Raw genomic sequence first — 230,686 nt, 5'->3', positions numbered from 1 at the left:
TGTATGGAGCGCAAGCAAGTTTGCAAATTGTTTGGCCCTAGTACAAATGATACTAGACGTGGCTGAGACATAGATTTGTGGGAACCTCTAAAAATCTCCTCTCCCTCCGGGAGAGGGTTAGGGTGAGGGGGTGTAAATAAGTGATTTTAATCCGCTCATCCCAACCTTCCCCCCAAATAAGGAGAAGGAGGTTTTTTAATTTTTAGAGGTCCTCTTGTATGTAAAAGGATTTAATCAAAATCTTGAAAAAACTTTGGTTGCCAAACTGCGTTTTCTGGTTAAAGCCAAACAGGCACTGGGCGAACAGCGTCTCTACCTAGTATTTGCTCCGGCAAATAGGGGAAGAGCAACAGCCTATTCAGCGTATCGCGGAACAGACGGCCATCCCGTTATGAATAAACAAGAAGGCATCGAATTTAAACTTTGCCCAGCATCACAGGAGTGTTGGCAGCATCAGACTAGCTTGCATGCAGCTTGGCAGGAAGCTATTAATTTCCCCGCCATAAAAGATCTCGCAATCCAGGAGTTAATTGATGCGGAAGTTCGTACACTCGATCAACTAGTATTCCGTTTCGGCAGATTGCAGGATGCTATTGGCTCGAGGTTATTGCCTGCAATTTTACAAGTACTGCAAGAATGGCAGGAACACGACGCTTTCCTGGATAAGTCAAAACCAACGGAAAAAGTAGGTGTGTTACCTTCTTTAATATATTGGTTATTCTGGCAACAATTATACAATCCAACTGCTTACAGATACTCTGGAAAACCCGAAATTGTACCGTCAATCTTCGGAGCCTCATGAAGATCGCGCCAATAAATAAGAAAACGACATATTCAGCGGTTTCAGCCAATATAGAGTCTATATCCCAAATCAACAAATCAATGACGAAATCATTTAAAGGTAATCGAAGACTTGCAATACTTTTCATACTGCTCAGTATTGTTTGGATGGGGATCTTATTGACTGAGTCGTCACAGCCCCCAGCCCAACTCATGGGGGAAATATATGGGCTCGATAAATTAGCTCACTTTGTAGCTTTTGGAATGTTGGCCCTATTGATTTGTCTCGTTTCGTTCTGTCTTAACGGCAAAACATTGATACCTTATATGTCTACCCCTTTTTTAGTTGCAGCATTGTCGGGTGTAATTGAAGAGGGGTATCAAATGACGGTACCCTATCGCGCTGCTAGTTTGCCGGATTTGATCGCCGATATTTGCGGAGCTGTATTTGTAATTTATGTAATAAACAAAACTGGCATATTAAGTTTATTAAAACAATGGTTATGACCATCTAAAACGAGTGATTAATGGCCAATAAATTTTTCTCAATATTTCTATCCAAAGGGCACGACACAACAACGGAGTCAGGGCGTAGCAATGAACGATTACGTCGCATAGGCCATACAGCGCTAGCTTCTGCATGTTCCAGAGTGATTAATATATTAAGCGGATTGATTACCGTGCCGATAACACTGTCTTATTTGGGGGCAGAGCAATTTGGCTTATGGATGACCTTGACCGGTTTTGTGGCTTTTTTATCATTTACCGACATGGGGCTGGGAATTGGCTTGCAAAATGCGCTGACAGCTTGTCATGGCAAAGATGACAGAATAGAGCCAAGACGCTTTATATCCACAACGCTAATATTACTCTGCATAATATGTCTTATTTTATGTGGGTTTGCTTGGTATTTATTGCCATACCTTCCCTTAAATCAGTTAGTAAAAGTTTATTCCAAGGATGCTATAGAGGTTTTATTGCCTACTACTCAAGCAATAATTATAGTATTTGCATGTAGCCTACCGTTAGGGATTATTCAAAGAATATTGGATGCTTATCAGGAAGGGTTTCTATCAAATGTAATGCTTAGCGTCGGCAGGTTATTGGGCTTTGCCAGCATTTTTCTCAGTATCAATCAAGGATATGCCTTGCCGATAATGACCACTTTATATATGGGGCTCCCTTTTGTATTTATTGCTTTCGCCGGTTTGTTTATATTTTGGAAGCGTCCTTGGTTAAGGCCCGGGTTTAGATCCATCCATTTCAGCAAAGCGAAGCAAATCGGTAGCGTCGGCGGTTTAGCATTATTAGCGCAATTGGGAGCTTCTATTATGACAACCGGGCCGATGTTTTTGCTTTCGAGTCAATATGGAGCTCAAGCAGTGGCGCCCTTCGCTATTACACAGCGTATGTTAGGAGGTTTTTCTATGGTTTTATCCGTAGCGATGTCACCATTATGGCCAGCATATGGTGAGGCTTTAGCTCGGGGAGATATTGGGTGGATTAAAAAAACGTTTTTTAGATCCGTCAAGATTAGCGCAATAATTATTTTGCCAATTTTTATTATCACATCTCTATATGGACTAGAAATTATAGAGTGGTGGATTTCCGAGAAAAAAACTCTCCCTACTTGGCAGCTGTTAATGGCATGCAATGCTTGGATGGTGTTTATGGCTTGGAATAGAGTGTGTTCGATGATGCTTAATGGGTTGAACAAATTTAAAGGGCAATCTATATATGGAATAATGTTGCCGATAATTGCATTAGCTTCAGGATACTATGTGTCGATTAGTAAAGAGCTACCAATAACATTATGGGTCATTGTATTAATAGGCGAGATATTTAGGTCCGTTCTGTTCGGATTGGAATCGATGTATGTCTTGAAAAGAATGAAGCAAGTCAAGTCCCAAAAATAAAAGACATACTTAATAGAGAATAGAATGATGAGAAATAAAGCATTATTTGGAGTTATACCTTATGCATTTTTTAGGGGGCGTGAGGTTTTGAATAATTTTGTATCAAATGTATTTATGCAATGCTATGCGTATTGGTGGGGGGTGGAGCTAGGTAAAGATTGCGATTTCCATGGAATAACCTATTTAAAAAGGCATTATATTTCTGAAATCTCAATAGGTAGTAACTGTACATTTCGCTCTTCATTTTTATCCAATACTATTGGCTTAAAACAAAAATGTTTTTTATCTACTACGAAAGGCGCTCAAATAGTTATAGGGAATAGGTGCGGCTTTAGTGGAGTATCCATTGCGGCAAATCAGAGAATTAAAATAGGAAGTAATGTATTATGCGGCGCTAATGTTACTATTTCTGATAGTGATAGACATCCATTAGACGCAATAGAAAGAATAGCAGGGAAGGCCGGGAAGACTTCCCCTGTAACTATTGAAGATAACGTTTGGCTAGGAATGAATGTTGTTGTATTGAAGGGAGTAACAATAGGAAAAGGATCGGTCATTGCTGCAAATAGCGTTGTAACCAAGGATGTTCCTTGTAATGTAGTGGCCGGTGGAATTCCTGCAAAAGTTATTAGCCCATTACGGGGGGAGGTTTGATGATGAAGCTCATTAATATTATGCTTGTTTGCCTTATTATTTTTACGCTAACTTCTCAGAAAGCTCGTGCACAAAATATCTTTGTTTCACCAAACGGAGACGACAGGTACACTGGTTTAGAAGACCAGCCATTACGTACTCTCGAAGAGGCAAAAAACAGGGTCAGATTATTTAAGAGCCAATCTCAGAAAGAACCAATTACCGTCCAATTACGTGGTGGGAAATATTCATTAGGTAAGAGTTTTACGTTAGGTGCTACGGATTCTGGTGTCGATCTTTATCCAGTGACCTACCAAGCTTTTATGAATGAAAGAGTGGAAATACTTGGTAGCGAAACCATACAAGCCAGTATGATTAAAGAAGTGCCGGCAGTAGAATACAAATTTTTTTCAAAGCTAAAATCCAATAGTTTGCATATTTATTACATAGAGTCCGAAAAACTTTCTTTTGAACGAGGGAAAAATGATGGTCGCGGGCAGTTTTATCCTTACATTGCCGACCTAAATTATAACGGCAAAAAGTTAGTGAATGCTCACTGGCCTGAATCTAGTTGGAGTAAAACTGTAGCAACATCAAATCAGTCGGACGGTGATGATGGATTTTCTTATACAGATCTGTTTCCAGGTAATCCCAACGACTATCCAAATACGCTGCTGCATGGGTATTTCGAACAAAACTGGGCGGACGAATATTTAACCATTAAAAATATTAGCGAAAATCCTGGATTTATTGCTACTGAAAACCCTAATAGCTATCCAATTAAGTTTAAAGAGGGTCAGCGTTGGCGGGCGCTGAACCTTAGAAGCGCGATGGACGATAATGGTGAATACTATGTCGACTATCAACAAAAACGAATTTACTTTGTGGCCGGCACAGTAAATTTAAGTGATATTTTTGAAGTAAATTCTTTAACTGATCCAATTATTCTCATAAAAAACGCCACCAATATAAATTTTAAGAATATTAAGTTTGGTAATACATTGGGAACTGCTTTTAAGGTTGAAAGCAGTAAGGGTGTTAGTATAAGTAATTGCGATTTTACAAATATTAATGGTAGTGGAATAGAAATATCCGGTGGCGAGAATAATCAGCTAATTAACTCCAGTTTGGCGCATATTGGCGGAACCGGTGTTAATGTGTATGGTGGGGACCGCAAAACCTTAAGGTCATCAAGACATCTCATAGCAAACAATACAATTCAGAATTTCGGCTTAATAAGAAATACCTATGCGCCGGCGATCAATGTCGCCGGCGTGGGAGTAACTGTTGATGGAAACATAATCTTTAATGGACCTCATGCAGCAATATTATTGTCCGGCAACAACCATCTAGTTACCAAAAATGATATTTCAAAAGTGGTGCAGCAGACAGCAGATGCCGGGATGATTTATATTGGGCGAGACTGGTCTATGCGCGGCAGCATAATTACCGACAATTACTTGCATGATTCCATTTCATCAATGGGTGGCGAGATAAACGCAATTTATTTAGATGATCTAGCAAGCGGTATTACAGTTAGTAAAAATATCGTAAAAAATGTAGCGCGCGGCCTATTAATTGGTGGCGGTCGCGACAATGTCGTTGAAGGAAACTTGTTTATCAACACCGATAAACCAATTTGGTTTGACGCTAGGGGGCTAAATACCAAGCGAGACGTTATCCAAAAAGCGTCTCCTGGCTCAACTTGGGATTTAATTTCCAAGCTTAAGAATGTTGACTTTACCAGTCGAGTATATAAATCAGCGTATCCTGAGTTGGCAACGATATTAGATGAACAACCACTTGAACCAAGAGGTAACTCTATAAGCAATAATAACTATACTGGGGTGAATGGCTTCTACAATGGAAATGCACCAGAAAACCCATCGTGGTATTTATTAAAAAATAACCACAACATAAAAGATGCCGATATAAAGAATTTGGCGCCTAGTGGGAATGGTGAATGGTTTGCTTTCGCCAAGCTAGTGAAGGAGTAGGCCATGGACATCGTCAAAAAAAGAACGTCCTCTAAGAAACGTTTAGCTATAGCAATTGCAGGGGTAATGCTCGTGCAAAATGCATTGGCGAACGATTTGGAATTGATATGCCCCTCTGATGCGCCATTAAAAAATATATTGATTATTGGCGATTCTGTATCGAAATGTTATTCGAGTTATATTTGCGAATATATGCCAAAAGATTATGCGGTTTTCCATAATAAAAATAACGCTCTTGATAGTGGTAGCGGCAGAAGACGTTTAGATCTCTGGATCGATAAGAGGCATTGGGATCTAGTGTATTTCAATTTTGGTCTCCATGACATAATACATGACAGAGCAATAAATACGTCATGCAAGGATGTTAGCTGTAAATTGCAAAGAACGAGCGTTGAAAACTACAAGGCCAACCTGAAGTCAATATTATTTTCGGTAAAACAATATAGCTCAAATGTTGTGTACGCATTAACCACGCCTTTTTTACCCGATGTAAAGGATTCTTTTTGGGTATCGAGCGATGTTCCGCTTTATAACGCCATCGCCAGTGAGATTATGGAAGGGCAGGGTGTTCCAATAGATGATTTGTATTCAATAGTGATTAGTAATTTGCAGAAAATTCAGGTTAAACAAGATGTTCATTTTACACCAGATGGTTGTAAAGCACTTGCAAACCGGGTTGCACAAACTATTTCAGGTGTTTTGAAGTGAAGAGAAATATTACTGCCTCGCGGACCTGCTATCGAGAAATAATATGATGGATATTTATAATGTAAAAAATGTAGATAGGGGTGTCTTTATAGAGAAGGGTCAAGCAAAAAGTAAAACTTTCACTTTATTGTTAATCTTGATATGCATTCCGTTTATTCAATTAGGCCTGAACTATTATTTATCCGTACAGGTATTAGCATTTATATTAATATTTATTTTTCTACCAGTAAATGTTTTTTTATATGCGGCGCCAATTGGCTTTTTGGTGTTTGGTTTGATGTGTATACCAGTGTTGTTTGCAGTGAACTCGACTGAAGCAATGCATGATTTATTGAAAACAGCTAGAGAGTTTGTTTGTTATCTACCTATTTACTGCATAATTAAGTACAAAGATAATATTGTTAATGCCATTAAAATTAATGCAAAAATTTACAAAGTCATACCGCTGATATTGATTGGGCTAGCCCTATTTACGATTGTTCAGTATGTGGTTTTAAAAAGTGGTGTGTATTTGGCGTTGCCATACGAGCTTTATGTTAGAAATGCTGGGACTTTGCCTGGCGAACTTGACTTAATCTATTCTAAGATACGCCCATCCGCAACTTTTGGTGAGCCTTCTTATTTGGGGTTTGTTGACGCTTCATTTCTGATTATTGTTCTTCGTGCGTTTAAGAAGTCTTGGTTAAAATCTGTGATGATTGTTTGTATTGTTTTGACAGTTTATTTTTGCCAGTCAGCGTCCGGTCAATTAGCTGTGTTTCTGTTGCTTTTTATTGAATTAATGCAGTCTAAATCTAAGGGATTGACAAAAGTATCTATAATTTTTTCTGCTTGCTTCGTTGTGTTTATAGCCTGGGTGGCAGACTTTTCCACAATCGAAAGGTTGTCCAATTTTTCTGATAGAAAGCAGGAGTCGTCCGGGTACGCACGCTTAGCCGCGCCAGCGATAATAGCATCTGAAGTTTTGCTAAATAGTCCTTTTGGAGTAGTGAACAGTCAACTCGAGCAATTTGTAACAGGGACAAGGGCGATGTCAAAAAATGATTTGGCAGGGGCATTATCAAATGGATTTTACAATTTATTAATTAATTATGGTCTTACTGGCTTTTTACTTTTAGGGTTACTGTTGCACCCAGTATGGAAGGATTGGCTAATTATGTGCTATATCGTTTTGACGACTAGTTTTAATGGCGCTTTTTTGTGTTTCGATAAGTCGGCTGTTATTGTAACGACGCTTTATTTAATGTTTTATCTATCCGCCTCCAGTAATCAAAGGTTAAGTGCAGTTAATGTATAAAAGAATTTTTATGATAGCGGCTTATAGTCCACCGGGTAATTCCACTCTTTTTAATTTAGGTGCATCAAAAAAAATTGAAAGCATGTTGAGGGTTTTACGCCGAATGAATAAGAAGGTGGTGTTGATCAATACTGCCCATAATTCAGAGGAGCTAAAAAACTGTAGTGTTAAACGACAAAACATTGCAGATTGTAAAGTGATCACGATTACACCTTTTAGTTTATATAATCGAAAAATAGGAAAATTGTTCAACCTATTTTTTGCAATCTGGCTCGCGATGCGACTAAGAAAGCCGAGAAAGCAGTTTCTTCTCTGGTGCTATAACGGCTACGCATTTGAATGCTTGTTCGCGTTGTTTATGCCGAAAAACCAGCACATAGTCATTGAAATGGAAGATATGCCGTTTTCAAGAAAACGGGGTTTCATTGATATAAAAAACAGATTGGATAGTTTTTTATTATCCCTAGTACTAAAACGGGTCAAGCTAATTACTTGTGTAAATAATATTATTGCCGATAACTTTAAATACATACCCGCAGAAAAGGTTTTATTTCCCTCTATAATCGGCCAACAATTGGCTAGTCAACATTTTGACGTAGCATTTTCCAGGGCAACACGGACGGTAGGGTATTTTGGTGGGCTAAATACCGAGAAAGGAGCCGATATTGTCCTTGAATTATTAACAGACTTACCTGATGGGTGGCAAGTAATTGTTACAGGCAGTGGTGGCTTAGCGGAACAGTTTTTTAAGTTAGCCAATAGTAATCCTGATAAGCTACTGTTTGGCTACAACGTTCCTGAGAATGAACTGTATCAATTAATGGAAAAATGTGATGTTTTAGTGAATCCACACAAACCCATAGAGGAAATGGGTAACGGAATATTTCCCTTTAAGGTCTATGAGTATCTGTATACTAGGCGATTGGTTTTAACCACTCGATTACCTAAAGAGTCGGATATTATTGAGTCTGCCTTAGTATTTTTTGATGGGTCTGTCGAGTCGCTAAAACAACAACTATCAGAAGCAGACCGATTGTTCGCGGAAAAAATGCTTGCAATTGATATGGCTGCGAAATTTATTTCTGAAAGATATACGGTACAAGGCTTTAGTAACACAATCATTTCTAGCCTTGCTAAATTAAATTAGTGCCCTTTGCTTTCTCTAGTCAAACTGGCAACTTATCACCAGCTTCATTAAAATTCAAATAGACATAAATAGCCAATTCAAACAATGAAGATCTTGCGTATTATTACTACAGTAAATCCGGAGTCAGGCGGTCCTATTGAAGGACTTAAACAGCAGGCGAAGATCGCTATGGCTAAAGGACATACTACTGAAGTTGCATGTTTCGATGAGGAGAATGCAACGCACGTAAAGGAGTTTCCTTTACGTGTTCACGCTCTTGGTCCAATTTTTAGCAAGTACGCATATTCGCGGAAATTTAAGCCCTGGTTATTGGCTAATTACAATCAATACGACGCGATAGTAATCCATAACTTATGGCAATATCATAGTTTTGCTGCCCATGCGGCGCTCAAATCTGTCAATGCTCCTTATTATGTATTTACCCATGGCGCATTAGATCCATGGTTTAAGAAACAATACCCTCTTAAGCATTTAAAAAAATGTTTATATTGGTTCTGGGGAGAGTATCCGGTTATCCGCGATGCGAAAAAAGTGCTGTTTACTTGTGAAGAAGAAAAAGTCTTGGCGCGCCAGTCTTTTTGGCCATATCGTTGTAACGAGCACGTGGTTAATTATGGCACCGCAGGCCATATCGGTATCGCAGATGAACAGAGGAGCTTATTTTTAAATAGCTTTCCTAATTTGCGAGGAAAGCGTTTTCTATTGTTTTTAAGTCGGATTCATCCAAAAAAAGGTATTGATCTTCTGATTGAAGCATTTGCAAAAAATAAGCCGTATGAGTCGGATCTGGAATTAGTTATCGCCGGGCCAGACCAAATAGGTTGGCAGAAAGAGTTGCACGCATTAGCCGTCAGCCGAGGTGTTGCTGACAAAATTACGTGGACTGGTATGTTAGGGGGAGATATGAAATGGGGAGCTTATCTCACTGCTGATGCTTTTATCTTGCCTTCGCATGCGGAGAATTTTGGGATTGTTGTTGCCGAAGCGTTGTCTTGTTCCTTACCAGTTTTGATCAGCGATAAAGTAAATATCTGGCAAGAGGTTGAACAGAACGTAGCGGGCTTGGTAGCTGATGATACTATTGGCGGATGTAGTGATTTAATTGAACGGTGGATACAGATGGATGAATCGGCTAAAAGCCAAATCAGAGAAAATGCCAAGCAATGTTTTATGACACATTTTGAAATCAATGCAGCAGTAGATAGTTTAATGGCTGTATTCGCTCAAGGCGTCAAGTAATATTAGGTCTTTGCGATTGATTCTTAAAGGGAGCAGGTTAAATGAATGATCGTTCGGGCGTCTCTAAAAATTCCGGGGCGCGGTTAAAAGTTATGAAAAGCAATATTCATGCTTGCCTAAATCCAATTGGCGATGCTGCAATGTCCAGCAGGTATGATATTGTTTTCTTAGAGTTAAATATGCACCCTATTTCGGAATACTTTAGAGTGACCATTCCAAAAGATACTGCTTTGAAGAAAATAGAATATATATTTGCTCACTTGGTATTTTCGTGGAAATTATTTAAGAATCGCAGCAAGGATTTGATAATTGTTAGAGAGTTTTTAAATGTGCCTTTGGCATTGTCGTGGCCACTTTGTTTTTGGCTTAGAAAAAAGATATTATTTATTATAAATCACAATTTGCAAAGGGCCCATGCCAGTAAACTGGAAGCTATCTTTTTAAAACTATTATTTAAGTTAGGCATGCGTCCATTGTTTTTGGAAGCTGATGCCGGGCTTGTTGAATTGAACGTTGATCTATTAAATAGTTGTTTTTTAATATTGCCTATTCCCATACTGAAGCCATGCCTTAAAAGTACGCGTGATAACAATTTTACGGTAGGGATTATTGGTGATAACAGGAAGGAAAAAAAGGTTAGTGACGTACTGGAGATATTACACGAAATTTGTCAGAAGAATGGAATGGCTATATTGCTGGGCTCCACAGACGAATCGCTGCTTGAGGAATGGGGGCGGCGCGGGGCAAAGACTATTAATACCGTCGACCCCTCTAACTATGAATTGGCATTTTCCTTGGCAGATGTCATTGTTTTAAATTATGACAAGGCTGCCTACTATTATAGGAGCAGCGGCGTGATTTGCGATGCTATTGCGGCAAACACGGTCGTTGTTTGCCCGGACTATCCCGTTTTAAAAGAACAGATAAATCGCCTTGGCCTAGCCGGGATTTCATTTTCAGATACTACGGAGATAGAATCCATACTCCTAAACATACAAAGCAATTACAGTAAGTTTGAGGATGGGTTGTTATCCCAGCAAAGACATAGAGGACTGCAGAATATTACTCTGTTGCTTGAAAAATATGTAGAGTCTGTTATTTAACGATAAGGAGTAATCGGTTGTGATTGATATATCAGTGATTATACTAACGCATAACGAAGAACTGCATATTGAGCGTTGTATAACGAATTTGTTACCAATTGTTAGTCAGGTTTTTATTGTAGATTCCTTCTCTACCGATAATACGTTATCCATAGCAGAGTCTTTGGGGGCTGTTGTTGTTCAGCGCCCTTGGAAGAATTATGCCGATCAATTTCAATGGGGATTAGATAATTTCCCCATTAATACTGAATGGGTCATGAGGATGGATGCTGACGAATATTTGGAGCCAGATTTGGTTGCGGAAATTACTGAAAAGCTCCCTTGTCTACCCAGTGAAATTAGTGGAATTTGTTTAAAACGTAAACATCATTTCTTGGGACGGTGGATTAAATATGGAGATCGATATCCTCTTGTTTTGTTGCGTATCTGGAGGAATAAAAAAGCTCATATCGAAAATCGTTGGATGGACGAGCATATAGTCCTAGACTCTGGGAAATCAATTATTTTAGACGGCGACTTTGTAGACGATAATCTGAATACTATTGGTTGGTTTATCGCTAAGCATAATAATTATGCCAGCCGAGAAATGATTGACATCATTAATCAGAAATATAAATTATTTTCTCAAGACAAGTCTATTGAAATTTCTGATGCGGGTCAGGCGAAGTTGAAACGGTTTATTAAGGACATTATTTATAATAATCTGCCTTTATTTGTCAGGCCTATATTGTATTTTCTTTATAGATACTTTTTAAGGTTTGGTGTTTTTGATGGCAAGGAAGGTTTTGCTTATCATTTTATGCAAGGATTGTGGTATCGATGCTTGGTTGATCTAAAGTGTCTTGAAGCTGAAATTTCAATGAAAGGCACTACATCTAATAATCAGAAAATTGCGTGTCTAGAAAAATTGACTGGGTTAAAACTTCAATAAACTCTAGTTGGGTATTGAATGTAATTGTTTTTTATTTTCCTATTTAATAGCTTGCGCCTTTACATGTTCTCTTAGGGAACCTCTGATTAATGCAGTTTTTCAAGAAAAATAGATACGCAAGCCATTGATTTAATTGGCGCCTAAAATCGAGATAACGATTTAATCAGAGGTTCCTTAGCAAGGAAACGCCGCTAGACAAGCTATTTTTCGGTTTTCATTTAGTTTAATATCTTAGATATATATTCAATTATTTTTTAAATATTTTAAACGATAGCCAAGTACCCCACCGATTCGACGATCAAAATAATGAAGATATTGCTATATGGAATAAATTATTTGCCTGAGTTAACCGGTATAGGTAAGTACTCAGGGGAAATGTGCGAATGGCTGGCAGAACAAAAACATGATGTTCGGGTTATCTGTGCTCCGCCCTATTATCCGGAGTGGGCGGTTAGACAGGACTACTCAAGTTGGCAGTACCAAGCGGAGTCTCGAGGTGGAGTGACTGTTTATCGTTGTCCACTATTTGTTCCCAATCAACCTTCGACAGTCTCTCGTTTATTGCATCTACTGAGTTTCGCCGTTTCAAGCTTACCTGTTCTATTCGGGCAATTGTTTTGGAAGCCCGACGCGGTAATTTGTTTAGAGCCCACATTTTTCTGCGCACCGGCTGCATTAGTTTTTTGTAAGTTAGGTGGTAGTCGGTCTATGTTGCATATACAGGACTTTGAAATGGATGCGATGATAGGCTTGGGCATGGGCAAAGCCGGTTTCGCGGTCAGAATGGCTAAGGCTTTTGAAGGTTGGCTTATGCGCGGTTTTGATATTGTTTCTAGTATTTCGTACAGCATGTTGAAAAATGCCGCGATAAAAACAGGTCGGTCCGATAATTTGTTTTATTTCCCAAACTGGGTTGACACTGATTTTCTCAGGCCAAATTCCGATGCTAGTCAATTTAGGGAGCGTTGGGGGATTTCTGCTAAAACAAGAGTTGTACTTTATTCAGGCAATATGGGTAAAAAGCAAGGTCTAGAAATTGTTTTACAAGCTGCTGAAATATTGAAGAGTGAGCCTGATTTATTGTTTATCATGGTCGGCACTGGGGCAGCGCAGTTGGAGCTAATGCAATTGGCCAAGCAAAAGCAGTTGAAAAATTTAGAGTTTTACCCTTTACAAGCTTATGAAGATTTGCCGTCATTAATGGCATTAGGAAACATTCATTTAGTTGTTCAAAAACGGGGAGCAGCCGATGCTGTGTTGCCTTCGAAATTGACCGCAATTTTAGCGGTTGGTGGTGAGTGTGTGATTACTGCCGACGCCAATACTGAGTTGGGCTTGCTTTGTCAAAAATATCCCGGAATTGCCCGGTGCATAGAACCTGAAAATGCTGATGTACTTGCGGTAACACTTCGTGACATGCTCTTTAATTTACCGGAAAATAATTCTCGTAAATACAATAAAGTAGCACATCAATTCGCACTAGATAATCTTAAAAAAGACCAAATTCTAAGTAGGTTGGTTAGTAAGCTATCCGAGTATAATTCGTTGAATGTCTGAATATCTTTTGTCATATTAGTATTCAGCGGAGTTATTCTCATCCAAGTTAAAAATAGGGATTCTTTATGAAGTATAGAGCGGATATTGATGGTCTTAGAGCTATAGCTGTTATTTCAGTCGTATTTTTTCATTATTCTATTGGAAGGTATTTTGGTGGGGGTTATGTTGGTGTAGATATTTTCTTTGTAATATCAGGCTATTTAATTACGTCAATCATTTATTCGGATATAACTAATCAAAAATATTCGGTTGCTTACTTTTATTATCGGCGCGTTAGGCGTATTTTTCCAGCTTTATTCTTTGTGTTTTTCGCTTGTCTTATAGCATCTTTTTTTATGAACTTTCCAACGGAAGTTCAGGATATTGGGAAAAGCATTGCATCATCGATATTTTTTATATCAAATATCCTATTTTATGCCACCAGTAGTTATTTTGACCAAAAGATGGAACTCAATCCCGTCCTACACACTTGGTCACTTTCTGTAGAGGAGCAGTTTTACCTTTTATTCCCAGTGCTCGTGTTCGCTTTGCGATCACAATCAAGTTCGCGCCGTGTCGCGGCCTTATCTATCGTTGCAATACTTAGTTTTGCTGCCTCTGTCATTCAAGTGCATTTAGAGCCTACAGCTGCGTTTTACTTAGTTCAGTTTCGTGCGTGGGAGCTATTGATGGGCTCTCTTCTGGCGCTAGATGCATTGCCTAAGCTTAAAAAGCATTGGCAGCTTGAGATTATAGCTAGCTTTGGACTGCTTTTAATCTTGGCCAGTATTTATTTTTACTCGAAAAATACTCCATTTCCTGGACTCGCCGCGCTTGCTCCTTGCGCAGGCGCTGTTGCAATTATTTACGCTGGTGGGCTTCACAATACTGTTGTTTCTAAAATGCTTGGATTGGGCCTAACTCGCTTTGTTGGTTTGATTTCCTATTCCTTGTATCTCTGGCATTGGCCGTTGTTGGTTTTCACTCGGCTGTATCACCAGCCGAAAGGTGCTGTTGAAAAGCTTTCGCTGGTCATTATTTGTGTTCTTATAGCAACCTTTTCTTGGTGGTTTATTGAACGTCCTTTTCGCAAACCAGGTAGTCGTTTAAGTGTTAAAACTACGCTTAAAGCTTCGGCGGGGGTAATGATAGCAACAGCTGCATTGGCAATTTCGCTAGGGGGTATCAGCGCTCAATATTGGCAGTTGCCTGATAGAGTCGATAAAATATTAGCGTATGAAGATTACGATGTAGATAAAAATATGCGAGCGGGGACATGTTTCTTGACTTCGCAATACAATTCATTTTCGCTCTACCACGCTGAAGAATGTCTGAAGTTTTCAACAAATAAAAAGAACATCCTTATTTTTGGCGACAGTCATGCCGCACATCTTTGGTCAGGTTTTCAGGCTGAGTATTCACAGATAAATTTTCTTCAGGCGACGGCTTCTGGATGCTTGCCAACCATAGATTCAAGCGGCGAAAAGCATTGCACTGAGTTGAATAATTACATCTTTAGGGATTTTCTCCGCAAAAATCAAGTTGATGCTGTGGTTTTATCAGGACGTTGGAAGGCTTCAGATGCATCGTCTGTTGAGTCGACTGCTCTTGAGCTAAGCCAACTGACCAGTACCGTTTTAATCCTAGGTCCGATAGAAGAATACGATCAGTCTTTACCGCGTATTTTGGCTCGGGCTGTAGCTGAAAAGTCGGATGAAGATCAGATCGCAATGAAACATAGGCGATCTGAGCAAAAATTAACGGACGATGTTTTTCTTCAGCTTCAGTTCCCTAGAAATGTTAAATATATATCCGTATATAACCTTATGAGTACGCCGAAATGGAAGCTTTGGTCAGATAGTGGAGTTCCTGTTCAATTTGATTATGGGCATTTGACAAAAGAAGGAGCGATGTATTTAGCGGAGAGAATCGGGCCAGACGTTTTCGATGGTTTATAACATTGATTTTTTAATTTTTCGAAAGTTGTTGCCGCTAGTTCTGGATGTCGAAAAAGGCGGCAACAACATGTAAAGCTTATTGTAACAGTCCTATATCTATTGGAATCGGTTTAAAACCAATTTTCGATACAGGGGACTCTGTACAGGTAAAATTAATTGTGCTACCCGAAATATCCAGGCAAGGATCAACATACAAGCTTCCCCATTCTATACCCTGATTTATCCAATCTGTCCATAGTGCGGCCCCTTTTGCCGTTGCGGCATCTAAAATTTTGTAGTCCACTTTGAAGTTACGGGCAGTATGCCAGACTAGGTTGCTTCCTATGGTATTGGTTGCTTTTGGCAAAGTATATTGCAGAGATCTACCATCAGCTTTGCCTGAAATTACAATATTGTGCTGAATGCTATTTCCTTCCGCCCATTTTTCATTATTTATCGGTGCACCTAGCTTTGGATATTTCTCTCGCCAAATAGCGGTGTTAATTGGCATTGTCGATAAGCTGTTTTTTAGAGCAGACCAAGCAAAATACGCCCCTCTTTGGTCCACTAAAATGGCATATTTATTGGTTTTAATGACATTGTTTTCGATTCGGTTATCGCGCCCACCACCTAGTTGAATATCTATATAGCCAGAGTTGACAAGAATATTCCCATATACCGTTTGGCCGCTGACGGCGTCATCAAGATAAATACCTCGAGCGCCTTCATTCATATATTGAATGATATTGTTGGCTATATTGAGAGTGACGCCATTGAGCATATATCCGGTAACGTCGTGAACATAATTATAGCGAATTATGCTGCCTCGATATGTCAAGTCTCTTCCTGATGCATATATTGATCCGCAGTCGCCGCTTTTTTGACAGATATTAGTGATTTCGTTTTTTTCTACCAGATGATCATTTCCGGCCATTACAATTCCATTACCAAAAGCGTTTTTGACGAGGTTATGAGAAACAGTTGCTGCTACACCGCCTATTTCGATGGCTGGTGCGTAGTTGTATAGCACTGTGTCGTAATCGTGAAAAATGTTATTGTGAATTAGATTTCCGGATGCTTGCAAGGTTGGTCTATCACCGCCATAGAGTAGAACGCCACCTCGACCTGCATCATGCAAATGGTTATTGGTGACAGTGATATTGTTAGTGGCATAGCCTTCGATAGCTTTGCCCCCGACATTTCTTATTTCAAGGTTATCAAACACTACGTTTTCTGCATAGGTCAGCGTAATGGCTGTACTTGTACTATGTTGAAAAGTTATATTTCTGAAGTTGAGATAATTTGCTGAATATATTTTTAATAGTGTAGGTATAGAAGAGATTAATACTTGCTTAGCAAGACTAGCTTCAGGTGCTATAAATTTAATCTGGGAATTTGCTATATCGTAAAACCATTCTTTAGGGGTGTTGAGAGCAGATTGAAAATTTTCCAGGTAAAATAATCGACCGCTGGAGATTTTTTGAGTTGTTTCAGAGGCTAAATCTATTTGATTATTCGCAAAGTTAATTTGGGAGACACCAATATATTGGTCATAATAATCGCTGCCAGGTAAGGTATGTATTTGGGCATTACTCAAATCGCCGGTAAATAGAGGCAGTTTTTCAAACACGGTAAAGCTTGTGTTGTCTGTCAAGGGTAGTCTTATATGGGCCCAATCAGAATCAGGCCAACGGGCTAGCTGCATTTTGATTCCGTCTACAAACAGTTCGAACACGGGTGCGTTACCTGCTAGACGCTTTAGACTTTCAGACTTGATATTCGCTAAAGCATCATTGTTTACTGAGCAGCTCAATATTTTTCTTGGCGTTTGGGGGTCGAATGGTTGGCAATTAAGATTGATTGCGCCAGTAATGAATGTTGCGCCTTTTTCACCTTGCCATGTAATTTCCTGCCCAAGAAATCCAGAGTCATTATCGTTCAACTCTAGTGGAGCTTGTAGTTGGTAAGTCCCCCTCCCGACATGGACCGTGATAGCTTCATTGAATTTCCCCGCAGCTTTTAATTGCCGAATAGCGTTTCGGGCGCGAGTTAGCGTTTTGAAAGGGCCGGTTTTGGTCCAGAAATTGATGCTGGGGGACAGGCCATTCAGGCTGTCGCTGCCCGAGGGCGATACGTAGTAATCCTTTGCCGCCGCTGCGGAGCAGAGCGTTGCGAAGGTTAGAGTTATGACAAGTTTAATAAACATAGTTTTCTCCTTTTATTAACTCATGCTCCAATAGCCTGACAGACCACGGAATACAGTCAGCTAATTCAGTTAATATTTGAGGGGTAGTGTTCCGGTCCTTGGTTACGAAGATACTTTGGAATTGTTTCAGAATTGGGTCAACTGCGGGCTAGTCCATTCAACTTGCATCGCCAACACGGAATCAATACTAGCAGCTCTTTTCAATAACGAAATACGTAACCTCACGAATACCGCTTTTTCAACTTCAGTCAGAGTGTAATAAATATTGACGAGCCAAATTGGTGCGCTTGGCTAGCATCTGAACTAAAGCGCGCGGTTCTGACATACTGTTGAAATGTGTTGGTAACAGCCTATCTCGATTGCATGTGTCGACAATGGCTTTTTATGTGCCCATCCAAGCTTATTCGGCAGCCTCTAAAAATCCCTTTTCCTACGTAACCGCAAGGCATAAAGGAGAGGGCGAGGGATGAACATATTTCATATTTAATTCCCTCATCCCAACCTTCTCCCGGAGTGGGAAGGAGATTTTTTAATTTTTAAAGGTTCCCTGTAGCTATGTGCCACCAATGAGTAAATTCGTCAGGTTTGGCGAGAGTGGCGTTGTTGATGCGTGCATCAAGCTAACTGTTCCAGCCTGGCCAAGAGTGTCGAATTATAAGCGGATGATATTGGAGGCTAGGTACAGCCTAAAACATAATGGCTTGATAACCAAGCCATTTTTTTATTTTAATTAAATCTTAATGGTGTGCCTAAGCCTGCTTCATAGGCTGTTCTGGACGATGTGTGAGCATTCATAGATAACTCGTAGGCACGCTACAGGCCTTGATTGGCAACGTCGGGCGCTTGGTCGGTACCGATGAAGCGTCTGGAGTTACCGCCAAGAACTTTGTCGGCGCCGCTTAGCCTTTTGTGGGTACCACCAGAAGTTTTGTGGGCGCCAATGAACCTTCTGTGGTTGCCGCCAATTGGTTTGTCGGCAACCATGAGTTAGTCGTGGTTGCGGACGCGACATTTAGCCGCACCACCAGCGGCTTGTAGAGCTTCTTAAAATGTATATAGAATTAATTAAGCCGTTAGGGTTTTGCCGTCTAATGCGGTTGGTTCTACGGTGGAGTCTGCCGCGCCGATAACTGTGCGGTATTGTATTTTGGAAACCTCTATAAATCCTCTCTCCCTCCTGAAGAAGGCTTGGGTAAAGTATATAACTGATTGATTTTAAATGCATAATAAAAACATACTCCTTTATGCCCTGCGGGTACGGAGGGAGAAGGGAGATTTTTTTTGAGGTTCCAGCTAGTAACAATAAGGAGAATTCAAAATGGCTAAATCCGATTACTTTCCACATCCAGATAGCGATTTATTGATTTGGCATGATCGTTTTAAGGTCAATCTCGCCGCGCGTCAGGCTGAATTTGGTTTATCCGCCGAGGATATTGCCAGTGTCGATAGCGATAATCAGGAATTACATACCAAGATTGGCGAAGTAAATGCCGCTTCAGCGGCAGCAAGGCATGCCACGGCGGCTAAAACTGCCAGTCGCAATAATATCGAAAGCCGAGTGAGAGCCTTAGTCAGACGCATCAAGGCGCATCCGGCTTATTCCGATGCTTTGGGTAATTTGCTCGGTATCATCGGCTCGGAAGATACGACCAAGCTTTCCGAAGCCAAGCCGGTCTTGACCGGGGTAGATCAGACGGGTGGTGTGGTGGTGCTGAATTTTGTTAAATCTAAGAGTGACGGTATCAACATCTATTGTCAGCGCGAGGGTGAGTCGGAGTTTGTATTTTTGGCAAGGGATACGATACCGCCTTATGTCGATAACCGACCTTTACTGGTTGCCGGCAAGCCGGAATTGCGCCGCTATACAGCGGTTTATATCTTAAAAGACGCCGAGGTTGGTCAATATAGTGATGAGTTGGTGGTTAATTGTGCGCCCTGACCGCGTTGGTTTTCGGAGCGCTTTAGCTATGGCAGCGTTCCTCAAACTAATAGGCGGCTTTTAAAAGGCCCTCTCCTCGTGGGAGGAGAGGGTGGATGCGGAGGGACTGTCGTTAAGCTTTAGTCTTGTTATTTCCCCTCTTTGAAATAGAGGGGGCAGGGGAGATTTTCTGAATAAATCCCCCTCGATCCCCTTCATGCCCTGCGGGTACTTTTTCAAAGGGGGAAGCACCTTGACTTAACAGCATTGCCCGGGGGATAGGGAGTGAGCGTAGCAATCCACTCGGTTTATTTCTTCTCACCCCAACCCTCTCGGCAACTACTCCCAGCGTTGCCCTGTTGGTATCGCTTTGATTTAGTCGAATTGGACTGCTTTGAATTGACTCCGGGGGCAAATATAGCGATGCTAGGGTGACAAAATTAAAAGCATCAATTTTCAATTAACCGCCCGATGGAGCACGGAATGCAGTCAATCAAGTCAGTAGGTATTTTCGGAATACGCGTCCCTATTCTGGATTACGAGCTTACGTCAAAGCAATTTTAGGAGTGGATTGGTATTGGTCAATCTCATCAGGTCTGTATCGCCAATGTGCATACCACGGTGGCCTGTCTAACCGATAGAGAGTTGCGCGATATTTCCAACAAAACCTTATCTACCAAGGATGGCTTGCCCCTGGTGTGGTTTGCTAAACTGGTGCATCAAGCGGAGATTAAGACGCGGGTTTGCGGTCCGGATTTGATGTTGAAATGCCTGGATCATGGGCAGCAATTAGGTTGGCGGCATTTTTTTCTAGGCGGTAAAGATGAGGTCTTGGCGGACTTGGTTACCAACATCCGCAAGCGCTATCCACAAGCCGAGCTTGTAGGTTGGCATTCCCCGCTGTTTCGGCCTTTGTCTGACGAGGAAGATCAACAATTGGTGGATTTGATCAACGCCGCCAAGCCGGATTTTCTTTGGGTCGGCTTAGGCGCGCCCAAACAGGAAAAATGGATTGCGGCGCATCTGGATAGAGTGCATGTGCCGGTGCAATTGGGCGTTGGCGCGGCGTTTGATTTTCACTCGGGACACATCAAGCGGGCACCGCTATGGATGCAGAAAAGCGGTTTGGAATGGTGCTATCGGATGGCTAAGGATAGGCGGCTGGTTAAGCGTTATTTTTCCACCAACCCGGTGTTTCTACTACGTTTTGCCTGGGATTTTTTGCAGATTAGAGTGTTGAAGCGCTCGGCGGTTACTTCTTGAAGGTCATCAACCAATGCGCTAAATAACCTCCAAAAAATCCCCCTTACTAAGGGAGAGAGCTAGAGTTAATACCGTTTAGTTAAGCCCCCTCTCCTGCTGGAGAGGGTTGGGGTGAGGAGAATAAATAAGGCAAAGAACTTTATTGATCCCCTCATCCCAGCCTTCTCCTTTATGCCCAGTGGGTACTGAGGGAGAAGGGGCTGCCCGTCTTTAAGTTAGGTGCAGTTGTCCAGAAGGATAGGGGACTTAACTATTTGTTTTATCACCGATTAGAAATCGATTTCACGTCCCTAGTCGTCACACCTTTATATAACTGCCGCGGCCGGCCGATTTTCAATTCAGGGTCGGAGATCATTTCGTCCCATTGCGCTATCCAACCCACTGAACGGGCCAGCGCGAAGATCGCAGTGAACATTTCGGTGGGGATGCCCAGCGCTCTTAAAACGATGCCGGAATAAAAGTCCACGTTGGGGTAGAGTTTTTTCTCGACGAAGTACGGGTCTTCCAACGCAATCCGTTCCAGTTCCATCGCCAGTTTGAACAGGCGGTCGTCGTTCAGATTCAATTCGTCCAGCACTTCGTGGCAGGTTTGCCGCATCAGTTTGGCGCGCGGGTCGTAGTTTTTGTAAACCCGGTGGCCAAAACCCATCAGGCGGAACGGATCGTTTTTGTCCTTGGCTCGGGCGACATATTCGCCGATTTTCGACACGTCGCCGATTTCTTCCAACATGTTCAACACCGCCTCGTTAGCGCCGCCGTGTGCTGCGCCCCACAGACAGGCGATGCCGGCCGCCACGCAAGCATAAGGGTTTGCGCCGCTGGAGCCGGCCAGACGTACGGTGGACGTGGAAGCATTTTGTTCGTGATCGGCGTGCAGGATCAGGATTCTATCCAGCGCTCTAACCAAAACCGGGTTGGCCAGATAGTCTTCGCCGGCGTCGCCGTGCATCATGCGCATGAAGTTTTCGGCGTAGCCCAACTTGCGTTTGGGGTAGATAAACGGCATGCCGATGCTGTATTTGTAGCACATCGCCACCATGGTCGGCATTTTGGCGATCAGGCGGATGGCCGAAATATAGCGGTCTTCCTTGCAGGTGATGTCCATTACTTCGTGATAAAACGCCGACAGCGCGCCGACTACACCCACCAATACCGCCATCGGATGCGCGTCGCGGCGGAATCCGCTGTAAAATTTAATCAGCTGTTCGTGTACCATGACATGCTGGCTGATGGTGGTGACGAAGCCTTTCATTTCCGAGCCGTTGGGCAGGTCGCCGTTCAGCAGTAGATAACAGACTTCCAGAAAATCGCATTTTTCCGCCAGTTGTTCGATGGGGTAGCCCCGATACAACAGCACGCCGGCGTCGCCGTCTATAAATGTGATTTTTGAAGTGCAGCTGGCGGTGGAGGTGAAACCGGGATCGTAAGTAAAATGGCCGGTCTGCGCATACAAGGAACGAATATCGATGACGGACGGGCCCATGGTGCCTGGCGTGACCGGTAATTCGATAACGCGGTCCTGGTCATCCTGTTTTAACGTCACTTTTTTATCAGTCATGTCAAATTCTCCGGAGAGCTAGCTGTTGAAAAGGGGATGGTTTGTATTCTATTGCAAATAGCGAATAAACACAGCTTTAGATCAGGATTGTTTACAATTTAACGAAAAACGAAGGCCTGATTGATGGATTTCGCGTTGCGCTACCCGGCCTAAGGGACTGGGATGGCAAATTTCGAGGATGGGTAGCGCAATGCGAAACCCGTTGCCTGCGCTGTCACAGTTGAGGGCGCAGGCGTCTTTGCAGACGTCAATGGTCTTGGCTATTCAAGACGTCCCGGAATCGCTAAAATTCTGGGGCAACTCGGTGTTTGCCTCTTCTGATGCTAGGCACCCCCCCCTCAAGGGCGGTTTACAAAACCGTCCGCTCCAACAGCCAATAAGCCCCCATCAAGGCTACCATGGCGGAACAACCTTTCAAGAATTTCTCGGCAAATGCAGGCTTGTTGTTTAGCCACCAGATGATAGGCAACACCACCGACGCCACCGCGATTTGGCCGGTTTCTATGCCTAAGTTAAACGACAGCAAGGGCAACAAGATGCCGGTGTCGCCGCTGGAAATATTCATTTCCCGCAGCACACTGGCAAAGCCAAAGCCATGGATCAAGCCAAAGCCGAAGGTCAGCCATTGCCGGCCCTTGGGGTGGTCGCCGCGCATAATGTTTTCCACGGCCACATAAATAATGGTCAACGCAATAACAGGTTCGACGAAGCTGCTGGGTAGCTCAATGATGTTCAGCCCTGCACACGCCAAGGTGATGGAATGGGCGATGGTAAAGAAGGTGACGATCTTGATCGCCGGCCAGAAACTATGCGTGACTGCCAGCAAGGCAAACAAGAATAACAGGTGGTCGTAACCGGTGAGGATGTGCTCGATGCCCAGCTTCAAAAAATCGGCAAACGCGGAAAATCGGGAATCGTTTTGCGCCACGGATTGATCGGCAGGAGACAATGCCCATTGCAACTGGTCGTCGGCCCTGCTTAGCATTTTCTCGCTTAGCGTTTTACCGGCGGCGTCGCGCACCGTGACATACTGCTGATGCCCGTCAGGTAGCCAGGCCAATAACTTGGATTGCACCTGTAACTGTTGGTGCGGCACAGATTGAAAAATAAATTCGACATGGGCGTTGTTCTGTTCATCGTAAACGACAGTCCCTGGGGCCACGGCTTGCACATCAGCGCCATCAATATTGACCCGCAACTGCGCAGCCAGCATTTTGGCAATGTCCGGCTTGGCGGCTTCGCGCTCCGCGGCGCTGACTTCCGCATCCAGGTCGCTATCCATCGGCGCAAAGGCTTCGATGTCTTGCAGGGCAAAGGTCAATTTAACGATAACTTGGTCGGATTTGACAGTCACATCGATTGAGCTAAGGCCAGGGGCGTGCGCCGCTGCCCAGCCCGATGGCAGCAGCAAACAAACCAGCAGCAAGCATTGCCAGCGGGCAAACAACCTAAGCATTTTCCATCCGCTCGTCATTAGGGCTGTTCCCCATTTCCATTGGTTTGCGCGGCTTTTCTACGTTTGTGCAGGTAAACCAAAAATCCCAGCACCAGCAGCACCAAGGCCACCACGCCACCTATTGCCGCTAGTGGTAAATCGGCGCCCTTGGGATCGACACCCACTTCCAGCGCAATGCGGAATTTATCATCGTCTTCCATTGCTTCGCCGATCAACAGATACAGCACATAATCGCCGGTTTTATCCACATCGGCTTGCGCTTCTACCGCGCCTTTCGGATACAGCTTGGACGGGATTTCGGCGACAGTACGAATTTCACGCACATCATCCGGCGCTTTCTGGCCGGTTTTTTCCACTTCCACCAATTTAATGCCAATCGGCGTCGCACGAATATCGCGGTCGATCAAATCGGCGGTGAAAAACATCTTGCCGGCTCTGGGGATTTTCTGGCAAAACGGCACGAACGCCGCTTTAGGATCAGGATTTTTATCGTTTTTATCCGGCTGCAGATAAGCGCTGAAGTGCACCGCGTAAAAATCGTTGGCGATGATGCAATCCAAATCCGGACGATTGCCCAGTGCATTAGATTGTTTGGTACCGAAGCCAAGTTTGTCGCAACCGCTGAGTAAAACCACGCAGGCCACGAGCCCGGCGATAAAAAAGACGGGAAGTCGCTGAATATTCATAGAAATAAACCGATGGAAGAATGCAGACTAGGGTTTGACGGTAAATTCGAATTTACCGGTGACTATGTGAGTGTCCTCGGAAACCACGCGGTAGCGAATAGTGTAGGTGCCCGGCGCCAGTGTTGGCACAGTGGCGTAGATATTGGCACCATTGGTCAGACTTTGCGCGACGTCGTGGTTATCCACCCGCTTGCCGGTGCTGTCGATGACGGCCAGGGCTTTGTATTCGCTGCGGACTGCGTCGTTAAACCACAGATCGATTTGCTTGGGCGATTCGGTGACGGTCTCGTCCTTGGCGGGTTGCGATTTCACTAGAATCGCGTGCGCAAATACTGAGACCGGGCTGAATAACGCGAGCGCCAACAAGCCGGGTTTTATTATTTTTGTTATGTCTAACTTGGGCATGACCACCTCTTAAAGTATAAAAATCATTGTAAAACCGCCGCCGACCATTGCTTGCCGGTGGGCGTTTGCTCTAACCACATCGCCAGCAAACCGGTCGAGGTAGCGACGATGCGCGGGAAGGTCGCCGAGCCACTGGCCGACGATAGCTGCTTGCTTGTCGACCAATGCCCGCCATTATCAACGGATTCCGAGACGAATACTTTAGAACCGTCAGGACCGAGTGCATCCCACACCGCAACCAGGCGCCCGGCGCCGAAAGCAATATCCGCATGAAACGCGCCGGCCTCGCCTAAGCGTTGCGGTGGCGTCCAGCTTTTACCACTGTCGATGGATTGCATATGATAAAGCCCAACTTGATTGTCCGCGCCGGTCCACACCAGGCTATGCAAGGAACCATCGCCGGCTACCGCCAGGGCGCCACCGTTATGCGGACAACCGTCGAAAATCCAGTTGAACTCGCCCACCGTACTCAGGCGTTGCCAACTGGCGCAGCCATCGGAGCTTTGTGCCAGCGCCATATCACGCGGCTTCATATCCCGATACAACGTATTCAATTTACCGTCTGCACCCAGAATCATGCGGTTCCAACAGCACGAGCAACTGGAATCGTCGATAGTCTGTGCCAATTCCCAACTCTTACCGACATCGCTACTGCGCGCATACCGCACCCCCTGATAACCGTTTTCGTCCCTATCATCCAACCAGACAGCATGAAAACGACCTTCCTGATCTGCCAGCAATTCATGATGGGACTGATCCGCATCGCTGCCGGTCGGCTTGACGCCTTGCTGCCAGGTTTTGCCGGCATCATTCGAATAAACCGTGAATAACGGCCCCATGCCGGGCAATTCGCCGGTAGTTTGCCAGACGATCAACAATTTGTCGCCGGCTGCGGCAATTTGTATATCGTTGCCGATTTTCGCTTCAACGGGCTGGTTAAATTGCGCGCTCAAAGCGCTGGGCTGCGACCAATGCAGGCCGCCATCTTCGGAATGCAGATAGCCTATATAAGGTTGCTTACTGCCGGTTGGTGTCGCGACGAAGGCGGCATGCACGGTCTGCCTGTCGACATACACATCGAAACTGACCAAATTTTGTAAACCTAGCGTTTTGGCGTCGATAGGACTGAGAACACTTTGATCTAAAGCCAGCTTCGCCGTAACAAGTTTTTGCTCGCCACAACCAAACGACGCCAAACTGGTGAGCACGGCAACGCTCAAGTATATAGCCTTCAAGTTCGGCATGGGTATGACGCCTCTCTGACAAAAAAGGCGATGATTAGATCATATTGGCGCGCAAATCAGAACCGGGAAACACCCGCAACTTCGAGCAATGCAGGAGCCCAATGGATAGCAGCCGCGTCGATCAAATTTCGGCCCGCCGTTTGAAGGCCAAATTGCCCTACCCCGGCATTGCTGCCAGCCCACTTGGTTTAATGGCTAGCCATTGAAAAACTTAAAAATTGTATGATTGACCGTACCCATTAAAGCAAGTAACAATCCCATCGCCTTGTCGGGGGAAGGTAGCGGGCTGAAATATTTGGCAGACGTTTTTTCACACAAAATCTTTTAATTTTGCATTGGTATTTAGGGAGATTTACATGAAAAGCATTATGTTGTTACTAGCGTTACTATCGGCATGTTTAACCAGTGTTGGCGTGGCAGCTCACGAACTTAGTTATGCCGTCGTTTTATCCGGGCCAAACGAAGCGCCGCCCAATAGCTCTTTAGGTTTTGGCAGCGGTACTGTCACTTTCGATCTGGACTTGGTCACCATGCGGGTTAATTTTTCTTTCAGTGGGTTGCAGGGCAATACCACCGCCGCTCACATTCATTGCTGCACTTCCGTTGCGGGGGTAGCGACTGCCGGGGTCGCTAGTCAAACGCCAAGCTTTTTTGGATTTCCTTTGGGCGTAAAATCCGGCAGCATGGACGAGACGTTCGATCTTAGCCTCGCTAGCAGCTATAACGCGACATTCATCACCAATAACGGCGGCACCGTCAGCAGCGCAATGAATGCCCTACTGGCTGGCGCGGCGGCAGGCAAAGCCTATCTCAATATTCATACGTCGGCATTTCTCGGCGGTGAAATTCGCGGATTTCTGCAACCCGCCGCAGTACCAGTGCCGGCTGCAATTTGGTTATTTGGTAGTGTAGTCGGTATGTTCTCGTTAAGCCGCCGTCGTAGGCAAGTTTAAAGGCAACCGATTTGGCATTAGTTGAAATGTCGGGTTACGCGCTATCGAGCTAACCCGACTTACGAGACCGCAAGATAATCTGCTGGCTCTTCAAAACGGCATTCGTTTAACTGCAAGCATAGACTTGGACGTCAGTTGATTCGAATAAATTTGCCTCTATTTCACAGGCGCAGAACCGGCCAAATCCATGTGTAACCGTGCTTGCAAACCACCCAGCTCCGACTTGGCAAAATCAATATCCGCCGCATGTAACGCCACAATGCGCTGCACGATGGACAAACCCAAGCCGCTGCCTTCAACGCTATTGGCGGTTTCCACGCAACGGTAAAAGCGCTGCGTGATACGCTGATAATCGTCGTCGGCAACACCGGGGCCGCTGTCGTCCACAGTCAGCTGCAAGCGCTTGTTTTCGCGGCGACAAGCTACTTTGATATGCCCTTCAATCGGCGAATATTTGATGGCGTTATCGATCAAGTTGCGTAACAACACTTGAAATAACTGAGGATTGGCGACGATCACTAGAGCCGGCTCTCCTTGCAATTCAATATCGATACGCTTCTCGCGGGCGGCGTGATCCAAATCGGAAATCACCTCTATCAAGGCTTCGTTAACATCAACAGACTGCTTGGCAATCCCGGCCTGCTGATGCTGCACTCGCGACAAGGTCAGCAATTGTTGCACCGTATGCGTCATCCGCGATACCGCTTGCTGGGCTTTTTGCAAAGCCTGATCGCGCATCTGGGTATCGGTGGTTTTTTGCGCCACTTGAATTTGCGTCAACAGACCGGCCAATGGCGTGCGCAGTTCGTGGGAAGCGTCGGAGGTAAAATTGCGCTCGTTTGCAAAAGCCTGTTCCAGCATCGCAAACAAGCTATTGATTTGCGTGACAACAGGCAATACCTCGTCCGGCAGATTATCCACTGACAGCGGTTGCAGAAAGCCGGCTGCCCGGCTGGCCAATTGCTCCTTGACCTGGTTGACTGGCGACAAGGTGCGGCTGACGATCCACCAGATCATCATGCCCAATATCGGCAATGCGATCAAAAAACCAATCACTTGCTGGCCGGCGATGCCTTCCACCAATTCCCGGCGAATATCGTCGCGTTGACCGACATGAATCACATAATTGCCGTTTTCGGTGCTCAAGCTAAATACATGCCAAAGCTGACCATCCAGCATGGTTTCGCTGTAGCCGTTTCGCGTCAAGGACAAGGCAAATTCTGGCGCGCTTTCCGAGCGTAACACTAGCCCCTCTTTCACTGAGCGTAATTGAAAGGCAATTTTGCGTTCGTATTTGTGGCCGAGGATGGGCGTGTCGAACAGTTCTGGAGCTTTGTCGCGCTCCCAGAGTTTGGTCAGTGCACGTTGCCGGACCATATTCTCGACAAAGGCGTGTACCACCCGTGCCGATTGAGCTAATTCAGCGTTGAATAGTTCGGTGACTTCGTCGCGGGTTTGTTTGTAACTGAAGTAGGCGGTAACGCCCCAAACCAACAACAGCGAGGTTAGGAGCGACAGTAGCAGCTGCTTTTTCAGGGAGCGTGGCGCCAGACGAAAATGTTTGACCATCAGTTCTCGTCGATGATGTAACCGACCCCGCGGATGGTCCGAATCAGGTTGCTATCCAGTTTTTTACGCAGATGGTGAATATGTACTTCCACCGCATTGCTTTCCACTTCCGAGCCCCAGGCGTAGAGCGACTCTTCCAGACGGGCGCGGGAAATAACTTGGCCGATATGTCCCATTAGGTAACTCAGCACTTCAAATTCTTTTTGCGCCAGATCAACCGGCTTGCCGTTGAAATACACCTGGTGCGCGGCGGGATCGATGGTAACGCCTTTATGTTCGATCACTGGCAGGCTATGACCATCGTGGCGGCGGGCCAATGCGCGTAAGCGCGCGCAAATTTCCGCTAGGTCGAACGGTTTGGTGACAAAATCGTCGGCGCCATTGTCCAGGCCGGCCACCCGTTCGGCGACGCCTTCGCGGGCGGTCAATACCAAAACTGGAGTGCTGTCCTTACGTCGGCGCAGGTTCTTCAACACGCTCATCCCGTCCATGCGCGGCAAGTTCAAGTCCAACACCACCAGATCATAGTGGTTCAGTTTCAGCGCTTCGTCGGCCTGGGCGCCGTCGATTAACCAATCCACCGCATAACCTTCCAGCGTCAAGCCGGCTTTTAAACCATCACCAAGGATGGCGTCATCTTCTACCAATAATAAGCGCATGATGTTTGTGTACCTATGGGCTGAGTGATTAACTTAGCCTGGATTGTAGCAATGATTTCTCAGTGTTCTGTGAGCGAGTAAGCAACTTAAAAGTTCGCTGGGATTGCAACTAAAACCCAGCGAACGGCAAAAGCCTCATGACGCCGAAAGGCTGCGTTCCAGATTGGCTCGCAAGGTCTCCAGAAAATCCTCGGTCGTTAAATAATGCGAGTCGTTCAAATCGTCGTCGTAGATACACAAGGCCAAATCCTTGGTCATTTGCCCGGCCTCGACGGTATCGACGCAGACTTTCTCCAAGGTTTCGCAGAAGTTGATCAACTCGGCGTTGCCGTCCAGTTTGCCGCGAAACGCCAAACCGCGCGTCCAGGCAAAGATCGAAGCAATCGGATTGGTGGAGGTCTTTTTGCCTTGCTGGTGCATCCGGTAATGGCGGGTGACGGTGCCATGCGCCGCTTCGGCTTCCATGGTTTTGCCATCCGGCGTGACTAAGGTGGAGGTCATCAAACCCAGTGAACCAAAACCTTGGGCCACCGTGTCGGATTGCACATCGCCATCGTAGTTTTTGCAGGCCCAGACGAAGGCGCCGTTCCATTTCAAAGCCGAGGCCACCATGTCGTCGATCAGCTTATGCTCGTAGACAATGCCTTTGGCCTCGTATAACGCTTTGTATTCCGCTTGGTAAATTTCTTCGAAAATGTCTTTGAAGCGGCCGTCGTATTTTTTCAGGATGGTGTTTTTTGTGGAAAGATACAGCGGCCAGCCTCGATCCAAGGCCACATTGAAACAGCTGCGAGCGAAACCAGCGATGGACTCGTCGGTGTTGTACATCGCCAACGCGACGCCGTCGCCTTCGAAATGATAGACCTCGAAACTTTGCTCCGGGCCGCCGTCGTCCGGCATGAAGCTGATTTTTAGCTTGCCTTTGCCTTTGGTGACGAAATCGGTGGCTCGGTACTGGTCGCCAAACGCATGCCGGCCGATGCAGATCGGCTGGGTCCAATTCGGCACCAAGCGCGGCACGTTTTTGCAAATGATCGGTTCGCGGAACACGGTGCCGTCCAGGATGTTACGAATCGTGCCGTTTGGTGATTTGTACATTTTTTTCAATCCAAACTCTGCCACCCGCGCTTCGTCCGGGGTGATGGTCGCGCATTTGATGCCAACGCCGTGCTTTTGAATGGCGTGGGCCGCATCGATGGTAACTTGGTCGTCGGTAGCATCGCGCTGCTCGATGCCTAAATCGTAATAATCGATTTGCAGATCCAGGTAAGGCAGAATCAATTTGTCTTTAATGAAATGCCAGATAATGCGGGTCATTTCATCGCCGTCGATCTCCACTACCGGATTTTTGACGGATATTTTCTTCATAACGGCTCCTCACCTATCGCTAAAAGAGGCCTTCAGTATAGCCTGCCTACCCCTGAAACACGGAATGTTTAACGGCTTGCTCGGCTCTGTCTGCAGCGCGTCTCGCATTAATCGAATCACGGCAAAAACTAGGCTATACTGCCCAGGCGGCGTCTACGCATGCTGCCGTAAGACATTGTTCTGTACAGGGTTTTAGCAATAGCCTTTACCCGGCAACACCGTTTTTCTTCAACATCCGATAGCAGGGCAATGAGCCAATAATAATAAAAAATCATTCTTGAGGAGGTGTAAATGGCTAGTCAGCACTTCGATTACGAAGCGATAGTCATCGGTAGTGGTTTCGGCGGTTCCATCAGCTTTTGCCGGCTCGCGCAGAAGTGGGGTTCCAAAGTCTTGCTGTTGGAACGCGGCAGGCATTATCCAATGGGCTCTTTCGCCCGCTCGCCCAAACAAATTTCCGACAGTTTTTGGAGCGTGGAAGGCGAGGCGATAGACCGGCCACGCCACATTCAAAACAAAAATCTGCGCGGCTTGTTTGACGTCCGCAATTACAAAAAAATGGATGCAGTGATTTCGGCGGGCCTGGGCGGCGGCTCGTTGATTTACGCCAACGTCTTCCTCGAACCGCCCGAACAGGTCTTCGAGCAGGGCTGGCCAACCGGCCTGGATAAAGCCACCCTGGCCCCGTATTATCAAGTTGCCAAACAAGTCTTGGGCGCTCGCCCGGTGCCATCCTGGCAAACTGACGACCGCAGAAAAATCGTCCGCACCGAACTGTTTCAAGAATTTGCCGCCCACGATAATCGCACCAGCAAACTGGCCGACATCTGCGTGTTCTTTGGTAACGACTACAACTACCAAGGTTCGGACGCACCCATCCCCATCGGTTTGCAGGAAAAAAACCGTTACGGCGCCACGCAAACCTCGTGTACCTATTGCGGAGAATGCGATATCGGCTGTAACACTCACTCGAAAAACACGCTGGATCTGAACTACATTCACGCCGGCCAACACCAGCATGGCGGCCAGGTATTTACCGACTGCCAAGCCGAAAATATCATCCCGCTCAATCAGCATGGCGACGACGCCAGCTCCGCCAGCGGCGAATTCGGTTATCGGGTTGAATTTCAAAACTTTGCCACGGGAAAGCTGGAAAGCCTGAAAACCCGCCGCGTCGTGGTGTCGGCAGGCACCTTCGGCAGCAACGAGCTATTGCTGCGCTGCCGCGATGTGCATCACAGCCTGCCCAAACTCAGCGAGCAACTGGGACGCTGGTTCTCCGGCAACGGCGACTTTTTATCGTTCGCGATTGAAGGCAAAAAAGACGCCGACCCCAACTACGGCCCGGTAATCACCCAATACACCGATTACAACCTGTTCGACCGCTTCAACAGACAGCAAGCCTTCGTGCTGGAAGACGCTTCTTATCCGGCTTCACTGGCCTGGTATATCGAAGGCGTTTTCCCGACCAGCACTTTACTCAAACTGCTTCGCGCCGTGAAAGCGTTAATCGAGTGGCTGAAGAAATACGTGAGCAACGGCGTCTGGAACGGCACTTTGGGGTTCTCGCTACACGAGATGCTAAAGGATGATTTATCTTCAAAATCCGTGGTGATGCTGTGCATGGGCCTGGATCACGGCGACGGCACGCTGACACTCAACCAGGCAGACCGTATCGATCTGGACTGGCCGCAAGAGACCAGCATGAGCTTGTATCAAGCCATACTTGCGACCGGGGAGCGATTCAAAAAATTTGTCAAATCCCATTGGTTTTTCCCACTGCCGACTTGGGACTTGCCGATTCGCCACAACGTTACTGTACATCCTTTGGGCGGTTGCATTCTGGCCGACTCGCCGGACAAAGGCGTGGTCAGCGGCCATCCTGAGCAGCGCGGCCAAGCTTTCGGTTATCAGGGCTTGTATGTGGTAGACGGCTCGATCTTGCCGAGCGCGGTCGGCGCCAACCCGGTAGCCACCATATCCGCGACCGCGGAGTGGATTGCCGAAGGTATCACCGGCATCAAACCCGATGCCAGTCTGGGCGTGTAAACCCAATTCACAGGAATTACTGACATGACAACGACCAATAAAACCTCATTCGAATTCACCGAAGAAATGAAAGGCTATCTCAGCCTGGGCCAAACCGCTTTCGAAGACGGCTATAAGCAAGGCAAGGAAGATAACCATTACTTCATGTTTCATCTGACCATCCAGAGCGACGATCTGGATACGTTTCTGGAATCCGATGCCCACCAATCGGCGGCAATAGGCTACGTGGAAGGCGATTTGATCGGCGGCCGGCGTAACGTCGACAAAGGTGTGTTCAATCTGTTCGTCGACAGCGCTGACGCCGACCGCAAACAAATGCTCTACCGGCTGTTTTTTACCGATGCCAATGGTCAGGCCATGACCTTGAGCGGTCGCAAACAGATTCAAAACAACGTCGGCCCGGACCTGTGGGCCGACACTACCACCTTGTTCACCAATTTGTTCAAGGGCCATGTGGAAGCTGACAAGGAAGCCAAAGCCAAGGTCTACGCCACCGGTTTGTTGTATATCGAAGTGATGGACTTTGCCAAACAGCTGACGACGATCAAAGCGAGCGGCGATACATTGAAAGACCGTCTGCACGCCATCGAACGTTTCGGCGGCTTCTTTTTAGGCGCGTTGTGGGAAGTCTACAAACCATCCATGTTGCCAAAGATGGGCAGCTTCGAGCGGGAAATCCCACTGTATACCTTGGAAGGCGTCAAGGATGCGGAGGTCAGCACCCATCAGTTCACGACCGCCGACCGGCTGGGCCTGAGCTTATTGCGCTTCAAGCGTGCGGTTAGCGACGATGTGGTAGTGCTGGTGCCGGGCCTGACCGCCGCCAGCGATATGTTCATCATGCCGGAGCATTACAATCTGACCAGTTATCTGCTGGACCACGGTTTTGGCGACGTCTGGACTCTGGACGGTCGGATCAGTAACCGCTATTCCTATAATCTGCATAGACACAACTTCAATGTTGACGATCTGGCGCTATACGACATGCCGGCGGCCATCGCCACCGTGCGCGCGGCGGTCGGCCCTTCCGCCCGCATTCATGTCATCAGCCACTGCTTTGGGGCGTTGGCGTTTACCATGGGTTTGTTCGGCAAAGCGGTGACCGGCGTGCGCAGCCTGATCGCCAACGGCGTGGCGCTGACGCCTTGCGTGCCGCTGCCGGCCAAGATCAAGCTATATCTGGGCCCGCTGGCCGCCGATTATATTTTGGGCGTGGATTATCTGAACCCTTATTGGCGGCGCGAGCCGGGTTGGGGGGCGGGTAAATTGCTGGCGACGGCGATTTCGGCGTTTCATCACGAATGCGACTCGCCGGAGTGCCATATGCTCAGTTTCATGTGGGGCTGGGGCTTTCCTGTGTTGTACAAACATGAAAATCTGCAGGATGTGACGCATCGCCGCTGCGGTGATTTGTTTGGCGGCTGTAGCGTCAATTACTACCGACACGTGTTGAAAATGGTCAATGCCAACAATACCGCCGTGAAATACCAGCCCAACGAACCCCGCTACCGCAGCTTGCCGGACAATTATTTCCAGCATGCCGCCGAGATCGACACGCCGTGTCTGTTCGTCGCCGGCCAGGACAATGCCTTGTTCCGCAATTCCAATATCGTTTGCCACCAACGCCTGGAGCAAATCGTCCCCGGCCGCCATGAACTGGCGGTGATTCCGGATTACGGGCATGCGGACGTGATCATGGGCAAAAATGCCGCGCAGGACATCTTTCCGCGTTTCGTGGAATTTTTGAATAAACATCGCAATTGAGGAATGCAGTCATGACAAGTACCCAAGAAGATTTACAACTAACGTTGGATACGCTGCAACCGACCAGAACTCGACCAACGGCCGGGCTGAACCGGCTGTGCATCAGCATCAGCGATCTGCATTTCACCGATAACACGGTCGGCAATCAAAGCAGCGAGGAAATTGTCTGGGCGGAATTCTTCGCCGACATCGCCAGTACTTGCAAAACTCAGCAAGTCGACGAATTGACGCTGATCCTGGACGGCGACGTCGTGGATATGATTCGAAGCGCGGTGTGGGCCAAGCACGGTGTCTATCCGTGGGAGCGCGACAAACCGGAATTTGTCTTATGCCTGCGTGAAATCATGGCCGAGATTGTGAGCTTGCACGCCACCAACGCGGACGGCTTTTTCAATCATCTAAAACGGCTTCCCGACGACCTGAAAAATACCCGGCTGGAAGTGATTACCTTGCTGGGCAATCACGATAAGGAAATTTTCACCGATCCGGTCACCCTGCGGATGTATTACGACGAGTGTTTGGGGCCTAAGTTGGCGAATTTGTCAGCCGAGTATCGGCAGTGGGTTGGCAAGATGTATTTCGATGACGAACAACATTTTGCCGACCGAAACAGCGTACCGTGGCTGCCGTTTTATTGGGGCGATGCCGAGTTGCGGGTGTTTATTACCCACGGCCAATGGCGGGATCGGGAAAACAGCTTGGCATTTACGCCCGGCAACAATTTACCGGGCTGGAGTACCGGCGACGGTTGGCGAGCTAAGGTTTGGCAGCAACTCCATTATGCACCGTTCATCGAGGCCTGTTTCGGCGATACGGTTGCGGCCGGTGCGCTGTCCACGTTTATCTACCGTTGCAAACTCAAGCTGAACGATCAGGACCCGGATCAAGCCAATGTCAGCCGTATCAAACGCATTCTGGACGAATTGGATTTGTACCGGCCCACCTCGGCGGCAATTGCCCGGATTCTGCAAGAAACCCGTGACAAAAAAACCGGTAACGAACTGCGGGACATTATCGAGAACGAGTTATACGAAACCCTGTGCCTGTGGCTGAGCTGGGATTACACGCTGAGCAGCTCTCCGGCTTGGCGGCGCTTGGCGTTTCGCGTTGCCAGGGTGTGGTTGATGGTCACCGGCCCGCTGCATATGTTCCGGGTGCAATTGCACTTGGTACGCGGCGTGTTATGGCTTTATGACCAAGTACAAACACTGCTTGACTTGCTGGGACCCAGTTCGGTGTATCGAGAAGACGGTGCCAGTTTCAAAAATTTGCAGGTGTTTCCGACATTTCAGGATTTATTCCTGCAACAAGGATTTCGGCTTCACGGCGAAGGCCATACCCATATCCCGCTGCAAACCGAAGCGGATATCAAGCACACCGCGGACGGCGCACCAAGCCGAAACTTTACCTACATCAACTTCGGCACCTGGCGCGACCAGTTGGTAAGCAAAGAGAAAAAAGGCTACCGCCGTCGCGGCGTCGGCCGTAGTCTGTATGTGCTGAACAAGGTTACGGGCCCACAGCCGGGCTATCGTTTTTTCGTAAACGATAATTTGTCCTGGAGCGACAACATGGATCGACTGTAGCTTTTTTTGGCGACGGTGGCCGGATAGTTGCGTCCGGCAGCCGCCACGCTCGGAATTGGCGGGCCTGTGGTAGAATCGGTCCAATGCATGAACTAGACACATTCAAGCTGATCGAGCGGATCAGCGCCTTGCTACGTTCGGAAGAACGCAAAAAATACGCAGCAATCGGTTTGCAACCGGTACATGGTCAGGTGCTGGAGTATCTGGCCAAGTGTAATAAATACAGCAACACCCATGCGGCGGTGGCCGAGTATCTGGGTTTGACCAAAGGCACGGTGTCCCAGACTATTCAGATTTTGGAGCGTAAGCACTATCTGGATAAGACCACGTCCATTTTGGACGGCCGGGTGGTCCATCTGAGCCTGACCGAGGCCGGCAAGCGGTTGATCGAAGAGTTAAAGCCGCTGGATGTTTTTAAGCAGGCCGAATCCAAAGTCAGCCGCCAGGAGTTCGATACCATAGGCCAGGCGCTGCAAACCACGTTGGGCGTGCTGCAAAAAGTCAATGACTCGAAGAGTTTTGGTTTGTGTCGTTCCTGCCATTATTTTTCGGTGGAACAGCATCACTATCAATGCGGCTTAACCGAACAACCCTTGGATCGCGAGGATACTGATAAAATATGTCGTGACCATTTACCCGTTCCCAATTCATTCATAGACCAAGAGTAGCCACCATGTTTGATCCCAAAGCCATAGACAATCTTGCCGAGCGTATCGCCGGCGCAATCCCTCCCGGTTTGACCAATCTGAAAGACGATGTGGAAAAGAATGTCCACGCCTTGCTGCAAAGCGGTCTGTCCAAACTGGATCTGGTCAGCCGCGAAGAATTTGAAGTGCAAAAAGCCGTATTGGCGAAAACTCGCGCCCGTTTGGAAGAACTGGAAAAGCGCGTCGCCGAACTGGAACAACGGATTCCGCAAGCCTAAAAAGCCATGTCGCTGGCCGTCGTTTACAGCCGGGGCCGCTCCGGCATAGACGCCCCGCAAGTGACGGTGGAAGTGCATGTCAGTAGCGGCTTGCCGGCTCTAAACATAGTTGGCTTGCCCGAGACCGCAGTGAAAGAAAGCAAGGATAGGGTGCGCGGGGCGATCATTAATTCGCACTTCGAATTTCCGTTCCAGCGCATTACCATCAATCTGGCACCCGCCGATTTACCCAAGGAAGGCGGCCGCTTTGATTTGGCGATTGCATTAGGCATCCTGGCCGCCTCCGGGCAAATCCCCAAGGATGCCTTGCACGAGTACGAATGCATCGGCGAGTTATCGCTAGGCGGTGAGTTGCGGCCGATTCCCGGCGCGTTGCCGGTAGCGATTCATTGCCGCAATGCTTTTAGGCAACTGATTCTGCCTGCTGGTTGCGCGGCGGAGGCGTCGTTGATCAAAGATGCGCAACTGCTGCCGGCCAGGACACTGCTGGAAGTCTGTGCCCATTTGGCGGGCCGGCAAGCCATCGCGCCACCTGACGTTCATCTCTGCTTCGAGCAAGCGGTTCACACGGTCGATTTTGCCGACGTGCACGGCCAATTTCACGTCAAACGGGCCATGGAAATCGCCGCCGCCGGGAAGCATAATCTACTGATGCTGGGTCCGCCCGGCACCGGCAAATCGATGTTGGCTGCACGTTTGCCGACGATTCTGCCGGAGCTCAGCGAGCAGCAAGCCCAGGAAACCGCCGCGCTGGCCTCGATCAGCGACCAAGGCCTGGACGTCAGCCGTTGGCGGCAGCCGCCCTATAGAGCGCCGCACCATACGGCCTCAGCTGCGGCCTTGGTTGGCGGTGGTAGCAACCCCAAGCCAGGCGAAATATCCCTGTCGCACAACGGTGCGCTATTTTTGGACGAACTGCCTGAGTTTGATAGAAAAGTCCTGGAAGTGTTGCGCGAACCCTTGGAAACCGGCCACATCACCATTTCCCGTGCCAATCGCCAAGCCGATTTCCCGGCCAGTTTTCAGTTGATCGCGGCCATGAATCCCTGTCCCTGTGGTTACTTGGGCGATGCTTCCGGCCGTTGTCGCTGCACCTCCGAACAAGTGGCCCGCTATCGAGCCAGAGTTTCCGGGCCTTTGCTGGACAGAATAGACATGCATATGGAAGTGCCGCGCGTCGCGCTGGAAGTATTGCGCAAAGGTTCGGCGGCCGGTGAAGAAACCAGCGAAACGATTCGGCAACGTGTCGTCGCAGCCCGAGACATTGCTTACCGCCGCCAAGGCAAAGCCAATGCCGGACTAAGCGCCGCGGAGGTGAAGGTTATCTGCACTTTGTCCGAAGCCGGACATCAGTTGCTGGAACAAGCGCTGGAAAAATTCGGCCTGTCGCACCGGGCTTACCACCGAATATTGAAACTGGCGCGCACGATTGCCGATCTGGCGAATTCAAAGAACATCGAAATCGCCCATCTCAGCGAAGCCATAGGCTACCGCAAGCTGGATAGAACCCGATAAGCATGCAAAACCGGCAGCGTCATGCCGGGTTTTCGAAATAAACCGCCAACAAACCCGAGGCATTCATGACATCCAATTCTGCTTCGATTTCATTTTGAATCAACTCCAGATGATTCAGCTTGATTTCGGTACGGGTGCGCGATGAATCCAATCATTCAATCAGACCGGTTTGCCCCAAACGATAGGCATCTTCGGCCATTTGCTTTAAAGTGGGTAATGGAGCCACCACTTGTTTCTCGGTCTTTGCCAGCGTCGCCCGCCGTCTTGCGAGCACATCGACCGCGCGTTCCAATTCTTGGCGAGTGGCCGCCATCAGCAATTCGCGCTTTAATTTGCTGGCATGTACTTCGGCAGCCGCACGGGCTATGCCGCCTTGGCCGCGATCAAAAATCGGCAGATCGACCGATACGCCGGCAAAAGTGGTGTTGCCGTAGGGTTTATCGGTAAAAGCCGTACCGAACATCAGCGACGGCACCGGCCAGCGTTCCCGCGCAGCTTTTTCCAATCCGGAGTCCGCGGCGATCATTTCCCGGCGCGCCGTTTCCAGATCGGGATTACTGTGCTCGGTTTGTTGCCATAATTTATCCACGTCCACCGACACGCCAATCGGCTCCAGCGTACCGCTGGCTTGTGGCTTCCAGTTGGGGAAACCCAGCAAGCTTGCCAGTTCGCCAACGGTACTGGTTAGGTTGGTTTGGGCATTTTCCAAACGGGTATTTAGGCTCTGCACTTCCTGGGTGATGCGCAACACATCGTATTGGCTCGTGGTGCCGGCATTTTTAGAGGTGGTGCCGAAAAATTGAACAGCCAGTTAAGTGAAAAATCCTGCTACTTTTGATCGTCCGTAAGGACAAAGCAATGGAGCGGAAGATGTCCAAAAAACCGAGAAGAAAACATTCGGCCTTCAAGGCCAAAGTTGTGCTGGCGGCCTTGGCTGGCGATAAAACCTTGGCCCAATTGACCCAGGAATTCGAGATTCATCAGAACCAGATTGTCGATTGGAAGAAACAGCTAAGCGAGCGGGCTGCCGAAGTATTTGGGAAACCCGCGGAGTCCGAATCGCCACCCGTCGATTTGCAAGCCCTGCATGCGAAAATCGGCCAACTGACATTGGAGAACGATTTTTTACTTGTGCCCTTTGGGTAGAGGGCGCGCTCACCAAGGCGGGATTGCTGATACCCAAGGGGCACAAGGCGCAAAGCGATGATCGACCGTCAGTCCAAGTTGCCGCTTGGTCGGCAGGCCAAGCTACTGGGCATCAGTCGCGGCAGTGTGTACTACCTGCCTAAGCCGGTTTCGGAGCGCGATTTAGACATCATGCGCAGACTCGACGAACTGCACCGGAAGCACCCGTTCACTTGTGCCCTCGGGTATGGGCGCTCGCCCGTGACGGGATCAGCTGAATCTGCAAGGCATCCAAGTCGGCCGTAAGCGGGTGAAAACCTTGATGAAGACAGTGGGCATCAAGGCCGTGTACCGCAAGCCCAATACCAGCAAGAAGACGCCCGGCCGCGACTTGCTACGCGGCATGACCATCAATTGCGCCAATCAGGTCTGGGCGCTGGATACGACCTACATCCCGCTGGCCAAAGGCTTCGCGTATTTAACGGCGGTCGTTGACTGGGCTACTCGCAAAGTCCTGGCCGCCAAGGTCGCGATCACCCTGGAAGCTTGTCATGCGGTTGATGTGTTGGAGCAGGCTTTCAAGCGCTACGGCAGGCCGGACATCGTCAACACCGACAAAGGCAGCCAGTTTACCGCCAAAGCGTTTGTCGATGCCGTGAAAGGCCAGGGTTGCCTGCTCAGCATGGACGGACGCGGCGCCTGGCGTGATAATGTGTTTGTTGAGCGCCTATGGCGATCAGTCAAATACGAGCGGGTTTACCTGCATGCCTACGATTCCGTCGGCCAAGCCCGCGCTTCAATCCTGGAGTATTTCGAGTGGTACAACCACGAACGACCGCATTCCCAATTGAAACGCAAAACGCCGCATCAGGCGTATAACGAGGGGCTGCCAACACTCAAGTTGGCCGCCTAAATCATAGCGGTAACGGATATAAAAAATGCCGAGCGGCGATTAATGGAATTAGCGCCACACTGAATTCGCAGTCATGGGGCGAGAAACAGAGAAAATTCAGGCAATAAAAAAGGCGCATTGTCTAGACAATGCGCCTTGTCTCAGAGTAAAGCTAATGCTTACAGTTTGTCAGCATTTTTGCTCAGATATTCAGCCACGCCCGCTGGGTTGGCATTCATACCCGCATCACCTTTGTTCCAACCGGCTGGGCAAACTTCACCATGCTCTTCGTGGAATTGTAGTGCGTCGACCATGCGCAGCATTTCGTCAAAGTTACGACCCAGTGGCAAGTCGTTGACAACTTGATGGCGGACGACACCGGCTTTGTCGATCAAGAAACTACCGCGGAAAGCTACGCCACCAGCGGACTCTACGTCGTAATCTTGGGCAATAGTGTGTTTCAGGTCGGCAGCCAGAGTATAACGGACAGGGCCGATACCGCCTTGGTTGACAGGCGTGTTACGCCAAGCGTTGTGGGTAAAGTGTGAGTCAATAGAAACACCAATCACTTCAACGCCGCGGCTTTTAAATTCGTCGATACGATGATCCAAGGCAATCAATTCGCTTGGGCAAACGAATGTAAAATCCAATGGATAAAAGAAAAGTACTGCGTATTTGCCGCTAGTGGCCGCTGAGAAACTGAATGAATCAACAATTTGGCCATCGCCTAATACCGCAGGAACTGTAAAGTCAGGGGCTTGCTTACCTACTAAAACGCTCATCAATTTTCTCCAAAATTTTTTATAAAACAAAAGGTTAAGAGCATGTTTGCGCCTCTGCGAGAAGGCTGGCGCTTATTCTACACGAATTTAGTTGGTATTTGCCCAATAATCCCCTTAAATTCCGCTTGCAAGACGGCTGATTTCGCGCTAATTTGTAATCCATAGCTTACACAATTAACAGGCGGTCTGCGTGCTTCGCGATGCTTAAATTCACTATGCAGACCTTTGGTGAATTTTTTAGGGTACGTCAAATGGCAAAAGTAAAACACATTACAGAACCCGATACTTTCGGTTTTCAAGTTCGTATTGTTCGGCGGGGCAAGGAGAGCAGCCGTTATTTTTCTCACAAGCTCTGGGGCAGCAAAACCAAGTCGCTGAAAGCCGCGATTACTTGGCGCGATCAGATGCTGGTGGTATTAAAAGGCAGCAAGACTCGCTTCCTGAAACCACCCAAAAACAAAACGACTACCGGCGTAACCGGTGTGTCCAGAACCATCAAGTTTGATCACCGCAAAGACAAAAGCTATCTTTGCTACACGGTGTTTTGGGTGAAAGATGGAAAGTCCCGGAATAAAACCTTCCAAGTGGGCAATGTAGACACGGTAACCGCCGACGACGAATTGCATGCCTTTCGCACTGCGCGACTATTTCGGAGCTGCTACGAGCATGCGATCGACCACGATGCGCCGTTCGACGACAGCAAATTCGCCAACTGGAAAAAACTACGCTTATACGAAAACGAGATGCTGAACGCTGTCAACTGAGCGCACCAGCATGAGCTTAATCGATGCGCATCTCAATGCGCATCGACAGATCGACTGCAGCAACATTCTTCGTTAACGCGCCTATCGAGATAAAGTCCACCCCCGTTTCGGCCACGGTTCGGATATTGTCCAAAGTAATATTGCCCGATGCTTCCAGTTCGAGTAGTCCCTGGTTTTGTTGTACCGCTGTGCGCATATCGGCCAGTGAAAAATTATCCAGCATGATGCGATCCGGTTTCGCGGCAAATGCCTGGGCAAACTCGTCAAGAGTTTCCACCTCCACTTCGACCGGCACATTCCCATAGTCTCTAGCCAGCTTGACCGCGTTGGCAATTGAGCCGGCCGCGATAATATGGTTTTCCTTGATCAAGATGGCGTCGAATAAACCGATGCGATGATTGAAACAACCTCCGCATTTGACTGCATATTTTTGCGCCAAACGTAAACCGGGCAGGGTTTTACGGGTATCCAACACCTTGCAGCCGGTACCCGCCACGGCATCCGCATAGCGGCGGGCGATGGTCGCCGTCGCGGATAAGGTTTGCAGCAGATTCAACGCCGTGCGCTCGCCCGTCAGCAAAGCCCGAGCCGGACCGCGCAACTTGCAAAGTACGGTGTTCGCTGCGACACGTTCGCCTTCACTGCATTGCCAATCGACCATTACCTGGGGGCTTAATTGTCGAAACACCTCATCGAACCAAGCTCTACCGCACAGCACCATGGATTCGCGAGTTACCACTGCGGCATTGGCTTGAGTCTCGGCTGAGACGATGCTGGCGGTAATATCGCCGCTACCGATATCTTCAGCCAGATAAAGCGAGATTTCTGTGGAATTTGGTTGCATGGATATTTAGTTGAAGAGGACAAGGAGGGTAATTATAAACCGCATGCGGTGACAGCCGTGCCAAACTCTGACCAATGTGAGGCAAGTAAAAGTATAGGGGGTGGTTGGCAAAGCTTATAAAATACCGCATCACTGACAAAGCTTGAAAACCATGATAATTCGCGATCACTACTTGAGTAGCGCCTGCCAGGTCGCTTCGCCGAACTGCGACGACAGACCGGACCCCGAAGATGTTTCGTTATTGGTTATCCATTGCATCAGCCTGCCGCCTGAGCAATTCGCGGGCGACTATATCGACCAATTGTTTTGCAACTGCCTGAACCCAAACGACCATCCTTACTTCCAAGACATACACCAACTTAAGGTGTCCGCGCATTTACTGATTCGCCGGGATGGCAGCATTCGGCAATATGTGCCGTTCAACCGCAGGGCTTGGCATGCAGGCGTGTCAAAATATCAAGACAGGGAACGTTGTAACGATTTTTCTATTGGCATTGAACTCGAGGGAGCCATCAATGTGGCTTACACTGACGCGCAATATCAGTGCCTTGCCGATGTGTGTAGAACGCTACTGGCGAATTATCCGAAACTGTCGAGCCAGCGCATTGCCGGTCATAGCGATATTGCCCCAGGCCGAAAAACCGACCCTGGGCCATTTTTTGACTGGTGCCGCTTTAACGAATTGCTGAGTTCTAGCGCTGAAAGTCCTGCGGGGCAAACAACAAAAGGGCTGCCGTAACCTGCGACAACGGAGCAAAAATCGGCACTAATCGGTTTTAATTTCAAGATGCACGGCTTTAAGTATCTCTAGCAACTCTTGATACTGGACTTGTAGTGGTCCCAATTCGCCCTCCAACTGCGCAATGCTTTCATTGACATTACCTTTGGATTCATTGATCTTCCTGAGCATGATCAAGCGGCTTTCGATTTGCTTTTTGTGATCTTTGATCTGGTGCATAAGCGGCGACAGTACGCTATTACTCCAGGTAACCGCATCCCGTTGGGCTTGCTGCAGAATATTCCTTGCTTTGGCTATCAACGTACCATAGAGCTTGTTAACCACTATGCTTTGCTCAGTCATCGTGGTTTTAGCGCTATTGCGAAACGCTTCGCCTTCTTCAAAAATCTGCTCCAGCTCAAACTGGTGTTGTTTTATAGAAAACAACTGTGGCTCGATTTCCTTAAAACCGTATTCATCCTGAAATTTCTTATGGATCGCTTTAATCAAGCGCCGGGTTTCTTCGGTCATATCCACCGAGTCTTGCAGCAAATCCCGCAACTCGTCAAACAACCTACGCATATTCTGTTTCATGCCGTAAGTCGTCAGGCTTTTGCTCATGTCCTCCTTGGTACGGCGGATAATGTCGTCGATTTTTTCTTTGGCAAACGAATCGATCAACATCTTGGCCTGCACCGCAAACACTTTACGGCTGGCCTGAAAGTTTTCGATATTAGCCATATAGGCATTTTGCCGGTCGCGGGTTTCGGCCATCAATTTGCCGGTCAATTCCTGGTTCTCGAAATCGACTTGTTTGAATTCGTCGAGCTGCTTTTGGGCGTTAGCGATTTTTGACTCCATCAACTTGACCGACTCGCTGACCAAAAACCCGATTTCTTTATCGACAACACCCTTTAGAATATCGCGGCGCTGATCGAGAATGTCGTCCGACAGATAGCTTTCCAACAGATTGAGACGGCTTTTTTGCAGCAAAGCATCGTCGCCCTTCACCTTAGCCAATAAAGCTTGCTTCGCGGAGACCGGGAAAATAACTTCCTTCTCCAGATTCAGAATCATGGCACAGGTGTCGATTTGCTTTTGGATTGAAGCTTCGTACCCAGTCTCGCCGGCCAAATCGTCCCACATCGAGTCGATTTTATTCATTACCACCGCTAAGCCCTGGCGGCGATTACCTCTGGAGCTACAAACGTGGCTTTTCCACATTTCCAGGTCGCTTTTGGTCACGCCGGTATCGGCCGCCAACACGAAAATAATGGCTTGAGCGCTGGGCAACATGCTCAAGGTTAACTCCGGCTCGGTACCCAAGGCATTTAGGCCCGGCGTATCCAGAATGCACAAACCTTCTTTTAACAAAGGATGCGGAAAGCTGATCATCGCATGTCGCCAACATGGCACTTCCACGGTTTCCGGATTGATAATGCCTTGCTCGGCCGCTTCGCGTTCGTTCCACAAGCCCAGTTTATCGGCCATTTCCCGAGAAACCTTCTTCGTGGCAACCAACTCTCTGAACGCTTCCTGCATTTGCGTAGGCGATTCGCAATTCAACTCGATTTGTGTCCAACGATCCGGATTGCGCTTGTAATCCATCAAAGATATATCTTCCAAGCGGCTCTCAATGTTGAGCAGCCGAATGTAACTGCCGCCTTTTTCATCCCAGAATAGCTCGGTGGGCGACATCGTGGTCCGGCCCGGCGAAGACGGCAACAGGCGCACGCCGGTTTCCGCAAAAAACAGCGAGTTGATCAGTTCGGTTTTACCTCGGGAAAACTCCGCTACAAACGCCAAGGTGACGCGATCATTTTGCAAACCTTGCAATATATTCAGCAAGGTATCTGTGCTTTGCGGGTCACTGAAGCGATAGCGGTTACGCCAGTCCCGATACAATTCGATACCCTGAATCAGTTGTTCGCGCCACTGCGTGTATTCGTGCAACTGTTCTTTAAATTCCAGATTTCTCATGGCTCGCCTTTGTTCCGACTGTACTCAATATAAGGGGCAAATTGTAACGGCTAAGTGTAGACCAATAATCCATAAGCAAAAGCCTCGGGCACGCATGGATACTCAAATTCCGTACTGTTGTCGATAGGCCTGAATAATAGCCAACTTATCCGCCGAACCGCTCTGCTGGGAAATAAACTCGATGATGTCTGCCAAGCAGATTATCGCCAGCACCGGAATGCCGAATTGTGCCGACACTTCCTGCACGGCTGACAATTCGTTCTGACCTTTTTCCTGACGATCCAGCGCGATCAAGACACCTGCGACCGTAGCGCCGGCGGCATTGATGATTTCCACTGATTCACGCACCGACGTACCTGCGGTAATCACATCATCCAGAATCCAGACTTTGCCTTGCAAGGGCGCGCCGACCAATACGCCGCCCTCGCCATGATCCTTGGCTTCTTTGCGGTTAAACGCAAACGGAATGTCGCGTTGCAAGCGGGAATAGGCAATCGAGGTGGTGCTGACCAACGGGATACCTTTATAGGCAGGCCCGTACAATATATCGACCTCGACACCGGCGCTAATCAGTGCCTGCGCATAAAATTGCCCCAATTTATCCAGCTGAGCGCCGCTGTTGAATAGGCCGGTATTAAAGAAATAAGGACTGACACGTCCGGACTTTAAATGAAATTCGCCAAACTTTAATACGCCGCAATCCAAAGCGTACTGGATAAACTGTTTTTGGTAATCGAGCATCGTGGAGTGTTACAAATCTAAAATGAAAGCAATTATACCCGCGCGTATTTAATCGATGAATTTTTCTAGGACCACGTCCAGAAAATCCCAACCCTTTTCGCTACAGCGATAGACCAAGCCATCCCGACACAACAGGCCTTCAGCCACACAGCGCGATAAATTCGGCTCCAAGCTGTCTGCCGCCAATCCGGTAGTCAGTTCAAAATCCTTCAGACTAAAGCCGGCTTTTAGTCGCAACTGGTTCATCAGAAACTCTAACGGCAATTGTGCGACCTCAATCGCTTCGTATTTTGATCGACCGGGTTGCGATAAATACTGTTCCGGGCTTCTCGGCTTAACCGTGCGCATAATCTTATCCGGCAAGGCAAGGCTGATTTTGCCGTGCGCGCCAGCGCCTATCCCCAGATAATCGCCAAATTGCCAGTAATTGCGATTATGCAGGGATTGCTTACCAGGCTTTACATACGCAGACACTTCGTACTGCTGAAAGTCGTTCTCCGCCAATCGTTGCTGACAGCGCTTTTGAGCGGCGAATATCAGGTCGTCTTCCGGCAATTTCGGCGGAAACTTATAAAAATATGTATTGGGTTCCAGCGTCAGTTGGTAAAAGGAAATATGGGTTGGGGCCAAGCTGATTGCTGTTTCCACATCATCTAAGGCCTCGCGCTCGCTCTGATCCGGCAAACCAAACATCAAATCCAGATTGAAATTATCGAACCCGGCCGTAACGGCAATTTCCACCGCGGCCTTGGCTTCGGCGGCGGAATGCACCCGCCCCAATGTCCGCAAATGCCGGTTCTGAAAGCTTTGAATACCTATTGACAGGCGATTAATGCCTAAAGCCCGAAACTCATGAAATTTTGCGCTTTCGAAGGTGCCGGGATTGGCTTCCAAAGTGATTTCGCAATGTTCTGCAACAGGTGCCGACTGTCTGACGCCTGCCAACAAGCGGCCTAAGGCTTCCGGGGAAAACAAGCTGGGTGTGCCGCCCCCCATAAATATACTGTTGATTTTCCGCTGCTCGCCCAGCAATTCCAGATCAGCGCGCAGGTCGGTGAGCAAGGCGTCGATATAAGCCTGTTCGGGAATCGGGTGTTTAACGGCGTGGGAGTTGAAGTCGCAATACGGGCACTTCTGGATGCACCACGGAAAATGGATATAAAGACTCAGCGGTAACAATTCGACAGACCTTACCAAACGCCAACATTGGGCATGGAGGCCCACGGCTCTTGCGGCGGCAATGCCTGGCCTTTTTGTAACAATTCGATAGAAATTTGGTCGGGTGAGCGCAGAAATGCCATATGACCATCACGCGGCGGCCGGTTAATCGTTACTCCTTTCGCCGTTAAGTCTTGGCATACCGCATAAATGTCGTCTACTTCGAAGGCTAAATGTCCAAAATTACGGCCACCGCCGTAGTCCTCGGTATCCCAGTTGTAAGTCAGCTCCAGTAATGGCGCGTCAACCGCAACAGCGGTTTGCCGGTCGCCAGGTGCAGCCAGATACACCAAGGTAAAACGTCCGGTTTCGCTTTCCATGCGCCGCACTTCAATCAAACCTAGCTTATTGCAATAAAAATCCAGCGATTCGGTAAGATCCTTTACCCGAACCATGGTGTGTAAATAACGCATATTGGTCGCCCCAGAAAATAAAAGCGCGATTATGAACGAGTCGATGGCGGAGAATAAAGTTTCCTGATCAATAATTGGACTCAGCTAAACCAAGAAAGTCCGTCATGCCCGCCATCCAGTGCTACGGAGTAGGCAAGCTTCGTTCTAACCATTTGTCCGGGATTGCGATATGAGCTGCCGAGATGACGATTTTAAGTATGAGGGAGAGACACACTTGAAGCAGTTTGCCAAGCAGGTAGTTAGACACGAATGCCCGATTAGCTTGCTACAGCCCAATTAATCCAAGGCTTTGCGATACACCGACGGCATGATGGTTTGCAGCTCGGTTTTCATACCGCTTAAAGATTCTGAGTGACTGATAAAAAAATAGCCGCCGGGCCGCAGGTATTTCACAATTTTGTCCAGCAGGCGTTGCTTGGTTTCCATATCGAAGTAAATCATTACGTTACGTAAAAAAATCACGTCGAAGGTACCAAGGTCCGGCAACGTTCCTATCAAATTGGCATACTCGAACTTAACGTGGCTGCGCAGTTCAGGAGCAACCAGCAAAAAACCGTCATATTGACCTGTCCCTTTCAGGCAATACTTTTTCAGCAAGATTTGAGGGATTTTTTCGGCGGCATTGCTGGGGTACAAACCACGCCGGGCTTTTTCTAGAATCCGTGTGGAAATATCGGTCCCGACAATATCCCATTGCCGGGATCTCAAATATTCCGCCAACAGCATTGCCAGCGTGTAAGCTTCCTCACCGCTGGAACTGGCCGCGCTCCAAACTCGAAACGGCTTGGCTGCCGAGTGTTGCGGCAAAATTTTTTCAACTACAAAATCGAAATGCTTGGATTCACGGAAAAAATAGGTTTCATTGGTGGTTAGCAAATCGATAGCCATTGTCGTTTCATTTTCGAATCCCGGCTTACCGAATTGCCGAAAATACTCGCCATAGCTATCGATGCCATGATGACGCAAACGCTTCTCCAAACGTCCCATTACCATAGCCTGCTTACTATCGTTTAGGACAATGCCGGCGTGCTTGTAAAGATAGTCCCTGATCCAGGCAAACTCTTGCTTATGCAATATCGGCGCGCCGACACGATGGATTGACGACACTCTATACTCCTATTTGTGGGTTAGCCAACATGTCGATAAATTTAAACGCCTCAAGTCTTGGAACGATCAAGCGTTGATTGTATCCGGCAATGCTTGACGGTCTTGGCGAACTTTACTCAAAGCCGCCATTTCATCCACCGAAAGTACCTTGCTGACGTTCAACAAAATAACAAAGCGGCCATTCCGTTTGGCCATCCCGTTAATAAAGTCAGGCCGAATCCCCGCCCCAAAGCTGGGCGGCGGCTCTATATCCTGTTCACCGATTTCAACCACTTCGTTGACGGCGTCCACGATAATCCCCAAATCCTGGGATACGCCGTCTTCAGTTTCGCTGGCGGTTTCGACAATAACGATACCGGTGCGCTTGGCCACAGGCGTCGATCCCTTGCCAAAGCGCGCCAGCAAATCCACCACCGGCACCACGCTACCGCGCAGATTAATCACGCCGCGCACAAACACCGGCATCATGGGGACTTCGGTAAGATTGCCGTAATCGATGATTTCCTTACTACTCAAAATGCCCAGTGCGTAAAGTTCTCCCCCAAGCGTAAAGGTTAAGTATTGACCCGCCAGCGCAGTCTGTTTGCTCTGCGCGGCGGGTAGCTTTTCTTGAGTTGTTGCAAGTCCTGTCATGGCCCGCTCCTAGAAACGTTCGAACTGGTTTAAATCGAAGTCATGATCAATATTCGCACTTGCCTGAGCGACAGGCTTGATTTTGACAGCCTTTTTTGCTGATTTGACTTCGGCTGTGATCGTCGCTTTTCGACCGCCATTGTCGAGTCTAAAAAAGCTCATCAGCGATTGCAGTTGTTCAGCCTGACTGGTCATTTCTTCCGCAGTAGCCGCCAACTGTTCGCTGGCGGATGCATTCTGCTGAGTAATCTGATTCATCTGGTTCATGGCATTGTTGACTTGGCTGACACCGGCGGATTGTTCTTGGGAGGCGGCGGCAATCTCCTGCACCAAGTCGGAGGTTCTGGCAATGCTGGGGACAATTTCATCCAGCAGCTTGCCGGCACTTTCCGCTGTCTCGACGCTGTTTTCGGCCAACTCGCCAATCTCCTGCGCCGCCACCTGGCTGCGCTCGGCCAGCTTGCGCACTTCTGCCGCCACCACCGCAAAACCTTTGCCGTGATCGCCGGCTCGCGCCGCTTCGATGGCGGCGTTCAATGCCAGCATGTTGGTTTGATAGGCGATGTCGTCGATGATGCCGATTTTTTTGGCAATCTCGCGCATGGCGTCAACGGTCTGTTTCACCGCTTCACCGCCTTGGCTGGCTTCGGTAGCGGCTTTGCTGGCCATGCCGTCGGTGACTTTGGCATTGTCGGCATTCTGGTTGATGCTGGCCGCCATTTCCTCGATGCTGGCACTGGTGATCTCGACACTGCCTGCCTGTTCGCTGGCGGCTTGCGACAGCGATTGCGAAGTGGAACTGATCTGTTCGGAGGCATTACCCAGTTGATCCGCGGCGGAAATCACCTCGGCAATGGTTTGGGAGAGTTTGGCGACGGTGTTATTCACGGTGTCTTTAAATTCACCCAACTGGCCTTGGTAGTTACCGGTCACGTTGCGGGTCAGGTCGCCTTGTTCAACCAACGCCAGTACTTCGACCGCTTCATTCAGCGGCAAGATCACCCCATCCAGGGTGTCGTTGACGCCTTCGACGATTTTGCGGAAGTCGCCTTGGTGTTTGCTGGCGTCGGCACGGGTTTGCAGGCGCCCCTCAACCGCAGCGGTGGCCAGCATATTGGCGTCGGCCACCAGCGTATTGACCGCATCGATACAGGTGTTGAGGTTGTTTTTAATGGTGTTGAAATCACCGTTGTAGGTGTCGGTGATTTTGGCCGGAATGTGGCCTTTGGAAATGTTATCGACATAGTCAGCCGCCACATTCAACGGGCCGATCACCGCATTCAGGGTCAGGTTCACGCCCTCGACAATCTTGCGGAAATCACCTTGGTGCTTAGTGGCATCCGCGCGGGTGGCCAAACGCCCTTCGACGGCAGCGGTCGATAACATATTGGCATCGGCCACCAAGGCGTTCACCGCATCAATACAGGTGTTCAGATTGTTTTTGATGACATTGAAATCGCCGTTGTAGGTGTCGGTGATTTTGGCGGGGATCGCGCCTTTAGCGATGTTGTCCACGTACTCGGCCGCCACGTTCAAAGGCCCGATCACCGCATCCAGGGTGTTATTGACGCCTTGGACGATTTTCCGGTAGTCACCTTGGTATTGGCTGGCGTCGGCGCGGGTGGCTAAGCGGCCTTCGATAGCGGCTTTTTCCAAGGCCACCGCTTCGGCCACCATGCTGGAAATCGCGTCGATACAGTTGTTCAGGTTGTTTTTGATGGTGTTGAAGTCGCCGTTGTAGTGGTCGGTGATTTTCGCCGGAATCGCCCCGCGCGAGATGTTGTCCACGTACTCGGCGGCCACGTTCAAGGGCCCGATTACCGCATCCAGCGTGCTGTTGACCCCTTCGACGATTTTGCGGAAATCGCCTTGGTGCTTAGTGGCATCCGCGCGGGTGGCCAAACGCCCTTCGACGGCAGCAGTCGATAACATATTGGCATCGGCCACCAAGGCGTTCACCGCATCGATGCAGGTGTTCAAGTTGTTTTTGATGACATTGAAATCACCGTTGTAGGTGTCGGTGATTTTGGCGGGGATCGCGCCTTTAGAGATGTTGTCCACGTAGTCGGCCGCGACATTCAAAGGTCCAATCACGGCGTCCAGGGTGTTGTTGACGCCTTCGACAATTTTGCGGTAATCGCCTTGGTATTGGCTGGCGTCGGCGCGGGTGGCTAAGCGGCCTTCGATGGCGGCTTTTTCCAGCGCAGCGGCTTCGGCGACCATGCTGGAAATCGCATCGATACAGTTGTTCAGATTGTTCTTGATGGTGTTGAAATCACCGTTGTAGGTGTCGGTGATTTTCGCCGGAATCGCCCCGCGCGAGATGTTGTCGACGTACTCGGCAGCGACGTTCAAAGGTCCAATCACCGCATCCAGGGTGTTGTTGACGCCTTCGACAATCTTGCGGTAATCGCCTTGGTATTGGCTGGCGTCGGCGCGGGTGGCTAAGCGGCCTTCGATGGCGGCTTTTTCCAGCGCAGCGGCTTCGGCCACCATGTTGGAAATCGCATCGATACAGTTGTTCAGATTGTTTTTGATGGTGTTGAAATCACCGTTGTAGGTGTCGGTGATTTTCGCGGGGATCGCGCCTTTAGAGATGTTGTCCACGTACTCGGCCGCGACGTTCAAAGGTCCGATCACCGCATCCAGGGTGTTGTTGACGCCTTCGACAATCTTGCGGAAGTCGCCTTGGTGTTTTGTGGCATCCGCGCGGGTCGCTAATCGACCTTGGACGGCGGCGGTTGATAGCATGTCGGCATCCGCTACTAGGGCGTTCACCGCGTCGATGCAGGTATTAAGGTTGTTTTTAATAACGTTGAAGTCACCGTTGTAGTGGTCGGTGATTTTGGCCGGAATAGCTCCTTTAGCGATATTGTCCACATAGTCGGCGGCGACATTCAAGGGGCCGATGACTGCATCAAGGGTCTGATTGACACCATTCACAATTACCCTGAAGTCGCCTTGGTGTTTGCTAACATCCGCGCGGGTAGACAATCGGCCTTCTACAGCGGCAGTAGTTAGCATGCCTGCGTCGTCGATCAGCGCCTTGATGGCAGATACCATCTGGCTCATTCCGGACATGACACTGGTATTGTCACCCGGTTTAAGGTCGATTCGAGTACTTAGATCGCCTGTCGAGATTTTATAAGCCAAATCCGCAACAAAATCCGGTTCGCCACCCAATTGCCGTGTCAGGGTTCGGGCAATGAAAAAACCCAAGGTGCCGATAGCCAGTATCGTTAGCGCTGTAATAATGACGGAAATGGTAATGGCACTGGACTGAATCGAAACTGCTTCGTTCGATGAGTTTTTACCCAGACGCTGGTTATATTCGCTATGATTTTTGAACGCATCCAACAGCTTATCAACCACAGGCTGATTGCCCATCATCACAGTTCGGGCTTCGGCATTTTTATTCTGCCTGGATAAATCACGAATTTTGAGCCGTAATTTGTCGTATTCCGCCAAACTAGCTTTATCGTCCTGTAACAGTTTTTTGTCCTCATCATCGGCCAAAAGCTTTTCATAGTTGCTCAAAAGCTTATCGATATTCGCGCGTTTTTCGTCGATTTCTTGCTCGACGCCGGCCATGGCCGTATCGTCGGTTTCCGTTAAATGCTGCCAGACGTGCGCGCGGACTCCGGATATCTCCCCAACAATATCGTTAAGCAACAACACACTAGGCAAGGTATTGATAGTATTGAAGTTGGTGGCGGTATACACTTTGTCGATCTGCACATAATTGAAGCCGGCCAAACCAGCCAAGCCCAACACAGCGGAACCGATTAATAACAACAAACGTTGTGTGACTGTCATTTTTTTAACCCTCATGCAATTTAAAATTTTGATTCGCTCACGCGCTCCGTAAGTACCGCATCCTCTAAAAGCGCGGACTTCAAGTCGCCACGCTGCCAACTTCCCTTTTAGTCGCCAGTAGATTATTAACCAGGCCTTTAAACTCCCTGATTCCGTGATTCCCGCGTAAGCTGAAGTCCAGCGTGAAAACTGGGTTTGCGCTTACACGGGAGCGACGATATTTGAGGGCAGGGTTAATAAAAGTTGATACCAGCTTTTTCTAGCTCATAAAAAACCAGCTTGAGATGGCTCCGATTTTATAAATGTGCTTGTTTTTTTAATGTCACAATGGCAACACTGACTTGGCTGGAGGCCAATGCAAACGCGCTGCCCGCATCTAACAAGGACTCGGCGGTTTCATATTGGCCACTATTAATCACCTCGGCCACTTTTCCGGCTTCGCGATGAAACTGCGCATGTTTATGCAGACAGTCCTGAAAACCGGACAAATGTTTGTATTGCTTTTGACCGCCACCGTGCAACCATTTACCCAGCTTGCAGCAATCGTCCCGACCAATGGTGACGGCATCCATGTGCTCGTGTTGGCTGATACCCCGGCGCAGTTTCACCTTCCACTCGCTGTGCGCTTGAATGGCTGCATCCAAGTCGATGGCGTCATCCTCTGTGGTTTTCGCACTTGCCTGTTTCGCACTTTCTGACCGACGCGATGTTGCCTGGGTTGCAGAGCGGCTAGCAGCATGTCCGGAAGAGGTGATTTTGAAAAAGCTCATCAAACTTTGTAGTTGTTCCGTTTGCCCCATCATTTCTTCCGCAGTAGCCGCCAACTGTTCGCTGGCGGATGCATTCTGCTGAGTAATCTGGTTCATCTGGTTCATGGCATTGTTGACTTGGCTGACACCGGCGGATTGTTCTTGGGAGGCGGCGGCAATCTCCTGCACCAAGTCGGAGGTTCTGGCAATGCTGGGGACAATTTCATCCAGCAGCTTGCCGGCACTTTCCGCTGTCTCGACGCTGTTTTCGGCCAACTCGCCAATCTCCTGCGCCGCCACCTGGCTGCGCTCGGCCAGCTTGCGCACTTCTGCCGCCACCACCGCAAAACCTTTGCCGTGATCGCCGGCTCGCGCCGCTTCGATGGCGGCGTTCAATGCCAGCATGTTGGTTTGATAGGCGATGTCGTCGATGATGCCGATTTTTTTGGCAATCTCGCGCATGGCGTCAACGGTCTGTTTCACCGCTTCACCGCCTTGGCTGGCTTCGGTAGCGGCTTTGCTGGCCATGCCGTCGGTGACTTTGGCATTGTCGGCATTCTGGTTGATGCTGGCCGCCATTTCCTCGATGCTGGCACTGGTGATCTCGACACTGCCTGCCTGTTCGCTGGCGGCTTGCGACAGCGATTGCGAAGTGGAACTGATCTGTTCGGAGGCATTACCCAGTTGATCCGCGGCGGAAATCACCTCGGCAATGGTTTGGGAGAGTTTGGCGACGGTGTTATTCACGGTGTCTTTAAATTCACCCAACTGGCCTTGGTAGTTACCGGTCACGTTGCGGGTCAGGTCGCCTTGTTCAACCAACGCCAGTACTTCGACCGCTTCATTCAGCGGCAAGATCACCCCATCCAGGGTGTCGTTGACGCCTTCGACGATTTTGCGGAAGTCGCCTTGGTGTTTGCTGGCGTCGGCACGGGTTTGCAGGCGCCCCTCAACCGCAGCGGTGGCCAGCATATTGGCGTCGGCCACCAGCGTATTGACCGCATCGATACAGGTGTTGAGGTTGTTTTTAATGGTGTTGAAATCACCGTTGTAGGTGTCGGTGATTTTGGCCGGAATGTGGCCTTTGGAAATGTTATCGACATAGTCAGCCGCCACATTCAACGGGCCGATCACCGCATTCAGGGTCAGGTTCACGCCCTCGACAATCTTGCGGAAATCACCTTGGTGCTTAGTGGCATCCGCGCGGGTGGCCAAACGCCCTTCGACGGCAGCGGTCGATAACATATTGGCATCGGCCACCAAGGCGTTCACCGCATCAATACAGGTGTTCAGATTGTTTTTGATGACATTGAAATCGCCGTTGTAGGTGTCGGTGATTTTGGCGGGGATCGCGCCTTTAGCGATGTTGTCCACGTACTCGGCCGCCACGTTCAAAGGCCCGATCACCGCATCCAGGGTGTTATTGACGCCTTGGACGATTTTCCGGTAGTCACCTTGGTATTGGCTGGCGTCGGCGCGGGTGGCTAAGCGGCCTTCGATAGCGGCTTTTTCCAAGGCCACCGCTTCGGCCACCATGCTGGAAATCGCGTCGATACAGTTGTTCAGGTTGTTTTTGATGGTGTTGAAGTCGCCGTTGTAGTGGTCGGTGATTTTCGCCGGAATCGCCCCGCGCGAGATGTTGTCCACGTACTCGGCGGCCACGTTCAAGGGCCCGATTACCGCATCCAGCGTGCTGTTGACCCCTTCGACGATTTTGCGGAAATCGCCTTGGTGCTTAGTGGCATCCGCGCGGGTGGCCAAACGCCCTTCGACGGCAGCAGTCGATAACATATTGGCATCGGCCACCAAGGCGTTCACCGCATCGATGCAGGTGTTCAAGTTGTTTTTGATGACATTGAAATCACCGTTGTAGGTGTCGGTGATTTTGGCGGGGATCGCGCCTTTAGAGATGTTGTCCACGTAGTCGGCCGCGACATTCAAAGGTCCAATCACGGCGTCCAGGGTGTTGTTGACGCCTTCGACAATTTTGCGGTAATCGCCTTGGTATTGGCTGGCGTCGGCGCGGGTGGCTAAGCGGCCTTCGATGGCGGCTTTTTCCAGCGCAGCGGCTTCGGCGACCATGCTGGAAATCGCATCGATACAGTTGTTCAGATTGTTCTTGATGGTGTTGAAATCACCGTTGTAGGTGTCGGTGATTTTCGCCGGAATCGCCCCGCGCGAGATGTTGTCGACGTACTCGGCAGCGACGTTCAAAGGTCCAATCACCGCATCCAGGGTGTTGTTGACGCCTTCGACAATCTTGCGGTAATCGCCTTGGTATTGGCTGGCGTCGGCGCGGGTGGCTAAGCGGCCTTCGATGGCGGCTTTTTCCAGCGCAGCGGCTTCGGCCACCATGTTGGAAATCGCATCGATACAGTTGTTCAGATTGTTTTTGATGGTGTTGAAATCACCGTTGTAGGTGTCGGTGATTTTGGCGGGGATCGCGCCTTTAGAGATGTTGTCCACGTACTCGGCCGCGACATTCAAAGGTCCGATCACCGCATCCAGGGTGTTGTTGACGCCTTCAACAATCTTGCGGAAGTCGCCTTGGTATTGGCTGGCGTCGGCGCGGGTGGCTAAGCGGCCTTCGATGGCGGCTTTTTCCAAGGCAGCGGCTTCGGCCACCATGCTGCTGATCGCGTCGATACAGTTGTTCAGGTTGTTTTTGATGGTGTTGAAATCGCCGTTGTAGGTGTCGGTGATTTTTGCGGGGATGGCGCCTTTAGAGATGTTATCGACGTACTCGGCGGCGACGTTCAAAGGGCCGATCACGGCTTCCAGCGTGTCGTTAACACCTACGACGATTTTCCGATAATCACCCTGGTGTTTAGTCGCATCTGCACGGGTGGACAGCTGTCCTTCTACGGCTGAGTGGGACAGCATGACGGCATCGGCAATCAAGGATTGCACGGAGAATACTGCGGCTTTGACACCCTCATTCAGTTGATTGAATTCTAAGCCGTAGTTATGGCTATCGTTTTGCGGCATTTGGCCGCGCCCGAACAAGGTCATGGCATGAATCATGGCATTGACAGGGCGGAGCACCCCCATGACGATGTACCAACTCATCGCCAGGAAACCCAACAAGAATAAGGACACGACTATCATCGTAGTGTTGATAGTGCCGCCTAATCGCGCCAAACGGGCATCCAAACCGGCATATAGCAACTTGCTAAATCCGCCTGCTAACGAGAAGTTTTGTTGGATAGCCTGCGTCAAGCTGTTGAAATAATCGCTGCCGGCAAGCTCAAGTTGTCCGCGTTGCAAAATTTCCGTTTCAGTCACGCTCAGCGCTTGCTTGGCTAAGGCGGTGGCTTTTTGCAAATCCGTGCGGAGTGCGGGGTTCATGCTGCCGATTTTGGGAATATTCTCGTCGATCATCGCCAGGGTTTCTTCAGCATTCGCGATTAATGCTCGCAGGTAAGCGGCTTCTGCAACAGTCACGGTTTTTCGCTGCAAAATCGGAGATCCCACGCCTCTGAGCATACCCAATTGTTCGGACAGCTCAGGAAATAAACTGATTGCCAACACTTGGGCGTAATAGGTATCGGCTTCCGGATCCAATCCTAGTCCCGATGCATCAGCCACTTTGCGGTTAAAAGCGTGCAATTGACTAACGAATTCGCCATGCTTTGCAAGATTGGTTTGTGCATCAAATTTGCTAGCCGAAGCCGCTAGCTCTTGCCATTTTTCCCTAAGCGCTTGCCAGGCCAAAGTCAGCTTTAATTCTGCCAACCGTCCGTCCAATGCGGAGATACCGGCGATTTGCTGATTGACTTCGTTGCGTTTCGCCTCCCGGCGGCTCGCTTCCTGTGTGTTGCCGGCGATTACCATCGCGTTCAAGCCACGGTGCTCTACCACCAGTTGCATCAGTTTGATGGTTTCCGTAGCGTAATCGACACCTTGTTTTTCCTTTAATGCGAAATCCTTGTCTGCGATATTGTCATTTATCAAAAAGTAGGTTGGCACTGCGAACATAGCAATAGCCAGAACCACTAAGGCAACAAACTTTTGCCAGAGCTTAATTTTGCTAAATACGCTAGAAATCTTTCCCTCTTTAAAGGGGTTTTTAACGCGACCGGCTTTGATATCGGCATATAGCGCGGCAGCCGCATCAACTTCGCTGCGTGCTGGCTTGAAGCGGATAGACCGGTAACCAATCATCTGGCCTTCGTTGTAAATTGGCGCGACATTGGCTTCCACCCAATAAAAGTCGCCATTTTTGGAACGGTTTTTTACCAATCCGCGCCAAGTACAGCCGGACTCTATGGTTCGCCACATCCATTCATAGGCCTCTTCCGGCATATCCGGATGCCGTACAATGTTGTGCGGCTGCCCCAGCAGTTCCGATTCCGTGAAGCCACTCAGTTTGATGAAAGCCGGGCTGACGCTGGTGATATAGCCGTTCAAATCGGTGGTAGAGGTGAGAATGTCTTCTTCGGAAAAATGTAATTCGACGTCAGTAACGGGTTGATTATTTCTCATGGCTATTTTCCATAGTATGTAATTGGCTTTTTTCCAATTGGGCTCAAGCCTGGGCCAAGTGCATATTGCCCTGAAGCTTGTGTTCAAAGGCGCTCACCAAGACAGGTACATCCAAAATTAACGCCACTTCGCCACTGCCCAAGATCGTGGATCCTCCCAGCCCTTCCACATGTCCGAATAACTTGCCAAGCGGCTTGATAACCGTCTGAAACTCGCCGATTAAGCGATCAACGACCAGCCCGGTTTTGACACCCGCTGCATGCACCACGACGACATTCGGTCTGCGCGGTTGATCTCCGCTGATGTTGAACAGATCGCGCAAGCGGATAAAAGGCAATACTTCGCCGCGCAAATCCATGTAATCCCTGTCAATCAAATCGCCGGACAACTCCAGACACTCGACAACCCGGTCAAGAGGAATCACGTATGACGATTTACCTACACCCACCAAAAACCCATCAATGATGGCTAATGTCAGTGGTAAACGAATGCGGATAGTGGAACCTTGACCCGGCCTGCTTTCAACTTCGATGTCGCCGCGTAAATCGGTCACGTTCCGTTTGACCACATCCATGCCCACACCGCGCCCGGACAGATTGGAAATTTGGCTGGCGGTTGAAAAGCCGGGCTCGAAAATCAAGCTATAAATTTCATGGTCGCTTAGTTTGGCGTCGGCTTGCACCAAACCTTTTTCGATGGCTTTTGCCAAAATTCGATCACGATCCAGACCACCGCCATCATCGCTAACTTCTATGGCAATGCTGCCCGACTCGTGGTAGGCGTTTAATCTGAGTTCGCCGCGACTGGATTTGCCGCGCGCGGCGCGGACTTCGGCAGACTCGATACCGTGGTCCATTGCGTTGCGGACCAAGTGCATCAGCGGATCGCCGATTTTTTCGACAACCGATTTATCCACTTCGGTGTCGCCGCCGGTAATGACCAGGGCAATATCTTTGCCCAGTTCTTTGCCAACATCGCGCACCACTCGCTGAAAGCGGCTGAATGTGGCACCTATCGCCACCATCCGCAGTTGCAATGCACCGTCGCGCACTTCTTCGACCAAGCGCATCATTTCGCTGGTGGCTTCCAATAGCGCGGAATCGCTGGTCTGTAAGGCACGCAGATTGACACCCGCACCCGAAATAACCAGTTCGCCTATCACATCGATGAGTTTGTCCAAGCGCTCGGCGTCTACCCGTATGGTTTGGTTTTCTCGGGCTTTGTTATCTTTAATCTGCTGCTGCTTTTCCAGTGCCGCATTAACCAACGGCTGCTGTACCACTTGTTGATCGACCAAGATTTCGCCGAGGCGGGTATTCGGTTGCGGGACTTGCGCCTGCTGCGCGTTGAGGCCTTCTTGTAGTTCACGTTGGGTAATGACCCCGCTTTTCAGCAATAGCTCGCCGAGTTGGGCATTGTCTTCGCCCAGCGAATTGATCAGTTCGACGTAGTAGGGGATTTTGTCTTCCAGCGGCAAAATGTGGATGTAACTGCCTTCGCGAACAAAATCGAACACGCTTTCGATAGCGGCTTTGTCTGAGTCGCTTTTTAGGACAATTTCAAAACCCAGATAACTGCTCTCGGGATCCATGCTTTCGGCATCCGGCATTGCATGACTGAAAGTAGTCAGCGACATAATCTCGCCTAGCGTTGCCAAATAGCGGATGAAAGACAAGGGATCCATGCCGTCGCGTAGACAGTTTTCGCCGAATTGAATAAACAAATGCCAATTGCCGCTGTCGATTACGCCGCCACCGCTGGCTTCGAGCGGTTCGCCAGCTTGCTGCACAGTCGTCATCGCCTGCTTGGGCTCAGGCTTCAAAAAAGACTCCAAGCCATCCAGTAATTGTCGTTCGGCATTGGTCATCGCCGGGTTGGCGTTTACTTCGCCGTCGGCCACTGCTTGAATCAGCTCAATCATATGGTCGCAGCAAGGTAGCAGAATGGCGACCAGTTCCGGCGAAACGCTCAACTTTCCGTCGCGCAAGGTATCAAGCACGCTTTCCACCACGTGGGTGAAGGCAACGATATGATCCAGACCGAATAATCCCGCCGACCCCTTAATGGTATGTGCGGCTCGGAAAATGGCGTTAATCCGTTCGGACGGCTCCTGATCGTCTTCTAGCCCGAGTAAGCCGTCTTCCATGTCTTGCAATAACTCCAGACTTTCAATCACAAAAGTCTTCAGAGCATCCCGCATTTGATCATCAAAACTCATTTCGCATACTCCTTAGTTTTGGGTCAGCACGACCTGATCGCCAAAAGTACCCGTCAGATTCGCTAGTTCCAGCACATCCAACACGGCTTTGCTGTGCATCACGAAACGCAAGCTCTTACCTAAATGTGCGGCTTCGCGTTTAATTAGAATCAACAACTGTAGGCCGGCCGTATCGATTTCGGTGACGTTGGCAAGATTGATCTCCAAATCATCCCCAGCCGTTAGAAACATCAGCAGATTGGATTTCTGATCTGCCGCGTTGTAGATGGTTAATTCGTCTTTAATGGTTAGGCTGGGCATGGACGATCTCGCTAGACATAGACAGAGGTACTTATATGAATCGGCGGAAACGGGATGAACGACCGCTGTTCATACTCCGATCAAGGCAAAATTAACTTGGAAACGGCCGCTAACATTTGCGCCGGCTGGAACGGTTTAACCACCCAGGCTTTGGCGCCCGCTGCCTGGCCTTCCTGTTTTTTGCCTTCCTGAGATTCGGTGGTCAGCATAATGACCGGGGTAAATTTATAGGCCGGTAACTGTTTAAGTTCCTTCACGAAGGTAATGCCGTCCATATTCGGCATATTGACATCGGATATGATGAGGTGAATTTTCTGGCCGTTGAGCTTACTTAGCCCATCCTTGCCGTCGCACGCTTCTATTACTTCATAACCGGCGCCTTTCAGCGCAATACCTACTACCTGACGGACCGACGCCGCATCGTCTACTACCAATATCGTTTTTGCCATATGCTTAATATCCTAGAAAAAAGTAATCTCTTGTGTTTGAGGTTCAACGGCCCGATTGCCATGACCATGGGCGTGGTGTTCGGATTCCATGGTGTAGGTGCTGGTCAAGCCGCTTAAAATGTGGTCCGCATCTATCGGCCGCAACGCAAATACACCGCCGGCATGACTGCGATTGAGCTGTTTGGGGAAATCGGCAATGCTGTCTTTGACGTGTTGCAGAATTTGGCCGATCCGGTCTTGAAATTGAAAATGCACCAAGGATTCGTCTATCTCACCTTTTATGGCCTGCGCCGAATGGCTTAAGTTGCTTGAATAGCCCTGCAATTTGGTAAACACGTCATGCAGGTTATCCATTACCGATTGAATATTGCTGTTACAAGCGGAGACCGCTTCGGCCTCGTTTTGCGCGCTTTTTTCCACCGCTAGCAACGCGGTTTGAATAGCAGAGCTAACTTGCTCGACTTTGGAGCCGATCTGCTTACCGGTTTCACCGGACAAGTTGGATAGCTTTCTAACCTCGTCCGCCACCACGGCAAAACCGCGGCCTGCTTCGCCGGCCCGAGCCGCTTCGATAGCGGCGTTTAAGGCAATCAGATTGGTTTGTTCGGCAATCCGCGCCACTTCCTTGGCCATCTGCTTCAATTCATCAATAAAGCCCGCCAAGGAGCGAATTTTCTGCAAAACCGCCAAATTTTCCTGCAATGCCGCATCCATGGAGCTCACCACTTTTTGCAAATTGGTGTTGCTGTTTACGAATACTTCTTCGCCGTTGCCACCGAGAGTGGAATGGGAGGATCTTAAAGCCGCTTCCAGATTATTGGTAATCCCGGCAAAGCGTTGAGTCAACAACGTAATTGCCTGCTCGATTTGTTGCCGGGTCGAATCGATTTGTGCTGCCCATACCGGCGTGACTTGCTCGGCAAACCGATCCAGACCGGAAATATATTTTTCTATTTCGGCTACCGATAAGGCGGGGGCCTTGTCAGTCAAGGTATTTTGCGTAGCGGCAACACAGCGTTTTTTGGTCACCCAAGCGGCTATTCCTGCCGACATCAATGCAACGCAAATCATTACCGCAAATTGGAATATAGACATTTTGGCGTAATCTCCCTGGTTTTTTTTATGATTTCGCAGCCCTCTGCCGCCGATCATTTCGGTTCAGTGGCCTGGAAATTCAATGTGGAAAAAAGTATAGGCAGGAAAATTCGGTTTATCTAGAAAGCTACCGACAAATTGTAGGGTTAGTCCCACAACTGATGATTAATTTGCGAAACTGCTAACGGAAGTCGCTTGCAATGCGTGTTTAAGGCTTTTAAAGTGCCAAGCTGTTTTATTCCGTACTACAAGGACATCCGCTTTCATGACTGAATATCCCGAAAAATCTTGCAGCATCGACCGTTTGGTTCGACACCCCAAATTAGTGGCGGCAACGCTGGCCGGCGATAAAACCCAGCAACGCCGCGACGGTTTATATGCCTATCCCGGCGAAACTTTTGTACTGGAAGAGGTTGTATTTGAAGTAACTAGCGTGGAACGCCAAAGAATAGGCGACATGAGTGACGCGGACGCCCGGGCGGAGGGTTATCCGAATCTGGCAATGTATAAGGATTTAATATTGAAAATGCACAGCGGCATGGAGTGGAACGAGGACGGACTAGTCTGGGTGCATAGCTTTAAGCGGCAACAGCCGGAATAAGAATCCCTTTCTCAGCCAGCTCCCGCAGCATCGGCGGGCCGGCGGCCATTAAGGCTTGGCTATCCAGTTGCGGGAATTCCGTGGCAACCGCTTGCAAGCACTGTTCGCCGGTCATCGGCCCTTCATCCTGCAAAATTTGCAGCAAGCGTATGGTCAAACCGGTGGTTTTCAGAAAATGCACGCAGTCGAGATTGTCGCGGTAAACGATCAAGCAAGTGGTTTGCTCCGGCGGCTCTAGCGGCAAAAAGCCGGGGCCTATTGCCTGTACCGGATAACGGTAAAGCAACGGCCAGGCCAAGGGCGATAACGCGATGCTGCGCGGCAACAACTTATCCAGAAAATCGCTGTCACCCAATATTGGTGTGTCCTTGGCAATCGACAAAGCCATTTCCACCCATTCGTAATGTGCCAATTCCAACAGAAACGGATAATCGTCCGGATTATTTCGTTCGTTTTGTAAATACGCTAAAAACTCTTCGGCAATTTCCGAGAAATAGGGGGTATCGCAGCGATGCCGGGTAAAAAAATCCTGAGTGATTTCCTGCCATTGCGCATCATTCAGGATGGCTCGCAATACCGGAAAATTACTGGCAATAAAACTGTCGATATTGTTGAAAAACAATTCCCGATACATGGCCATACGCCGCGGCTCGACATCCGCCGGCGGCGGATTGTTTTGCGGATCGCGAATATACGCGGCAAACTGGCCTTGGGTAGCCTGAAAATCGGCAGCCATTAGGCTACCTGTTTTTGCCCGCCAGCCGCATAATGCTGCTGAATGGCTTGAATGGTATCGACTTCCTTGCTTAACTCAAGCAAGGAGGGAATGTTGAAATCCCGCTCCAGCAGGGTAGGGAACACGCCGAACAGCTCGTAAGCCTTGCCCAACAAAGTCCAGACCGGATCGATCACCGGCGCGCCGTGGGTATCGACCAGAAAATCCTCTGCTTCCATATAATGGCCAGCGATGTGCGCGTATGCGATGCGTTCGGCAGGCATGGCCCGCAGAAAGGTCTCGGCATCGTAACTATGATTGACACTGTTAACGTAGATATTGTTGATGTCGATCAGCACATCGCAGTCGGCTTCGGTAACTACCGCGTTGAAAAAATCGATCTCGGCCATTTCCTGGCCCGGCGCGGCGTAATAAGAAATGTTTTCGATGGCTATGCGCTGTTCCAGAATGTCCTGCACCCTGCGAATACGCGCGGCAACGTGCTTGACAGCATCTTCGGTGAACGGCATCGGCATCAAGTCGTATAAATGCCCGCCATGGCTGCAATAGCTAAGGTGTTCGCTGTAGAATTTGATCCCGTGCTCGCGCATGAACACTTTCAAATCTTGCACGAATTGCTCATCCAGCGGATCGCTGCTACCTATCGACAGCGACAGGCCATGACAGACAAAATCAAAACGCTCGGTCATGGCGCGAAACTGTTTGCCGAACTTGCCACCGATGGTCATCCAGTTTTCCGGCGCCACTTCGTAAAAACCCACATGGGCCAGCGGCGACTCGACAATCTCGCTCAAAAACGAGCGCCGCAAGCCTAAGCCGGCACCGTGAACGAGATTGCGAACGCTATCCATGACTTACTCTTCCGGTGCGTCCGGTGCGTCCGGTGTTTCCGGTTTGTGGGTAGAACGCCAGAAGAAGGCTAAACCAATCGCCACCAATACGCCCAGGATATACATTTCGTATTTTTTGACCTGACCCATGATGGACTCGGCAAATTGGCCGAAGGTGTAGCCCAGATAACCGACCGCTATTGCCCAAATGCCGGCGCCGAGAAAATTCAGCAAGAAAAACTTCAAGGGATGAATCTTGCTGGCCCCGATCACAAACGGCGTGACGTTACGTACGCCGTAGAGAAAGCGAAATCCCAAAATTACCGGGATCTGATGTTTGTGCAGCAAATCGAAAACCTTGTCGGTTTTGCTATGCCAAAGCGGACGTTTCTCCAGAAAGGCGATGCCTTTCCAACGGCCCAGATAGAAAAAGGTCTGGTCGCCGGCAAAGGTACCCAAAAACGCCGTCAGCATCACCCATTCCAATTGCAAATAGCCGCCGTGCGCTAAAAAGCCGGCGATGACCAGAATGGTTTCGCCTTCCAGATACGTACCGATAAACAAAGCTAAATAGCCGTAATCGATAACCAGCTGCTGTAAATCATTAAAATCCATAGTGTCGGTCTATTGGCGATGAGTCGAAATTAATGGCTGGCTGCTTTGTCTGCATCCATTTTGCTCCCGCAACTACCTTCTTCGTTTTTCATCATGGCGCCGCAGCTATGTTCGCCGGCTTTTTTGTCACCCCCCATCATGGCACCGCAACTGCCTTCTTCGGCTTTCTTAGGCTTGTCGGCGCCGTGATCCATGCCGCCCATGCTGCCCATACTCATCATGCCGCCGCCGGTCATCATGCCCATGCCGCAAGCGCCTTCTTTACCCTTCATCATCGCGCCGCAAGCGCTTTCCATGCCTTTTTTCATTTTGCCGCCGCTCATCATGCCGCCGCACATGCCTTCGCCGCATGAGCCTTCGGTTTTTTTCGCTTCAGCTTTTTTGGTCTCACTTTTTTTGATGCCATTGCCGTCCATTGCATTAGAGCCACACGCGCCCTGACTGATTTTGCCGTTTGAATGCTCTGCATGCGACGTCGCAACTTGCATATAGCCGCTAGACAACTCGGAAACGGCGAATGGGTTGGCATCGGCCTGCGCGTTGACAGCCATGCCGGACAAAAGCGCACCGCCCATCGCAGCGGCCAGCGGAGATTTATTAAATTTTTTCATGCGATTATCCTCTCGTGTGATTTTTTAATTATGTTGCTCCAGCATGCAACTGCCGGGGCTTACGACTGACGCGAAATATTTATGACTCTACTCCGATTATTGCATATTCAGTCTAAATTCTTTGCCTTAAATTCACAGACATCGGCGATGCAGCAAGCGCCGCAACGCGGCTTCCTGGCCACACAAATATATCGGCCGTGTAGAATCAGCAGATGGTGCGCGTCTTTCTTGTACTGCTTGGGCACGGTTTTATCCAGCTTCCGCTCCACTTCCAGGACATTTTTGCCCGGCGCCAGGCCGATGCGATTGGCGACCCGGAAAATATGCGTATCTACGGCGATGGTCGGCTCCCCAAATGCGGTGTTTAAAATCACATTCGCCGTTTTGCGGCCCACTCCGGCCAGCGCCTCTAGTGCTTCCCGCTGACGCGGCACTTCTCCTCCATGCTGTTCCAGTAGAGTCTGACAAAGTTTTATGACATTTGCCGCCTTGCTGTTGAATAAGCCGATGGTTTTGATGTGCTCCTTCAAACCGTCTTCACCCAAAGCCAGGATCGCCTGCGGTGTATTCGCCACGGGAAACAACTTGGCAGTCGCCTTGTTGACGCCCTTATCGGTCGCTTGCGCGGACAACACCACCGCCACCAGTAATTCGAACGGGGTAGTGAAATTCAGTTCGGTGGTCGGATTCGGCGTGGCTTCGGCCAAGCGCTGGAATATCTGTAGGCGTTTTTCGTTATTCATGCTCAAAAAGGGATGCAAAGCCAAGCTTTCCAGGATTCTCCCGGCTTGCAAGGCAAATATTGGTGGCGTCGTTACTTGTTCACTAAAGGAACTAAGTAACGAGTCAACTAAATTGTCGCATTTAGTTTGGAACCAAACTCGCGCGCATCAAGTCACTAGCTAGCACTCAGAATGGGTGCGGAAAACCACAACAATTCAATTCGGGGGAATTATGAAAACATTTACTGCCATTACCATTAGTGCATTACTGCTCGCGAGTGCCGGTGTATTCGCCGAAGAACATGCTACCGAAGCCTTGAAGCATGTCGAACAGGCTGTCACCCACGGCAAAGCCGGCCATAGCCCGATTTTGGTGGAACATGCCGAAGCGGCCTTAACCCATGCCAAGAAAGGTGCTGAAGTCGCCAAGGGCGAATCTAAAACGCATCTCGATGCCGGGGTAAAATCCCTGGAAAGCGCAATTGAACACGGCAAAATGGGCCATGCCGATGTCGCTACAAAAGCCGCCGAAGAAGCCGTTGACCATATCAAGGCGGGCAACAAGTAGATTCTTAACCGCTAATCAATAGATCCATTTGCGATCAAATAGATAGAGACGCAAATTCAGCGTCTCTATCTACTCACCTAAACTGAAACCGCACCGGCGATATGTCGATGTGCCTGATAATCCAGCAGTTCAAAGTCGGCAAATTCATAGGAAAATAGCGATTCCGGCCGGCGTTTTAATTGCAGCCGCGGCGGTGTCAAGGGTTGCCGGCTAAGTTGCAATGCAACTTGCTCAAAATGGTTGCGATAGATATGCACGTCACCGAACGACATGATTAACTCACCGACTTCTAAGTCGCATTGCTGTGCCAGCATATGCGTTAACAAGGCCACACTGGCTTGATTGTAAGGCACCCCTAAAAAGCAATCGGCACTGCGCTGCGTCATCATGCAGGACAATTTGCCGTTAGCGACATAGAATTGATACAACACATGGCACGGTGGCAGGGCCATTCGCCCGGCTGCGGCATTCTCGCGCGGACCAACGGTTTCATCCGGCAAAAATGCCACATTCCAGCCGCTGACGATGTGTCGGCGCGAATCCGGTTTGTTTTTTAAACCGTCCAACAAAATCTGCATCTGATCGTAGCTCTCGCCATTCGGCCCCAGCCAGTTACGCCATTGCGCACCATATACAGGCCCCAGCTCGCCGTCTGGCGTGGCCCACTCATCCCAAATCGTTACACCGTGATCGTTCAAATATTGGATATTGGTATCGCCGCGTAAAAACCACAACAATTCATACGCAATGGATTTGAAATGTAGCTTCTTGGTCGTCAGCAACGGAAAGCCGTCAGCCAAGTTGTAACGCATCTGCCGACCGAACACTGACCGAGTACCGGTGCCGGTGCGGTCGCTTTTGTCGATGCCGTTATTCATGATGTCGGCGAGAAGATCCAGGTAGGGTTGCATAGCGCTCTTAGGTCGAAAATTGGCGGGCAGTATAACTTGCCGGCTTGATGAATACGACTGTCATGGCGGTGTTTCATGAGTCGTGATGGAGGCAGCCGAGAGCTTTAGATGTGCGGCAAAATGGCTGGTCGATCACCATGAGAAGAGGTGCGTGGCTAGCACCCAGCTACACGGTTTTGTAAATGCCGGATAAGCTCGCGGCGCTGTATGCCTTTAACCGTCAGCGTGTTCAGTTTGAGATAAGGGGCTTTATCGCCCAAGGATTTCGGGAAAAAGCAGCTGGTATTTCGCTCAAGTGCTTTCGCGGCGAACATGGCGGCCTCTGCGTTTTAAGCGGCTGGATATTGCTGAAAAGACTGATACACTTCGCCGTCGAGCTCACTTCCGGAAATTAATAGCCGGCAAAAACCACCAATTTTTTGCGCGATGCCAGGCTGGGGCTGGCCAATAGAAAAAATTTATTTACACTGATCGCGAGCTGAGTAATAGTTTTGTTTCGGCGTTTAATCAACAGGAATCCAATGAAAAATCTGTTCTTCGTTTTTGCCCTGTGCCTGTCCGCGGATAGTTGGGCTGGGGTATTTAAATGCACTGATGTCAGCGGCCACACCAATTATCAATCGTCACCCTGCACGGTGGAGCACAAAGCGGTGCAAATGAATACCAAAACCGGCAGCAGTGTTGATTTAAATGCGCTGGAAAGGCAGCAAGCCGCAGAAGCCGAATTGAAAAAACAGCAGTCTGCGCAGGAACAAGCCGAGCACCAGGCCAAACTCGACGCCATCGCCAAAAATAAACAAGATGCCCGAGTTCAGAGTGAAATGACACAGACTCTGATCAAGCAAAACCCCATGCAATTTTCCGCATTCGCCATTCCACCTTACGATCCGGAAAAACTACCCGCGCAAGTCAAACCCTTCGAAACGCGCCTGCCGGATGTTGAAAAATTCCGCAGGCTGGCCGCACAAAAAGCCTTAGCCAGCGGCGAGTGTCAGCGAATTGAAACCGATGAGCTCACTGGGAAGAGCAAACCGGACCAGCTAAATTTTCTGATTAATTGCAGCAGCGGCAAAACCTTTTTGTTCAACGAGGCTGATCTCGTTCAACCATGATTGTCGGCAAAACGCTGTTTATCACCGGCTGCTCTTCCGGCATCGGTTATCACACTGCGCTGTTTTTGCAGCAGCGCGGTCATCGGGTAATTTGCTCCGCGCGTAAGCCTGAGGATGTAGAGCGTTTGCGCGGTGAAGGCTTCGAATGTCTGCAACTTGATTTGGCGGATTCGCGGAGCATTCAACGCGCGGTCAACGAATTAATCGCGCTGACCGACGGCAAGATCGATGCATTGTTCAATAACGGCGCCTTCGGCCAGCCCGGCGCCGTAGAAGATTTGAGCAGGGATGTGCTGCGCCACCAATTCGAAACCAATCTGTTCGGCACCCACGAATTGACCAATCTGCTATTACCGCTGATGCGCAAACAAGGCCATGGCCGGGTGATCTATAACAGCTCGGTACTGGGGTTCGTGGCGATGAAGTTTCGCGGCGCGTATAACGCCAGCAAATTCGCATTGGAAGGCTTGGCGGATACCTTGCGTTTGGAATTGCGCGGCACAGGCATTCATATCGTATTGATTGAACCGGGGCCGATAACGAGCCGTTTCCGGGAAAATGCCTTTGCTTTGTATCAAAAGCATATCGATGCCGAGGCCAGTTTTCACAAAGAAACTTATAAAGCGATGGAAGCAAGGCTACAAAAACCCGGCCCGGCGGCACCTTTCACGTTACCGGCTAGTGCAGTCGCTGAAAAAGTGGCGCATGCATTGGAGTCGAATAGGCCGAAAATTCGCTACCGGGTAACGGTACCCACGCATTTGTTTGCCTGGTTGAAACGGCTGCTGCCCAGCGCATGGCTGGACAAGCTGCTAGTCAGCGTCGAATAAGGCCGCAGCGGCATTTTTTCGTCACCGAAAAAACCATAAAAACCGCTATAAACAGGCTAGCAAACAGAATGAACTGTGCTATTATCCCGGCCCAACATGTAGTGGTTAAAGCGGTTGGGTTAGCAGCTATATGTTCTTATAAAAATAACTGTGAGGTTCAATACATGAAAATTTTAAAAAGTGCTGTTATCGCGTTCTCTTTAGCTGCTGCCATGGGTTCTTTTTCAACAGCTGCCGTTGCTGAATCTGATCCAGGTAGAACTGCTTACAAACCTACCGATGTAATCAATGAGGTTGTAGCGCGCATTACAGCTGCCGAGACAGCAATCAACAATGGTGCCGAAGGTGATGCCGTTGTCGATTTGATCAAAAAAGCGGCTGATTTTATCAAAGAACTCAACGCAAACGACAAAGTTGCTAGATATGCAGATAAAGCCAGAGGCCATTTGAAAGCAGCTATTACTTCTGCTAAAGCCGCTAACTTGCAAGAAGCCAAAGAACATTTGGCTACCGGCAAAGAAGGTGTCCAAGAATTGAAAAAAATGCTGTAATTCTGTCCCGGGGTGTCTTTCGGGGCACCCCGTATTTTTTCATTCCCCCGCGTTCGTCACCACTCCTGCAATAGTTACAAATAATACTGATGCTTCTCTAGCTGGGTTTCCAACCAAGCTAATAACGCCCTCGCATTTTCAAATTTTGTCCCAGCTAAATTGAGCATGGTCGCGTGGTTTAATGCTTGCCAACGATTCACCAGTGTGTGCAATTTAGCGGCGTTGGTCGCCGTGAAATGAAACTGTTCAAGCAGCTGTTTGTATAGCTCACTTTCCAATGTTGGTAGCGATCCTCTGAGTGTAGTCAGCACGGCGATCATACCTTCGACGTCAGCAATACGCGCCTGCACCCAAGCCACCACCAACTCCTCATTGATTTTCTCCAGTGCCGATTCGGCATTATCCGAAACCACTTTTAAACAGTGAATCAATTCGCTGGAACTGAATTTAACGGCTATTTCGTAAAACGCCGCAGCCTCCATATCGCGCAGATTCTCGTCGTTGTACTCGACGTCGGCTCGGGATAAAGTAATTAGCGGCAGGGTGGGGCACGGGGCATCGAAAGCCAGTTGCGGATAAAAACGGCGTTGGGTTTCGGCGTCGGTGATTTTATCGGCCAAAAAGCAACTGCCTAGCGCCTGGTGGCGATGTCCGGCGATGCCGAAATTGAGCAGGATAGGTTGGGTTGCCTCGGGAAAATGCGCCAGCGTATAAGCCACCGCGCCAGCCATGGCGATTTTGCCTACACCGCTAATCACCAAAACGATGTCGGCGTTTTTGTAAATCGCAAAGGGCTGCTTTTGTGGTAGTTTTTTTAGTCGCCATGCCTGAATTAACGGTTTGGCCTCACAGGGCAATGCGACAAAGATAAAAGTTGATGGTGCAAAGTCAATCACAGTTTTTAAGAAAAATTCCCTTATATTTTAATCAATTGTTGAATATTCATGATAATTCACATAAATTTAAGATTCGTCAATTTTCAAAGGGAGACGTGCCGTGACTGAAATGAATTCCGTAGCTAACAACACCAGTTCAAATAACTTGCACTTGGTGACAGCATTGCAGGAGGAGCGCTCTGCCGTCTGGGCTTTGTATTGTCAACTCGCCGAAATGAAGCCATTCTCCAGCGAGAACGCAATCAGGCCAATGTTGTCTGAGTTTTCGCAACTGCTGATAGATTACGTATCGTTTGGGCACTTCAGCATCTACGAGCATCTAATTGCTGAGAAGCAGCATCAAAGTTCAGCGTTGTCTCACGCGGAAAAGATATATCCGGCATTTTCCAGCACTACCGCGTCGGCTGTTACTTTTAGCGACACTTACGACGATGGCAGGCGTAAATTTAATACCGCGAATCTGGCTCAGGATTTATCCATGCTTGGCGAACGGCTGGCGGAACGCATGGAGCTGGAAGACCGGCTGTGCTCCATGCTGCTGCATTGATGCGCAGATATTGCCCCTGAAAAGCTCCGAATAGCCTATTTGCTTTCAGCTGCCGAAACGCCTGAAACAGGCCCAGCTGCGCCTTTAATAAACAAATCCTTCAAACGACTGAAGGCCGCCTGCAAGGTTTTGTCCATCACCACCTGATTGCCTATCGAAACAATTACCCGCGCCAGCTCAGGCATCTTGGTTTTGGTCGCCAGCATATAAATAGGCTGTACATATAAAATCGAATTACCCATCGTCAATATCACCATCCGGCCTTTTTTAACTTCCGAGCCTTGTTGATTCCATAGGGTAAACTGCGAGGCGATTTCCGGGTTTTGATCGATCAGCGCATTGACTTGCGAAGGTCCGTTAACCTGCACGGCCTTAGGGAATTTGAAAATAGTGATACCCGGCTTGTAACTGTGGTCGCAGCTTTTTTCGTCAACTGTGCCGGCAATGCCCACCATGCTTAAATTGTCCCTATGGATCGGGGTCATCGGATTAATCATCACAAACTCCTCCAAATCGTTGCAACGATCAAAGTCCATCGTAATGAAATACGGTAATACCGGCTGTCCATCCACGGAGGCGAACTGCCAGGTTTCCGCCTGTTCATAAAACAACTCCGGGCTGTTTTGATGATATTTAGCGTAAATTTTCATTTGCATATAGTACAAGTCGCGCGGATAACGCAGATGCTGCATTAGCTCGTCGGGCATTTCCCGCAAATTTTTGAAAACGCCGGGATACGCGCGGTTGTAAGCGTTGATGATCGGATCTTTTGGGTCGGAAATATAGTAATCGACGCTACCGTCATAGGCATCGACCACAATTTTGACCGAATTACGGATGTAATTGAACTTGTGCTGGCCGTCCAGATAATCGTCAGCTGCCGGTTTGGAGACCGGGTAATAATTGGATAAGGTATAGGCGTCCTGTATCCAGTAGAAGCGATCCTTGTCAACAACCAAATACGGATCTTTATCCAGGTGTAAAAACGGCGTCAGCGCGGTAATTCGCTCGTCGATATTGCGACGCAGAAGTAACTTGCTTTGCGCGGATATGTTGGGAGAGAAGAATATTTTTTCGTCTTTCAGGTAAAACGCGAACAACATTTTTCTGAACAGCGACGGAATCGGTATGCCGGAGATACCCTGATAATCCAGCGATTCGCCTGGCGCAGAGCCGGAAATATCGGTCACAGCCAAGTTGTTCGGTACGATCGCGTAGCGATATTTTTCCTGGCCGTAATAAATGTCGGGGTACTTCACGGAAAACCCAACATCCGAAGTCATGTTCAAATCGCGCAAGTACCAAACGATAGGAATGCCGGCATCCTGAGCGGCTGGAGATATGACCGCGCCGTAGCCATGGGTGTAGCGCAAATGGGTGTTTTCCCAGTTTTGCGCCTCCTTGGGCAATTTATCGATATTGACTTCACGGGCTGCCAGATTGACTTGTTGATGATGTCCGTTAATAAAATAACGGTCTTCATCGACAGTCGGAAAGCCATAATAAGGCCGAATGCCTTGTAACTGCATATAGCTGTCGATCAGAAATTCGCGATCCCAAACCGGAATGTTTTCGAAATGTTTTTTGGTCGACCAGGCTTCTATATCTTTGGTGGCGTCCAGATTGACCTGAAAATCGACGGTTTTAATATTGTTTAAATCGAATGCCGCCATGGTGGCGTCAATGTTATGCCGAATCGAATCACCTTCGGTGCGGGTAAAATTAGGCTTGACGATGAATTTTTCAATCAACTCCGGTAGGGTGTGAGAGCCTTGCAGGCCCCAAACAGCCAAAAAACCCAACGAGGCAACGATAATAGGCGTTTTACTACGATGTCTCTCCGACAGCGCGTAAAAAACTACCGATATGGCAATCGCCAAAAAGAACAAGACTTCAAGCCAAATCATAGGCAACTTGTAACGCAATTCGACAAAGCCGGGGCCAAAAAACACCGGTTCGTTACCCCCGGAATATAACAAGGCGAAGCGTTCCAGTAAAAATCCCCAGACCACAAACAGCACTACGAATGCAAACAGCACCGTCAAATGGATCTTCGCACCCAGTGGAAATTCCTTGCTTTGATTGGGGACAAATTCATGCTCCATCCAATACAGCACGCCGGTCGCCAAAAACACAATAACCGCTGTGGTTAACAACTCCTTCTGAATCAGCATGTAAATCGGATAGGAAAACATGTAGAAGCTGACGTCGTTGCCATATACCGGATCGACGATGCCCGATGCGCTGCCGAAGAAAAACAGCAGCGCCTGCTCCCATTGCAAATAGAACGGCACAGCAATCACTACGGCGAGTAGCAGTGAAATGGGAGTATAGATACGAGCCGAACCACTCATGAACACATCGGCAAAGCGTTGAAAACGCCGACGCTTGGAATCGTCCATCAATATTTCATCGGGCGGGTTCAGGCCCAGGTAGCGAGAGGCAATCCAGAAGTGAAATAAAAAAACAGCAAAGAAAAACGCAGTAACCGCACCGGAGAAAATAAATCGGTAGAGTAATTTCAACCAAAAGTAAGCTTCGAATTCCAGCGAACGGAACCACCATAAATCCACGAAAAAATCGAGAAACACGAAGTAGAACGCGACATATAGCACAATAGCAGTTGCGAGGGTCGCTAAAGTGATCGCCGGCAACAGTTTCCAGTTACGCATAATTTCCTCTTTTCTTAGATATCCGAGCGCCTACTTGCGGAACACGCCGCCAAACTATGGTCGGCAATGTCCCCTTAACATCAATGGCTGAGCATTCTAACACCCAAATCCGGATTGTGATTGTCCGGCATATTGTCTGGTTGTTGGCTGGATTACCGAGTTGTTTGTCGCGGCGAAAAGAGGCGAGTTCAATGCGCTACGAAATAGCTGATTGCCTCCGTCAAATGACAGGAAGGGCTGCTTGCCAACTGACGTCAACGGCAGTAGGTCGCAAATTTTTGCCGGATTTTAGATGGCGCAGGATTGCGCGCAATTCGCTTTGGTCATAACAATACAAGATTGCTTTGCATCACTCAGGACACGATGCGGAGTTACACGCGAGCCTATAGCAAAACGCCGCTGCCGAGGCTTTAGCTCGACAGCGGCGTTGGTCTGACGCAGAGCAGTTAGCGCTTACTTTTTGAACATCGCCATGATCCGCTGGCGATTGGCAAAGCCGACATAACTCAAACCGCCTAGTATCAAGCCATACAGCAATTGCCCAATAAAAGACGGCTGATTTCCGGCTGCTTCCGCTTTCGCAGCGGCGTCGCCCGTATTCAGCGGGGGAGGCGGTGGCGGCACAAAAGCTACTTGCTTTTTATTACTGATATCCGGCAAACCTAAGCTCTTCCAGGCATCGTAATCCTGCCAGGCTGGATATTTACCCTGCCAGAATTCTCTGGTGAAGTAAGGCGCTAGGCTCATACCATGGACTTTGGGGATGCCTTTCTCGTCGGAAAAACCTTTGTACACCACCAAACTGATGTCGCCGCCCTCGCCGATACCGTTAGTAGTGAAGGATTTCTCGACGTGGTCGTGAAACATCCAGACGCCTTGACCAAAACTGTTCAAGCCATCGTCAACACCGCTTAATTCCAGATCGATACGCTGGGCGGGTACCATGCCATGTACGTCGCGTTTGATATATGAATTCGGGCCGTTATCGACACCATCGTAATGCGTCACCATAGGCTTATGACCATGAATATGCATCGCAAAGGCTTCCTCGTGACCGTTCAATATCCGCAGCTTCACCTTTTTATTTTCTTCCATCAAGATCAGCGATTCCCTCAATGTGTAAGGGAATGAACGACCATTCAGCATGAAATAATCGGGGCTAGCATCAGTAATGTCATATTCCTGATTCATCCGCCGGGCAATAATCCGCGGATCATTGGCGGATCGCACCATTTCATGCAATTCCTTATCAACCGATTGATAGTGCAGATCGTACTCGGCCGCATATTTTTCTTTGACCGCTACCGATGGATGGCGAACCTGTCCGTTGCCGACGTTGAAAACCTGTACCCAGTTGTTGGGGCGATTTTCCTCGACCACAAACATGCCTTGCAAACCCATCGGAATATGAGTGTGTGGCTGTACGTGACAGTGGTAATACATAGTGCCGGGTTGGCGCGGTTTGATTACATAAGTTTTGCTCTGGCCGGGCAAAACATCCATCTGGCCGGTTTGACCGACACCATCGTTGCCTTCGCCGCTATGATCCATGTAAGGATGATCTACGCCATGCAAGTGGATTGAGTGCGGAAAGTAATGGCTGTTTTCCAGCACCAACCACACAATATCGCCTTGTTCGACCCGGATAGTTGGCGATGGCGCGCGCAATAAAGGATTGGCCACCGGCTCGTACAAGCTCAATGTAGACATATCGCGCGTTTTCGGCGCGTATACCCAGAAAGTCGGTTGAATGCCGGGGGCAATGTCAAAGGTGGTGGTGGGGTCTTTCATGTCCGGAGAATGGCCGTTCAATTCGGCAATTTCCAGCTTAATAATATAGTGGTCGGGGTCGCCGTCGCCGTCCATATCTTCGCCGAGTGTGATGGCATCAGCGGCGAGCTGTGTCTCCATTAAGGTAGACATTGAAATATTATTGGTGCCTTTAACAAAAGCAGCGATTTCAGCAGGATTATCGGGGTTACACATCCGTGATTCTTGTATTTCGACTCCGTCGATCACTTGCGCATCACGCCACTTGGCATCGGTAAATTCGGAACAAACTTCCTCTGCCGCACCCATCTTGACGCTATTGGTCGCCGGTAGTTTGTCTACCGCCGCCACAGCCCATTGCGACGCCGGAAGCAGCATGGCGCCACATAGAATGGGGATAACCTTTTTATGCATACAAAACCTCATAAAACAGACGAATTGACGGAAGCCTTAATAAGGTTTCCGAATATCAGAAAAGCCAGATACTGTAACCAGAACCCATGGGTAAAGTACAGTAAATATTTAATGAACTCGCGACAATCCTGACCGTTATTACTTAGCTGCCAAACGATGTAATTCGGGAATGCGGCTAATGCCTTATAATTCCATGACGAGCGATTATTGCCAGTCAATCCGCGTCATTTTTGCAACAGACCCCTCAGTCAGATTATGCCCAGCATCAGAGTATTGCTTTGTTTGATTTTCATTTTTTTAGTTCACGGCAGTTTCGCCTGGTTGAACAATCAGCCGCAAGACGCCGGCACGGACGTGCCCTCCGGCAAGTTGATGAGCCTCTCCTTCGCACCGTTTCGGGAGGGCTTTAGTCCGCTGGAAGAAAAATTCCCATTGCCGGAACATATCGATGAAGACTTGCGTCTGCTGGCAGACAAAACGGAAAGCATCCGCACTTACTCCAGTCTCGGCGGCCAACAACCCACTCCGGGGTTAGCTCGCAAACACGGATTGAAAATGATCCAGGGCGCCTGGCTTGGTTACGGGTACAAAGACAACAGTAATGAAGTTAATGCGTTGATCAAATCGGCCAATGAAAACCCCGACGTGGTGAAACGAGTGATTGTCGGCAACGAAGTGTTATTGCGCGGCGACATGGATGTTGACCGGCTGATAGGTTATATCCGCGAGGTGAAGAAAGCGGTCAAGCAACCCGTGTCTTATGCGGACGTCTGGTCGATGTATATGAAGTACCCCAAACTGATCAACGAAGTGGACTTCATCACCATTCACATCCTGCCTTATTGGGAGGATGAACCCATTTCGGTGGAGAATGCCTCGCAGCATCTGGAAAAAATTGTCAAACAGGTAGAAGACGAAGCCCGTGGCATTGCGCCCGGCAAACCTATATTGATAGGTGAGTCCGGTTGGCCCAGCGCCGGCAGACAGCGCGGCATGGCCATTCCTGGTGTCGTCAACGAAGCCACATTCATTCGCGGCATGATCCAGGTCGCCAATCGCCACGGCTTTGATTACAACATTGTCGAAGCCTTTAACCAACCCTGGAAAAGTGAACTGGAAGGCGTGGTGGGGGCCAACTGGGGCTTGTTCTCGGCGGACCGCGAACCAGTATTCCCGTTGACCGGCCCGGTCAACGAAGCACCCAATTGGCCGATCCGCTTTGCCGTCGCCACGCTGATCTGGCTGTTGGCAATCGCGAGGTATTCCAAAAAGCTGGAGCAAGTTTCGCTGATCCGCATGTTGGCGTTTTTCACCCTGGCGCAAGTCTTCAGCGTTTGCCTGGTGACATTGGCCGATTTTCTCTGGTACACCAGTTACAGCACTTGGCAAAGGCTTTATACCGTAGCCTTGGTGATCGCGAATACGATTCTCGGCGCGCTGCTGCTTGAACGTGGCAGCGATATTTTGATTGATAAACCAGGCAGTATTAAGTTGGCCAATAGCTTAAGAGCCGGTTATCTAGTCTTCATATTGTTGGCACTTTATAAAACTTACGGACTGGCTATGAATGGGCGCTATTTGAGCTTTCCGATCGAGCAGTTTGCCATTCCGGCTATTGGGGTGATCGGTTTGATTGCTTGCCTATGGCTAAAGGAGCATAAATTCAATGGCCGAGTTTTGGCGTTTGACAGTCTAATTGGCGGGAACTTGCAAAGCCGCCGTGATCGGTTCTTGGCTTATTTACTGAGTTTTGGCGCCATCGCGCTAATACTGGGAGAGGTCAAAGCCTTTATGGATGGCCGGGATTTCATTCAAGCTCACCCAGGCTTTTCAGAAGGTTTGCCCTTTGCGCTGAGCTACACCTTGTATAACCAACAGTTGCTTGGCTGGCTGGCTTGTTTGCTTATGCTGTCCTTGCCGTTCTGGACTAAGCATCGCAGTAAACAGGACGCTTAAGTTTTACGTTAATGGGTATGACGCCGTAATACCTGTTTTTTCAACCCGAAAAGTCGTTGTTATATCGAGTGACAGTTTGCCGCGCGTCAATTTGTCACATTTTCAAAACGCGCTTCCAGCATTAGACTGTATGCAACTCTTATGTATGCGCTCCCTCTCCTAAAGGGTAAAGAGTTTTAATATCCTTCCTCAATGCGGCCCTTGGGCCGCATCTTTTTTCTGGATGAGGTTGCTGTCTATGGAACGAAACTACTATTCAACTACGTCAACTTTCGTGCACCCTAACGAACTCAATTGGCGCACAGCTTTTCATGAAGCCGGTCATGCCGCGGCTATCCATCTTGGCAATCGCCAAAAACAATTACCTCCGGTATTTTTTGAAATACATGTCAAACGGCCTGTTAATGCTTACGACGATTTTTTTGCGAAAGTCGTAGACGGCAACTTAATCCAAAACTTGCCGATTGCTGTCGTGGAAAGCTTTAACGACTTATCCGACGATAAGCAGCAGCACGCCTGTCAACGCGCTTACGAAGCGGATGTTGTCAACTTATTGGTTGGGCCTTTGGCGGAAGCCAAATACGTGTCCATTCGCGATGACGAAGTTTTTAATATCAATCTAATAAGTTTCAATGCCTTACATAACTACGGCGGCTGCAGCGATCTGGAAAAGGCGCTCAGTTACCTGGATCACTTCATCGCGTCAAAAAGTCAGCGGGAAGAGAAAATGCAGGAATTGTTGCTTCAGGCTTTTCGCTTTATCGACAATCGCCGCCACTGGAAATGTATCCTTAATTTAGCCCACTATATCCTGGACAGTCAGCAGGAAATCATCTCCTGCGATGAGGCAATCGGCATATTCGACCGTTGCCTAACAGCCAATACACCGTTCAGATCGGTTAGCTATCCATTTTTATTTGGCTGAGAGTAAGCGAACAGATTGCTCAGTTGTGGGGAGCGCGTTTGTAGAGGCGATGCTAAAAAACTAACTTTTTGCGCTAGATAGCCAGTGTTCTAAAAGAGCCGCCAAAAAAGTGGGGACTCGTAAAGATTATCGTTCGAACACCGTACAGCGATTGCGCCCACCTTGTTTGGACTGATAGAGCGCCTGATCGGCCCGCACGAACACATCGTCATGCATGTCGCCGTCTATAAACTCACTGATACCGCAACTCAGAGTTAGATTGATATTTTCGCCGTTAGAATTAAATCCGCAGCTTTTAATCATCTTGCGGGTGTTTTCCGCCATTTCCAGCGCCTGAAGCGCACTAGTGTTGGGCATCAGCATGACAAATTCCTCGCCGCCGTAACGGGCGACGAAGTCCGTTTCCCGGCAGTTGTTCAACAATAGCTGAGCCACCAAAGCCAGGGTTTTATCGCCGGACTTGTGGCCGTAGGTGTCATTGATTTGCTTGAAAAAATCAATATCCCAAATGATCAGCGCTAGCGGCGCTTTATAACGCTTCCAACGTTTCAATTCCATTTCCGCACGATTGTTATACGCCAGACGATTCGGCAATCCGGTCAAGGAATCGCTCAGGGCTTTGTCGTGCTCTATTTTAAGTTTGACGCGCAGGGTCTCGGTCTCAGTTTCCAGCTCCTGTAATTTTTGCGTCATTGACTCAATTTTTTCTTGCGCATCCCGCTGCCTTTCATCTTCTATTTGTTTATGCTCAAGTAACCGCTCCAGCAAACGATCAAGATGCTCGGCTGTCTGGTTCTTCAGCAAATCGAGTTCTTCAGCCGCCTGTGTCGAGTCCTTTAGATTACCGACTTGCCTGTGAATTTCGGTGTTCATAATCTCGCGATCATCAATCAATGCGCGATTAGCTTGTCCAGCGGTTTCTACGTCTTGTCCGAGCTCGTCCAGCCTCTCGCTTAAATCGCCGAGAAATACATCGATACCTTTCTGCTCGGAGGCGCTGTAATCCTTGATGTTCAGCAACAATGTAATCGCTGAGTCGATGACTTTCTTATACGAATCCTCGCTGAGATTAGCTCTGACCCGTTGCTTTAATAGTGACGTCTGTTGCTGAAAACGTAAAGGCACCTCAGTTTCGCCAAGCAGTTCATCTAAACGCTCCAGCAAATAGTTGTGTTGTGACTCAGTAGCATCGTCTTCCCCGACGCTCACATTCTGCTTGGCTTGTTTGGAAATGTGTAACAAAGTTTTGGAAACCGCTTGCAACTCAGGCAGTAATTCCTGCGCATTAGCGCCGCTGCGCAACTTTGCACCTATTGCCAGAAGATGGGGCTCCAACAACTTGTGGCTGCCTTGGCAAAAAATCAGCAGCTGAATAACGAGCTTGTATAAAAACTTTTCGTTATCGAGTGGTGCGGAATAAGGGTTAGCAGTTGCCATGAATCAGACTTGGTTACACGACAACGCAGCGGTTACGGCCGGTTTGTTTGGCGCGGTACAAACCTGAGTCGGCTCGATTGAAAATCGATTCGTTAGTGTCGCCATCGATAAATTGGCTCATTCCGCAGGATAAGGTGATCGACACTTTGTTGCCATTGGCATTGAAGCTACTGTTTTCCAAGGTTTTTCGAAGCTTTTCCGCGATCACCAAGGCGGATTTGGCATCAGCGCCGGGTAATATCATCACAAACTCCTCGCCGCCGAAACGCGCCACGAAATCGGTTTCTCGGCAGTGTTTGAGTAATAATTCGGCTATCACAATCAGGGCCTTATCCCCGCTTTTATGGCCGTAAGTGTCGTTGATGCTCTTAAACAGATCCACGTCCCAAACCATTAGTGTCATCGGCGATTTATGCCGTCGGCAACGCGCCATCTCATCCGCCAATCGATCCTCGAACGCCAACCGATTGGGCAGATTAGTCAACGGATCGCGGGTCGCGCGATGTTGGGCCAGATCCAGTTTCGAGCGCAACTCAGAGGACTCGGACTCCATTTCCCGCAACCTTTGTGACAGGATCTGCATGTCCCGTTGGGTTTTATCGCGTTCCTGCTGTTCCTGGAGATTGTGTGCTTGGATCTGTTGCGTGATAGTGGTTAATCGACTGCTGACAATTTGCTTCAGCGGCTCAAGTTGCGTCGCGTTCTCGGACTTTTCGCGTAGCTCCATAATTTGCTCGGATACCGCTTGATCCAGCAGATTGCGCTTTTTAACCCTTATTTCGTTGGCGGCGTTAACACCGGTCGCTTTTACACCTAATTCGGTTAATTGCTCGGTCAATTTCGACAAAAATGCCGCCATCTCCTGCTGTTCGGATTCCAAATGTTTTTTTATCGCCAACAGCAATGCAACCGTATCGTCAAAAATAGGCCCTAAGGCTTGATCGGCATGCAGCCGGTTTTTGATCTTTTCGGCGTCTTCGGCAAAAACCAACGGAATTTCCGCATTGTCCAACAAACGAACCAGTTGAATATTGATGGCTTTAGCATCCGCTCCGGTTAGCTCCAAGGCCAAGTCCATGTTGGCAAGCGGCTTGTTGCCCTCTATAAGCTCCAACAGTGCCAGATAAAAGGTCTGATTGTTACTGAACAGGCGGTTTTCGTATTTTTCGCGAATCTCATCAAGCTGATCCGAGTGTTGGGGATATTGTTTGCCAAGAAACTCGAACAGCAATGAAGCGTCGATGAGAGTAGGCTCAGGCGATTCTTCCAGCATTATCAGCGCATTAGAAAAAGCCGATAGCTCTTTCTGCAATTGCTGACTTTGCAGGCCGCTTTTTAATAAATTGCGAATACGGTTTAAGTGAGGATCAAGTTGCCGGTTTAGGCCTTTAACGGCCAGCGCAAAACGGACGATAGTTTTGCACAACAACTCTTCGTTGGCTTTGTATTGTTTTTCAGTGTGTTCCTGGTCGTCCAACAGCTTGAGGTATTTTTCCTTCCACCTGTCCGGACCCTCATCCTTGTTTTTAAAAAAAACCATGAAACGTGCCCTAATTCTTAAATTCTTAGTCGCTTGATTATAGACTATCGTTGAATTTGTGAAGAATATCCTACAATCAGCATTCGCCCCTCACGTCCTTGTGCGGCAATTCGTTAGTGGGGCGTTTATTTTTTCTGGCTTTCTTGTGCGATCAATTGATTGACTACGGTCAACATGTTGGCTTGAGATTTGGCCGATTGAGCGGTGACTTTGTATTTGCCGTTGACAATCAGTGCAGGTACCCCACTGATACCGTAACGAGGACCGGTAGATTCGGCTTGACGCAGCTTGGCATCGACCAAAAACGAGTTAAAAGCACTGCGAAAATCCTCGTCCTTAACGCCATGATCTGCAAAAAACTTAGCCAGTTCGTCTTCGCTGACTAATTTTTGCTTCTTGTTCTGAATTGCATCGAACAGATCGGCGTGGACTTTATCCAAAATACCTAACGCTTCGGCCGTAAAATAGGCCTTGGCATGCTTGCCCCACAGATCGCTGAATACCGCCGGCTGACGGATAAACTCAACATTGGCGGGTTTGGTTTTCAGCCATTCGACCATAGACGGTTCCAGGCTATAGCAATGCGGGCAGCCGTACCAAAAAAACTCGATCACTTCGATCTTGTCCGGATTTTGTACCGGCTGTGCCGGCGTTATGGCTTCGTAACCGCCTTCTGCATTTACCAGCGAAGAAAAGCCCAACAGTCCCAACAATGCGATTATTTTTAACATCAACGTTCTCCGTAATAATGTATTCCCGATAAAAAACCATGTTTACACCCAGATGCGTAAACAATTTGACAAAAAATCGAACGTATTCGCCCAGTCAATGACTGGTCCGCACCTCGTCAGCCCTCACTTCGTAACATTCAAGCAAACGCAGTTCTGTAATCTAACCCAATCTGTTGCGGAGCTGACCTTGTCCAGTTTTCAAGGCAACGCTTCCGCGCCGGCCTTCAGGAAGAGAGCTTTCAGAACGAGGAAGGCAGGTTGCGACAAGAGCGAGGAAGAGAATTTAATCCTTGTGAATCAAGGACTGGTCAAATCCGGCAGAGCAGCAACTCCGCCGGATAACGAAGGCTTATTTCATCGTGGAGATGTAATAAGCAACCGCTTTAATATCCTCGTCAGTCATTTTGGTGGCGATCATGTGCATCATGTTCTCCCGGTTGTTGCTGCGGGCACCGGTTTTGAAATCAGTCAGACTTTTAATCAGATAATCGGCGTGCTGCGAATGTAAGGACGGGAATGAGGCCGGTTTATTGCCTTCAGCATAAGGGCCGTGGCATGCCACGCATGCCGACACTTCGCGGCTGATATTGCCGTTACGGTATAAGTCGCTACCTTGCGTAATTAAGGCATCCAGCGCGGCTTTTTCTTGCTCAGGGGTTTTTGCGGGCGCATCGTCGTCATTCGCCGGCAGTTTGGGCGCCGGATTGGTGGAAATTTTGTTGCCGGCATAATAACTGGCAAGCTCTTGAATTGTTTGCTCGTCAAGGCCCGCCGCTAATGGCGCCATCATCGGGGCCAAGCGCGCGCCGCTCTTGAACGCTTGTAATTGCTTAACCAAATAAGTTTGATGCTGTCCCGCCAATTTCGGAAACGCCGGCATCGTGCTGTTACCGTCTTCGCCGTGGCAGCCCGCGCAACTGGCGGCTTTGGTTTTTCCGGCGCTGGCGCTGGCATTACCTTGCGCGTTTACATGGCCGGCAGCAGTTGCCAACAACAAAGAGATGGAAACAGTCAGCAATTTTTTTATCATTATGGGCCCCTGCTCAGGAAGGTTGATTCGATATAAAGCAAGCTGATGTCAGCCGCCGGACGTTATAATGCCCGGATTCTAACCGATTTATAAACACTAAGCGAGATTGTGATGAATCCCATCTACCACCAGGCCAAGTTCATCAACAGCGCTCCCAAACTGAAGGACGCGCCGCCCGACCAAGGCATGGAAATCGCTTTCGCCGGCCGCTCCAACGCCGGTAAATCCAGTGCAATCAATACGCTGGTGCAACAAAATGCCTTGGCCCGCGTCAGTAAAACCCCGGGCCGTACCCAATTGCTGAATTTTTTTGAAATAGACGCCCAACGCAAACTGGTCGACCTGCCCGGTTATGGCTACGCGAAAGTGCCGGAGGCCATCAAAAAAGATTGGCGGCAGATGATGGAACGCTACTTACACGACCGCCAAGCCCTGTGCGGTATCGTTCAAGTCATGGACATCCGCCACCCACTCACCGATTTCGATTGGCAAATGGTTGAATGGTGCGAACATCGCAAATTGCCCTTGCACATTTTGTTGACCAAATCCGACAAACTGAAATTCGGCGCGGCCAAGACTACTTTATTGCAGGTGCAGCGGGATTTGAGTCAAGCGGATATTGTGGTGACTTTGCAATTGTTTTCCGCTTTGAACAAAGTCGGCATTGACGATGTACACCAGGTTTTGGATGAGTGGTTTGGGTTCAGGAAGATGGTGGTGTCGGAGGATTAGGCTTCGCTGTTCTGACGAGAAACCCAAAGGTACGTTCGGCAGACTTTCAACTTCAAACGTAAGTTGAAACGGTCCAAAAAAACGCTAAGTATTTTACAACCCACCGCGAATGCAGTTATCGCCCGTTCTGTTTAATGACGAATCAGGGCCGTCAAGGTCGGTCAAGGATATGCCCAGATAATTGCTGATTTCGTTGCTTAACGGGCTAATCAGCGCGGCGAGATTCTTAATCCGATCATAATCTGCCCTTAATTCTGTTTTAAGCCAGTCTCCCTAGAATTTGCCGCAACTGAATAATTTCCCAACAAGGAGTCATATATGTTCAGAGTGACAAAAATCATGTTGATCGGTTTGTTGTTTTCTTCAGCGGCTTTGGCCGATGACGATTGGGGCGAGCATCGTCATCATCGGCACCACCACCATCACGGTCACGGTTATGGACGCGAGTATTACCCTGCTTACCCTGTGGAGCGGGTGTATGTGCCCGAGCGAGTAGTGGAATATGTGCCCATGCAACAGCGCTATTACGCGCCGCCGCCACCCCCGCCAGTTAGATATGGCGGTTACGACCAGCGTTCTCCGCAAGGTTTGGTTGGCGGTTTGGTGGGTAGTGCGATGGGTTATGAAATGGGTCGCGGTGACCCATTGGCGGCCGGTATCGGTGCTGCGGCCGGTTCGTGGATTGGCAATGGGATGAATAGATAATGACGAAGCTAACAGTCTGTTCAGTCACTGTCGTTTGTCTGTTGGTATCGGCTTGCGCTTCGCAAACCGGCTGGACGCCAACCGTCGATGCTTACAATAACCCAAATTCTTACCGCTTGAATCAGGATATGCATGAGTGCCAGCAATTGGCATCGCAAGCGTCCGGAGGCACTGCGAAAGAAGCTGCGATAGGTGCCGGCGTTGGCGGCCTGATTGGCGCGGCCGGTGGCGCCGCTTTGGGCGCAGTGCTCGGCAGCCCTGGAAAAGGCGCGGCTATCGGTGCAGCTGCCGGCGGTATCGGTGGTGCGTCCAAACAAGGTATTCAATCCGAAGACCGCTATAAAAACGCCTACAACAACTGCTTACGCCAACGCGGCCATCGGGTAGTTAACTGAGCAATCCGTCAGGATAAACCGGCTCGGCAATCTCGTCTGAATTTTTCAACTCTATCCATTGAAGACTGCTTGTTTAAGCAGTCTTCCACGCGGAGAAACAGTTATGTTCTTAAACACGGTATCGGTTTTTTCAAGCCGATTTAGCCTCAACGTGCGGCGATGGCATACAGTTATGCCGCTGATGTTTATTAGTCTACTTAGTGCCTGTTCCAGTGTTCCGACGCTGCAACGCACTGACGATCAAGCCGTGCTGACCGGTACGACTAAGACGACTTACACCAAATCCTATAAAGTCAAAGGTAAAACTTATTCCCCGCTGCACAGCGCGCTAGGGTACAAAGCGCAGGGCTTGGCTTCCTGGTATGGCGCAGAATCCGGTAATTTTACGGCCAATGGCGACCGCTTCGATCCGCGCGGCATGACGGCGGCGCATAAAACGCTGCCGATTCCCTCTAAAGTTCGGGTTACCAATCTGCGTAACGGCCGTTTTGTGGATGTGGTGATCAACGACAGGGGGCCATTCAAGGCTAATCGACTTATCGATCTGTCCCAGGGCGCGGCGGAACAGATCGGTATGCACGGATTAGCGGAAGTGACGGTGGAATATTTGGGAAGTTAGGCAGCTCAGTGCATGTTGCTGCGCTTTGCACCGAAGCGACTTGCGCTATGCGATTCTGTAAAGCGGTGGACTATATGTTTTTATGCCTTTCTTCCACCATCGCGTCGATATACTGCATCACCTCGGCGCTGGCGGCCTCGGCCAGTTGCATTTGCCGAATGATCTCATCAAGCATGCCTGGATCATCCACCCATTTGGATCGAGAGACTTCATAAGCCTTTTGCGTCGTCCTATGCACCTCTGCATGCGGCTGATTCAATTTGGCGTAAGCGCTGGTCGAGCGGAATTTTTCATAGCCCAGTCCTTCGTAATACCATTTTCCTAACCGGCAATTATGGTTGTCTACCATGATCGCTTGGTGATGCGGACACTCGCTGAAGGTTTCTATCGCCACATAGCCGTTTTGTTTGTAAACCACATGATCCAGTTTGGCCAGGACGCCGAAGGATTTGTCTTTGGCATAAGAAATGTAATCGACCGAAATTTTTGCCGACTGCGAGAGATTGGAAAACTGCTGGCGGAAGGAGTTGACCTGAGCCAGTATCTCTTGCGACAGCGATGACGAACTTTCAGCCTCGATTTGCATTTGTTCGACTCGTTTATTAAACGATTTCAATGTTCTGGAGACTTCCAACGCGGCGTTCTTGGTATGCTCGGAGAGATTTTTGACTTCGTCCGCGACTACCGCGAAGCCCCGTCCATGCTCGCCGGCGCGTGCCGCTTCTATGGAGGCGTTTAAGGCCAGCAGGTTGGTTTGATCGGCAATTCCGGTAATCATCGATAAGGATTCAGTAATTTTTTTGCTGTCGTTAATCAGCGCACCGATCACATCCGACACCGAATGTACATTGGCATTGATGTCGGACAGGGAGTTGCTGATGGTTTCGACGGCGGATAGGCTGGCGTTGGCGTTTTCACCCGTTTCCACAGCAATATTTTCTACTTTCTGCATTTGCTCGGTGATATTGAGCAAGTCGCTCTGATTACCTTTCAGATTGTTGAGCAGATTGTTGGTGTTGAGCGCATGCAGACCGGCCGATAAACGCCGCTTGATCGTTAATTTGTCGTTTTCATCCATTAATTTGATGGCGTCGTTCATATTCTTCGCCGATTTTTTCAGTATGCCCGGAAAGCCGTCAACCAAGGCATAACGGTCATAATTGCCTTCGGCTGCGTGCTGGAAACAGGAGTTCATTTCTTTGAAGTAAGACTCCATGATGTCCAGGGTTTCATTGAGCTCCCAGGCTATTTTGCCGACTTCGCCCATGCCTCGCGTTTTGGTGACGCGATGATAGAGTTGGCCTTGATTAGTGTGTCTCAGCACTTCTTCTATACGCTCTAATACCAGCAGGCATTGTTTGCCGGCGTGCCAGGCATCCAGAGCTATCACCGGCAACGGCAGCAGCAAGCCAAGCATGAGCCAGGAAAAGCCATGCGTGATAAGCGTGTAGACGAATGCCGCAACGGTAAAAAATATAACGGCTGCCACCGCATAATTCAGCTTGGTTCTTAAAAACGGAATATTGGCATTTGAATTCATGGCTTACACTCCGTTGGGCTTGTAAAGGCTTAGCACAAGGCTATTGTAATTTTTAGCGCCGGATTGCTGAACCACGTCAAATAGGTATTCCAGCGATTTATCCGGGGCATCTTTGACTGAATGGCGTTTCTCGATGGCCAACATTTCCTGATAAATCGGTATGATGACCCCCAGTGCGTTACGGGGCGGATTACGGCGCACCGAATAGTAACCCTGCAATTTACCGTCCTTGTCATAATCCGGCGTAATGTTGGCAAATACCCAATAAAATCCGCCATCCCGGCATAGATTTTTGGCAAACCCGAAAAACTCGTCACCGGCTTTTAAGGTATTCCACATAAATCTGAACACGCCGCGCGGCATGTCAGGGTGTCGGATGATGTTGTGCTGTATGCCCAGCAATTGGTGTTCCGGATAGCCGGCGATTTCCATAAAAATGCGATTAGCGTAAGTGATCCGCCCAGAGGTGTCGGTCTTGGAAACGATAAAATCATCGTCCGCGAGTTTTTTTTCGTTATTGTTAGGCGTGATAGTCGGCTTCATATTCCGTACCTTAATTTGGGGCTATTGGTGGTCAGTCCTGGCATATTTTGCGCGAAAACCGGATGAGCTCGATCATGGCCGCATCGGACATTGGTTCGATCCGGGATTCTCATAGCCGTGCATATTGTGGGGTATTCGCTCGCCACACAAGATTAGCTCAATTGAGCAAATTAATCAGAAGGCGCTTGATTGAAGTGGCTTCGAAGGGCTTGTCTAGTATGGCGGAGACTTCGGATTTTTCGATGGCCGCCAGGCGGCTTTCATTTTGCTCGCTGGTGACCATCAAAATAGGTACCGAGCCGCGTTCGGAATGGTTGCGAATGTGATCGACCAGTTGTAGGCCATCCATCTGCGGCATGTTGTAGTCGGTGACTACCAGATCGAAATACTGCTGATTGAACATTTGCAGCCCTTGTTTGCCGTCATGCGCGGTCACAATTTGCCCAACGCCAATATTTTCGAAAACCCGGGTCAAGTATTTCAACGAGAATTCGCTGTCGTCTACCAGCAGCACGCTCAGGTCCTCTATGTCCAGATGGGTGAGGTTAAGTTTTTCCGGGCGAACATACTCCAGCGTGGAATGCAGGGCGGTTTCCAGGGCCTGACGGGTAAACGGCTTGGGTAATATGGCGATGGCCCCGGCCTGGCGGATCGGTTCCAGATATTTGATATTGGTCTCGCTGGAAATCAGCAAAAAGGCCATTTCGTAGGACTCGTCGTGTTTGCGAAGCGAGGTTACCAACTCCACGCCGGTCATGTCGGGCAAATACATCGAGCTGATAATCAGATCGGGCCGGGAGTGCTGTAAACGCTCGAACAACTCCGCGCCGGTATTTAGGCAGGTAATGTCGTTGATATCGCAAGCATGTAAAAAATGGGAAATGATTTGCTGCTGAGTATGCGACGGCTCGACGAGAAAAACCTGAAGATTGGCAAGCTGATAGTCTGTCATGGATTAGTGGTTTTTCATGCAGTATAGGGTTAAGCCGATATGCGCTTGTTTGGCAAAATGCTTGGCTGCGGTGAAGTCCTCGCGCGTTAAGGGTAGTCCATGAATAGAATGGTCGCAATAAATGAGGCCCACGGTCTTTTTCTCCGCATAAACCGGGAAAACAAAGCACTCGTAATCGCCGATATGCTGGCGGATTTGCGGCGTGTAAAGCTCGCGATGCTGCTGGGGAAACAGCCAGACGCCTTCTTGCTGTTGCAAGGCGTGAAACAGTAAGTTCGCGGACGGTTCGGAATTGTAAATACGGATTTTTTGGTCAAGCCCGATTTTATGCCAGCCTAAGGAAAATTTTTCGTTTAGCGTCTGTTTATCCGGACTGAGCAGCATGAACAAAGTTCTGTCCATTTCTACGCCACGATGTATGCCTTCCAGCACCATTTCAAACAGGCCGTTTAGATCGATTTGCCCGCTGATGTGGCTACTGATGTCTTGCAAAATTTGAAATTGCAGCTGTTTCTTGTCGGCCTTTTCCTCTTCAGCGTCTTCGAATTTGGCAATGATGGCTTCGGTGCTGATGAATTTGGAGGCATCGTTGGCGCCAAACTGGCGGGCGATATGCACGGCTTCCGAGGTGTTTTTGTCGATCTTTGTTTTCAGGGTTTCCGTTGGCAGGCCGGTGAATGCGGCGACTTTCTGCAGACAAACCCGCATGGCGTCTGAATCGCGGCCGGCTTTTAGAGCCAAGCAAATCTGATGCCCTAGTTGCACCATTTGCACCCGTTTTTCCGCGGAATCCGGCTTGGCGATGGCGTCTTCTATCAGGCCGCCCAGGCTCCAGGATTTACTGAGCTTTTTGCCCAAGTCTTGCAAGGTGAAGCCCAGTATTTTTTTCTCAGCTTCGCGATTGTTCAGGCCGCTTTTTTCGATTTGCTCATGGACTTTTTTGGATTGCGGATTGCCGGAGCACCAGAAGGCAATGTGGCCGATATTGTGCAGTAGCGCCGCGACAAACACTTCCTCGGGCGAGGTATCTCCCATGCTGAGCGCCAAATCCTTGGCCTGCACGGCGGCATGCAAGGCTAACGCAATTTCTCGATTAGCCCTGTCCTTGTTGGTGGACGACAGCATCGCTTCGAAAAACGAGCAAGCCAGCGTCAGCTCTCTGATCACCTCCGCGCCCAATACCACGATGGCGCGCGATACGGTGCTCATCTTTTGTTTCGATGGATTGTAGTAAGGGCTGCTGCCCACCTTAAGCAGCTTGGCGGTGAGGTTGGGGTCTTGCAGAATTACCGTCGCCAGCTCGATGGCCCCCTTGTGCCTGTCGTCCAACGCCGCGTAGATATTATGCGCGGTGTTGGAGAAAATCGGCATTTCCTGCACGCGGAGTAGCTCTGTCCATTCGTCCAGAGTTTGCGGTGGCTTTTGTGGGGGAGCCGGATTCATGGCTTACACTACAGGGCTTTGATCTTGGCGTACTGTTCCTTCAGATTCGTCAATGATGATTGTAAACCGGCCAGTTTCTCGCGCTCTTTGTCGATGACTTCCGGCGGAGCTTTGTCGACGAAGGCGGCATTGCTCAATTTGCCTTCGATACGCGGCAGTTCCTTTTCGATGCGCTGAATTTCCTTGTCCAGGCGCGCCAATTCGGCGTCTTTGTCGATCAAACCGGCCATCGGGATCAGGATTTTCATGTCGCCGACCAGCGCAATCGCCGATTCCGGCGCGTCGTCGTCCGCCGCCAGCCAGGTAATACTTTCCAGGCGGCCCAGTTTCAGCAGATAACTTTCGCTGTCTTTCAAATAAGCTTGATCGGTGTCGCTGCCGTTTTGCAGTAACACATTCAGCGGCTTACCGGGGGCGATATTCATCTCGCCACGAATGCGGCGGATGCCAAGGATGAAGTCCATCGTCCATTGGATTTTGGTTTCCGCGTCGGTGTTGATAGCCGTGCTATCGCTTTCCGGGTAAGGCTGCAGCATGATAGTCGCTGCGGTGACACCGGCCAGCGGGCCAACCCGTTGCCAGATTTCCTCGGTGATGAAGGGCATGATCGGATGCGCCAAACGCAACACGGTTTCCAGTACTTTCAATAAAGTTTGGCGCGTGCCGCGTTGCAAGGTTTCGTCGTCGCTTTGCAGCGAGATTTTCGCCAGCTCCAGATACCAGTCGCAGTATTCGTTCCAGGTGAATTCGTAGATGGCTTGCGCGGCCAAATCGAATCGATAGCTGTTGATCGCATCGGTAGTCGTTGCGATGGTGCGGTTCAATCTGGACAGAATCCACAAGTCGGCCTGGCTGTATGTGCATTCCGCGCAATCGATGCCGTTATCCTGGTCTTCGGTGTTCATCAGCACGTAACGCGCGGCGTTCCACAATTTGTTGCAGAAGTTGCGATAGCCTTCGGTACGCTGCAAGTCAAAGCGAATGTCGCGGCCGGTCGAAGCCAGCGACGCAAAGGTAAAACGTAGCGCGTCAGTGCCGAACGATTGAATGCCGTCCGGGAATTGCTTGCGGGTGGCTTGTTCGATTTTTTTGGCCAGATGCGGCTGCATCATGCCGGACACCCGTTTAGCTACCAAGGCTTCCAAATCGATGCCGTCGATGATGTCGATAGGGTCTAGCACGTTACCTTTGGATTTAGACATTTTCTGGCCTTCCGCGTCGCGGACCAGACCGTGAATGTACACTTCCTTAAACGGTACTTCGCCCTGGAATTTCAGGCCCATCATGATCATCCTTGCCACCCAGAAGAAAATGATGTCGAAGCCGGTGACCAATACGCTGGTCGGGTAATGTTTCGCCAATTCCGGGGTTTGCTCCGGCCAACCCAGCGTCGAGAACGGCCATAGCGCCGACGAGAACCAGGTGTCCAACACGTCTTCGTCCTGCTTCAACGGATAATCGGCGGCCAAGCCATGCGTGGTGCGGATTTCGGCTTCATTATGGCCGACGTATGTATTGCCCTGATCGTCGTACCAGGCCGGAATCCGGTGGCCCCACCAGATTTGCCGGGAGATGCACCAGTCCTGGATGTTGCGCATCCATTCGAAATAGGTGTTTTTCCAGTTGTCCGGCACGAATTTGATGGCGCCGGTTTCGACGGCTTCGATGGCCGGCTTGGCCAACGGTTCGATTTTCACGTACCACTGATTGGTCAATAAAGGCTCGATCACAGCGCCGGTACGGTCGCCGCGCGGCACCATCAATTTATGGTCGGCGATTTTTTCCAGTAGGCCTTGTGCGTCCAAATCGGCAACGATTTTCTTGCGCGCTTCGAAGCGGTCCAGGCCAATATAGGCGTCAGGAATAATGGTAAAGCCATCATCGTTGCCGCGAATCGCCGCATCGACGGTAAAGATGTTGATCAAGCCGCCGTGCGGCAGGTCGGCGATGGCGGATATTTGTTTATGCCGCGACCAGACTTCGTAGTCGTTGAAATCGTGGGCCGGCGTGATTTTCACGCAGCCGGTACCGAATTCCGGATCGACATATTCATCGGCTATGATCGGTATGCGGCGACCAGTCAGCGGCAATTCGACGAATTCGCCGAGCAGATGTTTGTAACGCTCGTCATCGGGATGAATCGCCACTGCCGCGTCGCCGAGCAGGGTTTCCGGACGGGTGGTTGCCACCAATAAGTGGCCGGTGCCGTTGGTCAACGGGTAGCGCATATACCACATCGAGCCGTTTTCTTCTTCCGACAGCACTTCCAGGTCGGAAACAGCGGTGTGCAGCACCGGATCCCAGTTCACCAGACGTTTGCCGCGATAAATCAGGCCTTCTTCGTACAATTTGATGAACACTTCCTGCACCGCATCGGACATGCCGTCGTCCATGGTGAAGCGCTCCTTCTCCCAATCCAGCGACGAACCCATCCGCCGCAATTGTCGGGTGATGGTGCCGCCGGACTCTTCCTTCCATTCCCAGACTTTCTCGATAAACGCCTCGCGGCCCAAGTCGTGGCGGGTTTTACCGTCGGCGTTGATGATGCGTTCCACCACCATTTGCGTGGCGATGCCGGCATGATCGGTGCCCGGTTGCCACAGGGTGTTGTAACCTTTCATGCGGTGATAACGGGTCAGCGCATCCATGATGGTGTCCTGAAACGCATGCCCCATATGCAAACTGCCGGTGACGTTGGGCGGCGGAATCATGATGCAATAGGAGTCGCCATCTTGCTTGGTCGCGAAGTAGCCACTCTCTTCCCAAAGTTGATACCAGCGTTGTTCGATAGCGTGCGGGCAATAGGTTTTTTCCATGTTTTGTGTCGGATGCGCTTGGGTTTAAATTAGGGGTGGTATTTTAACCGTAAATGCGCGGCGGGATAGAGTTAAAGGCGATTCGAGGGATCGGTTGGCTGTTGCCGAATTTTTCTGTTTGGCAGTGACCTGCCTATCGGAGACAGGATGCTTGCTTTGGCGCAGGAAAATTATTGTTAGCGTCACGCACGAGCGTATATCATCGCGTCCTGGATGATATACAGAAACTACTTAATTACTTGTTAGAGCACACATGACTCCCCTTGCATCCGCCGCACCGACACTGATGTCCGAGGTAAGGTCTGCTCTCGCTAGCGCAGGCTACGAATCTGCCGCCTCGCAGGTTGAAAGCGGAGAAATTGAGCGTTGCACCTACGACGACGATGCTGAGGCTGGGTACGTATATTTTGTCAGTCCTAAGCCGAGCGCGCATTTCGCCAATCTCTCCGCGCCGATTGCGAAGACCCTGCCTTTCCTTGAGGTCGGCTTCAACGTCGATCTCGATCACGACGGAAACGTTTTTGGCGTTGAGTTTCTCGACCGTTCAGACTTCGTTAGCGAGCTAAGAGATGCAAGTGTGCTCTAACCCAGCAGTCGAGCGGACCTGCGCGAAAAGCCGCGCAGGCCGCTCACTTTCACGTTAAAGGCTTTCAGAGTCATGGGTAAGTTCAAGCATCACAGCTACTTTCAAAAAGACAAGCATATACAGAGCTATCTCTTTCCGAATTTATGCTTTAAATGCAGAAAGAGCTTTAAGAAACCTCAATCTTCAATCTCAAGAATTTGCCCAGAATGTGGTGGCACATTGATCGAGGTCAACCGAAAGTTTTCCGCTCCGAAAGCCGCAGATAAAGCGCAATGGGATAAAGTCAAATATCTCGTGGAGCATGGATTCCTATTTCATTCAGTCTATGAGCAGCGTGAGGATGGAGGCTACTATAAAATCTCTTACCCAGAATCACTTGATGAGGCAAAAGATTTTGTTACCAGATACAAAAAGCAAGCCATCAACCAAGCCTTTCAACACTGCGCTCAAGGCGACGCTTCGCTGCGCGCCCCTTAGCTAGGCGTTATGCCACAGATAAGCTCATGGATAATCATCGCGCTTTAGCAAGACAATTGGCTCAGATAGCAATCTCCGCAGGACATCCCCTTGATTGGTTTGAACAGCTATATGCCAAAGCCCGTTCAGACGGCACTCCTATCCCGTGGGCTGACTATACGCCAAATCCAAACATGATTGAGCTATTTCAAAAAACGAACAACCTTCTTACTTTTGGGCAAAAGGCTTTGAAGATTGGGTGCGGCTTAGGTGACGATGCAGAATGGCTTTCCTGCCTTGGCTTCGACGTGACTGCTTTTGATATTTCGCCAACCGCCATTTCCGAGTGTGGGAATCGGTTTCCAAATACCAATGTCAAGTATGTGGTTTGCGACCTTTTTCAAGCTCCTGATAACTGGCAGGGGGCTTTTGATTTGGTGCTCGAATCGTACACGCTTCAAGTGCTTCCGCCTGAGTTGCGCACTAAAGCATTACAGCAAATTTGCGGGCTTGTCTCGCTCGATGGTTATCTTATGCTCATTGCTAGGTTGAGGGATGAATCAGAATCAACTGGCTCAATGCCTTGGCCACTTGTGCGAAAAGAAATCGACATATTGAAGTCACAAGGCTTTGCAGAAAAGTACGCGGAAGATTATTTCGATGGCGAGCACCCCCCCAGTGCGCAGGTTTCGTGGATGCTATCAGCGAAAGGCATAACATGGCGCTCCAGCGGTCGGCTTAGCTCTACGCTAGCCTAGGGTGGGCACATGCTTTTTGTGCCCACGCGGCATTGGAATGCGGTTTACTCATTCGGAAATGACGGTGTGACGATAACTGGTGAATGCCGAAAAGCAGTATTTTTGGGTTTAGGTAGGAATTAGGCTGCGGAAAACCCCGCAGCCTGGACTTGCAAATTATTTGCGTGATCGTTTTTTCTTGCTTGGCGCCGATGGCTCGGCAACCGGTTCTGGCCTTGCGGTCGAAGGCAGGCGCGCGGAAACTTCGGTTAAAAAGTCGTTTTCAAGTTTGTTAGAGGACTGACATGTGACATTGGTTGGGCGATAACTGACATCGGCTTTTTGTGTGTCCGGTTCGCGGGAGCTGAAATTCCATACGCCGACCCGCTCGACTTTGTCGCCGATTTTTTTGTCGATTACCAAAGTGTATTGGCTGTTGATCTGAACCTGGGTCTTGTTATCTGCCACTGGACGAGCCATCACATTGGCTCTGCCCGAAAGATGCATAATCAGGTCGCTTATCGTCATATAGTTAATAACCGATTTGGGATCGGGATGGATAGTCTTTTGGGCGCTTTGATTACTTACAAATTCTCCGCAATTGACATAAGCGCCGATATTGCCACGGATATTGTCGTATTCGAGAGTCATCAAGCCGCTACCCTTGTCAAAGTTTTTGATATTGAAGAAGGTGGCGCCGGCGACATTAGTGATTGTTGACCAAGTTGAGTCGAAATCTGCATTCACTTCACGAGAATAATCCAAGGTTTGCGGCGCTTGCGGCGGTTGATAGACGCCGGTTGCGACGCAGCCAGCCAATAGGTTGCTAGCGACAAAAAGGGTGGCGGCAAGAAATTTATTCATAGAATTGTCATTATCCTTTGCTGATATTTGAGAAGCCGTTCGTTCCGAATGGCTCGATAGCTCCCAACTGAGTCTATCTGCTATGAATTATACACAAGCTTGAAAGGGCTAATGGCTCGTAGCGTCGACTAGCAAGCTCGACACCGGGGTAATGAAGTTTTTCATATTAGAGCGATTACGCTACGCTTTTACGCCTCAGATTAAATCGTCCTAACACTACGTTCAATTATGACTCTCCGCGATCTCACTCAACAATTCGCTTCGGAAGGCCGGATCGAAGCTATCATCCTGCGTCCCGAGCGAGGTAAACCGGCTGTTTCGGTTGCCGAGGTGCGGGCTGAGCCGGGGCAGGGGTTATTGGGAGATCGCCGGGCCAACGGAGCCCGTTCCGGACGGCAATCGGCAAAACGCGAACTGACCTTGTTTCAAGCCGAGCATTTACCGATCGTCGCCAACTGGTGCGGACTCGCGGAATTGCAGCCGACTCGGCTACGGCGCAATCTAGTGGTTTCGGGACTAAATCTTATCGGTATGCGTTCGCCGTTTCCTGATGTGATGTTGGAATGGGCTGTGGGCGATGAGGTGATTATTCAAGTCACCGGGCCTTGCGATCCGTGCTCAAAAATGGCGGCGGAATTGGGGATGGGGAGTTATAACGCGCTACGCGGACATGGTGGGATGACGGCGCGAATTTTGGCCGGGGGTTTGATTCGGGTGGGTGACCGGGTGCGCTTGAACGCGATCCGGCATGTGGAATAATGTAGGCTGGGTTGAGCAGCGCGAAACCCAGCATTGAAGGCGTTTTGCGGGGTATCGTTTCGCTCGACTCAGCCTGCAACGGTCAAGCCCTTTGCCGCTGCAACACCATTGCTGTTTTGGTGAAGGCCTGCAGTACCGGCCCCGCCCCGGCAATAGCCACCGCATCGACTAAGCAATACCAAGCCGCTACACCGCTAGGCGGGTTGCCTTGCGGCAGGTGCGAGGCGGGATCAATCTCGGCCCAGGCCCAGGTCCCGGCGCTGGTGCCGACGATTTCCAGCCAGGAGGTGATGAAGAACGCACCCAGATAAACCATCGGCGAGCGGCCTTTGAACAAGTAGCCCAAGAACACCACAAACAGCACCGCGCCGATGATGTCCAATCGCCCGAGGCCGCTCAACCCCCATGCCACCCAGGTGCTGCAAGCCGCCACAACCAAAACCGCAATGCGGCGGGCGTGTTGCTGAAATAGTCCGGAGCGGCCCAATGCGACGGCGGTGAGATACACCAGTCCGTGGCCGGCCGGTACGTAAGCCGGAACATTACCGAAGCGGTAGATATAGCCTTTCATGTACACGGACGCGAAATACTCGCCGATCACCGCAAAGGTTACCGCCACGGCCACCTGGGTGCGCACATACTTACATTCGCCGCGCAGCCAGGCTATCAAAAACAGCCAGCCGAAAAACGCCAAAACGTATTGCATAAATTGCGGCGCGAAGCCATCCATCGTCAAACAGATGGTGGTGGTGACAAAGGTAAACGCGGCAATCTGATAATCGCGTTTATTGTGCTCAGCGACTGTATTGACGGCGGGGAAGTGCGGTAAGGAAAACAAACTCATGGCTTAGACAAAGGCGTAGGCAACGGCGATATAACGCAACACTTTACCTAAAAAAATCGTCAACAGCGAGGATAGGATGGAAAGGCGTAGCCAGCCGCCGGCAAAACACAGGCCGTCGCCGACTAGCGGCAGCCAGGAAAACAGCAAGGCCCAACTGCCCCAGCGGCGCACGGTATTTAGCGATTTTTGATGTTGCTTGGCTAAAGCTTCGGCGGGATATTTTTTGGCGGCCCACAGGCCCAACCACCAGGTGGTCATGGCGCCCAAGGTGTTGCCGATGCTGGCGATAGCCACCAACTGGCTGACGGAATGTTGTTGGCTGTTAACCAGGTAGGCCAGTACCGCTTCCGAACCGCCGGGTGCGACGGTGGACGAAATGAAAGCACTGATAAATAATCCCAGAGGGCCGAGCGATTCTAACTGCATTTGTTTGGCTCATAAAAAAAGCCCCTGAAACTACTGTTTCAGGGGCTTTTTGCTTAGTCTTTATTTGTCCGGTAAGGCGATGACGTTTTTGCCGGATACCATTTTGATCAGCTTGCCGATCAGTTGCATGACATAGCCAACAGCGTGAGCGACTTGCTCCAGTACGGTAGCAACAATTTCGCCGGCGCTCATGCCTTTAAAGCGTTTTGCCAGCCAAGGTGCGGCAATAAAACCGATAGCCAAGCCGACTACGGTGGTGCCGGAAACAATCGAATCATCGACTGCGGCAACAGGCACGGGTGCCGCTGCCACTACTGGGGCTGCCACTGGAGTGCTGGGGGCTGGCGCGTCGAGTTTAGGATCGTAGGGTCTGCCGCTGTAATCATCCGGGAAAATCGCCGCGGTTACCCCAGGAATGCTGGGCAAGTCCTCGCTGCCTTTGCCGACCTTCAATTGGGCTTTCATACCTTTTTCCATGTGCTGCGCGATGTCGCAATGCACTAAGTAGGTTTTGTCGCCCGGCGGTAGGATTAGCGTGCCGGATACTTTGCCGGGACCGCTGACTTCCAAATGGAACATGCCTTTGGGGTACAAATATTTGGGTAAGCCGTGCATCATCCATTGATGACGGATTTCATCTTCATTGACGAAATGAACAGTCAGTTTGGTGCAAGGTTCGAATTGAAACTCCTGCTGATCGAACGCAAACATGGTGCCGGGGAATTTCTCGGAATATTTGTGCCCGGCATGCACGGTAATCTCCTTGGTCTCGGCAATTTTGTCGCAGCCGCCGGGCAAGGTGTCGGTGTTTTGGCCCATGACCATGCCGCCATCCATATCCATCAAATGACCGTCGCCGTGGTTCATCATCTGATTGTGATCCTGCATTTCTTTTGCGGACGCAGCAGTCACAGATAAGGCGCAGACCAGTGTGGCAAGTGATACGAATTTGAACATTATTGCATTACCTCAAAGGGGCTTCGTGTATAGCGTGGATTATGCCGCGATAGTTCTGATTGACAAGGCTGCCGGAAATGACGTTATTCCGCCGCGCAGCATCGGCGGAATAACGGTTCTTGCGGCGTAATTCTTAGATTTCTTTCGCTTTACCAATTATGCCGTCAACTTTGCGTTTGAAACCGGCGTTAGACAGATAAAGGACGTACAAGCCAGCGAACAACACCAATGCATACAAGGCATAACTACCTTTGCTGGTCGGTTGACCCGCACCGGCTTTAAAGCTCATGTGTGCATCCAATCTTTCGCCATTATCTTGCAGTAGCGTGATGTGGATCAAATGTTTGCCGGCTTCTGGCACGCCTTGTGGCAGGTTCAGAATGACGGTGCCTGATTTATGTTTTTCGGCTGCTTGGAAGAAAACCCGTTTGCCTTCAGGCTCTTTGGTCACTTCAAATTCTATAGCCATGCCGCGATAGCGTTGGTCTTGATAGTCGAATACCAATTGCGTCAACGAATTGATGTCGGGAATATTGCCGCAGAACTCTTCAGCCGGGTATGCGTTTGGCTGGTAGGCGGTGTAATGGATCCAGTGATCTTTTTCCAGTTCGAACTTACATTGGTCAGTATCAGTACCCGCGGCGCCACCGTGTGCCAATACTGTTGATGAAAAAATCAGGCCCAACAAGCCCAGTAAACCGTTTCTTAATATGCGAGAGCTTCTCATAAATACCCTTCCCGTGTTAATAAATGCTGTAGTTTTTATTATTTTTCATGTGGTTATACATGAACATGTTTAAATCATTGGCGAACGTAACTGCCTGATTTCGATCAAAACAGCGCTTAACTCTAGCACATCGCCCTAGCCAAAGAAAGGCTATCGTGCCGTAGTTGAGATGATCGATTCAAGCTGTAATTTTTTTTGTCAGCAATCAAAGACAATCCTTATAATGGGGTTATGAATCATCCCTTTAAATTGCCTCTGCCTGTTCAGGTCTACTGAAATATCCCCCCTATCCGGTTAATTAAATAACAACAATATGTCCAAATTAATAAACTCTGCCGAATGGAATGCCGTTAAGCAACATCACCGCGAGATTGCCGGCAAATTTTGCATGAAGGATGCGTTCGATAAAGATCCGCAACGCTTCGACAAGTTTTCCGTGACATTTGGCGATTTGCTGTTCGATTTCTCTAAAAATCTAATTACCGAAGAAACTTTGCCTTTGTTGATTGAATTGGCAAGCCGCGCGGAGCTTTCCGCCAAGACCGAAGCCATGTTTTCCGGTTCCATTATTAACACCACGGAAAAACGCGCTGTCTTGCATACCGCTTTGCGCAATCGCAGCAACAAGCCGGTATTGTTTCGCGGTAAGGACGTGATGCCGGAAATTAATAAAGTGTTGGCGAAAATGCGGGTATTTACGGAACAAGTCCGTTCCGGTGCCTGGACCGGCTACACCGGCAAAACCATTACCGACATCGTCAACATCGGCATCGGCGGTTCCGATTTGGGGCCGAAAATGGTCGATACTGCATTGGCGCCTTACGGTAAAGACGGTTTGAAAGCCCACTTCGTTTCGAATGTTGATCAAACCGACATCGTGGAAACCCTGAAACCGCTCAACCCCGAGACTACCTTATTTTTGATCTCGTCAAAAACATTTACGACTCAGGAAACGATGACCAACGCCCGGTCGGCGCGTAACTGGTTTTTAAAAGCTGCGGTTGACCCGGCCAATATTTCCAAACATTTCGTGGCGATCTCGACCAATGTCGAAAAGGTCAAGGAATTCGGCATAGACCCGGAGAACATGTTCGAGTTTTGGGATTGGGTCGGTGGCCGTTATTCCCTGTGGTCCGTGATCGGCATGTCCATTGCCCTATACATAGGCATGGACAATTTCGAAGAATTGCTGATGGGCGCGCATATCGCCGACGAACATTTTCGCAGTGCGCCATTCGAAAAAAACATCCCGGTCATCATGGGCTTGCTGGGCATCTGGTACAACAACTTCTTCGAAGCGGAAACCTACGCGATTCTGCCGTACGCGCAGTCCTTGAAATATTTTGCCGATTATTTCCAGCAGGGCGATATGGAAAGTAACGGCAAAAGCGCTACCATCAACGGTGAAAAAGTCGATTACAACACCGGTCCGATTATCTGGGGCCAGCCCGGTACTAATGGCCAGCATGCCTTTTTCCAATTGATTCATCAGGGCACCAAACTGATTCCCGGCGACTTTCTGGCGGCCGCGCAAAGCCAATACGACTTACCCGACCACCACGATATTCTGATTTCCAACTTCCTGGCCCAAGCCGAAGCGCTGATGCGCGGTAAAACCGAAGCGGAGGTTAGGGAGGATTTAAGCCATGAACCTAATCTGGATGACGCCCTGATTGCCTCCAAAATCTTCGAAGGCAACAAGCCATCCAACTCGTTTTTATTCAAAAAACTGACCCCCAGAACCTTGGGTACTTTGATTGCGTTTTACGAACACAAAATCTTCGTACAAGGCGTGATCTGGAATATCAATTCCTTTGATCAAATGGGTGTGGAATTGGGGAAAGTGTTAGCGCGGGCGATTCTGCCGCAGCTGAAAAACGACGAGATGGTCACAGACCACGACAGCTCCACCAACGGCTTGATCAACGCTTATAAGCGCCTGCGTAAATAAGCTTACACAATAGGCTGTTTTAGAAAACGAACATCCTGTCTTTGGTAGGCAAGCCGTTTTCCAAACCTGAAGGTTGCAGCATATTTTCGCAGCCTTCAGGTGTCTTAACCCATTCAAGCATGCTTTGTCTGGTTAACCTTCCGGTTCGCGCCCCTCACAGGCGCACAAATTGATTCAAAAAACAAAAGCTATGCTGAGTGACTACTGAGCATAATCCCGCTTATAGGGTATCGCATTGGGCTTGGTGTCATTCGGCTGTGTGCTCAACAAGACTTCGTGGATTGCGGAAATGACGGACTCCGGCTTCTCCAGCGGAATGACGTGACCGCTATCTACCCAGCGTTGAATTGCCCCCGGATATAGCCGCGCAATATCCTTGCGTTTTTGATTGGCATCGAGCGCCAGCTCAGAGGTATCCTCCAGAGGTTGCTCAGCGCTCAGCACTATGATCGGTCCGCCGCTGTAGGGCGGGGCAGCCAATACTTCGTCACCGGTCAGGTCCAGGGCGGCTAGCTCTTGTTTGGCAGTTGCCGATGTCATCAAATCTAACAGCCAGCGCACCCAGAGCGGCCAGTTTTCGATTGCCCCGGCGCCTTTGAGTTGAGCAGGATGAGTGGAATCAACCAGAATCAAGGCCGCCACTTCATCTGGATGATGCCGGGCATACCATTGCATATACAACCCGCCCAGCGAATGCCCCACCAGCACATAAGGCGGCGTTAGGCCTTGGCTGACAAGCAATCCGCGCAACTCTTCGACAATATGCCGGCCGTCCCTCGCGGTGGCCGCCTCTTCGCTATTCCCGTAGCCGGCGCGGTTGTAAACCAAGGCCGTGTTATCACGCGCTATCGTCGGATAAATTTCTGCCCACCCTTCTAAAGCCCCGCCCAGTCCGTTTTCGAAGATGACCGGTACAGTCTGGTGTTTGCTAAGCGCAAATTCCACCTGCCGGCCGGCGACTTCTGTCGTTGTTATGGCGGGGATGGTGGCGGCACAGCCGCCTAGCGCGATTAGCCATAGCAGAAAACTGACCGTTATTGATGGTCTAAATCTCATCGGCCGCGTCCTTTGTCAGTTGAATTAGCGCTGGGTGTGCTTCACGATGGTTATTCCTGGGGAAATTACAGGGGGCGATGATTTTGCCGACGCTTGCCGCGAGCCAGCAAACCGGCCAGACCCGCGCCGAACAGCCAAGCGGCGCCGGGCAACGGCACCGCCGCGACATCGCCGTCGCGCACCGCCCAGACGTAATAATTGGTGCCTTTGCTGATGTAGTTTTGCATGCCGGTTGCGGTGCTCAGGTACCAGGCTTTGCTGGCGTCGCCACCGTAACTGGTACCTAACCAGTAACCAAAGGATTGAATATGGCTAAACAGACTTTCGTCGTCGGCAGTCGCCGGATCGTCGACGATGCCGTAGCCGGACTGTGGCCCGCCACGTGAATCGAGGGAGCCTTTGTTACCGAAGTCGCCGTAATAAAGATGCGCGAGCTCCGAACTGGCCGTGGAGACGTTGAATCCGCAATCGCTACCGCTGTATCCATAGTCGCAACCGGGCACTCCCAGGTCGTTGAAGGTCGGCAAGCGCCAATCGCTGTAGGTGGTGCCGCGCACACTGTCCGAGTAGCTGAGACCGTCCACCCAGGCCACGGCGTTTTGCCAGCTCATCTTGCCTTCGGCGTCGAAGCCGCTGGTTTTGGCGTAGTTGGCGTCCGCCAGCCAGGTGACGTTTTGCGCGCTATCGTAGATCAGGCCGCCGCCGCGGTCGAACAACTGGGCTTCGGCGCTACCGGTCGCTAGCGTGCAGAGCGCGGATAACCCGGCGCATATAGCTTTATGTTTCATCATTTTTTTCCAAAAAGTTAGTTATCGAAGGCATGTAAATACTCGTAAACCTGCCTAGCGGCACCGAGCTTAAGGAGCATTATCGGAAGGTGCGTGTAGCCAGGGAACCCTACCGGAGTAGGGTGTTGGCGCGTTAGGAAGTTTTGTTAACATGTATTTTTAATTCAACTATTAGAGCGATAATTTCAAGAGGAATTTACAATGAAGCGCAGTCTGAAATGCCTTGCCCTGGGCTTAATGCTGCCGGTATTACCGGCACACGCCAGTGTTTTGTATACGTTGGTGGATCTCATGCCGGAGAGCCCGTTAGTCAATTCGGGGGCGCGCGCTATCAGCGATGCCGGGCATGTTCTGGGTTTTACGGGGGATGGTGAAAGCTTTGTTTACAAAAACAATAGTGTGAGCTGGCTGTCCGTACCCAGATATTCAAGTCCTACCGGGATCAATTCGAGCGGTGTGGTGGTGGGCAATTCCGGCGGGCGCGGGATTGTGTACAGTAATGGTGTCACGCAAATAATCGGTGGTTTCAGCGGCAGTCCTTATTCCAGTGTGGCCTACGGCATCAATGACGCCGGGCAAATAGTCGGCAGTGCATGGAATGCCGAGGGCAACCAACGAGCCACTATTGCCGGTAACGGCAGCTTGACTGATCTGGGAACCTTGAATGGTGGTCACTGGAGTGGGGGGAATGCGATCAACAATAGTGGTCAGGTCACTGGCGAGAGTCAAACGCCTAATGGAGGTCACGCTTTTATTACCCGTAATGGCCAAATGGTGGATCTGGGCGCGTTTGCCTGGGGTGTCAGCAGAGGTTATGCCATCAACGACCTCGGCCAGGTGGCCGGCACATCCTATGTCACCAACAATGAAAAGCACGCTTTCATTACAACGCTTGATGACCACATGGTTGATATAGGTTTGTCCGGCTATAGCAGCGAGGCATTCGGTATCAATAATGCCGGACAAGCCGTGGGATATTTCGGCGACAATTTTGGTGGATCCAAACGTGCGTTCGTTACGCTCAATGGCGTCATGACAGACTTGAACACGCTGATTGCAGCCAATATCGGTTGGACGCTGATGACGGCTTACGATGTCAACAATAGCGGACAAATCGTTGGGGTGGGGATTGCCGCGAATGGCGTGCAACGGGCCTTTCTATTAAATCCGATTGCTGCTGTGCCCATACCCGGCGCCATCTGGTTGTTTGGTTCTGCTTTACTCGGTTTCGTTCCGCTGCGCCTGCGGGCTCGAATCTGAAAGCGCATGGCGGTTGTGGAGCTAACGCTTAGCTGCAACTTGGACAAGCAGCTCGTTACCCGGATGTAGCAAGGTTGCCGGGGTTCTGAGGACGCGACAATCGGCTGCGCCTGCAAAAAAACAACCCATAACACTGCGTTAATCTTGAGCGCTTTGGCCTCTGGAAGCCACCAAAGCGCCTTTGCTTACCTGCGTTAGGCATATTTTTCGCTCCTGTGCCCAGCGCTTCTATCAATCGGAGCGCTGGAGAATCAAAATGCTGCAAAAATTTGTAACGGTAACTTTCTTCTTGATCCTTTCCGGCTGTGCCACAACGGCAAGCAACCCTCCCGTCCAGGGAAGCAACAAAGCGGAAGGCAAAATATCAATGGCTATTGGCCGTGAAATGGGCAACTTCAAAATCACCCATTCACAGGCAACCGAAGCCCCCGCCGGTTATAACGGCATGCAGTACACCGTTAAAACTGACGATGGCGCGACCTTTAAATGTGAGATTTTAGAGCCTTCGGGGTTTGGTAAATTCGCGACCTGGGGCATGGCAAGCGGAGCTGACGCCATGTGCACCGATTTCACCAAAGGATCGAGCGACGTAGGCAAAACCAACAAGGCAAGTTGCAACGCTTTGCTGCAGGCGGCGGGCAAATGCTGAAGTAATACTCGACACGGAGCTCAAGGTGACGCTCCGTGCTCCTCTGCCGCAGCACCGATGGCTAGTGGAAGGTTATAAAACCGCATGTTAACGAAGGAGTATCCGGACACGAAAACCTGACTAACCGCGCCAAGGCTGGGCGGCAACAGAATCGGAATAGCAAAATGGAAAAGCTTTTTTCTAATCCTCGCCAAGACGGGGCGGTTTGCTTCTCGGACATCAGTCCAAACGGTCAACTACGCCTACTGGACTTGAGTTTCGGGCGTATCGCCTTCGGTTTTGGCTTGATCCCCGTGGTCGCCGCACCGTTTATTGTCTGGCTGCATCAAATCGACCGGGACGCTCGCGCCTTTTGGGCTTGGGCCAGTATTTTTACATTGGTGGCGCTGGCCGTCCGTCTGTTGTTCCGCCGCTATCGGCGTGACTGCGCACAATTGGGCGCCGAACGGGCCATGCACCATTGGCTGCGCCAGGTGCATGCGTTGGCGCTGCTTTACGGATTCAGCCTGTCGGTACCGGTGATGATTATGTGCAGCGGCGACTATCCCTTTGAGTTTGCGATGCTGTTTCTGGTCACCTGTGCGTCGATAGTGGCGGGCAATGCCACCCACCAGTCGCCTATCCTGAGCGCATTCCAACGTTTCTTCGCTGCCAGTTGGGGCGTCTCGACATTGCTTATGCCGTGGGTATTTCCCGCTCATTGGCCCTACGTGATGCCGCTGACTGCGCTCTACATTCTGTCGATTTACAAACACGCGGTGCTCGTGCACCGGTTTTTTTTGCAACAGATATTCCTGGAAGAAGGCTACCGCGCCGCCAAGGATCTAGCCGAAGCCGCATTGCGCGCCAAGAACCAGTTCCTGACCACGGCCAGCCACGATTTGCGCCAGCCGGTGCATGCCATGGGCTTTTTGATCGAATCCATTTCCCGCCGCAACCGGGATTTACTGTTGGGCCCAGCCTTACAGGATTTGCGGCAAAGCGTGCAGTCGGTGACGCAGATGTTCAACTCGCTGTTGGATTTGTCCAGGATCGAGCTGGGCGCCCAGCCGGTAAATCTACAAACCGTGGCCTTGGACCCGTTGATGAACGACGTCGCGACGCTGTTCCGGGAAGAAGCGCGCGTCCGCCAAATCGAGCTGCGCGTGAGCACCAGCGCCGGTAAAGCCTTGGTGCGCGCCGACCCGCTATTGCTGCGCCAGTCGATGATCAACCTGATGCAGAATGCCTTGCGTTATACCCAAAGCGGCGGGGTACTGATGGCGGCTCGCCGCTACCGCGACGCCTGGCAGTTCGAGGTCTGGGATACCGGGGTCGGCATCGCGGAAGCCGATCAACCGCATATCTATTCGCCGTTCTTCCGCCCCGAACATGCCTGGCGCATCGACAACGCCGGCCACGGCTTGGGTTTGGCGGTAGTGGCGCGCTGCGCGGATTTGATGGGCGCCAGCCAGGGTTTGAGTTCGCGGGAAGGCCGAGGCTCGCGGTTTTGGCTGCGGCTGCCGTCCACGCGGATTGAGGAGCGGCGCGCGGTGGCGCGCGACCGGGATTTTGCGCCGGCCGGCCGTGGCGAAACGCTGAGCGGCCGTTGCCTGGTGATCGACGACGAACCGCAAGTACGTAACGCCTGGCAAGCCTTATTGAATTCGTGGGGCGTAGAAACGGCTTGCGCCGCGTCCGCCAACGATGCATTGGCCTTGCTCGACGCCGGCTTCGAACCGCAGGCCATCTTTTGCGACCAGCGCCTGCGCGCCGGCGAAAGCGGCTTCGAGTTGTTGCAAGTCTTGCAGGAACGCTGCCCGGACGCCGCCGGGGCGATGATCAGCGGCGAATTCGATTCGCCGGCCCTGGCCCAAGCCGAGCAGGAAGGTTACCTGGTACTGCATAAGCCCTTGGACCCGGAGGCCTTGTACGCCGTGCTGAGCCGGCTATTGCCATCCAATCCGCTAACAGGGATAACCAAGAAAAATGCAATCGCCTAATAATAGTCTTGCCGGATGGCTGGGGTTGGCTTCCTCGGGCCTGTTGGCTTGGGGTAACTGGCACTACGCCCAAACGCTCCCCAACTACGATGCCGTGCGCCATACTATTAGCGAATTGGCTGCGTTCGGAACGCCATTGGCGGACGAAATCAATTACGGACTTTTCCTGCCGGTGGGCTTGATGCAATGGCTGGCATTGGCCTGCCAGTACCGCACTCTCAAGCAGAACCCTACGCTACGCCGGGGTTTACTGGCGTTTTCCTGGGTGGGAACGGCTTATGTCTTTTGCGCGCTATTCCCGTGCGATCCCGGCTCTCCGCTGATTGGCTCTTGGCGCCAACAAATTCATAACCTGTTCGGTGCGCTTGAATATCTGGGAGGCGGTTATGGCTTAGTGCTGTTTGGGCGTATCCCTGGCTCCCGCGTCGCCATCCCCTTGAAAATTTCCGGCGTACTGGTACTGACGGTTCTGGTGTTGCTGGCCGTCCCTTTTCTGGCGGACTACAGGGGCCTGATTCAACGCGTTGCCGAAAGCGTGTTGTTCGGCTGGCTGACGTTAGCGAGCGCAGAGCAATTGGCCCGCCCCTACATTGACCGCATTGAAATCGCAAGGTGACCGAATAAAAGGCGCACGTGGTATTAAACGTTACACAACCTTAACTCTAGCCAGGCTTTTTTCGTAAAGCTACCAAGCGGAAAAAAGTCCTCCATCGGGCGGTCGGATAAAGCAAGCGATGCAACCAACATCTGGCCTAGCGGAATCAAGCGGCTCTCGATTGAACCACGAAAATATATTCAAAGCCGTTAACCGGCCGAGCCCAAAGTCATGCATTTTTATCAAGCCGACCGATGGCGCTAATGTTTGCCGACAGCCTGCTTTAGACGTCGAGCGAATTCGATGGATTTGCCTTCGGCTGGCAGCGAGTCCGGTACATAAATCCTAGCGTTCCAAATACTGTCGTCATCCGCCTCTTTACTCATGCATTGCTTTTTGCCGTCCGCGTTGACGACACATCGGCGCTGGTAACCGTTGGGAAGCGTATAGGTTTCCGTTTCTTGCGCGGGCCCGCTATCCGGCGCCCTGAGATTTTCCGGGGCAACCGCCAATTTGCGGCGATCGAACTTATTCCCCGCTTCAAGTTCGGCCGATTCTCGGGCGACTTGGCGCATATCGTCCAGTACCTTGGATAGGTCGAGTTTGGCAGGCTCTGGATGCGCGGGATTCGTTGACTTGTAGGTCAGCGGCGCGGCGTTGTTCGTTTGCCGCGGCGAAGAGTCGCCACGATCCGGCAAAATCGGCACCGGCTTTGGAAGCGTCCTTGATCTGCCTCCGGCCACCCTGGATGACGGACCTGGCGGCGACTGATTTTGCCTGCCTTGTTCCGCTAAGCGTAGGATCTTGAATTCCACCGATAGCGCTATCAAACGGTCAGCCGGTTTCCTCGGCCGGTCTATATCGGTCAACGCCAACACTATCCCAAGATGTATCGACAAAGAGACGATCAGGCATACGACAAACTTGCGTGGCGCCGATTTGATCATTGGCATCAGCTATTGCCATTCTTGTAACGTGTTGCTAAACGGCGCGTTGGTCTCGGAGGATGGGTTTCGACCGGGCAAACATCATAAATCGAGTTAACCATGGCGGGTAAAACCCAACCGCCCTAACTGGCTAGTTGGCTCGCGAGCTCACCCCGATAAACGCCTGATCGCCTCGGACATCGCATTTGAGCAAATAGGTTTGGCCTGCTTGTAAAACCAGGGTTTTCTTGGGTCTATGACTCGAAAATCCTTTAAAGCAATAGACTTGAATGTCGTACTCTCCAGGCAAGACATGAATCTCGCTGGGGTAGTCCGTAAAACCCGGCCAGCCAAATTCCTTTTGTTCGCCCGCGCCGTTGGCTTCGATCTTCGTATAGCCGATGATGGTCGCGTGATAGGCATCGGCAAAAGGGGTGCCCACAACACTTTGGATTACCGCAATCTCGTCAGCGCTAAGCGTGTCGCCCGCATATTGCTTGGCTGGCGTCATAAAACCGCATGAACAGAGCATGGACGTGGCAATCATGGTCATCACATTTTTCATGGATTCGCCTTGTCATTGCCGCGCAAACGTAAAACACGCCCACCAAGGGTTAAAACAACCATAACCGGTAATGATGGAAAGCACGTTTTCATAGCGTCGCCTCTTTTTAATTGATAAACCTAAGGTTGATGTAACGGCATCGTATGTCTTATAAAATTCGTCATTTGCCGTATCTTCGTCTTGGGCTGCTTTTATTGATTATTAAATCAGTGAGATCAAAAAGCGTTCTCCAAACAGCCGTTTTGCAGGGATGAAAATGCCCGGAGCCCTGATGAACGGCGACGAGCCTGGGCTGCATTATCGGAAGCGCGGTGCGGCGGCGTAACCCTACCGTAGTAGGGTATTGGGGCGCATCGGCTGTTTGTTAAGATGTAATTATTTTGCATGTTTTAGCGATAGCCTGGTTCGACGCAAAATGCCGAACCAGGCTATCGACCATTAGGGAGAGTTGAGCGTGACAAATTTGGCTAGCGCGTTGGTTATCGACGACCATCCGCTGTCGGCGAGCGGTATCGCCGATTTTTTGCTATCGCATTGCGGCTTCGGTCAGGCTCGGCCGGTATCCAGCATCGCCGAGTTTTGGGCGATTCTCGATGCCGCCCAGCCGCCGTCGTTGGCCGTGGTGGATTTTTGGCTGCCGGAAGGTGCGTCGCTGCCGTTGTTAGTGCAAATGAAACGCCAGTACCCAGCGACACGTTTGCTGGCAATCAGCGCGGACGACAATTCGGCCGTGTCGGACAAGGCACGCGAGGCCGGCGCCGACGGCTTTCTGCACAAGCAGGAAGCGCCGGAGATTTTCGGCCGTGCCGTGGCCGCGTTGCTACGGGGTGACACTTGGTTTCACAGCGGTCCATTTGCCGTGACAGGCAGCAATCAGCCGCTCAAGGAACTGCCGGTCACCGCCGCCGAGCTGGGTTTGACCGCCCGCCAAGGCCAGGTGCTGGCGATGATGCTGAAAGGCTTGCCCAACAAACGTATCGCCTTGAACCTGTCGCTGTCCGAGCAAACCGTCAAGGAGCACGTCACCGGTATTCTGGAGCGGCTGGGGGCCCGCAACCGGATCGAGGTGATTACAATGCTGCGCGGCAAAAAGCTGGAAGGCTCCTGATGCAAGCCACACTGGCCGATTCAACGGACAGCAAGCCGCTGCGCTTTGCCGACATCAGCCCGGCCGGCCAAGCTCGATTGCTGGACATGACGCATAACCGGCTGGTGTACGGTATCACCATTATCCCGTTTGTAGGCTTGCCCTTCGTGTACTGGAAGCATCAACTCGATCAAGACGTCTTGGGATTGCTGGCGTGGACGGTGTCGTATTTTCTGGTCGTGCTTGCCGTGCGCCTGCAACAGCGGCAATACTTGCGTGACAGGGCCAGCCTCGATCCGCATGCGGCAGTCGCCCATTGGCTACCCATCATTCTGCGCATGGCCTTGGCGCATGGGCTCGGCTTGGCGGCGCTGGTGCTTATCATCGCCGGTCGGGTCCCGTTCGAATATACCTTGCTGCTTTACATGAGTTTGGCGGCAATCATGGCGGCCAACGCCACCCACCAATCACCGGTATTCAGTGCGTTTCAGCGGTTTTTCGGTGCCGCTTGGGGCGGTTGCACACTGTTGACCCCATGGACGTTTCCCGAGCACTGGCATTTAATCATGCCTCTGTGCGTCAGTTATGTCTTATCGATACACCGGCACTCCTCAATTGCCCATGGCTTTTTCCTGCAGCAAATAAAACTGGAAGAAGATAGCGCCAAGTTGGCCGAGAATTATCGGCGTGCCAAGGAGGAAGCCGAAGCGGCCTTACGCGCCAAAAACCAATTCCTGACCACGGCCAGCCACGACTTGCGCCAGCCGGTGCATGCCATGGGCTTTTTAATAGAATCGATTTCCCGCCGCAATCAGGAACCGAGTTTGCAGCCTGCATTGCAAGATCTGCAACAAAGCGTGCAATCGATTACACAGATGTTCAATTCGTTGCTGGACTTGTCCAGGATCGAGCTGGGCGCCCAGCCGGTCAATCTGCAAACCGTGGCGCTGGACCCGCTGATGAACGATGTCGCCACGTTGTTTCGTGAAGAGGCCCGCTCACGGCAAATCGATCTCAGAGTGCGTTTGAGCGGCGGCAGGGCCTTAGTCACCGCCGATGCCATGTTGTTGCGCCAGTCCATGATCAACCTGATGCAAAATGCCTTGCGCTATACCCAAAGCGGCGGGGTATTGATGTCGGTGCGGCCGCGCAGTGCTTGCTGGCAGTTCGAGGTCTGGGATACCGGGGTCGGCATCGCCGAAGATGACCAACAGCGGATTTACTCGCCATTCTTCCGCCCCGAACATGCCTGGCGCATCGACAACGCCGGGCACGGTTTGGGTTTGGCGGTAGTGGCGCGTTGCGCCGATTTGATGGGCGCCAGCCAGGGCTTGAGTTCGCGGGAAGGCCGCGGTTCACGCTTCTGGTTGCGATTGCCGGTCGCCGCTCCCAGCCACGAGCGGTGGACTATGGCGGCTGACCAGCCGGTCGCACCGGTCGAGCAAGCCGCAGCGCTGAGCGGCCGCTGCCTGGTGATCGACGACGAACCGCAAGTGCGCAACGCCTGGCAAGCCTTATTGAATTCGTGGGGCGTGGAAACGGTTTGCGCCGCATCCGCCAACGACGCATTGGCCCTGCTTGATGCCGGCTTCGCACCCCACGCCATTTTTTGCGACCAGCGCTTGCGCTCCGGCGAAAGCGGCTTCGAGTTGCTGCAAGCCTTGCTGGAACGCTGCCCGGATGCCGCCGGGGCGATGGTCAGCGGCGAATTCAATTCCCCGGCTTTGGCGCAAGCCGAGCAGGAAGGTTACTTGGTGCTGCATAAGCCTTTGGACCCTGTGGCGTTACATGCCCTGCTGAGCCGGCTATTGCCGGCGGCCGACAATAACTACTCGTAAAAGACGCCAATTCGACAATCCCTAGCCTCAACAAATGGCGTCTATTTTGCTGTATGCGATGGACACACACCCTAAAACCAGGAGTTTACGATGAATATTTCGAACATAGGACCCAACCTTGCCGCTAGCCGCGCAGTCAGCGGAAAAACTTTGCCGTCGCCGGCAATCGCTAAAGCCGCCGAGGTAGCCGATCAAAGCCAAGCGCCGCGGACCGTCGATATGCGCCGGGTCTCGCTCAATGAAATCAACGCCTTGATCAAATCCGGCGTGGACGGTTTGCTGGATGTCGTGCCTTATATTCCCACCGCCACCATCAACTCGTCTGGCGCAGGGGATGCCGGCGACGTGAAGGTGGATTATTTGGGCCAGATCGAAGCGCAGATCGAATTTCAGAAAAGCCGTCACGAAGACACCGCTTTTCTGGAAAAAGTGTTGAGCAACGTTAAACGTCTCGACGGCATGGCCTTGCCGCCGAAACTGGATGTGATGGCTTGAGGCCCAGGACGCGGCCATCAACAGTTTAATAACCCAGTTCCAATCTATTTATCTTAACCATGTTGCTTAAAGTGGGCGATCTTGCCAAACGCTGCGGACTGACGGTCCGTACTTTGCACCACTATGACAGCATCGGTTTGCTTAAGCCTTCCGCGCGTTCCGATAGCGGCTACCGGCTGTATAACCGGGCGGACATTTCCAGATTGCATCAAATTCAAGCCTTACGGCGGTTTGGTTTGTCGTTGGCCGACATCGGAGACATTTTGGCAAACTCCGGACTGAATCTCGCGACTATCGTCGAGCGGCAGATTGAAGCCTTGGACCAGCAGATTGCGCAAAGCCAAGCCTTGCGCGACCGCTTGTCCGGTTTGCGACTGCAATTGACCCGCGGAGAAGAGCCGGAGCTTGCCGATTGGCTAACCACTTTGGAGATGATGACCATGTACGATAAATATTTTTCCACCAACGACTTAAAGCGCTTGCCGCTACTGGATATAGACGAGACCTCTACCGCCGGCGAATGGGCGGCACTGGTTCAAGCGGTGCACGAGGCGATGCAAGCCGGGTTTGCGCCGGAGAGTGCCGAGGCCCAGGAATTGGCAAGGCAATGGATCAGCATGCTGGAACTCGACACCCAAGGCGATCCTCGGCTACTCGTCAAACTCAACGCCATGATGGTCGGCGAGCCGACGATGCAAGCTAAAACCGGCGTGACGCCGGAGCTTGTTGCTTACATCCAAAGTGCATTCATCGAGACCAAATTGACGATCTACGAGAAATACCTCGCCGCCGATGAATTCAGCTTTATGCGCGAAAACTACGGTAAGCGCGCCGACGAGTGGCCGCCGCTGATCGCCGCGATACGTCAACATAGGGAAGACGGCACGCCGCCGAACGATCCGCGCATGCAGAAACTGGCGCGGACCTGGCTGGAATTGTTCCGCGCCTACGCAGGCGACAACCCGGAAACCCACGCCAAAATTCGCGCCGCCAACCAGGCCGAACCTTATCTGTTCTTTGGCACGTTTATCGACCAGCCGCTATTGGCTTACGTGTTTGAGTCGATGGCGGAATTGCACCGGTCGCCATTGCAGGGCAGCGGCGGAGCCTAAGGTGAATTGGGCAAGTGGGCCGTCTTCGACCGAGCATGGCGGCCCCGCCTAGCCTCAATTGCTATCCAAAACGTGCGGCTGACAGAAGCGCTAAATCAATAATGCGACTTGCTGTTAGGTGCGGTCCGAGGGGTGAGTTTTCCGGGGGTGTGGGGGCTGTTGCCCATTTGCTCAACATCGTGCTTTGGCTTCAGTGCCCGCCGTGGAATGGGTAGCCACGCTGATAGCGTTTATGACTGCACGGCCGGAGTTGGTCTTGGATAACAGTATCTACTTGCTCTGTATGGATCAAGCGGTCTTAAAGGACACCAACTTCAGTTAACGGGTTGATAGTATTGAGTCACGAACTGTTAGAATAGAAATATCAAAACCCAACTCATCGCTGGCTGATCTATGTATGAAGAAATTATCCAAGGAGCGGTACCGATTCATTCGACGCTATCATCAGCTTATTTTGAAGCGGAAAAGACGTAGAGCAAAACGAAAAAACGAATCGATTCGTAGACTTTTTCCCACGAAAATACCTCTTTCTGCACAAAGGCTAGTTGCTCCTGCCGCGTTCAATATTTTCGAACCAGCAATCCGTACAATTTTCCTCGCCTTTTTACGCGAATTGAGATCGTTTGTATTGTTGAAACATCAACCAGTGTTGATCGACTTTTCGTCTACAAAAACGATGTCTACCGGCGGTACATTGTTGTTCGTAGCCGAGCTACGACGTATCATTAGGTTGACGAATAATAAAATTCCAATTCGCTGTTTACCACCGAGAAACACAAAAGCTTGGCAGGTTCTGGAGCAAATCGGTGTTCTAGAACTGCTGAAATGTAGAAAACGAGTAATTCCTACTGACGGTGACGTGGTGCATTGGAGGTTTGCCTGGGGAAATAAGGTTCTTGGTGAAGAATACGACACTATTTTGCAGCATTATGACGGAAAATTGACCGATGGAATTGCAAAAGGTTTTTACCATGGCCTTACAGAGGCCATGACAAATAGTAGGCAACATGCTTATATTGAACCCCGTCAAGACGGGCTGCATATTTTCGATGAGCCAACAGATTGGTGGATGTTTTCTCAAGAAAAAGATGACATGTTAACTGTTGTGTTTTGTGATTTGGGAATTGGCATACCCGCTACTTTACCGATAAAGAAACCTCATCTTTGGCAAAAACTTATGACTATGTTTGGACAAGTTACGGATGGTCAAGCCATTTTAGAAGCAATAGCGGATAGTAAGTCTCGAACAGGAAAAAGCTACCGTGGTAAAGGACTTAAACAGTTACTTGAGGTTATCAGCGCATCAGAAAAAGGGATTCTCACTGTTCTCAGTAACCGTGGGTGTTATCGTTACCAGTCAGGCCTTGAGTTTCAACAAAATTATAAAGATTCAATTTTGGGTACGCTAATTGCTTGGCAAATACCAATTACCAAATTGTAAGGTAATCATTATGCGAACGATTAACATAGCAATACAATTTTCTCGATATCCAGCCGGAAGGGTTCCAGAAGATGGGCCTTTTAGTGGTGCCCGGTTTAGAGATGAGTGGTTGATTCCTATTTTAAAAGATGGAGAAAAGGCCATCATTGAAATGGATGGTACCAGAGGGTATGGCTCTTCATTTTTGGAAGAGGCCTTTGGTGGATTAGTCAGACAGGGTTATACGGAAGACCAAGTCCAATCGGCTTTCGAACTTCATTCGTCAGATCCCAGTATCGTCGAAGAAGTGAACGAATATATTACCCATGGTTCAGATGGCGCAACTGATTAAAGAGGGGAATAAGATCCATGGCTGAACAACAACCTTGGTGGTACATTCCCGTCATAAATGGCATATTTCAAACTATTACTTGGCTTACTGTTATATGCGGTTGGTTCATTGTCAATAGGCAAAACAATCATCGCGAACTGCGTAAGGAAACTCGCTCTACTATAGAAGAATTAAAAGAGCGTTTGGAGAAATTGGAACAGACCGCTATTACATTTCACTGCTCTGAATTTGATTCTAGCAAGTCGAAAGATATTGTTCGTGAAATACAACGATTGTCGCAGATAATTTCCCGGCTTAAGGTTTTATCTGACGAAGATCTCGGTGAGGCAACTAAGAGCCTTCGTCGTTCAATTACTCTAAAAAACTTTGATAAAAGCAGCCATAAATGTCTTTCAGAAGACAGTCCTGTTTTGGATAGAATTTATCGAACTATAAACGAATTGATTGATGATATTGAATACGGCTTTTCTCGGAGATTTCATTAACATAATTGGCGCTGAGGTGAGAATTGCATCTTTCTAACTTCGCTGACGGGCGGTTATGAGTTCAAATGTTGTCATTCATAAAGCTAACTTAACGGGTCGCTTACCACTTTAACTTCTCAAAATCAACGATCTTTTGATCGAATCGTCTGCGAGATTATTTAATCGATACGGCTTATCAGTAACTTTTCCGCTTGCCGAAAACTCAAGCCCAAAATACCCGATTTTTGCATGGATTGCTTCAGCGAATAGGCCAGCGTCGCGGCAAGTACTCGGGAATAGTAAGGCAGGGTTTCCATATAGACCGGCAATACATCGTCGATTTTTTCGGCTTGTTGCAGTGTCTGTTCCAGTTGCCGGCGCTGATCCGCAATCTCTTGGATAAACGCACCGTCATTGGCGCAAGCCTCGGATAAGGCCAAAGTCCAGGTTAAATCCGGCTGTAATTCGCAAGTGCCTATGAATCGGCCGGACTGGCTTGACAGCCATTGTTCCGGGGCAATCAACGATAGGCGACATTGCTCATCTTTAAAATACAGCCAATATGCTTGTCCCGTGGTCGGTTTAAACCGAATTTGGCTATTGAGAACAAACAGAGAGGTAAATAAATCGCTGCTGATTTGCTGAATGTTTTTGGCGGGGGCAATCAGCTGCTTTTTGGCTTGCTGCAAACTGTCCAATACAGCAACAGCTCCCTTTCCCTGAGGATTGGCCGGTTTAATTGTTAAATTCATCATTCCAAGTATTCGCTAAGTTTACAAAAACAGTATCCGGCAGGTTTAATCAACGCAGCGAATTCGAACGATCATTGATGGTTTTCCCCTCATCCTAGCCTTCTCCCGGAGGGAGAAGGAGAGTTTATATCACGCCTATAGCGATGAATCACCGAGCGGCGGCAATCGGGTATAGTCTTTGTTTTCAAAGCCTTTCCAAATCCGCTAACACTGTTTCCGCACGCCGGGCTATCGCCTCAAGCTCTGCAGCCGCAAACCGGTCCAGATTGCGATAGACCATACTCAGGCGCGGATTGCGGCTTAGCTTGTCGCGATGGCGGATAAAAAAATCCCAGTACAGCGCATTGAATGGACAGGCTCGCTCGCCAGTGCGGGCTTTTTTGTCGTAGTGGCAGCCCTTGCAATAATCGCTCATCCGGTCGATGTACGCGGCGCTGGATACATAAGGTTTGGTGGCCAGTAAGCCGCCATCGGCAAACTGGCTCATGCCCAGCGTGTTGGGCAATTCCACCCATTCAAAGGCGTCGATATACACGCCCAGATACCAACGATGCACGGCTTCCGGTGCCAGGCCTGCCAGCAGGGCGAAATTGCCGATCACCATTAGCCGCTGGATGTGGTGTGCGTAAGCATATTGCAGCGATTGGCCGATGGCTGCTGCCAGACAATTCATCCGGGTTTCGCCGGTCCAGAACCAGGCGGGTAAAGGTCTGTCATGGCCGAAATAGTTGTGCGCGGCATAGTCCGGCATCTTTGCCCAATACACGCCGCGCACATATTCGCGCCAACCGAGAATCTGCCGGATGAAGCCTTCCGCCGCCGCCAGTGGCGCATGGCCTTGGCGATAAGCCTGTTCGGAGCGTTCGACCACTTCACGCGGATTGAGCATTTTGGTGTTCAGCGCAAACGACAGCAGCGAATGAAACAGCCGCCAACTGCGCCGGCTCATCGCATCCTGAAAATCGCCGAACTGCGGCAAGCCTTCGGCGATAAAGGCTTCGAGTTGCTGCAAGGCTTCGTTGCGATTCAGCGGCCAGCGGAAATCCTCGGCGTCCGCTGCGCCGAAACTGTTCACGCCCGCCGCGACGATGCTTTGCCAAATCGCGCTATGGTCGTGACGGGGCCGAGTGTCAGCGGCCACCACCGGCGTGCCGGGCCAGGCTTTGCGGTTGTCGTGATCGTAATTCCATTGCCCGCCGGCCGGGCGCTGATTGTCTGCCAATAACACCCGGTGTTTGACGCGCATGCGCCGATAGAACATTTCCATCAGCCAATGCGGCCGAGACCCAAACAGCTCTGCGGCTTCCTCGCGCTGGCTATAGAAATGCTCACTGTCGCAGGCTCGGTTGCTGATGGCCAACTGTTGGCAATAGGTGCGTAATTGTTGATCCAAACGCCATTCGTCGGGAAGCTGGTATTCAAAATGCTGAACCCGATACTGCGTAATCAACACATCCAAATTAGCGGTCAGCGACTGCCGGTTGCCGCTATCGTCAATTGGCAGGTAGTGCAAGCGATGGCCTTGGACCGACAAATGCTGAGCAAAATCGCGCATTGCCGCGAAAATACCGATGATTTTTTGTGCATGGTGCAAGACGTAATCGGTTTCCTGGCGGATTTCCATCAGCGTATAAACTGTTTCGTCATCGGTTTGCGCAAACCAGCTGTGCAGCGGATTTAATTGGTCGCCCAGAATGAGCCGCAAGGTGGTCATGCGATCTTGGTCGTGCCGCGTTGCCGGCGGCAACGCTCTGAGCAATATTTCACCGCCTCCCAGTCTCGGGCCCATTTTTTACGCCACACGAAGGGTCGACCGCAGACGGCACAGAGCTTGGCAGGCAGCAAGGCTTTTTGGTGCATTAAAAATCCAGCTGGGTTTGTACCCAGTCGCCGGCTGCGGCTTGGGTTGGTCGGCGGCGGGTGGATTGCTTTCGCGAGCCGTGTTTCTCGCCGATAGCAGCCTTGGCGGCTTTCACGTCGGCGCGGCCACGTACTTCGTAAAGCCGGGCTTTCGCCTGCCGGGTAGCCGATTCCAGTTCGACCAGCGGTTCGGCAATATCCACTCCGATCCGACCCTCGTGCCGCGTTGTTGTTGCAGTTTCAGCGGCATGCGCCACGGTTCGAACAGCCATTCATTGGGCACGCGGCGTAAGGCCGGCAGCCAATGTCTGACAAAATGACCGTGTGGATCATGGTCGCGGGCCTGTTTGATCGGGTTATACACCCGCGTGGTGTTAATGCCGGTGGTGCCGGCCTGCATTTGCATTTGGCTCCAGTGGATGCCGGGTTCGTAATCCAGAAATTGTTGGGCCAGCCAAGCGCCAACCGGTTGCCAATGCAGCCACAAAGGATAACTGGCTACCGATACCAGCATCGCCCGCATGCGGAAATTCAGCCAGCCGGTTTGCTGCAACATCGCCACACAGGCATCGACCAGCGGCCAACCCGTTTGGCCTGCGCTTAAGGCCTGAAAATGCGCCGGATTCCAGTCCGCTTCGCGCAAGCCGTCATAGCCGCGATGCAGATTGGTAAACTCCAGTTCCGGTTCGCTTTCCAGCTTTTGCATGAAATGGCAATGCCAGTACAAGCGGCTGACGAAGGCCGTCAAACCGGCACGACGGGCATCGCCGCGCGGTAAAGCAGCCAACTGGCGGCGGGTGGCTTGCACGACCTCCCGTAAACTCAAACAGCCGAAGGCCAAATAAGCAGAAAGGCGCGAACAGGCCGTCGGTGCGGACAAGGGCGAGGAGATGCCGCCTCGGTAAGCACCGCAACGGTCGAACAGAAAGTCACGCAAGGTTTCGATGCCTTGGCGGCGGCCGCCTCTTTGGCGCTGCGGCGGGTCGGGATGGATTAAGCCCAGGGTTTGCGGCTCGGGCAAGATCGCCAGTTTAGGGGCTGCTATCCAATCGCAAGCGGGAGGTTCCAGGCAGGGTTCGGCCATCAGTGCGTCCCAATGTGCTTTCCACGCATCGCGATCACGCAACCGGCGTACCACACCAAATTGTGCAAACTCGTGCCAAGGCAAGCCGTGTTCCCGGCACCAGCGTTGCACGGCCAAGTCGCGCTGAAAGCTCAGCCAGTTGCCGGTTTCCTGGTGCGAATACATCGCCAGAAAGGGCGCTTCCTGCCAGAGCCGCTGCAAAACCGGCACTGCTCCGCCCACTTCGATACGTAAGCCGCCGCCGCGTTTGCGCAAGGCAAGTTCCAAATCAAGCAGGCTTTCGCGTAAAAATTGGTAGTGTTGCGTGGCAACGTCGTCGGCCGCCCACAAGCTGGGTTCGATGATGAACAAACACAGCACCGGCGCCTTGCGGCTGGCGTAAAGCAGCGGTGCATGGTCGTGTACCCGCAGATCGCGCTTGAACCAGATCAGGTTGTAGCTCATCGCTCAGTGCCAACCCTGGCGCCAGTTGTTGGTATTAAGCAAATCCCGCCAGGGCATGATTTGCACCCGTTTGCTAAACACCGCCTCCAGTTCGATCATTTCCAGCGGCGCGTCCGGCTCGTCCGGCAGTAGCAATTTACTGACGATAAAGTGCTTTTCCTTATTTTGCGGGGTAACGGCGGTCCATTTGCTGAGCAGTAATTTGTTCGGGTTCAGCCTGGGTGATTTGGCGGTCGGCATGGCTTGGTCTGCTTAAGAAATATAGCTTCCGATCATACCAGCCGATCCCGAAATGGCGAGATCGGCACCATGCCGAAGAATCAATTTCCTGGCTGTAAGATTACTTCGACTTCCCGGGTCTGGCCATTGTTGAATACCTTGACTTTGACGACATCGCCAACCTTCTGGTCGTCCAGGCGGGCGAACAGTTTTGAGAGCGTATCGACGTCCTTACCGTTAATGGCGACGATGATGTCGCCCGGCACCATGCCGTTGGCCGTTATCGATACGCCTTGTAGGCCGGCTTTATCCGCCGCCGAACCGGGCTGCACCCGCAATACCGCGACACCGGCCGTGCCGGTCAAAGCCGCCAATTGCTCGTTCATCTGTTGGTCTATTTCGATACCCAGGGCCGGGCGGATGTATTTGCCTTGTTTAATCAGTTCCGGCACCACCCGCATCACCGTATCCACCGGCACCGCAAAACCGATGCCGGCGGAGGCACCACTCGGGCTGTAAATTGCGGTATTGATGCCGATCAACCGGCCGGCGGAATCGAGGAGCGGGCCGCCGGAGTTGCCGGGATTAATCGCGGCGTCGGTCTGGATCAAATGTTCGACGGCCGGACCTTCCTGACCGCCCAGGGAGCGGTCCAGCGCGGAGACGATGCCGCTGGTCAAGGTCCAGTCCAAACCAAACGGGTTGCCGATAGCGAATACTTTTTGGCCAACTTTTAGATCGCGGCTGGTGCCGACCGGTACCGGTGGCGGCCGTTTGAAGCCGACGCCGATTTTCAATACCGCAATATCATGCACCTGGCTGGCGCCAACCAGAGTGGCCTTGTAATCGCGGCCGTCGGCCAGTTTTACCGTGGCTTCGTTTGCGCCGGCAATGACGTGAAAGTTGGTGACGACATGGCCGGCTTCGTCCCAGATAAATCCGGAACCCGTGCCTTTCGGCACTGAAAATACGTCGCGAGTCCAGACATTGCGCACTAGCGCGGCGGTGCTGATGTAAACCACCGAATCTCGCGATTTTTCGAACAGTTCGATGGTGCTTTTTTCGTCCGCTGCCAAATCGCCGCGCGCGGCGACGGTTCTGACCGGGGCGGATTCGGTCGCCGGTGCTCCCGGCTGCCAATGCCAAAGGACTATCAGCGCTGCGGCGACTGCACCGGCGGCGAATACACGTTTAATGAATACATCGGGCGAATCGGGATGATTGGGATGTTGCATGTCGGCCTCCGGTTTGTTGGTTCCTACCCAGAATCGTGCGAACGGATTAATGCTGTTTTAAACGGCGGCAGCGCGGGATATTCAATTCCACTGAGCCGCTACGTCGGCAAAATGGGAGCGCGTTTAGCAAATTTCAAGCGAGTCAGTTACGTGTGTTTTTAATCAACAGTGGATTTAGGAACTATCGTCAAATCGCAAAGTCTCGAAAACGCCTGGATCGTTTGCTACTGGATAGGAGTGATCATCATGAAACGAGTTAAAAACACGATAAAACTCGCCATATTTGCCGTTTTGAGTATGGGATTAACAGGTGCCGCTATTGCGGAACATCATGAAAATGCCACCCAAAAAGCGCCATTGCAAACCGAGGAAGAATCTGAAGTGGAGATTTACGATTACCACTCGGGTGTGACGTATACCGGTACGCTACAACGTTTTATGTTTCATCGGCATTTGGAAAATGTAGCGGAAGAGCCTGAGAATAGACATTCAGAATCGACGCAAATGAAGTAAACAGGCTGTGTAATTGAGAGTTGAAGACAGTTTAGGCAGGCATAATCAATAAAAAATCCTGCTCGCCAAAGCATAAAAGAGTTAAGAGGGGTGTTATCAAGGTACTTTACGCATCAATAACTGCAAGCGGATCCAGGCAATCGGCAGGCAGCTATTCAACACGTTAGCAGACAGGCCAATTGAATAATTTGTTTGGGTAGGATGTATTATCGGCCTCTCGACTGCTGGCGTCTGGCCTTGAAAAAATCGCTGAGCAGTTCCGCGCAATCCGCCTCCAGAATCCCCCCCGTCCATTCCACGCGATGATTTAAGAACGCCGCGTCGCTGAGTTGCAGCGCATGGCAGACCGCGCCGCGTTTGGGATCGTAAGCGCCGAATACCAAACGTTTGACGCGGGCGTGGGCGATGGCGCCCATGCACATCACGCAGGGTTCCAGTGTCACATAGAGGGTAGTGTCAATCAGGCGATAATTGTTCAGGGCTGCCCCGGCCTTTCGCAGAGCGACAATTTCGGCATGAGCGGTGGGATCGTTCTGCTGGATGGGTTGATTCCAGCCCTCGGCTACGCAGACATTATCAAGCACCAATACGGCGCCGACCGGGACTTCGCCTTGGTCTTCGGCGCGCTGTGCCAGGCGGATGGCATGGCGCAGCCATTCCTCGTCGGTCATCTTAAACCGTGGCTTTATTCAGGCGGTCGTTGACCGCTGCCCAGGCTTCGTTGTCGGGCGGCTGCTCGATCAGAATGGTGTCGAGTTGCAGGTTATCCAACGCGCGTAAGGAGCTGTACAACGCCGGTTCGTAGAGTTCGGCATCGGCCGGTAATCTGAGTAGGTGCAGGCAGGGAATTTCGGCGATTTCCGTGCTGAAGGCCAGGATGCCGATGTGTTTGCCTTGCGCGCACAAATCGTCGGTCATTGCGATCAGGGTGTCGGCCGGGCACAGCAAGGCCATGGTATTGGGTGCGTAATGTACCGCCATCATGCCGGGCGCGCGAATCTTGGTTTGCGACGACAGCCGAATGTCGGTATGCAGCACGGCTTTCAGTTGGCTGCGGGTAATCCGGCCGGGTCTGAGAATGGCGGGGATGCCGTCGCTGAGATCGATAATGGTCGATTCCACGCCCACCGAACAAGCTCCGCCGTCCAGGATGCAACCCACGCTGTCGCCGAGTTCCTCCGCGACATGCTCGGCTTGCGTCGGGCTGATATGGCCGAAGCGATTGGCCGACGGCGCCGCGATGCCGCCGCCGAAGGCTTGCAATAATTGCAGCGCGACCGGATTAGCCGGCACCCGCAAACCCACCGTATCCTGACCGCCGGTAACGGCGGCCGGTACGGTCGATTTTTTATTCAATATCATGGTCAGCGGGCCGGGCCAGAAGTGTTCAGCCAACCTTAATGCCGCCTCCGGCACGGCTTCCGCCCAATCGTTGATTTGCGCGGCGCTGGCGATATGCACGATCAGGGGATGATCGGCCGGCCGGCCTTTCGCGGCAAATATTTTGGCAACCGCATCGGGATTGGCGGCATCCGCGCCCAGTCCGTAAACGGTCTCGGTCGGAAAGGCGACCAATTGCCCCTGCCGTAATAGCTCGACGGCGTGGCGGATGGATTCTTCGGTGACGGGTTTAGGATTCAAAGTAATCAGGCGAAAGATAAAAATCTAAAAAGACGAGCAGCCGACATAATTGTAGTGGCGAATTCATTTGCCAAAGTAAGCAGCTATAAATATATGGAAGCCATCCTCACGGCAAACACGCCATTTTACCTTTCGCCTTTAGTCTTTTCTCCTAATTAATTTCGACCAGCACCTCATTAGGGTTAACCGCATCACCTTTTGCCACATAAATGGCTTTGACGATACCGGCTATCGGTGCCGTGATCTCGGTTTCCATTTTCATGGCTTCAGTCACCAGCAAAGATTGACCGGCATTGACTTTTTGACCTTCTTTGACCAATACGTCGATGATATTGCAGGGCATGCTGGTCACCACATCGCCCGGCTCGCTGGGGCGGCGGCGTTTGCTGGCGATAGCACTCTGTACTGCGCCTTGGGCGCCGCCATCCAACACGATTTCGTCCAGGGTTTCGATGACGATTTCTTCCGGCATGCCGTCCACGGTGAAGTAAAAATGCCGCAAGCTTTGATTTTTCGGCCCGGCACCGGTGACTTTCACGTGATATTGCTCGCCGTGTAGCGCTACGTTGAATTCGGTCGGGGCTTTTTTGACTTCGGCGGACGCAGGTGCTTCGTCCAACTCCAGGGGTTCTGCGACCAAGCTGTCGGTGGAGCGCAGCTCCAAAAATTGTTTACCGATTTCCGGGAACATTGCGAAGCTCAGCACGTCTTCGTCATTCATCGCCAGGTGGGCGATTTCGTTGCGCAGATGCTCGAATTCCGGTTTGAGTAAATCGGCCGGACGGCACTCGATGACTTCTTCCTTGCCGACGGCCTTGGCTTGCAGTTGGGCGTTAACCGGCGCCGGGGCTTTGCCGTAGCCACCGTGCAGGTAACGCTTCACTTCATTGCTGATGGTGTCGTAACGCTTGCCGGTCAGCACATTCAACACGGCCTGGGTGCCGACGATTTGCGACGTAGGGGTGACTAGCGGCGGGTAGCCCAAGTCTTTACGGACTTCGGGGATTTCTTTGTACACCTCGGCCATGCGATCCAAAGCATTGCGCTCTTTTAACTGGTTGGCCAGGTTGGAGATCATGCCGCCCGGTACTTGGAAGATGTGGACGCGGGTGTCGATGCCGGTAAATTCGCTTTCGAAGCGGTGGTATTTTTTTCGAACGTCCAGGAAATATTGATTCACGGCTTGCAGTTTATCCAAATCCAGGCCGGTGTCGAAATCAGTGCCGCGGAGGGCGGTGACCAATGATTCGGTAGGCGGGTGGCTGGTGCCGCCGGCCCAGGAGGACAGCGCGGTATCGACATGTTCGCAGCCGGCTTCAATAGCCTTGAGCTGGCACATTTCCGCCAAGCCGGCAGTAGCGTGGCAATGCAGGTGCAGCGGCAAATCGACGGCATCTTTCAGCGCTTTGACCAATTCGCCGGCGACGTAAGGGGTCAACAGACCGGCCATGTCTTTGATGGCAATCGAATTGCAGCCCAAGTCGGCCAGGCCTTTACCCAATTTGATGAAACTGGCGATGTCATGTACCGGGCTGGTGGTGTAACAAATGGTGCCTTGCGCATGTTTGCCGGCCTTGCGGGTGGCCTCGATAGCGGTTTCCAAGTTGCGGATGTCATTCAGTGCGTCAAAGATACGAAACACGTCCATGCCGTTGCGCGCGGCCGTTTCTACAAACTTTCGCACCACATCGTCGGAATAATGTCGGTAGCCGAGCAGGTTTTGGCCGCGCAGCAGCATTTGCAAGCGGGTATTGGGCAGCGCGGCTTTCAGCTTGCTCAGGCGTTCCCAGGGGTCTTCCTTCAAGAAACGCAGACAGGCGTCGAAGGTCGCGCCGCCCCAGCATTCCAACGACCAATAGCCGATGTCGTCCAGCATGGCGCAGGCCGGCAGCATGTCTTCGGTGCGCATGCGGGTTGCGATGAGGGATTGGTGGGCGTCGCGGAGGATAACGTCGGTTACGTAAACTTTGCTCATGGGGTTTCCTTGGGTTTACAGGCCAGTATGAGAGGCGACAACTGCCGCCAGCACGCTGGCCAGAATTTCCGGTCGCGGCTTGTTGGAATAATTGATCAGGTCGGGATTGGCTTCGACAAAGCCGGTGTTGAAGCGGCCGCGGCGAAAATCCGGATGACCGAGAATTTTTAAGTAATAGGGGATCGTGGTTTTGATGCCGAACAAGCCCATATCTTTCAAGGCTCGCTCGCCGCGATTGATCGCGTCTTCCCAGGTCATCGCGCTGACGATGACTTTGGCCAGCATCGAGTCATAAAAGGGCGGGACTTCGTAGCCGGTATAAATAGCGGTGTCGGTACGTACGCCGGGACCGCCGGGGGCGTAGTAACGGGAAATGTGGCCGAAGCTGGGCAGGAAATTGTTTTTAGGGTCTTCGGCGTTGACGCGAAATTGAATCGCATAGCCGCGACGAACAATCTCTTCTTGTTTGAAACGCAGCGGTAAACCGGCCGCAACGCGAATTTGTTCTTCGACAATGTCCACACCGGTGATGGTTTCGGTGATGGTGTGCTCGACTTGTACCCGGGTGTTCATTTCCATGAAATAAAAACGACCGTTGGCGTCCAGCAGAAATTCAACGGTGCCGGCATTGGTGTAACCGACCGCTTTGGCCGCCATCACCGCCAAACCGCCCAGGTACTGGCGTTGTGCTTCATCCAGTTGCGGTGAAGGAGCGATTTCGATCAATTTCTGGTTGCGGCGCTGCACCGAGCAATCGCGCTCGTATAGATGGATGGTGTTGCCGAAGTGATCGGCCAACACTTGCACTTCGATGTGAATCGGGTTAACGACGCATTTTTCCAAAAACACGTCGGCGCTGCCAAAGGCCTTGGTGGCTTCGGAAATCACCCGCTGATAGTTCTGTCGCAATTCGTTGGGGGTGTCGCAACGCCGGATGCCGCGCCCGCCGCCACCTGAAGTGGCCTTCAGCATGATCGGATAACCGATTTGTTCGGCCACCTGCAAGGCATGCTCGACGCTATCCAGATTACCGTCCGAGCCCGGCGTGACGGGTAAGCCGGCGGCTATCATCGCGCTGCGGGCTTCGGTTTTGTCGCCCATGCGTTGGATCACTTCGGCGGAGGGGCCGATAAACACCAAGCCGCGTTCCTGGCAGGCTTTGGCGAACTGGGCGTTTTCTGACAGGAAACCGTAGCCGGGATGAATGGCATCGCAGCCGGTGCGCAAGGCTAAATCCACCAAGCCGTAGATGTTTAAATAGCCGGCCAGCGGCTCGCTGCCTATGTAATGCGATTCGTCAGCTTTTTTGACGTGCAAGGCAAAGCGGTCGGCTTCCGAATAAATAGCCGCTGAACGAATGCCCATTTCCGCGCAGGCCCGAATGATCCGGACAGCAATTTCGCCGCGATTGGCGATCAGTATTTTGCGTAACATGATGCTCCCGAGTCTTAGTGTTCAGTCACTTGCCTACTACTCTAACAATTTATGGCTATCTTTCAACAGGAAAACCGCCGCTTGCCGATGGAAGCTTAGCCTTTAGCTTGGGTGGTGGCGGTGTTGCCGGCCACTGGATTCGAACAGAATAAGCCGGAAAATTTCGCGATATTGGCTCCTACAACTTTGATGAAGTCGCTAGCCGCTAAGTTGTTGTGTTAGCAGCATTTAATTGGCTTTTTGTGGCTTCTATACCAACAAGTTTAATGGGTGGATGGGAAATGTTGATATAAAACAGCCTCTTGCAATTGGCACGCATAGTGCTATTCTCCTGTGTATGGATGCCTATACCATAAGCCGCTGTTTGCCGTAATCGGTCCGGTTTGTGCGAATAGGGTTTCACCTCTTAACTAATTGATTAATTCTGGGGTTTTAATATGGACACAAACAAGCCGTTATTTTCCGCGTTATTTTTTATTGGTCTATCGTTTTGGGGGATGCAGTTTGCGCAAGCAGCTACGACCGAAAATACGTTAAACCCGCTCGAATCCTTCCAAACGATTTTGCCGGATTTGCCAAGCGCTTATCAGGAGCAGCCATTGAATCCACTAGCGGATAAGCCCTTGCAGGACTATGCGCTAACATTGTTTACACGGGTCAAGACCCGTGCGGTCGTAACATTTCAGCAAGCCTTGTCGGACATAGCAGGGCTTGGCGATATGGTTTCGCAAATGGGTTTACTCAGTCTGCTTGGCACGGTTTTCCAGCCAGTGATAGACGAAAGCAAAACAGCTGAATTGAAAGCTGCCTTACCCACCGCGGCCTGGTTTTTTCTTAGCGGCATGCTGGGTGTTCTGGGCTTGAAAAAACGCAGCAGATTGCTGGATGCCAAAGCGGTTTTGAATTCAGTCCGGTAAGCGCCGTTATAGATGTGCTGAGGGTTTGGGCAGTGCGCGTGTTGCCCAAGCCTCAACTTTTCCTGCTCCTTCAATCCTGTTAAAACGACGCTGTCGTTTGGTATTGCGGCAAGTTTGCACCGATAATAGTTTTCGATTGTCGCTGATGCCTTTGCTAACGATAGTTAGGCCTCGCTAATCATTTCCCGCACTTTTTCGAGAAAGCCTATGTCCGCTGTTGCAGACCATTTTGTTTATGGACCTATCCAACCGGCGGATATTCCGGATTGCATTCTGATTGCCGTTGCCAATTTCGAGGAGTTTCAGCAACACCCCGAATATATCCAGCAATGGTTCGAATCCCGTATCGTGCATAACCCATGGCAGAACGCCTTGCCGTGCGCCGGCGTCGGGGTTTGGCACAATGGGCGTTTGGCGGGTTTCCGGGCCATGTTCGTGCAACCCTGGTGGTTGAACGGCCAATCCGTAACGCTTGCCTTCGGTTCCAATACCTGTGTCGATGAAGAGTTTCGTGGGCAGGGCTTAGCCACCAAGCTGATCGAACACAGCCTCGAATTTGCGCGATTCAACGGCACGGTGACTGCCGGCGTGATTACCCAGAAAGCCTTCAAAAAATGCGGCTTCGTACCGATCGGCGGTAGCGATAATGACTTTTATCGTTTGCGCGTCGGTTATCGCGGTTCTTGGCAGAAACGCGCCGGCAAATCGTTGGGCCATTTGCTGGGCAGCATGTTCGACATCAACTTGCGCTTACGCAATGTCAAATTACGTAGCGGCGGTTTTACATTGGCGGAGGTTTGGCATTGCGACACCGAGTTTGATGCGTTGTGGGAACGGGCGAAAGCGGGCTATGTCTCTTGTCTGGAACGTAGCAGCCGCTATTTGAATTGGCGTTTATTTGATTTTCCTACCTGTCCTTTAAGGCTTTTCGCGCTGCGCGATGCTGCTGGCAAATTGCGCGCCTACGCAATTTGGCATCAGCAAGGCTTTGGGGATGCTATCAGCATGGCAGTATTGCGTGACGTGTTTTATCCCTTGGACGATGAGCCGGCCATACAGACACTGTTGTATTACCTATTTGCTTATTGGCGGGAGAACGGGATTAGCTGGGGCAGTCTGGAAGTCGCCTCGCCGTCATTGACCAGTCTGTTCCGCTGTCTTGGCTATGAAGCAGTGCCGTCGCGCGGTAACCGCTATCTGATTTATCGCGAGCCGCCGCTAGCCGACAATATTTCGCAAAATTGGTACCGCAGCGGGATCGATGGCGATTATTTCGATCATCCGCTGTAATATTGCTTAACCCAAAATTCAAAATTAGGTCTGCAACCTATGTTAAACGCCTCCGTGATTATCAGCACCCGCAACAGAGCGTCGATATTGCCGCGCTTGTTCGACGCATTGGCCGCAATGCGCCTGAATAGCCAGACCCGCTGGGAATTGCTGATGGTTGATAACGGCAGCAGCGACGACACTGTGGCGGTGATCGCCGCCGAAGCTGAGCGTGGTCGGCTGCCGGTGCATTGCGTCTCCGAGCCGATTCCCGGTAAGTCCCGCGCTTTGAATCGCGCCATCAAGCAAGCGCAAGGTGAATTATTGGTGTTCACCGACGACGATGTCGAACCGCAAGCGAGCTGGTTACAGGCTTACATCGATGCCGCTGTGCTGCATCCGGAAATCGACGGTTTTGCCGGCAAAGTATTACCCAAATGGCTGGGCGACATCCCCGCCTGGTTGCATACCGAAGGTGAGTTTGCATTGCCGCGCGGCATTACCAATACTCGCGATTTCGGCATGTCCCAGCAGTTTTTGGATGAACAGGTGATTCCGGGCGGCGTCAATACGGCGTTAAGAACCGGGGCCGTAGCCAAAAATGGCTGGTTTCGCGAAGAGCTTGGGCCGGGTACTTCGGTGCCGTTTACGGAAGACACCGAATACATGGGCCGTTTTCGGCGCGGCGGCGGCGAGTTTTGGTATGTGCCGGAAGCATTGCTGTATCACTGTAACATCCCGGAGCGGATGACGAAAGCCTACGTCTGCCGCTGGATGTTCGACGTGGCCCGTTGTCAGGTGCTGGCGTATGCTGATGTACCCACCGGAAAAAATATCGCTGGCATCCCACTGTATTTGCTGCGGCATTATCTTAGCCGATTCGCGAGTTTTTGGCTGGAACCACGTGAGCAGCAGCGCTTACAAAAAAAAATGAAATGGATGTTTACGGCCGGCGAAATCGCCGGTTATAGGCAACTGCCGGCGTTTAAGCAAACCTTGACGGCAAATTAGCGCGTCGCGTCTACAGCAAGGCTTGTAAATATCCCCAAATCTTTTCGGCAATCAATGGTTGCGCCAGCTCATTCGGGTGCAGGCTGTCGGCCTGCATCATCTCCGGGTTTAATGCTACCTCTTCCAGGATAAACGGCACATACGGGATCTTCAATTCCGCGGATAGCTGCGGAAAAACCTCGTAAAACATCTCGACATAACGCTTGCCGTAATTGGGGGGGATCTTCATCCCCAGCAGCATCACTTTGGCGCCGACGTTTTGCGAACGCCGAGTGATTTCGGTCAGATTATTTTTCATTTCCGCTGGCGATAAACCGCGCAAGCCGTCGTTGGCGCCCAGTTCCACCAACACAATATCCGGTTTATGCCGCGATAAAATTTGCTCCAGTCGCGCCAGGCCGCCAGCGGAAGTATCGCCGCTGATGCTTTCGTTACTGATAACATAGTCGCTATGCAGGTCGGTTAGCTTGTTTTGCAACAAAGCCACCCAGCCAAGCTGAACTTCGATGCCGTAACCGGCACTAATACTGTCACCCAATACCACTATCGATTTCGCCATGGCGTTTATCGGTAGTAAACCCAGAATTACGGCAAGGACCACGCTATACATGTTGAATACTCATATTGATAAGACCAGTTCCCCGATTATCGTTACCGAACAGCTCGGCAAATCGGTGCCAACTTCCGAGGGCATTTTACACATCTTGTCCTCAGTGAATTTAATCATCAATTCGGGCGAGAGTCTGGCCATTGTCGGCGAGTCCGGTTCCGGTAAATCCACCCTGCTCAGTTTGCTGGCTGGATTGGATACGCCCAGTACCGGCAGAGTGGTTGTCAATGGCCGCGATCTGACCAAGCTCGACGAAGACGGCCGCGCATTGTTGCGCAACGAATTGGTCGGTTTCGTGTTTCAATCCTTTCAACTGCTGCCGGGGTTGACGGCTCTGGAAAACGTCATGCTGCCGCTGGAACTCAGCGGACATGCTCAAGCGGCGAGCGCTGCCCGCGCCTTGCTGGACAGAGTGGGCTTGTCGCAGCGCTTGACGCATACCCCCAAACAATTGTCTGGCGGCGAACAGCAACGGGTGGCTTTAGCGCGGGCTTTTGTCACCCAGCCGGCTATCCTGTTTGCCGACGAACCGACCGGTAATCTGGACAGCAAAACCGGTGCGCACATCATCGATCTGCTGTTCGAGCTCAATCAAGAACAACATACCACTTTGATTTTGGTGACTCACGACATGACTTTGGCCGGGCGTTGTCAACGCACCATTCGCCTGGATGCCGGGAGCGTGGTATGAAACGTGTCAATCTGGCCATGAAACTGTTATGGCGCGATAGTCGTTCCGGAGAGCTGACCTTACTGCTCCTAGCTTTGCTGATTGCGGTCAGCAGTTCCACCGCTATATCGCTATTTGCCGACCGTTTGCATCGGACCATGACGGTGCAAGCCGCCGAGTTTTTAGCCGGTGATCTGGTGGTGGCTGCGCCGGCGCTCATAGCCGAAACCTGGTTGGCCAAGGCCGGCGAATTGGGCTTATCCCATTCTCAAACCAGCGAGTTTGCCAGCGTTTTGTTGGAAAACCAGGAAATGCTGTTGGCTTCGGTAAAATCCGTCAGCAGCGGCTACCCGCTGCGCGGGAAATTGAAAACCAGCGATGCCGAGTCACAGGATGAAATCGTCGCCAGCCAGGGTCCGGAACCCGGCTCGGCCTGGGTGGACAAGCGCATACTACCGGCTCTACATCTAAAAATCGGCGATACGTTGACCGTAGGCGAAAAACCTCTGACCATCGGCCGGGTGTTGAGCTACGAGCCGGATAAACGCGGCGACTTTTATAGCTTTTCGCCGCGGGTGATGATTAATCAAAGCGACTTGGCCGCCACCGGTGTGATTCAACCTGGCAGTCATGTGCGTTACGCCTTCCAGTTCAGCGGCGACGAACAGGCTTTGGTCGCCTTTAAAACCTGGTTGAAGCCGCAACTTAACAGTTCGCAAAATATCCTGGATATACACGAGGACCGCCCGGAATTGGGATCGGCATTGCAGCGCGCCGAGCGTTATCTGGGTTTGTCCAGCATCGTGGTGATCTTGATTGCCGGCGTGGCGATTGCGATGGCTACCCGCCGTTACACCGAGCGGCATTTCAACGCCACTGCCTTGTTGCGTTGCCTGGGGTGTAAACAAGCGGAAATTGTCTGGCTGTACGGTTTGCAGTTCTTGGTGCTGGGCCTATTAGCCAGCAGCGTCGGCTGCGGCTTGGGCTGGTTGGCGCAATTTGGTTTATTCGAGCTGTTAAAATCCTTGTTGCCGGAAGAGTTGGCCAGTCCCAGCTGGTTGGCGGTATTTTTTGGCTTGACTTCGGGCTTGGCAATCTTGCTGGGTTTTGCTTTACCGCCATTGCTGCGTTTGCAAAAAGTCTCGCCATTGCGGGTATTGCGCCGTGAGTTGGAACCCTTACCCACCAGTGGTTGGTTGATTTACGGTTTGGCGCTGGCGATTATCGGCAGTTTGATTTGGCGCTATACCCAAGACCCGAAAATGACCTCCATCATATTGGGTTTGGGTACGTTGACACTATTGGGTGTAGGTGGGGCGATATACGGTTTGTTATTGCTGGCGCGCAAGCTGTTGCCGAAGATGGGCTTGAGTTGGCGTTTTGGCTTGCAGGGATTGCTGAGGAACAGCCAGGCCAGCGTCAGCCAGATATTGGCTTTCAGCATCACGCTCACCGCCATGGCCCTGAGTTTTACGGTGCGCAGCGATTTGATTGACAACTGGCAACAGCAATTGCCGGAACAGGCGCCGAATCATTTTGCCTTGAATATCCTGCCGGAACGCCAGCAGGCATTTCAAGACGAATTGCAGCAAGCGCAGATTGTCAGCAGCCGGTTTTATCCGGTGGTACGCGGACGCCTGGTGACGATTAATAACGAAGCGGTGCAAGGCCGGGTCAGCAAAGACACCCAGGGCGAAGGCGCCACTCAACGCGAATTGAGCCTGACCTGGGCGGTGCAATTGCCGGACGATAACAAAGCCACCGATGGCGGTGCCTGGCAAGCCGATCGGCCGGGTCTGGTATCGGTGGAGCAAAAACTGGCGGAAAGCTTGAAAATCAAGGTGGGCGATGAATTGACCTTTACGGTGGGGAGCGCGCAATTCAACGCCAAGGTAGCTCAACTCCGCAGCGTGCAGTGGGATACGATGCGGCCCAATTTTTACATGATCTTCTCGCCCGGCACGCTGGATAACTTTCCGACCATGTACATGACCAGCTTCTATTTGGCCGATACCCAAAAAATTCTTTTGAATACGTTGCTGAAAAAATATCCGGCGATCACGATATTGGAAGTTGATCAGATCTTGAAACAATTCAAGATGATCCTGACGCAGTTGACCAAGGCCATCAATCTACTACTGTATTTTGCCTTGGCGGCCGGTTTTACCGTGTTGTTTGCCGCCGTCTACGCCACGTTGGATCAACGAATCTACGAAGGTGGGCTGATGCGGACTTTGGGTGCCCGGCGCGGCTTTTTACGTACCACGCACGTGATTGAGTTTGGCTTGCTCGGCACCTTGGCTGGCGTCATGGCGGCTCTGGCTAGCGAAGCGATTCTGTATGCGTTGTATACCCGCGTGATGCAGATCGACTATCGTCCGGGCTACCATTTGTGGGGCGCATTGCCGGCGATAGGTGCGATAACGGTGGGGCTGGCAGGGTACTGGGGGGTTAGGCAGGTGGTTAATCAACCACCGCTACAAGTGTTGAGGCGTTGATGGTTGATCAGTAAATTTTTCGCGATGGTTGCGATATGTCAAACGGCTTTGAAAAGTTTCCAGTAAAGAGCGTCCAATAGTTTCCAGTTAGCTTGTATGGTTATGGATTTTTCACATTCGGAGTACATCGCGCCGAGGGTGCTACTTATTGCCATCGGCACAAAAGTGCCTTCACTACGCTGGACGTTAGTGCTTTTTACCAGGGTCTATCGACGATAACCGCTTTGTAAATTCCAGACGAAGTTTTAGAAAAGCCATTATAAAAAATCGCAGACTTACCCAATCTAATCCAATTACGGTAGACATAGCGTAACTCTCGGGTCGTGACGTTGTAATTAAAATCGCCTAACTTATTCAAAAGGTCGCTAATATCTCCCATCCCATCTAAATGAAAGTGAATACGTCCTCCATTTTTAACGGTATGTTCTAAAGCCACTTTAGACCAGCGAGTACCCAACTGAAACATGGCGCCTTCACTATTATCGTCGGAAATACTAGAAGTTTTTTTGTTGGTCGCGCCGAACTTATATTTTTCATCTCCTCCTACATCGACGCCGCTAATCTTCGCTCCTACCGGATATTGCGTGTTCTTTGGGGCCTTTCTGCCACCTACTTCTTCAAAAAAAGTCAAAAAACCTGATACGTCACTATCAGATGGATTGTCTTGCCACTTATTCCAAAGCGTTTCGGCAACAATACCCCCGCGTTGATTCAAATCGATTGCGCGAGGGCCGTATGTATTAATATCGCCATCATTGACAATCGCCGATACGTCCCCATTGATGCCGAAGTGGGTGTCGAATTTTCCTAGCCCTCCGCTCGCCAAGTCTTTTTCTGGAATTGGACGTCCCGCATAAGTTGCAGGACGAAAGCCACATACATCAGTTAATGCAAATCCCATAACAAATCTCCACGAATAAAATTAAACCTTTCTTTCGGGACTAGCTCTCAAATGCTGCTCCGACATCTACGACTGTTAACGCGGCAAGCTGACCCCTCGTCAAAAGTATGGCACGGGTTCGATTTCTGGCAATGGAATAATCAAATGTAAACGGTTCGGATTAAAAAAATTAGCTCATAAGAGATCATAGTCTAATTACTTGTCTCTTTGGTTTTCTCGTCTAGCTTAACTCGGCGTATGATTGCCGCTTTAATTTTGCATCCCATGGCACGAAGTTCGGCCACCCCCTTTAAGGACCATGCATGAAATATAGAGATTTACGAGACTTTATCGCGCAACTGGAAAAGCAGGGCGAACTGAAGCGCATCAAACAGGAAGTCGATCCGGTGTTGGAAATGACGGTGATATGCGACCGGGTGTTGAAGCAGGGCGGTCCGGCTTTGCTGTTTGAAAATCCGAAAGGGTCCAACATTGCCGTGCTCGGTAACTTGTTCGGCACGCCGAAGAGGGTCGCGATGGGCATGGGAGCCAAAGATGTGTCCGAATTGCGCGGTATCGGCGAGTTACTGGCTTATCTGAAAGAGCCGGAGCCGCCGAAGGGCATGAAAGACGCGCTGGAAAAATTCCCGGTATTCAAACAAGTGCTGAATATGGCCCCAAAAATAGTCAGCTCCGCACCCTGTCAGGAAGTGATTCGGGTCGGTGACGAAGTCGATTTAAGCGTTTATCCGATTCAAACCTGTTGGCCGGAAGACGCCGCGCCTTTGATCACCTGGCCGCTGGTGATTACCAAAGGGCCGAACAAAGACCGGCAGAACCTGGGAATTTACCGCCAGCAAGTCATCGGCAAAAACAAAGTCATCATGCGCTGGCTGGCGCATCGCGGCGGCGCATTGGATTTCAAGGAATGGCAGCAAGCGCATCCTGGCAAGCCGTTTCCGGTTGCAGTGGCTCTAGGAGCGGACCCGGCGACGATATTGGCGTCGGTCACACCCGTGCCGGATTCTCTGTCCGAGTATGCCTTCGCGGGTTTGTTGCGCGGCAGTAAGACCGAAGTGGTCAAATGTTTGTCCAACGATTTACAAGTGCCGGCCAGTGCGGAAATCGTGCTGGAAGGCTTCATCTATCCTGGCGAAACCGCGCCGGAAGGGCCGTACGGCGATCACACCGGTTATTACAACGAAGTCGATGAGTTTCCGGTGTTTACCATCGAGCGTATCACCCAACGGCAGGTGCCGATTTACCATAGCACCTACACCGGCCGCCCGCCCGATGAACCGGCTATTTTGGGTGTGGCCTTAAATGAAGTCTTCGTGCCCATCCTGCAAAAGCAGTTTCCGGAAATCGTTGATTTCTATCTGCCGCCGGAAGGCTGTTCCTATCGGATGGCGGTGATCAGCATGAAGAAACAATACGCCGGTCACGCCAAGCGGGTGATGCTGGGCACCTGGTCGTATTTGCGCCAATTTATGTACACCAAATTTGTGATCGTGGTGGATGACGATGTCGATGTACGCAATTGGCAGGACGTGATTTGGGCGATTACCACCCGCATGGACCCGGCACGCGATTTGACGATTTTGGAAAACACGCCTATAGATTATCTGGACTTTGCTTCGCCGGTGTCGGGCTTGGGGTCCAAGGTCGGTTTCGATGCGACCAACAAATGGCCGGGCGAAACCAGCCGGGAGTGGGGACGTCCGATTGTAATGAGTGAGGATGTCATCAAAAAAGTCGATTCTATGTGGGATACCCTATTTAACTAGGGTAGACTGCCGGTTCGATTGAATAACGGTACAGTTCCTAATGAAAATATTGGTTGTCGACGATATCTACGAAAACAGGCTATTGCTCGACAAATTACTGAGCAGGATGCAGCATGAAGTCATTTTGGTCGAAAATGGGGAGCAGGCGGTTCACGCTCTGGCCAGTGTAAATCCCGATCTGATTCTGATGGATATTATGATGCCGGTCATGGATGGCCTGGAGGCTATCAAAGCGATTAGAGAGCGAACCCTGGACAAGTGGGTGCCCATTTTTGTGCTCAGCGCGCTAGCCGATGACCAAAATGTCTTGGATGGGCTGCAAGCCGGTGCTGACGACTATCTGCAAAAACCGTTCAGTCGCGCTGTTCTTGCCGCTAAATTGGGTTCGGTGCAGCGTGTGATCGATATGCAAAATCTGATTATTGCCGATACTCAGCTACTTAAAGCCTATCGCGACGAAAACGAAGCGGAGCAGCAGTTTTTACAGAGTATTTTTGAGAGGTTAATTAAACAGAGCGATCTGAAAGACGATCATTTGCAGTTTTGGTTATTGCCGGCCAAACGCTTTAGCGGCGATTTGATTTGCGCCAGGCGCGTCAGTAAGCAACAAATTTATTTTATGCTCGCCGATTCGACCGGCCACGGCTTGGCGGCAGCGTTACCGACGGTGATTGTCAATCAGGCATTCCAGGCGATGACGAAAAAGGGCTTGGCCGTACCCATAATCGTCCGCGAGATCAATCGCCTGGTGCACAGCCAGATGCCGACGGGCCGTTTCGTGGCTTTGGTATTGGGCATGATAGATGCTGAAAAAAAGTCGGTGGAGTTGTGGAATGGCGGCTTACCCGATGTTTATGCGCTGGATGGCGATGGCAAGCCGGTTCACACCTTTCGTTCCTCACACCCCTCTGCCGGCATTCTCGATAACCGGCAATTCGACGATACTTGCGAAATCTGGCATTGGCGGGAGCCTTGCGAGTTATTTATGTACTCTGATGGCTTGACCGACACCCTGGGTCCTGACGGCGGTTTATTCGGCCAAGAGCGCGTCCTGCAGATTCTCAGAACGGCGCCGCCTGGCGCTGAAGTGGCGGCGATCCAACAGGCCCTGGAAGCGCATATGCTGAACCGGGAAGCGCAAGACGATATTTCCTGTATGGCCATTCGCTGCCGCTGAATATTTCGACGTTGGGCCGGCTGGTTTTTATTTCTGGAATCTTTTCGGCTGTTAGATTGAATGCTGGCGTCAGGCGGTAAAAAGCAGACTCAACTAATTTGTCTATACTGAGAATCTCGCGGATAACCCATTCAGCAGGCACGGCTCGGTACGAGTCGGACTGCTAGGTTTTCGCTCCCAACTTCATGATTCTTTGAAAACAGCAACGTGGACTTAAAACAGCATATTCTGCAAGCCGCCATTCTCATCGTCGACGACGAACCCGCTAACGTCAAATTGTTGGAAAAAATTTTGCAGCGCCAGGGTTATCGGAATATTCAATCGACCTGCGATTCTCGCGAAGTGACTTCTCTGTGTGATACCACGCGATTCGATGCCTTTTTGTTAGACATCCGCATGCCGCATTTAAGCGGCTTCGATGTCATGGAACAATTGCAACAGCGTTTCAGAGACGACTATTTACCCGTGTTGGTGCTCAGTGCGCAACCGGACATGGAGACCCGCTTGAAAGCCTTGAGTTTGGGGGCTAAGGACTTTTTGACCAAGCCCTTCGATCAACTGGAAGCCGTTACCCGCATCCACAATCTGCTGGAAGTGCGCTTGATGCATAATCAGATACGCGATCAAAACCGTCTTCTTGAACAACAGGTTAAAACCAGAACCGACGAATTGTATCGTACTCGTCAGGAAGTCATACGCAGACTGGGGCTGGCCGCCGAGTATCGGGATAACGAAACCGGCAACCATATCATTCGCATGAGTAAATATGCGCAGTTGTTGGCTTTGGCGTATGGCTTAACTGAGCAGGAGGCGGAAATTGTTCTGAATGCGGCGCCGATGCACGATATTGGTAAGATCGGTATTCCGGACCGGATTCTGTTAAAAACCGGCAAGCTCGACCCCGAAGAATGGCGGATCATGCAGACCCATGTGCAAATAGGCGCCAATATTTTATCCGGCTCGCCGACCGAGTTGATGCGGGCCGCGCGTACCATAGCGCAACATCATCATGAAAAGTGGGATGGCACCGGCTATCCGAATGGCTTGCGGGAAGAAGATATATCGATTGCCGGCAGAATTTGCGCGCTAGCCGACGTATTTGACGCGCTGACGTCGCAACGACCGTATAAGCCGGCCTGGGCGGTAGAAGAAACGTTAGCTTATATCGCCTCGGAATCCGGCAAACACTTCGACCCTAAATTAGCGCCGCTGTTAAAAAAGAATTTGCCGGAAATTTTGATTATCAAAAGCGAATATGCAGACGCCGAGGTTATTCGGGATTTGAACTGATCGCGGGTTGTTTTAAGTATTTAAGCTGTGCGAATCGATTCCACACCGCTGATCAGCTCGGCTGACGCCAACTCCATGCCGCGTTTGAAATAATCGCAGGCTTGATCCTTGTCGCCTTTGCTAAACAATAATTCGCCCAATAATTGATAGGTCGCCACCGACGCTTCGGTATTCAGGCTTTTCAACAAATATTGTTCGGCTTTCTCCATTTGCTCGGCTTTCAAAGCCAACTTGCCCAGCACTCTTAACAATACAGCGTTGCTGGGGTAAACCGCCAGCCATTGTTCGACCGACTGCAATTGCTTGGCCTTATCGTCGGCTTCAATATTGGAAACCAACACCAGCAAGGTGTCGTCCCAATGCCGGCCCAATTGCTTGAGCATCGCCGATTCCACGCTACTGCCGGCGCCGGCGGCAATCATTGCCGCAAAATAGATGTTGGCGATACCCGGTAGCACTTTAATGTGATCAGGGATGCCTTCCCAGCAGGTTTGGATCGCTTGGCGGTCACCTTGGGCGATGGTTTGTTTCAGCAGGCGGCTGAAGGTTTCGGTTTCCAGCAATTTTACTTCGGTTTCCATCAACACTTTATGCTGTTGCAGCGAAGGCAGTATCTTGCTCAAGCCTTCCCAGTCGCCCAGATGTTGATACGCCTGATGCATCATTTTCAACACCCGCGCATGGCCCGGATTGATTGAGTGCAATTTGCCCAGGGTTTCCAAGGCTTGCTCGAATTGTTTTTCAGACAGATGCAGTTCGGCTTGGGTCAAGCCGACGGTCATATTGGTGTCCGAGGATTGTTCGCTGGCTTTTTGCAGATACTCGTCGCGCTTGTCCAGTGCGCCGCGCGATTGCGCTGCTCTGGCGGCAGTCAGATAATGCAGCAAAGGTGCGCCACTATGCGCGGCATGCTTGATCAGCACTTTCTCCGCGCGCTCCCAATTACCGTCTGCCGCATCGAATAAGCCGGCCACCAGGGCTTCCTGCGAGCGGTTGAAACGAATATTGCGGCGGCGCTTGGCAAATTGGTTGGGCATGCGAATCAACACGCCCATCAAGCGGAAAAAATTGTAAAGAACGAAAAAACCGATTACTTGCGCGACGGCGAATACGGTCAAAGAGGTTTCCAGCGACCAGTGGCCGAAACCGATTAACACATAACCGGGATCGTTTTGTTTGACCAGCCAGCTGTGCAGCAAAAACGCCACCAGAACGGCGCAAAGCAAGGAGCCTAGAAAATACATGAGATTTTTCATAATGCCACTCGCTTATTGCTGGCCGGCAGAGGGTATTGCCGGCGAGGCCGTTTCCGCTGGCGGATTATTCAGCACGGCTTTATCGGATTCGATACGCAATTTACTAATGTCTTTCAATAGCTTCAACGACCCGCTGACATCCGGATATTGGCTGCGGATTTGCACACTCGCCAGTTTGTCGAGTTCAGCCACGAAGTTATCGGTTTGCTGATTTTCCGCGAAATTTTTCTTTAGCCATTGTTTGGCGTCGGCGATGCTGCTGGCAAACAAGGTGTCGTTTTGTTGCACCAGGGCAATTTCGATCATTTCCAGCCTGACTTTCAGCTGCTGCTTGATAAAGTGCGCTTCTTCCGGGGTCAGGATGGCGTTGACAGGTTGTTCGGTGTGACGCAGCACCACGTAACCTTCCAGTTGTTTGGCTACGGTGCTTAAAATTTCATGACCGTGTTCGGACAGGTCGCTGTTGGGTTCAGGTTTTTCCGGCTGCTTGCCGGCATGCGGCAGAAACACCGATAAGCTTTCTACGGCATCCTGTAAATGTTGAATGCCGCTGTAGATGCCGACGATATCCGGCACGGTGGCGCCGTTTAACAAGGCAATTTCCTTGGCAATTTGCTCGCGAACTTTAAATACCGCCGCATCGCCACTTTCTCTAAGCCTTTGGTCGGCCGCTTCCAGCGCTTCGCGGGTGGTGGTGACGTCACCGACCAAATGCAAACGCTGATTGGCAACGGTCAACAGATATTCGGCATCGGCCAGTAGCCAGTCGCCGCGGGTTTTACCCAGCTGCCGTTGCAAAGCCACAATGGAGGCTTCCAGCTCTTTGCGAGTGGTGCCCAGGCGTTCTTCATGCAGTTTGGAAAAGTCGGCCAAGGTTTCGTTGAAATGGTTGTCTTTGCCGGTCATTTCGGCATTGACGTTGGCGATTTGCGTTTGCACGCCATTCAACTGTTCGCGCAGGCCGTTAAGTTCTTTGTCCAGTTCCAGTATCTTCAGGTTATCTTGATTGTTTTCGGTATCTTGACTGAAGCGCAATTGCTGGAAAAAGAAAAAACCCGCACCCGCCAAAGCAATCACCAATACGATAGAGGTGATGCCTATCCACAATCCGGCGTGAGACTTTTTAACCACCACTACCGGAGCTGGATTTTCTTGTTGTTCTTCAATTACTTCGGCCACTGTTTTCCCCGTTCAATAACGTCGTCAAGGTCTCTAAAATCGCTGCATCCGTGGGCTGTGCGCTCACTGCAATCTGTTTAAATCCGAAATCTTCGGCCGCTTGGCCGATCCGCTCGCTCATGACGACTAAAAGTATCGATTTCAATAATACTATCGACTCATCATCCAGCATCGCCAACAAATTTTGTAACGCTTCGACGCTGGTGATCGTCACGGCATCCAGCCGCCCTTGGGCTATGTCTGTCCGCAATTCCGTGTTGTCCGCAATCGGCTGTTGGCGGCTATACACTTCCAGATAACTCGCTTCCGCGCCGCGGCTGCGCAAGCTCTCCGCCAGTTTCTCCCGGCCACCGACACCACGCACAATGACGCAACGCATGCCGGATACAGCTTGTAATTCAGGTTCAGCCAACAAGCCTTCGCTGTTGAATGCGCTGGCCGGCACGCAATCCACCGGCCATGCCGCTTGCTGCAATGCGTTGGCGGTTGCGGCGCCGACAGCCGCGACTTTGAATTTGCGCAAGGCCGGCATTTTGCCACCGAACGCCTTGATAGCAAAATCCACCGCGTTGGTGCTGGTAAAAATCAGCCAGTCGCTGGCGACGGCTTGGCTTAACAACTGCGGATCGGGCTGGGTTTCGACGATTTCCAGTGTTGGAAAGCGTATTGGCACGCCGCCCTGTTGTTCAATCAAATGACATAAATTCTCAGCCTGCGCGGCGGGCCGCGTTACTAGAATGCGTGCGCCGTTTAAAGCCGAATTCACTGGTATAGCTCGCGCAATATCCTGTCCGCGCCTTGCGCTAATAAATCCTCGGCCACGGTTTTGCCCAACGCTTCGAAGTCACTGAGGCTGCTTTCCGCCTCGGCTCTATATAACAAAGTGCCGTCGGGGCTGCCGACCAGGCCGCGCATCAATAATCGCTCGCCTTTGATTTCGGCAAAACCGGCAATCGGTACTTGGCAGCCGCCGTTGAGCCGGGCGTTCATCGCCCGCTCGGCGCCGACCCGGATGCTGGTGTCCTCGTCGTGCAATACCTTTAAATACTCGTGAATCTCGGCGTCGTCGATCCGGCACTCGATACCGATAGCGCCTTGGCCCATCGCTGGCAGGCTTTCTGTCGGCTGCAATTGAGCGGTGATTCGTTCGCCCATTCCCAAACGTTTCAAACCGGCCGACGCCAGTATGATTGCATCGTATTCGCCGGCATCCAGTTTAGCTAGCCGCGTGTTGACGTTGCCGCGCAAACTCAGGATTTCCGCATGCGGGAATTTTTCCTTGATTTGGCATTGGCGGCGCAAGCTGGAGGTGCCAATGCGCGCGTTAGCGGGCAATTCGGCTAGGCTGCGATAGTGATTGGAAACAAAAGCGTCAGTCGGATCTTCGCGGTCCATGATGACTGCTAGATGTAAGCCTTCCGGAAACTCCACAGGCACGTCTTTCATGGAATGCACCGCGATGTCGGCTGTACCTTCCAGCATGCCTTGTTCCAATTCTTTCACGAACAAGCCCTTGCCGCCGACTTTGGCTAGCGGTGCGTCGAGAATTTTATCGCCGCGGGTGACCATTTTGACCAATTCGGTTTGTAAGCCGGGAAATGCTTGTTGCAACCGGGCCGCGACATGCTCGGCCTGCCACAAGGCCAGCGGGCTTTGCCGGGTAGCGATACGAATAATTCTGTCTGCCAAAAGTGCTCCTGCCGATTGCTGGCGGGCGTCTAAACTGCGCCCTTTGTTGAGAATAAATGTTCGCTATTGTAATCCGATTTGGGTGGGAAGGTGCTTAGAAGTTGTTTGCATAGATAACTAGTAGGAAACCGTTTGCTAGGTTAAAGATTGAGACGCGGTTATTGATTTGATCGAATCAAAATTTCACGCATTCTCATGCCTGACATCAGAGCAACTATCTAACCTCAAACGCCTCAAAGTGCTCGCCAGCATCATAAGAGTTGGCGAGCACTTCGGAAACCTTGGCCAATATCGGCCCTTTATGGCACCACGTCACCAGTTTTTGCAGGTCGTCAGGATGGCCGCCGGCGACGATTTCCACCGAGCCATCGGCCAGATTTCTGACAAAACCTTTTATATTCAATTTCACAGCCTGCTTCTGGGTATAGGCGCGAAAATATACGCCCTGCACCCGGCCCTTGACGATGATGTGTAGACACTCGCTCATCGGCTAATCCTCCAGCAATAATGAATTTTTTGATCGCGGGCGAAATCTTCCGGAATGGTTTGCGCGCTGATGTCTGCTATCCGCAAATCCGCCAAAGCCTGTCTGTCCAGCTTGAAGCGGCGGAAGTTGGTGGAAAAATACAGTACGCCATCCGTCGCAAGCAGGCTGGCCGCATGGCGTAGCAAGTGCAGATGATCGTTCTGAATATCAAACGCTTCGTCCATTTTCTTGGAATTGGAAAAGGTCGGCGGATCGAGAAAGATCAGATCGAACTGCGGCTTGTCTTTGGCGCCGGCTTGCTCCGCCAGCCATTCCACGCAATTGGCGCGCAGCAGTTTGTGATCGCCTTGAATGCCGTTCAAATCAAAATTGCGCTTGGCCCAGTCCAGATAGGTATTGGACATATCCACCGTGACGCTGGATGCCGCGCCGCCCACCGCTGCATGCACGCTGGCGCTGCCGGTGTAAGCAAACAGATTCAGGAAGCGCTTGCCCTTGGCTTGTTGTTGTATCATCAAGCGGATTGGCCGGTGATCCAGAAACAGGCCGGTGTCCAGATAATCTTCGAAGTTCACCCAAAACTTGCAGCCACCTTCTTCGACCACATGAAAGCGGCCGGACTCGCCCTGCTTTTCGTATTGATCGGTACTTTTCTGCTTGCGGCGGATTTTTAAAAACACCTGCTCCTTGGGTATCTCCAATACTTTGGGAATTTCCACCATCGCCCCGGCCAGGCGTTGGTTGGCTTTGGCCGGATCAATGGTTTTCGGCGATTCGTATTCCTGGACGTTGACCCAAGTCTTGTCCCCCTGATAAACGTCAACCGCCACCGCGTATTCCGGCAAATCGGCATCGTACAGCCGGTAGCAACTGACCTGATTTTGCTTGGCCCATTTGCCGATTTTTTTCAGATTCTTGCGCAGGCGATTGGCGAACATCTCCGCCTGATTGTCAGGCTGCTCGGTTTCGGTGCGCCGGCTGATTTGTGCTATGCGTTCTTGCTGGGATTTGGCTTTGGGTTCGAAAAACGTTTGCTCTTCGATATTAAAGCGTAGCAACTTGCACTCCAGCGCGCCGTTGAACAAGGTAATCGGCTTTTGCGAACGTACGCCCAATCTAAAACCCAATTCCGGATTGCTGATGATCATCGCCACCTGCCAGCCGACGAAACGCTGTTTCAGTACCTCTCCAAAGCGGCGATACAGCTCAGAGGTTTCCGCCTCGTCGCCCAGTCGTTCGCCGTAGGGCGGGTTACAGGCGATCAGGCCTTTGGGCCAACTTTCCGCCGCTGTGGCATCGCCGATGTCGCGCCGTTCGATATGAATCTTGCCTGCCAAGCCGGCGTTTTCAACATGCTGTAAGGCGGCTACCACGGTACGCCGGTCCTGATCGAACCCGACGATCACCGGCATTTTACTCAAGCCAACATCCCGGCGCTGCTTGGCTTCGTCCAGCAGGCTTTGCCAAAGCGCGGCGTCGTGTTTTTTCCAACCCAAAAAGCCGAAATAATCGCGCTGCAAGCCCGGCGCATAATCGGCGGCAATCATCGCGCCTTCTAACAACATGGTGCCGGAGCCGCACATCGGGTCGAGTAGCGAACCGCCTTGTTCGGCGATTTTCGGCCAGCCGGCGCGCAGCAAAATTGCTGCCGCCAGGTTTTCCTTGATGGGCGCAGCAATGTTGACGTCACGGTAACCGCGTCTGTGCAAACTCTCGCCGGATAAGTCCAGACTGAGTTGGGCGGTTTCGTTGTGTAGATAAACATTGACGCGAATGCTGGGCCGGTCGGTGTCGATATTAGGTCGTTTATTAAACTTGGCACGCATCTGATCGACGATGGCGTCCTTGACTTTCAAGGCGCCGAAATGAGTGTTGTTGATGGCCGGATTGTTTTTACTGCTGAATGATACCGCCAGACTGTCGTCGGGCTTGATATGCTCGAACCAGTTGATTTTTTTGACGCCATCGTACAAGTCTTGCTGCGACTTGACCTCGAAACTGCTCAAGGGCAGAAACACCCGGTTAGCCGTACGCGACCACAAACAAACCCGGTAAGCCAGCGCCAGATCGCCATCGAAGGAAACGCCGGCCATTTTTTCGCGGACGTTTTGGCCGCCCAGGGCTTTGATTTCGTTGGCAAGGATGCCTTCCATCGCTTTAGGCGTGGTGGCAAAAAGTGGGTATTGGCTCATGGTTGACGGCTGGGTACGGAATGGCTGGCTAGGATACTAAAATGTGCTGCGACTGCGGCGGATATTTTTATAACAAAATTGCAAACCACGGTTCCATTCGACATCGTTCGCCCGGTCTGCCGAACGATATGCCGGTGATGACTTGGGTTGGGGTAATAGCAAGTGCGCCAATCGCGAGCGCTACGCACCACTCCGGCTCGTTGCTCGTTCTGACTGTCGATAGCCCGGGTGCTTGTGTCTCGGCGCGCTGAGACAGATACCCAATCAATCAATAGTTGTCGAAGCGGTTTACAATCGCTTCGGCAAGGTCGCGCGCTGAAATGCTAAAGATTTGAGGTGGAAACCAAATTTTATAGTGGCCGGCTTATTGCTTGATAAGTATTAATGTTCTGCAACTCTCAAGATGGTCCTGGCTATGCACCCGCAAAAATACTCCGAAACCTACTACGACCCGCACCAACGCATCCGCGCCTGCAAAATCACTCCCGGCGAATATTGTGTCACCAATTCCGGCGAGCTTATTGTTACCGTGTTGGGGTCCTGCGTGATTGCCTGTATTCGAGATAGGCGGCGGGGCATAGGCGGCATGTATCAATTCATGGTGGTGAACGTCAACGAAGACCAGCCGCTCAATCAACGCATGGAGAACATGGCTAGTAACGGCATGGACAATTTCATCAAGCACCTGGTCGGCATGGGTGCGGAAGAGAGCGAGCTGGAAGCCAAAGTGTTTGGCGGCGGTAATATTCTTAACGGCATGCAACGCAACAATGTCGGCGCGCGTAGTGCTCAGTTCTTACGCAGTTATTTGGCCGGTCGGAACATTCCGGTCCTCGCTGACGACATGCTCGGTATCTATCCCCGCAAGGTGTATTTCTTTCCGGAAACCGGGGAAGTGTTGGTGAAAAAGCTCAAGGATATAAAAAACGAAACTATCTTGCAGCGGGAGCAGGAATATTCTCACAGGCTGTTTGCTAGGGTGTTGGCGTAGGGGTGTTTTTTTTGGTTAGGCTTGTTGGGGTTGTGTCGCTGGCGCGACGGCTTGATTTAATGTCGGGTCTCGGCCCGACAGCCGAGATACTTTCTTTTGCTCCGCCAAAAGAAAGTATCCAAAGAAAAGGCGGCCCGGATGCCGCTTGTTCCCTGCGCTCCGAAGCTTTCGACGGGGGTTGCCGAAAGGGGCTTCCTGCCCCTTCGTCAACGCGCCGCATCCCTGCGGCGCCCCTACGGGCTGATCCCGTCAAAAGCTCCGGTGCTCGGCGCGGCATACGGGAGACGCCCACTGGTAAGCTCGAAAGCTTTAACAATATTTTTGTATGTGGCGGAGTAGCTCCGAATAGCGAAGCGTATTCGGAGGAAGGAGGAGTATTCCAAGCATTCTTTGGCAGGGCATACCCTAGATGGGCTTTAATTCAACATGCGTCCGATTACGCTGCGCTAATCGGACCTTGTATTATCCACCCGTGTTTTTCAGGAGATAATGAAATCTCGCAAAACATGCCTGAGGGGCACCTCAGGTTTGGGTCACTGGATGCCGTATCGGACCTTGGACTATTGAAGCCCGAGACGTAGACCCCTGCAGCAGTGACCCACCCTCGATCAACGATCGGACAGTCTCTTCGGCCCGGATTCCGGCAGCCTGCATTCACAAGGTAGATCATTTGAGGTTTTCAATGTCCCATTTTTATCTCGGTATCGATGTTTCAAAAGCCAAGCTGGATTGCTCATTACGCTTGTCCAACGGTAAGTTTCGCGCCAAAGTGGTTCCCAATTCGCTTGAAGGCTTTACAGCTTTGTTGACGTGGCTAAACGCCCAAAAAGCTGAATCCGTGCAGGTCTGCATGGAAGCGACCGGCATTTATTGGGAAGACGTTGCTCAGCATCTGGCAACCAACGGCTTAACTGTCAGCGTCGTCAATCCGGCACAAATCAAAGCTTATGGCGCTTCACGGCTCACCCGCAGCAAGACCGATACGGTCGATGCTAAACTCATTGCCGATTTCTGCGCCGAACGCAAACCATCCGCTTGGCAACCCCGTTGCGAGGCGGAAGTCACGTTACGCGCACTAGTGCTGCGCCTGGACGCCCTGCAAACCATGCGCACCCAAGAAAGCAACCGTTTGCAGGTGGCTCGCGAAGCGGTGCGCGAGGACATTCAGCAGCATCTGAATTGGCTGGATACCGCTATCCAACAATTGATCGACGCCATCAATGATCACATTGATCGCCATCCCGATCTCAAGCAACAGCGCGAATTACTCGACAGCATCCCCGGCATTGGCGAGCGCACCAGCGCTATTATCCTAGCGTTCTACGCCGATACCTCGCGCTTCGCCAATAGCCGACAAGCCGCAGCCTTTGCCGGACTCGATCCTAGGCAATACGAATCGGGTAGTAGTATTAAGGGCAAACCCAGACTCTCCAAAATAGGCCACTCGTTCTTGCGAAAAGCCATGTATATGCCAGCCATGGTCACATTGTATAAAACCGCCTGGGGGAAACAATTCAGGAACCGATTAGCCTGCGCCGGTAAGCCCAATAAACTCATTATCGGCGCCATGATGCGAAAATTGATTCATGTGGCGTTCGGCGTCTTAAAATCCGCCAAACCCTTCGATTCGGCTATTCATTTGGCTTGACTTGGATAACAGTATCTACCGTGCTACCGTGCTACCGTGCTACCGTGCTGCGGGCTAAGGCCATTTTTTCTTTCTAAGAACATATGCTCTATCGTCCCAAACCCATTCGAGAAACTCTTGCATTTGAGGAAATGGAGGCTCTCGGTTTTCGCACGCATACGCCTTGTGGCTAATGTCGGATGTTAGGTCGCGCAGTTCTGTAAGCATCTTTATTATGTAAAGGACGGCGTAGCGAGCCGCTTGATCATGAAGTCCGGGAAGGGCCAATGCTTGCTCCGTCGTGAGCGCCTGTTTGTCTAGTCCTTGCATTAAAGTAAACGCCTTCCCAGCAAGCGCGTTGGATGCTGCGTTTGCTTGCGAGAGTATCCGGTCCCGCTTCGTTTTGGATACGTCTTTCCTGAGAATTGACATCATCACATTGTTCCAGTGCTCAAGAGGATCTATCTGCGTTTGCAGTCCGCTCAAGGCATCTAGGTTGTGATATCTGGTTGTTTGTGCAAAGTCGTTTAGTAAAGCCAGAATCTCGGCAGATATTGGCTCAAGGTTTTGTATTGGAGTGAGTTTCGAGTTTTCTGCTGCTGAAATTGAGACACACGAATCATACAGACTGACAATGTCGTGACCGTATTCCTTCAATTTTTTTCGAGACGGAACTGCAAGCTGGTTCATTATCATGTGGTCCATGATGATGATTGCTTTCATCAGTCGTTCCAAGCCTACCGATATATTCAACAATGCTGCGTAGAAGGCTCCTTTGTTGTGGACGTTGGCTCGTCGAAGTTCTGATAAGCCCGTCGCTAGGCATGAGCTGATGAGGTAACCCTCTTGCTGGAGTAATAGGAATGAGGGTGGAAATATTGGAGGGCTGGTCATGTTTGTTCGTATGTCAAACGGGAGATTAGATGGTTTCTTTATATATTCCTTGGTTGGACAATTTTCCCTTTCTGCGAATTCAAGGGGGCAGTCTAGCTAGAAATTTGTTTTTAATAGCCGAATTGTCTTTCGTCCCTAAAACAACATGTTTTCATAAGGAGGGTTAAAAATCGATTTAGACTGGGCAGACTTTCGATTTTGGGATAGGTTTTACCCCGTATGCCGCGCCGAGCACCGGAGCTTTTGACGGGATCAGCCCGAAGGGGCGCCGCAGGGATGCGGCGCGTTGACGAAGGGGCAGGAAGCCCCTTTCGTCAACCCCCGGCAAAAGCGAGGAGCGCAGGGAATAAGCGGCGTCCGGGCCGCCTTTTCTTTGGATACTTTCTTTTGGCGGAGCAAAAGAAAGTGTCTCGGCTGTCGGGCCGAGACCCGACATTAAATCAAACCGTCGCGTCAGCGACACCGCAACTAAAGTCTTAAGTCAGCAAACAAACCGTTAGCTAAAAAGACCAAACAAACTCAGTTGACCTTAATCAACTCAACATCAAAAATCAACGCCGCATTAGGCCCAATATCCCGTCCCGCACCACGCTCACCATAAGCCAGGTTAGAAGGAATAAAGAAACGGTATTTCGCGCCTTCTTTCATCAACTGCACGCCTTCGGTCCAGCCCGCGATAACGCGGTTCAGAGGGAATGTGGCGGGTTCGCCGCGGCCGTAGGAGCTGTCGAACTCCTTGCCGTCGATGGTGGTGCCTTTGTAATGGACGGTGACGTTATCGGTGGCTTTGGGTTGGGCGCCGGTTCCTTCGGTGAAGACCACATATTGCAGGCCACTGGCGGTGGTTACCACGCCGGCGGTTTTGGCGTTGTCGGCCAGAAATTTTTCCCCGGCGGCTTTATTTTCGGCTGGGGTTGGGGCGTTGGCGTTGGCCAGTGAGAACATAGCAAATCCTGTAATAAATGCGATTAAAATGGCGATGACACGTTGTTTCGTGGATTTCATGAAAACTCCCGATAGATGATTGGGGCGGCTAGTTTATCAGTTTTTTTGTTCCAGCTCCTGCCGGCAGCTTGCCAGTTGCGCGTCGTAACGCAAGGCGCGCTGATGGACTTTTTGCGCGGTATTCATCAGCCATTGCTTGGATAAAAAGCTGTTGCGCTGATAGCCGCCTAAGCCTTCGTGATAGGTTAAATACAGATTGTTGGCGTCTGAGGTGGGGATGCCCAGCTTGCGGTTGCTGGTGGCGCAATACCAAGCCACAAAGTCGCAGCTGTCGGCAAAATCTTCTCTATCGGCCCAGCCGTTGCCGGCTTTTTGCTGATAGTCCGCCCAGGTTTCGTCCTTGGCTTGCGGGTAACCGTAAGCGCTGCTGGAACGAAACCAAGGGATAAAGCCGAGAATCAATGGCCGGGGCGGTTGGGCGTCAGCGACGAAGCTGGATTCCTGATGGATGATGGCCATCTGCACCGCAATGGGCACGCCCCAGCGCCGCGCGGAGCTTAAGGTTGCTTGATACCAGTCGTCTTTTTCCCGGAAGATTTGACAGATATTTTCCGGGTTTTTTGGTGGCATGGTTGTACACGCCGATAAAACGGCTAGACTAGCCAGACAAATTAATCTGCTTTTCATATCCCAATAAATTAGATTGCTAAAAGGATTTACCTTTAAAAAGCCCTGCCAAACAGAAGGATTATTATGCCAACAACCGAAAAACGCGCCTATCGCAAAAACCTGGCTAGCCAAGGATTGCTGTATTTGGGCTTTGAAGAGCACGAAATTTGGGTCGTGAATCTGTCGCTTTCCGGCTTGCTGGCAGTGCTGAAGGTCGAGCCGCAGGTCAATGGCATCAAAGACATTTTTAATGCTTTGCAAGTTTCGCCGATAGTCGATTTTTATCTGCCGAGCATGCGCTTGGCTGGAGAGGCGGAAATGGTGCGCGCTGAAGCTACCGAGGGCGGATTTGAAATTGCCATCGAGTTTCGCAACCTGTCTTACGATACCGATAATTTACTCTACAGCCGCCGCGCTTACCGCAAAAACATGACCGCGCCCGGGCATATTGTCTTCAACGGCAATGATTATGCGTTTAATACCGAAAATGTCTCGGTGGACGGTTTGATGATACGCATGCTGGGCAGAATTGAAGTGGTGGACGGTACGGTGGCCAAATTCGATTACAAGCACTTGAATCTGGAAGGCGAGGTTAAGGTAGTTTGGGTCGATCACGACGAGATTTCCACGCTGATGGGCTTGCAGTATCTGCATTTGCAGCGCGACTATATCAAGGGTATTCCAAACTTTAGCTACCCGCCTCTGGAAGCCGGCTAGAACTGCGGGTTAAACCGTCGGCCACTCAAAAACGTTGCCGGTTACGCGCCTGCCAAAATTCGGTCGCCAATTGCTGAGCTTGTGCTTGGTCATCGGCTTTGTCCAGCAGCTTCAACGCAACGGCGGCAGTCGCTATCACGGTTGCTTCGCCGAATTCGTCGTTAAGCTCTCCGCGCCAGCATTGCGCCAATAACTTCGGGTCCATGTCTTCGGCTTTCATGTGCCGGCGTTCGAATAGGGCCGGCCAGGTCTCGTCGTTAAGTTCGCCGTTATTGACACTTTGCACCAGACACTCGACGTCCGGATTGCGCTCGGTTTCGCCGCCTTCGCCTTTTAACACCGCCATGTATTTCTGGTCCAGTAACAGCGCGGCTTTTTGATGAACCTGTCGGTAGCTGGGATGAAAGATGCCTTGAATGCTGGCCGTGGCGTCGAACGGATTCAACAATCTGACCAATGTATGCACCGGCGAACGCAAGCCCATCACCGGCCGCAGATTGATCATGTCGAACAGTTTCGGGCATATATATTCCAGCGAGAGATAGCTGAAATTGTCTTGCTGCAATTGCTGGCCGGCTTCGGTTATTGACGTGGCAGCCTTGATGCCTAATGCTTGCAGCACATTTTCGGTGTACAAACGCCCTTCGGTATGGCCGCCGGCGCCGTGCATGAAGACCCTGATGCCGTTCTCGGCCAGCAGTGATGTGGATAATAAAAACCAGGGCAGATGGCGGCGTTTGCCTGCGTAGGACGACCAATCCAGATCGACAGCTACTTTGGATTCGAAGGCGAAGCTTTCCCGCGCGGCTTGCACGAAGCCGGCCAGCTCTTCACAGGTTTCTTCCTTCACCCGCATCAGCATCAAAAATGCGCCGAGTTGAATCGGCTCGACCTGGCCGTCGGCCAAGATCATTTGCATCGCCCGATAGGCCTCGTCTTGGGTTAGAGGCCGGGCGCCTTTTTTGCCCTTGCCGAGTATCTTGATAAATTCCGCGAACGGATGTTCCTGGGTCAACAAGCTCATGAGAATGACAGTGGAAAATAATGATCGATCAGCAATGCCGCGAAAATCAGCATCAGATAAACAATGGAGTAGCCGAAGGTGCGCATCGCGGTTTTATTGTCTTTTTTACGCATCATTTGCACGGCGTAATAGATAAAACCCAAGCCTAATACCACGGCGGCCAGCAAATAAATCACGCCGCTCATGCCGGTTAGATAGGGCAGCAGCGTACTAATCAGCAACAAAATGGTGTAAAGCAAAATCTGTAGGCGGGTGAATTCGACGCCATGCGTCACCGGCAGCATCGGGATGGCAACTTTGGCGTATTCGTCTCGTTTGGCGATAGCCAAAGCCCAGAAATGCGGTGGGGTCCAAACGAAGATAATTAAAAACAGCAACAACGCATGCGGATGCACTTCGCCGGTAATCGCCGCCCAGCCCAACACCGGCGGCGCTGCGCCGGCCGCGCCGCCGATGACGATATTCTGTGGCGTTAATTTTTTAAGGTATACCGTATAAATCAGCGCGTAGCCGATCAGCGACAAAAAGGTCAGAAAGGCGGTCAATACGTTGATTTTGATGGTCAATATCGCCATCGCTACAAGGCCGATAAAGCTGGCGAATACCAATACCTGATGAGAGTTCAAATGACCGGTGGGTAGTGGTCTATTCTTGGTGCGGCCCATTTGCGCATCGGCTTTTTGGTCGATGAAGTGATTGATCGCCGCTGCCGAGGATGCTGCTAGGGCGATGCCTATGCTGCCGTAGAAAAAGTTATCCAGCGGCGGCATGCCCGGCACGGCCAGCAACATGCCGACGATGGCGGTAAACACGATCAATGCCACAACTCTGGGCTTACAGAGTTCTAAGTAGTCTTTCCAGGATAGCGCTGAAGTGGTGTCGGTCATCAAGTACCAAATAGATTTGCGGGTCTTTAAACATATAGAATAACAGTGAACCATTGATTATTAAAATAATCACAAGCGCTCACCATCTTTTAGTCAACGAGGGATTTATGAACTATAGGCTCGCGGCGTTAGCGCTGCTTTGCCCTGCTGTCGCGGCGCATGCCGAGGCCGGCAAGGTACACGAACATGTTTTCAGCAACGGCTTGAAACTGCTGGTAAAGGAGGACCATCGTTCGCCGGTGGTAGTATCGCAAGTTTGGTACAAGGTCGGGTCCAGCTATGAACCCGGTGGCATCACCGGTATCTCACATATGTTGGAACACATGATGTTCAAGGGCACCGCAAAATATCCGGCCGGCGAGTTTTCCCGGATCATCGCCGAAAACGGCGGTAACGAGAATGCCTTTACCGGCCAGGATTACACGGCTTATTTCCAAACCCTGGAAAAATCGCGCCTGGAAATCAGCTTTAAACTGGAAAGCGACAGGATGCGCAATCTGGATTTGAAAGCCGAAGAATTAAAAAAAGAACTGGAAGTGGTTACCGAAGAAAGGCGGATGCGTACCGACGACCAGCCGCGTTCCAAAGTGCATGAGCAGTTCATGGCGACGGCGTTCACCAACAGCCCCTACCAAAACCCGGTAATCGGGTGGCCGTCCGACATCGCCAATTATAAAGTCGAAGACCTGCAAGCTTGGTATCAGCAATGGTACGCGCCGAATAACGCCACGCTGGTGGTGGTGGGCGATGTCGATGCGCTGCAAGTGGAAAAACTGGCCGAGCAATATTTCGCGCCGCTGCAACCCAGCGTGTTGAAACCGGTAAAACCGCAAGACGAAAGTGAGCAACACGGCGTACGTCGGATTACCGTAAAAGCCCCCGCCAAACTGCCCTACCTGATGATGGGCTATAAAGTCCCGGTACTGAAAACCGCCAAGCCGGAATGGGAGGCGTACGCGCTGGAAGTGCTGGCGGGTGTGCTGGACGGCGGCGATAGTGCCCGCTTGTCTTCGCGGTTGGTCAGGGGCAAACAAATCGCGGTATCGGCCGGTGCGGGTTACGACTTCACTTCGCGCTTGCCTGAGGTGTTCCTGTTGGAAGCGACCCCCGCCGAAGGCAAAACCGTATTTGATCTGGAATACGCTTTGCTGGACGAGGTATATCAACTCAAGAACCAGTTGATCGACAAGGACGAATTGCAACGCATCAAGGCTCAAGTATTGGCCAGCGCGGTCTATCAGAAAGACTCCAACTTCTATCAAGCCATGCAATTGGGCACGCTGGAAACCGTGGGTATCGGTTGGCAAAAAGCTGACGAGTATGTCGATAAGATCAATCAAGTCACCGCCGAGCAGGTCAGGGAAGTGGCGCGTAAATACTTGATCGAAGACACGCTCACCGTCGCTTATCTCGATCCGCAGCCGATAACTCAAGCCGCCAAACCTGCAAAAGCCATAGGAGGCCATCATGCGTTTTAATTTAATGGGTTTGGTACTATTGCTGTTGAGCCAGACCGTCTGGTCCGCCGCCAAAATCGAAAACTGGCAAACCCCGCAGGGCAGCCGGGTTTACTACGTGCGCACCGCCGGTTTGCCGATGGTGGATGTGCGGGTGGTATTCGATGCCGGCAGCGCCCGCGACGAGGCGAAGTTCGGCGTCGCCGCGTTGACTTCCGCCTTGCTGGATAGTGGGGCCGGCGACTTGAGCGCCGATGACATCGCCCAGCGCTTCGAATCGGTAGGCGCCAACTATTCAGCTGGTGTCAATGAAGATATGGCTTGGCTGGCGATACGGACCTTGACCGAAAAAGCCTTGTTCGACAAAGCTTTGGCGACCTTCGAAACCGTATTGAGCAAGCCGGCCTTTAATCAAGCCGATTTCGAGCGGGAAAAAGCCCGCACCTTGGCTGGTTTGAAACACCGGGAAGAATCACCGGGCGAATTGGCCGGCATCGCGTTTAACAAAGCCTTGTATGGCGATCATCCCTACGCCCATCCCGAGACCGGCGTGGTGGAAACCGTGGCCGGTTTTAGCGCTGACGATTTGAAAAGCTTTTATCAAAAATACTATGTGGCTGCTAACGCGATGGTGGTCATCGTCGGTGACGTCAGTCGCGAGCAAGCCGAGCAGACCGCTAACCAGTTACTGAGCAAGTTACCGGTTGGCAGTAAGCCTGCCGAAATTCCGGTGGTGACGATGCCTAGCAAAGCCAGCAAACAGCACATCGAGTTTCCGTCCACGCAAACCCACGTACTGGTTGGCTTGCCCGGCACCTATCGTAAGGACCCGGACTATTTCGCCTTGTATGTAGGTAACCATATTTTGGGGGGCGGCAGTATGGTGTCAAGGTTATTCGAAGAAGTGCGGGAGAAGCGCGGTTTGGCGTATGGTGCTTATAGCGTGTTTGCGCCCTTATACCGGCAGGGGCCGTTCATGATGAGTTTGCAAACCCGAAACGATCAAACCGAACAGGCTTTGGATGTGTTGCTGAAGACCTTCAACGAGTTTCTGGATACAGGCCCCAGCGATAAGGAACTGACCGCCGCCAAGCAAAACATCACAGGTGGTTTTGCGATGCGCTTCGATACCAACAGCAAGCTGACCGATTACGTAGCGATGATTGGGTTTTATCAGCAGCCGCTGGACTATCTGGATACCTTTCAGAGCAATGTCGAAGCTGTCAGCATCGAGCAAATCAAGGATGCGTTCAAGCGCCGGGTAAAACCGGAGTTGTTGCAAACCGTGACGGTCGGTGCCGGTAAATAAAATGTCTAACCAAATCCGCATCATCGGCGGCGAATGGCGCAGCCGGCAAATCGTATTCGACGACGCGCCGGGTTTGCGGCCGACGCCGTCGCGGGTGCGGGAAACCTTGTTCAACTGGCTGCAAGCCGACATCCTGAATAGCCGCTGCCTGGACCTTTACGCCGGTAGCGGCGCGCTTGGGGTGGAAGCTGCCTCGCGGGGTGCCAAGCACGTGGTGCAAGTGGAAAACAACCCTGGCAGTTGCCAAAAGCTGCGCGAGAACATCGCCAAATTGGCGGCGACACAGATTGAGGTGGTGCAGCAAGACGTTGGGCAATTTCTAAACGCGCCGGCTCAACCGTTCGACTTGGTGTTCCTCGATCCGCCGTTCGGGCAAGGTTTGATCGGGCAGACCTGCCGACTATTGGACGCCCAAGGCTGGCTGGCCGATTACGCCAAAATCTACCTGGAATGTGAGCGCAAGCGGCCGTTGGATGATCTGCCGGCCGGCTGGCGATTGTTGAAAGCCAAGACGGCCGGCGAAGTCAGCTACCACCTGCTGCAAAAGCAATCGGATACTTTTGCCGCGGCGAATGGTTTAAAATAAGCCGCTTTTGCCTGTTTCCAAAGCCGATGAACATTACCGCGATTTATCCCGGCACCTTCGATCCCATCACCAACGGTCATCTGGATCTGATCCACCGCGCCTCCCGGCTTTACCAACATGTGATTGTTGCCGTCGCGGTCAGCCGCGGCAAACAGCCACTGTTTTCCTTGGAAGAGCGCGTGGCGTTGATTCAGGAAGTGGTCACGGAATTCAGCAACGTCCGCGTGATTGGCTTCGACACCTTGTTGGTCGAATGTGCCAAGCAACATCAAGCCAGCGTCATCATCCGCGGCTTGCGTGCAGTGTCGGATTTTGAATACGAATTTCAATTGGCCGGCATGAACCGCCGTTTGTCGCCCGATATTGAAACGGTGTTTCTGACCCCGGCCGAACAATACGAATTTATCTCGTCCAGCATGATCCGCGAGATCGCCCAATTGAACGGCGATGTGTCCAGCTTCGTGCCCGATGTGGTCAAACAACGCTTAACCGAAAAATTTTCCGAGGAGTAATTATGGCGCTCATTATCAGCGACGACTGTATCAACTGCGATGTCTGCGAACCGGAGTGCCCGAACGGCGCCATTTCGCAAGGCGATGATATATACGTGATCAACCCGTCCCTATGCACCGAGTGCGTCGGTCATCATGACAAGCCGCAGTGCATGGAAGTTTGTCCGGTGGATTGTATCGATAAAGATCCGGATGTGGTCGAGGACAAGGACAGTCTGTACAAGAAGTATTTGAAACTGACGAGTTGACATGCGTTAGCAGCGTCAGGCGCGTATTTGCACCTGACGCAAACAAAATCAATCGACGGGCTGAGCCCTGGTGCAGGCACCGTACAATCTAAATTTAGGGGATCGATATGCTCAAAAGTGTTGGCTATGCCGCCTATAACCCGCAAACGCCGCTACGCTCGTTTCATTTCGAACGCCGGCAACCCGGTTCCGAGGATGTGCGTATCGAAATTCTGTATTGCGGGGTTTGCCATAGCGATTTGCATCAGGTGCGCAACGAATGGCGCGGCACGACGTTTCCGATAGTGCCGGGCCACGAAATTGTCGGTCGGGTCGTGGAAGTCGGTTCCCAAGTGACTCATTTTAAGGTGGGTGATTTGGCCGGGGTAGGCTGCATGGTGGATTCCTGCGGCGTCTGTCCCGATTGCCTTGATCATCAGGAACAGTTTTGCGACCAAACGGTGTTCACTTACAACAGTCCGGACAAATACACCGGCAAAATGACTTACGGCGGCTACTCGAATCAGATCGTGGTCGATCAGGGGTTTGTGTTGCAAGTGTCCGATAAGCTGGAGTTGGCGGCGGTAGCGCCCCTGCTGTGCGCCGGTATTACGACCTATTCGCCGTTGCGGCATTGGCAAATCGGCAAGGGCCATAAGGTTGGCATCGTCGGTTTGGGCGGTCTGGGGCATATGGGCGTGAAGTTTGCCCACGCCTTTGGTGCAGAGGTCGTGCTGTTTACGACTTCGCCAGGTAAAGAAGCGGATGCCAAACGCTTGGGCGCGAGCGAGGTGGTGATCTCAAAAAACACCGACGAAATGGAAAAGCATTTAAACAGCTTTGATTTCATTTTAAATACCGTCGCCGCGCAGCACGATTTGGATCAATATTTAAGCCTGTTGAAGCGCGACGGCACGATGTGTCTGGTCGGCGTACCGTCCGAGCCGCATCCCTCGCCGAACGTCGGCAACCTGATATTTCGCCGCCGCGCGTTGGCGGGTTCGTTGATCGGCGGTATTCGCGAGACTCAGGAAATGCTGGATTTCTGCGCCGAGCACGGCATCGTGTCCGACATTGAGCTGATTCCGATGGCCGGCATCAATGACGCCTATCAACGCATGTTGAAAAGCGACGTGAAATACCGCTTTGTGATCGATATGGCGACCCTGCCGGGCTGACGCACTATCCCAACCTCCTAAATATCGTCGCTCCCGCGCAGCCGGGAGCCCAGTGGCTAAACTGGATTAGCGATGAGTCCTCGCAATGCCGGATGGCCCAGGTTTTGGCCTATCCGCATCCCTAGCAAAACATTTGACCTATAATCACCTTCTCTCACTTTTCTTGGCTTGTTGGGCAGAGAAGGAATGCGTTTGAGCTTTTACCGATTTATTTTTCTGACAGCAATTATTGCCGTGGCGGGTTGGGCTGGGTTGCGCCTGGCCTTACCGCCAGGCTATGCCAGTCCGATTTGGCCGCCGGCCGGCATTGCGCTGGCAGCGGTGTTGCTCTGGGGTAAGAAAATCTGGCCGGCGATAGGGTGCGGCTCGTTCCTGACCAATCTCTCGCAAGGATATGAGTTAAGCGGCGAATTAACGCCGCCGACGGTCTTCGTCGCGATGGGCATCGCGATCGGCAGCACATTGCAAGCATTGACCGGTGCTTGGCTGTCGCAACGCTTTCTAGGGACCGGCGTACCGCGTTTGGATAAAGGAAAAAACATTTTTCGGTATGTGTTACTAGTCGGGCCTTTGACTTGCTTGATCGCCGCCACCGTCGGGGTCAGCACCTTGCTTGGATTCGGTGTTTTAACCGATGCCAATGTTTTGGTGGCTTGGTGGAATTGGTGGATAGGCGATTGTCTCGGGGCCATCATCATATCGCCTTTGGTTTTTTGCGGGTTTGCAGAACCAAGAGCGCTTTGGCGTCCCCGGCTGGTAGGTGTGGCTATGCCGCTGGTAGCCATGTTGGCCGGGCTGATCATTACTTTTCTATTGGTTTTGCGAGCGGAAGACAGTCGGCTACAACTGCAATTTGACAGCAATGCCGGCGCGGTTAATAAAGCCTTGGCAGACAATTTTTCCGCCGTGTTGAAAGCGTCTTTTTCGCTCAATAGTTTCTTCCAAGCGGCCGGACCGGTAGACCGGGATAAATTCGGCGTTTTTGCCAATGGCGTGCTGGCACAGAATCCGCACATTCAAGCGCTGAGCTGGGTATCGCAGATCCCCAGCGAACAGCGGGCGTCTTACGAACAATCGATCCGCGACGAAGGATATAAAGATTTTACGATCAAGGAACTAGGTGCGGATCGCCAGTTCATCAAGGCTCAGGAGCGTACCGAGTATTTCCCCGTTACCTTTATCGAGCCTTTATCAACCAATAAGCTGGCGCTGGGCTTTGACTTGAATTCCGAGGCCAATCGCCGAGCAGCGCTGACGGAAGCCAGGGCCAGCCAAGCAGTCAGCGTCACCCGGCCTATTCAACTGGTGCAGGACGGGCAAGCCAATCAAGCCTTATTGCTGATGATGCCTGTATACCTGGCTAATGCCAATAGTTCGGAGCCGGCGTTTAGCGGGTTTTTGTCTACAGTGGTGCGTATCGATTCCCTGGTGAAGGCGGCCATGCAAGACTTAAATCTTGACGATATGAACGTGGCGCTACTGTATTACGATGCGGAAAACCACGCTATACCGTTATACGGAGCGCTGAAAGCATTGACGACCGGTGTTAATGAGTCCAGGCATTCCATCCGTTTTGGCAATCGCTTGTTGGAAGTGATTGTCCAGCCGGAAGCCGTATTCATTGCGACGCATGCCTCCTGGTTACCGTGGCTGGTGTTGTTGGGAGGATTGCTGTTTACCATGCTACTAAGCGTGTACTTGTTATCCGCCACCGGCAGGGCGGCTATAGTGGCGGCACTGGTCGATCAGCGCACCGCTCAGCTTGATGCGGCAAACTCAAGTTTAAAGGATGCGTATATTCGTTTGGCGGAAAAAGGCCAAAAGCTCCGCGACTTATACGAGCTGTCGCCCTTAGGCATCGCTTTGCTGGATGTGCACGGCAAATTCGTTGAATTCAATCATGCTTTTCAACGCATGACCGGGTATACGGAAGAAGAACTTCAACGGCTCGATTACATGAGTTTATCCGCCGATAAAGACCAGAGTTTGGCCGAACAATTAAGTTGGTTAGCCAGAACCGGGCAGTATGGTTCGGACGAAGCGACGTTTATCCATAAAAGAGGGCGACCGGTATCGTTACAACTAAGCGGCACCAAAGTCGCCGGTACCGAGGATCAGGATTATATTTGGTTTATTGCCGAAGACGTTACCCAAGCCAAAGCCAATAAAGAAGTGCTGCGACAAAGTGAGTTGAAGTATCGAAAGCTGTTCAACAGTTCCAGCGATGCGGTCATGATGGCCGATAGCAGCGGATTTCTGGATTGTAATCAGGCCACCTTGGATTTATTTGGTTACGACGCTGTGTCCGAGTTCTGCCGCTTGCACCCCGGTAAAGTTTCGCCGCCAAATCAGGCAAACGGCAGGGATTCGGTAGAATTGGCGAACGAGTATATGGCTACGGCGATCAAAAACGGCCACTTGGAATTCGAGTGGCTGCATAAGCGTGCCGACGGTCGTATTTTTCCGGCTTTGGTGACGCTGGCGCGGGTTAGTCTGGACGGCCACCTGGTATTACAAAGCGTGGTGCGCGATCTAAGCGAACAGAAGCGGGTGGAACAGGCCTTGATCGAAGCCAAAGAAACCGCCGAGAGCATGGCGGCCTTCAAATCGGAGTTTCTGGCGAACATGTCCCACGAAATCCGCACGCCGATGAACGCGGTGATCGGGTTGTCGCAGTTGGCATTGAATAAGCCGGTATCCGCTGAGGTAAGGGATTATCTGCAAAAGATTTACAGCAGTTCCGTCAGTTTACTCGGCATACTCAACGACATTCTCGACTTCTCCAAAATGGAGGCCGGTAAACTGGGACTCGAACAGGTCGAATTCAACCTGAATACCGTATTGGATAACCTGCATAATCTGTTTGCCTTGTACGCGGCGGAAAAATGCCTGGACATCAAGATAGACGTTGCGCCGGATGTGCCCTTAGGTTTGGTCGGTGATGCACTGCGTTTGCAACAGATTCTCTCCAATCTGGTGGGAAATGCGCTGAAGTTTACTGAGCAAGGCAGTGTCACATTGCAAGTGGCTTTGCTGGAATGGCAGGACGCTCAGGCCAAGCTGCGTTTCAGCGTGATGGATACCGGTATCGGTATTCCCGAAGCGGATCTGCCTAAGTTGTTCCATTCCTTCAGTCAGTTGGATGCGTCGATTACTCGCCGCTTCGGTGGTACAGGTTTGGGCTTGAGCATCAGCCAAAAGTTGCTGCAACTAATGGGCAGCGATTTTCATGTCGAAAGTAAGCCGGGGCAGGGTTCGAATTTTAGTTTTGAGTTAATGCTGGGCGTTAGCGCGCAGCAAGCCGATTTGCCGGCGGCGCGGCCGGATACCGACACCCAGGCCGGTGGCTTGTCTAAGACTCTTGCCGATCAAGGTAGCGCATTGCGGGGCATGCGTATTCTGGTGGCCGAAGACCATGCTATCAATCAGAAAATTTTGCAGGAATTTTTGGCCTTATGCGGGGTTAGTGTCGATCTTGCCGGTAACGGCCGCGACGCCTTGGCCATGCTGGCAGAGCACGCTTATGATGCAGTGCTGATGGATATTCATATGCCGGTGATGAGCGGTCTGGCCGCCACCGAACAGATCCGCCAAAATCCCGAGTATCACTCCCTGCCGATTATCGCGCTGAGCGCCGGCGTGACCCAAGAGGAACGGGACAAATGCCTGGCCAGCGGTATGAACGAGTTTGTGGTCAAGCCGATTCAACCGATGCAGTTGGTTAAGGTGTTGTGCCAGCAGATAGGTCGAAGTCCGGTTGGCGCTTCGGTAAACGGGCCTGTTACAAATGCGCGTGACGTTTCAGCGTTTTGCTTACGAGATTTGCCCGGTTTTGATTTCAGCAACACGCTGGATTTGCTGGATGGCGACGAAAGCTTTTTGAGCGAGTTGCTGGGTAGTTTTAAAAATAGCACCGCAAGCACCTTGATAGCGCTGGATGATTTGCTGGAGAAGCGCGATTTGCAAAAGGCGCGAGACGTGCTGCACGGTTTGAAAGGCGTCGCCGCTAACTTGGGGGCAAATCGTGTGGAGCAGGCCGCGACGAGATTTTGTCTGTCACTCAAGCAGGACAGTTTAAATCCTGCTGACTATGCCGAATTCAAACGGATAATGACCGAAGCGCTGACTGCACTGGAACCGTTGGGATAGTCGCTCGACATTGTTCCTGATGGAACAGTGTCTACAGCCGGTCCCAAAACATCGTCTGAGTCCGGTCCGGTTTATCGGTGTAAAATCCGCCGCCATATTGCCTTTAGTAAAACATCCCGCCAAGGAGAACGCACAATGAACGATCTGGTGTTTTATACCAATCCGCAGTCGCGTGGGCGCATCGCTCACTGGATGCTGGAAGAAATCGGCGAGCCTTACGAAACGGTCTGGCTGGCGTTCGGCGCCGCGATGAAAAATGCCGACTATCTGGCTGTCAATCCAATGGGCAAGGTGCCGGCGCTGAAACACGGTACTGCGTTCGTCACCGAAACCGCGGCCATTTGCGCGTATTTGGCGGATCGTTTTCCGGAGAAAAATCTGCTGCCGGCCGCAAACCATCCCGCGCGCGCGGACTATTTCCGTTGGCTGTTTTTCGCGGCCGGTCCGCTGGAACAGGCCGTTACCGCCAAGACGCTGGGTTGGCAAGTGCCCGAGGGCAAAAGCGGCTTTGTCGGTTTCGGTAGTTACGAAGCGACCTTAGCCGCCGTCGAAACAGCCCTGCAGCCCGGACCTTACATTTGCGGCGAGCAATTTACCGCCGCGGACGTGTATGTCGGCTCGCAGCTGGGTTGGGGGATGATGTTTGGCAGCATCGACAAGCGTCCGTTGTTCGAAGATTATGTGGCGCGGATCTACGCGCGCCCGGCAGCCCTGCAAGCCATTCGTCTCAACGAAGAATATTTGCAACAGCGCCAGGCCTGATCGATTGGATAATAGACAGCATCCATCCATGACAGCCTTGCGCACCGAGGCCCCCATTGGCGTATTCGATTCCGGCGTCGGCGGCCTGTCCGTGCTGCGAGCCATCCGTGCGGAACTGCCCATGGAAGACTTGCTGTATGTGGCCGATTCCGGCTACGCGCCCTACGGCGACCGGGATGCGGAGTTTATTGCGGATAGGGCGAAAACCATCACCGAGCGGCTGCTGGATGCCGGCGTGAAGGCCATCGTGGTTGCCTGCAACACCGCCACCGTGGTCGCAATCGAAAAACTGCGCGCCTGGTGTCCTGTGCCGGTGGTGGCGATGGAGCCGGCCATCAAGCCGGCGGCGCAAACCACCCAATCCGGAGTGGTCGGCGTACTGGCCACCAGCCGCACGCTGGCCAGCCCCAGCGTCGCCAGGCTGTGCGCGGCCTACGGTAAAGACATTGAAATATTGTTGCAGCCTTGTCCCGGTCTGGTCGAACAAGTTGAAAAAGTCCAATTGCACAGCGATACGACGCGCGAGCTTTTGGTCGGTTACCTGTCGCCATTGCTGCTGGCTGGTGCCGATACCATCGTATTAGGCTGCACGCATTACCCGTTTCTGGCGCCGCTGATTCGGGACATTGTGGGGCCGGATCTGACGATAATCGACCCGGCCACCGCCGTGGCAAAAGAGCTGGTGCGGCGTTTGCAAGGCCATCTTAGGCCTGTTTCCCGAGAGCGGGCGGCAGAGGTCCGCTTTTTTTCCAGCACCGCGGTCGAAGAAGCAAGTCCGATCATATCCGCGCTCTGGGGTAGCCCTGTGCTTGTTCAGGCGCTTGCTCGGAGCGCTAAGGGCAAGCAGATCGGTTCGGCAGCTTTGGGCTAGTCTCCGCCGGATTTTTAATAAACCGTTCGAGCCGGTTTTCTTCCATTTGCAGGCCACCATGAACGATAAACACACTCCAATAGCCGTGTCTGCGGCAGATGTCGAGCCACGCACCACATCGCTGTATCCGGAACCGTTTGCCTCGCGCATGGCGGGAAGGGAGAAACGCCGCCTAGGCGAGGTATTCAATCTGGCAAATTTTGGCGTCAATCTAAGCACGCTAGCACCCGGCGCCAGATCGGCGTTGCGGCATAGCCATTCGCGGCAAGACGAGTTTATTTACATATTGCAAGGCCATCCGACATTGGTGACGGATGCAGGCGAAACCGAGCTGGCGCCGGGTATGTGCGCGGGATTTAAAGCCGGCACCGGTAATGCGCACCAGTTGCTGAATCGCTCGAACGCAGACGTGCAGTACCTGGAAGTTGGCGACAGGACGGCCGGAGACGCAGTCATTTATCCGGACGACGATTTACAAGCGATGTCAGTCGACGGGGGCTGGCGTTTTGCCCACAAAGGCGGCGAGCCATACTAAAAAACGGAGTCTGCATGCCACACGTATTAATCATCCATGAGGTCGCCGACTATCCGGCCTGGAAGCGGATTTTCGATCAGGCCGCCGAGATCAGAAAACGCGCCGGAGAAATCAGCTACCAACTGCTGCGCTACGACGACGATGCCAATAATATCGTGCATTTTTCTGCCTGGACCTCGCTGGACAACGCCCGGCGATTTTTCGACTCCCCCGAGTTGGTGGAAATCAGAAAACAGGCCGGCGTAAAAGCCCCGGAATTTATCTATTTGCAAGAGATAGAGCAGGGCGTGCTTTAATCGCGGCCTTGCTCAATGCTACTGGTATAAGCGTTGCTGCCTCTGTTAGCAACGAACTGTAATCGGTAGCGCTGACGAAGATGTGCTAGCGCAATGAAACCCCAGATTAGTATTGTCATTCCGGTAGTCAACGAGGCGGCGCGGCTTGCCGATACATTGCAAGCCTTGCAGGTGCTGAGATCGCGCTGCGAATTATTGGTGGTCGATGGCGGCAGTCGTGATGCCAGCCCGCTTATTGCGAAGCCTTTGGTCGATCAGATTTTGCCCAGTCTGCCTGGCCGGGCCAGGCAGATGAACCTGGGTGCGCAACAAGCCCAAGCCGACGTGTTGCTGTTTTTGCATGCCGATACCCGGCTGCCGGATCAGGCTATCGCTTTAATTTTGTCGGCGGTCGAGCAAGGCTGGTCGTGGGGGCGTTTTGATGTGCAATTCGACAGCCCACAAGCCATTTTTAAATTGATCGCCGGCATGATGAACGCGCGCTCCCGCTTGACCGGTATTGCTACCGGCGATCAGGCCATCTTCATCACCCGTCAGGCATTTCAGGCTGTGGGCGGTTTTCCGGAGATTGCCTTGATGGAAGATATTGCCATCAGCGCGGCGCTGAAAAAGCTCGGTAAACCTTGCTGTTTAAAGACTAAGGTCGTCACTGCCGCGCGGCGTTGGCAACAACACGGTATCCTCAGAACGATCTTATTGATGTGGTGCTTGCGGCTGCGGTATTTTTTCGGAGCCCATCCGGATGAACTGGCAGCGCAGTATTATCGGAGACGGTGATGGAAGCAATGGTGCGCTTGGGCGTGTTTTTGGGGATATTTTTGCTAATGGCGGCTTGGGAGTGGCTGCGGCCCAAGCGGCGATTGGCCGCAAAGCGCCGCCGCCGTTGGCCGGTCAATTTGGGTTTGGCGATTCTGAATGTCGGCGTGATGCGGCTCAGCATCGGTGCCGCGGCCTGGCTGGCGGCGAACTGGGCTGCCGAGCAACAAATCGGCGTATTCAATACGTTGTCGGTGCCGAATTGGCTGTCAATAACACTGAGTTTGCTGCTGCTGGATCTGGCCATTTACGCTCAACATATCGCCGCCCATCGCTGGCGCTGGTTCTGGCGGCTGCATCAGGTGCACCATAGCGATATGGATTTCGATACGACGACTGCCGTGCGCTTTCATCCTTTGGAGATCATGCTGTCGATGCTTTATAAGGTCGCGCTGGTGGTGTTACTCGGCGCCGATCCGCTCGCGGTGATCGCTTTTGAAGTGATATTGAACGGTTGCGCGTTATTCAATCACGGTAATGTCGGCTTGCCGCCTGCGCTGGAGCGCGGCTTGCGCTATTTGATAGTGACACCCGACATGCACCGCATTCATCACTCGGCATTTCAACCGGAAACCGACAGCAACTACGGCTTCTCGCTGTCATGCTGGGATAGATTGTTCAAAACCTATTGTCCACAAGCGCGCGAAGCACAGACTGCCATGATGATAGGTTTGTCCGAGTTTCAAGATAGTAACCAAATGGGATTTGTCGGCCTGTTGATGCTGCCGTTTCGCCGTCTACGCAGTCGATAAGCCGAGGTAAACCGGCTTGCGGTTTGGCTTATTGGGTTGTTTCCTTTTAGCGATTAATCAATGTGTTTTTAGTGTCATTGTTAATTAATGTGGGCGGGCATATAGTCTAAATGCCTTAATTACTTCGGGAAGCGACCATGAAACGCTTACATAAAGACATTTTGATCGGGCTGGTGTTTGTGACCGGCGTTATCGAGTTTATTTCGGGCGATTTTATTGTTTCCTCGGCCTTGTTCGCGGCGACCACTTTTGCCAGTACTATGGGTTCGAGCCGCAAAAAACCGTAGGACTGGATTGTTCTGCGGTGTAGCCGAACCGGCAGATGTTTTGATAAATGCGTTCAGCGTTAGGTTTCCTGGGTAAGATCGGATTATCCGAACCACTTGCATAAGCAATGTTTTACAATATTGCGATGCAATTAAACTTTGACCGGCTACGGTAAATGGCTGACGCGAAAACTTATCTGAATGTACCCTATGCCGAAAAGGATGCGGCGAAAGCGCTTGGCGCCAGGTGGGATGCGGCTGTCAAGAAATGGTATGTCCCCGCCAATAAAGACGTGGCGCTGTTTGCCAAATGGCAGGTGGAGTCCGGGCTTGGGCAATTGCCCAACGGCGAGGCGAAAAATTCAAAAGCCGACAGTGTCGTCGGCGGCACAACCCGGTCAAGCGATAAAAACTTCGTAGCCTATGACGGAGACGAGCCGCCATGGGATTGAAGCAAGCGGTGCGTGGTTTTAGCTTGTGCGCCCGTTAAAATACCTGGCTGGCTATGCGCCTGCCATCACGGTGCAAGTGCATGCGCTGATCGACAGCGACAAACTGCCCGAGTTGCTGCTGAAAAAATACCCCCGGCCGCATGATATAAAGACCGACAAAGCGCTTTATGTCTACACGATGGATCTTAAAAATCAATTTCTGCGGCAATCCAGCCCTCTCAGTAAAGTTGTTTACGACGACAAAATCGATGTCTTGCATCAGGCCTTGGGCTTACATTCCGCGGTCTCGCGGGTGCAGGGCGGCAATTTAAAAGCAAAAAATGAAATTCGTATCGGTGCGATCTTTAAAATTGCGCCGCCGGAGTTTTTGCAGATGATCGTCGTTCATGAGCTCGCGCATCTACGTGAAAAACAGCATAACAAGGCTTTTTACAAATTATGCGAGCACATGGCGCCGGACTATCACCAATGGGAATTTGATATGCGGCTTTATCTGACCTGTCTGGATTTGGGTCGGGCGATTTATTGAGTCGATCCAAGTGCCGCGGGCGAAGGATTCACGGCCGTGCTTCGCGAATGAATGGTTGTGTGCAGCCATCAAGCAGCGTATTTCTTAATTTTGCCTGGCTATAGTGGCACTATTGCGTCAGAATTTACTTACTTTTATACAGACATTTTTATGGGAGAAACAGCATGCGCGTAGCAGAGTTAATGACCACCAAGGTATTTACCGTCGAACCTCACGATCTGATCGATCGCGTGTTCTTTTTGATCCATTACGAGAAAATCCGCCACCTGCCTGTCGTTGAAAAAGGCAAATTGGTCGGTATCGTTTCCGACCGGGATTTATATAAAGCCTTGGGCCCCAAAAGTAATTCCAATGCGGTGGAAGCTAGTAAAGACAGCACCCAATTGCATGTGGTCACGCAAAAAGTCGTGCACATCATGCATCGCGGCGTTTATACCGTGACCCCGGAAACGCCTGCGTCGGAAGCGGCGGCGATGATGGCGGAACACCGCGTCGGCGCGCTGCCGGTGGTGGAAAAAGACAAACTGGTAGGCATATTGTCCGCTACCGATATTTTAAGAGTGTTTGCCAAGTTGGAACGCGCGCACGAAAAGCTGGAACAACAAATCAAGGAAGGCGCCGCGCACGGCTAAGATCGGATGGGTTTGCGGCGCAAACCGTCTGAAAGTAAATGGGGCGATGCTTATTGTTTCGCCCCGGGCCAAAGCCTCAACCGGTAATCGCGGCTCTTTTATCCACTAAGTAAATCCAGTCGTCTTGTTCTTTGACTTTCAGCGCGGTCAGTTTTTTGCCCAGGCAAATTTCGCTTAAAGACTCGCCGCTGATCGGGTCATAGCAAATACTGTGCATGGAACACTGCAAATAGCGTCCCGATTCGTCGAAAATGTTGCTGTTCTCACAATCCAATGCCCTAGGCATGTGGACGCATTGGTTCAGATAAGCGTATACCTCACCTTGGAAACGCACCAGAACCGCAGCGCGTGGCGAGCCGCGATAGAGCAGTTCAAACGGAAATTTGCCGAGCTCGGGAACTTGTTGAGCAGGGCAGATGGCAAATGGGTGTTTCACCGACATGGTTGTTTATCCTCCTCCACGATTGCTAGCAAACCTTGGGCCACAATGCTGTATTTTTTCGATGGATTTTCGGCAATTGAGCAAGCGGACGGCGTTACTCGGCAAATCAAACTGACAGCGGGTATTTAGCAGTCTTTACCTTCAGTGTTCGCTTGGCTGTCCAGCTCCTGCTGTTCATTGCGAATCAGCCAGTCCAGCACCAAGGCATAGCTGGTGGCCAGTAGGGTCGGGCCGATAAATACGCCGATAAAGCCAAACGCTAACAGCCCACCGAAGATGCCGAACACGATCAACACGAACGGCAATTCCACTTCCCGGCTGATCAAAATCGGCCGCAGCCAGTTGTCGATGGTGCCGACGAACAGCAAAAACCACAATGCGATAAAAACCGCCCAGCCGGTCTCGCCTTCAGCTAACAACCACAGGGCGATGGGCAGCCAAATCACCGTGCCGGCCGCAGGGATAATCATCGAAAAGAAGGCGATGACGCCTAGCACAAAGGCGTAAGGCACGCCGGCAATCACAAAGCCCAGGATGGAAGCCAGTGCTTGTACCAGCGCGGTGCCGAGGATGCCGTATACCACCGCCCTCAGACTGGAGCGGACGATATGCAGGATGCGCTGGGTGCGCTCGCCGGCCAAGCGTTCGACGCCAATCACCACATGCTGAGCAACGTGTTCGCCGTCGCGATAGAAAAAAAATAGCACCAAAATAGCCAGGCCCATATGCATCAGTTCGCCGGCCAAGCCAATGCCTTGTTGCAGCAACCAGCTACTGGCGCCCAGCGCATATTGCCGGGCCAGATTGACGAGGCGGCTGGAGTCTTCGCCGACACTCTGCCAGGCCGAGACAGCGTTGTCGCCGACTAAGGGCAACGATTGCAGCCAAGCCGGAGGTTCCGGCCACACATGCCGGCTTTGATTAAGCCACTGCAGCAAGTGGTTAATATCTTCGGTAAATGTCAGCGTGGCGGCGACGAACGGCGTTAGCAGCAATATGCCTATCGGCAGGACCATGGCAGTGGCCGCCCAGTTGGAAGTCAGCTTCCAATCGCGCAAACGCAGATACAGCGGCCAGGTGACAAAACACAGAATGGCCGCCCACAACAAATCGAAAATAAACGGTTTTAATACCTGATAACAGGCAAACAGCAGCAGGCACAAGGCCGCCAGACTGGCGATTTTTTCGTAACGGGAAATCTGGATAGGCATGATCGAGGGGGCGGCAGCTAACTGAATTGGAATCAATATCCGGAGTTTACGGCATTATCGGTTAAGCCGGTATGACAGCCGTTGAATTAAACAATGCTTGCTTGTCCGGCGGCGCTTTACATAGAATGCGGTAGCCTTTATCTGGAGCCGCACTGTGAGCCAAGCCCGAGAGTTTATTCCGATTAATATCGCCGTATTGACTGTCTCCGATACTCGTACCGAACTGGACGACGTATCCGGGCAAACCTTGGTCACCGGTTTGACTGCGGCCGGGCATAACTTGATCGACAAAAAAATCGTTCCCGATGATATTTACCAAATCCGCGCCGCCGTCAGTCAATGGATCGCCGATCCGCAGGTCAATGCGGTTATCACCACCGGCGGCACCGGCGTGACGGGCCGCGACGGTACGCCGGAAGCGATTCAACCGCTGTTGGATAAAGTATTGGATGGCTTTGGCGAAGTGTTTCGGACGATTTCCTACCAGGACATCAAAAGCTCGACGATGCAATCGCGGGCTATCGCCGGCGTGGCCAACGCCACTTATATTTTCTGCGTGCCCGGTTCGTCCGGTGCTTGCCGGACTGCCTGGGATTCCTTAATCAAGGAACAATTGGATTACCGCACCCGGCCGTGTAATCTGGTGCAACTGATGCCGCGCCTGCTGGAGAAATAATGCGTCCGCCTTTTTTGTTTCTGGCCGCGGTTGGCGGTTTTATCGGCGTAGCGATGGGCGCGTTCGGTGCGCACGGCTTGAAGCATTTATTATCCGAGCATCTGCTGGATGTTTACAAAACCGCGGTAAGCTACCAGATGTGGCATGTGTTGGTTCTGGCTTTGATCGCAGTGTTACCGGAACATAAATTGCTGCGCTGGGCCGGCTGGTGTTTGGTGGCGGGCATTGTGCTGTTTTCCGGCAGTCTATACTTACTGGCGATATTGAATATCGGTTGGCTGGGTATGATCACGCCGTTGGGCGGCCTGGCTTTTTTAGCCGCATGGGCCTTGTTGGCTTATTTGGCTTGGCAGAAAAACCAGGAGTTGTAGATGGACAGTAAACCGCCCGTTCGACCTTCCGTGCCGCCACCGGCATCTTCCCGGCCCAGCGCTAACCGCAATTTGCGCGAGGAAGGCCACGAAGTAAAAGTACCGCCGATTCCGGAAGATGCCATGCTCAAAGTCCTGCACGCGGTCATTCATTTCGCGGTCAGAATATTGGCGGTGCTGATGGTGTTGGTGATTTTGTGGGGCGTGGCTGATGTGGGCTATGTGATGTATCAGCGTGTGGTCGCAGCGCCGTTTTTGATGCTGACGGTGTCCGACATACTGGTGATTTTTGGTTCGTTCATGGCGGTGTTGATCGCGATAGAGATATTTATCAACATCACGCTGTACATCAAACACGATACGCTACCGATTAAAATGGTCATAGCCACGGCTTTGATGGCCGTGGCCCGAAAAGTCATCATGCTGGATTTCAAGGATTTGGATCCGGCTTATATTACGGCTATCGCTGCGGTCATCGTGGCGCTGGGTCTTACTTACTGGCTGATTTCTTATAAACCGCCACAACCTGTCAAACAAGACGAGCGATAAATGATGCGCGATGCAAGCCCGCAAACGGTTTTCCTGAAAGACTATACCCCGCCCGAGTATCTGATCGAGCAGATTGAACTGAATTTCGACTTGGACGAGCAACACACTCAGGTCCGCTCAACCTTGAATTTACGCCGCAATCCGCAAAGCCAAGACAGCAGTACCGCATTAACCTTGCTCGGCGAGGAATTGCAGTTGGTGAGTATCGCGATAGACGGCCAGGCTCTGGAGCAAAACCAGTATGCACTGGGCGAGGAAGCCTTGGTCGTGCATGAAGTGCCGCAGGATAGGCCGTTTCAAATCGTCATCGAAAATGTCATCAATCCCCAAGCCAATACCGCGCTGGAAGGGTTGTACTTGTCCAGCAGCATGCTGTGTACGCAATGCGAGGCGCAGGGTTTTCGGAAAATCACCTGGTTTTTGGACCGGCCGGATGTGATGAGCCGTTTTAAAACCACGTTGACTGGCGATAAGAGCAAATATCCGGTCTTGCTGTCCAACGGAAATAAAACCGGCAGCGGTGATTTGGAAAACAACCGGCATTGGGTGAGTTGGGAAGATCCCTTCGCCAAGCCTTGCTATTTGTTTGCGCTGGTGGCAGGACAACTGGAGTGCGTGGCTGACGAGTTCATCACGATGAGCGGTCGCCGTATCGCGTTGGAGATATTCGTCGAGCAGCATAACGTCGACAAATGCGCGCACGCCATGCAGTCTTTAAAAAACGCCATGCGTTGGGATGAAGAAACTTACGGTTTGGAATACGACCTGGATTTGTACATGATCGTCGCGGTCGACCATTTCAATATGGGCGCGATGGAAAACAAAGGCTTGAACGTATTCAACACCAAATTCGTGCTGGCCCGGCCCGACACCGCCACCGACAGCGATTACGAACACATCGAAGGCGTAATCGGCCACGAGTATTTTCACAACTGGTCCGGGAACCGGGTGACTTGCCGCGACTGGTTTCAATTGAGTTTGAAAGAAGGTTTTACCGTATTTCGCGACCAGCAATTCAGCGGTGATCGGACTTCGCCGGCCGTAAAACGCATAGAAGATGTCAACGCCTTGCGCACGCGGCAGTTTGCCGAAGATGCCGGCCCGTTGGCGCATCCGATTCGTCCGGAAGCCTATATCGAAATCAACAATTTCTACACGCTAACCGTCTATGAAAAAGGCGCGGAAGTAGTGCGGATGCTGCACACCTTGCTGGGCGCGGCTGGTTTCAGAAAAGGCTGTGATTTATATTTTCAACGCCATGACGGCCAGGCGGTGACTTGCGAGGATTTTGTCAAGGCGCTGGAAGACGCCAACGGCGTGGAGTTGAAGCAGTTTCGACTTTGGTATTCGCAAGCCGGTACGCCGGTGTTGATGGTGAGCCAGCAATACGATTCCAAATCTCAACAACTGCATTTGACCATTCAACAAAATTGTCCGCCTACGCCTAATCAACCGGTGAAAGCGCCGCTACATATCCCGGTGAAGCTGGGTTTGCTGGCTGCCGACGGTTCGGCTGCGCAGATTCATTACAACGATTCCAGTCAGGCGGAAATCACGTTGAATGTCACCGAAGCTGAGCAAACCTTTAGCTTTGCTCAGCTGCCGCAGCCGCCGGTTGTGTCGCTGCTAAGAGGTTTTTCGGCGCCGGTCACGCTAAAAATGGAGCGTAGCCTGGACGAATTGGCGTTTCTGCTGCGGCACGACAGCGATACCTTTAACCGCTGGGAAGCGGGACAGCAACTGGCTGTGCAGGTGATTTTCAAGTTGATCGACGCGATTGAGTTGGGCCGGCCTTTGCAGTTGGAGCCGGTTATTGTCGATGCCTATCGCAGCGTGTTGACCGATAGCGGCGGTGATTTGTCTTATCAAGCGCTGTTGTTGGCGCTGCCGGAAGAAAGTTATTTGTCCGGGCAGATGGCTGTTATTGATGTTGAAGCCATTCATCAAGCCCGCGAATTTGTGAAAAAAACTCTGGCCGAGCAATTGCAAACCGAGTTTAAGCAACTGTATGTGCAACATCACCGCGACGAATCCGGTAGTTTCGATGCCGGAGCGGTGGGGCGGCGGCGCTTGAAAAATGCCTGTTTGAGTTATTTGAGCAAGCTGGAAAATGCGGACGTTTATCATATTGCCGAGCAGCAATTTTACAGCGCCCGGAATATGACCGATCAGTTGGCGGCGTTGTCGGCTATCGTCAACAGTAACCATCCGGCCAAGGCCAGAAGTCTGGATAGTTTTTACGTACAATGGCGGCAAGAAGCGCTGGTCATCGACAAATGGTTTACCTTGCAAGCTACAAGCAGCATGCCCAACACCTTTGCCACCGTGCAGGCCTTGATGAAACATCCGGCTTTTGATATGAAAACGCCCAACCGCGTGCGCTCATTGATTGGCGCCTTCAGCCAGGCCAATCCACTGCATTTCCATGCCATTAACGGCGAGGGCTACCGCTTCCTGGCCGACCAAGTGTTGGCGCTAAATACCCTCAATCCGCAAATCGCCTCGCGGATGGTAACCGGATTGGCGCAATGGCGGCGTTATGACGCAGCCCGGCAGGGCTTGATGAAACAGCAATTACAGCGTATCGTCGCTACCGAGCATCTGTCCAAGGATGTCTATGAGATCGCCAGCAAGAGTTTGGCGTAGTTGTCACAATCACGTAAACTAGCGCCGAAATAAGCCATCCGCATCAAGCATGAACCCACGCACCGCCCAGGTTGAGCGCAATACGCTCGAAACCCAGATCAAAGTTTCCATTAATCTCGACGGTAACGGCTCGGCTTCGTTTACCACCGGTTTGCCGTTTTTGGACCACATGCTGGATCAGATAGCCCGGCACGGCTTGATAGACATAGAGGTTGTCTCGCACGGCGACCTGCACATTGATGCCCATCACAGCGTGGAAGACATCGGCATTACGCTCGGTCAAGCCTTTGCCAAAGCACTGGGCGATAAAAAAGGCATTTACCGTTACGGCCACGCTTATTGCCCGCTGGATGAATCGTTATCGCGGGTGGTGGTAGATTTCTCCGGCCGTCCGGGCTTGTTCTATCAAGTGGAATTCAAACGCGCGTTCATCGGTAATTTCGACGTGGATTTGTTTAAAGAGTTTTTTCAAGGTTTTGTGAATCATGCCGGCGTGACCTTGCATATCGATAATATCAAGGGCGGCAATCCGCATCATATTGCCGAAACCGTATTCAAGGCATTCGGCCGGGCCGTCAGGATGGCGATCAGCCATGACGAGCGGATGGCCGGTATCATGCCTTCCACTAAAGGCAGTCTATAATTCCCCCATTTTTCGCCTAGAAACCCCGACCTTGTATCTCTAGTTTTATGTCATCAGTAGCCGTTATCGATTACGGAATGGGAAATCTGCATTCCATTGCCAAAGCGCTTCAACATGCCGATAGCCGGGTAAACGTACAAATAACGGCTGATGCCGCAGTGATTCGCTCGGCGGATCGCGTGGTGTTTCCAGGCGTCGGCGCGATACGCGATTGTATGCAAGCCTTGAACGAGAGTGGTTTGGCGGATGTGATCCGTGAAGTAGCGCAAAGCAAGCCTTTTCTGGGCATCTGCCTGGGGATGCAGGCCTTGCTAACCGACAGCGAGGAAAACGATGGCATCGCTTGTCTGAATATATTCCCCGGTCATGCCCGCCGTTTTGCCGATCACATGTTGGATGCCGAGGGTAATGTTTTGAAAATCCCGCATATGGGCTGGAATCAGGTTAAGCAAAACCCGCATCCGCTCTGGCACGACATCCCGGACCATAGCCGCTTTTATTTCGTACACAGCTATTATGCAGCGCCGGACGATGTGCGCCACAGCGCTGCGACGGCCGATTATCCGCAAGCCTTTACCTGCGCACTGGCAAAAGACAATATGTTTGCCGTGCAATTTCATCCCGAAAAAAGCCAGACTGTCGGATTGCAGCTATTGCAAAACTTCCTGGCGTGGGATGGAACCGCGTAACTCCCCAACCCTTAGATGTTGGCTTTACTAACCTTTAGATTTAGTGTTTTAACTGTCGAGATTTAAATATGTTGCTGATACCCGCAATTGACTTGAAGGAAGGAAAATGTGTCCGTTTGCGCCAGGGTCGTATGGAAGACGATACCGTATTCTCCGACGATCCGGTGGCTGTGGCCGGGCGCTGGGTTGAAGCAGGGGCAAAACGATTGCACCTAGTCGATTTAGACGGCGCCTTCGCCGGTAAACCGAAAAATGCCCAGGTTATTAACGAGATTGTTCAGGCTTATCCCGATGTGCCGGTGCAAATCGGCGGCGGTATCCGCGATGAAGACACCATCCAGGCGTATCTGGAAGCCGGTGTGCAGTATGTGATTATCGGCACCAAGGCCGTCAGCGAACCGCATTTCGTGCGCGACGTATCGATTGAGTTTCCCGGTCATATCATCATTGGCCTGGACGCCAGAGACGGTAAGGTAGCGATCGATGGCTGGTCGAAACTGTCCCGCCACGACGTGATTGACCTGGCGCAAAAATTTGAGTCCAACGGCGTTGCCGCCATTATCTACACCGATATTTCCCGCGACGGCATGATGCAAGGCGTCAATGTCGAAGCCACTGCAAAATTGGCGCGCTCGGTGCACATCCCGGTCATTGCCTCCGGTGGCATTACTAATTTGGACGACATTCGCGCGTTGGGTGAAGTAGCCCACGAAGGCATCATGGGAGCCATCACCGGCCGGGCCATCTACGAAGGTACGCTGGATTTTGCCGAAGGCGAAAAGCTCGCCGAGTCTTTCGGTGGAGCCGATGTCTGAGCTAATGCTGCTAAATCGTAAACCATGAGCCTAGCCAAACGTATTATTCCCTGCCTGGATGTCGATAACGGCCGCGTCGTGAAAGGCGTAAAATTTGTCGACATCCGCGATGCCGGCGACCCGGTGGAAATCGCCCGTCGCTACGACCGAGAGGGCGCCGACGAGATCACCTTCCTGGACATCACCGCCACCCACGACAACCGCGACACCATCGTCCATGTCGTCGAACAAGTGGCCAGCGAAGTATTCATTCCGCTGACTGTCGGCGGCGGCATCCGGGTGTTGGAAGACATCCGCCGCATGCTCAACGCCGGCGCGGACAAAGTGGGCATCAACAGCGCTGCGGTATTTCGCCCGGAGTTTGTTAAGGAAGCGGCTGAAAAGTTTGGTTCGCAATGTATTGTGGTGGCTATCGACGCCAAAAAAGTCAGTCAGGAAGGCGAGGAAAACCGTTGGGAGATATTTACCCACGGCGGCCGTAAACCGACCGGTATCAATGCCGTCGAATGGGCTGCCAGAATGAAAGACTACGGGGCGGGTGAAATTTTATTGACCAGCATGGACCGCGACGGCACCAAATCCGGCTTCGACTTGGCTTTGACCCGTGCGATCAGCGAAGCGGTCAGCATCCCGGTCATCGCTTCCGGCGGTGTCGGCAATCTGGACCATCTAGCCGACGGCATTACCCAAGGTAAAGCCGATGCGGTCTTGGCCGCCAGCATTTTCCATTTTGCCGAATATACGATAGAACAGGCCAAAAAACACATGCAAGCCAGAGGTATAGAGGTACGACTGTGAGTGAAAGCTGGTTGGAGGAAATCCAATGGACCGCAGACGGCTTGGTGCCGGTCATCGCCCAACTGCATGACAGCGGCCGCGTGGTGATGTTTGCCTGGATGAATCGCGAGTCACTGGCCTTAACGGTCGCCGAAGGTTATGCGGTATATTGGTCCCGCTCCCGCAACCGCTTGTGGCGCAAGGGCGAGGAGTCCGGGCATAGGCAAAAAGTCATCGATATGCAATTGGATTGCGATGCTGATGTAATATTGCTTAAAATTGAACAGGAAGGCGGCATCGCCTGCCACACCGGTCGGGAAAGCTGTTTTTACCGCAGCCTGAAAGATGGTGCATGGCAAGCCACCGAGCCGGTACTGAAAGACCCCAAAGCCATCTACAAATAGACAATCACACGCCGGCATAGCTCAGCAGGTAGAGCAGCGCACTCGTAACGCGAAGGTCGTAGGTTCGATTCCTATTGCCGGCACCATTTAAATCAACACTCTATCCTTTTTAGACATTTGCAAAAGTTGCTTCGTTATACTCGCGCGCGGGATGTCGGGGAGTTTGATAGCGCGTGCAAAGATGCGGATAGTCTATAGACTTATACCGTTTTGGCCGGCCAGTTTTGGTTAGTTCCGACCCTATAGGCCGCAACCGCTAATTTTAAGCGCCGTCCGGACGCTTTAAATCCTGACTTTTTATCCGAAGGTATTCAAATCCTTTCCTTGCACTTTACAGAGACAACACATTTTGAGTTTAAATAGTTACCAGTCGGTTGATCGCGAACAATTAGCCAAAGACATCAGCCAAATTCATAAACAAGCGTTAGCCGATATTGGTCCTGCCGATTTCGAACATTTAAAAAAAGTCGAGCGCTGGGGCAAGGTTTGTTCTCTCGTGGGTTACGCGACCGCCTGGATTCTTCCCAACCCGGTTTCCGCGTTGTTGATCAGTCAGGGCAGTTTTTCCCGCTGGACCGGGGTAGGTCATCCCATCGTGCATAAAGCCTTCGATAAAATGCGGGATGTGGACAAAAACTACACCAGCAAGAAGTTTGCAAAGGGTTGGCGGCGGTTTTTGGATTGGCCGGATTGGATGACCCCGGCCGGCTGGCATCACGAACACGATTTATTGCATCATTACAACCTGGGTGAGGAGACCGATCCCAACAATGCCCAGCACAATATGGAATGGCTACGGCAATCCACGCTGCCGATGTGGCAACGCTATGCCATCGTGGCTTTGTTTTCCGGTATCTGGAAAATCATTTATTACACCCCGCGCACGCATAAAGAATTGGTTTTAAATGCCGCCCGCCTGCAAGGTAAACCCAAGCCCGAGACCACACGTATCGGTGCCTGGAGCCTGTTTACCCCGCAAGGTAAGGCGCTATGGCTGCAAAGCGTATTGCCTTATAGCGCGTATCGTTTTGTATTAATACCGCTGCTATTCTTACCGCTGGGCGGGTTTGCCGCTGTCAGCGTATTGATCAATTCGATTCTGGCTGAAATTTTCACCAATATGCATAGCTTTCTGGTGATGATCCCCAATCATGCCGGCGACGACGTGATGATGTTCGATGAAAAATCGCATAGTAAAGGCGAGTTTTATCTGCGGCAGATTTTGGGTTCGGTCAATTATCCAACCGGGTCTAATTTCAATGACTTTTTCTACGGTTGGTTGAATTATCAAATTGAGCACCATTTATGGCCGGATTTGCCGCTAAGCCAATACCAAAAATTGCAGCCGCAAGTGAAAGCGCTGTGCGAGAAACATAATATTCCTTACTGCCAGGAATCGGTATTTAAGCGCATGCTGAAAGCCGCGGATATTATGGTAGGCAAAACCTCAATGCTGAAGCCGGCGGCTGTTTAATACATCCAGCGCGAGTTGTTTAAATAACCCACTGAATCAAACTTTATGTTTTAGGCGAAGAGCCTATGCGATTCTGGGTGACTGGCGATGCGCGCTAATTTATGTCAATGCAGTTAATCTGCCCACAAACGAGTGTAATCAACGAAAATACTATGAGCGACATCAGAGATACCAAGCCCGAACCCATCGCAGCAAAACCAAACTGGAATTACGACTCGTACTTTCTAGCCCAGCTTGAACGGATCAATCAGCAGACCGCTATTAAGAAGCCGAAAAAGCGCGTTGTCGATGCCGCCCCGAAAGACGACAACGACACTGTGGACGAGCAGAATAAATAGTTAACCCGGGTAAACCGTGCAACCCGGTTTAGTCGTGTTACGCCGCCTTTTGGCGGAGGACTGCCAGCGATTTTGTGGTAAACGCATTCAGGCAAGGTTTCACCTGCTTTTTCTGAGTCTTACCGTGTCGTGGAAAATGGCGATAAACCTGGTGAGGCGGTGCGTTCGCTATTTGTCGGGATTGCTTTATTTGCTGGCGTGCATTGCAAGCATGGTCACTGGTCAGCATTGCAAAGTGTTTGATCCCTATCGTCAAAGCCGCTAAACGAAACTAAATGAAAAATGTGCGAACGGGCTACACATTTTTCCATATCGCAGTAATATCGTCACTTAAAGAGTCTGTCGGAGCGCACAATGTACTGCCCAAACTGTGGAAAACAAAATCCGGACAATGCAAATTTCTGCCTTGAGTGTGGCGCAGCCATGCAAGCGAATAGCGGCTATCGCGGGCCAATGGCTAACGGACGGGGTATGACGTTTACCGAATCGGTGTCCGGCTGTTTTGCAAAGGCATTTGTTTTTACAGGTAGAGCATCACGCGCTGAATACTGGTGGTTTGCGCTTTTCACGTTATTGGTATCGATGATGGCGGGAATCATCGATCAATCGTCCTACGGCGAGCCGGCAACCGTTACGGCGATCACCAATTTGGTAATTCTATTTCCGTCGCTGGCTGTTAATATCCGCCGATTACACGATACCGGGCATAGCGGCTGGTGGTATCTGATTATTCTGACCATCATCGGCATCATTCCGTATTTCATCTGGATGGTGTCAAAAGGCGATGACCGAGCAAACGAGTATGGGGCGCCACCTGTTTAACCCCCTTCATTTTAAATTTCGTCGATCAGTCAATTAGCCGGGATGATGATCAATATTGTTTTGTCCGCATCGCTAATATTGAACATTATTTTGGTCGCGCTGCTGGTCTTCAAGGCCCGAAAAGTTCGACGCAAACATCAAAATCAAAAGCAGCCCACCCTTAGAACGCCTACCAATGTAAGGACAATTTCCTGTCCATCCTGTGCGCAACACATTAAATTTACGTTACCCATCGAAGGCAACAAAGCGCGATGCCGAAAGTGCCACGCACAATTCAAATTGGATATCGACGAACATCGCAATGTGTATATAACCGAAATAAAACTGCCTGAAGACGATCAACACATCAAATCGTTAGCGGATTGTTATTTAATTCTCGGTCTAACTGCCGATGCCATACCGATAGACATCAAAGCAGCATACAAAAAGAAAATTTCCGAATACCACCCGGACCGAGTCGGCGTGTTTGGCGAAAAAATCAAACAACTCGCCGAGGAAGAAACCCGGCAAATCAACGCCGCCTACGCCATGCTGCAAGAGCAGGGCATGGTGTGACATCGCCAAGTTGGTTTTAGGATGATTGGCGCTGACAACGGCTAAACGATTTTAACCGGCCATCGATTTTTAACCTTGGCGTGTAATCATCACCAGTGGCGTAGCACTTAACAAACGCCGAACTCTTGCTGTGCCGGGTCGATTCAGCATTGATGAATACCTGCAAACGACTACACTACCTGGCGGCGTAGCATATCTGTCGGATATGGGTTTCAATCAAATCAAGGACTGAGCGTGACAGCACCGTATTTCCAATATTGGGGTAAAGCCAAACCGGAAACCGATGACGGCCTGGCTTACCATTGTGTGGATGTGGTGGTGGAGTGGAAATTGTTTAAGTTACTGACCGGCAACGATGGTTCACTGAAGTTGCGTATTTCGACCCAATGCAGTCAAATCATAACGAAAAAAAATCTGACTGCTGCGAAATTCAAAGCTGACCTTGCTAACTGTTTTTCTTATGGCTTGCTAGTAAGCGTCAATTCGGGCGGCCAATTGTGCGTTTCAGCTTGGCAATGTTGGCACCAAGCGAATAGCGCATCGTACATGACCATTCCATGTGCAAGCATTTCCAGATCATCTTTAAAAACGTGTGATAGCCCCAAAGAGATGGCATACAAACCCGAAGATTGCGGTGTCAAATCCAATTTCGATGTATCAGCCCCACGTACAATGGCCGCTAATTGTTTTAAGGCCGGATCGTCGAGCTGATAGTGGTTCAAAAAGGCATCGAAACTGCATAACTCATCGACATGACTGAGTTCCGCACCAGGAATGTCATAAGGAATGGCACCTGTTTCTTCGGCGATTTGGAAAACCTGATCACCAAGCACATAGAGAAATTCCGCCTCGGCATCGATAAATCGGGCAATCAGCCAGGGACAAGCGATGCGGTCAATTTTGGGCCGTTCACGGGTAATCCACTTCATGACGATGCCTCAGTTTTTGGCTTGTAATTCCAAAGCGGTTTTAAAGGCTTTCGCCAAATCGTTGGCTCGGCCTTCGCCCCAATAGTGCAGGAAGACGATTCTGGGCGATTCACCCACCATGTGATTATGGATCGTGGTAATGGCAATGCCAGAACCCCGCAATGACTTCAAGACGCCTTGCAGTTCGGCTTCCAACACAGCGAAGTCGCCTTCAACAATCGCTTTGTCGTCACTGCCCGCGAATACCGCCCAGGTGTTGACGCCCATGGTTTTGCCGACGCTATGCCCATCCATTTGTGTGGTGCGGCCTATCGTTACCTTATAAACTTCTCCGGCCTTTTCGAGCGGGACGCCAAGGATTTGTTCGAGTGGTTTGGGATCGAGCGAGGTTTTGGCGGCATCGAATGCTTTGGGCTTGCTTTTCGGTTTAGTGCTACTGGTTTCCTGAATTTTGGTAAAGACTTTGCCAATGCCGATTGCCAAGGCATCGACATCGCCCATACCGCCGATGTGCATGAACATCACTTTGGGCGTATCCCACAGAAAATGGTTATGTAAGGCCGTTACTTCGATGCCATTGTCCAGTGCGGTACTCATCACCGGATTGATCTGGTCTTCCGCCAACACCATGTCGCCCATGACCATGGTTTTATCGCCTGTCGGCGTAAAGCTGGCCCATGATGTGAAACCGGTGGCGGCCGTCATTTTGACTCCGGCTACGCTGACAGCGAGATCGCTACGCGGCACAGCCACTCGAAACACATTTTCGGCGCTATCCAGTTTGCCTTTGGCGCCGGTGAGTAGTTCGATTTTAGCGGTATCCAACGATACGGCTACCGCATGTTGACTGGACTCCTGAGCGACAGCGTTTCCCACCAGTAGAGGTGCCATGAGCAACGGTAAAACGGAAAATTGATGTAAGCGTTTCATAAAACGACTCCTTGCTGGGCAAGCCAGATTTTGACGAAATGGAACAATAAGCCCGTGATGCCGCAGGCCATAATCACGGGAATGACATTCACCTTGTAACGGAACAGTGCCCAGAATGCACATAGACTGATGAGTGCCGAAAACGCATCAAAAACTCCTGAGAATCCTTGTGGCCAGAATACGTGCCAGGCAAAAAAAACCGCCAGATTCAGGATGACGCCGACCACGGCAGCGGTAATGCCGGTCAACGGCGCGGTGAATTTCAGGTTGCCGTGGGTCGATTCCACGATCGGACCACCGGCCAGGATGAACAAAAAACTGGGCAGGAAGGTGAAGTAGGTCACCACGGTTGCCGCCACCGCACCCGCCAGCAGCAAGTGCTCGTCGCCGAACACTTGCTGGCTCCATCCTGCGACAAAGCCAACGAAAGTCACCACCATGATCAAAGGGCCGGGCGTGGTTTCGCCGAGCGCCAGGCCATCGATCATTTGCTGCGGCGTCAGCCAGTGGAAATGTTCGACCGCACCTTGATAGACATAAGGCAACACCGCATACGCGCCGCCAAAAGTCAGCAAGGCGGCCTTGGTGAAAAACCAGCCCATTTGCGTCAATGCGTCGTGCCAGCCGTACTCGGTACATAACCAGCCGATGACAGCACCCCATAAAATTAACCCGACGACGATTACTTTGATTAGGCCGGACCAGGAAAACAGCGCATGGGTTGGTGTCGGCGTATCGTCATCGATCAACGCCGGCCCATAACTCTGCTTGCCTGCACCATGACCGCCGCCTAGCGCAAATTTGCCCGGCAACCATTTGCCACCCACGGCTCCCAGCATGGCGGCAATCAGCACAATCAACGGAAACGGCGCATTCAGTAAGAAGATGGCTAAAAACGCCAAGGCCGCCATGGCCCACAACAGCCCATTTTTCAAAGCGCGCGAGCCAATGCGATAGGCGGCAAACAACACGATCGCCGTGACTGCGGGTTTGATGCCATACAACACACCGGCCACCGCCGTGACATGACCATACGCCAGATATAGCCAGCTCAAACCAATCAGAATCAACAGCGACGGCAACACAAACAAGCCGCCGGCGACAATACCGCCAATACTACGGTGCATTAACCAACCTATATAGGTAGCCAATTGCTGGGCTTCCGGCCCCGGCAACAACATGCAGTAATTCAAAGCATGTAGAAAACGTTGCTCAGAAATCCAGCGGCGGCGCTCCACCAATTCCTGATGCATGATGGCGATTTGTCCTGCGGGGCCGCCAAAGCTGATAAAGCCCAGTTTCAGCCAGAAGCGGAAAGCTTGCCAAAAACCAACGGGGTCAGGCCGGTTTTGTTGATTATCGGGAGACCGTTTATCTGGTTGTGTCATGAATTGTTCACTCCTTTTTCGAAGGTCACCAGCAAGCTGTCAAATACCGCGCTGGCCACCGCCAATAATTGATCGTCGTCGGCGATGGCATCGCGCAAGCCAGCCAGCACGCTTTCGATACCCACCGCTTCCGGCGGTTGTACGCCACCGACATCCAGAAAATGCACCAGGCTTCCTAAACGCTTGAGGGCCGGTGTTTCCAAGTCAAAACTGGCGAGCAGCACTTCAAACGTGACACGGCCATCGATATGACTGAAGCGCGCGCCGTCGAAATCGAAACCCATAGCGTCGTTGGGACAAGCATCGGGCGAAGGCAGCCAAAGCAGATGCGCCTGCGGGTCAATAAACCGACGAATCAACCAGGCGCAGGCTAGCCTATCCACCCAGGGACGTTGCCGAGTTGCCCAGGTTTTACCTTGAAAGTCGGCAATCGATAACGTGGCGATAGTTCCCTCGGCGGGATGGGGTTCGTCGGGCGATAACAAACGGGCGATAGCCAATTCAAGCTGACGTAAAGCCGTGTCAGTTTGTTGCTGCGCTTCGCCCGGAAAAAAGTCGATGGCAGCAAGACTGGTAAATGCTTTGCGCAGTTTGCGGACTTGTTTGAGTTGGTCTTGCGCGGAATCAATTACCAAATCAGAGCTCAACTTGGAAATATCGGCCAATAACGAAGCGTAATCTGCACTGCGGTCAAAGAGCGCAATGAAACTTTCAGATGCCGGCTCGTCGGTTTTCAACACTAAGGCTGTGCCACCCGATGCCTTGACCTCTAAGGCTAGGCTTTCGAAGGTTTCCAGGCAATCCGCTCGATCCGGCATCAAGTAGACGCCATCACGCAGCACGGCAGCGCCGGACGCTTTCAGGGATCGCCAAATGCGCATCCGGGCGGTAGCGTTCTCTGTGGGCAGGCTTGTTATCAGTAGATACCATTTTTTCATGTAAATAACTATACAGTTATGTAAGTTATATTACAAAAAATAAAATCAAGGTATCACCCACCAAAACTTAAGATGAGGCAAAGAAGATCGGCGCGGGTCAGCTTTGGGCCATTAAGCGGGCACTGGTTGATCTGATTTATTAAGGGATAAAGGTCCGCTTATGGCCGGTCGGCGACGTTGACGGGTTTCGATTGGAATGCGCTGTTGGTTTAGGCATTGGAGTCGGTGGCGGATTTCATCGGAATACTCAAGCTGCAAAACGCTAAGCTTTGTATGGTCTACAGCAAAAGGCCGCCCAAAAAGGCGGAAAAATCCGGCTTCAGCTCCGTCAATTTCACAGGGGAACTGCAAATCACCGACCCTGAAAAATTCCGTTAACTCCCTTTTGGTGGCCAGGGTTGGAACAAGGCCTTAGATTATGTCTGGCTGATGGTAATACAACCGGGTAATGGGTAGTCATTGGGGGGCAACGCTTTGTGCGGGCTTACAGAGGGATTGTCGGTGCGCACAAGCGTTTCGGAGGTGCCGACGCGCGTTCTGTGGACGCCCCCAAACGGTCTGTGCGTGCGTCCAGACCTCCCGTGAGTGCCCCAACCGTTTCGGGCGTACATCTGAGTCTCCCGTGCGTACACTAGAATGCTTCGTTGGTACGCTCGAACCTTCTATGGTTGCCCATGAAGGCTTCGTTAGTGTCGCTTTTTCCGGATTGATTTTGCTCGTACCGCGAACAAGAAATGAAACCGGCGATACGCTTTCGGTTGCGTGCCAATCCGATCAAAACTATCAAAGACAGCAGCAAAGGTACGGTCGAAAAACAGGGCAAGACCTTTACCAAAACCGTCCGTGTGCCGTTGTTGCATGAAGAGCAACAACAAGCCTGGTTGGAACGTAAGCTTCAGGATTTTGCTCTGTTGGAAACTTTGATCCTCCAACCTGAACCGGTGACGTATTTTCGCAAAGCCAAGGAAGGTCGTAGTGGCAAAATTCAAACAGTGTTGTTCGACGGTATCCTGACAGTCACTGATCCGGCGGAATTTGAAGCGCAAGTGATGCAAGGCATAGGCCCCGCCAAAGCCTTCGGCTGCGGTCTACTATCGATTGCCAGAGTGTGAGTCGACTTATGCAAATCATCTTCCGCCAAACCCTATTCACCGGCCTGGGTCGGGCCAAGGCATTTGGTTGTGGTTTGCTGATGGTGTGGCGGCTATAATTCGGACTTAATTCAGTCCTAATTTATTTTTTTGTGAGAAAAAACTAAATGAAACTATCCGAAAATATAAAACCCATCAGTTACTTAAAAGCCAACGCCGCCGAGGTGATCGAAAAATTGAAAACCGATCACCAGCCTATGGTCATCACCCAAAACGGCGAGGCGGCGATGGTGGTTCAGTCGGTAGCCGATTACGAGCAAACTCAGGAAACCCTGGCCTTGCTGAAAATGTTGGCGCAAAGTCAGCAAGCGCTAGCGGAAGGCAAAACGGTGTCCAGCGCAGAGGCGTTTAGTCGTTTACGTAAGCGGCGCGGTTTGGCATGAGTGTACCGGTACGGTTGACCGAACCGGCCTTGGCCGATTTACTGGCCATCAATGATTATTTCTTGCTGGAAGTCAGCGAAAAGGGGGCGGCAAAAATCATCGATGCACTCGAAGCGGCCGTTAATAGTCTTGCCAATTTGAACGAGCGTGGAACCGTACCTAAAGAGTTACTGGGTTTGGGCATTCGCCAATATCGACAAATCATTGTAAAACCCTATCGCATCATCTATCAACGCATGCCTAAACAAGTGGTCGTTCATGCCATTCTGGATGGGCGCCGCGATATGCAAACGCTGTTAACCCAGCGATTGATCGGCGCTCTCTAGCCGAACGATCCCCAAAATTAAGGATGATTTACCCATGCTCCCACCCCTAAAACCCATCGCCATGAAAGAACGTGTCTCGCTGGTCTTTATCGAAAAAGGCCAGATAGATGTCAAGGACGGCGCCTTTGTCGTCATCGACGAAACCGGGATCCGCACCCACATCCCGGTCGGTTCGATCGCCTGCATCATGCTGGAACCCGGCACCCGCGTCTCCCATCACGCCGCCGCGCTGGCGGCCCGAGCAGGGACGTTGCTGGTTTGGGTCGGCGAGGCCGGCGTCAGGCTGTATGCCGCCGGTCAGCCGGGCGGCGCGCGTTCCGACCGCTTGTTGTATCAAGCCAAACTGGCGCTGGATGACGCCGCGCGCTTGAAGGTGGTACGCAAGATGTACGAAATCCGTTTCGGCGAAAAGCCGCCCGAGCGCCGTAGCGTCGAACAATTGCGCGGCATCGAAGGCGCCAGAGTCAGGAAGTTGTACCAGTTGCTGGCCAAGCAGGCCGGCGTGGACTGGAAGGGCCGCAATTACGACTATACGGCGTGGGACAACAGCGACACCGCCAACCGCTGTCTCAGTGCCGCCACCGCCTGCCTATACGGCATCTGCGAAGCGGCCGTGCTGGCCGCCGGTTACGCGCCGGCCATCGGCTTTATCCATACCGGCAAGCCGTTGTCTTTCGTTTACGACATCGCCGACCTGTTCAAATTCGACGACATCGTCCCGCATGCCTTCAAAATCGCCGCCAAAAACTACTCCAACCCGGAACGCGAAGTGCGGCTGATGTGCCGCGACGTGTTTCGTCAATCCAAAATCCTGCGCAAGATCATCCCCACCATCGAAGAAGTGCTGGCGGCCGGCGAACTGGAAATTCCCAAACCGGCCGAGGAAAACATCGCCCCGGCCATTCCCAATGCGGAGGGCATCGGCGATGTTGGTCATCGTAGTTGAAAACGTCCCGCCCAGGTTGCGCGGGCGTTTGGCGGTATGGTTGATCGAAATTCGCGCCGGGGTTTACGTCGGCGACTTGTCGGCCAAGGTACGGGACATGATCTGGTCGCAAGTCGAGCAGGGCTTGGAGGAGGGCAACGCCGTGATGGCCTGGTCCACCAATACCGAATCCGGTTTTGATTTTATGACTTTAGGAAAGAATAGACGGCTACCGGTAGAGCTTGACGGCTTGAAACTGGTGTCGTTTTTTCCGCCGGAAGAGGCCGATTTGTCTCCCTCGCCCTCCGGGCGAGGGGCGGGGTGAAGGTGCACTAAATTCCTGTTGGGATATAGGGCGCTGTAAGGGTAGTCGCCAGCTTTTTAACAACTTGGAAAATACCGAAAAATTTGGTGGAAATTTAGCCAGGTTATTTTTATATGCGTAACAATAAGTTACGATTAGTGTGTTCCCCGCACCCGCGGGAATGAACCCGTAGAAAGGTTTCCTTGGAATCGACGCGGATTGTGTTCCCCGCACCCGCGGGGATGAACCGATCGTCGCCTCCCTGCCGTGTTATCTGGAAGAGTGTTCCCCGCACCCGCGGGGATGAACCGACGGCTGCTGCGGGTCCAGGCCGACATGAAACGTGTTCCCCGCACCCGCGGGGATGAACCGTTGTTTTTCCAATTGCAAGCGGCGTTCCTGCTGTGTTCCCCGCACCCGCGGGGATGAACCGCCAAACTGGAAGCAGTGGAAGCCGGCATTACCGAGTGTTCCACGCACCCGCGGGGATGAACCGGATGTCTCGCTGCATAAGCCGGTGCAAAGCAAGTGTTCCCCGCACCCGCGGGGATGAATGACTTGTTGTTGACCATCCTCATGTCGACTCGTGGCGTTGGTGCAAGTGTCGAGGTGTGGAATGCGGAGGATATTCTAGCGGAACGGGTATCTCTGATCGGCTTGCCGGCAGGGAAATTGCTAAAATGGCCTGTTGGTAGGCGAAGTGGATGTTTTTCGGTATTCGTTGATTTGGTTTGTATTAGCTCGGTTCCCCGGGATTAGAAGAGGATTTTATATGATGTTGCAGCAAGGCTTCGCCGATGTTACCAGGGTCGATGCGCGGGAGATGGTGGTCTTAAACAGCCGCAAATGTCGCGGATTTGCTGGTGTCATTAACTGATATGAACAAGATTCCACCCAAACGCGGCCTGGGCCGCGGGCTTGAAGCATTGTTAACCGATATGCCGGCTAAATCGGCAGCGGATAAACCAAGCATTAAGGCGGAAACCGTTCCGGGGCCAGCCGTCCGCGGGGAAAATAGCGATTTGCTTCAAGAAGCCGAAGTGTTAAAGACCCTGTTGGAGGAACTTGAAAACGCCTTGAGTGACTTCAATCCGGATTAGCCTGTTTATTAGTCTTTAAGTATCGATTTTCCAGCTATAACCATAACCCACCGGCTATTTTGGATTTCCGCTTTCGCGGGTATGGCGACTCCAGAGACGTTAAGGGGCAGGCTAATATTAAATGCCCATTTGATCAGGGTTTCGGAAGCGGGTTTGCCGGGCATGGCAAAAGACTATTTGCTACTAGAGGCCTCTCAGCACCATCGCACGCAGAGTCAAGATAGGGTGGGAAACATGTCAAATGGCGCGCCCGAGAGGATTCGAACCTCTGGCCTCAGCCTCCGGAGGGCTGCGCTCTATCCAGCTGAGCTACGGGCGCAATGTGATTTGCGGTCAAGCGGTGTAGGCTTTTTACCCTAATCCTGAAACCCTAAGAGAATTTCCTTTCAGGATACGTATCGGCTACTGGGCCGAATCGGGTAAGCGCGCCATTATAAGATTAAATGTTGTTAAAGTCATTGCCAATCCGGGTTTAAACGCTGGTTTTTCCTTTATTGAGTTTCGCCAGCAGTTGTTTTTGCCGATTCAGCCGTTCGGATTTTTCTGCTTCCGCTTTGGCTTGGCGGCGGTTTTTGGCTTGGTGACGCCGTCTGGATTGGTCCGCATTCTCGGTGGTCCATTCGGCGTTTGCCGGGATCATGCTGATGCAGTTGACCGGGCAGGGGGCAATGCATAATTCGCAGCCGGTACACAAGGCGGCGATAACGGTATGCATGTGCTTGGATGCGCCCAGGATGGCGTCTGTCGGGCAGGGCGGCAGGCATTTGGTGCAGCCTATGCAAGCTGCCTCGTCTATCACGGCTACCTGTAGCGGGCGATGGACACCGAATGCCGGATTTAAAGGCTTGGCGGGTACTTTTAGTAATTCGGCCAGTAATTGGATGCCTGAGTCACCGCCCGGTGGGCACTGGTCTATGTCTGCTTCGCCGCTAGCGATGGCTTCCGCATAAGGTCGGCAGCCCTGATAGCCGCATTTACGGCATTGGGTTTGCGGTAGTAGTGCGTCGATTTGTTCGGCCAGGGATGCCTCGTGTTGCTCGCTCATTGTCAATAAGCTGTTCTTCGGAATTTGGCTTTATTTAACCCGCATGCCCGGCTGCGCGCCTTGGTCCGGCGATAGCACCCAGATGTCCTTACCGCCGGGGCCGGCCGCCAGCACCATGCCTTCCGAGGTGCCGAAGCGCATTTTGCGCGGCTTGAGGTTAGCCACTACCACGGTCAATTTGCCTTCCAGTTCTTCCGGGGCGTAGGCCGATTTGATACCGGCGAAAATATTGCGCGTTTCGCTGCCCAGATCGACAGTGAGTTGCAGCAGTTTCTCCGCGCCTTCCACCGATTCGGCTTTGACGATGCGACCGATGCGCAAATCAATTTTGGCAAAGTCTTCGATCTCTATCGCTTCGGCAATTGGCTCGGCTATCGATTTTGCTACTTGCTCGGGATTGTTTTCCACGGCGGCGGCTGGTTTGACCGGCTTGGCTGCCACCGGCGGCGTCTTTTCCAGATTTTCCTTGGAAGCCTCTACAATCGCGGCGATTTTGTCCGGCTCTACCCGGGTCATCAGCGGTGTAAAGCTGTTGATTTTGTGGCCGAGCAGCGGCTGGGCATCGCTAGGCCAGCTTTGCGCCGGGATGTTTAAAAAGCTTTCGGCATTGCTTGCTAGCGTTGGAATCACCGGGCGTAGATATACAACCAGTAGTCGAAACAGATTGATGCCCATGCTGCACACTACGTGTAGCTCGGTGTCCCGACCTTCTTCCTTGGCGATCAGCCAGGGTTTTTTCTCGTCGATGTACTGATTGGCCTTGTCGGCTAGCGCCATGATTTCCCGCATCGCCTTGCCGAATTCGCGGCTTTCATATAGATCGGCGATGGTGCTATTGGCGTCGACAAACTGTTGAAATAACGCCGGCTCGGCGCATTCTTCAGAAAGTACGCCGTCGAAACGCTTGGCGATGAAGCCGCTGCAACGGCTGGCGATGTTGACGACTTTGCCGACCAAGTCGGAGTTGACGCGTTGGCTGAAATCGTCGAAGTTCAGGTCGATGTCATCAACGCCGGCGCTGAGTTTGGCGGCGAAGTAATAGCGCAGATATTCCGGGTTCAGATGGTCCAGGTAGGTGCGGGCCTTGATGAAGGTGCCGCGCGATTTGGACATTTTCTCGCCGTTGACGGTTAAAAAGCCGTGGGCGAAGATCGCGCTGGGTGTTCTAAAGTCTGCGCCGTGCAGCATGGCCGGCCAGAACAGGGCGTGGAAGTAAATGATGTCCTTGCCGATGAAATGGTAAAGCTCGGTGGTGCTGTCTTTTTGCCAAAACTGGTCGAAATCCAGGCCTTGACGGTCGCAGAAGTGCTTGAAGCTGGCCATGTAACCGATCGGTGCATCCAGCCAGACATAGAAATACTTGCCCGGCGCATCGGGAATTTCAAAGCCGAAATACGGCGCATCGCGGGAAATATCCCACTGCTGCAAGCCGTTCTCCAGCCATTCCGCCATCTTGTTGCTGACTTCCGGTTGCAAGTGGCCGGCGGTGGTCCAGTCGCGCAGCATCTCGGCAAAATGGCCGAGTTCGAAAAAGTAATGCTCGGAATCTTTTTCGATGGGGCGCTCGCCGGAAATGGCGGAGACGGCGTTTTTCAGTTCGGTGGGCGAATAGGTGGCGCCGCAGGCTTCGCAGCTGTCGCCGTATTGGTCGGTCGCGCCGCATTTCGGGCATTCGCCCTTGATGAAACGGTCCGGTAGGAACATATTTTTCACCGGATCGTAAGCCTGAGTGATGCTGCGTTGGCTGATATGGCCGCCGGCGCGCAGGCGTTTGTAGATCAGCGCCGAGTATTCTTTGTTTTCCGGCGAATGGGTGCTGTGGTAATGATCGAAAGCAACACCAAATTCCTGGAAATCGGCGCGATGTTGTTTTTCCACATCGGCGATCAGTTGTTCCGGGGTAATGCCTTCCTTGTCAGCGCGTAGCATGATCGGCGTGCCGTGGGTGTCGTCGGCGCAGACGTAGTAGCAATTGTGCCCGCGTTGTTTCTGGAACCGCACCCAGATGTCGGTTTGGATGTATTCGACAAGGTGGCCCAAGTGGATAGGGCCGTTGGCATACGGTAAGGCGCTGGTAACAAGGATTTTTCGGTTAGACATGGGGTTAAAACAGCCTGGGAAAATGAGGGCGGATTATGGCATAAATCGCCAGGGCTTTCATGGTTTGGGCAGCGGTTTGCCGATTGCCGGCGCGTTACCCTGATGCGGGGGCTAGGGATGTTTGGTAATAGGGATCAGTAAGGTACAATCCCAACCAAGCCTCCAGCTTAAGCGCTATACCGTCCGGCATGGCATACTTAAAGTCGGATCGGCCTTAGCCCTTTTTGAACCACTTAAACTAATAAGAAGAGGTAACATCATGAGAAAAACGTTGTTTCTGGCCATCGCGATGCTGGCTTCCGGTACTGCCGGGGCGGCTACCGATCATTTTCTGTTGCGCGACGGCAATCATGTACAGCATTTGAAGATTACGACCTTGGGTAAAGACATTAACGCCACGGTGGATGTGGATTTCGAACCCAATCCCGATGAGGCCGGCAAGCACGCCTGTTCCGCAACGGTATCCGATGAGGCTAAAAGTGTTGGTGAAAACGAATTGGTCTTGAAAAAGCACATTGAGGGCGAAGCGCGCTCGTGCTCAGTGAAAATTCATCTGACGCCTAACGGTGCCAAGCTGGAGCAATCGGACGAATGTACTTATTTCGCAGCCGGTATCTGCAGTTTCTCCAGCAATGGTAAGGAACTGGTCAAAATCAAATAAATCCCTGGGCGCAATGGCTTTGGCTTATTGCGCCGTCTTTTCTCCAACAAACCTGCCTGGGCTGTCCCGCTGTGTTTTGCGGTCATTTGTTATTAACGCTTTTTGTCAGCCGCATTTAGGGGTATTTGTGCAAAATTGTGTGATATGCCGCACTGTAGAGACATATTGTCGCGCGGCAATCGGCCACATTTTAAACGTTAGGATTCTTTGCTAGATTATCGCCAGCTCATGCGGGTTTGCATGGGCGTTAATCGTTCCCCCCCGATAATCGAGAAGCCAAGGAGTTTTTATGAAAAAAGCACACATGATGATAATAGCCGCTGCTGTTGCCGCGCTGGGTTTGACCACGGCGTTGAATGTTACTAATGCCAATGAAGCGGCTGGCGAGGATGTCAAAACCGTCGCTTGGTATGTGGCCAACATTAAAGAGGCGCGTACCCAAAACCAAGCTTGTCACGATGATCCGGCTATTCAAGGCAGCGCTAATTGCGCTAATGCCTTGCACGCGCTGGAAATTACCTTCAAAGGTGGCAACTGATACCCGTTGAACCTATTCGGTTCGACAACTTGCCGGCCAAGACTTTACGAAATGATTAATCCAATTCTTACATATCGTCGCTCCCGCGAAGGCGGGAGCCCAGCGGCTATGCCGGATTCGCTGAGAATTCTTTAACGGTTGCGACCTTCTCGGGAATGACGAATCCAGGGAGTTTAAGAGTCGGTTTGATAGAGGGTTTTGAGCGGTTTGGTTTGAACCGAGATAATTGTTTTTGGCGGTCACTGCCGCCTGTTTTGTGACCGGATAATCTCCCCTCGATTGTCCGGATAGCGTTTACCGGTTTGCTTGGTTGACAGCTGTCGTCTAATTAAGCAAGCCGGCAAACGCAATGCAAATTCCCTCTTTCCGAGTGCTTTCTTTGGTGCTGCGGATAAATAGTCGCTAAAGCGCATGATTTTAGCGGTAACTTTTAAGTCCTTCCTTTCTTCATTTCCATAGCACGTGGTCGAGCGGCAAGTGAAGTCTCTGACCTAGCGTTGGCTGCTACTGAAATAATTCTCAAAACTGAAAATCTGCTAAATTAACCTTTCAATTTGTCAGATAATTCGGCCAATAGACCATGTACAAAGCCAGCCAAAATCAAATTCATATTTCTGCCAACTTGGGCGAATACGCTATTCCGCCGTTAAAAGATATGTTGGTGTTAGGCAAGGAGTCTCCGATTGGCTGCATCGCCATGCGCCGGGCAATCGAACTATTGGTAAAAGCGCCGTTTGAGCATATTGAGTTTGATGACGATGTGATCAGTGATCTTTTGGTAAGACAGAGCTTGCTAAAACGTATCAGCAAGGCTGCGTTAATCGATTTCGTGTTGACTCAGATAAAGCCCTTGATGAGTGCCGATGAAATATTGCATGCGGAGATGGATATTTCCGTTCAGCTAAATACCAAGTTATGAAACAACTGGCGGTTGGCGATTGTTTATGGCCGCACGTTCGTCGGGTTATGGAGGAGGAGCGGCCTTGCAGCGTTGAGCGCAATATCGTTTTTGCCGTTTTTCGGGAAGCGCTGGTGGAAGAGTTTTGCGGTTTGGCCACCGATCACGATATATCAAAACATCCCAATTGGATTTTTGCAGATTTGGTCGAGCATCGGCCTATGCTTAGTGTCGCTCCTAAGCTTGGCGTCCGCAAAGCGCTATGTCTGATGGATGAAAATCAGCTGGGAGCCTTGGCTGTGCTCAACAAAGGTCAATTCGTTGGCGTGGTTACCCGGCAAAGTATTTTGGAAGTTCTACTGAACCGTGAGCGACTGCTGCTGAAAGAGACTATGCGCCTTAAAATTGCGGCGGAAACTAACCACGAGCAAACGGTGGTTTGGGTTGGGCGTCTGGCCGCATTGAACGACGCTGCGCGCAGCTTGCTGGGGGTGCTGGCCCATACATCAATCGAAACCGAGTTATTGCAGGCCGGCATTGATGCGCTTTGTAATTTGTTGGATGCTCGTTATGGTGCTATTGGGATAGTTGACAACGGCGGCGCGTTGACGGAGTTTATTTATGCCGGTATCAGCGACGAGCAAGCTCAGCAAATCGGGCATTTACCTGAGGGGAGGGGCTTGTTGGGGGTAGTCATTGAGGAAAACGTCTCCTTGAGGCTTGCGGATATGGGCAAGGACCCGCGCAGCGCCGGCTTTCCACCACATCATCCGCAGATGACATCCTTATTGGCGGTGCCTATATCTCATCAAGGTCGGGTGTATGGGCGTATCTATCTCAGCGATAAATACAGTGGTGAGCTATTTACCAAGAACGATGAAGAGTTGGCGTTGAGTTTTGCGCATTCGTTGTCCTTGGTAATCGATAACGCCCGGGAAATTGAGGAAGTGAAACGCGCACGGCAACGCCTGGATTATATTGCCCATTTCGATGCGCTTACCGAGTTGCCGAACCGGACTTTGTTAACCGATAGAGCCTTGCAGTTCATTACGCAAGCGCAGCGCAGGCAAGGCATTATCGCGTTTCTATTTCTCGATCTGGATAATTTCAAGGCGATCAACGATACCTTTGGGCATGCCGTGGGTGATGAATTACTCAGAGCTGTTGCCAAGCGAATTTCCGGTTGTTTGAGGGAAGGCGATACGCCCTCCAGGATGGGCGGGGATGAGTTTATTATTATGCTGCCCAATATTGCAGATAGTCTGGATGCCGCCAAAGTGGCCATCAAAATATTACATGCCTTGAACGAGCCTTTACAGGTTCAACAGCATCAAATCTATTCCCGGGCCAGTATCGGTATCAGTATTTATCCGGATAATTCGCTTTCGTTCGACGAATTGCTGGCGCAGGCCGATTCTGCTTTGTATCACGCCAAAAAACTGGGCAAAAATAATTATCAGTTTTTTACCCCGGAAATGAACAGTGCGGCTCAGCATTATCTGAAGCTGGAGCATCATTTGCGTCAGGCCTTGGAGTTGGAGGAGCTGGTATTGCATTATCAGCCGCAGGTGAAAATCGATAACGGTTGCATCATTGGTATGGAGGCCTTGATTCGTTGGCACAATCACGCCTTGGGTATCGTCATGCCGGATCAATTTATCGGCTTGGCTGAAGAAACCGGGCTGATCGTGCCAATTGGGGCTTGGGTATTGCGAACTGCATGCAAACAGGCACGGGCCTGGCAGTTGGCCGGTATGCCGATTCGAATTGCGGTCAATTTGTCTGGACGGCAGTTTCACCGTTTCCAAGATCAGCGTCAGCTGCTGGATGTGGTGTTGGATGTGCTGAAAGAAACCGAACTTTCGCCGGAGTTGTTGGAGTTAGAGATTACCGAAAGCATCTTGATGCATAAGCTGGATACGACGCTGGACACGCTGAATCAGATCAAGCAGCTGGGAGTGCGGATTTCGGTGGATGACTTCGGTACCGGTTATTCTTCGCTCAGTTATTTGAAGCGATTTCCGCTCGATACCTTAAAAATCGATAAGTCGTTCGTGAAGGATATTTGCACCGATGCCAACGATAGAGCGATTGTGTCGGCTATTTCGGCCATGGCGGGCCAGCTGAAACTGGAGCTGGTGGCCGAAGGCGTCGAAGACCAGAGTCAGTTGGATTTTTTGGGCGGACAGCAGTGCAATTACGGACAAGGGTATTTTTTCAGCAAACCCGTGCCGGCCGAGCAGGCTTCAGTCTTGTTGCGGCAGTCTTTGCAGGGCCGGGAATAAGTCCTGGCCGCACTTAGTTTCTTGCAGCCTGTTTCGGATCGATGGCTTTAACGTCCATGTCGAAATTCAGCTTGATGCGTTGCGCTACGGTTTTGGCTTCTTTCTTATTCTTAAACGGTCCGGCTACCACTTGAAAGCCGCCATCTTTGGCAATTTTTCGGGCAGGAATCGGCGGTCCTTGGTGATTGAGCATGGCTGCCAGCTTTTGGGCGTCGGTCTCATTTTCGAAGCTGGCGGCCAGAATCGACCAGTCGCTGTCGCTCAATTCATTGATAACCGGTTGGCCGTAGAATTGCTCGGGATGGGCAAGTTGCACTGCATCGGCTGTTAATTCGGGTAGATCCGCACTGTCCGGCAATACGGGAGTGGGGACGCCGTCGGCACGTTGCAAGATGCGCTCGACTTTGCTCCAATCAACCGTTGCTTGCTTTTCGCTTGCCAGTTGTTGCAGTTTTTTCCGAATATCTTTTTGCAGCTGTTTTTGTTGTTTTTCCCATTTGTCTAAGGGGCGATGAGCTTCCAGATAAAGCATGTCATCTTGCCAGGTTGCCATGTACGGCTGGTGGACGATGCGAACCGGGGTGCCGACTTCTACTTTGTTGAATAGGACTTCTATATCTTCAGGATATAGCTGTACGCAGCCATGACTGACTTGTAAGCCAATCCCGTAAGGCTTGTTGGTGCCGTGGATCAAATAGCCGCTGAAACCCAAGGGCATGGCGTAGCTGCCCAAGGGATTGTCCGGGCCGGAACGTATCACTTTCGGCAGTGGGTCGCCCAATGCCTGATGTTCGCGGTGAATCGATTCCGGCACCGTCCAGTCCGGATTGGCCTTTTTTGCGACAATTTGGGTTTGTCCTAACGGCGTGTTCCAGCCTTGGCGGCCAATGCCGACCGGATAAGTCAGTACTGTATTGGCTTGATTTTTGGGGTAATAGAACATGCGCATATTGGCCAGATTCAACACGATGCCTTTGCGTGGGGCGTCTGGGAGTACGAAACGCAATGGCAGCAACACGGTTTGCTCGGCAGGCAAGGTCCAAGGATCAAGATTGGCATTGGCGATGGTAATGTCGTTGTAACCCAAGCCGTAATGACGGCCGATGTCGGACAGCGTATCGTTTTCGCGGCTGCTGATACTGGCTAGCGTGCCGACCATGCCTTGGCCGCTGCTCAGGTTAAACTCATGACTGGCAATACTGTCCGGTTTGGAGTTCCAGACGATGTGTTCCGGCTGGTTGTCGGAAAACAACGGTATGCTTTGACAGCCGCTAAGCAGGGCGCTGACTACTGCTACAACGAAGACTAGCGGTATCGGTGAAACAGTACGGTTTTGAATGACTGCTGACATGTTTATGATAGGCGCATGTAGTGACGGAGCGGATGGTTGAAGGTAAGCGATCCAAATTAAAATCAGATTAAGGCGGCATTAAGTCCTAATTAAGAATTAACTATTAAGGCTAATAGTTAAGTCATTACGATAAAGCATTATTCTTAAAGAGAAAACTATTTTTTAACAATGGCGCGGATTTAATGGCATCCTGTTAAGGTGTTATCATATTCGCACTATTTTACTTGGTTATTATTTCCCCTTACTTCGGAGTTCCGCATGGCGAGCATTGACAAAACGGCTGTCGAAAATTTACTTAAACACTTTATCGATCCAAATGTGGAAACCGATTTGGTGTCGGCAAAATCCGTTAAGAAAATCAGTGTGGATGGCAATGATGTCAGCATCGTTATCGAGTTGGGTTACCCCGCTAAAAGTTATCTTGAAGAACTGAAGGCGGCGGTAACACAGCGGCTGCAAACTTTGCCTGGTGTGGGCAAACTAGATGTGTCGGTCAGTTTCAATATCGTTTCGCATTCGGTACAAAAAGCGTTAAAGCCTTTGCCGAATGTGAAAAATATTATTGCGGTGGCCTCCGGCAAGGGTGGGGTGGGCAAGTCCACCACTTCCGTGAATCTAGCTCTGGCCTTGGCGGCGGAAGGCGCCAATGTCGGTATTCTGGATGCGGATATTTACGGCCCTAGCATTCCGACCATGTTGGGCTTGTCCGGTAAGCTCGACAGTCCGGATGGCAAAAGCATGTTGCCGAAAATCTCGTTCGGCGTGCAGACTATTTCGATCGGTTATTTGATCGACCCTGACCAACCGATGATCTGGCGTGGCCCCATGGTTACTGGTGCTTTGCAGCAATTACTGAATCAAACCCAATGGCACGATGTGGATTACTTGATCATCGATTTGCCGCCCGGCACGGGTGATATTCAGCTGACGCTGGCGCAACAGATTCCGGTCAGCGGTGCGGTGATTGTTACCACGCCACAGGATATTGCGCTAATCGATGCGCAACGCGGCTTGGGGATGTTCGAAAAGGTCAATGTGCCGATATTGGGGCTAGTGGAAAATATGAGTGTGCATATTTGCAGTAACTGCGGGCATGAAGAAGCGATTTTCGGCCAAGGCGGCGGCGTAGCGATGGCAATCAAGAATAAGCTGGATTTGTTGGGCTCTTTACCGCTGGATATTCACATCCGCGAGTATGCCGACAGCGGCAGGCCTACAGTGGTGGCCGATCCGGATGGCCGGCCGGCGCAAATCTACAAAGCGATTGCCCGGAAAATGGCCGCCAAGCTGGCGATGCGTGCGCGGGATTACAGTGGCAGGTTTCCAAATATAGTCATCCAGAATACCTGAGATTGATGGTAGACGACTTGGCTAGTAGCGAAGTCGTCTAGCCTTAGACCAACACTAAATTATCGCGATGGATAAGTTCGTCTTCGTCGGCGTAGCCCAGCAAACTTTCGAATTCGCTGCTAGGTTTGCCGGCGATTTTATTGGCGTCGTCCGCACCGTAATTGATTAAGCCGCGGGCGATTTCAGTGCCTTGCAAATCCAGGCAAGAGACCAGGTCCCCACGTTTAAACGAACCTTGTACGCTTTTAACGCCGACCGCGAGTAGGCTTTTGCCTGCATCTTTCAGGATTTTTACCGCGCCATCGTCCAATACCACGCTGCCTTTCAACTGCAGTTGTCCGGCCAGCCATTGTTTGCGCGCCGCCAGTGGTGCAATGTTGGGTATTAAATAAGTACCTAAGTCATTGCCGTCGAATACCGCGTGGATGACGTTGTCAATTTTGCCGGACACGATCACTGTCGCTGCGCCAGAGCGCGCGGCCAGCCTGGCGGCCCGGACTTTGGTGTACATGCCGCCACGTCCCAGGCCGCTGATGCTGCCGCCGGCAACGTCGTCAAGCAGGCTTTCGTTAACGCTAATACTGGAAATCAGCCTAGCGTTTGGATTCAAGCTAGGGTTGGCGTCGAATAAGCCGGTTTGGTCGGTAAGAATGATCAACAAATCGGCTTCTACCAGATTGGCAACCAACGCGCCCAAGGTATCGTTGTCGCCGAAGCGGATTTCTTCAGTAGCGACGGCATCGTTCTCATTGATGACCGGCACGACACCGAAATCCAGCAGTGTGAGTAAAGTACTGCGGGCATTCAGGTAGCGCTGGCGGTCTGAAAGGTCGTCATGGGTCAGCAATACTTGCGCGGCCAGCAGACCGTGTATTTGAAATTCATCTTCAAAGCGTCTGACCAAGCCCATTTGCCCTACTGATGCGGCGGCTTGCAATTCATGCAGAGTTTTCGGGCGGGTTTTTAGCTTTAAGCGGGACATGCCTTCCGCAACGGAGCCGGACGATACCAATACCACGTCGACGCCTTGGCGTTTGAGGGCGGCCATTTGCGCGACCCAGCCGGCGATGGCCTGTTTATTGAGGCCGCGCCCGCCGTCGGTCAGCAACGAGCTGCCGATTTTGACGACAACGCGCTGGGCTTGCGAAAACTCAGAACGGCTCATGGCGCGGCTCCTGTGCTTGCTGATCCTGCTCGGCCTTTTGTTGGTCGAGAAAGTCCATGATGGCGTACATCAGTGCTTGGGTGCCTTGATTTTTTAACGCGGAAATCAGGAATACCGGGCCGGTCCAATCGAGCTCTTCGACGATGGCTTGGCAATGTTGCTCGACTTCGTCGTCAGGCACATTGTCGATCTTATTTAATACCAGCCAGCGCGGTTTGCTGGATAGATCGTCGCTCCATTTTTCCACTTCGTGGATGATTTTACGCGCGGCGCTGACGGGTGTTTCGTCGCTTTCGTAGGGGGCAATGTCTACGATGTGCAACAACAAGCCGGTTCTGGACAGATGTTTTAAAAATTGCAAGCCAAGGCCCGCTCCTTCTGCGGCGCCTTCGATGACGCCGGGGATATCGGCGATGACGAAGCTGCGTAAATCATCGACACGCACGACACCCAGGTTGGGGTGTAAGGTTGTGAATGGGTAGTCCGCGACTTTGGGGCGTGCGGAAGAGACGGTGCGAATCAGGCTGGATTTGCCGGCATTGGGCATGCCTAGCAAGCCAACATCGGCGATGACCATTAATTCCAGGCGCAACATCCGGTGCTCGCCTGCAGAGCCTTTGCTGGTTTGTTGGGGCGCGCGATTGACGCTGCTCTTGAAGCGGGTGTTGCCGAGGCCGTGGAAGCCACCTTTGGCGACTAATAGCTGCTGACCGGGTTTGGTTAGATCGCCGATTTTTTCGCCCGTGTCGGCTTCGTAAACGATGGTGCCGGGTGGGACCGGGACGAAGCAGTCGTCGCCTTTCTTGCCGGTGCAATCGCGGCTGCCGCCGTTTTGTCCGCGTTGGGCGCGATGTGTCGAGTGATAGCGAAAATCCACTAGCGTGTTGGCGTTTTCGGTAGCGACCAAGTAAACGCTACCGCCGTCACCGCCGTCACCACCGTCCGGGCCGCCCAAGGGAATATATTTCTCGCGGCGAAATGAGGCCTTGCCATTGCCGCCGTCGCCTGCTTCTACGCGGATTTCCGCTTCGTCAACAAATCTCATAATCTACCGGTATAAACAAAAAAGCCCCGCTGAAAACGAGGCTTTTATTTTTAGTTGTGCCACTCAGCACAGCCAAAGAAACTTACGCTGCTGCAATGCTGACGTATTTGCGGTTTTTAGGACCTTTTTCTTCAAATACCACTTTGCCATCGACGGTTGCAAACAAGGTGTGGTCTTTGCCGATGCCGACGTTGGTGCCAGGGTGAAACTGGGTGCCGCGTTGGCGAACCAGGATGTTGCCTGCTTTTACGACTTGACCACCGAAACGTTTGACGCCCAAGCGCTGCGCTTGTGAATCGCGGCCGTTACGAGTACTACCGCCTGCCTTCTTATGAGCCATTTTTTATCCTCGTTATATTAAGCAGAAATGCCAGTAATCTGGATTTCTGTGTAGTATTGACGGTGCCCCATTTGTTTCATGTGGTGCTTACGTCTTCTGAATTTAATGATTCTGACTTTTTTGTGTCTGCCTTGGGAAACCACAGTTGCAGTCACTTTGCCGCCTTCGACAAATGGCTGGCCTACTTTTACGGAGTCGCCGGATTGGACCATCAGTACTTTGTCGAACTCTACGCTGTCGCCTGCGCCCAACTCAAGTTTTTCTATTTTTAAGGTAGTACCCTCTGCGACCCGATACTGTTTACCACCTGTTTGAATTACCGCATACATCAGCGTAAGCTCCATCAAGCATAATCTGTTAATAGTGAACAGAGGATTATATTTTTTATTTAAGCCACAGTCAAACTAAAATTCCAGAAGAAACCTGCGGTCTAACAGGTCTATGCGGGGAGTACTATTGACACTAATCAGTATTCTTCATAGCATGACCGGTTATTCACGTTATACGCTAACGAGCGACAAGTTCACAACATCACATGATAGCTAAAGTTTCAACGCCAGCGTCAGTCACTATAGACTTCGATTCCATCAAAAATTTAACCAGTGCGGAAACTCAAGCCGTCGACCGGTTGATTTTAGAGGAACTGAGTTCCGATGTTGTGCTGATTAATCAAATTGGGCATTACATAATCGGTAATGGCGGAAAAAGATTACGACCGATGCTGTTGCTGTTGGCGGCAAAAGCCTTGGGCAAGGTTGATGACCATCATCTGATTTTGGCAGCAGTGATCGAATTCATCCATACCGCGACGTTGTTGCACGACGATGTTGTCGACGAATCGGCTCTGAGGCGCGGCAAGGAGTCGGCGAATGCGGTGTGGGGCAACGCGGCTAGCGTGCTTGTAGGTGATTATTTGTACTCCAGTGCCTTCGAAATGATGGTTCGTACCGATAATATGCGGGTGATGGCCATTATGTCCAAAACCACTACCGCGATTGCCGAGGGTGAGGTGTTGCAATTGTTAAATTGCAACAATCCGGAGACCAGCGAAGCCCGGTATTTGGAAGTTATTGCTCGCAAAACCGCCATTTTGTTCAGTACCGCCACGCGCTTGGCGGCAGTCGTTTCTGCGACAGACCCGGCTACGGAAGAAGCGTTGGCGGTTTATGGTCAGCAATTGGGCGTGGCGTTTCAGTTGATAGACGATGCATTGGATTACAAAGCCAATAGCGAAGAACTGGGTAAAAACTTGGGTGACGACCTGGCTGAAGGTAAGCCTACCTTGCCGTTGATCTATGCCATCCAGCACGGGAACGAGCAGCAGGCTAAAATTGTGGTCGATGCGATCCGGCAAGGTTCGCGCGAGGCGTTTAACGATGTCTATGAAGTAGTTAAGGCCACCAATGCCATAGAATACACAGAGCAATGTGCGGACAGGGCCGCTGCAAAGGCGATTGCCGCACTACAATGCCTGCCTGATTCCGATTACAAACAGGCTCTTGAAGAGTTAGCGCGCTTCTCGGTGCAACGTAGTCACTGAGCGTTTACAGCTTATCCGGCATCGCAGTTAGTTGCTGGATGGACGACAGTAGCGGCGAATACAGTTTTTCGATTTTATCGAGCAACTGTTGGAAAAACTCACCTACTTCGCCCGATTCTTGATCAGCATGAGCTGCAAACAGTCGTTGTTCCAGTGTGCTGATCGGATCGCTATCGATTAGTTCGTCCAATATCTCCAGTATCTCCGATTCTGCCAGGGTGGCGTTAAATTCTGCCTTTTTTAAGCCGGCTAATTGTTGGTTTAATGTCTCGATGTTTGTTTTTAGGTTTAGCGCCAGTTTGTTTGTGTCTGCAAGCAAACTCAAATCGCTGGTCAAAAATACTAACTGATTTACTGAGTCCTCTATGTCGTTCAGCAGGCGTTTGCTTTGCTTTTTTTGGGATGCCATGTTTTCTCCTGTTTTTTAGTGCGTTGATTGCTGCGGCGGCATATGCTCGGGTTTGGCTGTGAATGCTTATGATAGCAAGAGCGCCGGGAGGGATTGATAGGCTTTAAAGCCCATTGTTTTATAAGCTTTTTGCGCCTTGGGAGCTTGGCGCTGCGCTTGCAATTGGCTCGATTATCATTTAACTTAGCAAGTCACCTGAAAGGCTAGGGGTGCTTTCCGCTGTATGCAAGCCCGGAAAGCTGAGAAAAACCCTTCGAACCTGAACCGGTTAACACCGGCGTAGGAAAGCCCTATCTTCCCTGCGCTTGCGATTTATTGAGATTTTGGAGATAAGCATGAGCGCTGTCCGCAATGAGATTACTACCGATACCGGTAGTAGTGTAAGAATCGATTCCTACCCCGCTTCCGAGAAAATTTATATCCAGGGCAGTCGCGCGGATATTCAAGTGCCGATGCGTAAGATCAGCATGTCGGACACGCCGGCGCACTTCGGTGCGGAAAAAAATCCACCGATTTATGTTTACGATACCTCCGGGGTTTACACCGATCCTAATGTGGATGTGAATTTACATAAAGGCTTGGGTTCGATTCGTGGTAACTGGATTGCGGAGCGCGGCGACACAGAATTATTGAAAGGTCCGACCTCAAAGTATGGTCACGAGCGCTTACACGACCCGAAAACCGCGCACCTGCGTTTCGAATTGACCCGAAACCCGCGCCGCGCCAAGTCCGGTCACAATGTCAGCCAGATGCATTACGCCCGCAAAGGCATCATTACCCCGGAAATGGAATACATCGCCATCCGCGAAAACCAAAATCTCGAAGCAATGCGTGATCGTTACCAAGGTCAGCACCCCGGTTTTTCCTATGGCGCGAACATTCAGTCGTTTATCACGCCAGAATTTGTCCGTTCTGAAGTTGCCAGAGGCCGTGCGATTATACCTGCCAACATCAACCATCCCGAATTGGAGCCGATGATTATCGGCCGCAACTTTCTGGTCAAGATCAACGGTAACCTAGGTAACTCTGCCGTGACGTCTTCTATCGAAGAAGAGGTCGAGAAAATGCTGTGGGGCATCCGCTGGGGCGCTGATACCATCATGGATTTATCCACCGGCAAAAACATCCACGAAACCCGCGAATGGATACTGCGCAATTCGCCGGTACCTATTGGCACGGTGCCGATTTACCAAGCCCTGGAAAAAGTCGATGGTAAAGCCGAGGAATTAACTTGGGAAATCTTCCGCGACACGCTGATTGAACAAGCTGAGCAGGGCGTGGATTACTTCACCATCCATGCCGGCGTGCGTCTGCATCACGTACCGTTAACCGCCAAACGCCTGACCGGCATCGTTTCGCGTGGCGGCTCCATCATGGCCAAATGGTGTCTAGCTCACCATACCGAAAGTTTCCTTTACACCAACTTTGAGGAAATCTGCGAAATCATGAAAGCCTACGACGTGTCGTTCTCGTTGGGCGACGGTCTGCGTCCGGGCTCGATTTACGACGCCAACGACGAAGCGCAATTCGGCGAACTGGAAACCCTGGGAGAACTCACGCAAATCGCCTGGAAACATGACGTACAAACCATGATCGAAGGCCCCGGACATGTGCCGTTGCAAATGATCAAGGTTAACATGGACAAGCAATTGGAAGATTGTTACGAAGCGCCGTTCTACACCCTGGGTCCATTGACCACCGACATTGCCCCCGGCTATGACCACATTACTTCGGCGATTGGTGCCGCCAACATCGGTTGGTATGGCTGTGCGATGCTGTGCTACGTGACTCAGAAGGAACACTTGGGTCTGCCCAATAAGCAGGATGTGCGCGAAGGTATTGTGACCTACAAAATCGCTGCGCATGCCGCCGACTTGGCCAAAGGGCATCCCGGTGCGCAGATTCGCGACAACGCCATGTCTAAAGCGCGCTTTGAATTTCGTTGGGAAGACCAGTTCAATCTGGCGCTCGATCCCGAGAAAGCCCGCTCTTTCCATGATGAAACCCTGCCGAAAGATTCCGCAAAAGTGGCGCATTTTTGCTCGATGTGTGGTCCGCATTTCTGCTCGATGAAAATCACCCAGGACGTGCGCAATTACGCCGAGCAAAAAGGTCTGGAAGAAGCCGAGGCCTTGAAAATTGGTATGGAAGAAAAATCCAAGCAGTTCCTGGAAGAAGGTGCTGCGATTTATCACGAAATCTGATTCTTGTCCCATTCGTCGGCGGTGCTGTTCTTGGCACCGCCGGCCGTTCCAAATGATCGCCAGCTTAAAAACAGCGCTTGGCGGCATGCCAATATAACCATGTCAAAGTCCTGGGCATGGCTTGATGAGTTTGGATAAAATCCTTACTTCATCTATAGTTGCAGCACTTAGTTGCAGTAAAACCAATCCAGACTTTTTTTCATGGCGACAGCACCCACTAACATCCATTTCAGCGGCTTGGTCAAATGCCTGATTCAAAAAGGTTTGTTGACCGAGGAATCGGCGGCGACCTGTTTGCAGGAGGCGCAGAAGCGTAAACAAGCGTTTATCAGCTATTTGGTGGAACATAAGTATGCGGACAGCAAAACCGTGGCTACGCTGGCTTCGGCGGAGTTTGGTGTGCCGTTTTTCGATCTGGATGCCATAGACCCTTCATTCTTGCCGATCAAACTAGTCAGCGAGAAATTGATTCGCCAGCATCATGCCTTACCTTTATTCAAGCGCGGCAACCGCTTGTTTGTCGCCACCGCCGATCCGACCAATTTTCAGGCGCTGGACGAGATCAAGTTTCATACCCGGCACAATACCGAAAATATTCTGGTTGAAGAAGACAAGCTGATCCGCATGATAGACACGGCGCTGGAGGCTGCCGATACGTCGATGAAGGATCTGTTGGACGACGATCTGGACAATATCGATATTTCCGCAGGCGACGACAGCAAACCGGCCGACGAAGCAATAGGCTCGGATATTGATGACGCGCCTATCGTCCGTTTTGTAAATAAAATCCTGCTGGACTCGATCAAACGCGGGGTGTCGGACATACACCTGGAGCCTTTCGAGAAGAAATTCCGTATCCGTTTTCGGGCCGACGGTATTTTATCGGAGGTGGCCAGTCCGCCGGTGGGCATTGCCAACCGGATTATTTCCCGGCTGAAAGTCATGTCGAAAATGGACATTGCCGAACGGCGGGTGCCGCAGGACGGCCGGATCAAGATGCAGATTTCCAAGAACCGGGCCATCGATTTTCGGGTAAACACCTGCCCGACGTTGTTCGGTGAAAAAGTGGTAATGCGGATTCTCGATCCGACCAGCGCGCAAATTGGTATCGAGAAACTCGGCTTCGAACCCGACCAGCAGAAAAATTTTCTGGAGGCGATCCACAAGCCTTACGGTATGGTGCTGGTCACCGGGCCGACCGGTAGCGGTAAAACAGTATCGCTGTATACCGGGCTGAATATTCTGAACAGCATCGAAACCAATATTTCCACCGCCGAAGATCCCGTAGAGATCACCGTGGAAGGCATCAACCAAGTCAATGTCAATCCCAAGGCCGGCCTGACCTTTGCCGAAGCGCTACGGGCATTTTTGCGGCAAGACCCGGATATCATCATGGTTGGCGAGATTCGCGACCTGGAAACCGCCAGTATCGCGGTCAAGGCGGCGCAAACCGGTCACATGGTGTTGTCTACGTTGCATACCAATGATGCGCCGCAAACCATCAACCGTTTGGTGCAAATGGGCATAGAACCGTTCAATATTGTTTCGGCGGTGATTTTGATCATGGCACAACGGCTGGCGCGGCGCTTATGCGAGCATTGCAAGCAAGAAGTTGATTATCCGGAAAGCACCTTGCTGTCGGCCGGGTTTAAGCAGGAGGAAATCGGTACGTTTAAAGTCTACGGTCCAGTGGGTTGTGAACATTGCAATAACGGTTACAAGGGCAGGGTAGGGATCTACCAGGTAATGCCTATCACTGAAAAAATGCGTGCGCTGATTTTGAACGGCGGTAATTCCATGCAAATGGCGGAATTGTCGAAAAGTGAAGGAATCAACGATTTAAGAATGTCGGGGCTGTTAAAAATTAAGCAAGGCGTCACTTCGCTGCAAGAAATTGACCGGGTCACCAAGGAATAATCATGGCAAAGCAAGACGAACAAATCGAGTTCAATTGGGACGGTTTCGATAGGCAAAACAAGAAAACCAAAGGTACCATCAGCGCCAAGAGCGAGGTCATTGCGCGCACCGAATTAAGGCGGATGGGCATTCGGGTCATCGGTATCAAAGCCAAGTCCAAGCCCTTGTTCGGTGCCAGAGTGCAGAAAATCACGCCCGGCGACATCGCGGTGTTCGCCAGGCAGTTGGCGACTATGCTGGCCGCTGGTGTGCCTTTGGTGCAATCGTTCGATATTATCGGCAAGGGACACGACAACGCCAGTATGTCGGAGTTGCTGTTATCGATAAAAGCCGATGTGGAAGGTGGCGATACCCTGGCCCAGGCCTTAAACCGTAAGCCACTGTATTTTGATGCGCTGTTCTGCAATTTGGTCGAAGCCGGCGAACATGCCGGGGTATTGGAAACTTTGCTCGACAAGATTGCCACCTACAAAGAAAAAACCGAATCGATCAAAAAGAAGGTTAAAAAAGCATTGACCTACCCGATTGCAGTGTTGGTCGTCGCGTTTATCGTCACCGCGATTTTGCTGATTTTCGTGGTGCCGGTGTTTGAGGATTTGTTTAAAGGCTTTGGCGCCGACCTACCGGCATTTACCCAATTTGTTATTGAGCTGTCGGCGTGGGTGCAGGAATGGTGGTGGGCGGTGATTGGCGTGATCGCCATTACCGCTTACGTGTTCAATTATTTTAAAAAGCGCTCGAAGGCGTTTAACCATTTTCTCGATAAAACTTTGCTGAAAATCCCGGTTGTCGGGATGATTCTGGAAAAATCGGCCATCGCTCGTTTTGCGAGAACGCTGTCAACGATGTCTGCGGCTGGCGTACCCTTGGTTGAAGCACTGGTTTCGGTGGCAGGGGCTTGCGGCAATATTTTATTTTACGAAGCGGTGATGGCTGTGCGCGACGACGTTTCCACCGGCCAGCAATTGAAGTTTGCTTTGGAGACCACCGGCATGTTTCCGAATATGGTGGTGCAAATGGTCGCGATTGGCGAGGAGTCCGGTTCCATTGATGCGATGCTGGACAAAGTAGCCGATTTTTACGAAGAGGAGGTCGATAACCTGGTCGATAACTTGAGCAGTTTGATGGAGCCTATCATCATGGTGATCCTGGGTATCCTGGTCGGCGGCTTGATCGTCGCGATGTATCTGCCTATCTTCAAGTTGGGCGCGGCTATTTAGTTTTTGTTATTCCCCGGCTGCTTGCCATCGTTGGGCCGAGCGCCGGGGCCGAATTACGGATATTCTCTCTTCCCCATGGTTTTTGCCACTCTACAACACTATCCGCTGTTTCTGATCAGCGTCGTTTGCGTGCTGGGCCTTCTGGTCGGCAGCTTCCTAAACGTGGTTATCTACCGTTTGCCGGTCATGATGCAGACGGGTTGGCGGCGCGAATGCCGGGAATATTTGCAGCTCCCGCAGGATGAAGCAAGCGAAGTGTTCAACCTGATGTTGCCGGCCTCGCATTGCCCGTCGTGCAAAACCGAAATCAAAGCCTATCAAAACATTCCGGTCATCAGTTACCTGTTGTTGGGCGGCAAATGCGCACATTGTGGGGTGAAAATCGCCATCCGTTACCCGCTTATCGAAGCGTTTACCGGTTTATGTTCGGCCGTGGTGGCTTGGCATTTCGGTTACGGTTGGGCTTTAGCGTTTGCATTACCTCTGACTTGGTGTTTGATCGCATTGAGTTTTATCGACATCGATCAGCAATTATTACCGGATTCGATCACGCTGCCGATGCTGTGGCTGGGCCTGTTGTTAAGCCTGTTTGATATATACACGAATAGCCACGACGCGATCATCGGCGCGGTGGCAGGCTATTTGAGCCTGTGGAGCGTTTATCAACTTTTTAAATTGCTGACCGGCAAGGAAGGGATGGGCTACGGCGATTTCAAGCTGCTGGCACTATTCGGGGCCTGGCTGGGCTGGCAATATCTGCCGCTGATCATTCTTCTGTCATCTTTGGTGGGTGCGGTCATCGGTATCGCGATGATCGTATTCGGCAAACGCGATGCCGGCAAACCGATACCCTTCGGGCCTTATCTGGCCATGGCCGGCTGGTTGGCAATGTTGTTCGGGCCGGAGCTGAATGCCTTATATCTGCATACTGCCGGTTTGTAGGCGATGCTGAAGATTGGTCTGACGGGCGGCATAGGCAGCGGTAAATCCACGGTTTGCCGGTTGTTTGCCGAATTTGGCGTTCCCATTGTCGACGCAGATCTGATTGCCCGACAGTTGGTCGAGCCGGGGCAGCCTGCTCTGTCGATGATCGCTAGATCTTTTGGGCAACAGATGCTTAACCAGGACGGTAGCCTGAATCGCGCCAGACTGCGCGATGCGGTATTCACTGATGCGGACAAAAAGCGTGAATTGGATGGCATCATGCATCCCTTGGTGTACGGGAAGATCGCGGAGGATGTCCGCGAGTTAACCGCCGACTATTGCATTATTGCCGTGCCGCTGCTGCTGGAGTCGAAAAATCCTTATGTCGTGGATCGGGTTTTATTGATCGATTGCCCGGTGGATTTGCAAATAGCCCGGGTTACCGCGCGCGATAAACTCACTCGCCAGCAAGTGCAAGCCATCATCGACAGTCAGATGTCGCGGCCAGAACGTTTAAGCAAAGCGGACGATGTCATCAAGAATATCGCCGGCCCGGAGCAACTTGCAGAACAGGTTAAAAGACTGCACAATTCCTACACTTTATTAGCCACCGTCAGGACACAATAGGCTTGAATACACAAACTATCTACGAATTCCCTCTCAATGAACGAATTCGGGTGTTTATGCGCTTGGAGCAACTCTTTCAACAGCTCAGTCACTTCATGTTGGGCGCTTCGGTTTTCGATAAACGCGCCGCCATTTCGGTTTTACTCGACATCTTGATGATCTTCAGCCGAAGCGACTTGAAATCCGAGTTGATCAAAGAGCTGGATAGACACACCAAAGTACTGAATCAACTGGCGCATAGCCATGGCGTCGATGATGAAAAATTGCAGGAAATACTGCTTGAGCTGAATCAAGCCAGCCGTAATTTGTATAGCGCCAACGGCAAAATCGGCATCAGCGTGATGGAAAGCGATTTGTTTCAAAGTATCTCGCAGCGCAACTCCATCCCCGGTGGCAGCTGTTCCTTTGATTTGCCGGCCTTTCATTACTGGCTGGAGCAGCATGAGGCCGAGCAGCAAAAAGACCTGGAACGCTGGACCCAGCCTTTCGTGGACATTCGGGTAGCGATCGATTTGATCCTGGGTTTTATTCGGCAAAGCAGCGTGCCCACGCAGGAGCTTGCCAAGGCCGGATTTTTCCAGTTAGCGCTGGACAATAAAAATCATCCGGTGCAATTGCTTCGAGTTGGCTTAGCGGCTGACACCCCGTGTTTTGCCGAAATCAGCGGTGGCAAGCATCGGTTCAGCATCCGGTTTATGAATCCATCGGTGGACGAAAACCGGCCCAGCCAGACGTTGGACGATATTGAATTTTCTTTGACCCGCTGCATGTTCTGATGAACACGAATACTCCGACTATGGTGGCATGTCCCACATGCCGAAAGCCGGTAGCCTGGATAGCCGCCGAACCATTCAAGCCGTTCTGCTCGGAACGTTGCAAATTAATCGATTTAGGCGATTGGGCTACCGAAGCCCATAAAATCCCCGGCCCGCCGCTGCTTGACGAAGACGGCGAAAATTCGGATTTCGAATCCTACTAAGCCGGAATTTATCCGGCTAATCTGCCGCTAAAAAGGTGCTGATGCCGGCTATCCCCTGAGCGCCGGCGGCAAGGGCGCGATTCAGATCGTGCTTCCCCAAACCCCCCAAGGCAAACACCGGTAAATTGATGTGCTCGAGCAGTTCGCTCAAAGCCTGCCAGCCTAGCGGCGTGGCGTCCGGATGGGATGCGGTCGCTTGGATGGGCGCTAAAACCGCAAAGTCCAGGCCCAGCGCTTCTGCGTGTTTCAGTTCCTCAAGGTTATGACACGATGCCGCTACCCAGCGATAGCCGTTTGGCCGTTCATGACAGGCCAGCAAGGCGCGGCTGCTCAGGTGCAGGCCTTGCGCATGAACCGTATCGACAGGCAAATCGGCGTTGACCAGCAAGCTAACCTGTTGCTGCCGGCAAAGCTGAGAAACCTGCTCGAAGACAGTTTGCAAATCGGCAATAGGTAAAGACTTGACGCGAAATTGCAGCAGCTTGACACCGTTTGCCAAAATCCGTTGGCAATTGTCTAGCGCTTCCGTCGCGCTGCGGCCTTCCAGGATGGCGTAATAATGCGGAAGTTGCGCGGCGGCGATGATGGGGATGTTGGCGGCCGGAAAGGTAAACTCCTGTAGTTGCCCGGCATCAACCCAGCGCATCGCCTGACCTTCGCAGCCTCTGGCTTGGCCGGCAAAGGCGCTGACATTCCAAACATCCAGCAACACATGCCTGTCGCCATAATCGTGGTTGATTTTGATCAGCGGTGTTGCGGTTTCTACCTGAATACCAACTTCTTCCGCCAGCTCACGGGCTAGTGCTTGCTGTACCGGTTCATCTGTTTCCAGTTTGCCGCCCGGAAATTCCCACAATCCGCCTTGATGCGCGTGTTTGGCACGCTGGGTAATCAAAATCTTGCCGTCGCCGTCGCGGATTACGCCGACCGCGACATGCAGACGCTGGTTATGGGTGGACATGGTTTTAGCGGCTTAGGTACGGTATTCGGCGTTGATTTTGACGTAATCGTAGGAAAAATCGCAGGTCAACACTTCCTCGCTAGCTGTGCCTCGTCCCAGTCTGACCGTGACGACGATTTCCTCCTGATTCATCACACGTTGGCCATCTTGCTCGGTGTAAGAGCGGGCTCGGCCGCCGTTTTCGACGATGCACACGGTACCCAGATAAATTTCGATTTTATCCAGGTCCATGTTTTCGACCCCGGCCCGACCAACCGCCGCTAAAATTCGCCCCCAGTTAGGGTCGCTGGCGAAAAAGGCGGTTTTCACCAAGGGCGAATGGGCGATGGTTTTGGCGACTTGCACCGCCTCGGCACTGTCGCGGGCTTGCTCGACGACGATGCGCATCAGCTTGGTGGCCCCTTCGCCGTCGCGAATAATCAGCTCCGCCAGGCGTTTGCAAATCGCCATAACTGCCTTGGCGAAGGCCGCATATTGCGCGCTGTCGGCCAGAATCTCCGGCGCCGAGCTACTACCGCTGGCCAGTAATACGCAGGCGTCGTTAGTCGAGGTATCACCATCCACAGTGATACGATTAAACGATTTTTCCGCTGCTGCGGACAAGCATTGTTGCAACAGAGACTGCTCGATATTGGCATCGGTAGCGACAAAACCCAGCATGGTGGCCATATTGGGTTGAATCATGCCGGCTCCCTTTGAAATCCCGGTAATCGTCACCGGGTGGCCGGCGATATTGATGATGATCGAAGCGCCCTTGGGGAAGGTGTCGGTGGTCATGATCGCGCGCGCGGCTTTGTCCCAATGCGCTTCGGCCAAATTCGCGACGGCGCTCGGCAACGCTGCCGTGAGCTTTTCCACGGGCAGCGGTTCGCCGATGACACCAGTGGAGAAGGGCAAAACCTGCTGTGCCAAGGCCTCGACTTCGCCGGCCAGATTGGCGCAACAAGCGAAGGCATCCTGCAGGCCTTGCTTACCGGTACCGGCATTGGCGTTGCCGGAATTGATCAGCAACCAGCGCGGGTTTTGCGATAAGTGCGCTTTGGCGATATGTACTGGCGCCGCGCAAAAGGCATTTTGGGTAAACACCGCCGCGCAACTGCCACCGTCCGCCATTTCGAGCACTAAAATATCGTCGCGGACGGTTTGTTTGATGCCGGCATTGCAGGTGCCGAGTTTGATGCCTTTGACGGCATGCATGGTGGGGAAGTCGATTTGTCCTACTGCCATTGTTGTAACCTGTTAATTTGTGTCGCTGTCGCGACGGCTTGATTTAACGTCGGTTCTCGGACCGACGGCCGAGATACTTTTCTTTGCTTGTCCAAAGAAAAGTACCCAAAAGAAAAGACACCCGGATGCCGCTTTGATCCTGCGCGCCGAAGCTTTCGACGGGGATCGACAGAAGGGGCTTCCTGCCCCTCTGTCGATGTGCGGCATCCATGCCGCACCCCTGCGGGCTGTTCCCGCCGAAAGCTCCGGTGCTCGGCGCGGCATACGGGACAAAACCATCCCGGAATTTAGATGCACTTTGTGGCATCAACCTTAATACGACATTCAAATGTCGGGTGGGCAACGCTTTTTTGCCCACCGTGTTAAATCGATAACCATAAATCTGCGTGGGCACAAACAGCCGTGCCCACCCTACTGGGCTCGGAATTTAGTGCAAACCAAAGAGTTTTGTTTATCCCTCGTAGGGTGCATTAGCGATAGCGTAATGCACCGAATAATCGAAGATCAACATTCGGCGCAATACGGCTTCGCCTATTGACGCCCTACGGATTGCACCTTACCGCGTTGTTCCGCTCAAAAGCTCCGGTGCTCGGCGCGGCATACGGGAAAAACCATCCCAGAATTTGGCAAGTAATTCATGCCCCAAAGCCTTTTATTTAAGCCTCGTAGGGTGCGTTAGCGATAGCGTAATGCACCGAATAGTCGAATGCCAACATGCGGCGCAATACGGCTTCGCCTATTGACGCCCTACGGATTGCAACTTACCGCGTTGCCCCTTCGGCAACGCGATGCATCCCTGCATCGCCCCTACGGGCTATTCCGTCCAAAAGCTCCGGTGCTCGGCGCGGCATACGGGACAAAACCATCCCGGAATTTAGCAAGTAATGAATGTTCAAAAGCCTGTTGACTATTCCCAGTAGGGTGCATTGGCGATAGCGTAATGCAGCGAAGAGTTAGTTAATAGCATCAAATTGGTCCATAAAATACTTGCCATTGCTGTCATTGAACCCTAAAAACTCTTTTAATTTATCCTTGGGTACAAGAAATTTGGCCCTTACGTTTAGTGGCTGTAGTTTTTCTTCCGATGTTTCCTTTGCGATGTAGCAAACCTCTCTGCCACGACTTGTATTTACTTCAATTTCAATATCTAGTCCTTCCTTGCGATACTTACCAGAAATGGAGGCCGTAAGGACTGTGTAAATTTCAAACTCGCCATCGCCGGGATGACCTAAAGGACCATTGGAATAACCTCCAAGCGAACTTCCTTGCATGTTGATTTGATATCCGTTTTCCAAGGCTGGGCTCCAAAACATTTTGGGACTAAACGGTGCAACAATAAGCTTCTTTCCACGATGCATTCCAGCAATGTGTTTGCTCAGCGAAATCTCATATTCAGTTACAAAGACAGCTAAAGCCCCTTGCACGATTACCGTGCCACTTTCTATGATTTCTCCGGTGAATATGAAATTGGTTCCCGACATATTGTTTTGCCTAAATAGTGATTAAATGATTTCGGTAAAACCGTTTGTTGCTAGCGCGACGGTTTTTATCCCGTATGCCGCGCCGAGCACCGGAGCTTTCGGCGGGAATAGCCCGTAGGGGTGCGGCATGGATGCCGCACATCGACAGAGGGGCAGGAAGCCCCTTCTGTCGATCCCCGTCGAAAGCTTCGGCGCGCAGGATCAAAGCGGCATCCGGGTGGCGTTTCTTTTGGTGACTTTTCTTTGGCCAAACAAAGAAAAGTCACTCGGCTGTCGGGCCGAGACCCGACGTTAAATCAACCCGTCGCGACAGCGACACAACCAACTTAGTTGACTATAAAACCGCGTGTTTACAAACAGCAGTGCTCAGCTACATGGCTTTAACTTTATAGAAGAATGCGACCAAAAAATTTAACCTAACTTACTTGCCGTAACGCAACGTAAATGGGGTGGCTTGAGAGTCGTATTATGCCGTTACATATTTAGCGGGTTGTTCAAAAAGAGTGTATTGAATTGGACGCTCAATTATTTTATCAACAGGTGCGCTAAGAAAATTTGTAACCAATGCCTCAACAACCGGATTTCTATTCTCTTCTTTTCCACCCAGATGATAGAAGTGTTCACGGGTAATAACGTTATATTTTGACCACAATTTCTTTATATATTCGTTTTCTCGGTAATCATTATGGTGCCACGTCGATAAAATAAATTTGCCTTTAAACTCGGAAAGTTTATTAAATAACTCGCGTTCGTGGCTTTCATCCCAGCCGTTATAATAATCAACATGCCTATCGATGTAAGGAGGGTCGCAATAAATTATGTCTTGTGATGAAGCCTCACCAATTGTTTTGGTGAAATCCTGGCATTTAAACGAGAGGTGTTTTGCTTTAATAATTTTACTCGCCCAATCCACTTGATTGACAATTTTTGTTACATACGCTTGGGCAAAACGCTGAGGTTTACGGCAAAACGGAATGTTGAAGCCACCTTTTCTATTGAAACGGATCATTCCGTTAAAACCTGCCCGATTGACAAAAAGAAAATCAAGCGGTGAGTGCTCGGCGTTAAATCGGTCTCTGATGAAGTAATAGTGGTCTTCACCTTTTTCTAAAAGCAATGCGCCTTCGCGTGTCAGATAGTCTTTAACCACTTCGGTAGTTATTTCTCCAGAAGCAACGCTAGAGTAAAAATTAATAAGGTGAGGATTCGTGTCGCTTAATAGCGAATGTTGCGAAGCGACATTAAAAGCGACCGCACCGGTTCCCATGAAAGGCTCAATCCACAAGCCATCAAAATCGTTAGGTACAATGCTTTTTATCCAAGGTACAAGTTTGGTTTTAATGCCTTGGGATTTTATCGGAGGAACGTATATTTTGGTGCTCATTATTCACCGTTCCTTTTATCGACCACCAACGAAATATCGCCGTTTTTGTACGCGACAAACTCACGCAATGTGGAGATTTTTTTCGTACCTCCTTTCCCATCTTGAATGGTGATTTTACGGTAATTCATCCAATATTCATCGAACCAGTTTTCGCCTAACTTTGAAAACATGCCTTGACCTGAGATGATGTCGGCAATGTTATTGATACTTCCAATATTCGCAGTATTCCCGCTACCGCCTTTATCGCTGGCGATTTTCCATTTTTCGGCAATAAAGAACTGAAAGTTTTTTACAACTGATGCAATGGATTGTAATTCGTCTATCCGATGAATTTTAGTTTCATCAATGGTTGCTCCGTCAGCTCTATCATAAATAATGCCCAGGCAAAAATGGCCTGAATATGAACTGTAAGGGAACTGGATATTTTTAGTGCTGGTACGATTTTCGAAATACGCGCCGTGTGAACCAAGTGTAAACCCGTTGCATAAATGCAGTTTCTTTGGGTTTCTATAGGTAGTCTTAAAATCGACCGCAAATTTAATAGATTCATTATCCGTTTTTACAAACGAAATGTCTGGGTAATAGTTTTGGTGTTCTGCAAGTACGACTTTGTAACCAATTGATTGGGCAAAGTGCAAAATCTTAGGGAATAAATGAATTTCAAGAATTTTTGAAACAATCTTGGTGTCGGCTGAGATGGTGTATATGTTTTTAAATATATCTACGAAACCTTTTACATTCCATTGCCCATCTTCCGCGCTGACATAATCCTTAAGTTCAAGGACAAATTTTTCAAGATTTTCTGCGAAAATTTCTTTTTCGGTCATTTGGTTACAGCTTTGGTTTTGATTGGTTGCAAAATTGTACAGGCTATGTATCCTGATGAAATATGGTGATTATTCAAACGCATGGCAAATGATTAAATGATCCTACATAGCATCCCATGCTCTTATATAAACCGTTTCTTACTATCGCGACGGTTTTCCTCCCGTATGCCGCGCCGAGCACCGGAGCTTTTGGCGGGAATAGCCCGTAGGGGTGCGGCATGGATGCCGCACATCGACAGAGGGGCAGTAAGCCCCTTCTGTCGATCCCCGTCGAAAGCTTCGGCGCGCAGGATCAAAGCGGCATCCGGATGGTGTTTCTTTTGGTGACTTTTCTTTGGTCAAACAAAGAAAAGTTACTCGGCTGTCGGGCCGACAAATCGGCAGGATAGTCGATTTGCATGCGTTAGCACCCGAAGGGCGAAAAACAAGGACGTTTTTCGTGAAACCGACATCAAATCAGCCCGTCGCGACAGCGACACAACCAATCAAATAACTCAACCTACTTCCAAAACAATCACATACTCCCCATCACCCGTACGAGTGTCCAAAACCTTATGCCCATTAATCCGACACCAAGCCGGAATATCCTGCATCACCCCAGGATCGGTGCATTCCACGGTCAACACGTCACCGGTCAGCAGGGTTTTGACTTTGTCCTGAGTGCGGATTACCGGCAAGGGGCAGAGCAGGCGACGGGCGTTCAAAACATGTTCACTCATACGAACCACTCCTGTGGAATTTCGTCGGCGAGCAAAGGCTTAACGAACACATTGCGTTCTGCTCCGTCCCGCTCGCGGATGGTCACTTCCACTTGTTCGGCTTCGCGGCCTTGGCCGTAGCGGGCGGTAATCTGCGCGGCCTGCAGCAAATCGTCTTCGCTGGGCGTGCCGTCGATCAAGGCCAGCGGGCCGCGATGGCTGGCGCAGTTCATGCTGATAAATTCTTTTTTATAACCGCTCATGAAGCGGGCTTCGCCGTCCTCGCGCGCTATGATGACTTTGAAATGTGGTTTGGGGCGGATATGCCGTCCCACTTTCAGCAGCATCACATCGTCCAGATCGTAATCGCGTTCGCCGTGCGCTTTCCATAGATCAACCAGCTTTAACGAGTAGGCTTCGTCGGTCAAGAAACAACAGCCGCCGGCGGGTTGGGCGTAGTCGGTAAAGCCGTATTCTTTCGCCAAGGTCATTTGCGGTTTGCGTGACCGGCCGCTGAAACCAAACATTTTCTCGCGACTGATCCAGCCTTCGCGTTCCGGCAAAGTGGCGGGTAGGTTTTGCGCGGACAAGGGTCTTACCAGTAAATCGTCGGCACCGGACTGGGCCGCGACGATGGGCATGGTCTGCTTGCGCTGCGACATGGGTCGTTGGCCGACCACTTCGCCGGTGATGATGAAATCGAAGCCGTTTTCCACCATCCACTGTTTGGCCTTGTTGACCATGAAAATCTTGCAATCCAGGCAAGGGTTTAGGTTGGCACCGTAACCGTGCTTGGGGTTTAGAAGGACGTTTTTGTATTCTTCGATGACATCGATGATATGCAGTTTGATACCCAATTGCTCGGCCACCCACAGCGAGTTGTTGCGTTTGACCTTGTCGGCGTCTTGCTTGCGTATCGCGTGCGTGTGGCCTTCCACGCAAAAGCCGGTGAAAAAATTGATGCCCTCGACGTGGATACCTTGCTCAAGGATGGCTTGGGTAGCCAGCATGGAGTCCAGGCCGCCGGAAATCAGCGCCACCGCTTTTCTTTGTTGACTCATAACTCAGATGTCTAGCAGGAAAAACGCCGCATTATACTGTGGATTTCAGCAATATGCGGCTGTCAGCAACGTGGGCAAACAATTAATTGGGCAACTTTCGGCGGGAAAATCCACCAAAAAATCAGGGGTTTGCCTTGGTGGGTCGGTGATTCGCCGGCCGCTGACGGCCGGCGAAGCGATGGCTTTAAATTCTAAAATGGCCAACCGTCTGGCGTAATTGATTTGCCAGCTCAAGCAACTCATGGCAGGCATCGGCGGTGTGTTTGGCGCCGCTGGAGGTTTCTTGGGACACATGGCTGATATTGCTGACATTACGGTTAATTTCTTCCGCGACCGCTGTCTGTTGCTCTGCGGCGGTGGCGATCTGATTATTCATGTCGTTGATGGTAAATATTCTCTCGCTGATGGTATTGATCGAATCACCTGCCGAAGCGGCTTGCTCAACACTGGAGGCGGCGCGTTTTCTGCCGTTTTCCATCACCGAAACCGCTTGTTTCGCCCGGCCTTGCAACCTTTCTATGGTTTGGCGGATTTCCAGCGTCGAGTTTTGCGTGCGGCTGGCCAAGGTGCGGACTTCATCCGCCACCACTGCAAAGCCGCGGCCTTGCTCGCCGGCGCGGGCCGCTTCAATGGCTGCATTCAACGCCAATAAATTGGTTTGCTCGGCGATGCCCTGAATCACGCTTAATACTTCGCCTATGCTGTTGCTGTCGGTTTCCAGATCGTGAATCACATTGGCGGCATTTTCCACTTCGGTGGCTAATTCGTTAATACCGCCAACTGCTTGCGTGACGATATTTTTGCCTGACGTCGCTTCCCGGTCCGCATTTTCGGCGGCTTCGGATGCTTTGACCGCGTTTTTGGCAACCTCTTGTACAGTCGATGTCATTTGTTTCATCGCATTGGCCACCAGCGTGGTTTCTTGCAATTGCCGCTCGACGCCTTGTTGGGTGGATTGGGTGATGGTTGCCAGTTTGTTGGCGGCCTCCGCCAGTCGGTCGCTGGTCACGCTGATTTCTTCAACGGTTTTGGCGATTTTCTTCACGAAGGCATTAAAACTGGAAGCCACCCAGGCAAACTCGGATTTACCCGACGCGCTGAGCCTGGCGCGCAAATCGCCGTCTCCGCTGCAAATGGCTTGCAGGTTCAGCGCCAATGCGGTCAGTGGGCCGATGATGATTTTGCTCATCACCAGATAACCGGTGATACCGATGATTAAAAGCGTCAAACCCAAAAAGCCGACAGCGTAAAACACGGTTTGCTTCAACTCGCTAAAGGCGTTGCTAAAGGGAGTGATGATTTCGAATGCGCCGTGCAAGTCGCCGGTCCGGCGGTTTTCCATGGCATAACCGAGTAAATCCTGGCCCTTGCCGTTGCCCCATAAGGCTTGCGAGGTTTGCGGGTCGCCGTGACAAAGCTCGCATTGTTTGGTCATTTTCACCGGTCTGAAATAGCGAATTTCTTGTTTCTCTTCGTCGACCATGGCGTATTCGCTTAGCGCCGGGTCTTTTTTGAATTTGTCCAAAACCTGTTGTTCCAGTTGGTCCGGCATGTTTCTGGGCGGATTGCGGGGATTCAGTGCCGGCGCTTTAAAACGAAAACCGCCTTCCTTGGCTTTGGCTTCTATCACGTCCCAGGCATTGGCGGTGGGGACGGTCGCGATAATCAACGACCGGCGGCTGGCTTCATCCTTGCCTTGCACCAACTGCCGGAGGTACTCCGGCGAGTAAAGGCCGCTTTCCCAATTTTTGGCTACATTGTCGCGAATCGATTCGGAAAGCAGCAGCAATTGCCGGGACGATTCAATCTTGCGGTCTATCAGTTTTTGTTTTTCGATGTTGGCAAACATCAACAACAAGCCCAAGCTCAGGACGAAGAGTATGCCCGTGGTAATGGCTACCACTTTGACTCCCACCGAATGCCAGTTCATTAAGAACATAAGATTTCCCCCGTTAAATTTATTGTTATAAGAGTGAGTGAAACGGCAGATGGATGATCAAACATGCCATGTCGCCAAGTCGTGTAGAAAATCAATGAGGGCTTAAAATGACGGCCATTTAGCTGCCGTTGCGGATGTTTTTCGGTCGAATCGCCCGGTTCAAGCTGTGTATTACACGTTCGAATTCAGGTAAGGGCATGGGTTTGCCGAACAGGTAGCCTTGAAAGGCATCGCAGCCTATACGCTCCAGGCAGATGCGTTGATCCTGGGTTTCCACCCCTTCCGCAATCACATTCAGGCCCAGGTTGTGGCCCATGCCGATAATGGTTTGGGCAATGACCGCATCGTTAGGGTCAACGATAAGGTCACGCACAAAGCTTTGATCGATTTTGAGTTGGCTCAGAGGCAGCTTTTTCAGATAACTCAGTGAGGAATAACCGGTGCCGAAGTCGTCCATCGAAAAACGTACGCCCAATGATTTCAGCGTTTGCATTTTTTCGATGGCATCTTCGACATCGTGCAATACCATGCTTTCGGTCAATTCCAGTTTGAGTTTTGCCGAGTTGGCGCCCGAGTTGTTAAGAATTCGGCAGATCGATTCGACGAAATCGGCTTGACGGAACTGTCTGGCGCTTACATTGACGGCAAGCTGTAAATGCTGGGTGAGCGGATTCTGTTCCCAGGCCTTGAGTTGCTCGCAGGCGCATTGCAACACCCATTCGCCGATGGGCAGAATCAAGCCGGATTCTTCGGCTAGCGGGATAAACTCGGCCGGCGAAATCATGCCTTTTTGCGGATGTTTCCAGCGTAATAGCACTTCTGCGCCAAAAATCTGGGCGTTTTTATCGACCTGGGGTTGGTAATGCAGGCTCAGCTGATCTTGGGCCTGGGCATGGCGCAAATCGAACTCCAGCAGTACGCGCGATTCCAATAAGGCCTGCATCTGTGGATCGAAGAAGCGCAGCGTGTTGCGGCCGGCATCCTTGGCCTGGTACAGCGCCGCGTCGGCGCGCCTCAGCGTGTCGTCGAACGAGTTATTGTGTTCGTCGAATATGGCAATGCCGATACTGATGGAGCCGAGATGTTCCTTACCGTTTAACAACATGCCGGTATTGATGGCGCACAATATTTTGTGTGCAACGTCTTCGGCATTCGCGGTTGCCTCGGCTTGCGCGCTGCCCAGATTTTCCAGCAGCACGATAAATTCGTCGCCGCCCAGCCGGGCAACGGTATCGCCTTGACGGACGCAGGCTTTTAGGCGCGAGGCAATTTCTATTAGTAGCTGATCGCCGATTTGGTGGCCCTGGGTATCGTTAATCGTTTTGAAATTATCGACATCAATCATCAACACCGCGCCATGTTTGCCCACGCAACGGCTATTGTGTAAGGCCTGCTGTAGCCGGTCTTGCAACAGGCGGCGATTGGGCAGGTCGGTGAGCGGATCGTAATAAGCCAGGCGGTGAATGGCGGCTTGCGCTTCCTTGTGTTGGCTAATGTCGGTAAAGGCCGCGACGTAGTTGCAAGTGTGGCCGTCCGCGCCGGTTACTACACTGATTGTCAGCCACTTCGGGTAAACGTCGCCGTTTTTACGCCTGTCCCAAACCTCGCCTTGCCAGAATTTTTCGCGCTTCAGAGCGGCCCACATTTCCCGGTAAAACTCTTGGCCGTGACGGCCGGATTTTAAAATCGAGGGTTTGTTGCCGATGACTTCGTCCGGCTGATAACCGGTCAGTCGGGTGAAGGCGTTGTTGACGCGCAAGATGATATTATTTTCATCGGTAATCATGATCCCTTCCTGGGACTCGATAGCGCGCTCGGCGATGCGCAATTGGCTCTCCGCCCAGCGGATGTTGCTGATGTCCCGGCTAATCACCACCATGCCTTTGCGTTGGCCGTTTTCCTGGTAAATCGGCGTTTTGCGTACCTCTATTTCGATCAAGCGGCCCTCGTCGTTGAGAATATGATCTTCGAACATGATCAAGTGTCCGGCCTTCCATACCGCTTCTTCATCCGAAAATAGTTTTATATGCTTGTCCAGTGCGTCCGGCTGTTGATCGGCCAGTTCCAGATAGGTCTTGCCCTGCCAATCCATACCGTCAAATCGGAATAACTGTTGCGCGTGCTCATTGGCGAATAACAAGCGGCCGTCGCCGTCTTTGAACAGAATAGCGTCGGGAATGGCTTCTATCAGGCTGATGAGTTGCTGGCTGAGGGCTTTTAGCTTGCTTTCGCTTTCCTGTAGATCCTGTTGCGCCTGCGTGCGCACGGCAATTTCGGCTGCCAGTTGCCGATTGCTCGGTAGTTTCAATGCATGCGGTACTAATTTGACCAGCAATATTGCCGCTGCCAGGGAGATGGTCGCCGTCAAGGCTTTTATGGCGGTATCCAACCAATACAAGGGTTGCCAGATCAGGAAGATGGACATCAAGTGCGATGCCCCGCAGGCCAGAATAAATGAGCTGAACATCAAATAGATGCCGCGAAATTTCAGGTCTCGGCGCTGTGATACGACATAAGCCAGAATGACGGCAATCGCGAAATAGGCCAGAGTGATTAAGGCATCGGAAATCACATACGACCACAGCAGGCCGGGCGTCCACTTTAGGCAAAACCCGTGCGGCATCAGTCCGCCCGCACTGAAAAAATCGAAGAATGGTGTTTTCACGCTAATTTTCCAGCACGGTTTGGTCCGGACGTAACCGTGGGCGGGTTTTGCGTATCGGGCAATCCTTGGCTAAACGCGGCTTTGTGCGCTCCAGGCACATGGTGGGCGGTGCGAATGTAGGGTGTGTGTTTGCTGAAGTATTTATCGAATATGCCGGTATCGAAAATCTGATGTACGTCGCCGCCACAGCCTTGCAGATTCAGCTCGACGCCGGCCTGCATCCAATCGCAGATTAGCGAGATGGTGGCGATGCCGCACATATTGAATGTAGGGATATTCTCGAGTGTTATCCTGGCGCCGGCGCGCGTATTGACTTTGGTGTGAGCCTTGCATGACGCCAGTAATTCATGGCATTTTGCAAACTCCAACGTGTTACGGATAGTCACCTCAAACCATTCACCTGTTACCGATACTTGCATAGATGAACCCCGATGCATTCAAAATTCTGGATCCTGCATCATATTTAAATGTAGAGCGGCTGAATATCAGTCAATCCGAAATTTCAGGCAGGTAAAGATGTAATTTGTTGTAGGTCATTTCCTGCTTATGCGGGCATAGGACTACATATTCAGGCGGTGTGCATCATAGTAGCGGATCAATTCGGCGTTATTGCTGATGTGCAATTTTTCAAACAGCCGGGCTTTGTATGTACTGACAGTCTTGTTGCTGATTGCTAGGTCCCTGCCGATGTCGTTCAGGCTTTGGCCTTTAGCCAGTAACTGCAAGATTTGAAACTCGCGTTCGGATAGTTTTTCATGCGGTTTGCTTGGCTCGGAGCTCTCGAATTCAAATACCATTTTTTCGGCGAGTTTAGGGTCGATAAATCGGCCGTCGCCAGCGACTCGGCGGATGGCTGTCAGTAAGGTTTCCGGGTCGTTATCCTTGGTTAGATAGCCATTCGCACCGGTTTTTAATGCGCGCGAGACGATTTGCAATTCGTTGTGCATACTCAAAATCAGGATGGGCAATGCCGGATATTGGCTGCGAATCCGGCTGATCATCTCCACGCCGCCAAGATCGGGCATGGTCAGATCCAGTAGCACCAGATCAACGGCGTTTTCATCGAGAAAACTCAACAGTTGCTGGCTATTTTCGGCTTCGCCGACGACGGTAATATCGGTGGAGAGTGCGAATAGTTGTTTCAGACCGCCCCGCACAATGGCATGGTCGTCGGCAATAATTAATCGGATCATAGTTCTGGTCTTTTAGGGTTAGCCGGGATACGTACCTGGATAGAGGTACCTTGGCCCGGGGCACTGGAAATACTGGTTTCTCCGCCCAACATCAAGGAGCGTTCACGTATGCCGATCAGGCCAAAAGACTTGGTCTTAGTGGGCGCATGGGTGTCGAAACCACGACCATTATCGTCAATTTTCAGGCAATAGTGGTCCTTATCCAAATTGACGGCAATTTTTACCTTGCTGGCTGCCGCATGCCGCAGCACATTGGTCAGCGATTCTTGGGCGATGCGAAAAATCACGATTGCGCATTCTTCGTCCATATCGAAATCATCTTCCGGATATAACAGATCGCACTGAATCCCGGATTGTTCCGCGAATTTCCTTACCAGCCACTCCAAAGCCGGCACGATTCCCATTTCTATCGCCGAGGGACGTAACGAGGTTGCCACATCGCGGGTAACTTGGATGGTTTGGTCCAGTAATTCCATGATGTTGCGGATTTGTTCGGCCAGCTCTCGGTTGTTGATGGCGAATTTCATGCGCAGCAGCGACATTTCCATGCGCAGGGCAGTCAACATTTGTCCCAGCTCGTCGTGAACTTCACGGGCCATGTGCTTGCGCTCTTCTTCACGGGCCTTTTCCCGACGAGCGGCCAGTTGCCGTAATTGCAAGCGGGACGATTCCAGGTCTTTTTCTATTATTTTCAGTTCGGTGATGTCCTGCGATGTGCCTATGCCGCGCACGAAACTGCCATCCCCGGCAAATACCAGATCGGCGCGTTCCCTCAGCCATTTTATTTTACCGTTCGCCACGATACGGTGTTGGATGTCGTAAGGCGCGCCACGCATGGCCGCTTCCCAGGCGTGGCGCACGTAATGTCGGTCAGCCGGATGCACACATTTCAAGAAGCGCTCGTAGCTTATCGGCGTGCCCAAAGGCATGCCGAAAATGCGGTAATTTTCGTCAGACCATTTCAGAGAATGCTCTCTAAGGTTTAATGACCAACTGCCCAAATGCGCCTGGGCTTGGGCGTGAGCCAGATGTGCTTCGCTTTCGCGCAAGGCATTTTCGATCAACTTAAAATTGCTGACATCTCTGTTAACCCCGACGATTTTTTGCCCGCCGCTCTTGGGATCGCCGGCTATGATGGCTGACGCCTGAATGAAGCGTAAGGCGCCGTCGCTCTGGCGGCGAATCCTAAACTCCCAATGCTTTTCCTGCTGGTCTCGAATCAGCTTGCGAAGTGTGGCTTCGGTACGCGGTAAGTCTTCGACTACCACCAAGGCTGCCCAGGTCTGATAGTCTATGGGCGTCCCCACAGGAATACCGAACATCTCGTACATGCGTTCATCCCAATCCCCGACGCCCAACGCCAGATCCCACTCGCAAATGCCGATTGCGGCGGCTTTGGTGGCCAAGCTCAAGCGTTCGCTGTAATTGCGGAGTCGCTCCTCCGCGCTGCGGCTTTCGGTTATATCGCGTGCCAGACCGATGGTGCCCAGCACATCGTTTTTATCGTCGACGATGGGGGCTTTGATCGTTTCGGTCCAGGTTTCCCGTCCAGCGTCGAAGGCCCTCTCGGTCAGCGATATTTGTTGCCGAGTCAGCATCACTTCTTGGTCAACCGCGCGGTAATGCTCGGCCAGGCCTTCCGGCCAGATATCGAAATCAGTCACATCGTTTGAATCGTGCAGATGGTCGATGCCCACGGCGTTTAGCCAATGTTTGTTGGCTTGAATATATTTCCCGTTTCTGTCCTTCATCCAGGCCAAGAACGGCAAGCTATCGTACATGGCACGCAGACGGGCTTCCGATTCGCTAACCCGTTTTTGTGCAGACTTCAATGCGGTAATGTCGGTCACCAAGACGAAAAATCCTTTTACTTGCCCTTCCGTACCGTCGGGCAAATAAGCGGCTTGCGTATAGCGCGTTTCACCCGCGAAATTGACGATGGTACGCTCAAAATACTGCGGTTCTCCTTTCAGAACGGCATCGATAAACGGCTTATTCAGCGTGTATAGATGATCGCCGATGACTTCGCGAATATGTTTGCCGAGCAAGTTTTCCGAAGTAAAGCCGAACCATTCTTCATAGGCTTTGTTGCCAAATTTGTTGATAAGATTTTTGTCCCAGTAGCCGATCATCGCCGGCATATGGTTGAGGACGGAGCCCAAGTTATGTTGGCACTCTAAAATTTCGGCATGTTTCTCCGGGTTATTGGGCACCGGAATGTCCGAAAGTATCGTTAGCCACGCCGATATAGTGCCATGCCGGTCTACTAGGCCTCGACCGCTAACGCTGACGCAGACTGCGCTGCCGTCTGCGCGCTTTACAATTAATTCGATAGCCTCTTCCGTCATGCCTGGGTCAACTGGCTGGAAACACGGTAAAAGCGCAACGGGAAAAGGCGTGTTGCCGTCGGCGGTAAACAGGTAATGTCGATTCTCCCAATCGGCTGTTGAGCCAATCCCCAGCATAAGTTCAGCGGCGCGGTTGACGCAGACGATTGTGTGCGTCGTGTCGAAAACAATGACGGCTTCTTTAATGCTGTCTATGATCCCGTAAAGCAAGTCGGTTTCATGGGCAAAATTACTCAAGTTGAGTCGGCGGTTTGGCATCTCGACGAATTAGTAATGGTTTGGGAAGGCAAGCATAAACGAGCTACTACATTTTTCGGCGAAGAAATTAACAGGCATTTTTGGGTAAGCGAGCGAATAGCGTCCCGGCTTCACTTGTGGGCGGATTGGCCTACACTTTGGGCATTATCAATTCGAGAGCCGCCCGCATGGAATTTAAAGACTATCTAAAAATCCTCGTCCAACACGATGGTTCGGACCTTTATCTGACGGCGGGCGCTCCACCGGCGGCCAAGTTCCAAGGCAGCTTAAAACCGTTGGAAAACGTCAAACTTAGCCGTGAACGCATCAAGGAAATTGCTGACGGTATCATGGACGCCGAGCAACGCGCTGCCTTCGAACAGGTGCCGGAAATGAATCTGGCGATCACCGAAGAAGGAATCGGACGGTTTCGGGTGAATATTTTTAAACAGCGCAATTGCCATGCCTTGGTAATCCGCAACATCAAGGTCGATATTCCCAGTGCCGATGCCTTGGGCTTGCCGCAAATCCTCAAAGATAAAATCATGGAAAAGCGCGGGCTGATTTTGTTTGTTGGCGGCACCGGTTCCGGTAAATCCACGTCCTTGGCGGCCTTGATAGATTATCGCAATAGCAACTCATCCGGGCATATCATTACCATCGAAGATCCTATCGAGTTTGTGCATCCGCATAAAAAATCCTTGGTCAATCAACGCGAAGTGGGTGTCGATACCCTCAGTTATGAAGATGCATTGAAAAACACTCTGCGGCAGGCGCCGGATGTGATTCTGATTGGCGAAATTCGC

The 230,686-nt window shown here is 51.1% G+C and carries 218 protein-coding genes, 2 tRNA genes, 4 pseudogenes, 1 CRISPR repeat array and 1 riboswitch (1 of these 226 running past the window's edge); of the genes and pseudogenes, 121 read left to right on the top strand and 103 right to left on the bottom strand.

Annotated elements, in window-relative coordinates; translation table 11 throughout:
* Positions 1 to 214: 214 nt before the first annotated feature.
* The 13 genes from DDY07_RS17755 (at position 215) to DDY07_RS17695 (ending at position 15,245) form a co-directional block, all read left to right on the top strand.
* On the top strand, positions 215 to 802 hold the full coding sequence (locus DDY07_RS17755; protein WP_171696849.1) for a hypothetical protein: 588 nt from the start codon (positions 215 to 217) through the stop codon (positions 800 to 802).
* Positions 799 to 1,287, top strand: a complete 489-nt coding sequence (locus tag DDY07_RS17750; RefSeq protein WP_171696848.1) for a VanZ family protein — start codon at positions 799 to 801, stop codon at positions 1,285 to 1,287. Before DDY07_RS17755 ends, DDY07_RS17750 begins: the two co-directional genes overlap by 4 nt.
* 20 nt (positions 1,288 to 1,307) lie before the next feature.
* On the top strand, positions 1,308 to 2,696 hold the full coding sequence (locus tag DDY07_RS17745) for a lipopolysaccharide biosynthesis protein (protein WP_171696847.1): 1,389 nt from the start codon (positions 1,308 to 1,310) through the stop codon (positions 2,694 to 2,696).
* Positions 2,697 to 2,720: 24 nt separating this feature from the next.
* Positions 2,721 to 3,350 (top strand): acyltransferase, encoded by a 630-nt coding sequence (locus DDY07_RS17740; protein WP_216614772.1) that lies wholly within the window; start codon positions 2,721 to 2,723, stop codon positions 3,348 to 3,350.
* Positions 3,350 to 5,326: a right-handed parallel beta-helix repeat-containing protein gene (locus DDY07_RS17735; protein ID WP_171696846.1), complete on the top strand. Its 1,977-nt coding sequence runs from the start codon at positions 3,350 to 3,352 to the stop codon at positions 5,324 to 5,326. Before DDY07_RS17740 ends, DDY07_RS17735 begins: the two co-directional genes overlap by 1 nt.
* A gap of 3 nt (positions 5,327 to 5,329) precedes the next feature.
* The gene (locus DDY07_RS17730; RefSeq protein WP_171696845.1) at positions 5,330 to 6,034 is read left to right on the top strand and encodes an SGNH/GDSL hydrolase family protein; all 705 of its coding nucleotides are present in this window, start codon (positions 5,330 to 5,332) and stop codon (positions 6,032 to 6,034) included.
* A 43-nt stretch (positions 6,035 to 6,077) separates the two neighbouring features.
* Positions 6,078 to 7,331: a hypothetical protein gene (locus DDY07_RS17725; RefSeq protein WP_171696844.1), complete on the top strand. Its 1,254-nt coding sequence runs from the start codon at positions 6,078 to 6,080 to the stop codon at positions 7,329 to 7,331.
* Positions 7,324 to 8,478: a glycosyltransferase gene (locus DDY07_RS17720; RefSeq protein ID WP_171696843.1), complete on the top strand. Its 1,155-nt coding sequence runs from the start codon at positions 7,324 to 7,326 to the stop codon at positions 8,476 to 8,478. The genes DDY07_RS17725 and DDY07_RS17720 overlap by 8 nt, the downstream gene beginning before the upstream one ends.
* A gap of 93 nt (positions 8,479 to 8,571) precedes the next feature.
* The gene (locus DDY07_RS17715) at positions 8,572 to 9,717 is read left to right on the top strand and encodes a glycosyltransferase (RefSeq protein ID WP_216614771.1); all 1,146 of its coding nucleotides are present in this window, start codon (positions 8,572 to 8,574) and stop codon (positions 9,715 to 9,717) included.
* Positions 9,718 to 9,758: 41 nt separating this feature from the next.
* Positions 9,759 to 10,820 (top strand): hypothetical protein, encoded by a 1,062-nt coding sequence (locus DDY07_RS17710; protein ID WP_171696841.1) that lies wholly within the window; start codon positions 9,759 to 9,761, stop codon positions 10,818 to 10,820.
* 19 nt (positions 10,821 to 10,839) lie between these two features.
* The gene (locus DDY07_RS17705; RefSeq protein ID WP_171696840.1) at positions 10,840 to 11,751 is read left to right on the top strand and encodes a glycosyltransferase family 2 protein; all 912 of its coding nucleotides are present in this window, start codon (positions 10,840 to 10,842) and stop codon (positions 11,749 to 11,751) included.
* Positions 11,752 to 12,057: 306 nt separating this feature from the next.
* A complete protein-coding gene (locus tag DDY07_RS17700) occupies positions 12,058 to 13,308 on the top strand; it encodes a glycosyltransferase WbuB (protein ID WP_171696839.1) in 1,251 nt (416 codons plus the stop codon).
* Positions 13,309 to 13,373: 65 nt separating this feature from the next.
* Positions 13,374 to 15,245 (top strand): acyltransferase family protein, encoded by a 1,872-nt coding sequence (locus tag DDY07_RS17695; RefSeq protein WP_171696838.1) that lies wholly within the window; start codon positions 13,374 to 13,376, stop codon positions 15,243 to 15,245.
* A gap of 76 nt (positions 15,246 to 15,321) precedes the next feature.
* Here the strand turns inward: DDY07_RS17695 and DDY07_RS17690 are convergent, their stop codons facing one another.
* Together DDY07_RS17690 and DDY07_RS17685 are read right to left on the bottom strand one after the other, a co-directional pair.
* Complete coding sequence (locus DDY07_RS17690; protein ID WP_171696837.1) at positions 15,322 to 17,430, bottom strand: right-handed parallel beta-helix repeat-containing protein; 2,109 nt, start codon at positions 17,428 to 17,430, stop codon at positions 15,322 to 15,324.
* Between the two features lie 813 nt (positions 17,431 to 18,243).
* Positions 18,244 to 18,414 (bottom strand): hypothetical protein, encoded by a 171-nt coding sequence (locus tag DDY07_RS17685; protein WP_171696836.1) that lies wholly within the window; start codon positions 18,412 to 18,414, stop codon positions 18,244 to 18,246.
* A gap of 334 nt (positions 18,415 to 18,748) precedes the next feature.
* Here DDY07_RS17685 and DDY07_RS17680 point away from each other — a divergent pair, with 334 nt between their 5' ends.
* On the top strand, positions 18,749 to 19,369 hold the full coding sequence (locus tag DDY07_RS17680; protein WP_064008692.1) for a hypothetical protein: 621 nt from the start codon (positions 18,749 to 18,751) through the stop codon (positions 19,367 to 19,369).
* Between the two features lie 600 nt (positions 19,370 to 19,969).
* Positions 19,970 to 20,611: a WecB/TagA/CpsF family glycosyltransferase gene (locus tag DDY07_RS17675; protein WP_171696835.1), complete on the top strand. Its 642-nt coding sequence runs from the start codon at positions 19,970 to 19,972 to the stop codon at positions 20,609 to 20,611.
* 262 nt (positions 20,612 to 20,873) lie between these two features.
* Here DDY07_RS17675 and gltA read toward each other — a convergent pair whose 3' ends face one another.
* The 4 genes from gltA to DDY07_RS17655 form a co-directional block, all read right to left on the bottom strand.
* Positions 20,874 to 22,169: a citrate synthase gene (gene gltA, locus DDY07_RS17670; protein ID WP_064008690.1), complete on the bottom strand. Its 1,296-nt coding sequence runs from the start codon at positions 22,167 to 22,169 to the stop codon at positions 20,874 to 20,876.
* Between the two features lie 349 nt (positions 22,170 to 22,518).
* The gene (locus DDY07_RS17665; RefSeq protein ID WP_253734529.1) at positions 22,519 to 23,625 is read right to left on the bottom strand and encodes a HupE/UreJ family protein; all 1,107 of its coding nucleotides are present in this window, start codon (positions 23,623 to 23,625) and stop codon (positions 22,519 to 22,521) included.
* A 17-nt stretch (positions 23,626 to 23,642) separates the two neighbouring features.
* Complete coding sequence (locus DDY07_RS17660; protein ID WP_171696833.1) at positions 23,643 to 24,311, bottom strand: hypothetical protein; 669 nt, start codon at positions 24,309 to 24,311, stop codon at positions 23,643 to 23,645.
* Between the two features lie 27 nt (positions 24,312 to 24,338).
* Positions 24,339 to 24,716 carry a copper resistance CopC family protein gene (locus tag DDY07_RS17655; RefSeq protein ID WP_033158186.1) on the bottom strand — a complete coding sequence of 126 codons (378 nt, stop codon included), beginning with the start codon at positions 24,714 to 24,716 and terminating at the stop codon, positions 24,339 to 24,341.
* A 338-nt stretch (positions 24,717 to 25,054) separates the two neighbouring features.
* Here DDY07_RS17655 and DDY07_RS24505 point away from each other — a divergent pair.
* A pseudogene (locus tag DDY07_RS24505) lies at positions 25,055 to 25,294 on the top strand (hypothetical protein); the annotation flags it as partial.
* A 42-nt stretch (positions 25,295 to 25,336) separates the two neighbouring features.
* Here DDY07_RS24505 and DDY07_RS24500 read toward each other — a convergent pair.
* Positions 25,337 to 25,960 (bottom strand): annotated as a pseudogene (locus DDY07_RS24500) (sialidase family protein); the annotation flags it as partial.
* A gap of 356 nt (positions 25,961 to 26,316) precedes the next feature.
* On the opposite strand from DDY07_RS24500, the gene DDY07_RS17645 reads away from it, so the two are divergent.
* Positions 26,317 to 26,913 (top strand): CHRD domain-containing protein, encoded by a 597-nt coding sequence (locus tag DDY07_RS17645; protein WP_171696831.1) that lies wholly within the window; start codon positions 26,317 to 26,319, stop codon positions 26,911 to 26,913.
* A gap of 156 nt (positions 26,914 to 27,069) precedes the next feature.
* Here DDY07_RS17645 and DDY07_RS17640 read toward each other — a convergent pair whose 3' ends face one another.
* The 3 genes from DDY07_RS17640 to DDY07_RS17630 form a co-directional block, all read right to left on the bottom strand.
* On the bottom strand, positions 27,070 to 28,482 hold the full coding sequence (locus tag DDY07_RS17640; RefSeq protein WP_171696830.1) for an ATP-binding protein: 1,413 nt from the start codon (positions 28,480 to 28,482) through the stop codon (positions 27,070 to 27,072).
* Positions 28,482 to 29,141: a response regulator gene (locus DDY07_RS17635; RefSeq protein WP_033158182.1), complete on the bottom strand. Its 660-nt coding sequence runs from the start codon at positions 29,139 to 29,141 to the stop codon at positions 28,482 to 28,484. Before DDY07_RS17635 ends, DDY07_RS17640 begins: the two co-directional genes overlap by 1 nt.
* A gap of 135 nt (positions 29,142 to 29,276) precedes the next feature.
* Complete coding sequence (locus tag DDY07_RS17630; protein WP_171696829.1) at positions 29,277 to 30,509, bottom strand: NADP-dependent isocitrate dehydrogenase; 1,233 nt, start codon at positions 30,507 to 30,509, stop codon at positions 29,277 to 29,279.
* Positions 30,510 to 30,800: 291 nt separating this feature from the next.
* Between DDY07_RS17630 and DDY07_RS17625 the strand changes: the two genes are divergently transcribed.
* From DDY07_RS17625 to DDY07_RS17600, 6 genes are all read left to right on the top strand, one after another.
* A complete protein-coding gene (locus DDY07_RS17625; protein WP_171696828.1) occupies positions 30,801 to 32,558 on the top strand; it encodes a GMC oxidoreductase in 1,758 nt (585 codons plus the stop codon).
* Positions 32,559 to 32,582: 24 nt separating this feature from the next.
* Positions 32,583 to 34,322: an alpha/beta fold hydrolase gene (locus DDY07_RS17620; protein ID WP_171696827.1), complete on the top strand. Its 1,740-nt coding sequence runs from the start codon at positions 32,583 to 32,585 to the stop codon at positions 34,320 to 34,322.
* Between the two features lie 11 nt (positions 34,323 to 34,333).
* Entirely contained in the window at positions 34,334 to 35,908 is a 1,575-nt protein-coding gene (locus tag DDY07_RS17615; protein WP_171696826.1) for a hypothetical protein, read from the top strand.
* Positions 35,909 to 35,991: 83 nt separating this feature from the next.
* Positions 35,992 to 36,576 carry a MarR family winged helix-turn-helix transcriptional regulator gene (locus tag DDY07_RS17610; RefSeq protein ID WP_033158178.1) on the top strand — a complete coding sequence of 195 codons (585 nt, stop codon included), beginning with the start codon at positions 35,992 to 35,994 and terminating at the stop codon, positions 36,574 to 36,576.
* Between the two features lie 5 nt (positions 36,577 to 36,581).
* Positions 36,582 to 36,833 carry an accessory factor UbiK family protein gene (locus tag DDY07_RS17605; protein WP_033158177.1) on the top strand — a complete coding sequence of 84 codons (252 nt, stop codon included), beginning with the start codon at positions 36,582 to 36,584 and terminating at the stop codon, positions 36,831 to 36,833.
* A 6-nt stretch (positions 36,834 to 36,839) separates the two neighbouring features.
* Positions 36,840 to 38,348 carry a YifB family Mg chelatase-like AAA ATPase gene (locus tag DDY07_RS17600; RefSeq protein WP_171696825.1) on the top strand — a complete coding sequence of 503 codons (1,509 nt, stop codon included), beginning with the start codon at positions 36,840 to 36,842 and terminating at the stop codon, positions 38,346 to 38,348.
* A 19-nt stretch (positions 38,349 to 38,367) separates the two neighbouring features.
* Here DDY07_RS17600 and DDY07_RS24330 read toward each other — a convergent pair whose 3' ends face one another.
* On the bottom strand, positions 38,368 to 38,499 hold the full coding sequence (locus DDY07_RS24330) for a hypothetical protein (protein WP_301539354.1): 132 nt from the start codon (positions 38,497 to 38,499) through the stop codon (positions 38,368 to 38,370).
* Entirely contained in the window at positions 38,500 to 39,099 is a 600-nt protein-coding gene (locus DDY07_RS17595; RefSeq protein WP_171696824.1) for a TolC family protein, read from the bottom strand. It lies immediately after the preceding gene.
* A 119-nt stretch (positions 39,100 to 39,218) separates the two neighbouring features.
* Between DDY07_RS17595 and DDY07_RS17590 the strand changes: the two are divergent.
* Positions 39,219 to 40,386, top strand: a pseudogene (locus tag DDY07_RS17590) (IS3 family transposase).
* A gap of 158 nt (positions 40,387 to 40,544) precedes the next feature.
* On the opposite strand, the gene DDY07_RS17585 reads toward DDY07_RS17590, so the two are convergent.
* A complete protein-coding gene (locus DDY07_RS17585) occupies positions 40,545 to 41,147 on the bottom strand; it encodes a peroxiredoxin (RefSeq protein ID WP_033158174.1) in 603 nt (200 codons plus the stop codon).
* Positions 41,148 to 41,398: 251 nt separating this feature from the next.
* Between DDY07_RS17585 and DDY07_RS17580 the strand changes: the two genes are divergently transcribed.
* On the top strand, positions 41,399 to 41,911 hold the full coding sequence (locus DDY07_RS17580; protein WP_020484362.1) for a hypothetical protein: 513 nt from the start codon (positions 41,399 to 41,401) through the stop codon (positions 41,909 to 41,911).
* A 16-nt stretch (positions 41,912 to 41,927) separates the two neighbouring features.
* Here DDY07_RS17580 and nadC read toward each other — a convergent pair whose 3' ends face one another.
* A complete protein-coding gene (nadC, locus tag DDY07_RS17575) occupies positions 41,928 to 42,755 on the bottom strand; it encodes a carboxylating nicotinate-nucleotide diphosphorylase (RefSeq protein ID WP_171696823.1) in 828 nt (275 codons plus the stop codon).
* A gap of 151 nt (positions 42,756 to 42,906) precedes the next feature.
* On the opposite strand from nadC, the gene ampD reads away from it, so the two are divergent.
* Positions 42,907 to 43,494 carry a 1,6-anhydro-N-acetylmuramyl-L-alanine amidase AmpD gene (gene ampD / locus DDY07_RS17570; protein ID WP_171696822.1) on the top strand — a complete coding sequence of 196 codons (588 nt, stop codon included), beginning with the start codon at positions 42,907 to 42,909 and terminating at the stop codon, positions 43,492 to 43,494.
* 27 nt (positions 43,495 to 43,521) lie between these two features.
* On the opposite strand, the gene DDY07_RS17565 is transcribed toward ampD, so the two are convergent.
* The 12 genes from DDY07_RS17565 to DDY07_RS17510 all read right to left on the bottom strand — a co-directional run bounded on the left by DDY07_RS17565 (position 43,522) and on the right by DDY07_RS17510 (position 62,677).
* A complete protein-coding gene (locus tag DDY07_RS17565; RefSeq protein ID WP_101054061.1) occupies positions 43,522 to 45,453 on the bottom strand; it encodes a dynamin family protein in 1,932 nt (643 codons plus the stop codon).
* A gap of 102 nt (positions 45,454 to 45,555) precedes the next feature.
* Positions 45,556 to 46,194 carry an orotate phosphoribosyltransferase gene (gene pyrE, locus DDY07_RS17560; protein ID WP_171696821.1) on the bottom strand — a complete coding sequence of 213 codons (639 nt, stop codon included), beginning with the start codon at positions 46,192 to 46,194 and terminating at the stop codon, positions 45,556 to 45,558.
* A gap of 48 nt (positions 46,195 to 46,242) precedes the next feature.
* Positions 46,243 to 47,418 carry a radical SAM family heme chaperone HemW gene (gene hemW / locus DDY07_RS17555; RefSeq protein ID WP_367650889.1) on the bottom strand — a complete coding sequence of 392 codons (1,176 nt, stop codon included), beginning with the start codon at positions 47,416 to 47,418 and terminating at the stop codon, positions 46,243 to 46,245.
* Complete coding sequence (locus DDY07_RS17550; RefSeq protein WP_171696820.1) at positions 47,385 to 47,825, bottom strand: VOC family protein; 441 nt, start codon at positions 47,823 to 47,825, stop codon at positions 47,385 to 47,387. The genes hemW and DDY07_RS17550 overlap by 34 nt, the downstream gene beginning before the upstream one ends.
* A gap of 276 nt (positions 47,826 to 48,101) precedes the next feature.
* Entirely contained in the window at positions 48,102 to 48,932 is an 831-nt protein-coding gene (locus DDY07_RS17545; protein WP_084153383.1) for a protein-glutamate O-methyltransferase CheR, read from the bottom strand.
* A gap of 66 nt (positions 48,933 to 48,998) precedes the next feature.
* Positions 48,999 to 49,565, bottom strand: coding sequence for a chemotaxis protein CheW (locus tag DDY07_RS17540; RefSeq protein ID WP_033158168.1), 567 nt, complete (start codon positions 49,563 to 49,565; stop codon positions 48,999 to 49,001).
* 9 nt (positions 49,566 to 49,574) lie between these two features.
* The gene (locus DDY07_RS17535; RefSeq protein WP_171696819.1) at positions 49,575 to 53,381 is read right to left on the bottom strand and encodes a methyl-accepting chemotaxis protein; all 3,807 of its coding nucleotides are present in this window, start codon (positions 53,379 to 53,381) and stop codon (positions 49,575 to 49,577) included.
* 296 nt (positions 53,382 to 53,677) lie between these two features.
* Positions 53,678 to 58,615: a methyl-accepting chemotaxis protein gene (locus DDY07_RS24185; protein WP_171696818.1), complete on the bottom strand. Its 4,938-nt coding sequence runs from the start codon at positions 58,613 to 58,615 to the stop codon at positions 53,678 to 53,680.
* A 43-nt stretch (positions 58,616 to 58,658) separates the two neighbouring features.
* A complete protein-coding gene (locus tag DDY07_RS17525) occupies positions 58,659 to 60,833 on the bottom strand; it encodes a chemotaxis protein CheA (protein ID WP_171696817.1) in 2,175 nt (724 codons plus the stop codon).
* 12 nt (positions 60,834 to 60,845) lie between these two features.
* Positions 60,846 to 61,133, bottom strand: coding sequence for a lipid asymmetry maintenance protein MlaB (locus tag DDY07_RS17520; RefSeq protein WP_033158482.1), 288 nt, complete (start codon positions 61,131 to 61,133; stop codon positions 60,846 to 60,848).
* A gap of 80 nt (positions 61,134 to 61,213) precedes the next feature.
* Positions 61,214 to 61,582, bottom strand: a complete 369-nt coding sequence (locus tag DDY07_RS17515) for a response regulator (protein ID WP_020484376.1) — start codon at positions 61,580 to 61,582, stop codon at positions 61,214 to 61,216.
* Positions 61,583 to 61,594: 12 nt separating this feature from the next.
* Entirely contained in the window at positions 61,595 to 62,677 is a 1,083-nt protein-coding gene (locus DDY07_RS17510; RefSeq protein ID WP_225892975.1) for a methyl-accepting chemotaxis protein, read from the bottom strand.
* A 265-nt stretch (positions 62,678 to 62,942) separates the two neighbouring features.
* Here DDY07_RS17510 and DDY07_RS17505 point away from each other — a divergent pair, with 265 nt between their 5' ends.
* The gene (locus DDY07_RS17505; protein ID WP_171696816.1) at positions 62,943 to 63,278 is read left to right on the top strand and encodes an ASCH domain-containing protein; all 336 of its coding nucleotides are present in this window, start codon (positions 62,943 to 62,945) and stop codon (positions 63,276 to 63,278) included.
* Here the strand turns inward: DDY07_RS17505 and DDY07_RS17500 are convergent.
* From DDY07_RS17500 to nth, 5 genes are all read right to left on the bottom strand, one after another.
* Entirely contained in the window at positions 63,256 to 64,014 is a 759-nt protein-coding gene (locus DDY07_RS17500) for a DUF2063 domain-containing protein (protein WP_171696815.1), read from the bottom strand. The genes DDY07_RS17505 and DDY07_RS17500 overlap by 23 nt on opposite strands.
* Positions 64,014 to 64,865, bottom strand: coding sequence for a DUF692 domain-containing protein (locus DDY07_RS17495; RefSeq protein WP_171696814.1), 852 nt, complete (start codon positions 64,863 to 64,865; stop codon positions 64,014 to 64,016). Before DDY07_RS17495 ends, DDY07_RS17500 begins: the two co-directional genes overlap by 1 nt.
* Before the next feature lie 3 nt (positions 64,866 to 64,868).
* Entirely contained in the window at positions 64,869 to 65,459 is a 591-nt protein-coding gene (locus DDY07_RS17490) for a DedA family protein (protein WP_171696813.1), read from the bottom strand.
* 29 nt (positions 65,460 to 65,488) lie between these two features.
* Positions 65,489 to 66,070 carry a hypothetical protein gene (locus tag DDY07_RS17485; RefSeq protein ID WP_033158488.1) on the bottom strand — a complete coding sequence of 194 codons (582 nt, stop codon included), beginning with the start codon at positions 66,068 to 66,070 and terminating at the stop codon, positions 65,489 to 65,491.
* 107 nt (positions 66,071 to 66,177) lie between these two features.
* Positions 66,178 to 66,813 (bottom strand): endonuclease III, encoded by a 636-nt coding sequence (gene nth, locus DDY07_RS17480; protein ID WP_171696812.1) that lies wholly within the window; start codon positions 66,811 to 66,813, stop codon positions 66,178 to 66,180.
* 211 nt (positions 66,814 to 67,024) lie between these two features.
* Between nth and smbP the strand changes: the two genes are divergently transcribed.
* Positions 67,025 to 67,360: a small metal-binding protein SmbP gene (gene smbP / locus DDY07_RS17475; RefSeq protein WP_171696811.1), complete on the top strand. Its 336-nt coding sequence runs from the start codon at positions 67,025 to 67,027 to the stop codon at positions 67,358 to 67,360.
* 77 nt (positions 67,361 to 67,437) lie between these two features.
* Here smbP and DDY07_RS17470 read toward each other — a convergent pair whose 3' ends face one another.
* A complete protein-coding gene (locus DDY07_RS17470) occupies positions 67,438 to 68,271 on the bottom strand; it encodes a thymidylate synthase (RefSeq protein WP_171696810.1) in 834 nt (277 codons plus the stop codon).
* Between the two features lie 182 nt (positions 68,272 to 68,453).
* Between DDY07_RS17470 and DDY07_RS17465 the strand changes: the two genes are divergently transcribed.
* The 4 genes from DDY07_RS17465 to DDY07_RS17450 all read left to right on the top strand — a co-directional run bounded on the left by DDY07_RS17465 (position 68,454) and on the right by DDY07_RS17450 (position 70,764).
* The gene (locus DDY07_RS17465; protein ID WP_171696809.1) at positions 68,454 to 68,666 is read left to right on the top strand and encodes a hypothetical protein; all 213 of its coding nucleotides are present in this window, start codon (positions 68,454 to 68,456) and stop codon (positions 68,664 to 68,666) included.
* Positions 68,667 to 68,792: 126 nt separating this feature from the next.
* Entirely contained in the window at positions 68,793 to 69,383 is a 591-nt protein-coding gene (locus tag DDY07_RS17460; protein ID WP_171696808.1) for a DUF4124 domain-containing protein, read from the top strand.
* A complete protein-coding gene (locus DDY07_RS17455; protein ID WP_171696807.1) occupies positions 69,380 to 70,213 on the top strand; it encodes an SDR family oxidoreductase in 834 nt (277 codons plus the stop codon). The genes DDY07_RS17460 and DDY07_RS17455 overlap by 4 nt, the downstream gene beginning before the upstream one ends.
* A 68-nt stretch (positions 70,214 to 70,281) precedes the next feature.
* A complete protein-coding gene (locus DDY07_RS17450) occupies positions 70,282 to 70,764 on the top strand; it encodes a hypothetical protein (RefSeq protein WP_253734528.1) in 483 nt (160 codons plus the stop codon).
* Positions 70,765 to 70,838: 74 nt separating this feature from the next.
* Here the strand turns inward: DDY07_RS17450 and DDY07_RS17445 are convergent, their stop codons facing one another.
* Positions 70,839 to 71,660, bottom strand: coding sequence for a hypothetical protein (locus DDY07_RS17445; RefSeq protein WP_171696806.1), 822 nt, complete (start codon positions 71,658 to 71,660; stop codon positions 70,839 to 70,841).
* 109 nt (positions 71,661 to 71,769) lie between these two features.
* Here DDY07_RS17445 and DDY07_RS17440 point away from each other — a divergent pair, with 109 nt between their 5' ends.
* On the top strand, positions 71,770 to 72,207 hold the full coding sequence (locus DDY07_RS17440) for an Rsd/AlgQ family anti-sigma factor (RefSeq protein ID WP_171697824.1): 438 nt from the start codon (positions 71,770 to 71,772) through the stop codon (positions 72,205 to 72,207).
* Between the two features lie 35 nt (positions 72,208 to 72,242).
* Here DDY07_RS17440 and DDY07_RS17435 read toward each other — a convergent pair whose 3' ends face one another.
* Together DDY07_RS17435 and DDY07_RS17430 are read right to left on the bottom strand one after the other, a co-directional pair.
* Positions 72,243 to 74,879, bottom strand: coding sequence for a UPF0182 family protein (locus DDY07_RS17435; RefSeq protein WP_101051457.1), 2,637 nt, complete (start codon positions 74,877 to 74,879; stop codon positions 72,243 to 72,245).
* A gap of 453 nt (positions 74,880 to 75,332) precedes the next feature.
* Positions 75,333 to 77,063, bottom strand: a complete 1,731-nt coding sequence (locus DDY07_RS17430) for a multicopper oxidase domain-containing protein (RefSeq protein WP_171696805.1) — start codon at positions 77,061 to 77,063, stop codon at positions 75,333 to 75,335.
* 255 nt (positions 77,064 to 77,318) lie between these two features.
* Between DDY07_RS17430 and DDY07_RS17425 the strand changes: the two genes are divergently transcribed.
* A complete protein-coding gene (locus DDY07_RS17425; protein ID WP_171696804.1) occupies positions 77,319 to 79,019 on the top strand; it encodes an exo-beta-1,3-glucanase in 1,701 nt (566 codons plus the stop codon).
* 238 nt (positions 79,020 to 79,257) lie between these two features.
* Positions 79,258 to 79,944 carry a hypothetical protein gene (locus DDY07_RS17420; RefSeq protein WP_171696803.1) on the top strand — a complete coding sequence of 229 codons (687 nt, stop codon included), beginning with the start codon at positions 79,258 to 79,260 and terminating at the stop codon, positions 79,942 to 79,944.
* A 126-nt stretch (positions 79,945 to 80,070) separates the two neighbouring features.
* On the opposite strand, the gene DDY07_RS17415 is transcribed toward DDY07_RS17420, so the two are convergent.
* The 4 genes from DDY07_RS17415 to DDY07_RS17400 all read right to left on the bottom strand — a co-directional run bounded on the left by DDY07_RS17415 (position 80,071) and on the right by DDY07_RS17400 (position 84,682).
* A complete protein-coding gene (locus DDY07_RS17415) occupies positions 80,071 to 81,381 on the bottom strand; it encodes a GGDEF domain-containing protein (protein WP_171696802.1) in 1,311 nt (436 codons plus the stop codon).
* 13 nt (positions 81,382 to 81,394) lie between these two features.
* On the bottom strand, positions 81,395 to 82,921 hold the full coding sequence (locus DDY07_RS17410) for a GGDEF domain-containing protein (RefSeq protein ID WP_171696801.1): 1,527 nt from the start codon (positions 82,919 to 82,921) through the stop codon (positions 81,395 to 81,397).
* Positions 82,922 to 83,046: 125 nt separating this feature from the next.
* Positions 83,047 to 83,652, bottom strand: a complete 606-nt coding sequence (locus DDY07_RS17405; protein ID WP_033158503.1) for a thiol:disulfide interchange protein DsbA/DsbL — start codon at positions 83,650 to 83,652, stop codon at positions 83,047 to 83,049.
* Positions 83,653 to 84,001: 349 nt separating this feature from the next.
* Positions 84,002 to 84,682 (bottom strand): cytochrome c, encoded by a 681-nt coding sequence (locus DDY07_RS17400; RefSeq protein ID WP_171696800.1) that lies wholly within the window; start codon positions 84,680 to 84,682, stop codon positions 84,002 to 84,004.
* A gap of 111 nt (positions 84,683 to 84,793) precedes the next feature.
* Here DDY07_RS17400 and yihA point away from each other — a divergent pair, with 111 nt between their 5' ends.
* The 4 genes from yihA (at position 84,794) to DDY07_RS17380 (ending at position 87,133) form a co-directional block, all read left to right on the top strand.
* On the top strand, positions 84,794 to 85,414 hold the full coding sequence (yihA, locus tag DDY07_RS17395; protein WP_171696799.1) for a ribosome biogenesis GTP-binding protein YihA/YsxC: 621 nt from the start codon (positions 84,794 to 84,796) through the stop codon (positions 85,412 to 85,414).
* A gap of 318 nt (positions 85,415 to 85,732) precedes the next feature.
* Entirely contained in the window at positions 85,733 to 86,119 is a 387-nt protein-coding gene (locus DDY07_RS17390) for a hypothetical protein (protein ID WP_171696798.1), read from the top strand.
* Complete coding sequence (locus DDY07_RS17385) at positions 86,119 to 86,514, top strand: glycine zipper family protein (protein ID WP_171696797.1); 396 nt, start codon at positions 86,119 to 86,121, stop codon at positions 86,512 to 86,514. Before DDY07_RS17390 ends, DDY07_RS17385 begins: the two co-directional genes overlap by 1 nt.
* A gap of 172 nt (positions 86,515 to 86,686) precedes the next feature.
* Entirely contained in the window at positions 86,687 to 87,133 is a 447-nt protein-coding gene (locus DDY07_RS17380) for a septal ring lytic transglycosylase RlpA family protein (protein ID WP_253734527.1), read from the top strand.
* Positions 87,134 to 87,203: 70 nt separating this feature from the next.
* Here DDY07_RS17380 and DDY07_RS17375 read toward each other — a convergent pair whose 3' ends face one another.
* The 5 genes from DDY07_RS17375 to DDY07_RS17355 form a co-directional block, all read right to left on the bottom strand.
* A complete protein-coding gene (locus DDY07_RS17375) occupies positions 87,204 to 88,673 on the bottom strand; it encodes a methyl-accepting chemotaxis protein (protein ID WP_033158510.1) in 1,470 nt (489 codons plus the stop codon).
* A gap of 3 nt (positions 88,674 to 88,676) precedes the next feature.
* The gene (locus DDY07_RS17370) at positions 88,677 to 89,216 is read right to left on the bottom strand and encodes a PAS domain-containing protein (RefSeq protein WP_171696795.1); all 540 of its coding nucleotides are present in this window, start codon (positions 89,214 to 89,216) and stop codon (positions 88,677 to 88,679) included.
* A 157-nt stretch (positions 89,217 to 89,373) separates the two neighbouring features.
* Positions 89,374 to 90,168: a response regulator gene (locus DDY07_RS17365; RefSeq protein WP_033158512.1), complete on the bottom strand. Its 795-nt coding sequence runs from the start codon at positions 90,166 to 90,168 to the stop codon at positions 89,374 to 89,376.
* Between the two features lie 3 nt (positions 90,169 to 90,171).
* Positions 90,172 to 91,611 (bottom strand): HDOD domain-containing protein, encoded by a 1,440-nt coding sequence (locus DDY07_RS17360; protein WP_171696794.1) that lies wholly within the window; start codon positions 91,609 to 91,611, stop codon positions 90,172 to 90,174.
* A gap of 8 nt (positions 91,612 to 91,619) precedes the next feature.
* Complete coding sequence (locus tag DDY07_RS17355; protein WP_171696793.1) at positions 91,620 to 94,427, bottom strand: valine--tRNA ligase; 2,808 nt, start codon at positions 94,425 to 94,427, stop codon at positions 91,620 to 91,622.
* Positions 94,428 to 94,680: 253 nt separating this feature from the next.
* On the opposite strand from DDY07_RS17355, the gene DDY07_RS17350 reads away from it, so the two are divergent.
* The 3 genes from DDY07_RS17350 (at position 94,681) to DDY07_RS17340 (ending at position 96,227) form a co-directional block, all read left to right on the top strand.
* Positions 94,681 to 95,013, top strand: coding sequence for a DUF2283 domain-containing protein (locus DDY07_RS17350; RefSeq protein ID WP_171696792.1), 333 nt, complete (start codon positions 94,681 to 94,683; stop codon positions 95,011 to 95,013).
* 72 nt (positions 95,014 to 95,085) lie between these two features.
* Positions 95,086 to 95,490: a hypothetical protein gene (locus DDY07_RS17345; protein ID WP_171696791.1), complete on the top strand. Its 405-nt coding sequence runs from the start codon at positions 95,086 to 95,088 to the stop codon at positions 95,488 to 95,490.
* Positions 95,491 to 95,516: 26 nt separating this feature from the next.
* Entirely contained in the window at positions 95,517 to 96,227 is a 711-nt protein-coding gene (locus DDY07_RS17340) for a bifunctional 2-polyprenyl-6-hydroxyphenol methylase/3-demethylubiquinol 3-O-methyltransferase UbiG (protein WP_171696790.1), read from the top strand.
* 156 nt (positions 96,228 to 96,383) lie between these two features.
* Here DDY07_RS17340 and DDY07_RS17335 read toward each other — a convergent pair whose 3' ends face one another.
* Positions 96,384 to 96,971 carry a hypothetical protein gene (locus DDY07_RS17335; protein WP_171696789.1) on the bottom strand — a complete coding sequence of 196 codons (588 nt, stop codon included), beginning with the start codon at positions 96,969 to 96,971 and terminating at the stop codon, positions 96,384 to 96,386.
* A 327-nt stretch (positions 96,972 to 97,298) separates the two neighbouring features.
* Between DDY07_RS17335 and DDY07_RS17330 the strand changes: the two genes are divergently transcribed.
* On the top strand, positions 97,299 to 97,829 hold the full coding sequence (locus tag DDY07_RS17330; RefSeq protein WP_171696788.1) for an MOSC domain-containing protein: 531 nt from the start codon (positions 97,299 to 97,301) through the stop codon (positions 97,827 to 97,829).
* Between the two features lie 82 nt (positions 97,830 to 97,911).
* On the opposite strand, the gene DDY07_RS17325 is transcribed toward DDY07_RS17330, so the two are convergent.
* The 4 genes from DDY07_RS17325 to DDY07_RS17310 form a co-directional block, all read right to left on the bottom strand.
* The gene (locus tag DDY07_RS17325) at positions 97,912 to 98,673 is read right to left on the bottom strand and encodes a hypothetical protein (protein ID WP_171696787.1); all 762 of its coding nucleotides are present in this window, start codon (positions 98,671 to 98,673) and stop codon (positions 97,912 to 97,914) included.
* Between the two features lie 3 nt (positions 98,674 to 98,676).
* On the bottom strand, positions 98,677 to 99,099 hold the full coding sequence (locus tag DDY07_RS17320; RefSeq protein ID WP_171696786.1) for a YqaA family protein: 423 nt from the start codon (positions 99,097 to 99,099) through the stop codon (positions 98,677 to 98,679).
* Between the two features lie 60 nt (positions 99,100 to 99,159).
* Positions 99,160 to 100,056: a copper oxidase gene (locus DDY07_RS17315; protein WP_171696785.1), complete on the bottom strand. Its 897-nt coding sequence runs from the start codon at positions 100,054 to 100,056 to the stop codon at positions 99,160 to 99,162.
* Positions 100,057 to 100,189: 133 nt separating this feature from the next.
* On the bottom strand, positions 100,190 to 100,783 hold the full coding sequence (locus tag DDY07_RS17310; protein WP_171696784.1) for a hypothetical protein: 594 nt from the start codon (positions 100,781 to 100,783) through the stop codon (positions 100,190 to 100,192).
* A gap of 313 nt (positions 100,784 to 101,096) precedes the next feature.
* Between DDY07_RS17310 and pgi the strand changes: the two genes are divergently transcribed.
* Positions 101,097 to 102,734 carry a glucose-6-phosphate isomerase gene (pgi, locus tag DDY07_RS17305; protein WP_171696783.1) on the top strand — a complete coding sequence of 546 codons (1,638 nt, stop codon included), beginning with the start codon at positions 101,097 to 101,099 and terminating at the stop codon, positions 102,732 to 102,734.
* Between the two features lie 201 nt (positions 102,735 to 102,935).
* Here the strand turns inward: pgi and DDY07_RS17300 are convergent, their stop codons facing one another.
* The gene (locus DDY07_RS17300; RefSeq protein ID WP_171696782.1) at positions 102,936 to 103,790 is read right to left on the bottom strand and encodes an alpha/beta fold hydrolase; all 855 of its coding nucleotides are present in this window, start codon (positions 103,788 to 103,790) and stop codon (positions 102,936 to 102,938) included.
* A gap of 65 nt (positions 103,791 to 103,855) precedes the next feature.
* Positions 103,856 to 104,578, bottom strand: a complete 723-nt coding sequence (locus tag DDY07_RS17295) for a DUF1566 domain-containing protein (protein ID WP_171696781.1) — start codon at positions 104,576 to 104,578, stop codon at positions 103,856 to 103,858.
* A 201-nt stretch (positions 104,579 to 104,779) separates the two neighbouring features.
* Between DDY07_RS17295 and DDY07_RS17290 the strand changes: the two genes are divergently transcribed.
* The 4 genes from DDY07_RS17290 (at position 104,780) to DDY07_RS17275 (ending at position 109,085) form a co-directional block, all read left to right on the top strand.
* On the top strand, positions 104,780 to 105,838 hold the full coding sequence (locus DDY07_RS17290; protein ID WP_171696780.1) for a hypothetical protein: 1,059 nt from the start codon (positions 104,780 to 104,782) through the stop codon (positions 105,836 to 105,838).
* Between the two features lie 256 nt (positions 105,839 to 106,094).
* Positions 106,095 to 106,487 carry a hypothetical protein gene (locus tag DDY07_RS17285; protein WP_171696779.1) on the top strand — a complete coding sequence of 131 codons (393 nt, stop codon included), beginning with the start codon at positions 106,095 to 106,097 and terminating at the stop codon, positions 106,485 to 106,487.
* 164 nt (positions 106,488 to 106,651) lie between these two features.
* Positions 106,652 to 108,469 carry a hybrid sensor histidine kinase/response regulator gene (locus DDY07_RS17280; RefSeq protein WP_171696778.1) on the top strand — a complete coding sequence of 606 codons (1,818 nt, stop codon included), beginning with the start codon at positions 106,652 to 106,654 and terminating at the stop codon, positions 108,467 to 108,469.
* Complete coding sequence (locus DDY07_RS17275) at positions 108,456 to 109,085, top strand: DUF998 domain-containing protein (protein WP_171696777.1); 630 nt, start codon at positions 108,456 to 108,458, stop codon at positions 109,083 to 109,085. The genes DDY07_RS17280 and DDY07_RS17275 overlap by 14 nt, the downstream gene beginning before the upstream one ends.
* Before the next feature lie 239 nt (positions 109,086 to 109,324).
* Here DDY07_RS17275 and DDY07_RS17270 read toward each other — a convergent pair whose 3' ends face one another.
* Positions 109,325 to 110,017, bottom strand: coding sequence for a hypothetical protein (locus DDY07_RS17270; RefSeq protein WP_171696776.1), 693 nt, complete (start codon positions 110,015 to 110,017; stop codon positions 109,325 to 109,327).
* A gap of 124 nt (positions 110,018 to 110,141) precedes the next feature.
* Positions 110,142 to 110,555, bottom strand: coding sequence for a hypothetical protein (locus tag DDY07_RS17265; RefSeq protein WP_171696775.1), 414 nt, complete (start codon positions 110,553 to 110,555; stop codon positions 110,142 to 110,144).
* Between the two features lie 454 nt (positions 110,556 to 111,009).
* On the opposite strand from DDY07_RS17265, the gene DDY07_RS17260 reads away from it, so the two are divergent.
* The 7 genes from DDY07_RS17260 to DDY07_RS17230 all read left to right on the top strand — a co-directional run bounded on the left by DDY07_RS17260 (position 111,010) and on the right by DDY07_RS17230 (position 117,344).
* Positions 111,010 to 111,663, top strand: coding sequence for a response regulator transcription factor (locus DDY07_RS17260; protein ID WP_101051504.1), 654 nt, complete (start codon positions 111,010 to 111,012; stop codon positions 111,661 to 111,663).
* Entirely contained in the window at positions 111,663 to 113,480 is a 1,818-nt protein-coding gene (locus tag DDY07_RS17255; RefSeq protein ID WP_171696774.1) for a hybrid sensor histidine kinase/response regulator, read from the top strand. Before DDY07_RS17260 ends, DDY07_RS17255 begins: the two co-directional genes overlap by 1 nt.
* 90 nt (positions 113,481 to 113,570) lie before the next feature.
* The gene (locus tag DDY07_RS17250; protein WP_033158528.1) at positions 113,571 to 113,975 is read left to right on the top strand and encodes a hypothetical protein; all 405 of its coding nucleotides are present in this window, start codon (positions 113,571 to 113,573) and stop codon (positions 113,973 to 113,975) included.
* Positions 113,976 to 114,034: 59 nt separating this feature from the next.
* A complete protein-coding gene (locus DDY07_RS17245) occupies positions 114,035 to 115,087 on the top strand; it encodes a MerR family transcriptional regulator (RefSeq protein WP_171696773.1) in 1,053 nt (350 codons plus the stop codon).
* 397 nt (positions 115,088 to 115,484) lie between these two features.
* Positions 115,485 to 116,528: a hypothetical protein gene (locus tag DDY07_RS17240; RefSeq protein ID WP_171696772.1), complete on the top strand. Its 1,044-nt coding sequence runs from the start codon at positions 115,485 to 115,487 to the stop codon at positions 116,526 to 116,528.
* A 10-nt stretch (positions 116,529 to 116,538) separates the two neighbouring features.
* A complete protein-coding gene (locus DDY07_RS17235) occupies positions 116,539 to 116,859 on the top strand; it encodes an STAS-like domain-containing protein (RefSeq protein WP_171696771.1) in 321 nt (106 codons plus the stop codon).
* A 17-nt stretch (positions 116,860 to 116,876) separates the two neighbouring features.
* Positions 116,877 to 117,344, top strand: a complete 468-nt coding sequence (locus tag DDY07_RS17230) for a hypothetical protein (RefSeq protein WP_171696770.1) — start codon at positions 116,877 to 116,879, stop codon at positions 117,342 to 117,344.
* A gap of 158 nt (positions 117,345 to 117,502) precedes the next feature.
* On the opposite strand, the gene DDY07_RS17225 is transcribed toward DDY07_RS17230, so the two are convergent.
* From DDY07_RS17225 to DDY07_RS17205, 6 genes are all read right to left on the bottom strand, one after another.
* Positions 117,503 to 118,078 carry a DUF2452 domain-containing protein gene (locus DDY07_RS17225; RefSeq protein WP_171696769.1) on the bottom strand — a complete coding sequence of 192 codons (576 nt, stop codon included), beginning with the start codon at positions 118,076 to 118,078 and terminating at the stop codon, positions 117,503 to 117,505.
* Positions 118,079 to 118,259: 181 nt separating this feature from the next.
* Complete coding sequence (locus tag DDY07_RS17220) at positions 118,260 to 119,822, bottom strand: cryptochrome/photolyase family protein (RefSeq protein ID WP_367650921.1); 1,563 nt, start codon at positions 119,820 to 119,822, stop codon at positions 118,260 to 118,262.
* Positions 119,786 to 119,935 (bottom strand): DUF2256 domain-containing protein, encoded by a 150-nt coding sequence (locus DDY07_RS24495; protein ID WP_367650888.1) that lies wholly within the window; start codon positions 119,933 to 119,935, stop codon positions 119,786 to 119,788. Before DDY07_RS24495 ends, DDY07_RS17220 begins: the two co-directional genes overlap by 37 nt.
* A gap of 112 nt (positions 119,936 to 120,047) precedes the next feature.
* Positions 120,048 to 121,463, bottom strand: a complete 1,416-nt coding sequence (locus DDY07_RS17215; protein WP_216614769.1) for an FAD-binding domain-containing protein — start codon at positions 121,461 to 121,463, stop codon at positions 120,048 to 120,050.
* Between the two features lie 3 nt (positions 121,464 to 121,466).
* On the bottom strand, positions 121,467 to 121,703 hold the full coding sequence (locus DDY07_RS17210; RefSeq protein WP_171696767.1) for a TIGR02450 family Trp-rich protein: 237 nt from the start codon (positions 121,701 to 121,703) through the stop codon (positions 121,467 to 121,469).
* An 80-nt stretch (positions 121,704 to 121,783) separates the two neighbouring features.
* On the bottom strand, positions 121,784 to 122,917 hold the full coding sequence (locus DDY07_RS17205) for a S1C family serine protease (RefSeq protein ID WP_171696766.1): 1,134 nt from the start codon (positions 122,915 to 122,917) through the stop codon (positions 121,784 to 121,786).
* Between the two features lie 246 nt (positions 122,918 to 123,163).
* Here DDY07_RS17205 and DDY07_RS17200 point away from each other — a divergent pair, with 246 nt between their 5' ends.
* Entirely contained in the window at positions 123,164 to 123,430 is a 267-nt protein-coding gene (locus tag DDY07_RS17200; RefSeq protein ID WP_171696765.1) for a hypothetical protein, read from the top strand.
* A 206-nt stretch (positions 123,431 to 123,636) separates the two neighbouring features.
* Here DDY07_RS17200 and tadA read toward each other — a convergent pair whose 3' ends face one another.
* From tadA to DDY07_RS17180, 4 genes are all read right to left on the bottom strand, one after another.
* Positions 123,637 to 124,101, bottom strand: coding sequence for a tRNA adenosine(34) deaminase TadA (gene tadA, locus DDY07_RS17195; RefSeq protein WP_171696764.1), 465 nt, complete (start codon positions 124,099 to 124,101; stop codon positions 123,637 to 123,639).
* 1 nt (position 124,102) lies between these two features.
* Positions 124,103 to 125,071 carry an L-threonylcarbamoyladenylate synthase gene (locus DDY07_RS17190; RefSeq protein WP_171696763.1) on the bottom strand — a complete coding sequence of 323 codons (969 nt, stop codon included), beginning with the start codon at positions 125,069 to 125,071 and terminating at the stop codon, positions 124,103 to 124,105.
* A 151-nt stretch (positions 125,072 to 125,222) separates the two neighbouring features.
* On the bottom strand, positions 125,223 to 127,046 hold the full coding sequence (gene oadA, locus DDY07_RS17185) for a sodium-extruding oxaloacetate decarboxylase subunit alpha (protein WP_171696762.1): 1,824 nt from the start codon (positions 127,044 to 127,046) through the stop codon (positions 125,223 to 125,225).
* 15 nt (positions 127,047 to 127,061) lie between these two features.
* A complete protein-coding gene (locus tag DDY07_RS17180) occupies positions 127,062 to 128,480 on the bottom strand; it encodes an acetyl-CoA carboxylase biotin carboxylase subunit (protein ID WP_033158539.1) in 1,419 nt (472 codons plus the stop codon).
* 437 nt (positions 128,481 to 128,917) lie between these two features.
* Here DDY07_RS17180 and DDY07_RS17175 point away from each other — a divergent pair, with 437 nt between their 5' ends.
* The 3 genes from DDY07_RS17175 to DDY07_RS17165 all read left to right on the top strand — a co-directional run bounded on the left by DDY07_RS17175 (position 128,918) and on the right by DDY07_RS17165 (position 131,677).
* Positions 128,918 to 129,397, top strand: coding sequence for a hypothetical protein (locus DDY07_RS17175; protein WP_171696761.1), 480 nt, complete (start codon positions 128,918 to 128,920; stop codon positions 129,395 to 129,397).
* Between the two features lie 207 nt (positions 129,398 to 129,604).
* Complete coding sequence (locus tag DDY07_RS17170; protein ID WP_171696760.1) at positions 129,605 to 130,687, top strand: GNAT family N-acetyltransferase; 1,083 nt, start codon at positions 129,605 to 129,607, stop codon at positions 130,685 to 130,687.
* A 39-nt stretch (positions 130,688 to 130,726) separates the two neighbouring features.
* Entirely contained in the window at positions 130,727 to 131,677 is a 951-nt protein-coding gene (locus tag DDY07_RS17165) for a glycosyltransferase family 2 protein (protein ID WP_171696759.1), read from the top strand.
* Between the two features lie 10 nt (positions 131,678 to 131,687).
* On the opposite strand, the gene DDY07_RS17160 is transcribed toward DDY07_RS17165, so the two are convergent.
* Positions 131,688 to 132,287: an arylesterase gene (locus DDY07_RS17160; protein WP_171696758.1), complete on the bottom strand. Its 600-nt coding sequence runs from the start codon at positions 132,285 to 132,287 to the stop codon at positions 131,688 to 131,690.
* On the opposite strand from DDY07_RS17160, the gene DDY07_RS17155 reads away from it, so the two are divergent.
* Positions 132,286 to 132,978: an ABC transporter ATP-binding protein gene (locus tag DDY07_RS17155; protein WP_171696757.1), complete on the top strand. Its 693-nt coding sequence runs from the start codon at positions 132,286 to 132,288 to the stop codon at positions 132,976 to 132,978. The two genes, DDY07_RS17160 and DDY07_RS17155, sit on opposite strands and share 2 nt — an antisense overlap.
* Complete coding sequence (locus DDY07_RS17150; RefSeq protein ID WP_171696756.1) at positions 132,975 to 135,455, top strand: ABC transporter permease; 2,481 nt, start codon at positions 132,975 to 132,977, stop codon at positions 135,453 to 135,455. The genes DDY07_RS17155 and DDY07_RS17150 overlap by 4 nt, the downstream gene beginning before the upstream one ends.
* 196 nt (positions 135,456 to 135,651) lie before the next feature.
* Here DDY07_RS17150 and DDY07_RS17145 read toward each other — a convergent pair whose 3' ends face one another.
* Positions 135,652 to 136,356, bottom strand: coding sequence for a hypothetical protein (locus DDY07_RS17145; RefSeq protein WP_171696755.1), 705 nt, complete (start codon positions 136,354 to 136,356; stop codon positions 135,652 to 135,654).
* Between the two features lie 302 nt (positions 136,357 to 136,658).
* On the opposite strand from DDY07_RS17145, the gene ubiD reads away from it, so the two are divergent.
* From ubiD to DDY07_RS17130, 3 genes are all read left to right on the top strand, one after another.
* Positions 136,659 to 138,122, top strand: coding sequence for a 4-hydroxy-3-polyprenylbenzoate decarboxylase (ubiD, locus tag DDY07_RS17140; RefSeq protein WP_171696754.1), 1,464 nt, complete (start codon positions 136,659 to 136,661; stop codon positions 138,120 to 138,122).
* Between the two features lie 40 nt (positions 138,123 to 138,162).
* Positions 138,163 to 139,299 carry a PP2C family protein-serine/threonine phosphatase gene (locus DDY07_RS17135; protein ID WP_171696753.1) on the top strand — a complete coding sequence of 379 codons (1,137 nt, stop codon included), beginning with the start codon at positions 138,163 to 138,165 and terminating at the stop codon, positions 139,297 to 139,299.
* Positions 139,300 to 139,506: 207 nt separating this feature from the next.
* The gene (locus DDY07_RS17130; RefSeq protein WP_171696752.1) at positions 139,507 to 140,589 is read left to right on the top strand and encodes an HD domain-containing phosphohydrolase; all 1,083 of its coding nucleotides are present in this window, start codon (positions 139,507 to 139,509) and stop codon (positions 140,587 to 140,589) included.
* A gap of 20 nt (positions 140,590 to 140,609) precedes the next feature.
* Here DDY07_RS17130 and DDY07_RS17125 read toward each other — a convergent pair whose 3' ends face one another.
* The 6 genes from DDY07_RS17125 to rlmKL form a co-directional block, all read right to left on the bottom strand.
* Positions 140,610 to 141,845 carry a heme biosynthesis HemY N-terminal domain-containing protein gene (locus DDY07_RS17125; protein WP_171696751.1) on the bottom strand — a complete coding sequence of 412 codons (1,236 nt, stop codon included), beginning with the start codon at positions 141,843 to 141,845 and terminating at the stop codon, positions 140,610 to 140,612.
* 12 nt (positions 141,846 to 141,857) lie between these two features.
* Positions 141,858 to 143,024: a uroporphyrinogen-III C-methyltransferase gene (locus DDY07_RS17120; protein WP_171696750.1), complete on the bottom strand. Its 1,167-nt coding sequence runs from the start codon at positions 143,022 to 143,024 to the stop codon at positions 141,858 to 141,860.
* A complete protein-coding gene (locus DDY07_RS17115) occupies positions 143,008 to 143,790 on the bottom strand; it encodes a uroporphyrinogen-III synthase (RefSeq protein ID WP_171696749.1) in 783 nt (260 codons plus the stop codon). Before DDY07_RS17115 ends, DDY07_RS17120 begins: the two co-directional genes overlap by 17 nt.
* Positions 143,787 to 144,713: a hydroxymethylbilane synthase gene (gene hemC, locus DDY07_RS17110; RefSeq protein WP_171696748.1), complete on the bottom strand. Its 927-nt coding sequence runs from the start codon at positions 144,711 to 144,713 to the stop codon at positions 143,787 to 143,789. Before hemC ends, DDY07_RS17115 begins: the two co-directional genes overlap by 4 nt.
* 214 nt (positions 144,714 to 144,927) lie before the next feature.
* Positions 144,928 to 145,200, bottom strand: coding sequence for an acylphosphatase (locus tag DDY07_RS17105; RefSeq protein WP_171696747.1), 273 nt, complete (start codon positions 145,198 to 145,200; stop codon positions 144,928 to 144,930).
* The gene (gene rlmKL / locus DDY07_RS17100; protein ID WP_171696746.1) at positions 145,197 to 147,392 is read right to left on the bottom strand and encodes a bifunctional 23S rRNA (guanine(2069)-N(7))-methyltransferase RlmK/23S rRNA (guanine(2445)-N(2))-methyltransferase RlmL; all 2,196 of its coding nucleotides are present in this window, start codon (positions 147,390 to 147,392) and stop codon (positions 145,197 to 145,199) included. The genes DDY07_RS17105 and rlmKL overlap by 4 nt, the downstream gene beginning before the upstream one ends.
* A gap of 415 nt (positions 147,393 to 147,807) precedes the next feature.
* Between rlmKL and DDY07_RS17095 the strand changes: the two genes are divergently transcribed.
* Together DDY07_RS17095 and DDY07_RS17090 are read left to right on the top strand one after the other, a co-directional pair.
* On the top strand, positions 147,808 to 148,383 hold the full coding sequence (locus DDY07_RS17095; RefSeq protein WP_033158609.1) for a chemotaxis protein CheD: 576 nt from the start codon (positions 147,808 to 147,810) through the stop codon (positions 148,381 to 148,383).
* Between the two features lie 682 nt (positions 148,384 to 149,065).
* Positions 149,066 to 150,031, top strand: coding sequence for an IS110 family transposase (locus tag DDY07_RS17090; RefSeq protein ID WP_171694354.1), 966 nt, complete (start codon positions 149,066 to 149,068; stop codon positions 150,029 to 150,031).
* 54 nt (positions 150,032 to 150,085) lie between these two features.
* On the opposite strand, the gene DDY07_RS17085 is transcribed toward DDY07_RS17090, so the two are convergent.
* The 3 genes from DDY07_RS17085 to DDY07_RS17075 all read right to left on the bottom strand — a co-directional run bounded on the left by DDY07_RS17085 (position 150,086) and on the right by DDY07_RS17075 (position 152,536).
* On the bottom strand, positions 150,086 to 150,733 hold the full coding sequence (locus tag DDY07_RS17085; RefSeq protein WP_171694355.1) for a hypothetical protein: 648 nt from the start codon (positions 150,731 to 150,733) through the stop codon (positions 150,086 to 150,088).
* Between the two features lie 690 nt (positions 150,734 to 151,423).
* Positions 151,424 to 151,909, bottom strand: coding sequence for an FKBP-type peptidyl-prolyl cis-trans isomerase (locus DDY07_RS17080; RefSeq protein ID WP_033158556.1), 486 nt, complete (start codon positions 151,907 to 151,909; stop codon positions 151,424 to 151,426).
* 36 nt (positions 151,910 to 151,945) lie between these two features.
* A complete protein-coding gene (locus tag DDY07_RS17075; protein ID WP_171696745.1) occupies positions 151,946 to 152,536 on the bottom strand; it encodes a hypothetical protein in 591 nt (196 codons plus the stop codon).
* A 66-nt stretch (positions 152,537 to 152,602) separates the two neighbouring features.
* Between DDY07_RS17075 and DDY07_RS17070 the strand changes: the two genes are divergently transcribed.
* The gene (locus DDY07_RS17070) at positions 152,603 to 153,235 is read left to right on the top strand and encodes a PilZ domain-containing protein (RefSeq protein WP_171696744.1); all 633 of its coding nucleotides are present in this window, start codon (positions 152,603 to 152,605) and stop codon (positions 153,233 to 153,235) included.
* Between the two features lie 25 nt (positions 153,236 to 153,260).
* Here DDY07_RS17070 and DDY07_RS17065 read toward each other — a convergent pair whose 3' ends face one another.
* Complete coding sequence (locus tag DDY07_RS17065; protein ID WP_171696743.1) at positions 153,261 to 154,259, bottom strand: glycosyl transferase family protein; 999 nt, start codon at positions 154,257 to 154,259, stop codon at positions 153,261 to 153,263.
* The gene (gene cyoE, locus DDY07_RS17060) at positions 154,256 to 155,146 is read right to left on the bottom strand and encodes a heme o synthase (protein WP_171696742.1); all 891 of its coding nucleotides are present in this window, start codon (positions 155,144 to 155,146) and stop codon (positions 154,256 to 154,258) included. The genes DDY07_RS17065 and cyoE overlap by 4 nt, the downstream gene beginning before the upstream one ends.
* A 107-nt stretch (positions 155,147 to 155,253) precedes the next feature.
* Between cyoE and DDY07_RS17055 the strand changes: the two genes are divergently transcribed.
* From DDY07_RS17055 to DDY07_RS16975, 17 genes are all read left to right on the top strand, one after another.
* Complete coding sequence (locus tag DDY07_RS17055) at positions 155,254 to 156,624, top strand: pitrilysin family protein (protein WP_171696741.1); 1,371 nt, start codon at positions 155,254 to 155,256, stop codon at positions 156,622 to 156,624.
* Positions 156,614 to 157,912, top strand: coding sequence for a pitrilysin family protein (locus DDY07_RS17050; protein WP_171696740.1), 1,299 nt, complete (start codon positions 156,614 to 156,616; stop codon positions 157,910 to 157,912). The genes DDY07_RS17055 and DDY07_RS17050 overlap by 11 nt, the downstream gene beginning before the upstream one ends.
* 1 nt (position 157,913) lies before the next feature.
* Positions 157,914 to 158,498 (top strand): 16S rRNA (guanine(966)-N(2))-methyltransferase RsmD, encoded by a 585-nt coding sequence (rsmD, locus tag DDY07_RS17045; RefSeq protein ID WP_171696739.1) that lies wholly within the window; start codon positions 157,914 to 157,916, stop codon positions 158,496 to 158,498.
* A 26-nt stretch (positions 158,499 to 158,524) separates the two neighbouring features.
* Positions 158,525 to 159,010, top strand: a complete 486-nt coding sequence (coaD, locus tag DDY07_RS17040) for a pantetheine-phosphate adenylyltransferase (RefSeq protein WP_171696738.1) — start codon at positions 158,525 to 158,527, stop codon at positions 159,008 to 159,010.
* A gap of 2 nt (positions 159,011 to 159,012) precedes the next feature.
* Positions 159,013 to 159,258 carry a YfhL family 4Fe-4S dicluster ferredoxin gene (locus DDY07_RS17035; RefSeq protein ID WP_171696737.1) on the top strand — a complete coding sequence of 82 codons (246 nt, stop codon included), beginning with the start codon at positions 159,013 to 159,015 and terminating at the stop codon, positions 159,256 to 159,258.
* A gap of 107 nt (positions 159,259 to 159,365) precedes the next feature.
* Positions 159,366 to 160,415, top strand: a complete 1,050-nt coding sequence (locus DDY07_RS17030; protein ID WP_171696736.1) for an NAD(P)-dependent alcohol dehydrogenase — start codon at positions 159,366 to 159,368, stop codon at positions 160,413 to 160,415.
* 192 nt (positions 160,416 to 160,607) lie between these two features.
* Positions 160,608 to 164,564, top strand: coding sequence for a CHASE domain-containing protein (locus DDY07_RS17025; protein WP_171696735.1), 3,957 nt, complete (start codon positions 160,608 to 160,610; stop codon positions 164,562 to 164,564).
* 135 nt (positions 164,565 to 164,699) lie between these two features.
* On the top strand, positions 164,700 to 165,326 hold the full coding sequence (locus DDY07_RS17020; protein ID WP_171696734.1) for a glutathione S-transferase family protein: 627 nt from the start codon (positions 164,700 to 164,702) through the stop codon (positions 165,324 to 165,326).
* A gap of 28 nt (positions 165,327 to 165,354) precedes the next feature.
* A complete protein-coding gene (gene murI, locus DDY07_RS17015; RefSeq protein WP_171696733.1) occupies positions 165,355 to 166,197 on the top strand; it encodes a glutamate racemase in 843 nt (280 codons plus the stop codon).
* 58 nt (positions 166,198 to 166,255) lie between these two features.
* Complete coding sequence (locus DDY07_RS17010; RefSeq protein WP_301539353.1) at positions 166,256 to 166,732, top strand: cupin domain-containing protein; 477 nt, start codon at positions 166,256 to 166,258, stop codon at positions 166,730 to 166,732.
* Positions 166,733 to 166,746: 14 nt separating this feature from the next.
* Positions 166,747 to 167,028, top strand: a complete 282-nt coding sequence (locus DDY07_RS17005; RefSeq protein ID WP_171696731.1) for an antibiotic biosynthesis monooxygenase — start codon at positions 166,747 to 166,749, stop codon at positions 167,026 to 167,028.
* A gap of 93 nt (positions 167,029 to 167,121) precedes the next feature.
* Positions 167,122 to 167,805, top strand: coding sequence for a TIGR04283 family arsenosugar biosynthesis glycosyltransferase (locus DDY07_RS17000; protein ID WP_171696730.1), 684 nt, complete (start codon positions 167,122 to 167,124; stop codon positions 167,803 to 167,805).
* On the top strand, positions 167,805 to 168,596 hold the full coding sequence (locus DDY07_RS16995) for a sterol desaturase family protein (RefSeq protein WP_171696729.1): 792 nt from the start codon (positions 167,805 to 167,807) through the stop codon (positions 168,594 to 168,596). Before DDY07_RS17000 ends, DDY07_RS16995 begins: the two co-directional genes overlap by 1 nt.
* Before the next feature lie 137 nt (positions 168,597 to 168,733).
* Entirely contained in the window at positions 168,734 to 168,883 is a 150-nt protein-coding gene (locus DDY07_RS16990; RefSeq protein WP_171696728.1) for a hypothetical protein, read from the top strand.
* A 155-nt stretch (positions 168,884 to 169,038) separates the two neighbouring features.
* Positions 169,039 to 169,314, top strand: coding sequence for a DUF5710 domain-containing protein (locus DDY07_RS16985; RefSeq protein WP_171696727.1), 276 nt, complete (start codon positions 169,039 to 169,041; stop codon positions 169,312 to 169,314).
* 25 nt (positions 169,315 to 169,339) lie between these two features.
* Positions 169,340 to 169,843, top strand: a complete 504-nt coding sequence (locus DDY07_RS16980; RefSeq protein ID WP_171696726.1) for a YgjP-like metallopeptidase domain-containing protein — start codon at positions 169,340 to 169,342, stop codon at positions 169,841 to 169,843.
* Positions 169,844 to 170,007: 164 nt separating this feature from the next.
* Positions 170,008 to 170,475, top strand: a complete 468-nt coding sequence (locus DDY07_RS16975) for a CBS domain-containing protein (RefSeq protein WP_033158577.1) — start codon at positions 170,008 to 170,010, stop codon at positions 170,473 to 170,475.
* A 76-nt stretch (positions 170,476 to 170,551) separates the two neighbouring features.
* Here DDY07_RS16975 and DDY07_RS16970 read toward each other — a convergent pair whose 3' ends face one another.
* Together DDY07_RS16970 and DDY07_RS16965 are read right to left on the bottom strand one after the other, a co-directional pair.
* A complete protein-coding gene (locus tag DDY07_RS16970) occupies positions 170,552 to 170,917 on the bottom strand; it encodes a Rieske 2Fe-2S domain-containing protein (protein ID WP_171696725.1) in 366 nt (121 codons plus the stop codon).
* Positions 170,918 to 171,042: 125 nt separating this feature from the next.
* Positions 171,043 to 172,128: an AI-2E family transporter gene (locus DDY07_RS16965; protein WP_171696724.1), complete on the bottom strand. Its 1,086-nt coding sequence runs from the start codon at positions 172,126 to 172,128 to the stop codon at positions 171,043 to 171,045.
* A 154-nt stretch (positions 172,129 to 172,282) separates the two neighbouring features.
* On the opposite strand from DDY07_RS16965, the gene moaB reads away from it, so the two are divergent.
* The 15 genes and pseudogenes from moaB to DDY07_RS16895 all read left to right on the top strand — a co-directional run bounded on the left by moaB (position 172,283) and on the right by DDY07_RS16895 (position 182,887).
* Positions 172,283 to 172,804: a molybdenum cofactor biosynthesis protein B gene (gene moaB / locus DDY07_RS16960; protein WP_033158580.1), complete on the top strand. Its 522-nt coding sequence runs from the start codon at positions 172,283 to 172,285 to the stop codon at positions 172,802 to 172,804.
* Complete coding sequence (locus tag DDY07_RS16955) at positions 172,804 to 173,175, top strand: DUF423 domain-containing protein (protein WP_171696723.1); 372 nt, start codon at positions 172,804 to 172,806, stop codon at positions 173,173 to 173,175. The genes moaB and DDY07_RS16955 overlap by 1 nt, the downstream gene beginning before the upstream one ends.
* Positions 173,176 to 173,724 carry a phosphate-starvation-inducible PsiE family protein gene (locus DDY07_RS16950; protein WP_051670349.1) on the top strand — a complete coding sequence of 183 codons (549 nt, stop codon included), beginning with the start codon at positions 173,176 to 173,178 and terminating at the stop codon, positions 173,722 to 173,724.
* Between the two features lie 3 nt (positions 173,725 to 173,727).
* Positions 173,728 to 176,370, top strand: a complete 2,643-nt coding sequence (pepN, locus tag DDY07_RS16945; RefSeq protein ID WP_171697823.1) for an aminopeptidase N — start codon at positions 173,728 to 173,730, stop codon at positions 176,368 to 176,370.
* A 49-nt stretch (positions 176,371 to 176,419) separates the two neighbouring features.
* Positions 176,420 to 177,013, top strand: coding sequence for an imidazoleglycerol-phosphate dehydratase HisB (gene hisB / locus DDY07_RS16940; RefSeq protein ID WP_171696722.1), 594 nt, complete (start codon positions 176,420 to 176,422; stop codon positions 177,011 to 177,013).
* Positions 177,014 to 177,060: 47 nt separating this feature from the next.
* Positions 177,061 to 177,702, top strand: a complete 642-nt coding sequence (hisH, locus tag DDY07_RS16935) for an imidazole glycerol phosphate synthase subunit HisH (RefSeq protein ID WP_171696721.1) — start codon at positions 177,061 to 177,063, stop codon at positions 177,700 to 177,702.
* Positions 177,703 to 177,770: 68 nt separating this feature from the next.
* Positions 177,771 to 178,517, top strand: a complete 747-nt coding sequence (gene hisA / locus DDY07_RS16930) for a 1-(5-phosphoribosyl)-5-[(5-phosphoribosylamino)methylideneamino]imidazole-4-carboxamide isomerase (protein ID WP_171696720.1) — start codon at positions 177,771 to 177,773, stop codon at positions 178,515 to 178,517.
* Between the two features lie 24 nt (positions 178,518 to 178,541).
* Positions 178,542 to 179,315, top strand: a complete 774-nt coding sequence (gene hisF, locus DDY07_RS16925) for an imidazole glycerol phosphate synthase subunit HisF (RefSeq protein ID WP_171696719.1) — start codon at positions 178,542 to 178,544, stop codon at positions 179,313 to 179,315.
* Entirely contained in the window at positions 179,312 to 179,698 is a 387-nt protein-coding gene (hisI, locus tag DDY07_RS16920; RefSeq protein ID WP_171696718.1) for a phosphoribosyl-AMP cyclohydrolase, read from the top strand. The genes hisF and hisI overlap by 4 nt, the downstream gene beginning before the upstream one ends.
* Before the next feature lie 10 nt (positions 179,699 to 179,708).
* Positions 179,709 to 179,784 (top strand) — tRNA-Thr (locus tag DDY07_RS16915).
* 263 nt (positions 179,785 to 180,047) lie between these two features.
* Positions 180,048 to 181,172: a fatty acid desaturase gene (locus tag DDY07_RS16910; protein ID WP_171696717.1), complete on the top strand. Its 1,125-nt coding sequence runs from the start codon at positions 180,048 to 180,050 to the stop codon at positions 181,170 to 181,172.
* A 152-nt stretch (positions 181,173 to 181,324) separates the two neighbouring features.
* Entirely contained in the window at positions 181,325 to 181,510 is a 186-nt protein-coding gene (locus DDY07_RS16905; protein WP_171696716.1) for a hypothetical protein, read from the top strand.
* 354 nt (positions 181,511 to 181,864) lie between these two features.
* Positions 181,865 to 181,927: pseudogene (locus DDY07_RS24490) on the top strand (zinc-ribbon domain-containing protein); the annotation flags it as partial.
* A 6-nt stretch (positions 181,928 to 181,933) separates the two neighbouring features.
* On the top strand, positions 181,934 to 182,332 hold the full coding sequence (locus DDY07_RS16900) for a DUF805 domain-containing protein (RefSeq protein ID WP_253734526.1): 399 nt from the start codon (positions 181,934 to 181,936) through the stop codon (positions 182,330 to 182,332).
* A gap of 279 nt (positions 182,333 to 182,611) precedes the next feature.
* Entirely contained in the window at positions 182,612 to 182,887 is a 276-nt protein-coding gene (locus DDY07_RS16895; protein ID WP_171696714.1) for a J domain-containing protein, read from the top strand.
* Between the two features lie 458 nt (positions 182,888 to 183,345).
* Here DDY07_RS16895 and DDY07_RS16890 read toward each other — a convergent pair whose 3' ends face one another.
* The 4 genes from DDY07_RS16890 to DDY07_RS16875 are packed head-to-tail and all read right to left on the bottom strand — an operon-like array spanning position 183,346 to position 187,072.
* Entirely contained in the window at positions 183,346 to 183,816 is a 471-nt protein-coding gene (locus DDY07_RS16890) for a chromate resistance protein ChrB domain-containing protein (RefSeq protein WP_171696713.1), read from the bottom strand.
* Between the two features lie 9 nt (positions 183,817 to 183,825).
* Positions 183,826 to 184,746: a DUF1259 domain-containing protein gene (locus DDY07_RS16885; RefSeq protein WP_171696712.1), complete on the bottom strand. Its 921-nt coding sequence runs from the start codon at positions 184,744 to 184,746 to the stop codon at positions 183,826 to 183,828.
* A complete protein-coding gene (gene chrA, locus DDY07_RS16880) occupies positions 184,743 to 186,134 on the bottom strand; it encodes a chromate efflux transporter (protein WP_171696711.1) in 1,392 nt (463 codons plus the stop codon). The genes DDY07_RS16885 and chrA overlap by 4 nt, the downstream gene beginning before the upstream one ends.
* A complete protein-coding gene (locus DDY07_RS16875) occupies positions 186,131 to 187,072 on the bottom strand; it encodes a chromate resistance protein ChrB domain-containing protein (protein ID WP_171696710.1) in 942 nt (313 codons plus the stop codon). The genes chrA and DDY07_RS16875 overlap by 4 nt, the downstream gene beginning before the upstream one ends.
* Positions 187,073 to 187,297: 225 nt before the next feature.
* Here DDY07_RS16875 and DDY07_RS16870 point away from each other — a divergent pair, with 225 nt between their 5' ends.
* The 8 genes from DDY07_RS16870 (at position 187,298) to DDY07_RS16835 (ending at position 191,261) form a co-directional block, all read left to right on the top strand.
* Positions 187,298 to 187,450 (top strand): hypothetical protein, encoded by a 153-nt coding sequence (locus DDY07_RS16870; protein ID WP_171696709.1) that lies wholly within the window; start codon positions 187,298 to 187,300, stop codon positions 187,448 to 187,450.
* A 356-nt stretch (positions 187,451 to 187,806) separates the two neighbouring features.
* Positions 187,807 to 188,184, top strand: a complete 378-nt coding sequence (gene cas6e, locus DDY07_RS16865; protein WP_253734524.1) for a type I-E CRISPR-associated protein Cas6/Cse3/CasE — start codon at positions 187,807 to 187,809, stop codon at positions 188,182 to 188,184.
* Positions 188,185 to 188,192: 8 nt separating this feature from the next.
* Positions 188,193 to 188,282: a type I-E CRISPR-associated protein Cas6/Cse3/CasE gene (locus DDY07_RS16860; RefSeq protein ID WP_171696708.1), complete on the top strand. Its 90-nt coding sequence runs from the start codon at positions 188,193 to 188,195 to the stop codon at positions 188,280 to 188,282.
* Positions 188,283 to 188,330: 48 nt separating this feature from the next.
* Positions 188,331 to 188,606 (top strand): type II toxin-antitoxin system Phd/YefM family antitoxin, encoded by a 276-nt coding sequence (locus tag DDY07_RS16855; RefSeq protein WP_101051489.1) that lies wholly within the window; start codon positions 188,331 to 188,333, stop codon positions 188,604 to 188,606.
* A complete protein-coding gene (locus tag DDY07_RS16850) occupies positions 188,603 to 188,932 on the top strand; it encodes a type II toxin-antitoxin system RelE/ParE family toxin (RefSeq protein WP_171696707.1) in 330 nt (109 codons plus the stop codon). Before DDY07_RS16855 ends, DDY07_RS16850 begins: the two co-directional genes overlap by 4 nt.
* A 34-nt stretch (positions 188,933 to 188,966) precedes the next feature.
* The gene (cas1e, locus tag DDY07_RS16845; RefSeq protein ID WP_171696706.1) at positions 188,967 to 189,878 is read left to right on the top strand and encodes a type I-E CRISPR-associated endonuclease Cas1e; all 912 of its coding nucleotides are present in this window, start codon (positions 188,967 to 188,969) and stop codon (positions 189,876 to 189,878) included.
* Positions 189,859 to 190,182, top strand: coding sequence for a type I-E CRISPR-associated endoribonuclease Cas2e (gene cas2e, locus DDY07_RS16840; protein WP_033158599.1), 324 nt, complete (start codon positions 189,859 to 189,861; stop codon positions 190,180 to 190,182). The genes cas1e and cas2e overlap by 20 nt, the downstream gene beginning before the upstream one ends.
* A gap of 139 nt (positions 190,183 to 190,321) precedes the next feature.
* Positions 190,322 to 190,717: a CRISPR direct-repeat array (repeat unit 28 nt; unit sequence GTGTTCCCCGCACCCGCGGGGATGAACC).
* A 307-nt stretch (positions 190,718 to 191,024) separates the two neighbouring features.
* On the top strand, positions 191,025 to 191,261 hold the full coding sequence (locus DDY07_RS16835; RefSeq protein WP_171696705.1) for a hypothetical protein: 237 nt from the start codon (positions 191,025 to 191,027) through the stop codon (positions 191,259 to 191,261).
* Positions 191,262 to 191,503: 242 nt separating this feature from the next.
* Here DDY07_RS16835 and DDY07_RS16830 read toward each other — a convergent pair.
* From DDY07_RS16830 to metG, 3 genes are all read right to left on the bottom strand, one after another.
* Positions 191,504 to 191,580, bottom strand: a tRNA-Arg gene (locus DDY07_RS16830).
* Between the two features lie 153 nt (positions 191,581 to 191,733).
* Positions 191,734 to 192,306, bottom strand: coding sequence for an RnfABCDGE type electron transport complex subunit B (locus tag DDY07_RS16825; RefSeq protein WP_171696704.1), 573 nt, complete (start codon positions 192,304 to 192,306; stop codon positions 191,734 to 191,736).
* Between the two features lie 30 nt (positions 192,307 to 192,336).
* Positions 192,337 to 194,406, bottom strand: a complete 2,070-nt coding sequence (gene metG / locus DDY07_RS16820) for a methionine--tRNA ligase (RefSeq protein ID WP_171696703.1) — start codon at positions 194,404 to 194,406, stop codon at positions 192,337 to 192,339.
* 259 nt (positions 194,407 to 194,665) lie between these two features.
* Between metG and DDY07_RS16815 the strand changes: the two genes are divergently transcribed.
* The 4 genes from DDY07_RS16815 (at position 194,666) to DDY07_RS16800 (ending at position 198,788) form a co-directional block, all read left to right on the top strand.
* Complete coding sequence (locus DDY07_RS16815) at positions 194,666 to 195,067, top strand: hypothetical protein (protein WP_171696702.1); 402 nt, start codon at positions 194,666 to 194,668, stop codon at positions 195,065 to 195,067.
* Between the two features lie 289 nt (positions 195,068 to 195,356).
* On the top strand, positions 195,357 to 195,605 hold the full coding sequence (locus tag DDY07_RS16810; RefSeq protein ID WP_033155832.1) for a hypothetical protein: 249 nt from the start codon (positions 195,357 to 195,359) through the stop codon (positions 195,603 to 195,605).
* Between the two features lie 580 nt (positions 195,606 to 196,185).
* Positions 196,186 to 196,524, top strand: a complete 339-nt coding sequence (locus tag DDY07_RS16805; protein WP_033155833.1) for a hypothetical protein — start codon at positions 196,186 to 196,188, stop codon at positions 196,522 to 196,524.
* On the top strand, positions 196,521 to 198,788 hold the full coding sequence (locus DDY07_RS16800; protein ID WP_171696701.1) for an EAL domain-containing protein: 2,268 nt from the start codon (positions 196,521 to 196,523) through the stop codon (positions 198,786 to 198,788). Before DDY07_RS16805 ends, DDY07_RS16800 begins: the two co-directional genes overlap by 4 nt.
* 13 nt (positions 198,789 to 198,801) lie before the next feature.
* Here the strand turns inward: DDY07_RS16800 and DDY07_RS16795 are convergent, their stop codons facing one another.
* Positions 198,802 to 200,139: a L,D-transpeptidase family protein gene (locus DDY07_RS16795; protein ID WP_171696700.1), complete on the bottom strand. Its 1,338-nt coding sequence runs from the start codon at positions 200,137 to 200,139 to the stop codon at positions 198,802 to 198,804.
* Positions 200,140 to 200,397: 258 nt separating this feature from the next.
* Here DDY07_RS16795 and apbC point away from each other — a divergent pair, with 258 nt between their 5' ends.
* Positions 200,398 to 201,489 (top strand): iron-sulfur cluster carrier protein ApbC, encoded by a 1,092-nt coding sequence (apbC, locus tag DDY07_RS16790; protein ID WP_171696699.1) that lies wholly within the window; start codon positions 200,398 to 200,400, stop codon positions 201,487 to 201,489.
* A gap of 43 nt (positions 201,490 to 201,532) precedes the next feature.
* Here apbC and proB read toward each other — a convergent pair whose 3' ends face one another.
* The 4 genes from proB to rplU all read right to left on the bottom strand — a co-directional run bounded on the left by proB (position 201,533) and on the right by rplU (position 204,368).
* On the bottom strand, positions 201,533 to 202,654 hold the full coding sequence (proB, locus tag DDY07_RS16785) for a glutamate 5-kinase (protein ID WP_171696698.1): 1,122 nt from the start codon (positions 202,652 to 202,654) through the stop codon (positions 201,533 to 201,535).
* Positions 202,641 to 203,699 carry an Obg family GTPase CgtA gene (gene cgtA, locus DDY07_RS16780; RefSeq protein ID WP_171696697.1) on the bottom strand — a complete coding sequence of 353 codons (1,059 nt, stop codon included), beginning with the start codon at positions 203,697 to 203,699 and terminating at the stop codon, positions 202,641 to 202,643. The genes proB and cgtA overlap by 14 nt, the downstream gene beginning before the upstream one ends.
* A gap of 82 nt (positions 203,700 to 203,781) precedes the next feature.
* Positions 203,782 to 204,039: a 50S ribosomal protein L27 gene (gene rpmA / locus DDY07_RS16775; protein WP_020484554.1), complete on the bottom strand. Its 258-nt coding sequence runs from the start codon at positions 204,037 to 204,039 to the stop codon at positions 203,782 to 203,784.
* A gap of 17 nt (positions 204,040 to 204,056) precedes the next feature.
* Positions 204,057 to 204,368, bottom strand: coding sequence for a 50S ribosomal protein L21 (rplU, locus tag DDY07_RS16770; RefSeq protein ID WP_033156113.1), 312 nt, complete (start codon positions 204,366 to 204,368; stop codon positions 204,057 to 204,059).
* A 206-nt stretch (positions 204,369 to 204,574) separates the two neighbouring features.
* Here rplU and ispB point away from each other — a divergent pair, with 206 nt between their 5' ends.
* Positions 204,575 to 205,579: an octaprenyl diphosphate synthase gene (gene ispB / locus DDY07_RS16765; RefSeq protein WP_171696696.1), complete on the top strand. Its 1,005-nt coding sequence runs from the start codon at positions 204,575 to 204,577 to the stop codon at positions 205,577 to 205,579.
* A gap of 4 nt (positions 205,580 to 205,583) precedes the next feature.
* Here the strand turns inward: ispB and DDY07_RS16760 are convergent, their stop codons facing one another.
* A complete protein-coding gene (locus tag DDY07_RS16760; protein ID WP_171696695.1) occupies positions 205,584 to 205,988 on the bottom strand; it encodes a hypothetical protein in 405 nt (134 codons plus the stop codon).
* A 195-nt stretch (positions 205,989 to 206,183) separates the two neighbouring features.
* A riboswitch (TPP riboswitch) is annotated at positions 206,184 to 206,291 on the top strand.
* Positions 206,292 to 206,323: 32 nt separating this feature from the next.
* Here DDY07_RS16760 and thiC point away from each other — a divergent pair.
* The 7 genes from thiC to yacG all read left to right on the top strand — a co-directional run bounded on the left by thiC (position 206,324) and on the right by yacG (position 213,859).
* Positions 206,324 to 208,192, top strand: a complete 1,869-nt coding sequence (gene thiC, locus DDY07_RS16755) for a phosphomethylpyrimidine synthase ThiC (protein WP_171696694.1) — start codon at positions 206,324 to 206,326, stop codon at positions 208,190 to 208,192.
* Between the two features lie 201 nt (positions 208,193 to 208,393).
* A complete protein-coding gene (pilB, locus tag DDY07_RS16750) occupies positions 208,394 to 210,109 on the top strand; it encodes a type IV-A pilus assembly ATPase PilB (RefSeq protein WP_171696693.1) in 1,716 nt (571 codons plus the stop codon).
* Positions 210,110 to 210,111: 2 nt separating this feature from the next.
* Positions 210,112 to 211,329: a type II secretion system F family protein gene (locus DDY07_RS16745; RefSeq protein WP_205452935.1), complete on the top strand. Its 1,218-nt coding sequence runs from the start codon at positions 210,112 to 210,114 to the stop codon at positions 211,327 to 211,329.
* Positions 211,330 to 211,404: 75 nt separating this feature from the next.
* A complete protein-coding gene (locus DDY07_RS16740; RefSeq protein WP_101051498.1) occupies positions 211,405 to 212,271 on the top strand; it encodes an A24 family peptidase in 867 nt (288 codons plus the stop codon).
* 3 nt (positions 212,272 to 212,274) lie between these two features.
* Positions 212,275 to 212,880 carry a dephospho-CoA kinase gene (coaE, locus tag DDY07_RS16735; RefSeq protein WP_171696692.1) on the top strand — a complete coding sequence of 202 codons (606 nt, stop codon included), beginning with the start codon at positions 212,275 to 212,277 and terminating at the stop codon, positions 212,878 to 212,880.
* Positions 212,881 to 212,882: 2 nt separating this feature from the next.
* Entirely contained in the window at positions 212,883 to 213,656 is a 774-nt protein-coding gene (gene zapD / locus DDY07_RS16730; protein WP_051669750.1) for a cell division protein ZapD, read from the top strand.
* Positions 213,656 to 213,859 carry a DNA gyrase inhibitor YacG gene (gene yacG / locus DDY07_RS16725; RefSeq protein WP_171696691.1) on the top strand — a complete coding sequence of 68 codons (204 nt, stop codon included), beginning with the start codon at positions 213,656 to 213,658 and terminating at the stop codon, positions 213,857 to 213,859. The genes zapD and yacG overlap by 1 nt, the downstream gene beginning before the upstream one ends.
* A 16-nt stretch (positions 213,860 to 213,875) precedes the next feature.
* Here the strand turns inward: yacG and DDY07_RS16720 are convergent, their stop codons facing one another.
* The 12 genes from DDY07_RS16720 to DDY07_RS16665 all read right to left on the bottom strand — a co-directional run bounded on the left by DDY07_RS16720 (position 213,876) and on the right by DDY07_RS16665 (position 229,880).
* A complete protein-coding gene (locus DDY07_RS16720) occupies positions 213,876 to 214,820 on the bottom strand; it encodes a Nudix family hydrolase (protein WP_171696690.1) in 945 nt (314 codons plus the stop codon).
* A 12-nt stretch (positions 214,821 to 214,832) separates the two neighbouring features.
* On the bottom strand, positions 214,833 to 216,047 hold the full coding sequence (gene argJ / locus DDY07_RS16715; RefSeq protein WP_171696689.1) for a bifunctional glutamate N-acetyltransferase/amino-acid acetyltransferase ArgJ: 1,215 nt from the start codon (positions 216,045 to 216,047) through the stop codon (positions 214,833 to 214,835).
* A 953-nt stretch (positions 216,048 to 217,000) separates the two neighbouring features.
* On the bottom strand, positions 217,001 to 217,528 hold the full coding sequence (locus tag DDY07_RS16710) for a hypothetical protein (protein ID WP_171696688.1): 528 nt from the start codon (positions 217,526 to 217,528) through the stop codon (positions 217,001 to 217,003).
* Positions 217,529 to 217,994: 466 nt separating this feature from the next.
* Positions 217,995 to 218,912 carry a Dam family site-specific DNA-(adenine-N6)-methyltransferase gene (locus DDY07_RS16705; RefSeq protein ID WP_171696687.1) on the bottom strand — a complete coding sequence of 306 codons (918 nt, stop codon included), beginning with the start codon at positions 218,910 to 218,912 and terminating at the stop codon, positions 217,995 to 217,997.
* Positions 218,912 to 219,739 carry an EcoRV family type II restriction endonuclease gene (locus DDY07_RS16700; RefSeq protein ID WP_171696686.1) on the bottom strand — a complete coding sequence of 276 codons (828 nt, stop codon included), beginning with the start codon at positions 219,737 to 219,739 and terminating at the stop codon, positions 218,912 to 218,914. Before DDY07_RS16700 ends, DDY07_RS16705 begins: the two co-directional genes overlap by 1 nt.
* A gap of 494 nt (positions 219,740 to 220,233) precedes the next feature.
* Positions 220,234 to 220,458 (bottom strand): sulfurtransferase TusA family protein, encoded by a 225-nt coding sequence (locus tag DDY07_RS16695; RefSeq protein WP_171696685.1) that lies wholly within the window; start codon positions 220,456 to 220,458, stop codon positions 220,234 to 220,236.
* Entirely contained in the window at positions 220,455 to 221,498 is a 1,044-nt protein-coding gene (locus DDY07_RS16690) for a tRNA (5-methylaminomethyl-2-thiouridylate)-methyltransferase (protein WP_171696684.1), read from the bottom strand. Before DDY07_RS16690 ends, DDY07_RS16695 begins: the two co-directional genes overlap by 4 nt.
* 184 nt (positions 221,499 to 221,682) lie before the next feature.
* Positions 221,683 to 223,437 (bottom strand): methyl-accepting chemotaxis protein, encoded by a 1,755-nt coding sequence (locus DDY07_RS16685; RefSeq protein ID WP_171696683.1) that lies wholly within the window; start codon positions 223,435 to 223,437, stop codon positions 221,683 to 221,685.
* 118 nt (positions 223,438 to 223,555) lie between these two features.
* Positions 223,556 to 226,102 (bottom strand): GGDEF and EAL domain-containing protein, encoded by a 2,547-nt coding sequence (locus tag DDY07_RS16680; protein WP_171696682.1) that lies wholly within the window; start codon positions 226,100 to 226,102, stop codon positions 223,556 to 223,558.
* Positions 226,099 to 226,521, bottom strand: coding sequence for a hypothetical protein (locus DDY07_RS16675; protein WP_171696681.1), 423 nt, complete (start codon positions 226,519 to 226,521; stop codon positions 226,099 to 226,101). Before DDY07_RS16675 ends, DDY07_RS16680 begins: the two co-directional genes overlap by 4 nt.
* 141 nt (positions 226,522 to 226,662) lie before the next feature.
* Positions 226,663 to 227,295: a response regulator transcription factor gene (locus tag DDY07_RS16670; protein WP_101051991.1), complete on the bottom strand. Its 633-nt coding sequence runs from the start codon at positions 227,293 to 227,295 to the stop codon at positions 226,663 to 226,665.
* Positions 227,292 to 229,880, bottom strand: a complete 2,589-nt coding sequence (locus DDY07_RS16665) for a PAS domain S-box protein (protein WP_171696680.1) — start codon at positions 229,878 to 229,880, stop codon at positions 227,292 to 227,294. Before DDY07_RS16665 ends, DDY07_RS16670 begins: the two co-directional genes overlap by 4 nt.
* A 188-nt stretch (positions 229,881 to 230,068) precedes the next feature.
* Between DDY07_RS16665 and DDY07_RS16660 the strand changes: the two genes are divergently transcribed.
* Positions 230,069 to 230,686, top strand: the 5' portion of a protein-coding gene (locus DDY07_RS16660) for a PilT/PilU family type 4a pilus ATPase (protein ID WP_171696679.1). The gene runs 540 nt beyond the window's last position; only the first 618 of its 1,158 coding nucleotides appear in the window; the start codon lies at positions 230,069 to 230,071; its stop codon lies beyond the right edge, outside the window.

The sequence above is a fragment of the Methylomonas sp. ZR1 genome (genome assembly GCF_013141865.1).
Classification (GTDB): Bacteria; Pseudomonadota; Gammaproteobacteria; order Methylococcales; family Methylomonadaceae; genus Methylomonas.
Note: the sequence above shows the minus strand (reverse complement) of the source record. Positions and strands in the feature narration are given on the sequence as shown.

Coding starts and splice junctions, on each gene's coding strand:
- pilB (WP_171696693.1), top strand. CDS start 208,394: ATGGCGACAGCACCCACTAACATCCATTTCAGCGGCTTGGTCAAATGC.
- DDY07_RS17080 (WP_033158556.1), bottom strand. CDS start 151,909: ATGAAATCCACGAAACAACGTGTCATCGCCATTTTAATCGCATTTATT.
- DDY07_RS17625 (WP_171696828.1), top strand. CDS start 30,801: ATGGCTAGTCAGCACTTCGATTACGAAGCGATAGTCATCGGTAGTGGT.
- DDY07_RS17440 (WP_171697824.1), top strand. CDS start 71,770: ATGAATTCCGTAGCTAACAACACCAGTTCAAATAACTTGCACTTGGTG.
- DDY07_RS16710 (WP_171696688.1), bottom strand. CDS start 217,528: ATGTCGGGAACCAATTTCATATTCACCGGAGAAATCATAGAAAGTGGC.
- DDY07_RS16990 (WP_171696728.1), top strand. CDS start 168,734: ATGAAACGCTTACATAAAGACATTTTGATCGGGCTGGTGTTTGTGACC.
- metG (WP_171696703.1), bottom strand. CDS start 194,406: ATGTCTAACCGAAAAATCCTTGTTACCAGCGCCTTACCGTATGCCAAC.
- DDY07_RS17160 (WP_171696758.1), bottom strand. CDS start 132,287: ATGTATAGCGTGGTCCTTGCCGTAATTCTGGGTTTACTACCGATAAAC.
- DDY07_RS17245 (WP_171696773.1), top strand. CDS start 114,035: ATGTTGCTTAAAGTGGGCGATCTTGCCAAACGCTGCGGACTGACGGTC.
- DDY07_RS16850 (WP_171696707.1), top strand. CDS start 188,603: ATGAGTGTACCGGTACGGTTGACCGAACCGGCCTTGGCCGATTTACTG.
- DDY07_RS17255 (WP_171696774.1), top strand. CDS start 111,663: ATGCAAGCCACACTGGCCGATTCAACGGACAGCAAGCCGCTGCGCTTT.
- DDY07_RS17090 (WP_171694354.1), top strand. CDS start 149,066: ATGTCCCATTTTTATCTCGGTATCGATGTTTCAAAAGCCAAGCTGGAT.
- DDY07_RS17290 (WP_171696780.1), top strand. CDS start 104,780: ATGAAGCGCAGTCTGAAATGCCTTGCCCTGGGCTTAATGCTGCCGGTA.
- DDY07_RS17680 (WP_064008692.1), top strand. CDS start 18,749: ATGGCTAAATCCGATTACTTTCCACATCCAGATAGCGATTTATTGATT.
- cas1e (WP_171696706.1), top strand. CDS start 188,967: ATGCTCCCACCCCTAAAACCCATCGCCATGAAAGAACGTGTCTCGCTG.
- DDY07_RS16795 (WP_171696700.1), bottom strand. CDS start 200,139: ATGTCAGCAGTCATTCAAAACCGTACTGTTTCACCGATACCGCTAGTC.
- DDY07_RS17720 (WP_171696843.1), top strand. CDS start 7,324: ATGTATAAAAGAATTTTTATGATAGCGGCTTATAGTCCACCGGGTAAT.
- DDY07_RS16855 (WP_101051489.1), top strand. CDS start 188,331: ATGAAACTATCCGAAAATATAAAACCCATCAGTTACTTAAAAGCCAAC.
- DDY07_RS17665 (WP_253734529.1), bottom strand. CDS start 23,625: ATGCTTAGGTTGTTTGCCCGCTGGCAATGCTTGCTGCTGGTTTGTTTG.
- DDY07_RS17410 (WP_171696801.1), bottom strand. CDS start 82,921: ATGGTTTTTTTTAAAAACAAGGATGAGGGTCCGGACAGGTGGAAGGAA.
- DDY07_RS16995 (WP_171696729.1), top strand. CDS start 167,805: ATGGAAGCAATGGTGCGCTTGGGCGTGTTTTTGGGGATATTTTTGCTA.
- rsmD (WP_171696739.1), top strand. CDS start 157,914: ATGTCTAACCAAATCCGCATCATCGGCGGCGAATGGCGCAGCCGGCAA.
- DDY07_RS16900 (WP_253734526.1), top strand. CDS start 181,934: ATGCAAGCGAATAGCGGCTATCGCGGGCCAATGGCTAACGGACGGGGT.
- hisH (WP_171696721.1), top strand. CDS start 177,061: ATGTCATCAGTAGCCGTTATCGATTACGGAATGGGAAATCTGCATTCC.
- DDY07_RS17325 (WP_171696787.1), bottom strand. CDS start 98,673: ATGAGTTTGTTTTCCTTACCGCACTTCCCCGCCGTCAATACAGTCGCT.
- DDY07_RS17735 (WP_171696846.1), top strand. CDS start 3,350: ATGATGAAGCTCATTAATATTATGCTTGTTTGCCTTATTATTTTTACG.
- cgtA (WP_171696697.1), bottom strand. CDS start 203,699: ATGAGATTTGTTGACGAAGCGGAAATCCGCGTAGAAGCAGGCGACGGC.
- DDY07_RS17070 (WP_171696744.1), top strand. CDS start 152,603: ATGCCAACAACCGAAAAACGCGCCTATCGCAAAAACCTGGCTAGCCAA.
- DDY07_RS16745 (WP_205452935.1), top strand. CDS start 210,112: ATGGCAAAGCAAGACGAACAAATCGAGTTCAATTGGGACGGTTTCGAT.
- DDY07_RS17210 (WP_171696767.1), bottom strand. CDS start 121,703: ATGCCGACCGCCAAATCACCCAGGCTGAACCCGAACAAATTACTGCTC.
- gltA (WP_064008690.1), bottom strand. CDS start 22,169: ATGACTGATAAAAAAGTGACGTTAAAACAGGATGACCAGGACCGCGTT.
- DDY07_RS17020 (WP_171696734.1), top strand. CDS start 164,700: ATGAACGATCTGGTGTTTTATACCAATCCGCAGTCGCGTGGGCGCATC.
- DDY07_RS17170 (WP_171696760.1), top strand. CDS start 129,605: ATGTCCGCTGTTGCAGACCATTTTGTTTATGGACCTATCCAACCGGCG.
- DDY07_RS17655 (WP_033158186.1), bottom strand. CDS start 24,716: ATGCCCAAGTTAGACATAACAAAAATAATAAAACCCGGCTTGTTGGCG.
- DDY07_RS17725 (WP_171696844.1), top strand. CDS start 6,078: ATGATGGATATTTATAATGTAAAAAATGTAGATAGGGGTGTCTTTATA.
- DDY07_RS17390 (WP_171696798.1), top strand. CDS start 85,733: ATGTTCAGAGTGACAAAAATCATGTTGATCGGTTTGTTGTTTTCTTCA.
- DDY07_RS17645 (WP_171696831.1), top strand. CDS start 26,317: ATGAAAAGCATTATGTTGTTACTAGCGTTACTATCGGCATGTTTAACC.
- DDY07_RS17700 (WP_171696839.1), top strand. CDS start 12,058: ATGAAGATATTGCTATATGGAATAAATTATTTGCCTGAGTTAACCGGT.
- hisF (WP_171696719.1), top strand. CDS start 178,542: ATGAGCCTAGCCAAACGTATTATTCCCTGCCTGGATGTCGATAACGGC.
- cyoE (WP_171696742.1), bottom strand. CDS start 155,146: ATGACCGACACCACTTCAGCGCTATCCTGGAAAGACTACTTAGAACTC.
- DDY07_RS17750 (WP_171696848.1), top strand. CDS start 799: ATGAAGATCGCGCCAATAAATAAGAAAACGACATATTCAGCGGTTTCA.
- DDY07_RS17050 (WP_171696740.1), top strand. CDS start 156,614: ATGCGTTTTAATTTAATGGGTTTGGTACTATTGCTGTTGAGCCAGACC.
- DDY07_RS17175 (WP_171696761.1), top strand. CDS start 128,918: ATGGACACAAACAAGCCGTTATTTTCCGCGTTATTTTTTATTGGTCTA.
- DDY07_RS16875 (WP_171696710.1), bottom strand. CDS start 187,072: ATGAAAAAATGGTATCTACTGATAACAAGCCTGCCCACAGAGAACGCT.
- DDY07_RS17145 (WP_171696755.1), bottom strand. CDS start 136,356: ATGGGATTTGCATTAACTGATGTATGTGGCTTTCGTCCTGCAACTTAT.
- cas6e (WP_253734524.1), top strand. CDS start 187,807: ATGAAACCGGCGATACGCTTTCGGTTGCGTGCCAATCCGATCAAAACT.
- DDY07_RS17460 (WP_171696808.1), top strand. CDS start 68,793: ATGAAAAATCTGTTCTTCGTTTTTGCCCTGTGCCTGTCCGCGGATAGT.
- cas2e (WP_033158599.1), top strand. CDS start 189,859: ATGTTGGTCATCGTAGTTGAAAACGTCCCGCCCAGGTTGCGCGGGCGT.
- DDY07_RS17685 (WP_171696836.1), bottom strand. CDS start 18,414: ATGGTTGCCGACAAACCAATTGGCGGCAACCACAGAAGGTTCATTGGC.
- DDY07_RS17310 (WP_171696784.1), bottom strand. CDS start 100,783: ATGAGAAGCTCTCGCATATTAAGAAACGGTTTACTGGGCTTGTTGGGC.
- DDY07_RS16805 (WP_033155833.1), top strand. CDS start 196,186: ATGTACAAAGCCAGCCAAAATCAAATTCATATTTCTGCCAACTTGGGC.
- DDY07_RS16690 (WP_171696684.1), bottom strand. CDS start 221,498: ATGAGTCAACAAAGAAAAGCGGTGGCGCTGATTTCCGGCGGCCTGGAC.
- proB (WP_171696698.1), bottom strand. CDS start 202,654: ATGAGCCGTTCTGAGTTTTCGCAAGCCCAGCGCGTTGTCGTCAAAATC.
- chrA (WP_171696711.1), bottom strand. CDS start 186,134: ATGACACAACCAGATAAACGGTCTCCCGATAATCAACAAAACCGGCCT.
- pepN (WP_171697823.1), top strand. CDS start 173,728: ATGCGCGATGCAAGCCCGCAAACGGTTTTCCTGAAAGACTATACCCCG.
- DDY07_RS16740 (WP_101051498.1), top strand. CDS start 211,405: ATGGTTTTTGCCACTCTACAACACTATCCGCTGTTTCTGATCAGCGTC.
- DDY07_RS17135 (WP_171696753.1), top strand. CDS start 138,163: ATGAAAATATTGGTTGTCGACGATATCTACGAAAACAGGCTATTGCTC.
- DDY07_RS17235 (WP_171696771.1), top strand. CDS start 116,539: ATGCGAACGATTAACATAGCAATACAATTTTCTCGATATCCAGCCGGA.
- DDY07_RS17000 (WP_171696730.1), top strand. CDS start 167,122: ATGAAACCCCAGATTAGTATTGTCATTCCGGTAGTCAACGAGGCGGCG.
- rlmKL (WP_171696746.1), bottom strand. CDS start 147,392: ATGAGCCAATACCCACTTTTTGCCACCACGCCTAAAGCGATGGAAGGC.
- DDY07_RS17370 (WP_171696795.1), bottom strand. CDS start 89,216: ATGAAGCCGACTATCACGCCTAACAATAACGAAAAAAAACTCGCGGAC.
- rpmA (WP_020484554.1), bottom strand. CDS start 204,039: ATGGCTCATAAGAAGGCAGGCGGTAGTACTCGTAACGGCCGCGATTCA.
- DDY07_RS17420 (WP_171696803.1), top strand. CDS start 79,258: ATGGAACGAAACTACTATTCAACTACGTCAACTTTCGTGCACCCTAAC.
- DDY07_RS17355 (WP_171696793.1), bottom strand. CDS start 94,427: ATGGAAAAAACCTATTGCCCGCACGCTATCGAACAACGCTGGTATCAA.
- DDY07_RS17435 (WP_101051457.1), bottom strand. CDS start 74,879: ATGCGTAACTGGAAACTGTTGCCGGCGATCACTTTAGCGACCCTCGCA.
- DDY07_RS17340 (WP_171696790.1), top strand. CDS start 95,517: ATGGATAATCATCGCGCTTTAGCAAGACAATTGGCTCAGATAGCAATC.
- DDY07_RS17740 (WP_216614772.1), top strand. CDS start 2,721: ATGATGAGAAATAAAGCATTATTTGGAGTTATACCTTATGCATTTTTT.
- DDY07_RS16700 (WP_171696686.1), bottom strand. CDS start 219,739: ATGACCGAAAAAGAAATTTTCGCAGAAAATCTTGAAAAATTTGTCCTT.
- DDY07_RS16760 (WP_171696695.1), bottom strand. CDS start 205,988: ATGGCATCCCAAAAAAAGCAAAGCAAACGCCTGCTGAACGACATAGAG.
- ispB (WP_171696696.1), top strand. CDS start 204,575: ATGATAGCTAAAGTTTCAACGCCAGCGTCAGTCACTATAGACTTCGAT.
- DDY07_RS16810 (WP_033155832.1), top strand. CDS start 195,357: ATGAAAAAAGCACACATGATGATAATAGCCGCTGCTGTTGCCGCGCTG.
- DDY07_RS17280 (WP_171696778.1), top strand. CDS start 106,652: ATGGAAAAGCTTTTTTCTAATCCTCGCCAAGACGGGGCGGTTTGCTTC.
- DDY07_RS17550 (WP_171696820.1), bottom strand. CDS start 47,825: ATGCGTTATTTACACACCATGGTTCGGGTAAAGGATCTTACCGAATCG.
- ubiD (WP_171696754.1), top strand. CDS start 136,659: ATGAAATATAGAGATTTACGAGACTTTATCGCGCAACTGGAAAAGCAG.
- DDY07_RS17155 (WP_171696757.1), top strand. CDS start 132,286: ATGTTGAATACTCATATTGATAAGACCAGTTCCCCGATTATCGTTACC.
- DDY07_RS17490 (WP_171696813.1), bottom strand. CDS start 65,459: ATGGATTTTAATGATTTACAGCAGCTGGTTATCGATTACGGCTATTTA.
- DDY07_RS17485 (WP_033158488.1), bottom strand. CDS start 66,070: ATGAAAAAATTTAATAAATCTCCGCTGGCCGCTGCGATGGGCGGTGCG.
- DDY07_RS17525 (WP_171696817.1), bottom strand. CDS start 60,833: ATGAGTTTTGATGATCAAATGCGGGATGCTCTGAAGACTTTTGTGATT.
- DDY07_RS17085 (WP_171694355.1), bottom strand. CDS start 150,733: ATGAAAGCAATCATCATCATGGACCACATGATAATGAACCAGCTTGCA.
- ampD (WP_171696822.1), top strand. CDS start 42,907: ATGATAATTCGCGATCACTACTTGAGTAGCGCCTGCCAGGTCGCTTCG.
- DDY07_RS17300 (WP_171696782.1), bottom strand. CDS start 103,790: ATGAGATTTAGACCATCAATAACGGTCAGTTTTCTGCTATGGCTAATC.
- DDY07_RS16955 (WP_171696723.1), top strand. CDS start 172,804: ATGCGTCCGCCTTTTTTGTTTCTGGCCGCGGTTGGCGGTTTTATCGGC.
- DDY07_RS17275 (WP_171696777.1), top strand. CDS start 108,456: ATGCAATCGCCTAATAATAGTCTTGCCGGATGGCTGGGGTTGGCTTCC.
- hisB (WP_171696722.1), top strand. CDS start 176,420: ATGAACCCACGCACCGCCCAGGTTGAGCGCAATACGCTCGAAACCCAG.
- DDY07_RS17265 (WP_171696775.1), bottom strand. CDS start 110,555: ATGAAAAATGTGATGACCATGATTGCCACGTCCATGCTCTGTTCATGC.
- oadA (WP_171696762.1), bottom strand. CDS start 127,046: ATGAGCAAAGTTTACGTAACCGACGTTATCCTCCGCGACGCCCACCAA.
- DDY07_RS17065 (WP_171696743.1), bottom strand. CDS start 154,259: ATGAGCTTGTTGACCCAGGAACATCCGTTCGCGGAATTTATCAAGATA.
- DDY07_RS17660 (WP_171696833.1), bottom strand. CDS start 24,311: ATGAATATTCAGCGACTTCCCGTCTTTTTTATCGCCGGGCTCGTGGCC.
- DDY07_RS17710 (WP_171696841.1), top strand. CDS start 9,759: ATGAATGATCGTTCGGGCGTCTCTAAAAATTCCGGGGCGCGGTTAAAA.
- murI (WP_171696733.1), top strand. CDS start 165,355: ATGACAGCCTTGCGCACCGAGGCCCCCATTGGCGTATTCGATTCCGGC.
- DDY07_RS17500 (WP_171696815.1), bottom strand. CDS start 64,014: ATGGCTGCCGATTTTCAGGCTACCCAAGGCCAGTTTGCCGCGTATATT.
- apbC (WP_171696699.1), top strand. CDS start 200,398: ATGGCGAGCATTGACAAAACGGCTGTCGAAAATTTACTTAAACACTTT.
- DDY07_RS17455 (WP_171696807.1), top strand. CDS start 69,380: ATGATTGTCGGCAAAACGCTGTTTATCACCGGCTGCTCTTCCGGCATC.
- DDY07_RS17450 (WP_253734528.1), top strand. CDS start 70,282: ATGAACTGTGCTATTATCCCGGCCCAACATGTAGTGGTTAAAGCGGTT.
- DDY07_RS17150 (WP_171696756.1), top strand. CDS start 132,975: ATGAAACGTGTCAATCTGGCCATGAAACTGTTATGGCGCGATAGTCGT.
- DDY07_RS17745 (WP_171696847.1), top strand. CDS start 1,308: ATGGCCAATAAATTTTTCTCAATATTTCTATCCAAAGGGCACGACACA.
- DDY07_RS16670 (WP_101051991.1), bottom strand. CDS start 227,295: ATGATCCGATTAATTATTGCCGACGACCATGCCATTGTGCGGGGCGGT.
- DDY07_RS17690 (WP_171696837.1), bottom strand. CDS start 17,430: ATGTTTATTAAACTTGTCATAACTCTAACCTTCGCAACGCTCTGCTCC.
- DDY07_RS16685 (WP_171696683.1), bottom strand. CDS start 223,437: ATGTTCTTAATGAACTGGCATTCGGTGGGAGTCAAAGTGGTAGCCATT.
- DDY07_RS17615 (WP_171696826.1), top strand. CDS start 34,334: ATGACAAGTACCCAAGAAGATTTACAACTAACGTTGGATACGCTGCAA.
- DDY07_RS17600 (WP_171696825.1), top strand. CDS start 36,840: ATGTCGCTGGCCGTCGTTTACAGCCGGGGCCGCTCCGGCATAGACGCC.
- DDY07_RS17385 (WP_171696797.1), top strand. CDS start 86,119: ATGACGAAGCTAACAGTCTGTTCAGTCACTGTCGTTTGTCTGTTGGTA.
- DDY07_RS16985 (WP_171696727.1), top strand. CDS start 169,039: ATGGCTGACGCGAAAACTTATCTGAATGTACCCTATGCCGAAAAGGAT.
- DDY07_RS17350 (WP_171696792.1), top strand. CDS start 94,681: ATGACTCCCCTTGCATCCGCCGCACCGACACTGATGTCCGAGGTAAGG.
- DDY07_RS17565 (WP_101054061.1), bottom strand. CDS start 45,453: ATGAGAAATCTGGAATTTAAAGAACAGTTGCACGAATACACGCAGTGG.
- coaD (WP_171696738.1), top strand. CDS start 158,525: ATGAACATTACCGCGATTTATCCCGGCACCTTCGATCCCATCACCAAC.
- DDY07_RS17610 (WP_033158178.1), top strand. CDS start 35,992: ATGCATGAACTAGACACATTCAAGCTGATCGAGCGGATCAGCGCCTTG.
- DDY07_RS17585 (WP_033158174.1), bottom strand. CDS start 41,147: ATGAGCGTTTTAGTAGGTAAGCAAGCCCCTGACTTTACAGTTCCTGCG.
- DDY07_RS17415 (WP_171696802.1), bottom strand. CDS start 81,381: ATGGCAACTGCTAACCCTTATTCCGCACCACTCGATAACGAAAAGTTT.
- DDY07_RS17635 (WP_033158182.1), bottom strand. CDS start 29,141: ATGCGCTTATTATTGGTAGAAGATGACGCCATCCTTGGTGATGGTTTA.
- pyrE (WP_171696821.1), bottom strand. CDS start 46,194: ATGCTCGATTACCAAAAACAGTTTATCCAGTACGCTTTGGATTGCGGC.
- DDY07_RS17105 (WP_171696747.1), bottom strand. CDS start 145,200: ATGAGCGAGTGTCTACACATCATCGTCAAGGGCCGGGTGCAGGGCGTA.
- DDY07_RS17510 (WP_225892975.1), bottom strand. CDS start 62,677: ATGTCTATATTCCAATTTGCGGTAATGATTTGCGTTGCATTGATGTCG.
- DDY07_RS17215 (WP_216614769.1), bottom strand. CDS start 121,463: ATGAGCTACAACCTGATCTGGTTCAAGCGCGATCTGCGGGTACACGAC.
- DDY07_RS17240 (WP_171696772.1), top strand. CDS start 115,485: ATGAAGAAATTATCCAAGGAGCGGTACCGATTCATTCGACGCTATCAT.
- argJ (WP_171696689.1), bottom strand. CDS start 216,047: ATGGCAGTAGGACAAATCGACTTCCCCACCATGCATGCCGTCAAAGGC.
- DDY07_RS16675 (WP_171696681.1), bottom strand. CDS start 226,521: ATGCAAGTATCGGTAACAGGTGAATGGTTTGAGGTGACTATCCGTAAC.
- DDY07_RS16825 (WP_171696704.1), bottom strand. CDS start 192,306: ATGAGCGAGCAACACGAGGCATCCCTGGCCGAACAAATCGACGCACTA.
- DDY07_RS17345 (WP_171696791.1), top strand. CDS start 95,086: ATGGGTAAGTTCAAGCATCACAGCTACTTTCAAAAAGACAAGCATATA.
- DDY07_RS17580 (WP_020484362.1), top strand. CDS start 41,399: ATGGCAAAAGTAAAACACATTACAGAACCCGATACTTTCGGTTTTCAA.
- DDY07_RS17470 (WP_171696810.1), bottom strand. CDS start 68,271: ATGCAACCCTACCTGGATCTTCTCGCCGACATCATGAATAACGGCATC.
- DDY07_RS16720 (WP_171696690.1), bottom strand. CDS start 214,820: ATGTCCACCCATAACCAGCGTCTGCATGTCGCGGTCGGCGTAATCCGC.
- tadA (WP_171696764.1), bottom strand. CDS start 124,101: ATGACCGACGAGGAATGGCTGCGCCATGCCATCCGCCTGGCACAGCGC.
- DDY07_RS16695 (WP_171696685.1), bottom strand. CDS start 220,458: ATGAGTGAACATGTTTTGAACGCCCGTCGCCTGCTCTGCCCCTTGCCG.
- DDY07_RS17380 (WP_253734527.1), top strand. CDS start 86,687: ATGCCGCTGATGTTTATTAGTCTACTTAGTGCCTGTTCCAGTGTTCCG.
- DDY07_RS17400 (WP_171696800.1), bottom strand. CDS start 84,682: ATGATAAAAAAATTGCTGACTGTTTCCATCTCTTTGTTGTTGGCAACT.
- DDY07_RS17180 (WP_033158539.1), bottom strand. CDS start 128,480: ATGTTACGCAAAATACTGATCGCCAATCGCGGCGAAATTGCTGTCCGG.
- DDY07_RS17535 (WP_171696819.1), bottom strand. CDS start 53,381: ATGACAGTCACACAACGTTTGTTGTTATTAATCGGTTCCGCTGTGTTG.
- DDY07_RS17250 (WP_033158528.1), top strand. CDS start 113,571: ATGAATATTTCGAACATAGGACCCAACCTTGCCGCTAGCCGCGCAGTC.
- DDY07_RS17540 (WP_033158168.1), bottom strand. CDS start 49,565: ATGACAGGACTTGCAACAACTCAAGAAAAGCTACCCGCCGCGCAGAGC.
- DDY07_RS17075 (WP_171696745.1), bottom strand. CDS start 152,536: ATGAAAAGCAGATTAATTTGTCTGGCTAGTCTAGCCGTTTTATCGGCG.
- DDY07_RS16905 (WP_171696716.1), top strand. CDS start 181,325: ATGAGCGACATCAGAGATACCAAGCCCGAACCCATCGCAGCAAAACCA.
- hisA (WP_171696720.1), top strand. CDS start 177,771: ATGTTGCTGATACCCGCAATTGACTTGAAGGAAGGAAAATGTGTCCGT.
- DDY07_RS16815 (WP_171696702.1), top strand. CDS start 194,666: ATGAGAAAAACGTTGTTTCTGGCCATCGCGATGCTGGCTTCCGGTACT.
- DDY07_RS17225 (WP_171696769.1), bottom strand. CDS start 118,078: ATGATGAATTTAACAATTAAACCGGCCAATCCTCAGGGAAAGGGAGCT.
- DDY07_RS17360 (WP_171696794.1), bottom strand. CDS start 91,611: ATGAATCCGGCTCCCCCACAAAAGCCACCGCAAACTCTGGACGAATGG.
- DDY07_RS16970 (WP_171696725.1), bottom strand. CDS start 170,917: ATGTCGGTGAAACACCCATTTGCCATCTGCCCTGCTCAACAAGTTCCC.
- DDY07_RS16885 (WP_171696712.1), bottom strand. CDS start 184,746: ATGAAACGCTTACATCAATTTTCCGTTTTACCGTTGCTCATGGCACCT.
- DDY07_RS24185 (WP_171696818.1), bottom strand. CDS start 58,615: ATGAGAAATAATCAACCCGTTACTGACGTCGAATTACATTTTTCCGAA.
- DDY07_RS17425 (WP_171696804.1), top strand. CDS start 77,319: ATGCCCAGCATCAGAGTATTGCTTTGTTTGATTTTCATTTTTTTAGTT.
- DDY07_RS17515 (WP_020484376.1), bottom strand. CDS start 61,582: ATGGCAAAAACGATATTGGTAGTAGACGATGCGGCGTCGGTCCGTCAG.
- DDY07_RS17520 (WP_033158482.1), bottom strand. CDS start 61,133: ATGCCCAGCCTAACCATTAAAGACGAATTAACCATCTACAACGCGGCA.
- DDY07_RS17055 (WP_171696741.1), top strand. CDS start 155,254: ATGAACTATAGGCTCGCGGCGTTAGCGCTGCTTTGCCCTGCTGTCGCG.
- DDY07_RS17285 (WP_171696779.1), top strand. CDS start 106,095: ATGCTGCAAAAATTTGTAACGGTAACTTTCTTCTTGATCCTTTCCGGC.
- DDY07_RS17205 (WP_171696766.1), bottom strand. CDS start 122,917: ATGCAACATCCCAATCATCCCGATTCGCCCGATGTATTCATTAAACGT.
- DDY07_RS17095 (WP_033158609.1), top strand. CDS start 147,808: ATGCACCCGCAAAAATACTCCGAAACCTACTACGACCCGCACCAACGC.
- DDY07_RS17620 (WP_171696827.1), top strand. CDS start 32,583: ATGACAACGACCAATAAAACCTCATTCGAATTCACCGAAGAAATGAAA.
- DDY07_RS17605 (WP_033158177.1), top strand. CDS start 36,582: ATGTTTGATCCCAAAGCCATAGACAATCTTGCCGAGCGTATCGCCGGC.
- DDY07_RS17010 (WP_301539353.1), top strand. CDS start 166,256: ATGAACGATAAACACACTCCAATAGCCGTGTCTGCGGCAGATGTCGAG.
- DDY07_RS17035 (WP_171696737.1), top strand. CDS start 159,013: ATGGCGCTCATTATCAGCGACGACTGTATCAACTGCGATGTCTGCGAA.
- thiC (WP_171696694.1), top strand. CDS start 206,324: ATGAGCGCTGTCCGCAATGAGATTACTACCGATACCGGTAGTAGTGTA.
- nadC (WP_171696823.1), bottom strand. CDS start 42,755: ATGCAACCAAATTCCACAGAAATCTCGCTTTATCTGGCTGAAGATATC.
- DDY07_RS17505 (WP_171696816.1), top strand. CDS start 62,943: ATGACTGAATATCCCGAAAAATCTTGCAGCATCGACCGTTTGGTTCGA.
- DDY07_RS17315 (WP_171696785.1), bottom strand. CDS start 100,056: ATGTTCAAATTCGTATCACTTGCCACACTGGTCTGCGCCTTATCTGTG.
- yihA (WP_171696799.1), top strand. CDS start 84,794: ATGAATCCCATCTACCACCAGGCCAAGTTCATCAACAGCGCTCCCAAA.
- DDY07_RS16950 (WP_051670349.1), top strand. CDS start 173,176: ATGGACAGTAAACCGCCCGTTCGACCTTCCGTGCCGCCACCGGCATCT.
- yacG (WP_171696691.1), top strand. CDS start 213,656: ATGAACACGAATACTCCGACTATGGTGGCATGTCCCACATGCCGAAAG.
- DDY07_RS17375 (WP_033158510.1), bottom strand. CDS start 88,673: ATGAATTCAAATGCCAATATTCCGTTTTTAAGAACCAAGCTGAATTAT.
- DDY07_RS17495 (WP_171696814.1), bottom strand. CDS start 64,865: ATGGATAGCGTTCGCAATCTCGTTCACGGTGCCGGCTTAGGCTTGCGG.
- nth (WP_171696812.1), bottom strand. CDS start 66,813: ATGAATAACGAAAAACGCCTACAGATATTCCAGCGCTTGGCCGAAGCC.
- coaE (WP_171696692.1), top strand. CDS start 212,275: ATGCTGAAGATTGGTCTGACGGGCGGCATAGGCAGCGGTAAATCCACG.
- DDY07_RS16965 (WP_171696724.1), bottom strand. CDS start 172,128: ATGCCTATCCAGATTTCCCGTTACGAAAAAATCGCCAGTCTGGCGGCC.
- DDY07_RS17465 (WP_171696809.1), top strand. CDS start 68,454: ATGCCGGATAAGCTCGCGGCGCTGTATGCCTTTAACCGTCAGCGTGTT.
- DDY07_RS17320 (WP_171696786.1), bottom strand. CDS start 99,099: ATGCAGTTAGAATCGCTCGGCCCTCTGGGATTATTTATCAGTGCTTTC.
- DDY07_RS17365 (WP_033158512.1), bottom strand. CDS start 90,168: ATGACAGACTATCAGCTTGCCAATCTTCAGGTTTTTCTCGTCGAGCCG.
- DDY07_RS17430 (WP_171696805.1), bottom strand. CDS start 77,063: ATGCATAAAAAGGTTATCCCCATTCTATGTGGCGCCATGCTGCTTCCG.
- DDY07_RS16890 (WP_171696713.1), bottom strand. CDS start 183,816: ATGAAGTGGATTACCCGTGAACGGCCCAAAATTGACCGCATCGCTTGT.
- smbP (WP_171696811.1), top strand. CDS start 67,025: ATGAAAACATTTACTGCCATTACCATTAGTGCATTACTGCTCGCGAGT.
- DDY07_RS17165 (WP_171696759.1), top strand. CDS start 130,727: ATGTTAAACGCCTCCGTGATTATCAGCACCCGCAACAGAGCGTCGATA.
- DDY07_RS17030 (WP_171696736.1), top strand. CDS start 159,366: ATGCTCAAAAGTGTTGGCTATGCCGCCTATAACCCGCAAACGCCGCTA.
- pgi (WP_171696783.1), top strand. CDS start 101,097: ATGTCCAAATTAATAAACTCTGCCGAATGGAATGCCGTTAAGCAACAT.
- DDY07_RS17405 (WP_033158503.1), bottom strand. CDS start 83,652: ATGTTAAAAATAATCGCATTGTTGGGACTGTTGGGCTTTTCTTCGCTG.
- DDY07_RS17005 (WP_171696731.1), top strand. CDS start 166,747: ATGCCACACGTATTAATCATCCATGAGGTCGCCGACTATCCGGCCTGG.
- DDY07_RS17200 (WP_171696765.1), top strand. CDS start 123,164: ATGAAACGAGTTAAAAACACGATAAAACTCGCCATATTTGCCGTTTTG.
- DDY07_RS17330 (WP_171696788.1), top strand. CDS start 97,299: ATGACTCTCCGCGATCTCACTCAACAATTCGCTTCGGAAGGCCGGATC.
- DDY07_RS17630 (WP_171696829.1), bottom strand. CDS start 30,509: ATGAAGAAAATATCCGTCAAAAATCCGGTAGTGGAGATCGACGGCGAT.
- DDY07_RS17125 (WP_171696751.1), bottom strand. CDS start 141,845: ATGAAAAATCTCATGTATTTTCTAGGCTCCTTGCTTTGCGCCGTTCTG.
- DDY07_RS17695 (WP_171696838.1), top strand. CDS start 13,374: ATGAAGTATAGAGCGGATATTGATGGTCTTAGAGCTATAGCTGTTATT.
- DDY07_RS17730 (WP_171696845.1), top strand. CDS start 5,330: ATGGACATCGTCAAAAAAAGAACGTCCTCTAAGAAACGTTTAGCTATA.
- DDY07_RS17270 (WP_171696776.1), bottom strand. CDS start 110,017: ATGCCAATGATCAAATCGGCGCCACGCAAGTTTGTCGTATGCCTGATC.
- DDY07_RS17640 (WP_171696830.1), bottom strand. CDS start 28,482: ATGGTCAAACATTTTCGTCTGGCGCCACGCTCCCTGAAAAAGCAGCTG.
- DDY07_RS17230 (WP_171696770.1), top strand. CDS start 116,877: ATGGCTGAACAACAACCTTGGTGGTACATTCCCGTCATAAATGGCATA.
- DDY07_RS24495 (WP_367650888.1), bottom strand. CDS start 119,935: ATGCACCAAAAAGCCTTGCTGCCTGCCAAGCTCTGTGCCGTCTGCGGT.
- DDY07_RS17295 (WP_171696781.1), bottom strand. CDS start 104,578: ATGAAACATAAAGCTATATGCGCCGGGTTATCCGCGCTCTGCACGCTA.
- DDY07_RS16800 (WP_171696701.1), top strand. CDS start 196,521: ATGAAACAACTGGCGGTTGGCGATTGTTTATGGCCGCACGTTCGTCGG.
- DDY07_RS16705 (WP_171696687.1), bottom strand. CDS start 218,912: ATGAGCACCAAAATATACGTTCCTCCGATAAAATCCCAAGGCATTAAA.
- DDY07_RS16975 (WP_033158577.1), top strand. CDS start 170,008: ATGCGCGTAGCAGAGTTAATGACCACCAAGGTATTTACCGTCGAACCT.
- DDY07_RS16860 (WP_171696708.1), top strand. CDS start 188,193: ATGCAAATCATCTTCCGCCAAACCCTATTCACCGGCCTGGGTCGGGCC.
- rplU (WP_033156113.1), bottom strand. CDS start 204,368: ATGTATGCGGTAATTCAAACAGGTGGTAAACAGTATCGGGTCGCAGAG.